Raw genomic sequence first — 227,636 nt, 5'->3', positions numbered from 1 at the left:
GGCTGGTGGAGGAGCTGGCCGACCGCATGGACGTACCGGCGCCATCGGCCATAGCCCTCACCCCCGACTGCGACAGCTGGCTGGAGGACCGCACCCACCGTGCGCACGGCCCGCGCCGCAGCCCCCGCACCAGCACGCGGGACGGCGCACCCGTCCTGGTCATCGGCTCGCCGTTCCTGTGGTGGATGCGGGTCGCCGAGCTGCGTGCCGTGCTCGCGCCGGTCGTCGCCGGTACGGGCCCCTCGGCGCATCCCGACATAGCCGCGGCCCGCCGTTTCGTGCGCGGACTGGACGCCGCCGCCGGCCTGGCGGCCCGTCCCGGGCCCGGCCCGCTGAGAGGGCTGGCGTACGGGGCCGTGGGCGGCGTCGCCCGGGTTCTGCTGCGCAGCTGCCGCGGCCATGCCGCGGAGATGGAGCGAGGGGTCGCCGCGGCCGCCTCCGAACGTGCGCAGACCGTGGACTACGGGCTGCGGATCGTGGCGCAGGAGCAGGTCGGCCTCGCCTACGCGGGCTGGGACCGCCTGCTGACCCGGGTGGCGCTGCCCGCCTGGCGGATGGGGCGGTGGCCCAGCCGGCTCGACGCGGGGGTGGTCTCGGCTCTCACCGAGCTGTCCCGCCGCGACCGGCTGGCGGAGGGCTTCGCCTCCCGGCTCGGGGAGCGTCCGGCCTGCGATCTGCTGGAGGAGCCGGGGGCCGTGGACGAGGCGGCGTCGCTGCTGGCGGCCCGGCTGTTCCACGGCGGACCGGCCGCGGTCGGGCCGGACTGGTCGCCGGTGGACTGGCAGCACTACCCGGAGGAGGTCGTCGACCGGAAGTGGCGCACGGAGGCCGCTCGGCTGCACCGGGTCCTGGACGCGATGGGCGTGCGGCCGTCCGCGGGCGTTCCGGCCGGTCCGACCCTGGCCCGTGTGATGGAGCATCTCGCCGATGGCCCGGGGGCCGCGCCGGGGCTGCCGGCCGACGACGACGACGCGAAGGTCCCGCCCGTTCCCGGGGCACCCGGGACCGACGGGCCCGGCGCCGCTCTCGCCGCCGGGATCAGCGCCGACGTGGCCCGTGAGGAGGCCGCCCGGGAGCGCTCGGCCGCGCCGCACAGGGCCGCGGACCGCGCGGGCGACGACACGGACCTCTGGGGCACCGACCCGCTGCCCCTCGTCCCTCTCCAGCCACCGCGTACCGCACGGGAGCTGCTGGCCGACCATGTGACCGCCATGGTGTGCTGTGCGGCCGTGGACACCGCGGGTGCGGCGCCCGGTATGGACTGGCTCGACGGCCCCGCCCTGCTCATCAACGGTGAGCGCCGGGCGGACCTGGGCGCCAGGGTGCTCAGCCTGGTCGAGGACGGAGACCCGGAGCCGCTGCGGACCTGGCTCGCGACGGCCGGCGTCCGGCCCGAGAAGCCCGTCCGGCTGGTGTGAGACGACAGGGCCGGTCGCTTCCCGCCGTCCAGGCCGGAACATTGCGTTCCACTCACATCGATTCACGACGAACGGTGACGGCCCGCGTGCGTTATGTGATGTGCTGGGACCGGCGCTGAACGGTCAGCGTGCCAGGACCGGTACTCGGGGGACGAGGGAGGGGCGCACGATGGAGGCGGAGGACGTCCGTCGCAAGGAGCCGATCCGTCGCAGGGAGCCGATCCGGCGCTGGGAGTCGGGTGCCCTCGCCCACGCCGTCACGGACCCGTTCGGCCAGGGCCCGCTGCCCTGGCTGCGCGGCAGCGAGCACTACTTCGACGACACCGGCCAGGTCGTGCCCTGGTACGCGGACCCGGACGCGGCGGCGGGCCGGGGCGGGCGCTCCCGGGGCCTCCGTACCGCCGACGACGTGCATCGCCAGATCAAGGGCTTCGCGTCCAACGGCGCGGTCGCGCCCGGCGAGGCCATCGACTTCCACGTCACGGTCGACCCGCCCCAGCGGTTCTCGGTCGACGTGTACCGCATCGGCCACTACGGCGGCGACGGCGCTGCGAAGATCACCACCAGTCCCCGTCTCGCCGGCATCGTCCAGCCGCCGCCCCTCACCGCCGACCGCACGGTCTCCTGCCACCACTGGTGGCTCTCCTGGCGGCTGCAGGTGCCGTCCTACTGGTCCGTCGGGGCCTACGTGGCGGTCCTCACCACCGAGGACGGCTACCGCTCGCACATCCCCTTCACGGTCCGCGACGGCCGTCCGGCCGATCTGCTGCTGCTCCTGCCCGACATCACCTGGCAGGCGTACAACCTCTACCCGGAGGACGGGCGGACCGGCGCCAGCCTCTACCACGCCTGGGACGAGCACGGCCGGCTGCTCGGCGAGGACGACGCCGCGATCACGGTCTCCTTCGACCGCCCGTACGCCGGGGCGGGCCTCCCGCTGCACGTGGGGCACGCGTACGACTTCATCCGCTGGGCCGAGCGGTACGGCTACGACCTCGGCTACGCCGACACGCGTGACCTGCACGCCGGACGGGTCGACCCGACCCGCTACCGCGGTCTGGTGTTCCCCGGCCACGACGAGTACTGGTCGGCGCCGATGCGCAGGACCGCGGAGCTGGCCCGCGAGCAGGGCACGTCCCTGGTGTTCCTCTCGGCCAACACCATGTACTGGCAGGTGGAACTCGGCCCTTCGCCGTCCGGCGTCGCCGACCGGCTGCTGACCTGCCGCAAGCGACGCGGCCCAGGCCGGTCGTCCCTCTGGCGCGAGATCGACCGCGCCGAGCAGCAGCTCCTCGGCATCCAGTACGCGGGCCGGGTGCCCGAGCCCCATCCGATGGTGGTGCGCAACGCGGACCACTGGCTGTGGGAGGCGACCGGCGCCGGGGACGGCGACGAGATCCCCGGCCTGGTGGCGGGTGAGGCCGACCGCTACTTCCCCCGCACGCCGCTCCCCGGGCACGAGAGCCGGATCCTGCTGGCCCACTCCCCGTACACCGACGGCGATGGCGCGACCCGACACCAGGAGACCTCGCTCTACCGGGCTCCGTCCGGCTCACTCGTCTTCGCGTCCGGCACGTTCGCCTGGTCCCCGGCACTCGACCGTCCGGGCCATGTGGACGAGCGGATCCAGCGCGCGACCGCCAATCTCCTCGACCGGATCTGCAAACGCGACTGAGGGTCCCTCCGGAGGAGACGCCTTCCCGGCCGAAGGCGGACGCGGGCCCGGTCTCCGCATGGAGCCGGCCTGCGCATGGGCCCGGCCTCCGCAGGACCCGCCCTCCGCAGGGACTCGGCCTGCGGACTGGAGCCGGTCTGCGGCCCGGCCCGCCCTCCGTCCCGGACCCACCCTCCGTCCCGGGTCGACCTCCGCCCGGTCCGCCAGGCCGCCCGGCCCACCCTCAGTCCCGGGCCCGCCGTCCGGGCCGGATCGACCCTGCGCCCCGCCGCGGTCGCGGGTGCGAGAGAATCGGAAGCGCTCCTGGATCAACCTACGCGGAGGAACCGTGTCCGGATTCGTAGAAAAGCCCGAGCCGATTCAGGTTCCGGGCCTCACCCACCTCCACACGGGCAAGGTGCGCGATCTCTACGAGAACGAGGCGGGAGACCTCGTGATGGTGGCGAGCGACCGCATCTCCGCGTACGACTGGGTGCTGCCCACCGAGATTCCGGACAAGGGCCGGGTGCTCACCCGGCTCTCCCTCTGGTGGTTCGACCGCCTGGCGGACCTCGTCCCCCACCATGTGGTCTCCACCGACCTCCCGGCCGGTGCGCCTGCCGACTGGGAGGGCCGCACCCTCGTCTGCAGGTCTCTCGACATGGTCCCGGTCGAGTGCGTCGCCCGCGGCTACCTCACCGGCTCCGGCCTCGCGGAGTACGACACGAGCCGTACGGTCTGCGGGCTGGCACTGCCCGAGGGGCTCGTGGACGGCTCCGAGCTGCCCGCCCCGATCTTCACCCCGGCCACCAAGGCCGCCGTCGGCGACCACGACGAGAACGTGTCCTTCGAGGAGGTCGCCCGCCAGGTGGGCGCGGAGACGGCCGCGCTGCTGCGCCGGACGACGCTGGACGTCTACGCCCGCGCCCGGGACATCGCACGTGAGCGCGGCATCATCCTCGCCGACACCAAGTTCGAGTTCGGCTTCGACGGCGAACGGCTGGTCATCGCGGACGAGGTGCTGACCCCGGACTCCTCGCGCTTCTGGCCCGCCGACCAGTGGCAGCCGGGGCGCCCCCAGCCGTCGTACGACAAGCAGTACGTGCGGGACTGGCTGACCTCGCCGGCGTCCGGCTGGGACCGCCGGAGCGAGCAGCCCCCGCCGGCCCTTCCGCAGGACGTCGTGGACGCGACCCGCGCCCGGTACCTGGAGGCGTACGAGCTGCTGACCGGCGCCGCCTGGTCATGACGCGGAGAAGCCCCGGCCTTCGGGCCGGGGCTTCTCGACTGGAGCGGACGACGAGGCTCGAACTCGCGACCTCAACCTTGGCAAGGTTGCGCTCTACCAACTGAGCTACGTCCGCATGCGCCGTGGCGCGGAGCCCACTATACCCAACCTCGCTCCCGTGCGAGGCGCACCGCGGTGTGCCGGTTCTCCGCGCCCAGTTTCGCCGCCGCCGCCGACAGGTAGTTGCGGACCGTGCCCGGCGACAGTGACGCCCGCTCGGCGATCTCCGCGATCGGCGCCCCGTCCCCGGCGAGCTCCAGCACCTCGGTCTCGCGTGCGGTGAGCGGGGAGTCCCCTGCGGAGATCGCGTCGGCGGCCAATTCGGGGTCGACGTAACGGTTTCCGCCGTGCACGGTTCGGATGATCTCGGCGAGCCGCCGGGCGCTGACCGTCTTCGGCACGAAGCCGCGCACCCCGGCGGCGAGCGCGCGTTTGAGATGGCCGGGACGGCCGTGACCGGTCACGATCATCGTCCGGCAGGCGGGCAACTCGGCCCTCAGCGATGTGGCGACCTTCACACCGTCCCCGCCCGGCATCTGGAGATCCAGGACGGCCACGTCCGGCCGGTGCGAGCGGGCCATCGCCAGCGCCTCCGCACCGGAGGCGGCCTCGGCGACGACGAGCAGGTCGTCCTCGAGCGCGAGCAGTGCCGCGAGCGCGCCGCGGATCAGATGCTCGTCGTCGGCCAGCAGCACCCGTACACGATCCGGCGTCACGCCGGTCCTCCCTCTCACCCGTGGTCGTTCTGGTCGTCGGTGGGATCGGCGGGCCCCGGGACGCCGGTTGCGGCCGTCACGTCGACGCCGTCCGGATGGCCGGAGCGGCCCGGCTCCCGGCCCGGGACGTCCGGCGCACCCCCCGCCGGCAGCGGCACCCGTGCCGTGAGGCGGAAGCGGGCGTCCGGGGCGGGGCCCGCCTCCAGCGTGCCGCCCAGGGCGGCCAGCCGCTCCCGCAGTCCGGTGAGGCCGCTGCCGGGAGCGCCGACGGCGGTTCGGCCTGGTACGCCGTCGTTCTCCACGGTCAGGGCCGCCGTGCCGGTCCCCGTGGTGAGTGCGATGGCGCAGTGCGCGGCGTCCCCGTGACGCAGCACGTTCGTCGTGGCCTCGCGGACGACCCAGGCGAGCGCGGACTGGATCTCCACCGGCAGGGCGCCGACCGGCGGCCCGTCCCCCGGGGACTCGATCGTGCAGTCGATTCCCGCCGCGCCCAGCACCCCCCGGGCGCCGTCCAGTTCGGTCCGGAGGTCCGCGCCCCGGTAGCCGCGTACCACGTCCCGGACCTCGCGCTGGGACTCCCGGGCGATCCGCTGCACCTCGGCCATCTGCTCCAGCGCCCGGCGTTCGGCACCGCGCCGCGCGAGCTGCACGGCCAGTTCGCTCTTCAGCGCGATCACCGCGAGATTGCGGCCCAGCACATCGTGCAGATCGCGGCCGAACCGCAGCCGCTCCTCCGCGACGGCGAGCCGCGCCTGCACGTCGCGGGCCTCGCGCAGCTCCCACATCACCGCCAGGACCCACATGGAGACCCGGGCGGTGAAGGCGAGCCAGCCGATCGAGAAGGCGACGGTCCCGAGAGTGAACAGGGTCTCCTCGGTGCTCCGGCCGGTCAGCGGCACCAGCACGCCCAGCAGGGCCAGCAGGCCCGCGTGGATCAGTACGGTCGTCCGCCGCCGCACGATCAGGCAGTGTGCCGTCAGGAAGGGGACCAGCGCCGTCGACAGCGCCATGGGCAGCGTCCCCTCCATGCCCACCGTCGCCCCCAGCCACAGCGCCGTGCCGGCCGTCAGGGCGGTGATGACCGCCGCCCCGCCGGCCAGCCGCGGCGGGACCCGGCCCTGCCCCAGGTAGGCGTCCATGGCGCGCCGGGCCAGCAGGGTGGACGCCACGCCGTTCGCCACCGCCAGCAGCGGGGCGCCGACCGCCACGAAGGGGTGCGCACCGAGGCGGACGGGCCGGGTCAGCATGAGCAGCGTCAGCGCGAGCAGGGCCGTCCAGACGAGGAGGTACACGGTGCCGCGTGTGTAGAGGTCCACCTTGGCGAGCCCGCTGCGCCCGCTCCAGCCCCGTACCCGCATCCCGGACACCCCCCGGTCCTCCCGCCGTCAGCGCCGCGGCTCCCAGCGGAACCACCGTCGCACAGCAAACACCGAGATCACGGTCCAGGCCAGCGCCCCGAGCGCCGCACCGGTGAGCCGTCCGGCGTCCGCGCCACCGCCCACACCTGCCTCCACGAGGCGCATCACGCCGGTCATCGGCAGCAGTTCGCACACCGACGCGACCCGGTCCGGCAGCAGGTCGAGTGGGATGAACAGCCCGGAGCCGCCCGCCGAGACCATGAACAGCGGCAGGGTGGTGATCTGCGCGCTCTCCACGGTCCGGGTGATCGCGGATGTCGCGGCGGCCAGGGCCGCCATCACGACGGTTCCCAGCAGCGTTCCGGCGACGAGGAGTTCGGGTCGCCGGGGGGCGTCGGCGCCGAGCAGCGCGACCCCGGCCGCCACCACCAGGGCGCTCTGCGCGAGCGCCAGCGCGGCGGCCGGCAGCGCCGTCCCGGCGAGGATCTCCGTGTCGGACACCTCGCCCGTGCGCAGCCGCTTGAGTACGAGTTCCTCGCGCCGGGCGACCAGGGCCGAGGTGAGGTTGAGGTAGACGACGAGGATCAGCACCGTGCCGACGCCCCCGGTCATGAGGGCTTCCCCGAGGCTCAGACCGGCTTCCGAGAGGTCCATCCCGCCGAGCGTCCCGCGCAGGGCGCCCACCATCGCGACGGGCATCAGCAGCGCGACGAACAGCGCGGTCCGGTTCCGTACGAGGAGGGTCAGCTCGGCCCGGCCCAGCGCACCCAGCCGTCCGGCGGCCGTGGTCCGGGCTCTCGCTCCGGACACCGCCGCAACCGCGCTCGCCGTGCTCACCGTGCCTGCCGTGCTCGCCGTGCTCGCCGTGCTCGCCGTGCCTGCCGGGTTCGCCGTGATCGCCGGGTTCGCCGTGCTCGCCGGGTTCATCGGGTTCGCCGGGTTCGCCGGGGTCGTGTTCGCCGTATCGGTTTTCACAGGGCACCTGCCGCTTCCGTGTCCGTGCCCGGGCGGGCGATCTCCAGGAACGCCTCTTCGAGCGAGGCGGAGCGGGCGTCGAGGCGGTCGAGCCGTACGCCGGACTCGGCGGCCCAGCGGAGCAGTTCGCCGAGCGAGCGCTGCAGCTCGTGGGTGCGGATCTCGACGTGCTGTCCGTCCGCGGCGGCCCGCAGTGTGAGCGGCAGCCGCGCGGCGGGCGCCTCCCGCGGGAGGACGAAGCGGATGCGGGACGGCCGCGAGGCGGTCACCTCGTCCGGGGTGCCGGTGGCGACGATCCTCCCGCTGTGCATGATCGCCAGCCGGTCGGCGAGGCTCTCCGCCTCCTCCAGGTAGTGCGTGGTCAGCAGCACGGTGGTGCCGGCGTCCCGCAGTTCGCGGACCAACTCCCAGGTGTCGCGGCGTCCCTCGGCGTCGAGGCCGGTCGTCGGCTCGTCGAGGAAGAGGACCTCGGGCCGGCCGAGCAGGGCCAGCGCGAGGTCGAGCCTGCGCCGCTCGCCGCCGGACAGCTGCTTGACGCGTACGCCGGACCTGCGGGCGAGGCCCACGAGTTCCAGCGCCTCATCGGCGGGGCGGGCGCCGCTGGTGCACCCGGCCCACAGCCGGACGGTCTCGGCGGCCGTCAGGTCGGAGGGGAAGCCGCCTTCCTGGAGCATGACGCCGATCCGGGGCCGTACCGCCGCCCGTTCGCGGTACGGGTCGTGGCCGAGGACCCGCACGGTGCCCGCGGTCGGGGCGGCCAGGCCCTCCAGCAGTTCGACGGTGGAGGTCTTGCCGGCGCCGTTCGTCCCGAGCAGCGCGAACAACTCGCCGCGCCCCACGGTGAAGGTGATTCCGCTCACAGCCTCGAACCCGCCGCGGTAACCGCGGCGCAGACCGGCTGCCTCGATCACATGCCCATCGCTGTCCATGGCCCCAGCGTCCCGCCGGACCCGGGCCGTGGGCAGTGCGCGCTGTCATCACCACGCATGACAAATGTCAGCTCCGGCGGCCGGCATGCGGACGTGGGGCCGGTACGCGGACAACGTGCGGTCGGTATGCGGACGTGCGGGCGGGGTACGGACGTGGGGCCGGTACGCGGACGGGCGGGCGGGATACGGAAGAAGAGCACGAAACACGACGAAGGCCCCGGTCGATATGACCGGAGCCTTCGTACCCGAGCGGACGACGAGATTCGAACTCGCGACCCTCACCTTGGCAAGGTGATGCTCTACCAACTGAGCCACGTCCGCACTGCTGCCGCTCGGCTTTCACTGGCGGCGCGTTCACCACTCTACCCGATCCACCGTGGTGGTCGGTACGCGGTGCGGAGCGGGTGACAGGAATTGCACACTGCGCCTTCCCTCTGGAAGAGGGCTGTTCTACTACTGAACTACACCCGCACGCTCCGTGGGATCCGGCCTTCCGGCCTCGCCCCTCGGCGTGATCCAAACTGTAGCCCACCAGCGGGGGTGTAGCGCAACTCGGTTCTCGCCGAGGCCTCTGAGCGGGGTCTTCTCCCGCTGTGCGAGGGGGTGTTCAGCGCGAGTCCCGGAAGGCCTCGTAGACGCGCTTGGGGATCCGGCCGCGCGCCGGCACGTCCATCTTGTTGGACTGCGCCCAGGCGCGGACGGCGGCCGGGTCGGGTGCGAGGTCGGTGCGCCGGTACTCCCTGCGCGACCGGCCCCCGTGCTTGGCGGCCTTGCGTCCCGCCGCCACGTAGGGCGCGAGGGCCGTGCGCAGTTTCTTGGCATTGGCGGGATTCAGGTCGATCTCGTACGACTTCCCGTCCAGCCCGAACGAAACCGTTTCCGCCGCCTCTCCGCCGTCGATGTCGTCGGAGAGCGTCACCACTACGCGCTGCGCCACGGATATCGTCCTTTCCTGCGGTTTGCCGGCCGGGTCAGTACAGGTCAGTGCTGACCCGGGGCGAAACCGGTATTCCGGCTGTCGCGGGGCGATGCTGCATTCCGCTGTATTCCTTTGTACAGCGGGCGGCATCGTATTGGGAAGCCCAGTCAATTGCATCCGCGTGTCCTCCACAATGAGGCTGCGCGGCTTTTCCCTGGATTTTCCCCAGACGCTCTCCGGATATCTATGCGCGTAGATTTTTCGGGCGGGTACGCTGAGGGAACCGCCTTCAGCACCACACCACCGGGAGTGCCAGTGGCACGCGTCGTAGTCGACGTCATGCTCAAGCCGGAGATCCTCGACCCGCAGGGCCAGGCGGTGCAGCGCGCACTGCCCCGCCTGGGCTTCGAGGGGATCGCGGACGTACGTCAGGGAAAGCGCTTCGAACTCGAGGTCGACGGGCCGGTCGACGAGGCCGCTCTCGCCCGTATCCATGAGATGGCCGAGACGTTCCTCGCGAACACCGTCATCGAGGACTTCGTCGTAAAGGTGAAGTCGTGACGGCTCGTATCGGTGTCGTCACATTTCCTGGGACGCTCGACGACCAGGACGCACTGCGCGCCGTACGCCTCGCGGGCGCCGAGCCCGTTTCGCTGTGGCACCGCGACAAGGACCTCAAGCAGGTCGACGCGGTCGTCCTCGCGGGCGGCTTCTCCTACGGCGACTATCTCAGGGCGGGTGCCATCTCCCGCTTCTCGCCGGTGATGGAAACGGTCATCGACCAGGCGAGGTCCGGGATGCCGGTCCTCGGTATCTGCAACGGCTTCCAGATCCTCACCGAGGCCCATCTGCTGCCGGGAGCGATGCTCCGGAACAACCATCTGCACTTCATCTGCCGCGACCAGAAGCTGCGGGTGGAGAACGCGGAGACCGCCTGGACCGCCGACTACGAGCAGGGCCAGGAGATCTCCGTTCCGCTGAAGAACATGGACGGCCGCTATGTCGCCGACGAGCGCGTGCTCGACGAGCTCGAGGCCGAGGGCCGGGTCGCCTTCCGCTACCTGGACCTGAACCCCAACGGCTCGCTGCGCGACATCGCGGGCATCACCAACGCCGCGGGCAACGTCGTCGGCCTGATGCCCCACCCCGAGCACGCCGTGGAGCCCCTCATCGGCACCGGCGGCACGGACGGCCTGGGATTCTTCACCTCGATCCTCAAGAAGCTGGTCGCGGCATGAGCCTGGACACCGGAGCGGCCGAGGGAGCGAGTGTGCGTCCCGTCCGCGTCTGCAGCACCGATCACGCGCGAAGGAGCGACCGAGCGTGACCCTCGATACCGGAGCGGCCGAGGGAGCGAGTGTGCGTCCCGTCCGCGTCTGCAGCACCGATCACGCGCGAAGGAGCGACCGAGCGTGACCCTGGACACCGGAGCGGCCGAGGGAGCGAGTGTGCGTCCCGTCCGCGTCTGCAGCACCGATCACGCGCGAAGGAGCGACCGAGCGTGACCCTCGACACCGGAGCGGCCGAGGGAGCGAGTGTGCGTCCCGTCCGCGTCTGCAGCACCGATCACGCGCGAAGGAGCGACCGAGCGTGACCCTCGATACCGGAGCGGCCGAGGGAGCGAGTGTGCGTCCCGTCCGCGTCTGCAGCACCGATCACGCGCGAAGGAGCGACCGAGCGTGACCCTGGACACCGTGAAGCACGCAGCCGGGACTCCCGAGACCGAGCTGCCCTGGAAGGAGCTCGGACTCAAGGAGGACGAGTACGCGCGCATCCGTGAGATCCTCGGCCGCCGCCCGACCGGCGCCGAGCTCGCGATGTACTCCGTCATGTGGTCCGAGCACTGCTCGTACAAGAGCAGCAAGGTCCATCTGAAGCAGTTCGGCGAGAAGGCCCCGGAGAACGACGCGCTGCTCGTCGGCATCGGCGAGAACGCGGGCGTCGTGGACGTCGGCCAGGGGTACGCGGTCACCTTCAAGGTCGAGTCGCACAACCACCCCAGCTACATCGAGCCCTACCAGGGCGCGGCCACCGGCGTCGGCGGCATCGTCCGCGACATCCTCGCCATGGGTGCCCGGCCGGTCGCGGTCATGGACCCGCTGCGGTTCGGCGCCGCGGACCACCCCGACACCAAGCGCGTGCTGCCCGGTGTCGTGGCCGGCATCGGCGGTTACGGCAACTGCCTGGGTCTGCCCAACATCGGCGGCGAGGTCGTCTTCGACTCCTGCTACCAGGGCAACCCGCTGGTCAACGCGCTGTGCGTGGGCGTCATGAAGCACGAGGACATCCATCTGGCCAAGGCGTCCGGCGCGGGCAACAAGGTCATCCTGTACGGGGCCCGTACCGGCGGCGACGGCATCGGCGGCGTGTCCGTGCTCGCCTCCGAGACCTTCGACGACACCAAGCCCACCAAGCGCCCCGCCGTGCAGGTCGGCGACCCGTTCCAGGAGAAGCTCCTCATCGAGTGCACCCTGGAGGTCTTCCGGGAAAAGCTGGTCGCCGGCATCCAGGACCTCGGCGGCGCCGGACTCTCCTGCGCCACCTCCGAGCTGGCCTCCGCGGGCTCCGGCGGTATGCGCGTGGAGCTCGACACCGTGCCGCTGCGCGACGCGACCCTCTCGCCCGAGGAGATCCTCATGAGCGAGTCGCAGGAGCGCATGTGCGCGATCGTCGAGCCGCGGCACGTCGACCGCTTCATGGAGATCTGCGAGAAGTGGGACGTCATCGCCACCGTGATCGGCGAGGTGACGGAGGGTGAGCGGCTGGAGATCTTCTGGCACGGCGAGCAGATCGTGGACGTGCCGCCGGGCACGGTCGCGCACGAGGGCCCGACGTACCACCGCCCGTACGCCCGCCCCGAGTGGCAGGACGCACTGCAGGCGGACGACGCGGGCGGGCTGCCCCGTCCGGCCACGTCCGGGGAGCTGCGCGAGCAGGTCCTGAAGCTGGTCGGGTCCCCGAACCAGGCCGCCAAGTCCTGGATCACGGACCAGTACGACCGTTTCGTGCAGGGCAACACCGTGCTCGCCCAGCCCGAGGACGCCGGCATGGTCCGCATCGACCCGGACACCAACCTCGGTGTGGCGGTCGCGACGGACGGCAACGGCCGGTACGCGAAGCTCGACCCGTACGCGGGCGCGCAGCTCGCGCTGGCCGAGGCGTACCGCAACGTCGCCGCCTCGGGCGCCAGGCCGCTCGCCGTCTCCGACTGCCTGAACTTCGGCTCGCCCGAGGACCCGGCCGTCATGTGGCAGTTCGCCGAGGCCACCCGTGGTCTGGCGGACGGCTGCCAGCGGCTCGGCACCCCGGTGACCGGCGGCAACGTCTCGCTCTACAACCAGACGGGCGACACGGCGATCCACCCGACGCCGGTGGTGGCCGTGCTCGGCGTGATCGACGACGTGACCCGCCGTACGCCGATCGCGTTCGCGGAGGAGGGCCAGCTGCTGTACCTGCTGGGCGACACGCGCGAGGAGTTCGGCGGGTCGGCCTGGTCGCAGGTGGTCCACGACCACCTGGGCGGTCTGCCGCCGAAGGTTGACCTGGACCGGGAGAAGCTGCTCGCCGAGATCCTGATCTCGGGCTCCCGCGACGGGATGATCGACGCCGCGCACGACCTCAGTGACGGCGGTCTGGTCCAGGCGGTCACCGAGTCCTGCCTGCGCGGCGGGAAGGGCGCCCGGCTGGTCGTCCCGGACGGCCTCGACGCCTTCACGTTCCTCTTCTCCGAGTCCGCGGGCCGCGCCGTCGTCGCGGTGCCGCGCAGCGAGGAGCTCCGCTTCACCGACATGTGCGGGGCGCGGGGCCTGCCGGCCACCCGGATCGGTGTGGTCGACGGGGACGCGGTGGAGGTCCAGGGCGAGTTCACCCTCCCGCTGGGTGAGCTGCGTACCGCGCACGAGGAGACCGTGCCGGCGTTGTTCGCCTGAGACGCCCACCCGCACCGGCACGACGGAGCCCGCCACCGGACCATGTCCGATGGCGGGCTCCGTCGTGCCGCTCCGTCGTTCGGCGCCCCGCTGTACGCGGTCGCGGACGCCACCGTGGTCCGTGCCATCGACCGTCGGCGCGACCACATGAGCCGCAACTCGGTGCCCGGGCTGCTCTGGCTCCTCGTGGAGGGCGTAGTGCGGATGCTCGGAGGCACGGGCCCGATCCTCGGCAACCACCTCGTGCTCGACCTCGGTGACGGCGTCCACGCGCTCTACGCCCATCTGCGGCGGGGCTCGATCGCCGTGCGCGAGGGCGAGCGCCGACCAGCTCCTCGCCCGCTGCGGGAACTCGGGCAACTCCACCGAGCCTCATCTGCACTTCCAGCTGCTGGACGGCCCGACCCCGAGGCGGCGCACGGCGTCCTCTTCACCTGGCGCGGCATCGGCGTTCCGCGCATTAGGGAGACGTTCACCGCTCAGCCGGCGGCGCCCCAGAACGCGTCCGCCTCGTCGATGTCCTGAACGCACTCGTCGATGTCGGAGATCTTGCCGCCGACGATGGTGAACCAGAATCCGCCGGGCATCTCGATCCCGCGGTCGCCGCGGTCGGCGTAGTACGTGTGGACGGCCATCACGTGCCCGCGGCCGTCGGGGTAGGCGCCCCTGAGCTCAATCCGCAGGGTGCCGCCCGTGAGCTCACCGAGCTCCCGGTACAGGTCCAGGATGTTGTCCTGGCCCTTGTAGTGCCCCGACACCCGGCTGCCGCCGGGCACGTGGTGCACGCAGTCCGCCGTCAGCAGCGACCGGAGGGTCTCCCGGTCGCCCTTGCCGAACGCCTCGTAGCCCCGGCGTACCAGGGCGCTGTGCGGGTGCTCGGACATGTCCGCCACACTCCTTCCTCGCCGTGCGGGGCCTTCGCCGTGCCTTCGCCGGTACGGCCCGCTCCCCCTCCCCGCCGGTACGGCCCGCTCCGCCTGCCGGTGCGGCCCGCTCCCCCCCCCGCCGCTACGGCCCCCTCCATCGTCCGCCGGGCAGCGGACGGCCGCCAGCAGCGGAGGCGTCCCCGGGCAGTGTCCGAGGGGCGGGTTAGTCTCGGCCGCATGCCACCGGCCAGGAAGCGCACCCGCAGCTACGACCCCGTCAGGGTCCGCACCGCCGTCCTCGCCCAGTTCGGGCACATCCGGGACACGGTCGGGACGCTGACCGCGGAACAACTGGCACTGCCGACCCGGCTTGGTGACTGGACCGTCCGCGAGCTCGCGGAGCACATCGCGCTGGCCTTCGGCTCCGTCGCCGGGGCCCTCGACCACCCGGAGCCGGCGAAGGCGGACGTCACGCTGCTGGACTGGCCCTTCGCCACAGCCGGCTGCGCGGCGGACCCGGAGGAGAGGGCGCGCCTCGCGGCCGGCGTCTCCCCGGACCTCCCGGCCCTGTACGGGCGGACCGCCGAGACGGTCGGAGCCGCGCTGGCGGGCAGCTCGGGGGAGCGGCCGGTCCGGACCCGGTCCGGTGGCATGCGGCTGGCGGACCATCTCGTCACCCTCGCCGTCGAACTGGTCGTCCACACCGACGACCTGGCGGAGGCGACCGGGCTCGACCTCCCGTACGAACGGCAGGCGCTCGCCGCGTCCGTGCGCCTGCTCGCGGACGCGCTCGCCGTGAAGGCCCCCGGCGGCTCGGTGGAGCTGAGGATTCCGCCGTACGCCGTGGTGCAGTGCGTCGAGGGGCCCCGGCACACCCGCGGCACCCCTCCGAACGTCGTCGAGACCGACCCGCTGACCTGGCTGCGGCTGGCCACGGGACGCGAGGGCTGGGCGGCGGCGCGGGAGGCGGCGAGGGTGAGTGCGAGCGGCGAGCGTTCCGACCTGTCGGCGCTGCTCCCCGTGATGGCCTGACGGCTCCCGCGGAACCGGAGCCACGCCTGTCCCGTCGGATCGGTATGCGTACTCAACTGATCGTTCCCGCGGCTGCCGCCCTGGCGGCCGCCATCACGCTCACGGCCTGCGGCTCCGAGAAGGGCCCGGGCCAGGGTGCGGGGGACGACGCGGGCGGCTCCGTGCAGCCCGTGGCCCCTGTCACCGGTGTGCACTGGACCGTCCGGGATGTCACGGTCGACGGCAGGACGACCGCGGCACCGGCTGGAGCGCACGTCGAGTTCACCGCCGGCACGGCGGGCAAGGACGGCGCGAAGGGCCGCGCCGAGGGCAACTACGGCTGCAATCGCTTCGGTGCCGATGTGACGATCAAGGGCGACACCATCACGGTCGGGCCCGGGGAGGCGACCGAGATGGGCTGCCCGCCGGGCGTCGCCGGCTTCGAGGAGGCCCTGCGCGCGGCCTTCTCCGGCGAGCTGAAGGCGAAGGTCTCGGAGAAGAACCTGACCCTGGCAGGCGCCGGGGGCGACTCGATCGCGCTGACCGCTCAGCCCGCCGCCCCGCTGGTGGGCACCAAGTGGACCGTCACCTCCCTGCTCCAGGGGGAGACGGCCGCCTCCCTGCCGGCCGGTACCGAGGGCAGGGCGCACTTCGTGATCGGTGAGGACGGCTCCCTGAGCGGCAACCTCGGCTGCAACGACTTCCGGGCCGAGGTGAAGACGTCCGGCTCGACGCTCACCGTCGGCCGGCTGTCCAGCACCCGCAAGATGTGTGCCGGCACCGCGGGAATGGTGGAGCAGGCAGTGACCGAAGCCCTCACGGGCACGGTGTCGTACGAGCTGGACCACCGCAGTCTGACCCTCACCTCCGAGGACAGCGGTAAGGGACTGGTGGCGGCCGCCGGCTGAGGACGCCGGTCCGCGGGGTGACGTGGGCGCTCAGGGTCCGCAGGGTCGGCAAGGTCATGCGGGCCCGCGAGGAGCCGTCAGCCGTCAGCCGTCAGCCGGCGGCCGCCCGGCGCCCTCGCCCTCCGCTCCGTACGCCTCCCGCCCGGCGCGCCTCCACTCGGTACGCCGCTCCGTACGCCACTCCGTACGCCGCCCCCCGCCCGGCGGTCCCCGTCCCGCCCTCGCGCCGTCACCGCCGGTAGCCGTCCGGTACCCGCTCAGGAGCCCCCCGGTACTCGCCCGGCACCCGCCCGGCACTCGCTCAGGACCCGCTCCGGCAGTGCGGAGAGTGATGTGCGGCACGCCCCTCCCCGCCCCCTACCGGCCCGTAGGACCCCCCAAAGGCTTCATTACGCGGCTTTTGTGGGAACCTCCGATCGCGTCGGGGCGGTTCTGCGCCGTATCCCCAATTCGGACCAGTGGTCGATCTCGCCTACACTCGGTGCCGTGCCACGTGGTGACGGACGACTCAGCCACGACCTGCTCCCCGGCGAGAAGGGCCCCCAGGACGCTTGCGGCGTCTTCGGTGTCTGGGCTCCGGGTGAAGAGGTCGCCAAGCTCACGTACTTCGGGCTCTACGCCCTTCAACACCGGGGCCAGGAATCCGCGGGCATCGCGGTCAGCAACGGCTCCCAGATCCTCGTCTTCAAGGACATGGGCCTGGTGTCCCAGGTCTTCGACGAGACCTCCCTCGGCTCCCTCCAGGGCCACATCGCGGTCGGTCACGCCCGCTACTCGACCACGGGCGCCTCCGTGTGGGAGAACGCCCAGCCGACCTTCCGGGCGACCGCCCACGGCTCCATCGCGCTCGGCCACAACGGCAACCTGGTCAACACGGCCCAGCTCGCCGAGATGGTCGCCGGCCTGCCCCGCCAGGACGGCCGCGCCACCCAGGTCGCCGCCACCAACGACACCGACCTCGTCACCGCGCTGCTCGCCGGGCAGACCGACGACGACGGCAAGCCCCTCACCGTCGAGGAGGCTGCAGCCAAGGTCCTCCCCGACGTCCGGGGCGCCTTCTCCCTCGTCTTCATGGACGAGGACACCCTCTACGCCGCCCGCGACCCGCAGGGCATCCGCCCGCTGGTCCTCGGCCGGCTGGAACGCGGTTGGGTGATCGCCTCCGAGTCGGCCGCCCTGGACATCTGCGGGGCGAGCCTGGTGCGCGAGATCGAGCCGGGTGAGCTCATCGCGATCGACGAGAACGGCATCCGCACCTCCCGCTTCGCAGAAGCGAAGCCCAAGGGCTGTGTCTTCGAGTACGTCTACCTCGCCCGCCCCGACACCGACATCGCCGGCCGGAACGTGTACCTCTCCCGCGTGGAGATGGGCCGCCGCCTGGCGAAGGAGGCGCCGGTCGAGGCCGATCTCGTCATAGCGACGCCGGAGTCCGGCACCCCCGCGGCCATCGGCTACGCGGAGGCCTCGGGCATCCCCTACGGCTCGGGCCTGGTCAAGAACGCCTATGTGGGCCGGACGTTCATCCAGCCGTCCCAGACGATCCGCCAGCTGGGCATCCGCCTCAAGCTGAACCCCCTCAAGGAAGTCATCAAGGGCAAGCGGCTCGTGGTGGTCGACGACTCGATCGTCCGCGGCAACACCCAGCGCGCCCTGGTGAGGATGCTCCGCGAGGCCGGAGCCGCCGAGGTCCACATCAGGATCTCGTCGCCGCCCGTCAAGTGGCCGTGCTTCTTCGGCATCGACTTCGCGACCCGCGCCGAGCTGATCGCCAACGGCATGACGATCGACGAGATCGGCACCTCGCTGGGCGCCGACTCGCTGGCGTACATCTCCATCGACGGCATGATCGAGGCCACCACCATCGACAAGCCGAACCTGTGCCGCGCCTGCTTCGACGGCGAGTACCCGATGGAACTGCCCGACCCCGAGCTGCTCGGCAAGCAGCTGCTGGAGACCGAGCTTGCGGGCGGCGCCGACGCCGCCGACGCGCTCCGTCGTCCGTGATCAGGTCCCCTCATCCCAACCGAAAGATCCCAGGCAATGTCTGAGACAGGTGCTTCCTACGCCGCGGCGGGCGTCGACATCGAGGCGGGCGACCGCGCCGTCGAGCTGATGAAGGAGTGGGTGAAGAAGACCCGCCGCCCCGAGGTCCTCGGCGGCATCGGCGGCTTCGCCGGGCTCTTCGACGCCTCAGCCCTCAAGCGCTACCAGCGCCCGCTGCTCGCGTCCGCCACCGACGGCGTGGGCACCAAGGTCGACCTCGCCCGCCGGATGGGCGTGTACGACACCATCGGCCACGACCTGGTCGGAATGGTCATGGACGACATCGTCGTCTGCGGCGCGGAGCCGCTCTTCATGACCGACTACATCTGCGTCGGCAAGGTCCACCCCGAGCGGGTGGCCGCCGTCGTCAAGGGCATCGCCGAGGGCTGCGTGCTCGCCGGCTGCGCCCTGGTCGGCGGCGAGACCGCCGAACACCCCGGTCTGCTGGGCCCGGACGACTTCGACGTCGCCGGGGCCGGTACGGGCGTCGTGGAGGCCGACCGGCTGCTGGGCGCCGAGCGCATCCGCACGGGCGACGTGGTGATCGCGATGGCCTCCTCGGGCCTTCACTCGAACGGGTACTCCCTCGTGCGGCACGTGGTCTTCGACCGGGCGGGCTGGACGCTCGACCGGGAGGTCCCGGAGTTCGGCCGCACCCTCGGCGAGGAACTGCTCGAGCCGACCAGGATCTACTCGCTGGACTGCCTGGCGCTGACCCGTACCACCGAGGTGCACGCCTTCAGCCACATCACCGGCGGCGGACTCGCGGCCAACCTGGCGCGCGTGGTCCCCGACGGGCTGCACGCGGTCGTCGACCGGTCCACGTGGACGCCGGGGGCGGTCTTCGGCCTCGTCGGCGCCGCCGGCCGGGTCGAGCGCGCGGAGCTGGAGAAGACCCTCAACATGGGCGTCGGCATGATGGCCGTCGTTCCGCAGGAGTCGGTCGACGTCGCCCTGACGACGCTCGCCGACCGCGGCCTGGACGCCTGGGTCGCCGGTGAGATCACCGAGCGCGGCGAGCGCCCCACCGGCGCCGGGATGGTCGGCGACTACGCGAGCTGAACAGCACAGAACCCGGTCCGGGGCGGGGCCCCGGACCGGGTCTGAAGGATGCGGGCGTCAAGCGCCGCGACGCTGCGACGAGGGACCGGACTCCTCGTCCTCGTCCTCCTCGTCGTTGTACATCTCCGCGTAGCGGGCGTACGGGTCGTCGTCCTCGTCGTCCTCGAACGGCTCCGCGTTCGGCGGTTGACTCGAAGTCGATGCGCCCAGCTCGCTGGCCAGACGTGAGAGATCCGTCCCACCGCTGTTGTACTTCAGCTGGCGGGCGACCTTCGTCTGCTTGGCCTTGGCCCGGCCGCGCCCCATGGCTCGACCCCCTCGGTGACGGGGCTCGACGGCCCCAGAGTCTTGACACGCGTTCATGGTTCGGAGCGGGCTCTCCGTGGAGAGACCGGTCCGTAGGGCTTCAACGGTACCTGCTTCCGCGGCCATACGGTACGCCGCCCGCATCACGCGCCACCTCGCAGGACCCGCGAGGCGCCCCGTCCTCGCTGGTCAACCGCGATTTTAACCTCTTCTCGGCGGGCGGCTCGCCGACCGGCAGTGAGTCTTGTCTCCCCCGGTCGGCGAGGAGCACCCGCGGGATGCTATCGGCGGCGCGCCTCCGCGATCCGCTGCTCCGCGATACGGTCCGCGGCCGCGGCCGGCGGAATACCGTCTTCCTTCGCACGTGCGAATATCGCCAGCGTGGTGTCGAAGATCCTCGACGCCTTCGCCTTGCAGCGGTCGAAGTCGAACCCGTGCAGCTCGTCGGCGACCTGGATCACCCCACCCGCGTTCACCACGTAGTCGGGGGCGTAGAGGATGCGGCGGTCGGCGAGGTCCTTCTCGACGCCCGGGTGGGCGAGCTGGTTGTTGGCCGCGCCGCACACGATCCGGGCGGTCAGCACGGGCACGGTCTCGTCGTCCAGCGCGCCGCCGAGGGCACAGGGGGCGTAGATGTCCAGCCCCTCGGTGCGGATGAGCTCGTCGGTGTCCCGGGCCACCCGCACCTGCGGGAACCTGTCGGTGATCCGCCGCACCGACTCCTCGCGCACATCGGTGACCACGACCTCGGCGCCGTCCTCCAGCAGGTGCTCGACCAGGTAGTGGCCGACCTTGCCGACACCCGCGACACCGACCGTGCGGCCGTGCAGTGTGGGGTCGCCCCACTCGGCTTGCGCGGAGGCACGCATGCCCTGGAACACGCCGTAGGCGGTGAGGACGGAGGAGTCGCCGGCGCCGCCGTTCTCGGGGGAGCGGCCGGTGGTCCAGCGGCACTCGCGGGCCACCACGTCCATGTCGGCCACGTACGTGCCGACGTCGCAGGCCGTGACGTAACGGCCGCCGAGGGACGCCACGAACCGGCCGTAGGCCAGCAGCAGCTCCTCGGACTTGATCCGCTCGGGATCCCCGATGATCACGGCCTTGCCGCCGCCGTGGTCGAGGCCGGCCATGGCGTTCTTGTACGACATCCCCCGGGAGAGGTTCAGCGCGTCGGCGACGGCCGCTTCCTCGGAGGCGTACGGGTAGAAGCGGGTGCCGCCGAGGGCGGGGCCCAGAGCGGTCGAGTGGATGGCGATGACGGCCTTCAAACCACTGGCGCGGTCCTGGCAGAGCACGACTTGCTCATGTCCGCCCTGGTCCGAGTGGAACAGGGTGTGCAGGACGCCGTCGGTCACATCGGTCACGGTGGTGACTCCCAAGTACGAAGCGGCGATTGTCGGCCCTCCTGCGGGTGGGGAGGGACCTGATGGGCAAGAGAGTAAGTCCTACGCGGGGGTAGATCGGTGCCAGTGCTCAGGATCACCCTCTCCCGGAGTATCTGCGTGGAAGGATCGGTGACATGCCGGCCGTCACTTCAGTGCTCGTCCCGTACGCGTCCTACCTGCGGGTGTACGAGCCGCTGGCGGCGTTCCCGGAGCCCGAGCGGAGTCACTGGTCCCGTTATGCCCGGTCCGGCCGGGCCCCCACCGCCCAGGACGAGCTCCGGCGGTCCCTGGTGGACCTGCTGCCCACGCCCCCCGTGCCGGTGCCGGTCCACGAGAGCGCCGACGCCTTCGTCACCGAGGACGACGGGGTCGTCCGGGTCTGCCCCTGGCGGACCCGGCTGCGCGGCTGGCTGGCCCTGGAGGAGCTGACCGGGCTGTTCCCGCCCCCGGTGCTCGACGCGGTGCTGCCGCCGGTGGTGCGGGGCCAGGCCACCGCCGACTACGAGGCGTGGCGGGACCGCAACCCCGACGCCCGCCCGTGGATCAGGACCGCGGTGTGGCAGGTCCCGGTGCGCTGGTTCGTGCTGTTCGCGGACGACGAGCGCGAGTACGAGCCGGGCGAGGTGCCCGGGGTGCCGCCGGTGCTGCGCTACCGCACACCGATGGTGCAGGCCAGGCGCAGGCTGGCGCGGGCCCTGAGGACCCTGCGGGACACGATCGAGGAGGGTCCGCTCACGGAGGGGCTGGTGGACGTGGGGCGCTGGCTGGAGGACTTCCATCCGCGCTCCCTGGTCGAACTCGACTACGGCGGGCTGGTCCACGCCCTGCCCCCGGACCTGCTGGCCGGGGACCGGTCGGCCGCCGATGTGGCGGCGGGTATCGCGGCGCTTCGGGACGGTGACGGCGAGGGCGCGGGTGCGGCCTACGGCCGGCTCACGGACCGCTGGCGGGCGGTCCGGGACCGTCAGTTCGCGAACTGACGGTCGGGCGTCGCGTACGCTTCCCGCAACCGAACCGGGCATGAACCGGGCATGTAGGGGACGTACATCCCGATCCGGGCCTTTGGTTCAAGCGTGATGGACGGCACTAAGTCGCCGCTTGCAACCCTCGCCCACCCTCATGCCAAAATAGGACAAGGAGTCCGGGGAGGGTTCCTTCCGCCTACCTAAGGGCGGAAATCTCAGCATTGCACTCTATGGGGGGTCTGATGGCTCCTGATCGCTCTGTGACTGATCGTCACTGTGACGTGACTGTCCGTTATGGCATGAACCACCGGCTTCCGCCGCTGATGAACACCTGAGAGGGCAATTCCATCGGTTTGGCCGACGTGGCTGGACAGATGGTGTAGTTGTAGTGCCGAGGACAAGCCGTTCGTCCTATAACCGACTCGGCCTGCGTCCGCCATTTCGGGCAACGCGGGTCAAGGTGCAGAATTTAGAGGAAAGAACCGAGAAGGTTCGGTTCTCCCGAGGAGGCCGCTCATGACCGCTCGCACCCCTGATGCCGAGCCGCTGCTGACCCCGGCTGAGGTTGCCACCATGTTCCGCGTGGACCCGAAGACGGTCACGCGCTGGGCCAAGGCAGGCAAGCTCACGTCCATCCGTACCCTCGGTGGACACCGCCGGTACCGCGAGGCTGAGGTCCGTGCACTGCTGGCGGGTATCCCGCAGCAGCGCAGCGAGGCCTGACACCCCGATCAAGGGCGTTCCGGACCCCCAATCCGGGTAGCCCTGCACTGAGCTCGACACGGCGGGCGCCTGCCCCAACAGGTTTCGTCGTCGATCGCGCTGGACTCCGCCGGGTCCAGCGCGATCTTTTTGTGTGCCGGGGTTCCCGCAGGTGGCGTGGCCGGCCGGGGAGACATGGGCGGTTCGGGGGAAGGGGCCGGTGTCCCGTAGGGGGTCTCCGGGACCCCTGCGGTGTGGTGCCGGGCTGCTCAGACCGGTGTGCAATTGTACGTATTTGATTTTTCTCCTGCGAGGAGTGCGGGAAGCCGCCCGCTCCTCGAACTGATCCGGTGACTCACGTCACATACCGAAGGTCTTGCCGAGGATGGGCCATCCCTCCTCCGTGGCAGGCGTGCCACTCGACCGCCGGGGGCGGCGCGGCGCCATCGGTCATGGACGGACGGGGTCTTCGGCCCCGGAGCCGGCACGGTGCCCGGCTTCCGCCGCGCCCGGTTCCGCCGTGCCCGCCGCCGTCGCCGCGGTGCCGGGTTCCGCCGCCGTCGCCGTGGCGCCCGGTTCCGTCCTGCCCGCCGCCGTCGCGGTGCCCGCCGCGACCGACGTTCCCGTCGTGTCCGCCCGGCTCTGCCGGCTCTCCCGGTCTTCCTGGCTCTCCCGGCTCCCCAGGGCCTGCGTGACGAAAGGCGTCTGACGGCCCCCCAGGGCCGCGGCGGACGGCGGAGCGGGCTCTTCCGGCACGGCCTCCGCCGGGTCCATGGCGAGGCGCAGCAGCCGATGGCAGACCGGGCACTGCCGGGTGAGGTGCCGGTAGCCGGAGAAGGCCGCCAGATGGGCGCGCAGCAGCGCCCTGGTCTCGTGTCTCGCTGTGGATGCCGCCATCGCGCCACCTCCGCGGATCCGGGGGCCCCGCAACCCCTGTTCTGACTGGGTACCGGCGGCGGAAGCCCCAGTCAATACGCCAAAAGGCCCGCACCACTTGGCGCGGGCCTTCCGTTGAGCTGCGGTCCTGACGGGATTTGAACCCGCGGCCTCCACCTTGACAGGGTGGCGAGCACTCCAAACTGCTCCACAGGACCAGGTTTCGCAGCCGGTCTTCCGTTGGCTGCGAGAGAGACTGTACAGCAGGTCAGAGGGTCCGGTCGAACTCACTCAAGGCTACGGCCGCGTCACGGCGCAGCGGCGTCGATCGCCTTGACGATGCGCTTGTCGGAGACCGGGTACGCGGTGCCCAGCGCATGGGCGAAGTAGCTCACCCGCAGTTCCTCGATCATCCAGCGGATGTCCCGGACCTCCTGCGGCACCGGCCGGCCCGCGGGCAGCTGCTCCAGCAGCCAGGCGTACTCGTTTTGCATCTCCCGGACCTTCTCCATGCGCGTCGTGTCGCGCTGGACGGAGGTCGGCATCTGCTGCAGCCGGCGGTCCACCGCGACCAGGTAGCGCATCAGGTCGGGCAGCCGCCGAAGGCCGGTCCGGGTCACGAATCCGGGCGGCACCAGCCAGGCGAGCTGCTCGCGGACATCCTCGACGTTGCCGGCGAGCGCCGGGCTGGTGGTGCTCTTGAGGCGGCGCTCACAGGCCTGCCACGCGGCCAGGATCTGCCCCACCCGGTCGACGGTCCGCACGGTCGCGTCCACCAGGTCCGCACGGACCCGGTCGTAGAGCTTGCGGAACGACTCCTCGTCCCAGGCGGGTCCGCCGTGGTCCGCGATCAGCTTGTCGGCGGCGGCCGTCGCGCAGTCCTCGAAGAGCGCCTGGACCGAGCCGTGCGGGTTGGCGGACAGCGCCAGCTTCTGCTGGTTGGACATCCGGTCGGAGGCGAACTTCGCCGGATTCACCGGGATGTTCAGCATGATCAGCCGGCGGGTGCCCCGCCACATCGCCTCCGCCTGCTCGGCCTCGGTGTCGAAGAGGCGCACCGAGACCGAGCCGCCGTCGTCCACCAGCGCGGGGTAGGCCTTGACCGGCTGGCCCGCCCGGCGGGTCTCGAAGACCCGCGACAGCGCCCCGATCGTCCAGTCCTTCAGCCCCGTCCGCTCGACGGCCTCGCCACCGGTCCGCCCGGCGGTGGCCGCGGCGGCCTCCGACAGCGCCTTGCGCGCCTTCGGCTTCAGCCGCAGGCGCAGCGCCTCCAGGTCCTTGTCCTCGGCCAGCTTGCGGCGCCGCTCGTCGACGATCCGGAAAGTGACCTTCAGATGGTCCGGGACCCTGGTCAGGTCGAAGTCGTCCGCCGTGACCGGCACCCCGACCATGCGCTGGAGTTCCCGTGCCAGCGTGACCGGCAGCGGCTCCTGCAGCGGGACGGCCCGTTCCAGGAAGGCCCTGGCGAAGTCCGGAGCGGGCACGTAGTTCCGGCGGATCGGCTTCGGCAGGGAGCGGATCAGCTCGGTGACGACCTCGGCGCGCAGCCCGGGGATCTGCCAGTCGAAGCCCTCCTCGGTGACCTGGTTGAGCACCTGGAGCGGGATGTGGACGGTCACACCGTCGGCGTCCGCGCCTGGCTCGAACTGGTACGTGACGCGGAACTTCAGCCGTCCCTGCCGCCACGAGTCCGGGTAGTCGTCCTTGGTGACCGCCCCGGCCTTCTCGTTGATGAGCATCTCGCGCTCGAAGTCGAGCAGCTCCGGCTGCTCGCGGCGCTTGTGCTTCCACCACGAGTCGAAGTGGGCGCCGGACACCACGTGCTCGGGCACCCGCTGGTCGTAGAAGTCGAACAGGGTCTCGTCGTCGACGAGGATGTCGCGGCGACGGGCCCGGTGCTCCAGCTCCTCCACCTCGGTGAGAAGCCTGCGGTTGTCCGCGAAGAACTTGTGGTGGGTCCGCCAGTCGCCTTCGACCAGGGCGTTGCGGATGAAAAGCTCACGGCTCGTTTCGGGGTCGATCCGGCCGTAGTTCACCTTGCGCTGGGCGACGATCGGCACCCCGTACAGGGTGACCTTCTCGTATGCCATCACCGCCGCCTGGTCCTTCTCCCAGTGCGGCTCGCTGTAGGTGCGCTTGACCAGGTGCCCGGCGAGCGGCTCGATCCACTCGGGCTCGATCCTCGCGTTGACCCGCGCCCACAGCCGGGACGTCTCGACCAGTTCGGCCGACATGATGAAGCGCGGCGGCTTCCGGAACAGCGCCGAGCCGGGGAAGACGGCGAACCGGGCGTTGCGGGCGCCCAGGTACTCGCCCTTCGCCGGGCCCTTCGCGCCCTCCCGCGTGGTGTCCTTCGCGTCCTTCATCCCGATGTGCGAGAGCAGGCCGGCGAGGAGGGAGACGTGGACGGACTGCTCGGGCGCGCCGGTGTCCGCCGTGGGCTCCTCGACGCGCAGCCCCATCTGCTTGGCGACCGTGCGCAGCTGCGAATAGATGTCCTGCCATTCGCGGATGCGCAGGAAGTTCAGGTACTCCTGCTTGCACATCCGGCGGAAGCTGGACGAGCCGCGCTCCTTCTGCTGCTCGCGGACGTAGCGCCAGAGGTTGAGGAAGGCGAGGAAGTCGCTCGTCTCGTCCTTGAAGCGGGCGTGCATCTGGTCGGCCTGGGCCTGCTTGTCGGCGGGGCGCTCCCGCGGGTCCTGGATGGACAGCGCGGCGGCGATGACCATGACCTCGCGGACGCAGCCGTTCCGGTCCGCCTCCAGGACCATCCGGGCCAGCCGGGGGTCGACGGGCAGCTGGGCGAGTCTGCGGCCCGTCTGCGTCAGCCGCTTCCTCGGGTCCTTCTGGGCGGGGTCGAGCGCCCCCAGCTCCTGCAGCAGCTGCACGCCGTCCCGGATGTTCCGGTGGTCCGGCGGGTCGATGAACGGGAACTTCTCGATGTCGCCGAGCCCGGCCGCGGTCATCTGGAGGATGACCGAGGCGAGGTTCGTACGGAGGATCTCGGCGTCCGTGAACTCCGGCCGGGACAGGAAGTCGTCCTCGCTGTAGAGCCGGATGCAGACGCCGTCGGAGGTGCGGCCGCAGCGGCCCTTGCGCTGGTTGGCGCTGGCCTGGCTGATCGCCTCGATGGGCAGGCGCTGCACCTTGGTGCGGTGGCTGTAGCGGGAGATGCGCGCGGTGCCGGGGTCGATGACGTACTTGATGCCCGGCACCGTCAGGGACGTCTCGGCCACGTTCGTCGCCAGGACGATCCGGCGGCCCGTGTGCGGCTGGAAGACGCGGTGCTGCTCGGCGTGCGACAGGCGGGCGTAGAGGGGGAGGACCTCGGTGTGGCGGAGGTTCTTCTTGTTCAGCGCGTCGGCGGTGTCCCGGATCTCCCGCTCGCCGGAGAGGAAGACCAGGATGTCGCCCGGCCCTTCCCGCTGGAGCTCGTCGACCGCGTCGCAGATCGCGGTGATCTGGTCGCGGTCGGAGTCGTCGCCCCCGCCACCCCCGCCACCCCCGCCACCCCCGTCTGCGTACGGCGCCGCCTCGTCGAGCAGTGGCCGGTAGCGCACCTCGACCGGATACGTACGCCCGCTCACCTCCACGATCGGCGCGTCGCCGAAGTGCCGGGAGAAGCGCTCGGGATCGATCGTCGCGGAAGTGATCACGACCTTGAGGTCCGGTCGCTTCGGCAGCAGCTGGGAGAGGTACCCGAGCAGGAAGTCGATGTTGAGGGACCGCTCGTGGGCCTCGTCGATGATGAGGGTGTCGTAGGCGTGCAGCTCGCGGTCCGTCTGGATCTCGGCGAGCAGGATGCCGTCCGTCATGAGCTTGACGAAGGTCGCGTCCTGGTTCACCTGGTCGGTGAACCGGACCTTCCAGCCGACCGCCTCGCCGAGTGGGGTGCGCAGCTCCTCGGCCACGCGCTCGGCGACCGTCCGGGCGGCGATCCGGCGCGGCTGGGTGTGCCCGATCATGCCGCGTACGCCGCGGCCGAGTTCCAGGCAGATCTTGGGGATCTGCGTCGTCTTGCCCGAGCCGGTCTCCCCCGCGACGATCACGACCTGGTGGTCCCGTATCGCCTCGAGGATCTCGTCCTTCTTCTGGCTCACCGGGAGCTGTTCCGGGTACGTGACCCGGGGCACCCGTGCCGCGCGCCCGGCGGTCCGCTCGGCGGCCTTGCCGGCCTCGGCCGCGATCTCGTCGAGCACGGCCTGCCGGGCCTCGGGCTTGCGGATGCGGCGGGTGCCCTCGAGGCGCCGCCCGAGCCGGTGCGCGTCGCGCAGCGAGATCTCGGCCAGCTGCTTCTGGAGATCGGCGAAGGAAGTAGACATACGGGATCCAGGATCGCACCCGCTCGAGCGGACTGGCGAACCCATTTCCGGTGTTCCGTGACACGGTTCGTCCGCCGGCCGCGGTGCCCGACTGCGGCCGGGGGCGGGCGGGGTGACCCCCCAAAGGTGCGGGCGAGGGCCCCGGACGGCCGGTGCGGGGCAGGGCGTACCGGCCCGTCGAGCGGCGGGCCCGTACGATTGCGGGCACATCGACTCCAGGAGCCCTCGTTCATGCCCAGCCCCCGCAGCCGCCGGCACCGCGCCCTCGCGGCGGTGGCGGCGCTCCTGGCGGTGCTGACGGGGGCGCTTCTGTGCGCGGGTACGAGTGCGGCCGCGGCCACCGCGGGCGCGCCCGAGGACGGGCGTGGTCCCCCGCGAGGACCGCCCCGGCGACACCCGGCTGGTCGGCTACTGCGCGGTGCACGACAGCCCCACTCCCGACGCGCATCACGAACTCGGCACCGCCATCAAGCAGTTCGCCGCGGAGAACCTTCCCGGCTACATGGTCCCCTCGGCCGTCGTCGTCCTGCCCGCCCTGCCCCTCAACGCCAACGGCAAGGTCGACCGGCAGGCGCTGCCCGCCCCCGAGACCGGTTCCGGGCCCGCCGGCCGCGCCCCGCGCGACGAGCGGGAGCGCGCCGCGTCAACGGCGCACGGGCCAGGCCGCCCGACCCGGCCGTGCCCGGACCGCCGGCCGCGCCCGGCCCGCCGAGCGGCCCGCCCCGGCCTGCTACGCGCCCTCGACCCGGGTCTCCGGCTGGAGCTCGTCCGCGTGCTCACCGGTGACCAGGTAGACGACGCGCTTGGCGACGGCGACCGCGTGGTCGGCGTACCGCTCGTAGTAGCGCCCGAGCAGGGTGACGTCGACCGCGGTCTCGATGCCGTGCTTCCACCGGTCGTCGATCAGGTGGGTGAAGAGCGTGCGGTGCAGCAGGTCCATCTCGTCGTCGTCGTTCTCCAGCTGGAGTGCCAGGTCGACGTCCTTGGTGATGATGACCTCCGCGGCCTTCGCCATCAGGCGCTGCGCGAGCTGCCCCATCTCCAGGATGGTCGCGTGCAGGTCCCGCGGGACCGCCGAGTCCGGAAAGCGCAGCCGGGCCAGCTTGGCCACGTGCTGGGCCAGGTCGCCGGAGCGCTCGAGGTCGGCGCTCATCCGCAGCGAGGTCACCACGATGCGCAGGTCCGTCGCGACCGGCTGCTGGCGGGCCAGCAGGGCTATCGCCCGGGCCTCCAGATCGTGCTGCAGATCGTCGACCTTCTGGTCCGCGGCGATCACACTCTCCGCGAGCTTGAGATCGGCGTCGAGCATGGCCGTGGTGGCGCGCCCGATCGCCGAGCCGACCAGCCTGGCCATCTCGACGAGACCCTCGCCGATCGAGTCCAGTTCCTCGTGGTACGCGTCCCGCATGGGGTTCCCTCTCTTGAATGCGTCAGGGGGTCCGGGTGGGGCTGAACCCCCACGCTCCCACGTTCCGTCCGCTACGCGTCCGGATCCACCTTCCCAAGTGAACCGATCCCTTCCCCTTGGTGAACTCTGAGCGACGACTGTTCGAGGTGCCACTCGGATGGCTGGGAGACCCACGGCGAGCGTGCATAACCTGGATGCATGGACGTGAACGCGGCGGTCGCCGCATTGGCCGCGATCGCCGGGGTGTGCACCGGCGTGATCGCCATGCTGGCGTTCCGCTGGAGCGAGCGCGACCAGGCGAGACCCACCCGCAGCTCCCTGCACACGGACGCCGTGCTGCCGCCCGGCGTCGACACCGTGCTCTCCGTGCTGCGCTCATCCGCGGTCGTCCTCGACGAGAGCGACTCCGTCGTCAAGGCCAGCTCGGCAGCGTATGCGCTCGGCCTGGTCAGAGGCGGGAAGCTGGCGGTGGAACCCATGCTGCACATGGCCCGCGACACCCGCCGTGACGGCGAGATACGGCAGGTCGAGCTCGACCTGCCGCGGCGCGGTACCGGACGCGGCGAGGCCCTCGCCGTCTCCGCCCGGGTCGCGCCGCTCGGCTCGCGCCTGGTGCTGCTCCTCGTCGAGGACCTCACCGAGGCCCGGCGCATAGAAGCGGTGCGGCGGGACTTCGTCGCCAATGTGAGTCATGAGCTCAAGACCCCGGTCGGCGCGCTCTCGCTGCTCTCCGAGGCCGTCATGGACGCCTCCGACGACCCCGACGCGGTTACCCGCTTCGCCGGCCGGATGCAGATCGAGGCGACCCGGCTCACCAACCTCGTACAGGAGCTGATCGACCTCTCCCGGGTGCAGAACGACGACCCGCTGGAGGACGCCGAGCCGGTACGTGTGGACGAGCTGGTGGCCGAGGCCATCGACCGGTCCCGCCACGCGGCGTCCACCAAGCAGATCATCATGGCCGTCGGGACCACGGCCACGGCCGACGGCACCGGCGGAGGCGCCGCCGGGCTGCATGTGTGGGGCCATCGCGGCCAGCTGGCGGCGGCCCTCGGCAATCTCGTCGAGAACGCCGTCAACTACTCCCCGGCCCGCACCCGCGTCGGCATCGCCGCGCGCCGCGTCACCGCACCCGGCGGGGACCAGATCGAGATCGCCGTGACCGACCAGGGCATCGGCATCTCGGAGAAGGACCGCGAGCGGATCTTCGAGCGCTTCTACCGCGTCGACCCCGCCCGCTCCCGCGCGACCGGCGGCACCGGCCTGGGCCTGGCCATCGTCAAACACGTGGCCGCCTCGCACGGCGGGGAGGTCACGGTGTGGAGCACCGAAGGCCAGGGCTCCACCTTTACCCTGCGGTTGCCGGAGGCCGGCTCCGTCAGGGACCGTACCCGGGTCCGGGCCGGCGACCAGGCCGGCCACGGGCCGTACGACTCCGACCCGGCATCCGACTCCGACCCGGCATCCGACTCCGACCCGGGATCCGACTCCGACCCGGAACCGGATCCCGGCTCAGGTTCCGGGGCCGGTTCCCGCCAGCGCGCAGACCCCGGTGCGGAGGCGGACCACCGCCCAGAGCCGGACTCCGACTTCTCCCACGGTCCTGATCCTCGGACCACACCACGCGAACCACTGCCTGCCCCGGAGGTCCTTCCGTGACCCGAGTGCTTGTCGTCGAGGACGAGGAATCCTTCAGCGACGCTCTTTCCTACATGCTCCGCAAGGAGGGCTTCGAGGTCGCCGTCGCGACCACCGGGCCCGAGGGGCTCGACGAGTTCGAGCGCAACGGAGCCGACCTCGTCCTGCTGGACCTGATGCTGCCCGGACTGCCCGGTACGGAGGTCTGCCGCCAGCTGCGCGGCCGGTCCAACGTCCCGGTGATCATGGTCACGGCCAAGGACAGCGAGATCGACAAGGTCGTCGGCCTGGAGATAGGAGCCGACGACTACGTGACGAAGCCCTTCTCCTCGCGGGAGCTGGTCGCCCGCATCCGTGCGGTACTGCGCCGCCGCGGTGAGCCGGAGGAGGTCGCCCCGGCGGCCCTCGAGGCCGGACCGGTGCGGATGGACGTCGACCGCCATGTCGTCACGGTGTCGGGCGGGAAGGTCGACCTCCCGCTGAAGGAGTTCGACCTCCTGGAGATGCTGCTGCGCAACGCGGGCCGCGTCCTGACCCGGATGCAGCTGATCGACCGGGTCTGGGGCGCGGACTACGTGGGCGACACCAAGACCCTCGACGTGCACGTCAAGCGTCTCCGGGCCAAGATCGAGCCGGATCCGGGCGCCCCGCGGTATCTGGTGACGGTGCGCGGTCTGGGCTACAAGTTCGAGCCGTAGGCCGGTTGACGGCCGCGGACCGGTTTGCGCCGTGGACCGGTCACCGCCGTGGACCGGCCTCGGCCGTAAAGCGGCCTCGGCCGTGGAGCGGCTCCGCACCCGCTTGCGCCGAGCCCCCGCGCGGGCGGCCCCGGCAAGAGCGCCGAGCACGCGTGAAAGCGGCCCCGCCAGGTGATCCTGAGGGGCCGCTTTCGCCTGCTCGCTGTGGGCCCGTGCGGGGCCGGCGGGCCGCATGGCGGCCGGGGCCCGGACGCCAGGGCGCCGTGCCGCGCCGACCCATCCGGCGCGCGCTCACCCCGCCGTGCGAGGCTCACCCGCCGTGCGACGGGCCCACCCGCCGCGCCTGAGGCGCGTCAGTGGCGCGTCAGTGGCGCGTCAGTGGCCCGCGTCCTGGGACGCGGACGCCGAGTCCGACGGGGTCGGCTCGCCGCCGTGCTCGCCGTCCTCCGGTGCGCCGTGGTCCCCGCCCTCGGCCTCGTCGCCGTGCCCGGCCTCGTCGCCGTGGGCGCCGTCCTGGGCCGGGGCGGAGCCCGTCGGGCTGGCGGCCGGGGGCTGGGGCAGGTTGGACGGCCCGTAGTCGCGGTAGTAGTCGGCGGCGGGGACGACGAACGCGTCGATCGGGACGTCGCCCGTCTCACTGAAGCGGAAGACGATCCGCTGGACGTCGCCGAGGCGGCCCGCCTCGGCGCTGTTCTCGATGATGCCGGAGGGGTTGCCCTTGCCGCCCAGGACGACCGAGCCGCCGGGGGCGACCGTGATCGGGCCGGAGCCGGTGGCGGGGGTCAGCTTGACCGCGCTCTGGGTGCCCGGGAGCGTGACGGAGTCGAGCGTCTGCTCCTGGGTGCCGTCGTTGAACAGCGTCGCCGACACGGTGGCCTGGCCCTGGACGCCGGGCTGCGGCTGGGTGATCACCGTCGCGTTCTGGATCTTGATGTCGCCCACCGAGGTCTCGGGGTTGTCCGGCCTGACGCCGAGCGTCTGCGCGTCGTTGCCCGCGGCGCATGCGGAGAGGGTGGCGATCGGGATCAGGAGGGCGGTGGCGGCGAGGGCGCCGCGTCGAAGGCTGCTGCTCACGGCGGCGGCATCTCCTAGGACGTACGGACGGGGTGAAGATCGGTCAGCGGGCTTAGGTTACCGACCCCTCGTCGGCGCCCCGCACCCGACCCGCCCCGCACCCGACCCGCCCGGCGCCCGACCCGCCCGGCACACGACCTGCACCCGACCCGCCCGGCGCCCGACCCGCCCGGCACACGACCTGCACCCGACCCGCCCCGATGCGGCCCCGGTGCCCCGGCGCCGTTCCACGGCCGCGTCCCGGCCCGATGCCCGGCCGGATTTCATCCGCCGTTCACATAAGCCGTCGTGATCAATTCCGCGGTCCCGCGCATTCCTCCGGAAAACCCCTGCGGCCCGCGGCGGCCTTCCGCGGCCCCCGGTGATCAATTCGGGATTCCTTCTCCGGCGTCCCGCCGGACGGGTGACCGAGCCTCGAACGGCGTAGGCGAAGTAGACTGCTGAGAACCCGGCAAATCGGGACTTTCGCCCACTTCGGCTGGGGTTGTGAGGTGCGCAACGCCCGGGTTTCCAGGCGCCCGTGCAGCCGCTCCGACCTGCGAATACCCCCTTCCGGAAGCCGTCCGCAGCACGTTCGTGTTGCTGTTGTCAAGCCCCGAGATATGCCCTGACCTGCGAAAACGCCATTCAGAAGAAGCGGTTCTCGTGTTACCCTGGATAGCCACGGAAGGGGTACCTGTCACATGACGTTCAAGGTTGGCGACACCGTGGTCTATCCCCATCACGGGGCCGCGCTGATCGAGGCCATCGAAACTCGCCAGATCAAAGGCGTGGACAAGACCTACTTGGTGCTCAAGGTCGCCCAGGGCGACTTGACGGTTCGTGTGCCGGCGGACAATGCGGATCTCGTTGGCGTGCGCGATGTGGTCGGTCAGGACGGACTGGACCGGGTCTTCGACGTGCTGCGCGCGCCGTACGCCGAGGAGCCGACGAACTGGTCCCGTCGCTACAAGGCAAATCTCGAGAAGCTCGCCTCCGGCGACGTCATCAAGGTCGCCGAAGTGGTGCGTGACCTGTGGCGCCGCGAGCGCGAGCGCGGTCTCTCCGCTGGGGAGAAGCGCATGCTGGCCAAGGCCCGCCAGATCCTGGTGAGCGAGCTGGCTCTCGCGGAGAACACCAACGAGGACAAGGCCGAGGCCCTGCTCGACGAGGTCCTGGCGTCCTGACGCGTGTCCTGCCGTGAAGCAGGGTCCGAAGCCGGGAGTGCGGCGTCGGGCCCGTTCCACGGTGCACACCAGTGCAGAACTGAATGCCGCGGTGCCCGCTGATGCAGCTGGAAGGTTGTGTCGCCGGGCACTGCGGTGCGTTCACCGCACCGCCGGGCGCCTCACACCGTGCCGTTCCCCGCTATGCGTCCCCCGTCCCCCTGCCCTCCTGGTACGCCGGGCCGGGCGGACCGCCGACTCGACCGGTCGTCACGGAAGGGTCCGGTCGAGGGCGTCGCGCCCGGCACTCCCCGACCCTCGGTCGGGGGTACGCCCAGGCCATACCCATATCGGCCGAGGGAACAAACCTGGCCATGTCAATTCTCCCCGGGCATGCCGAAAAGGGGGGCCCTCCTCCTCCGGCTTCCGGTGGCTTCCCGCGATCGATCTCCGGAGTGGAACCGATGTCAGAACAGACGCGCGCGGGCCGCACCGCCGCGGTGATTCCCGCGGCCGGCCGGGGCGTACGGCTCGGCCCCGGTGCGCCCAAGGCGCTCCGCACGCTGGGCGGCACGCCCATGCTGATCCACGCGGTACGGGCCATGGCCGCCTCACGCGCCGTCTCGCTCGTCGTCGTGGTGGCCCCGCCGGACGGCGCCTCCGAGGTCAAGAACCTCCTCGACGCGCACTCCCTGCCCGAACGGACCGACTACCTGGTCGTACCCGGCGGTGACACCCGCCAGGAGTCCGTCCGCCTCGGCCTCCGGGCGCTGCCCGAGGCCATCGGCACCGTCCTCGTCCATGACGCCGCCCGTCCGCTCGTGCCCGTCGACACCGTCGACGCCGTGATCGCGGCGGTCCTCGACGGAGCACCCGCAGTCGTCCCCGGCCTGCCGCTCGCCGACACCGTCAAGGAGGTCGAGCCCGGCGAGAAGGGCGAGCCGGAGCCCGTCGTCGCCACACCCGAGCGTGCCAGGCTGCGGGCCGTGCAGACGCCGCAGGGCTTCGACCGCGAGATGCTCGTGCGTGCCCACGAGACCGTCGCCGTCGGCGGCGAGGGCGCCACCGACGACGCGGGGATGGTCGAGCGCCTCGGCGCCCCGGTGGTGGTGGTGCCCGGTCACGAGGAGGCGTTCAAGGTGACCCGCCCGCTCGACCTGGTCCTCGCCGAGGCCGTACTCGCCCGCAGGAGGGCCAACGATGGCTTCTGACCCGCCCGTCCCGCCGCAGCGGCCGGTGGCACCCCCGCCCGTCCTGCCGCGGGTCGGCATCGGCACCGATGTCCACGCCTTCGAGCGGGGCCGTGAGCTGTGGTGCGCGGGACTTCTCTGGGAGGACTCCGGCGGCTGGGGCCTCGCCGGGCACTCCGACGGGGACGTGGCCGCCCACGCCGCCTGCGACGCCCTGTTCTCCGCCGCGGGCGTCGGCGACCTCGGCGCCCACTTCGGCACCGGCAGGCCCGAGTGGTCCGGGGCGTCCGGCGTCACGCTGCTCGCCGAGGCGGCCAGGATCGTGCGCGCGGAGGGCTTCGAGATCGGCAATATCGCGGTGCAGGTCGTCGGCGTACGCCCGAAGATCGGCAAGCGCCGCGACGAGGCGCAGAAGGTGCTGAGCGCGGCGGCCGGGGCGCCGGTCTCCGTCTCGGGCACGACGACCGACGGCCTCGGGCTGACCGGCAGGGCCGAAGGACTGGCCGCGATCGCCACGGCACTCGTCTTCCGCGCGTCCTGAGCGGTACGGGACGCCCGTTGGGGTAAGGGCTTGCCGGGAGGCAACACCTCGATTCCCGGCAAGCCCGTGGACGCGGATGTGACGCGTCGACGAAGCCCCGCGCACGCGTCCCCGCGTGCCGAAACCCCGCGCACGCGTCCCCGCGTGCCGAAGCCCTGGAGGACCGCACTGTGACCGCCGCACTCAGCGAGAAGCTCAAGGAGATCCTCGACGGCCCCGTGTTCGTCGATCTCGCCACCATCCAGCCCGACGGCAGCCCCCAGGTCTCCCCCGTGTGGGTCAAGCGCGACGGCGACGAACTGCTGATCTCCACGACCCTCGGCCGGCGCAAGGAGAAGAACCTTCGGCGCGACCCGCGTGCGAGTGTGGTCGTCCAGCCCTTCGACGCGCCGTACACCTACGCCGAGGTCCGCGGCACCGTCACCCTCACCGAGGAGGGCGGGCAGGAGCTGATCGACGAGCTGTCGATGAAGTACACCGGCAAGAGCTACGCGGAGTTCAACCCGGAGGCGGGCAAGGACGCACCGCGCGTGGTGGTCCGGCTCACCCCGCGGAAGATCGTCGGCCGGCTCTAGCACCGCCCGTGAGGCCCGCGGCCGTATCGCTCGTGAGGCCCGCGCGGCCGTACCGCCCCGTGGAGCCCGCGGCCGCGAGCCGTGGCGTGCCTTCCCGGTCACACCGGTCACAATCGCGCCCCCGCGTCCCGCGGGGGCGCGGGGCACCGCCACCGGCCCACTACTCTTGACGCGTGACTATTCGGCTGTACGACACCAGCGCCCGGCAGATCCGTGACTTCGTCCCGCTCGTGCCGGGCTGTGTCTCGATCTACCTGTGTGGCGCGACCGTGCAGTCCGCCCCGCACATCGGGCACATCAGGTCCGGACTCAACTTCGACATCATGCGCCGCTGGTTCGCGTACCGCGGCTACGATGTCACGTTCGTCCGCAATGTGACGGACATCGACGACAAGATCATCGCCAAGGCCGCCGACCAGGGGCGCCCCTGGTGGGCGATCGGGTACGAGAACGAGCGGGCCTTCACCGCGGGCTACCAGGCCCTCGGCTGCCTGCCGCCGACGTACGAGCCGCGTGCAACCGGCCACATCACCGAGATGGTCGAGATGATGCGCGGTCTGATCGAACGCGGGCACGCCTACGCGGCGGACGGCAACGTCTACTTCGACGTGCGCTCCTTCCCGGGCTACCTCGAACTCTCCAACCAGGACATCGACGATCTGCGTCAGCCCTCCGGAGACAACGAGACCGGCAAGCGCGACCCGCGCGACTTCGCCATGTGGAAGGCGGAGCGCCCCGGCGAGCCGTCCTGGGAGACCCCGTGGGGCCCCGGCCGGCCCGGCTGGCACCTGGAGTGCTCGGCCATGGCCCACAAGTACCTGGGCTCCGCCTTCGACATCCACGGCGGCGGCCTCGACCTGGTCTTCCCCCACCACGAGAACGAGATCGCGCAGGCCAGGGCCTTCGGCGACGACTTCGCGTCGTACTGGGTGCACAACGCCTGGGTGACCATGAGCGGCGAGAAGATGTCGAAGTCGCTCGGCAACTCGGTCCTGGTGAGCGAGATGGTCCGGAACTGGCGGCCCATCGTGCTGCGCTACTACCTGGGCACCCCGCACTACCGCTCGATGATCGAGTACAGCGAGGAGGCCCTGCGCGAGGCCGAGTCGGCGTTCGCGCGGATCGAGGGCTTCGTCCAGCGGGTCACCGAGAAGGCGGGGAAGGCGGTGGCGCCCGCCGCCGAGGTGCCGCCCGCGTTCGCCGAGGCCATGGACGACGACCTGGGTGTCCCGCAGGCGCTCGCGATCATCCACACCACCGTCCGGCAGGGCAACTCGGCGCTGGCCGCGGACGACAAGGAGGAGGCCGTCGCCCGGCTCGCCGAGGTGCGCGCCATGCTCGGCGTCCTCGGCCTCGACCCGCTCGATCCGCACTGGGCCGGTGAGGCCGACCGCGGCGAGGACCTGCACGGCGTGGTCGACACCCTCGTCGGGCTCGTGCTCCAGCAGCGCGAGTCCGCGCGGGCCCGCAAGGACTGGGCCACCGCGGACGCGATCCGCGACCAGCTCAACCAGTCCGGGCTGGCCGTCGAGGACGGCCCCGACGGCCCCCGCTGGACACTCGCGCCTCGCTGACCAGCGACAGTGTGCCGCCCGGCCGCCCGGGCGGCACACTTTCCTACGTACGTACACACGCACACGGGATCCGGACGGCATCGCCCGGGGCCCACGAGCATTCAGGGAAACAGGTAGTCATGGCCGGGAACAGCCAGCGGAGGAACCGCCGCACGTCCAACAAGAAGGGCGCGACGGTCGGCAGCGGTGGCAAGCGGCGCCGTTCCCTCGAAGGCAAGGGGCCGACCCCGCCCGCGTCCGCGCGCAAGGGCCATGTGAAGAACCGCGTCGCCAACGCCAAGGCCAAGCAGGCCCAGCGGCGTCCCGTCGCCCGCCGCGGCGGCAAGGGGTCGTCCGAGATGGTCGTCGGCCGCAATCCCGTCTTCGAGGCGCTGCGCGACGGCGTGCCCGCGACGACCCTCTACGTCCAGCAGTTCATCGACAACGACGAGCGGGTGCGCGAGGCGCTGCACCTCGCCGGGCAGCGCGGCACCATCAACCTGATGGAGGCGCCGCGCGCCGAGCTGGACCGGATGACGAACGGGCTCAACCACCAGGGCCTGGTCCTGCAGGTCCCGCCGTACGAGTACGCCCATCCCGAGGACCTCGCGGCCGCGGCCTTCGACGACGGCGAGGATCCGCTGATCGTCGCTCTCGACGGGGTCACCGACCCGCGCAACCTGGGCGCGGTCGTCCGTTCCGTCGCCGCGTTCGGCGGCCATGGCGTGGTGGTACCGGAGCGCCGCGCCGCGGGGATGACCGCCGGCGCCTGGAAGACCTCGGCGGGCACCGCCGCGCGTACCCCGGTCGCCCGGGCCACCAATCTGACCCGGGCCCTGGAGGCCTACCAGAAGGCGGGCATCACCGTGGTCGGCCTGGCGGCGGACGGCGAGGTCGAGGTCGGCGAGCTGGAGGCCCTCGACGGCCCGGTCGTCATCGTCGTCGGCAGCGAGGGCAAGGGCCTGTCCCGACTCGTCGGCGAGACCTGCGACTTCCGCGTCCGGATCCCCATGCCGGGCGGCGCGGAGTCCCTCAACGCCGGTGTCGCGGCGGGCGTGGTCCTCTACGAGGCGGCGCGCCGCCGGGGCTGACGGAGATCGGCGAGGCCTCCGGATCCCGGGTTTCCGGAGGCATCGCCGCACGTCGGGGGCGTACGGCGGACGCGGCCCGCACACCGTGCCGCCGGGGCGGTTCCCGCCGGGAACGATCTTGACGGGTCTCGGACATTCCGGGGCCGTCAAGGCAGTGTCCTAAGGACAGGTCACTCGGTTAGATGAGTGTGGACACCAGAACGCCCCGGCCCGGGTTCGACGAGCAGCTCCCCCTGAACATCCCCAAGGTGGACTGCGACCCGGCGCAGGTCATCGTGAACCACGCCAGCTTCCGGGTGAAGCTCGGCCCGAGTCAGACCAGGCGCCCCGTCCGGGGGATGGCCGACACCACCAGGATCCCCGCCCTCAGCAGTGCCGGTGCGCGTACCGTGGCGCGGCGCCGGGCACCCGTCGTATGGAGCGGGAAGTCGGCTCCGGGCGACCCCGGGGCCTCGGGGCTGCTGCAGGCCGTGCGCAGCGCGGGATCGGTCGCCCGCCCCGGACGCGGACACGACGGCCGCCCCGCGTTCGACGGCCCTCCCGGCTTCGACGACACCCGGGCGTTCGACCGCACCGGGGGCCTCGACGGCGGGCGCGGCCTCGACGCCGGCGGCGCCACGCAGGTCATCCCCCGCGTCGACGCGCACTCCACCCCGGACACCCTGCCCACTCCCGTCATCGGCGCCCAGCGCCGGGAGACGCTGCTGCCCCCGATGCGGCGGGCGGAGGGTGCGTACGACGCCTACGAACCGTACGGCGAGGAGGCGGAGGAGGCGACCGACTTCGCACGGCACGACGGCCCCGGCGGCCGCGGGGCCGCGACCGTCCCGCCCGGCGGCGTCCGGCACGCCTACTACCCCGGCCGCCGGATGAACCTCGGCGTCGTCCTGCTCCCGCTCCGGGTCTTCCTCGGCTTCATCTCGATCTACGCGGGCATGGGCAAGCTCTGCGACCCCGTGTACTTCGACGGCGGCGAGCGCGGCTCCATGATCAAGTGGCTGTCGTCGCTGGAGCCCTGGGCCCTCGCCGAGCCGCTGCGCGACTTCGCCCTCGCCTACCCCGTCGGTGCGGGGCTCACGGTCGCGTTCCTGCAGGTCGTCGTCGGCGTGCTGACCGTCCTCGGCCTCTGGCAGCGGGTCGCCGCCGTCGTCGGCGCGTCGCTCTCCGCCGCCCTGATCATGACCGTCAGCTGGCGGACCGTGCCGGTGTACGACGCGCCGGACATCATGAACCTCGCCGCCTGGTCCCCGCTGATCATCGCCGGCGCACCGGTCTACTCCGTCGACGGCCGCCTCGCGGGCGAGGCCTGGCGTACCCTCGGCCCGCGCTCCGAACTGTGGGAGCTGCGCCGCCGGGTACTGCGGCGCGGCGGGATGGTCGCCGCCGTCGTGGTCGGTCTGACGCTGCTGATCGGCTCGGTCCTGGGCGGCGCGGTGCGCTCCACGGAACTCGTGACCGTCCCCGGCCCGGACGTCGACCCGACCAACCACCTCCCGGGCACCGCGCTCCCCAGCGAGGCCGGCCGGCGCAGCCCGACCCGTGAGGCCGAGCGGAGCGCCCAGCCCGCCAGGAGCGAGTCGAGCACCCCCGCCGCCGAGCGGGCCGAGCCGTCCGAGCCGTCCGAGACGGCCGGTGACACCGGGGCGGCGGACGAGGCGGGCCGGCCCAGCGAGTCCCGGGGCACCGACGGGCAGCAGGCGCCCGTCCAGTCCGAGCCCGTGGACCCGCCGTCCGGCAGCTCGGGTCCGTCCTCGTCCGGGACCGGCGACTCGGGCGCCACGGGCGGCGGTACGGGCGGTTCGGCCGGGAGCTCCAACGGCGGAAGCGGCAGCGGCGGTACGGGAGGCGGCAACGGCGGCGGCAGCGGCGGCAGCAGCGGCGGCAACCGGAACCCGATCGGCGGCCTCCTCGGCTAGGGGCGTGTCCGGCGGATCATGTGACTTTCCGATCAGTCGCTCGTTGGTTGGGTCATGGGTCGGGGGGATCTGACGAATCACGAGTGGTCGTTGCTGGTGCCGCACCTGCCTTCGCCGGGTGGTCGGGGCGGCCGGTGGAACGATCACCGGACCGTGCTCAACGGGATTCTGTTGCGGGTCCGCACCGGTGTTCCGTGGCGTGACCTGCCGGAACGCTACGGCTCGTGGAAGACCGTCTATGAGCGGCTTCGCGGCTGGCGGCGGACGGCACCTGGGACCGGCTCTTGCAGGCGGTCCGGCCGAGGCCGACCTTGCCGGGCGGATCGACTGGGGCATGGTCGGCGTCGACTCGACGTCCTGCCGGGCCCACCAACACGCGGCCGGCGCCCGCAAGGCCAGGCCGCGGGTCCCGAAAAGGGGACGACGCCCCGGCACCACCGCCCCGATGAGGGACTCGGACGGTCCCGGGGCGGTCTGACCTCCAAGATCCACCTCGCCGGTGAAGGCGGCTGCCGCCCCATGGCTCTACTGATCACGCCGGGTCAGTGGGGTGACGTCCCGCAGATGATCGAGATCCTGGACCGGATTCGGGTTCCCCGCCCGCTGGTCGGGCGGCCCCGGACCAGACCCGATCATGTCAGTGGCGACAAGGCTTACAGCTCTCGCCGGAATCGCCGCTACCTGCGAAGACGGCGCATCAAGCACACGATCCCCGAGCCGAAGGACCAGCGGGTCAACCGCCGGCGCAGAGGCAGCGCGGGCGGCAGACCCGTCGGCTTCGACCGCGAGCGCTACCGGCGGCGCAACGAGGTCGAGCGAACCATCAACCGACTCAAAAACTCCCGCGCGGTCGCCACCCGTTACGACAAGAGGGCCTACGTTTTCCACGGCACGGTCACCGCAGCGGCAGTCCGCCTATAGCTCCGTCCATGATCCGCCGGACACGCCCTAGGCGGTGTCGCCGGCCGACTGCCGGTTCGCCGCGACGGTCCCAACGAGTCCTCCATCGGCCACACTTGGCTTCATGGAGAATCCCAACGGGATCACTGAACCGCCGGTCCGCCTGCCGGTGACCGCGTCGACCCTGTTCGCCCGGCTGACATTCGACGGCCACACCCTGAGCATCACGCGCCGGCTCTGGCCACTGCCCTGGCACCGCACCAGGCGCATTCCGCTGCGCGACGTGATGGCCGTCGAGGGGTGGACGCGCGACAAGAACCCTGGTGTTGACGGGAAGACGTTCCACTACCGCCGCGTCCGCCGCTACCAGGGCGGCGAGCAGTTCTCACGGAATATCCGGATCAGGCGGCCCCGCAGCGCCTTGGCCGACCGCTTCCTCCGGTTCCAGGAGGTGGTGAACGAGGCGGTGGTCGACACGCGCGCTCCATCATCGACGCCCGCGGGCCCGGGGCGCCGACCGGGCCGGCGCACTGGGACGCCGAGTTCCAGGCCAGGATCGCCCACGGGCTGCGTACGCCCTATCCGTATGCGGACGACGAGGCCCGCTTCAAAAACCACACCCTGCTTCCCGGCTCGGCCTTGGTGAAATCCGGGTCCTACGTCCTCCACCAGCTACGCCTCCGCGACAACGCGCTCCTGGAGTGGCACCGCTTCCTGCACGGACCTCCCGCGGCCCCGCCCCCGCCGACCCGGCCCTGATCCGCCGGACACGCCCTAGGGCGCGGCCGGTTGCGGTGCATCGCTGGGATTGGTGGGCCGCTGGGACCGGGGGCTCGGGTGGGGTCGGTGGGGCCGGCGAGTCTGGTGAGTCCGGTCTTCCTGTGCCGGCGCCGGGTGCGGTGCCCGGCCGGCGGCTGACGGGACGCGGCGGTCACCGAGCGCGCGTGGTGCTCGGTGACCGCCTCCTCGTGTGCGGCACGTCCTCCGAGCCGCGCCCCCACGGGCCGGTCCGCGCAGGTCCGGGCCGCCACGGCCTGGCTCCCGCCGGTCCGTGGCGGCCAGGAGCCGAATGGCCGGCGGGGGCGCGTGGGGGACGGCAGCCGGTCCGCGAGCCGGGGGTGCGGCGCCGGGGAAGTGGTGCGCGGGTGGCGGGCGCGGCTCTCAGCGGCTGTGGGCGGTGAGTTCCCTCGCGGCCTCGGTGAGGTCCTTGGCCGTGTCGATCGCCCGCCAGTACGCCCCCTGCGGCAGGGGGAACCCGGCCAGTGAGCGCTCCCGTGCCAGCCGGGGGAACGTGGTCCGCTCGTGGTCGCCCCGGTCGGGCAGCAGATGTGTGAAGGCCGGCGAGAACACGTACACACCCGCGTTGATCAGATACGGCGACGGCGGCGACTCGATGAAGTCGAGGACGTGGCCGAACTCGTCCGTCTCCACCGCACCCCACGGAATGCGGGGGCGGGCGAGGGCGAGCGTGGCCGTGGCGTCGCGCTCGGCGTGGAACTCGGCCATCTCCCGCAGCGAGAAGCGGGTCCAGATGTCGCCGTTCGTGGCGTACCACGGCTCGTCCGGGAGCGGGAGGCTCTTCGCGGCGTACTTCAGGCCGCCGCCGCGGCCCAGCGGCTCCGTCTCGACCACGGTCGTGACGCGCAGCGGGAGCTCGGCGGAGTCGAGCCACTCCTGGAGGACTTCGGCGAGATGCCCGCACGAGACCACCACGTCCGTCACGCCCTCGGCGGCCAGCCAGGAAAGCTGATGGCCGATGATCGGGATCCCGGTTCCGGGGATCTCGACCATCGGCTTGGGGCGGTCGTCGGTGTACGGGCGCAGCCGGGAGCCCTGGCCGCCCGCCAGGACCACGGCCTGGGTCGGGAGGGTCTGCATAGGGGCACGATATGCGGTGCCCCGATCACGGGCCCGCCGGCCCCGGCCGTGCGGCCGCTCCCGGCCCGGCGGGGCGGGGCGTCGGCGGCGTCAGCTGCCCTGCGCCTGCTGGGAGACGCCGGAGGCGAAGGACGTGTCGCAGACCGGGCGGGAGAACGACTGGGCGCGCGTGGGCCCGTAGCGGGCGACGGCGGCGCGGCCGAGGTCGCGGGCGATCGTCATGCAGTGCCGCGCCAGTGAGGGACGGCCCTCGACCGCGCGCTGGAGGTTGGTGAGAGCGACCCCCGGGTCCTTCTGCTGCAGGTCCGTGAGGAGCTTCTCGCGGAGGACCTCGTGCGGGGCGCGGGAGGGGGCGGGGACCGACACGTTCTCCGAGGACGCGGTGAGCATCTGGGACTCGGTGCTGCGGTTCGCCCACGGGACGCTGGTGACCGCCAGAGTTCCGGAGAGCACCAGGACGACGGGCAGGACGAGAGCGAGGGTACGGCCGATACGGCGGGCTGCTGTCTGGGTCACGCAGGCGAGCGTAGCGGCCGGTAGTGATTTGGAGACATTTAGTCACCCCCGTGAGGGATGGTTCGAGGGAATTATTCGAATCGCATGTTGACGCCGGTGTGTGAATTGCCCGATTTGGCGGGGTATTTGGCCCTCGTGTGGCGGTGGCCCCCTCACCGCCGGGGCGATCGAGGGGGCCGCTGTCGTACGGGGCCGTGCGTCAGTCGCTCAGGCGCTCGCCCGTCGAGGTCGAGAAGACGTGCGTCTCGCCCGGCCGCGGCACCACGTGCAGCTCCGAGCCCTTCTCCGGCACGGACCGGCCGTTGACCCGGACCACCAGGTCCTTGTGCCGGCCGCCGACCTCGGCTGTGCCGTACACATAGCCGTCCGCCCCGAGCTCCTCGACGACGTTCACCGTCACGGCGAGGCCCGCCGGGCCGTCCTCGGCGTCCTTGGACAGCGCCCCGGCCGCGCCGCCGTTCAGCTCCACCACGTCGAAGTGCTCGGGACGCACGCCGACGGTGACGGTGCTGTCGCCGCGGTCCGCGGCCGCCGACAGCGCCTCCCGGCTCACCGGCACGACGCTGTTGCCGAACTTCACACCGCCGTCGGTGATCGGTACCTCGACCAGGTTCATGGCCGGGGAGCCGATGAAGCCGGCGACGAAGAGGTTCGCCGGGCGGTCGTACATGTTGCGCGGCGAGTCGACCTGCTGCAGCAGACCGTCCTTCAGGACGGCGACCCGGTCGCCCATCGTCATGGCCTCGACCTGGTCGTGCGTCACGTACACCGTGGTGATCCCCAGGCGGCGCTGGAGGCTCGCGATCTGGGTGCGGGTCGAGACGCGGAGCTTGGCGTCGAGGTTCGACAGCGGCTCGTCCATGAGGAACACCTGCGGCTCGCGCACGATGGCCCGGCCCATCGCCACCCGCTGCCGCTGGCCGCCGGACAGCGCCTTCGGCTTGCGGTCCAGGTACTCGGTCAGGTCGAGGATCTTCGCGGCCTCCTCGACCTTCTGCCGGATGGTGGCCTTGCCGACGCCCGCGATCTTGAGCGCGAAGCCCATGTTGTCGGCGACGGTCATGTGCGGGTAGAGCGCGTAGTTCTGGAACACCATGGCGATGTCCCGGTCCTTCGGCGGCAGGTGGGTGACATCGCGGTCACCGATGCGGATCGCTCCGCCGTTGACGTCCTCGAGCCCGGCGAGCATCCGCAGCGAGGTCGACTTGCCGCAGCCGGAGGGGCCGACGAGGACGAGGAACTCGCCGTCCGCGATCTCGATGTCGAGACCGTCGACCGCGGGCTTGGTGGAGCCCGGGTAGAGCCTGGTCGCCTTGTCGAACGTGACAGTGGCCATGGTGATGCGTCCCTTCACCGGCAGGAACGTGCCGGACGATCCGAGTAAAGGAAGGATGGGGTCTAGTCCACCGAAGTGAACTTCGGGTGACGGTACCCTGCGGGGGCGGTTCTGTCAGCAGTCGGCGGAGGCGGAATTCGCGGCGGGGAGGTGCGCCGATCCGGTTACACTCGTGCGCAGTGCCTCCTTAGCTCAGCCGGCCAGAGCAACGCACTTGTAATGCGTAGGTCGTCGGTTCGAATCCGACAGGGGGCTCAACGGAATCCCAGCTCAGACTAGGTCTCAGCTGGGATTTTTCGTTCAGCGGATGCGACGGCGGCGCAGGGAACGTGCCGCGCGGGTGTCAGCGGTCTCAGTTCTGGTCTCAATGGGGCCCGGAATCGGGGCCGGCGGGGGCGACTGCGACGGTACGAAGAACTCGCCCATGCGCCGCATGGCGTCCTTGGACAGGTGGGATCGCCCCTTGACGTACCGGCGGGTCTGGCTGATCTGGGTGTGCCGCAGGATTTCCATGATCGTGGGCATGTCGACGCCCAGCTCGTTCAGGATCGTGCCGGCCGTGTGGCGGCTCCCGTCGTACAGGCGGCGGTCGTCGATGCCGGCCTCCTTGAGCAGTTCCTTGAACTCCGCGTAGTCGGCGCGCGGGTCGAGCGGGCGCCCGTCCGGCCGTGCGAACACGACGTCGTGCTCTTCCCACAGCTCCCCGGCGGCGGCCCGCGCCGCTTGCTGCTGGGCCCTGTGGTCGTGCAGGAAGGGCACGAAGACGGGTGGGATCGGGACGGCGTTCCGGCTCTTCCTGGTCTTCGGGCGGGTGAAGACGAGTCCGCCCTCCTTGCGCTCTGGGCAGGCACTGGCGTGCTTGATGCACGTCTTGGTGCACGGTTTCGGGCAGCCGCGCTGGTAGCCCTTGTGCATGGTGCAGTCCGGCGGGCACGGCTCGAAGCGGTGCAGGCGCGCGCCGCAGGCGTGCGGGTCGTGGCAGCCGTGCCGCCAGGTGAGGCGCTGTAGCTGCCACTCGGGGCGGAACAGCTCGGCTTCGAGGTCGACGTACGGCCACCGCAGGCCGAGCGTTTCGCCCTGCCGGAAGCCCATGCCGACACCGACGATCCACCGCATGAAGGTGGGGCGCTTCGACGCGGCCTCGAGGAACGCCTTGGCCTCCTCCTTGGTGAAGGGGTTGGCCTCGGTCTCGTCGATGCTGGGCGGGTCCACGAGGGTGGCGACGTTCTCGCCGACGATGCGGCGGCGGTGGGCGATCTTCAGGGCGCGGGACAGGATGCGGTGCACCTTCACGACGTGCGAGGGGGCGTGGCCGGCATCGAGCAGGGCCCTGTACATCCGTTCCAGGTGCTCGGGCTGCAACTTGTCGATGCGGTGCCTGCCCACGCCCGGGATGATGTCGTTGCGGGTCTTGGACCAGTAGTCGTCGAGTGAGCGCGGCTTGAGCTTCAGGCTCGCGATGTCGGTGAGGTAGGTCTCCATCCACGCGGCGACGGTCGGCTTCCGCCCGGCGGCGGGCGCGCGCCCCTGGTCGCGCAGGCGCTCCAGTTCCTTCACCTTGCGCTTGATCTCGCTCTCGGTCCGGGCCCGGCGGTGGCGCCGGTCGGGGCTGCCGTCGTTCTTCACGCCCATGGTGACGCGGCCGTGCCACCAGCCGTCGGCGCCGAAGTAGATGGATGACTCCATGTTGGGCTTGCGGGGGCTCATGTGCTCCTCCATGCGGGAGGCGCCCCGAGCGGAGTGCTCGGGGCGCCTCAGTGGCGTGTTCGGGTCAGTTGGGCAGCGGGGCGAGGTTCGCCACGTAGGCTTCGAGGTCGGCCCGCCGGATTCGGCGCGTGCGGCCCAACTTGATGTACTTCAGGGCGCCTTCGGCCATCAGCTCGTAGACGGTGGAGCGGCCGATGGCGAGGGCTTCGGCGGCTTCCTCGGGCTTGTACAGGAGTCGGTCGACGGGGGCGGCAATCGCGGTGCTCATCCGGGGTGCCTCCTGGGCAGTTCGTCTTTGCCTGCGGGGAGTTGGGCTCGGTCCCTAGCCTGTGTGTGTCCGAGGTTCGGATTTCTGCGTCACCGCGTCACGTGCGTCATTCACGCTTCTGACCTGCGGTTATCAGTGACGGAGGGCGGATGGTGTGCGTCACTGGCGCGTCACCTGCGTCACGGCGGCGTGACGCAGGTGACGCAGGATGACGCAGCGGGCTGGTTCTGCGTCACACCTGTTCCGGCAGGTCAGAGGCCGGTTTCCGTCGCGTGTGACGCAGGTGACGCAGCGTTCCCCTACTTAGGAAAAGAGAGGGTGGTGTCTGTTGTTGTGCGCGGCTCAGGACGTGAAGAAGGAGCCGCTACGCGGCACGTCCTTCGGGCGGTGCTACGCACCGAACAGCAAGAGGAGCACGCCCGCCGCGTCGGGCCGGGTGCTCTTCTTGCTGTTGTGCGGTGACCTCGGGGTCAGAACGCGGCTTCCTGCTGAGGCTCGGGCGCTCCTACAGGGTCGGAGAGTTCGATGTAGCGGGCTTCGCGTGTGCGTCCCCAGTCGACGATCAGGCCGCGGGCGGCGAGGGTGGGCTGAAGGCGCTTGAGTCGGTCGGAGAGCACTTTGCCGGTGGTCGGCCACCCCTTGGGCAGGGGCCGGCAGTCCTCGCCGCTGTACAGGCCCGTGAGGCGGTGCAGCCATTCCGCGGATGTCATCCGCTCCTGCGCCCCGGCCTGCATGCCGGCCGCGTACTGCAACACGGTCTGCGCGAGCAGATCCCCCTCGATCACGTCGTCGTTCAGGTCGTCCAGCCCAGCCCGGTAGGCCGGCAGCGCGCCAAGACCGGTTGCTGCGTCGAGCTGCGCGCACAGGTGGGCGAAGTCCGCCATCCGCAGGTCTGTGGGCGTCTCGGCGGTGGCGGCACGGACTTTGACGGTGAGGTCCAGCAAGGAGCCGAGCACGATGGGCAGGGCTTCCGCGTACTCGGCCCACAGTTCCGCCTCGGTGCGCCGCACCTTCGGCCGTTCCAGGCGGAGAGGCAGGAGTCGTTCGGCGAGGTCGGGGCGGATGACGCCTACGTCGATGCCGGTCAGGAGCAGGGGGCGGCGGTAGCGGGCGCGGAAGACGTCTCCGTCGGTGAACAGGGCGCGCTTGACGCTTTCGGCCCCGGTGACGATGCAGCACATGGCGTCGGACAGGTCCGGGGTCATGTGGGAGAGGTTGTCCAGCGCGGTGACCCACCCGGCGGCGACGGCCGCGATCAGGTTGTCCTCGTCTTTCGGGGCGCGGCGCAGGTCGCTGCTCATGCCTTCGATGATGCGGATGAGCATCCGCCCGCCGGTCGACTTCCCGGCCCCTTGCGGGCCGGTGAGGAAGGGGGCGGGGACGGGCACGGAGGGCTCCAGGCAGCCGATCAGCCAGGCCATGGCCAGGCATTCGGTCTCCGCGGTGGCGAAGTTGCAGAGCCGAAACAGCAGGTCGATGCCCTTGCCGTTGGTGTCCTTGGCGGGCATGGGCAGTTCGCCGGTGAGCTGGGTGCGGCGCCAGCACACCTCGCGCGGGTCGGGGATGGCGATGTCCCAGCCGGTGGGGTGGATGCGGACGGACTGTCCGTCGGTGCGGCCCAGGTCGAGCCACGTCGCTCCGTCGAAGCCGGGGGCGACGCGGATGTGGATGGGCTGCACCTGCTCGGTGAGTGCGAGTGCTTCGATCAAGTCGAGTGCCTCCTTCATCGCGGTGCCGTTGAACACGCCGATTCCGTCCTTGAACAGGCCGACCATGAGTTCCTGCCGGTGGCTGCCGGTCGTGCCCTGGGAGCGGATCGGGCGGGCCACGGGGTGGCCCTTGCGCTGGGCGTAGACGGTGCCCTCTGCGGTGCGGAAGTAGCGGAAGCGCTCTTGCGCGTAGTCGGCGATGACCTTCCGCGCGGGGTTCTTCTCGTCGTCGTCCATGGTCACAGTCCCAACCTGGTGCGGGCGTTGGTCCACGCGTCGGTGCAGTGCCGGGCGCTCTCGCCCTTGGCCTGCGCGGCGGTGAACAACCGGGCGATGTGCTTCTCGGTGAGGCAGCCGCACCGGCCGTGGGTGGAGAGCACGGCCAGGAACGTGCGATAGACGGTCGTGTGCACGCTGCTCGTGGCCTCGGTGATGCGCTGCTCCGCCATCGCGATGCCACGGTCGAGGTAGGTGGGCGTGCGGTGCGGGCACTCCCCGCCCCCGGCCCGCGCAGACACCGTGGCAGTCGAAAGCACGGGACGGGCCAGGGCGGGCTTGCTCAACCCCAGGCCGCGTACGGTGTCCGGCAGGGCGGTCATGGTGCCGGTGCCGGGCCCGAGCCAGCGGGCGTAGGCCATCGTGGACTTGACGTCCACGCCGGGCCGGACACGGTTGGCGGACTGCATAGCCCCGAGATAGAGCCAGTGCTCGCCACGGGTAGTGGGCACGGTCTGCGTGGCAGGCAGAGTCTTGCGAGCCCACTCGATCGCGTCGGCGTTGTCGAGGTCCACGACCGTCAGCCCGGCGCCGCCCGGGTGGTAGGCGACCGCGCTCGCGGTGAGCCAGGCGCGGCGCCACGGGCCGGAACTGATGACGTCCGGATCGGTGGTCGCGGCGGCCCAGGCATGGCAGGGCCCGGGGCAGGCGCACGGCCCCGGAGTCTTCATGTTCGGCCGCCCGCCACAGGCGTTGTCAGCGCAGTGGCGGCAGTTGCCGAACGGCACCTTCCCGGCTCGTAACGGCAGCACGGGCACGCCGGAGGCTGCCAGGGAGAGAGCGGTACGCAGGTGCTCTCCCCGAATGTCGGTCGGTTGGGTCATGCTGGAGGTCTCCAGTTCGCTATGGACGTGCTGGATTGGCGGCGGCCCCGGTTCTTGGCGGAAGGGGGCCGCCGTTGTTGTTGGGTTGGGTCGGTCAGGCGGGAGTGCTCAGGCCGCTTCGCGGCCGGGGAGGAGCATGCCGTCGTCGTTCTTGTGCAGGGCTCCCGTGGCGGTGAGGGCCTTGATCTCGCGGGAGACGGTGCCCTTGTTGATTCCGGTGCGGTCGGTGATGTCGCGCGGGGTCCGAGCCCCGTCGTGGACGGCCCGCAGCACCCGGTCCCTGTTCGTCGCCGACGCGGCCGGGGCAGGCATGGTGTCTGCCGGGGTGTTCGGCTGCTTGACCAGGTGGAGCGTGCTCCCGGACGTTCGGGAGGATGCGCGGTGCCAGATGGGCCGCTCGGGAAGGGCGATCACGTCCGCCGGGGAGAACGCGCGGGTGCTGATCGGGTGGGGCTTGGCCTTCGGCCCGGAGCGCAGCATCGCGACGCCGGGCATGGGCAGTTCGTGCGCGTGCCAGCCCTTCTCGGTGGCGTCCTCGCCGAAGACCACGCGGGACTCGCCCGAGGTGGACAGCGTGAGGGCTGCCCGGTAGGTGATCTGTGCGCTGATCTGCGGGTCGATACCGCCGTTGCGGTCCATGGTCGGCTTCTGCGTCGCCCAGATCAGGATGATCTCGGCAGCGCGCGCCATGCGGGCCAGGGTGCGGAAGTTCTCCATGATCCGCCCGTAGTCGCCGGCGTCGGTGTCCTCATCGCGGCTGCTCTTGCCGGTCTTGGTGCGGGACATGGAGATGACTTCAGCGCCCTCGTCCACGAAGACCGTGATGCGCGGCCGTTCCGGGCTGATCTCGATCACGTCCCGGCCGCGGGGGATGAGCCGGAGACGGTCGTGCATCTCCGCAAGCAGCTCGTCACTGACGTCCAGGACCTCATCCGGCGTGATGGCGGTGCGGGCCCGGTGCTGCCAGTTCATCGCCTCGACCCGCTTGGGGTCGATGACGACCAGGCGGTGATCGGCATGCTCCGAGCCTTCCGCGAGTAGGGACCGGGTGGACCAGGACTTGCCCGAACCCGAGGTGCCCGCGACCAGCATCCGACGGCCGAGCGGGACCATGACGGGCTCGCCCGTGACGGTGTCGATGCCCCACGGCGCCCCGGGCTCCCAACCCGTGAGGTCGATGCCGTCGGCCGCGCTGCGGGTCCGCAGCGTGATCGTGGCCCGGTCCCCGTGGCTGCCGGAGGTGATCTCCATGCGCAGATCGGTCCGCGCCCCGAGCAGCGCCCGGATCTCGTCTCCCTTGGCACGGAACGTCTTCGGCGTCCACCTGCCGTCCAGGCGCACGTGCGAGACCAGCCCGGCCGGGGTGAGCTTCGCCGGTGTCGGCACGGTGCCCGCCAGGCCGCGGGCGTCGGCATGCTGGACCCAGAACGACGGGTCCAACCGTGAGGCGAGGCGCCGCTCCTCCCCGCTCATCCCGTCATCGAGCCGCACCAACGGATTACGGCGCCCCAGCCACAACCCCGCGACGTTCACCCCGATGAGCCCGGCGGACACGGACGCCGGCCACACAGTGAGCGCGTTCGCGGCCTCAGACATCAGCCACGACGCCAGCCCGCTCGGCACCGCGTGCGCCGCGTGTGCTTGTACCGCGAGGGCTGTGAGGGTGGCGGGGTAGTTCTTCCGCGCAGCCTTCAGCCCGGACCGCGCCTGACTGTGGTGCTGCCGCGCAGCCTTGTGCGCGGTACGCGCGGCCCGACGGGACGCGGACAGCGGATTGTTCGACGCCTTACGGGCAGCGCTGCGCTGATTGCGCGCCATCACCGCGGTCGAGCGGGTCGAGTTGTGCTCCCGCTGCGCCGCCATGAGCGCCTTCAGGTTCTCCGGCGTCCGAAGCTGCCCCCGCCGCTCCGCCTCCCTGTCCCAGCGAGCGGCGAACGGCGCGCACATCGGCGTCAGCGCGTCGAGCGCCGTGTTGGTCGTCGTGGTCGTGGTCGACCATGCTTGCTTCCAGTCCACGAAAGGGTCCTCCAAGACCGTGGATGAGGGCCGGTGCGCCGTTGCGTGGCGTCACCGGCCCGCCCGATATGGGGTAGTTGGCGCTGCCGGTTGCGTCGACAACGCCAGTTGAACCCCCGCAACCACCTGTGACCTGCGAAGTTGCGGAGTTGCGCCGTTCCTTGGGGAGGGGCCCCACGCGCACGCGCGCGAGGGAGACGGGAAACGCGGTCACGCAGCGTCTCTGCGGGGCCGTGGGCGGCCGTTCACGGCCCGGGAGGTCTGGACCCACACCGGAGGGGTCTCAGGCGCCCTGCGGGCCGCCTACGGCTTCCGCCCGCTCCGGGCCGCGCGAAGAGGGTCAACGACCCTTGCGCCGCAGCCTCTTGGCGGCATCCTTGCCGTCGGCGCCGCCCACGGAGCGAACGACGGTGACGACGGCCCAGCCGAGCACGAGCGCGATGAACGCGAGCATCGCGAGGTTCGCGGCGATGGCGGTCAGGGCGCCGACGAGGAGCGGGCCGAAGTAAACGCCGGCCGCGACCGTGCCGGCGCCGACCCCGGAGCCGAGCGCGATGCGCTGCACTGTGCGGTCCGGCGGTGCCTGGTGGATGTGCACGACCTGCGGCTCGGCCGCCTGTTGGGCGGGCAGGGTGGTGGGGTCGGCGTAGACGTGGGTGCCGTCGGGGAGCTGGACGACCGTCAACGGGCGGTGTGTGGGAAGCTGTTCCATGACGCACCCTCCGGGCAGTTGTCGGGGAAAGCGCAGGTCGAGCACATGCCGAGCGAGGACGGGATGACGTATCCGGCGTCGCGGCGGCATTCGGGGCAGGTGCGGCGCGCTTGGTTGGCCTTGGCGAGAGCCGCCCACCGGCCGGGGGTCATCGCCCGCACGGGCTTCGCGCGGTCGATGCGGTAGAGGTAGGCGACCAGCGGCCCCCGACGACGCCGGGGCCGTTCCACCTGCGCTGCCACCCCCTGACCACCCGGACGGAGCCCGAGGGTGCGGAGCTGGCGGTAGGTGGCGTAGCCGTCCGGAGCGAGCCGCCACCGGTAGACAGGCAGCGCACCCATCAGGCGACCACGAGCCCGCGCTCGGCGCGCAGCGTGTCACGCAGGGAGCGGGCATTCGCCGGCGAGGTGCGGACCACACGGCGGATGCCCTCGGCCGTCAGCCTGGCGTCCGGCCAATCGGCCGTCGCCTCCCTGGCCTCAGCCAGCAACTCCCCCGGGGTGCGCTTCGGCCGCGGGCTCCGGGCCACGTCGGGCACACGGCCCGTGGCCCGGCGCGGCCGGGTCGACTCAGCCGCCACCGCGCGCACCTCGATCGGCGTCACGGTCGGCTGCACCGGGATCGACTCGACGGCAGGGAGCGGCTTGGCCGGGATTGTCGACTTCAGGAACCCGACGGCCACCGCCCGGGGCAGCGGCTTCACGTTCGCCGTGATCGTCCCCGGGGTCGATCCCACGAGGTCAGACCTAGACCGATTCCTCACGGTCTCGGTCGATTCCTCCGCATTTATGGTCGGTGTCGTGATCGGGGTGGGGCGGTGGTGCAGCACCTTCGCCACGAGGTCCGAGCCGAAGTAGATCGACCCGACCGGCAACGAGGTGGCGAGCAGCACCAGCACCCAGTTCGCCGGGTCCCAGTCGGCCAGTCGACCCCAGTCGACCGATTGGCCGTGCAGCTCCGGGACCAGGCCGTGCACGTAGTTCAGCACCAGCGAGGCGATCGTGTAGGCGGCCAGCACCCGCAGCGCGAACGTCCGATCCCGACCGGCGAGCACCAGCGTCGCGATCAACGCAAGCGCCATCAGGCCGTCGACCACGAACGGGTACAGCGTCGCGGCGGTGGTGTCCGCGCCGATGGCGCGGGCCACGTCGCGCAGTGCGTTCCAGGACACCCGGAAGGCCATCGCGACCACGACGACCAGCGCGAGCACGAGGGCCGTGCGGCCCTTGCGGTGCAGGTTCATCGCATCCACCCCCGCAGGCGACGGTTCTCCGCGTGGCTGCGCTGACTGGGCTGCGTACGCGGCGCACCCTCGCACCAGGGGAACGGCGCGATGGTGTCGGCCGCCTTGAACACCCGAATAGCCGCCCCCGCCGGGGCGTCGGGCAGGGAGTAGACCCTCCCGGACGCGAGCGAGGCCAGCAGCCGGGCCGCGTGGTGCTCGCAGCCGTCCGCCCCCGCGTTGGAGGCGTCCAGCACGGTCACGACCGGCGGACCGTCGCAGGGGGTGGGGTCCTCGGGGTGCGCCGCAGGACAGCGAGGAACGGAACTCATGCCGCACCCCCCGCCTGCCCGGCGGTGCTGCGGTTGGCCAGCGCGCGACGCGCGGCCAGCACCCTGCGACGGGCCCGGCGGATACGCCGCTGGTCCAGCTCGCTCGGGATGCGGTCCAAGGTGATGATGTGAGCGTCGAGCAGGTCGACGCCGGCCAGGATCACCGGCAGCTCCCGCTCGATCGCGTCCAGCTCCGCGACGGTCGGCTCGCGGTCGATCCTGTCGACAGCGGTAACGGCCGTCTGACGTGCAACGATGTCCTTCATGGGTCGTTGTCTCCCTAGCAGGTGGAACGGCCCGAACAGCACCCCCGGAGCGGCTACTCCGGGGGTGCGCGCCGTTGAAGTCGGAACACCCGGCTCCCCTCAGCGCCGCTCGTACGAGACGAGCAGCGGAGGCAACCGGCCGCAGCCGTTGAGCTGCGGAAAGGTCGAATCGCGCTGTACCGCGCACAGGACAGAACCCGTGCGCGCCCGCCCTCTTGCTTGCGAAGGGGGGACGGGCTTCCCTCGGCACGCTGTTTAGTTGTCAAGGCACAGCCGCTTCCGGCGAGTGCGGTAACCCCTGGTCAGAGGGGCTCCCGTCCTTGCGAGACGGGACCCGTCGGGCGTGTTCGGAGCAGCCCAAAGTAGGCCCTCACGATCCGCTGTCCTGGGACTGCGAACCGATTGAGAAGACAATGACGCACAGTCCCAGGACTGTCAACAGTCCTGGGACTGTGCTTCACTGGTCGATGTTGAGAGGAGGTTCTGCATGGCGCCCAAATGGCGGGAGCTTGCGGACCGGATCGCGGAGAAGATCCGGAACGGCGAATACGCGCCCGGCGAACAATTGCCGCAGATCAGAGACCTTGTGGATGCTGGCGAGGGGTCCAAGTCCACGGTCCACGCGGCCTACAAGGCGCTGGAAGCCGAGGGGCTGGTGACCTCCTCGCGAGGCCACGGCACCGTCGTCCGGCAGCGGGCACCGCTCAAGAGGCTCGGCATCGCACGCTACGACAAGGCCAAGTGGCGGGACGGAGACGAGGTCGCGTTCATCGCGGACCGCGTGGCGTCCGGTCGTGCGTACCGCAGGAACGAGCAGACCCAGAGCGTCAGCCGCGTGAAAGCGTCGGCTCTCGTGGCTGAGGCTCACGGACTGCCAGAAGGCGCTGAGGTGTACGCACGTGCACGCCTGGTCAAGGAAGGCGCCCAGCCAACCCACACGCTGACCAGCTACTACCGTCCCGAGCATGTGGAGGGGACGCGTATCGTCGACCCGACCCCGGGTCCCGCCGGCCGTGGCGGTGGCTTCCGCGTCCTGCACGACGCCGGATACGAGATCGACCACATGAAGGAGGAGCTGTTCGCGCGAGTGCCCACGACCGACGAAGCCCAGCTCCTTCAGCTATCTCCGGGTGAATGGGTAGTGGAACTTCACCGCACCACGTGCACAGCCGACGGGACTGTGGTGGAGTTCGCCATCGGGGTCCACGCGGCTACGCGCTTCGCGTGGGCGTATGACTTCAAGGTGCCCGACTCGGCGAACACGGGGGACGGGAGCAAGTGATCTCCACTCAGGCGTGGGCGGACGCACAGCGGCTCTGGGACTTCCAGCAGATGGGACACGAGCCGCGGCCCTGCTCCGTCGCGATAGGACTCGGCAGTCACGACCTGGGAGTGGCTGACACCACCGCAGAGCTGTACCACCGAGGCATGGCGCCGCTCATCGTCTTCACGGGAGCGACTAGCCGTACGACGCGCGAGCGGATGCCTCGCGGGGAGGCTGAGCACTACCGGGACCGCGCCGTGGAGCTGGGTGTGCCCGCAGACGCCATCCTTGTCGAGCCGAAGGCCCGGAACACGGGCGAGAACATCCGCTTCTCGCGCACTCTGCTTGAGGAGCGGCGCGTTCCCGTCTCATCCGTTCTGCTGGTCAGCAAGCCGTACGAGGAACGGCGCGCGTACGCAACAGCGCGCAAGCTTTGGCCGGACGTGGAGTGGGTCAGCGCATCCACGCCCATGACGCTCCCTGAGTACGTCGACTCGATCCAGGACGCACGCCTCGTGATCGACATGCTGGTCGGTGCCCAGCAGCGGCTCATGATTTACCCCCGCCAAGGGTTCATGATCGAGCAGGAGATCCCCGGCGACGTGGCAGCGGCGTACGAGCGCTTGCGCAGCGAAGGGTTCACGAGCCGGCTCGTGCCAGAGGAGGCGAGCCGCGGCTAACACCGCTTGGAGGCCCGACGGGCGTCACGGGGTCGGCGTTGGCTGCTCCGGCACTGTGGCGGGTGGCTCAGTTTCGGCAATACCCAATGGCTTGAGCTTCCCGCCACCAGCAGCGACCGCCACCTCCAGGGTCTCCCGGATCGCCCGTGCGTTGAACGCCACTCCCAAGTTGAGCTCCGTCGCGATCCTGACGTGAGGCGCGCTGGCTACCTCAAGCGGTAGCTGCGACTCTCTGATCATCGTCTTGGCGATGATGCCGACCAGGGCGATTCGGGTCCCAAGTGCCAAGCCTGTCGCCATTCTGTAGGAGCCCTCGGACCACAGGAAGACGGGGCTACCGCTGCTCCCCCCGAAGACGGAGCCGTCGATCAGGAAGGCAGGGTCTCCCCCCATGTCGAGGTCGACTGGTGTTGCAGTGATCCCGCGCCGCACGATCGGGGTGAAGTGCTTTGGGTCGCGGTGACCGTTGGGGTATCCCACGAAGGTGACCTCCTCGATCGCGTCGACGTAAAGCCCATCAATGTCTGTGGCGAGGAGGGACATAGGGAGCGCCCTGGTAAAGCAGCGTTGGGTGAGCAACTCCCACACTGGCCCCAGAGGGATGACGGCTACGTCCACACGTCCATCGGGGTGTCCGATCACTAGGTCCGGCGACACATCCACCTCGGATTCCTTCCCGAGGTCCGGTTCATCAGCATTGGGCTTCTTGTTGATGAAGCGCACGGTCAGTTGGCGCGCGCCAGCCACGACGTGCTTGTTCGTGACCAAGGCGGGGTACTGGCGGTCGTCATCAGTGACCGCCAGGAGTAGAAAGCCTGTCCCTGCCGATCTCCCTCCTGAGGCGAGGGCGCTCTCGATGAGGACAGTGCTGAAGAGGACCTGTCTGCCAGGCGTATCGACCTTCACTGCCGCAGCATCCCACTCAGAGGTGAACCTCGGGGAGCCCTTGAAGGCCTAGGTGGACCGCAGCTTCCTCTCCGTGCGGAGCCCTGTGGCCATCCTCTGGCCAACGCAGGGCGGGCGATGCGACTCGGTGCATCGAAGTCGCAGGTCAGAGTCCATCGTGCCGGGTGAAACCGGCTGGTCTTGAAAGCCGCTCCCCTGCTTCGGTGCCTGCCCCTGGACTGTGGGGCAGGCACCGAAGCAGGGGTGTCACTTGAGCTTCGCCTCATGGAGACGGCGCGCAGTAACGGCGAGGAGGCGTCGAAGCTTCTCCCTATTCTCGCCGTAGGTCTTGAGGGCATGGCAATTCGGACATAGAGCGATCATGTTCCAGGGGACGTCGGGTCCGCCTTTGGCCAGGTCCTTGACGTGGTCGACCTGGAGGAGGGGCAGGCCGGCTGTGGTTCGCTCCGTGGGGTGGCCGGCGCACTTAGGGCTTTCGCACCTGTTCTGACAGCGCTTGAGGACTGCCGCTCTCGCGCTGGGGTCGCGGACGTACTTGTCAGCCAGCGTGGGCTTCTTCAGCTGGCCCCGACGCTCGGCGTTCGCTTCTGCCGTCTGCGCCAAGCGCCTATACGCGTCCTCGTCGCTCTCTCCGGTGCCGGGCGCTTCGGGATCGACGTCGCTGGGGCGGTAGTCGCCCGTTTCGTCGTGCAGCTCGCCCGTATCAATCTCCAGTGCCTCAAGAACCTCAAGAGGCCAGGTTCCACGCTCCGGGGAGGGGACGGGCGCAAGAACCCAGAGGAACTCGCGGCGAGGCTGCTTGTCAGCTCCGGAGCCCCAGCGCAGCCGGCGTTGCACGATCACAGCCCAGGTTTCGAAGCTGAACTGTCCCTGGAACGGCTTGTGCCAGTAACGCAGGGGGCGGCCAGCGCTCTGATGCTCGGCCATGAGCTCGTTGCCATCAGTGAGCTTCTGGTCACCCGAAAGGCCATCGCCGACGTAGGCGATCCAGTTTGTGTCCGGGATGTGTCCGTCGGCGTAGGGGCCCTTGTCGTCCGAGAAGACGCTCAGGATGCCGTCGGCGAGACAGCCGATCCCTGCCATCTTCTGTCCGCCGTAGGTGCGCCAGATTGCCTCGCGGTCTTTGAACGTTTCCCCGAGCAGAGGCCGCAGAGCATCCGGCCACCTGCCGGCGAGCAGCTCGTGGAGGCCGAAGTCTTCCAACAAGTCTGCGGGAAGGGGATGGAAGTAGCGGAGGATCAGTCCTGCCGCCGCTGCTGCCGCGGCATCAGGGTGCGAGCGAAGCAGGTTGTAATCGTCCTCGCGCAGGCCACCAGAGGGGTTGACCTCGTTCAGAGATTCCAGAGTGGGGCGCCGCCCCTGGCTGGTCAGGGTGAGGTCCTGCCCCTGCTCAACGGTCCAGAGCTCATCGCGGGTGAGAGCCCAGAACGGGTAACGGGTTCCGTCCGCACCATCTTCGACCTGGCCGTACTTCACCATGAGCGGAGCGACGGCATCACGGGTAGCGGACCATGGCTGCATGCGGGGTGCCCCAGACACGGCCTGCCCGATTGCCCAGAGGAGAAGAACGGGGCGGTGCAGGGCAGGGCCCGTCGCACGACGGGCCGGCCGGACATCTCCCACCCGCCGGTGAAAGGTCTTGGGGGGCTCCACGACAGTGAAGCCCTCCCTCCTCAACCAAGCCACTGCGTGCTTGAGACCACCACTGAACCCGGGGGAAGAGGGCTTGAGCGCTACACCGAAGTCGTACTTGTGGGCGACTCCAGCTATCGCTTTCGAGTCGTACAGGTTCCCCTCGTGTTCAAGGAGATAGGTAACCGCGGCGTGGTAGCCGTAGGTGTCCCGGAACGCCTCGGGGCCGAGCCGGTCATGCTCAGCAATCGCCTGCAGGATGCCCTCACGGGTGATCTCAGAAGGTGCCATGGGCGACACCGTAAATCACCACACTGACAACGGACTTAGGTCCGTCCCGCTGCGGGCAGAGCATCCTGGGGGTGACGGCCATCGAGCGAGTGGTACGGGGGTGCTGGCGTACGCCAGCGCTTACGCCAACACCCACTTAGCTCCGCAAGCGGCAGTAGTCAGCAACGCCGTGCCTAGCAGGCTTTCCCTTGCGCAGCTGCGGCCCAACAGCACGGACAATGATGCTCCCGTACTGTTGCTCCTGGATAGGGCATGTGCCTTTCGCCGGTGGGTCGGCTCTGGTCCAAGCCATCAGCCCACGGGCGTGATCAGGATGTCGTCGTGATGCGCTTGAGCAGTTCCTCGGCAGCGGCTTCCCAGGCGGGGCGTCCGGAGCCGACCTTGCCTGTTTCGGGGTCGACGAGGTTGCCGGCGAAAGGCGTGTCCTGCGTGGTGAGCGGCCTCTCAGGCTCCGGAGTCGGGGGACGCATGTAGTTCACGTCCCCGAGACGCTTCATCGCGTCCTTGACCGTGACCTTGTGCTCAGTGATCGCCTTGTGTACGGCGTAGGCGATCGCATACAGCACGCCGGCGCTGGCCAGGTACGTCTTATCCCGCAAGGCGGCAGCGGTCTTCTCGCCGGAGAGGACGGCCGCGACGTCCGGCCACATGGCGAATCGGGACCAAAGCGCAGTGAGCTGCTCCCTAGCTTCTTCTTCGTGCGTCTCGACGTAGTCGTTCACGGCCTTGTCCCAGCCCTTGGTTGTCCGCTGAGACACGCCGATCAGCGCCGTTCCGCTGAGGTAGCGGATCGTCTTGAAGGAGAACAGCTTCGCGCTCAGCTTGCCGGGCGAGTCCTTGAAGAACTCGACACGGTCGGCACCGTTTCCGAAGATCGTGAGTTCCGGCTCCTGTACCAGCCTGATCATTAGTCGGTTGATCGGCTGGCGGCGGTCCATGCTCAGTCCGATGCTGGCGGATGGCGGCTTGGCGTTCCGCTGGAGGTCAGTGAAGTCCTGCGCTCGATGGAGCGGGTTGTCGTCGATGACCACGACCAACGGTTGTCCCGAGGCACGGAGCCGCTTCATCACCGGGTCCTCGTCCTCACCGTGCGCCTGGATCACGTCGGAGTACGCGCCGATGCGATGCTGCCCGTCGCCGACGTCGAACTGCGCGCCGTAGTTCAGGTAGAGGGTCCCAGGCATGATAGCCCGGCCTTCTTTGCCCGGATCCGGCTCGAATCGAGCCTCGATGTGCTTTGCGTAAAGCACAACTGCGCCGAGCACGAACTGATCTTCGTTCTCCAGGTACTCCGCGATGCCCTTCCGGTGGGCCTTGTCCTGAGGGCGGTTGCCGTGAGGCTGAGACCCCACCGGATTCCAGGGGTCCGGTTGGGCAACCGTCTTGACCAGTGCGACCGGGTCCATGGCGGTTGTGACCATGAGCCGATCGCCCTGCTTGTAGCCGATGCCTGGTAGTTGTAGCTCCACGAGGGCCTCCTACGTCATAGTCGCTGTCGCCTACGTCAGATTCTACCACTGAAACCCTCCGAATTTGGTCTCGATGGCCTCGAAGCGCTACCGTCGCCGCCCAAGGAGTGACGTAGCAGGTGAGGTGCGATTCATGACTCTTCACACCCTCGGCGGTAGCTCGAGCGGTTCCGAGGCCGGTGGCAATGGCGGCACTGACGGGAATGGCGACCTGTTCAGGTTCAGGCGCCCGTCGGGCGGCCTCGTGGGTGGCACGGCCCTTGGCCTCGCCGTCGCGGTCCACATGACCGGGGTGATCCCCGAGGGCCTTCCGAGCTATGCCGCGGGCGGTTTGGTCGGCGTCAGCGTCATGGGCGTGTTCCTCACCAAGTGCCTGCGCCCTGGGAAGGCCTGCTGAGACGGAGTCCCGGGGAAGGAGGATGAATGGCCCGCTGTGGCAGGTGGGGTCGCCGGCCCTCCCCAGGCTCGGGCGGCGGAGTCTCGTGCTGGTCGAGACCCACGGCGCGCAGCCACTCGGTAGCCCGCGCGGTGAGCCCGCCTATGGCCCATGAAGTGCTCCGTCCCGGCCAGGGCAGAGGTGAGCGTTGGTCTCACTTGTGGTCTCGGTTGCGGCTCGCTCCGAGTGAGTCTGTGGTTGTGCGGCTCAGTCCAGCATCACTTCTGACCTGCACCGGAGCATCCATGATGGACGCGGACGGACGCACCTGGAGCAAGATCGGACAACTTGTAATGCGTAGGTCGTCGGTTCGAATCCGACAGGGGGCTCTGTGGTAAACCCCAGGTCACATAGCCCGTGACCTGGGGTTTTCTGCTGCTCGGGGCATGGTGCGTCACGCGGCCGGGGTGCCGCGAGGTGGCTTGCGTGAGCGATGCGTGAGCGGAGCGGTCCGGTGCCCTACTTCTTGGGCCTCTTCCGCTTGGCCTTCTTCTCGGCCCTGGCCTCGGCCTTCGCCTTGTCCTTGGCCTTCTTGGCGGCCTTCGCAGCCTTGCGGGCGGCCTCCTCCGCCTCGGTCTTCCGCTGAAGCGGGACCAGCTTGGCGGTGGCCTCGGCCGCGTTCCTGCCGACCTGGGGCAGGACGCTTTGGTAGATGTCCCGCGTGATCCGGGTGTCGCTGTGCCCGAGCGTGTCCGACACGATCTTCACGTCGATGCCGGCGGCGAGCATGAGCGTGGCCGCGCCGTGGCGGAGGTCGTGCAGCCGGATCGGCGGCAGCCCGGAGGCGGTGACGAGGCGCTCGAAGAGGTCGGTGACCTTGCCGGGGTGTAGCCAGGAGCCGTCTTCCTGGGTGAAGACGAGGCCGGTCTCGACCCAGGCCGATGCCCACTCCTCGCGGTCCGCCGCTTGCTGCTTGCGATGCCGCTCCAGCACGTCGACGGTGTCGTCGTCCAGGGCCACGACGCGGAACCCGCTGTCGGTCTTCGGCTCGGACGCCTCGACTTCCCATCCGTCCTGGATGAGTTGGCCGGTGACGCTGAGGGAGTGCCGATCGAGGTTGGTCTCCGACCAAGGCTGGCCGCATGCCTCACCGCGACGCAGGCCGCGGAAGGCGATCAGATGCCACATGGCGTACAGGCGGTCCGTGGCCACGAAGTCCAGGAACGCACCGGTCTGTTCCGGCGTCCAGACCATGACGGGGGAGGGCTTTTCGCCGGTCTGTTGCCACCGGGCGACCCGCTCGTCCGTCCACACCCTGGCAGCAGGCCACCGCCGCCGCCGAACGCATTCCGCACCACCTCGACCAGACGGACGACGAAGCCTCCCAGGCCCACCTCGCCGCCTTCGGTGAAGCCCTCGACGCCCTCCCCCCTTCCTCGCACCCCAGCCCCTGCGGCCCCAACTCCGAGAGCCGGCGACCGCGTTCGAGCGCGCCACCCGCTCCCGCATACGGGCCGAACACCACCACGCCCGCGCCCTGCGCGGCGCAGTACGGACGATGGTCCGCGAGCCCGCTCCCAAGGACGGCGCCGTCCTTGCGATGTTCCTGGACGCGGCAATCCTCGTGGTCGTTGCCGCTGCCCGCTGGCACCAGCTCCGCCACCACGACCAGCAGGTCGCCGCCGCCCAGCAGACACTGCTCCACCTCCAGGCTGCCTACGACCAAGCCGCAGCCGCACCCCTGGCCGCCCTCGCGCAGCGCCAGCCACCTCAGCAGGCCGTGGAACGGCAGATCCGCCGCCTACGCCAAGTCGTGCCCGAGCATGCGGAGCAGATCATCGGAGACCCCGCTTTCGCGGCTCTCACCACCGCCCTCGCCGAGGCAGAAGCAGCCGGACACGACCCGGAACGGCTCCTCCAGCAGGTCGCCGACCAGCGCGCCCTGAACGACGCGCGCCGCCCCGCACGAGTCCTGGCCTGGCGCATCCAATGCCTCAGCGAAAGGCCGGCACCCAGGGCACAAGCCCGCGCAGCACAAGCCCACAGCCCAGCCTGGGCCGACAGCGCAGCACGGCGCCCCCACGCTCCAGAGCACACGGCAGCAGCCGCCCCGGCCCCGCAGCCGTCACAGGCACGGCGGCGCTGATCACGATCGCACGGACGGCCTGGGGCGGTGCCTCGTCCCGTTTCACGTTGGGTGCAGATCTTGTGGGGGAGTGCCTCGTTGAGGTGATTTCGTAGGGATCTGTGGTGTGCCTGCCAGGACCGGCTTCTACGGTCGTCGACGTTGAGCCCGCCGTGGGCGCGGACACCGTTGCGGGGTGGGTGGTGTGGTGCCGTCGTTGATCGAGGCGCTTGAGGCCAGGGAAGTGGCGGCTCGTGGCCGGGCCGATCGGCTGCGCGAGTAGATCGCCAGACTTTCCGAGGAGCTGTCGCAGGTGGAGGCGGAGCTGTCGCAGCTTCGGATCACCCGGGAGACCGTGGACGAGGTGCTGTCCGACGGTCCGGCGCGACTGCGGACTCGGTGAGGGATGTGGAGGCGGCGATGGCGCTGTTGACGGATCTGGCGGCGGTGATGCTCACTGCAGAGGCGTCCCGGGACGCCACGGTGACCCCGTCGGCCTACCGGCGGATCCTGGTGGCGTTCGCCGAGTACTACAACCTCAAGATCTGAGGCTGTAGTACTTGGGGCGGATCAGCTCGACGAGTCTGCGGCGGCCGGCTTTCCGTAGGGCGGCAGGGGACCCGTAGCGCCGAGATCCCCTCCCGAGGTGGGCGGGCGCCGTTCCAGACCCGCTGCCTGGACCAACACAGCGGATCTACTCAAGACCTCTCGCACTCGCTGAGCGAGAGGAAGCTGAGAGAGCAGGAGTGCACGATGACCGAAAGTGGCATTATATGAGTGATCTACGCGAGTAGCGAGAGTCATCCAAAACGCCCGCTATCTACCCTCTTTGTGGTCGATCAATTCTCGCCAATGCTGCATGCAGTCCTGAGTCAGCGCGCTCGGGTGCCAGCTCCGGACTGGTCTGTCAAAATGCAATTTTTAGCCAGTCGTAAGCGGGGTTGTTCTCGGTGCGCCATCGGCAGAATTCCCTGGTCAGGCCAGCTATGGGGAGTCGGCATACTGTGGAAAATTTCAGCCACGCAAAACTTCTGGCGCCTGAACCGGAGTGAAATCCTCCAAAGCGCCCCCCCCGTGTCATGTGATGTACATCACTCGCGTTCTCCTTGATCCCGGTGAGTAAAGGGTTCCTATAGTGAGTGGCGCAACGGGGAACGACCACTGATCACCATGCTGAAGCAGTGACGTAATGACACGGGGGCTACGTGCAGCAACTCTCTATTTTCCGCGAGAGTCTGCCCGGCTGTCCGCATTGCATTTTCAGCTGGCGTGCGCGTAACTACTCATCCGAGTCGCTTGCGTGGCACTCACCCTCCGAGTATTTCGGCAACCGCATCACGGGGGATCTGTTTTTCGTTGCGGAAGGTCCGACCATTGATGGAACTGGAACGGAGAGTGTCATGGCTGAGATAGCAGCGTTCATGAACAGACAGGAGATGTCCCCTCTCGAGGAGGGCATGGCCAAGACCGACGGTACGCCGATCATGGCAACCCCTGCGGCCGTCGCCATTCCGGCCGGCGCCAAGATCGCGGCGGCGGCGGTGGCCTTCACCATCCCCGTTGGCGCGTACGTCACGGGGCGCGTCTTCGGCTGAGGTGGGGAGATCTCGATGAACCGGATTACAGAGAGCGCGCGCAAGGCTGCATCGCCGACCCTCTCCGAGGTGCAAAGCGACAAGGTCGTGCGAATGATGCCGGTGGCCTTCACCCCCAGCGTCGTGGCGCTGTGCCCCTACGCGGCCGGCGGGCTGGCTGCGGGTGCTGCGGTGGTCGGCGCCTATGAGGCTGGGCGCGCGGCTGGCTGAGCCCCACCCCGATGCCTGCGCCCTGTGCGCGGGCTCGTAACGGCACCTGTGGAGTGACATCCCGTGGGTGCGACGAAGCTGTCGGGCCGCGCTCCAATCGCGGCCCGACAGCTTTCCTATGTTAGCCGATCCGCTGACGAGTCAGGAGGAATCTTGAGGTACCTGAAAAAGATCAGCTCGGCAGTTTTCGGCCCTGTGCCGATTTCCCGAGGCAGGGCGTTAGGGGTATCGGAGAGGCTGGCGGCACTCACAACCTTGTCCTCTTCTCTGGAGTATCTGCATCAGCACAGACACATGGATCCCGGCGGCCTGAACGACTGGGAGATCATGAAGAGGACCCCAGAGGCCAAGAGCGTATCCCTACGCAAGGTCGCAGATGTGGTGAGCGGAAAGAAAGTGACGCTGGCGCTGCATGCGACTCGGGCGGCAGTCAGCGTCGGCATGCTATTGCCAGGAAAGTCACGGTGGCGCGGCGCTGGGAGTCTTTTCCTCAGCGGCACCAACTGCCTACTGCAAGCTCGTCACCGTTACGGGACTGACGGGTCGGACCAGGTGGCAAACCTGGTTCAAAGTGTGACCGGGGTGGCCCGACTGGCAAAGAAGCCGGAAACTCAGGACGCCCTTCTGTGGTACATCGGAATACAGGCGACCATGTCCTATGCCATCTCCGGGTGGGTCAAGTTGGTGGGTGACAAATGGCGAGACGGAACGGCCCTTCCGGGAGTGATGCGGACGCGGACCTACGGCTCTGAACCGGTCTACCGACTGACACAGCGCTATCCGAAGACCTCCAAGGCCGTTCAGCACACCACCTTGGCAATGGAGTGTCTCTTTCCTCTCGTCTATGCCGCCGGCGGCCGATTCACCCGTCCGTTCCTGGCTGCTGCCGGCAGTTTTCACGTGGCCAACGGCTTCATCATGGGGCTCGGGCGGTTCATGACGGCATTCCCCGCGATGCATCCGATGGTCGCGTACACCACGGGACCCAAAGACCACCCTGCCGTCACAGGACGCGACGACCGGGCAGCGAAGGCGGCAGCGCTGCTGTTGGCTGGGGGAATCGCTGCCAGTGCTGTGGTCGCGGCCCAGCGCCGGGCTGTCGTTCTCGAAGGCTGGCCGACCTCCCGGAAGGTCGTGACCCGGCACGGCAATGAGCTGATGTATGAGACAGGGGGTCCGGAGTCGGATGCTCCGGTCCTGGTGTTCTGCGCGGGACTGGCCTCGACGTCGGAGCACTTCGCGTGGATCACCGAATGGTTCGCGCACGGCTCGGATCACGCCGTCGTGTCTTACGCACGGGCGGGCTACGCGGGGAGCCGACGCGGCAGCAAGGCACCCTATGAGCTGGCAGAGTCGGTCGATGACTTGGAGGACTTGGTACGCGCGGTCGTACCCGAGAACCGCAAGGTCGTGCTGGTCGGGCACTCCCTGGGCGGCGAGCTGATCCGGCGAGTCGCCGAGCGCATGCCGGAGCGACTGGCCGGTCTCGTCTATCTCGACCCGTCGCACCCCGCGGAACTCCAACGTTCGGACCGACAGCGTGCTGGAGCGAAGGACCTTCGAGTCACGCTGACCCACGTGGCCCGCTACGTTCAGCTGGGCACAGGGGTTCTAATGAGCCGGCCCGGCTGGGTCGATAGATTGCCCCCGGCGTACCGCGAGAAGGTGTTCGCGCAGTACACAGACGCCCGGCTGTGGACAGCGGGCAAGCGGGAATGGCTGGCTGTTGAGAAAGAATTCACTGAGTTCACAGGGGCCATCGGCCCGCTCACCACGCCCGCGTTGATCATCGCTGCGCAACAGACCGTGGACCAGGATCCGGAGCAGTTCCTGCTGTACAACGAGCTGGCTCGGGTCCATCAGAGCCAGGGCGAGAGGGGTGCCGTCGAAGTCATCGAGGGAGCCGACCACGACTCCATGCTGACCGAGGCGCGCTACGCCCACCACGCGGCCCGGCTCATGGCCGAGTTCCTGGCCGCAGAGTGCCAGCACGACGGGGCCGATACGGTCGCCGCTCACGAGGGAGGTGCTGAACGATGAAGCCTGCCGCACACTTCAAGGACGCGTTCACCGGGCCGGGCTCCCTCGCGAGATGGGTGGGAGCGGGCATGCTGGTGACGACGCTGGCCGCGCAGCATCCTCATCTCGTATTTGACCGTGCTCGCGCCAAGGATCTCTTCTCCATGGTGCCGAACTGGAAGTTCTTCGCCCCGAACCCGGCGGTCCACGACTTCCACTACACCTACCGGACCCTTGACCTGGACGGGGAGACCAGCGAGTGGCGCGAGATCGAGATGATCGCGTCCCGAAAACTACATCAGGCGTTCTGGTTCGCCTCCCGCCGCCCGGAGAAGGCGGTCTTCGACATCTGTACCGCCATCCTGCAAGAGGCGCAGAAGGGCGGAGTCCGGCAGGCTCAGACGCTGTCCTCCTACCAGCTGCTGGTCGAGTTCATCCGCCGCACAGTCCGCGAGGAGCAGGGCGAGGAGGCAGTGAGGGGATTCCAGTTCGCTGTCGTACGTGGCGCGGGGCACGACCGCGACGAAGAGCCGGAGACCCTCTTCGTCTCGCCCTACACGCTGATGAAGACGCCGACACCGCAGGCCCTGGCTCCTGCCTAGGCGCCAGGGCCTGCACAACCACAACGGTATGCCGCGGCGCCCTGCTTTCGCGCGGGGCGCCGCATTCCAGGGCCACCCTGACTCGGTGTGACCGCCGCCGCGGAGCCCGGTAAGGAACAGACACGTAGATGAATGATCAAATAGACGACAGCGGCTACGGCAAGCAGTTCGCCGGCTGGTACGACCGCCTATTCCCCAAGGACACCAACGCCGTCACCACTGCGGAGACGCTCGCCCGCCTCCATCCCGACCCTGAGAAGGGCACCCTGGAGTTCGGCGTGGGCACCGGCCGCATCGCCATCCCGCTCTCTCAGAAGGTCGGCCACATCATCGGTATCGACTCCTCCCCGGAGATGCTGGCGCTGCTGGCCGACGATCCCGGAAGCGCGGACGTCACAGGTGTCCATGCAGACATCCGCTCCTACAACGACGACCGCGCCTACGCACTCGTGTACGCGGTCTGCGGCGTCCTGTCCATGCTCCTGACCCCAGAGGACCAGCAAAAGGCTGTACAGCGGGCGGCCGGGCTCCTGGCGCCCGGGGGTCGCCTGGTGATCGAGAGCGGCAACCGGCCAGCCGTCGAGGCAATGCACGAGGGCCTCGCGCGAACAACCCTGTTCACCCCGTATCCAGAGCCTGGCACGGGACTCCAGACGCACTCGACCCTCCCTCCTGGAACTGATCTCTGGCAGTGCTCCCACGTCTGGTACGAAGCCGATGGAACCACCCGCGTGGGAAGTGAACTCGCCCGTCTGACCACCCCGGATGAGGTCGACGCCTACGCCGTCGTGGCCGGGCTCACTCCCGAAGCCCGGTATGCCGACTGGCAGTTGTCCCCGTACACGTCCCAGTACCCGATGTTCCTCACTACCTATCGGAAGGACATTTGAGGCGGAGCTGAACCGCCTGTCTCCGTGCCACGACCAGGAAGGGAATCATGGTGACAACCAATCGAGTAGTGTCGTTCGTCGTCGCCTTCATCGTCGCCGTGCCGGTCATGCTGACCGTCTTTCGCGAGAGCGGTGAAATCACCAGGGCCAGTTGGGCCAAGAGCCTTATTTTCGGCGGCAGCATTGCCGCGATTGCCGCGATTGCCTTCGGCAGGAGCAGGCAGTGAATGTATCTGCCGTCGTCCGCCGCCATCGGCTGTTGCTCGGCTCGGGCATCCTGCTGGGCCTGCTGGGAACGGCTGCGACGCTTCTGCAGCCATTACTCATCGGCGACTTGATCGAAGCGGTAGCCGTGGATGAGCCAACCATGCGGCCGATCCTGCTCCTTGCGGGGCTCTTCGCCGCAGACGCGCTGCTTGCCGCCACTCACTTCTATCTCATCGGGCGAGCCGGCGAGAACATCGTCTTCGACATGCGGGGCACCCTCACCGGGCGTCTGCTGCACTCCCGTATCCGCGCCTTCAACCGGCTCGAACATGGCGACGTCTTCACTCGCACGGTCGCCGACACGTCCTTGGCACGCGTCGCGCTCTCCTCTTCCGTATCTCAGATGATCACCTCCGGATCCACGGTCGTCGGCTGCGTTGGCGTCATGGCATGGCTCGACTGGCGGATGCTGCTGGCCACCGTCGGCTGCCTCGGAGCTGCCTCGGTGATCGGGCTCGGTTTGGCGCGAGCCGTGCGCAAGGCTGCTGTGACGAACCGCGAGGACACCAGCAACTACGGATCGGCGCTCTTACGAGTGCTGGGCGCCCTCACCACGGTGAAAGCCTCCCGCGCCGAAGAGCGCGAAGCAGAACGCATCGGAGAACTGGCTAATGCCGCGCGGGCCAGTGGTATCCACGTCACCCGCCTGTCGGCGATGCTGATGCCCGCCATGAACGTCGGTACTCAAGTGTCCCTTGCCGTGGTCATCGCCTGGGGCATGTCCCGTACAGCCACGGGCGCTCTGCCCATCGAGGATCTCACCGCGTTCATCATGTACCTCTTTTACCTGGTGTCCCCACTGGTGATGCTGTTCATGTCGCTTGGGGAGATCCAGCAGGGCCGGGCGGCCATCGACCGGGTCAAGGACCTGGCCCGCATCGAGACTGAGTCCACCGAAGGCGCTCCGGCCTCCACACCTGTTGCGGAGACGCCCGCCGTCGAGTTCAAAGACGTCACGTTCTCCTATAGCGACACCACCGAGCCCGCCCTGACCGGTGTGTCGTTCTCGCTGCCGCGCACCGGCGTAACCGCGATCGTGGGTCCTTCCGGGGCAGGCAAGACCACCCTGTTCCAGCTCATCGAGCGCTTCCAGGTGCCCGACGCAGGCACGGTCCGCCTGGCCGGCACGGACATAGGTGCTCTGCGCCTGGACGAGCTACGGTCCCGAATCGGCCTTGTCGAGCAGGACGCTCCCCTGATGCGCGGGACCATCAGGGAGAACCTCACCTACGCTCGCCCTGAGGCCACTGCCGCGGACATCGACGAAGTAATCGCTGCGGCCCACCTCGCTGACGTCGTCAGCGCTCTGCCGGACGGCCTGGACACCCACCTAGGTGAGGCCGGTATCGGTCTGTCCGGCGGGCAGCGGCAGCGCCTCGCTATCGCCCGCGCCCTGCTCACCCGCCCGGACGTACTGCTGCTGGACGAAGCCACCTCCCACCTCGACTCCGACTCCGAGACAGCGCTGCGCGAGGCCATCTCCGCCATCGGTGCGCGGTGCCTCGTCCTCACTATCGCCCACCGTCTCTCCACCACCATCGGCGCGGACCGCATCCTCGTGATCGAGGACGGAAAGTTGCGTGCTACCGGCACTCACACCGAGCTGATGGAGGGCGACACGACGTACCAACGCCTCGCCAGCAGACAGATGACACCTGTCGGGGGAGGGGCCCGGTGACCGACGCCGCGATCGTGGGCACGGGTCCCAACGGGCTCGCCGCCGCTGTGACCCTCGCCAGAGCCGGGCTCAAAGTTGCCCTGCACGAACAGGCCGACACGCCTGGCGGTGGTCTGCGCTCGACGTCGCTGTTCGATAGCGCCGTCGTCCACGACATCTGCTCGGCAGTCCACCCGATGGCTGCTGCCTCCGCGTTCTTCCGGGCATTCGACCTGCCTTCTCGCGGCGTCCACCTGCTCCAGCCCGACATCCCCTACGCCCACCCCCTACCTGGCGGCCACGTGGCGGCAGCCCGGCGGAGCATCGCCCGCACCGCCGAGCACCTCGGTGCAGATGGGCGTCGCTGGACACGTTTGCTGGGCCCGCTTGTGGAACGGTCCACCACTGTGGTCGACCTGTTTCTCTCCGATCAGCGCTCCCTGCCCCACGACCTTCTCACGCCCGCGCTCCTGGTCCCTCGGGTTCTGGCACACGCCACGAAGCGCACACCGTTCACGACCTTGGAGGCCAGAGCCCTGCTGACAGGCGTGGCCGCCCATGCCGTCGGAAGACTGCCTTCGCTGGCGTCGGCAGCTGTAGCCCTGCTATTGGCCCACACCGCCCACGCCAGTGGCTGGCCACTGCCGGAAGGCGGAAGCATCCGCATCGCCGACGCACTCGTCGCCGACATCACCGCGCACGGCGGCACGATTCACACCGGCCACCACGTCAAGGACTTGGCGGAGCTGGGCAATGTACCCCTTGTCCTTTTGGACGTGAGCCCAAAGGAATTCCTCGCCATCGCCGGCGACCAACTCCCCACGGCGTATCGCCAGGCTCTGCGCCGCTACCGCTATGGCCCGGGCGCGGCCAAGGCCGACTTCCTTGTCAGCGAGCCCATCCCGTGGACCAACCCCGTCGTGCGACAGGCCGGCACAGTGCACCTTGGCGGCACACACGCCGACATCGTCAGACAGGAGAACGCCACCGCCGCAGGTCAACGGATCCCCGATCCGTTCATGCTGGTCGTCGACCCGGCCGTCACCGACCCGACACGAGCCTCCGGCCGTAAACGTCCGGTGTGGGCATACGCCCACGTGCCCAACGGAGACACCCGCGATCCGGTCAAGACGATCCGTGCACGCATCGAGGAGTACGCCCCCGGGTTCACGGACACGATCATCGCCTCTCGCGGCCTGTCGGCAGCCCAGTACGCGACGTACAACCCGAATTACGTCGGCGGGGACATCGCCTGCGGCGCTCTGACCCTGCGCCAGACCCTGGCACGCCCGGCCTTGCGCCGGGATCCGTACACCACCCCCCTGCCAGGCGTGTACCTGTGCTCGGCCTCAACTCCGCCAGGCCCGTCTGTCCACGGCATGTGCGGCTACTTTGCCGCGCTCTCTGCGCTCCGACGCCACCACGGCGTACGGACATCGCCCGACCTGTCCCCGAAGCAGAATCAGGAGTCCTTCTAATGCGCACACGTGTCTGGGTAGCCTCCGCGGTCGCCGCCACCGGCTTGGCGTTAGCCCTCGCAGCCCCGGCCTCGGCGAGCGAAGACACATCAGTCGGCACCGTCGAGTGGTCGACCGAGTTCGAAACGGCCGCTGCGACAGGACAGCGGTGGACCGAGTCAGGGAGCTCCGCCATCACGCGCGACCTGGTACTCAGCGGAACGCTCTCCAACACCGGCGACAACTGCTACTCGCTGTGGACAAGGTTCGTGTTCGACCTTGCTCCGGGACCCACCCGCAAGCAAGCCCAGATATGCGGTCCCGGAACCGTCGACGTCGACGCACGCCAGGCTTATCGGCCCACCACCACCGGATACCTCACGGTCTGCAAGGGCACGGAGAACACCAATGAATGCGCTCCGTGGGAGAGCATCACCTGGTGGCCCATCAACCAGAACTGACCCCTTCCCTCCGCCGTGCAGTGCTCTGCGAAGTCGGCATCGCTGCAGAGCCCTCGCCAACCAGCAGTGAATCGTCGCAACATCCAATGAACGAGGTGCACTCTTGCTGACGTCCCTGTGGAAACGCCACGGCCTGTTCATCGCGGTCGGGGCGCTCTGCATCCTGGTGAACAGTCAGGGCTTGGGGCCGCTGTGGTACACCGGGGTCATCCTTCTGGTATTCGGCGGGTTGATGCGCTGGGGTTTGTGGCGCAATCAGCGTCCGCCGCAAGGACAGACGCCGATCCCGGTCGATGTGCCCGTCACTGGACGCTGGCGGGCCATCAACGGCCCTGGCACGAAGGTCCCCAGTCACACGCACAGCCATGCGCAGACCTACGCCATAGACCTGACATACCACCCGGCCGCAGAGCCCACGCCAGCATTCCGCTGGCTCTGGCCGCTCGGCAGCCGTCCGCAGCAATACCCCGCCTTCGGTAGCCCTGTTCTGGCCCCCGGCGACGGCGTTGTCGTAGCGAGCGCCGACCGTCAGCGCGATCATTTGTCCCGTACTTCGCTGCCTGGCTTTGTCTATCTCTACCTGGAGGGCTTCGTACGCAGCCTGGGCTGGCCCCGCCACCTGTGGGGCAACTACATCATTCTCGATCTCGGTGAGGGCGTGTACGCGGGTTTCGCGCATCTCAAGCGTGGCTCCCTCCGTGTGGCCGTGGGCGACCGGGTCACCACAGGTCAGCAGCTCGCCGAATGCGGCAACTCCGGCAACTCCTCCGAACCCCACCTGCATTTCCAACTCATGAGCGGCCCGGACTCCGAAACCGCCTACGGTCTGCCCTTCGAGTGGCGCTACCGGGACGACGACGGCGCCGAACACAACGGAGTGCCCAAGGACGCCGTCTACTTCACCTCACTTGAGCCCCAGTCCCAATAGTGGTGATGCCTGCTGTCCGCGCCGGACTGCGCGTGTCGATACACGGCGAGCGCATGGCCACTGCCGACAGCCAGCCCGCACGGTGCTGGACTTCCTGCACGCAGGCATGTCCTCCGAGGGCCGGGCCATCGACGACCCGGAGCTGATCGAATGGCGCGGTGGAGGGCCGTACGACTGGAACAACATCGCATAGCAGCAACCCGCGTCCGCTCCTCATTCGGTAGGCGCTCGGCGACTTGCCAGACGTGTCCATGGCTGCCCGGACCAGCACAGCTCCCGAGCCGCAGGCTGGGCGAGTCGCCGAGGTCTACCAGACAAGGTCGGCGCGCCGCCGCGCTTCGAGCCTGCGCACGGCGGCGATGCTTGACCGGGGCCGCCGCCGGTGCCGTCAGACCCACGGACCTGCGTGAGCGATGCGTGAGCGGATGGTGCAGCACAGGCCCTCACAGGATGGATCGACCGTCAGGTCAAACGTCGCTGACCAGGCAAAATCAGACGGCCGAACACCACCCAGAACCCCCCGTCGTGATCGCGCAAGCCCTTGTAATGCGTAGGTCGTCGGTTCGAATCCGACAGGGGGCTCCGCGAAACCCCAGGTCACATGTTCCATGACCTGGGGTTTCTGCTGTCCGGGGTGCGACGGGGCGCGGCGGGGCGCGACGGGGCCCACGGTGGGGACGGTGCGGAACGGCCTGCGAGAGCGACGTGGGTGACGTGAGCGACGGGTGAGCGGAAGGATGCGGCCGGACGGCGGGAATGCCACCGGCTCGAAGGCGGGCACCGCCTTCGGCGACGTCGTCGAAGGGGTGGACTGCCCTGCTGCCGGACCGCCCGTCGGGCTGGGCCGATCCGTCGTGGGGCGACGCCGACATGGCGGCCGCCGGTACCAACCAGGCGTTGGGGCGGCGACGCGCTGTCTGCTGCGATTCATGCGCACAGTCGGTGCGGGGCCGCGCTGTGTGCAACGCGGCGGGAACGTAACGGCGGTTGGCGCGCCCCGTTGCCCGCAGAGGAAGTAGTGGAGGGTGTCATGGACTACTTGAGGGCGGTGTTCGCCATGCTGGGCGAGTCGACCGCTCCCGCGGAGAGCAGTGCGCGGCAGTGGCGGGCCCTTGAGGCCCGCCTCGGGACCGGCCTTCCCGACGACTACAAGGCAGTCGTCGACGCCCATGCTCCGGTGCAGATGAACGGTCATCTCTACCTGGTGTCCCCGGATGAAGGGCTGGCTGAATACATCGAAAGGGTCGTCGAAGAGTTCCGGGACACGTCGTGGCGCGACGACGTCGCCTGCCGGGGATTCGAGAGGACCGGGCCTCGGTTCGGAGGCGCGGCGGGAATGATTCCCCTGGCCGACACCGACCGGGGGGACTATGTCTTCAGCGTGAGGGAGCCGGACACCGGCGCGTGGCGAATCCTCACCTGTGATGGCGACGAACAGGATTTCCACGAGTAGCGGATGGGCTTCGCCGAATGGCTTCACGGCTATCTCGTGGGCGGCGACATGATCGGCCCCGGCAGCTCGGTCTTCTATCCGGGGCCCGTTCGCATGGAACGGTGGTCGCGCGTCCGGGGGGAGCGCCCGCTCGTCTGGCACGGGCCAGACAGGGGAAGGTGACCAGGGGGAGACAGGGGAGGCAACTGCGGCGACCGGCTTTGTGGTTCTTCCCGCAGAGCTGCCGGCCGGGCCGGACCGAACCGTCGTCCGGCGGCATCGGCACGGCCGGCCGCTGGTACCGGCGGGGCACCGGAGCCCTCGCCCGATGGGCGCCCGCTCCCTCACCGGCGATCCGGCGAGTGCCCCGGCCGGTCCCCCTGCCGGACGTCGCGGCCCGGTGACGGGACCGGTGCGCCGAGGTGTTCGGGCCCGGTACGGCACCGCGCCCCGCACCCGAGGACGGGGCGGGGCGCGGTGGAGCGGCGGGTCAGCGGTTCGCGCAGATCACGTACACCGAGACTCCCACGTCGCCGAACCGGTTCTGGCGGCCGAGGCCGATCCAGCCACGCCCGTCGTCGGTCGGGAACGAGCCGACCAGGATCGCGTCGCTGCCCTGTGCCTCCGCGCCGCCGCTGATGGCCACCTTCCCGGGCGGGCAGTAGGCCACCCGCCGCTGGAAGTTCGGCACGTTCTGGTTCGGCAGCCGGACGAGCTGGTACCCGTCGATCGCCGCCGGGGCGGCCGGGGCCGCCTGCGGCTCGGCCGGCGCCTTGCTGTCCGCCGCCTGCGCCCAGCCGACACCCGACATCAGGGCCAGCACCAGCGCACCCGCGCCGAGAGCCTTCTTGCCTCGCATCCTGCTCCTCAAGCCTTGTGGGGTCCCGCCTGCCGGGACCCGCGGCGCCCGCCACTCTGCCAGCCCGAACCACCCCAAAATCCTCCTCATCGGGGCAAACGCCCGGAACGAATGACGAGGAAGCACGAGGGGCGCGCAGGCGGGCAGCCCGACCGCCCCCGGAAGCTCCGCGGCGCGGTCGCGGCCGCGGGGCGGACGCCGGCCGTTGCCCCGGTTGCGGCGAATCGTTCAGGCCGGGGACGGGCCGGCCGTCGCTCAACCGGAAGGACCGGCGAAGTGGGCGTGCCGGACCGGGCGCGCATGCCGGCCGGCGAGGGCCTGGGATGCGGACGGCAACCCGATCCGGATGCGGAGCCGAGGGCGCGCTGGCGGGCCCGGTGGAACCCAAGCCGAGCGGCGTCGCGCCGAACCGGGCCCGCCCGTAGTCCGCCGCCCGGCTGCTCCTCCCCCAGGGCGCCGCGCGGCTGCTCCTCCGCCCGGGTGCCGCCGGGCTGCGCTCAGTGGCGGCCCGAGACCCGGTTCGCCAGTGCGGCGATGCGTGCCGTGTCCGCCGTGTGGTGGGTGAGTTCGCGGCGGTCGGCCCGGCGGTAGGCGGCGTAGAGCGTGTGGACGCCGAGCCAGCGGAGGGGTTCGGGTTCCCACTTGCGGACCTTGTGGCCGACCCAGGGGAGAGCCGTGAGTTCGGTGGGGCCGGCCTGGCCGGAGTCCTGCCGGACGAGGTCGCGGAGGGTGCGGGCGGCGAGGTTGGCGGCGGCCACGCCGGAGCCGACGTAGCCGCCCGCCCAGCCGAGTCCGGTGGAGCGGTCCAGGGTGACCGTGGCGCACCAGTCGCGGGGGACGCCGAGGACGCCGGACCAGGCGTGGGTGATCTCCGTGCCGGTGAGCTGCGGGAAGAAGCGGAACAGCACGCCCCGCAGGGCCTCGACGGTGGCGGCCTGGGTGCTGCCGTCGTTGTCGGTGCGGGAGCCGTAGCGGTAGGGGACGCCCCGGCCGCCGAGCGCGATGCGGTCGTCGGCGGTGCGCTGGGCGTAGACGTAGGCGTGCGCCATGTCGCCCAGGGTCTCGCGGCCGGTCCACCCGATCCGCTCCCAGACCTCCTCCGGCAGCGGCGCCGTGACGATCATGGAGGAGTTCATGGGCAGCCAGGTACGGCGCTGGCCGGCCAGGGAGGCGGTGAAGCCCTCGGTGCAGCGCAGCACGTAGGGGGCCCGGACGGTGCCGTAGGGGGTGACCGCGTGCTTCGGCCTGATCTCCGTGACGGGGGTGGACTCGTGGATGGTGACGCCGAGTGCCTCTACGGCGCCGGCGAGTCCCTTGAGGAGTCTGACCGGGTGCAGGCGGGCGCCGTGCGGGGTCCAGCCGGAGCCGACGGCCCCGGCGACGCGGACGCGCTCGGCGGTCTCGCGGGCGCCGTACAGTTCGCGGTCCTTCTCGCCGAAGGCGATCTCGGTGGCGTGGAAGGCCTTGAGGCGGGCGAGCTGGGCGGGGGTGCAGGCGACTTCGAGGACGCCGCCCCGGTGGATGCCGGCGTCGATGCCCTCCTCCGCGGCGGTGCGGATCACCTCGTCGACGGTGTCGTTCATGGCCTGCTGCAGACGCACGGCGGCGTCGTGGCCGTGGAGCCGGGCGTAGCGGTCGCGGCCCGCGATGCCGTTGTAGAGCCAGCCGCCGTTGCGTCCCGAGGCCCCGTAGCCGCAGAACCTGGACTCGAGCACGGTGATGTCGAGGAAGGGGACGGCCTTCTTGAGGTAGTACGCCGTCCACAGCCCGGTGTATCCGCCGCCGACGATGCACACGTCGGCGGTCGTGTCACCCGGCAGGGGTTCGCGCGGCGCGGGAATGCCGTCGTCCGCGTACCAGAAGGAGATGCCGCCGTTGATCGTGCTCGTCATGGGCTGTTCGTACACCCGTGCCCATGGGGCTGTCCAGGTGGGAGCGGTGGACGTCGGTACGCCCCCGAGCGCATACGGCGGGGTCCCGGCGGCGTGTGCGGGGAGGGCCGCAGGGAGGACCGGGGGAGGACCGCGGGGAGGACCGGGGGAAGGCCGCGGGGAGGCGGACCGATGAGTTCTGCACCGCCCCGCGGTCTTATCGCCGGCAGAACGAGTCGGCGACGGAACGGAGACGAAGAGGATGCCTGCAACCGGTGCGAACGCGGCGGCCGTGAAGTCGACGCTCGTTTCGAGTGACGGGACCAGGATCGCCTTTGAGCGGTCCGGCAGTGGTCCGGCGGTGCTCCTGGTCTCGTCGGCGCTGGCCGACCGGTCCGACGCCGCCAAGCTCGCCGGCCTGCTGTCCCAGCACCTCACGGTGATCAACTATGACCGCCGGGGCCGGGGCGCCAGCGGCGACAGCGCGGACTACGCGGTCGAGCGCGAGGTGGAGGACATCGCGGCGCTCATAGGCGTGGCCGAGGGCCCGGTCTCGCTGTTCGGCAGTTCCTCCGGGGCCGTCCTGGCGCTGCGTGCGGCCACGGCGGGGCTGGGCATCCGGCGGCTCGCACTGTACGAACCGCCGTTCGTGGTCGACGACGACGGTTTTGGGCCGCCGCCGGGCTTCGCGCGCCACGTCGACGGGTTGATCGCCCAGGGCCGGCGCGGCGACGCGGTGAAGTACTTCATGACCGAGGCCCAGGGGATGCCGGGGTTCGTCGTGGCGCTGATGCGGTTCATGCCGGGCGTCTGGTCCAACCTCAGGGCGCTGGCCCACACCCTGCCGTACGACATCGCGGTGATGGGCGACACCCAGCAGGGCAAGCCGCTGGAGGCGGGCGTGTGGTCCGCCGCGAAGGTACGGACGCTCGTCCTCAGCGGTGGCAAGAGCGCCACGGGGTTCCAGCGCGCCGCGCGGGCACTGGCGGGGGTGCTGCCCGACGCGGAGCACCGTACGCTCGACGGCCTCAACCACGGTGCCGTGGTGATGGCTCCCAGGAAGCTCGCACCGAGCCTGGTGGAGTTCCTGCGGGACTGACCCGGTCCGCCGCCCGGCCGGTCCGCTCGGCCGGTCCGCCGGGCCGGGGCGCGCGGTGCGCCCGGCCCGCCGTCCGCCGCGTCGGCGGGTCGACGGCGGCCTGCCCTCCTCGTCCGCGGTGTCGGGCCCTGTCCGCGGTGTCAGGCTCTGTCAGTGGTGTCAGGCTCTGTCAGTGGTGTGCGCGAGCATGGCCCCATGGTGCGGAGGACCGGGAAGAAGACGCGGGTGGCGGCGGCACGGCGGCCGGAGGTGCGGCTGCCTCCCCTCCGCCCCCACGAGGGCGGCGGGCTGGAGCCGGACGGCGACTACGACGGTGTGGAGCTGGCCGGTCTGGACCTGTCGGGCGGGGACGGCGCGGGCGCGCTCTTCCTGGACTGCGCGCTGAGGGACTGTGTGCTGGAGCGGACCTCGCTGGTACGGGCGCGGTTCGTCGACTCGGTCCTGAGCGGCGTGCGCGGGGTGGGGACGGATCTCGCGGGCGCCGCGCTGAGGGACTCGGAGATCGTGGACGCGCGGCTGGGCGGGGTGCAGCTGCACGGCGCCGCACTGGAGCGGGTGCTGGTGCGGGGCGGCAAGATCGACTGTCTGAACCTGCGCGACGCCCGGCTCACCGACGTGGTGTTCGAGGGAGTGGTGCTGTCCGAGCCCGATTTCGGGGCGGCGCGGCTGGAGCGGGTCGAGTTCCGCGAGTGCGTACTGCGCCGGGCGGACTTCGCCGGTGCCCGGATGCGGGACGTGGATCTGCGCCGGGTGAGCGAACTCGATGTCGCGGGGGGCGTGGAAGGACTGTCGGGTGCGGTGATCAGCACGGCCCAGCTGATGGACCTGGCGCCGGTGTTCGCGGCGCAGTTGGGGGTGCGTGTGGAGGACTGAACGGGGGCGAGGGCGGGGCGGGGCCGCGCGGTGGCTCCGGGTGCGGTGGGCTCCGGCGCGGGTGGAGGGCCGAGGCGTGGACGGAGGTTCGGGCGGGGGTTTCCGGGCGGGGGTCCGGGCGGAGGCGGCCCCGGCGGCTCAGGGCAGGCGCGGGAAGCGTGCCTGGAGGTCCCAGAGCACGGGGTTTCCGCCGAGTTCCTCGTGCATGTCGGTGAGGTCGGCGATCAGGTCGTGCAGGAAGTTCCGTGCCTCCCGCCGGAGTTCGCCGTGGTTGAAGGTGAGCGGGGCCTCGTCGCCGGGCATCCAGTCGGCCTCCACGTCCACCCAGCCGAAGCGGCGCTCGAAGAGCATGCGGTCGGTCGATTCGGTGAAGTCGATCTCCGCGTACTGCGGCTGTGCGGCCCGGCTGCCCTTCGGGTCCCGGTCCAGCCGCTCCACGATGTCGCACAGCGCCCAGGCGAAGTCGAGCACCGGTACCCATCCCCACGCCGTGGACACCTCACGGTCGGCCTTGGTGTCCGCGAGATAGACGTCGCCGCAGAAGAGGTCGTGACGCAGGGCGTGGACGTCCGCGGTCCGGTAGTCGGTCTGCGGAGGGTCCGGGAAGCGCCGGGAGAGGGAGTAGCCGATGTCGAGCACGGTCCGATGGTGTCACGGCGAAGAGGCTCGCTCGCACGTTCGGGTGAACGTCGGCGGATTCCTGGTGAGCCCGCACTCCGGGCTGGGAGTGTCGCTCCGCGCGAAGGAGGTCCGCCGTGGCACGGCCCGTTCCCGCGCATGAGCCGTACGGGTCCCAGGACGATACGCCCGCCTACGCGTCCCTCGTCGCGGGCCGCCATCCCGGTGTACCTGCTCATCGACCGGGATCCGGGCCCGGCACCGTGCCGCACGTGCGGAAGATCGCCGCACCGCCCGACGGAGTCGGACATTCCGCACATAGGATCGCCATGTGGACCAGCGATCCCTCCTCCGTGCCCTGGCGCCCGTCGCCGCCCTGCTCGTACTCACCGTCCCGGGATGCACGAGGAGCGGTGACGGCACCGGCACCGGCGGCACACCCGGAGCGGAGGGGCTGCGCGATCCGTACTTCCCCGGGCTGGGCAACGGCGGATACGACGTACAGCACTACGGCCTCGACCTCGACTACGAGCCGAAGCCCAACCGGCTCAGCGGCACCGCGACCCTCACCGCCCGCGCCACCCAGGACCTCAGCGCCTTCAACCTCGATCTGCACGGTCTGGCCGTCGACGGTGTGACCGTGGACGGGGTCCCGGCCGGGACCGACCGCGCGGGCGACGAACTCACCGTCCGCCCGCGCGAGGTCATCCGCGACGGCAGCACCTTCCGGACCGTGGTCCGGTACTCCGGCAGCCCGAAGAGCGTCACCGACCCGGACGGCTCCGAGGAGGGCTGGCTGAGGACCGAGGACGGGGCCATCGCGCTGGGTGAGCCGCAGGGCTCGATGGCGTGGTTCCCCGGCAACCACCATCCGAGCGACAAGGCCGCCTACGACATCACCGTGACCGTGCCGAAGGGGCTGACCGCGGTCTCCAACGGGGAGCTCAGGTCCCAGCGGCCCGCGGCCGGCGGCAGCAGGACCGCCTTCGCATGGCACGCGCCCGAGCCGATGTCGAGCTATCTCGCGACCGTGGGCATCGGCGAGTACGACGTGAAGACCTCACGCCCCGCCGGAGGGGTCCCCGAGTTCACCGCCGTGGACCGGACCGTCGCGGCGCGGAGCGAGAAGATGCGCGCCCGTATCCCCGAGGTACTGGAGTGGGCGCAGAAGACCTTCGGCCCCTACCCCTTCTCGTCCACCGGGGCGATCGTCGAACGCGCGGACGACGTGGACTACGCGCTGGAGACGCAGACGCGGCCCGTCTACCCGGCCGGTGCCTTCAACGAGGAGTTCCTCGTCCACGAGCTGGCCCACCAGTGGTACGGCAACTCGGTATCGCCGAAGACGTGGCAGGACGTGTGGCTGAACGAAGCCTTCGCGACCTACGCGGAGTGGCTGTACGACGAGGAGTTCAGGGGCGTCCCGGCGCAGGAGCGTTTCGAGAAGGAGTTCGAGGACGACGGCAACTGGGCCTTCCCGCCGTCCGAACCGCCGAAGGACGACCTGCTGGGCGCGCCGGTGTACGGGCGCGGCGCGATGGTCCTCCACAAGATCCGGCAGGCCGTCGGCGACGCGGCCTTCTTCGGACTGCTGAAGAGCTGGGCGCAGGAGCATCGCCACGGCAACGCGTCCACCGAGGACTTCACCGCCCATGTGGAGGAGAAGACCGGCGAGGACCTGACGGAGGTGTGGGACGTCTGGCTCCATGGCGACGGCAGACCCGCGAAGCCGTAGCACCGGCCGTAACCCGCCATGCCCTGCCGTGCCCCGCCGTGCTCCGGTGGGCCGCGTCGTGCCCCGCCGTGCTCCGGTGGGCCGCGTCGTGCCCCGCCGTACTCCGTTGGGCCGCGTCGTGCCCTGTCGCTGTCCGTCGTTCCCTGGTCGTGGTCGTGTGTGTGTGTTCGTGGCGGGGGCGGGCGCGGGGGCGGTTGTCGCAGGAGCCTTCCCCGATGCCGGCGGATATGCCGAAGGTCCCGGCCGGGACGGCGGCCGGGACCTTCGGGGCGCGTAGGTCAGACGTTGACGCCGAAGTCCTGGGCGATGCCGACCAGGCCCGATGCGTAACCCTGGCCGACCGCGCGGAACTTCCATTCCGAGCCGTTGCGGTACAGCTCGCCGAAGACCATCGCGGTCTCGGTGGCGGCGTCCTCGCTCAGGTCGTAGCGGGCGATCTCGGTGCCGCCGGCCTGGTTCACGATACGGATGTAGGCGTTGCGCACCTGACCGAAGTTCTGGCTGCGGTTCTCGGCGTCGTAGATGGACACCGGGAAGACGATCTTCTCGACGTCGGCGGCGAGCCCGGACAGGTTGACGTTGATCTGCTCGTCGTCACCGCCGCCCTCGCCGGTGCGGTTGTCGCCGGTGTGGACGATGGACTGGTCCGGCGTCGACTTGTTGTTGAAGAAGACGAAGTGGCCGTCGGAGACGACCCTCCCGCCGCCGTTGACCGCGATCGCGGATGCGTCGAGGTCGAAGTCGGTGCCGGTGGTGGTACGGACGTCCCAGCCGAGGCCCACCGTGACGGCGGTCAGGCCCGGTGCCTCCTTGGTGAGCGAGACGTTGCCGCCCTTGGACAGGCTTACGGCCATGAGGAGGTCCCTTTCCTGGTCGAGTGCAGTGCGGTCGTGCTTCGTGGGTTCCGAAGCTACCGTCACCGTCCCTAACGCGGACGGAGTGCCACCAGGTTCCCGCCGTCGGTGAAAAGAAGGTGACGCGACTCGCCCGCGGACGCGACGATGGGACGTATGTCCGGGCCCTATGTCGTTCGCGGCTCGGTCTCCCTGCCGGAGGCCGAGCTCATGTGGCGTTTCTCGCGGTCGTCGGGTCCCGGCGGCCAGCACGTCAACACGAGCGACTCCCGGGTGGAGCTGCGCTTCGACCTGGCGGCGACGGAGGCACTGCCGGCCGTGTGGAAGGCGAGGGCGCTGGAGCGCCTCGCGTCCCGGCTGAACGACGGTGTGATCAGCGTCCGGGCGTCGGAGCACCGCTCCCAGTGGCGCAACCGGGAGGCGGCGGCGGTACGTCTGGCGGCGCTCCTCGCGGAGGCCACAGCCCCGCCGGCGCGGCCCCGCCGGCCCACGAAGGTCCCCCGCGGCATCAACGAGCGCCGTCTGCGCGAGAAGAAGCGCCGGGGGGAGACCAAGCGCGGCCGCAACGCCCGCGACTGGTGATCCGAGGGTGATCCCAGGGCGGCGGCCGGGTCCGTCGCCGCGCGGAGTGTCGCCGCGCGGATTCCGGACGGCCGTTCCGCCCGCAGGCCGGCCCGACCGCAGTCACCGCCCTCGGCCCGTCGGACCGGACCTTCCGCTTCCCGGCCCGGTGCCCTGACGCCCTTTCCGCAATGTCGCCCGGTGCTCGGCGCCCGGCCCCGGCCACGTTCCCCGGCGCCCGGACCGGCGTTCCGCTCCCCGGTTCGGCTCCGGCGTTCCGCTCCCCGGTTCGGCTCCGGCGCTCTGCGCCCTGGTTCGGCTCCGGCGCTCTGCGCCCTGGTTCGGCTCCGGCGCTCTGCGCCCCGGTTCCTCTCCGGTTCCGCTGCGGTTCCGCTCCGGCGGACCGCGGCTCGCGGTCGCCGGGTGTCAGCCGAGGTGCCGGTAGCGCCCGCGGAAGTAGGTCAGTGGGCCGCCGTCCGCGCTGGGGAGTCCCGCCTTCAGGACGCGGCCGATCACGAGGGTGTGGTCGCCCGCCTCGACGCGCTGCTCGGTTCGGCATTCGAGGACCGCCAGCGCGCCGCCCATCAGCGGCGCGCCGCACAGCTCCCCGCGGGTGTACGCGGTGTCCTCGAAGAGGAGCCGGTCGCTGATGCGTCCCTTCATGGAGAACCGGCCCGCGATGTGCCGCTGGCTCTCGGAGAGCACCGACGCGCCCCACATGGGCTGTTCGGCCAGCAGGTCGTCCATGCGCGAGCCGTTGCGCAGGCTCACCAGCACCAGCGGAGGGTCGAGCGAGACGGACATGAACGCCGTCGCCGTCATGCCGACGTCGTCCCCGCGCGGGCCGTCCTCCGCCAGGGGCGGTTCATGGGCCGTGATCAGCACCACTCCGGCGGCCAGCCGGGACATCGCGGCACGGAACTCGTCGTCGCTCACCCCCTCAGCATGGGGGATGGTCGCGGCACTGGGGGTGGGACTCGTCTGCGGCACGGCCGCACGCTAGCCCCGGCCCGTGTTCCGCCGCATCGGGCCAGAGGACCAGCCGGGTCCTAGGACTCCGGGCGGGGGCCCGCCACCGCGACCGCCGGCCGGGTTCCGCCCGTTTGGCTGGGCGATCCCGCCGGAGCTGGGCGATCCCGCCGGATTCCCGCTGGATTCACGTCGATTCCCGCCCGGCCCCGCCGGATTCCGGTCCGGTCGCGCCGGATTCCAGCCCGGTCCCGTGCGGCCCCGCCCGGATTTGCGTTCAGGAAGGGCGGAACACCCTTCACGGCCTGGGCGTCCCCATCATCATCTGTTGTGACTTGAGTCACAGAGCCGGGTATTTGTTGACCCTGTGTACCGAGTGGGCAGCTCGCTGTGATTCAGTGGCGGGGACACTGCACCAAACGGGTGCACCAGTGAAGTCGACGAGGAACCTGGAGTCAGCTGTTCGAGGTCTCGGGGAGAGCGAGCGATGGAGACCGAGTCGGAGCCGTACGTCCGTCTTGCGACCCTGAGGCAGCTGCATCAGGTCGTGGCCAACCTCAACACGGCCCGCAGTCTGGCGGACACGCTGCAGACCGTCGCCGACGGCATCGTGGCCGGACTCGGGTACGAGCTGGCGTGCGTCAACCTCGTCCGCCCCGACGGGGATCTCGTCGTGGCCGCCTTCGCCGGCAACACCGCGGCGGAAGCCCTGATCACCGGACGGGTCGGCTCCCGGACCTCCTGGGAGCGCCGGCTCGGCATGGGCGAGGCCTGGGGCGAACTGCGCTTCATACCGCACACCGAGGGCTGGGTGCTGCTGGAGGACGACGTTCCGCAGTGGTACACGGAAGGCCCCGAGCCGCGCTTCGAGGGCGAGTGGCACCCCCAGGACCGGCTCTATGCGCCGATGTACGCCTCGGGCGGCGGCCGCGAACTGCTCGGCGTCATCTCGGTCGACAAACCCCGCAACGGACGCCGTCCGGGTGCCTGGGGCCAGGAAGCGCTCCAGATGTACGCGTCACAGTCGGCGATTGCGATCAGCAACGCCCGGCTCCGAGCAAACATGCAGCGCGCCCTGGTCCGCCTGGAGCGTGAGCAGCAGGCCCTGCGCGCCAGCGAGGAGTCGTTCCGGCAGGCGTTCGAGTACGCGCCGAGCGGCATGGCCATCGCGGAGATGGGCGGTGACCAGCACGGCCGGCTGCTCCGCGCCAACGACGCACTCTGCCGGCTGCTCGGCCGCCCCGCGTCGGCGATGCGCCGATACTCCTTCGCCGATCTCGTCCACCCGGAGGACATCGGCACACTGCTGCGGACCTCCGCCGAGGGCGGCCGTGCCGAGCTGCGCCTCGGCCGCCGCGACGGCACCTACGTCTGGGTCTCGCTGCGCAACTCCGTCGTCGCCGACACCACCGACGGCCCCCGCTTTCTCCTCACGCACGTCGAGGACATCGAGGAGCGCAAGCGGCACGAGCTGCACCTCGCGCACCGGGCCAGCCACGACGCGCTGACCGGGCTGCCCAACAACGCCGAACTGCGCGCCCGGCTCAGCGCCCGGCTGTGCGGGCGTCCCCAGGGCGCGCGGCAGGAGGCGGGCCGGACCCTGGACGTGCGGGACCACCCGTCCGGCGGCTACGGGGGATACGGCGACTACGCCGACGCGGTCTTCGGTGAGAACGGCTACGCGGGTCACGGCGAGAACGGCTACGCGGGTGGATTCGAGGACGGCGACATCGAGGGGGGCTTCCACGCCGACGGGTTCGACTTCGACCGGCCGGCCATCCCGTACGACCACCACGTCCATGCCGTCGCGCCCGCCGTGGACGGTGAGGCCGACGACGGTACGAAGGGCCTGGCGGTGCTCTTCTGCGACCTGGACGGCTTCAAGTCGATCAACGACCGCTTCGGGCACAACACCGGCGACGCCGTCCTCATCGAGGTCGCGCGCCGGCTCACCACCGGTGTGCGGGACGGGGACACCGTCGCCCGGCTCGGAGGTGACGAATTCGTCGTCCTCGCCGACGGCCTCGGTGCCGCCGACGCCGCCGACCTGGCCGTTCGCCTGCGGAACGCGATCATTCCGCCGATCCGGGTGGACGGACGGGCGGTCCGCGTCGGGGCGAGCTTCGGGATCGGCTGGGCGGTCTGCGGCATGTCCGTCGAAGAGGTGCTGCAGTCCGCCGACCAGCGGATGTACATCGAGAAGCGCTCCCGGGCCAAGGTGCACAGACGCGCCGGATAGCGGAAACGGCGGAACCGTCCGGGCCCCGAGCACCGTCCTTGGAGTAGCCCGGAGGGGGTAGGCTCGGCCGGTCGGCGACGGCTGGCGAGCAAGGATAGGAGTGACCCAGGGATGACGGCCGGGAACAACGGCGCGAGCACGCCCGAGGACGACGATCCGTTCGGCTACCTGTACGCGGACGGACAGCGGGCGGGCACCTCGACTCCCCGCCAGGGCGGCTACGGCTACCCCGGTCCGGCCGCCCAGCCGGGTGTGCCCAGGACGTCGTACAACCAGGTCAGAACGGTCGGCCAGCGCCAGTACGGGCAGCAGCAGACCGCCCAGCAGTACGGCCAGGTCCCGCACCAGCAGCAGTACGGGCAGCAGCCCAGCCCCCAGTACGCGGCACCCGAGACCTACCCCGGCGGCGCCCCGACCCGCCAGGTCCCGGCGCCCTCCGGCGGCGGTGGCGGCAGGGGCCGCGGGCCGAACACCAAGGGCCTGCTCATCGGCGCCGTCGCGGTGGTCGCCGTGGTGGTGGTCGGCATCACCGCGGCGCTGATGACGGGTGGCGACGACAAGACCGAGACCCCTCAGGCCGACGGGAACAACACCGCTCCCGCCGACGAGGCCGGCCCGAGCGACGAGCCCTCGAAGGACGACGAGGACAAGCCCGCCGAGCTGCCGAAGCAGGACGCCGCGACGCTGCGCCTCGGCGCGCCCGCCGCACTGGCGAAGGACGTCAAGGGCGCCAAGGGCGCGGACGGCGCGTATGTGGCCTTCAACGGGACCGGGGGCTCGGCCAGCTGGACCGTGGACATCCCGGCCGACGGTGCGTACACGCTGTTCGTCACGTACAGCGTGCCGGGCAAGGACGCCAAGACCTCCCTGACGATCAACGACGCCCAGCCGCGGTCGATCAACATGTCCAACTTCGCCCAGGCCAAGAAGGGTGACTGGGAGAAGGGCTGGACGCGCACCTACGCGTACGTGAACCTCCAAGAGGGGTCGAACACGCTGAAGATCTCGTGCGAGCAGGGTGACCAGTGCGACGCCCTGCTCGACCAGGTGTGGCTGGAGGCCGGTCAGTCCAAGGGCTGACCGGGGGAGCCGGCCTGCCGGAGCCGGGAGCCGGCCTGCCCGAGCCCGGAGCCGGGAGCCCGTGTCGCGGAGCCCGGAGCCGGCCTGGCGGAGCCCGGACCGATGGCGTCGGAGCCCGGATCGATGGCGTCGGAGCCCGGGGCGGTGTCGCGGCACCTGGAGCGGTGTCGTGGAGCCCAGCTCAGCCCGGCCCGGAGCCGTTCGGCGAACCCGGAGCCGCCCCGAGCCGGGAGGCCCCGGGGGACGTCACGCCGCCGGGGCGTGCTCCGTCACCGTGATCCTGGGGAGCAGGTCCTCGTAGGAGGCGCGGTCGAAGTCGCCGGCCGTCGGAGCGAGGACGGTGGCCGTGGCGAGTGCCGCGGCGCGGACGAGGCGGTCCGGCCAGGGGAGGGCGTCGACGAGGCCCGAGAGCAGCCCGGCCACGGCCGAGTCGCCCGCACCGGTGGGGTTGCCGAGGACCTTCCCGGGCGGGGTGGCCTGCCAGATGCCCTCCGGTGTGGCGGCGAGGATGCCCTCGGGGCCGAGGGAGGAGACCACCGTGCGGGCGCCGCGGCGGCGGGCGGCGTGCGTGGCGCGCAGTGGCTCACGGGAGCCGGTGAGCTGGGCCAGCTCGTCGGCGTTCGGTTTGACCAGGTCGGGGCGGGCGGCGATGCCCCTGCGCAGCGGCTCGCCGCTGGTGTCCAGCAGCGCCGGCACCCCGGCGGCGCGCGCCCTGCGCACCAGCTCGGCATAGGCTCCGACGTGGATGCCCGGCGGGAGGCTGCCGCACAGCGCGACCGCTTCGGCCTCGCGCAGCAGCGACTCGTACGTGGTGAGGAACGCGGCCCATTCCTCGGGCGTGACGGTCGGGCCCGGCTCGTTGAACTGGGTGGTGTCGCCGGTCGCGGCGTCGACCACCGCGAGGGTGCGCCGGGTGTTCCCCGCGACCGGCACGAGCGCGTCGCGCACGGGGAGCCCGGCCAGCCGGTCGCGCAGGGTCTCGCCGTTGGGGCCGCCCGCGAGACCGGTGACGACCGCCTCGTGGCCGAGCGCCCCCAGCACCCGTGCGACGTTCAGTCCCTTGCCGCCGGGGCGTTCGTCGACCTCGGTGACCCGGTGGGAGCCGTGCGGGACGAGGGCGGGGACGCGGTAGGTCAGGTCGAGGGCGGTGTTCAGCGTGACCGTGAGGATCACCGTGACACCCCCTGAGCTCGCGTTCGCCTAGCCGGACGGGTCCTGATCATGCCAAAGAACCGGGCGGTTGGCCCAGCCCCCCGTAGGCCAACCGACCCGGCTCGCCGCGCTACCGCCGCGCTACGGCTCGACGACCCACGCGCCCTTGCGCATCACACCCCTCAGCGTGAAGTCGGCGTCGAGCACGACGAGATCGGCGTCCTTGCCGGCCTCGATCGAGCCCACCCTGTCGTGGAGGCCCAGCAACCGGGCCGGGTTCGTGGAGATCGCCCGGACGATGTCCTCGACGGGCAGCGCGTCGACGGTCGCGGCCCGGCGGAACGCGGTGTCCAGGGTGAGCGTGGAGCCGGCGATCGAGCCGCCCTCCACGAGCCGGGCGACGCCCTCCCTGACCTCGACCGCCAGTGGCCCCAGGTGGTAGACGCCGTCGCCGAAGCCCGCCGCGTCCATCGCGTCCGTGATGAACGCGACCCGGGCCGCGCCCGCGCGGTGGAAGGCCAGCTCCAGGGCGGCCGGGTGCAGATGCGTACCGTCGTTGATCAGTTCGACGGTGACCCGCTCGTCCTCCAGCAGCGCGGCGATCGGCCCGGGGGCCCGGTGGCCGAGGGCGGGCATGGCGTTGAAGAGGTGCGTGGCGACCGTGGCGCCCGCGTCGATCGCCTCGACGGTCTGCTCGTAGGTGGCGTTCGTGTGGCCGATCGCGGCGATCACGCCGTGCTCGGCGAGCAGCCGTACGGACTCGATGCCGCCGGGCAGTTCGGTGGCGAGGGTGACCATCCGCGCGGTGCCGCGGGAGGCGTCGAGCAGCTTGCGCACCTCCGCCGGGTCGGGGTCGCGCAGCAGTTCCCCGCTGTGCGCGCCCTTGCGGCAGGGCGAGATGAAGGGGCCCTCGAAGTGGATGCCGGCCAGATCGCCCTGCTCCACCAGTTCGGAGAGGAACCCGGCGCGGTGGGTGAGGAAGTCCATGTCGCCGGTCACGGTGGAGGCGACCATCGTGGTCGTGCCGTGCTCGTGGTGGGTGCGCACGCCGGTGAGCACGTCCTCGGCCGACCCGGAGGTGAACGAGGCCCCTCCGCCGCCGTGGTTGTGCATGTCCACGAAGCCGGGGACCAGCCAGTGGCCGGACAGGTCGACGGAGGGTGCGTCGGAGGGGGCGTGCCCGCCGATCCGGGTCCCCTCGACGGTCACCCGCCCGTTCTCGACGACCCCGGTGGGCAGCACCACCCGGGCGCCTGTGAGAACCATCCGGTCGGCCATCAGCCGGTTACCTCCGTGGTGAGTGTGTCGGATGTGGCGAGCAGGTCCCAGGCGAGGAGCCCGGCGCCGAGGCAGCCGGCGGCGTCCCCGAGGGCCGCCGGGACGATCGAGGGCGGCGTCTGGAAGGTGACGCGTGCCCGCACCGCGGCCCGCAGCGGTGCGAACAGGGTTTCCCCCGCCTCCGCGAGGCCGCCGCCGATGATCAGCCTGCGGGGGTCCAGCAGGGTGAGCGCGGTCACCAGCCCGTCGGCGAGGGCGTCGACGGCTTCCCGCCAGACGCGTGCGGCGGTCTCGTCCCCGGAGGCGACGGCCTTGGCGCAGTCGGCGGCGTCCGCCTCCGGGTCGCCGCTGGCGGCCGCCCAGGCGCGGGAGACGGCGGACGCGGACGCGAGGGTCTCCAGGCAGCCACGCCGGCCGCAGCCGCACTCCGGGCCGCCGGGCCGGACGACGACATGGCCGATCTCGCCGGCGCAGCCGTGTGCGCCCTCCTCGATCGTGCCGCCGATGCCGATGGCCCCGGCGATGCCCGTGCCGAGCGGGACGAACAGGAACCGGTCCGTGCCGCGGCCCGCCCCGATGCGGCCCTCCGCGAGCCCGCCCGTGCGGACGTCGTGGCCGAGGGCGACCGGCACCCCGCCGAGCCGTTCGCCGAGCAGCGCGCGCAGCGGGACGTCGCGCCAGCCGAGGTTGGCCGCGTAGACGGCGACGCCGTTCGCGGTGTCGACGATGCCGGGCACCGCGACGCCGGCCGCCGCGGCGCTCTGCCCGTAGCGCTCCTCGCCGTGGGCGCGCAGTTCGGCGGCGAAGCCGAGGATGGCCTCGACGACGGCCTCCGGCCCGTGCTCCCTGCCGGTCGCCCGGCGGGATTCGTGCAGCAGAGTGCCGTCCGCCCCGACGAGGGCGGCCTTCATCCCGGTGCCGCCCACATCGAGGGCGATGACGTGTCTCACGCGTACAGTCTCGCCGCCGGACCCGAAAAGGTCTAGTCCACTACTCGGGCGGTCGGGGGTCGGCCGGCGGGCAGTCGCGGGCGGTCGCGGGTGATCGCGGGTCGCCGCACGGCGGTGACCGGTTCGTTTCGCAATTGCCTGCCAAGTGGTGTAGACCTCTAGCCGTAAGGATCAAGAGCGACGAGGTGGGGGACAGGGCGTGCAGCGGCGCTACATCTCTCTGGTGGCGGCGGTGGCCGCACTCGGTACGACGATCGCCCTGGCGGGGTGCGGCGGCGCCGGGGAGGCGGACGAGGTGACCCTTCGGCTGGTCGCCGCCGACTACGGGAACGGCGCGGAGAACTCCTCGCAGAAGTACTGGGACGAGCTCGCGGACCGGTTCGAGGCGGGCAACGCCGGAATCACGGTCGACGTCCGGGTCCACTCCTGGAAGGACGTCGACCGGGAGGTCGCCGAGATGGTGGCCGACGGCAACGCCCCGGACATCGCCCAGATCGGCGCGTACGCCGACTACGCGGACCAGGGCAGGCTGTACCGCGTCGACGAACTCGTCACCATCCCCACCCAGGCCAACTTCCTGCCCGAACTCAGTGAGGCCGGCCAGACCGAACAGGTGCAGTACGGTCTGCCGTTCGCCGCCAGCACCAGGCTGCTGTTCTTCAACGAGGACCTGTTCGCCGACGCCGGCGTCGGGGCGCCGGAGAACTGGTCGCAGCTCCGCGCCGCGGCGGAGCGGCTGAAGGCCCGCGGGGTGACGTACCCCTTCGCCCTGCCGCTCGGCTCGGAGGAGTCCCAGGCCGAGGCGATGATCTGGATGCTGAGCGGGGGCGGCGGCTACCGCGACCGCAACGGCGGCTTCTACGCGATCGATTCCGAGTCGAACGTCAGCACGTTCACCTGGCTGAGGGACAACCTCGTCACCCCCGGGCTCACCGGACCCGTCGAGCCCGGGAAGCTGGACCGCGCCCAGGCCTTCGAGGCGTTCACACGCGGCGAGGTCGGCATGCTCAGCGGCCACCCCACGCTGATGCGGCAGGCCGAGCAGAGGGGCATCAAGGTCGGGATGGTCCCGATGCCCGGCGTGGACGGCAGGGCCCGGGCCTCGATGGGCGTGGCCGACTGGATGATGGCGTTCCGGCAGAACGGCCACCGCAAGGAGATCGGCCGCTTCCTCGACTTCGCCTACCGCGACGAGAACGTCCTGGAGTTCTCCGGCCGCTACGACATCCTCCCCGTGACGGTGAGCGCGAGCGAGGCGATGGCGGCCGACGGCAAGCACAGGCGGCTGTGGAAGTTCCTCGAGGCGCTGCCGACGTCCGAGCTCTACCCGTCCGGTGAGATGTCCTGGGCGAAGGTCAGCGCGAGCGTGAAGCGGAACATCGGCGAGGCGGTCGCGCCGCAGGGCGACCCGGCGGCGGTGCTGAAACGGATCGCCAGCGACGCGGCGCGGGCGGAGAGCGAAGCGGCCGCTGAGTAGCGCTGAGTAGTGCGGCGTGGCGAGTGCGGCCTCGTGGGGACTGCCCGCGGGCTGGTTCGGTCTGGTTCGGTGTGGTGCGGACCGGTATGGCGGGGCGGGGCGGGTTGCGGTCCGGACGGTCTCCGGTGGGCGTCCGCCGGGCATCCGCACGGCACCGGTCGGTCGGGCGGGCGCGGGGGCGCGGCCGTCCGGCTCGGCCGGGTGCGCGGGCGTGCGCCCGGCGTGGAGGGACTTGGCCGGATTCATCCGTTCGCCGGACGGCGCCGCGCTGTCCGGGGGGACGGTTATGTTGCTGATATGACCGACGACCGCGACCACCGCGACCACCGCGACGGTGCCGACGACCTCTCCGGGCGGGACCGCGCCGTGCTCGCCTTCGAGCGGGCGTCGTGGTCCGGGCCCGGCGCCAAGGAGCGGGCGATACGCGAGGAACTCGGCATCTCCCCCACCCGCTACTACCAACTCCTCAACGCCCTCCTGGACGACCCGCACGCGCTCGCCCACGACCCGGTGACGGTGAACCGTCTGCGGCGCGTCCGGGAAACGCAGCGGTCGCTCCGGTGACGCGCCGGGGAGATCGCCGCGCGCCGTAGCTGAGCGGGGCCCGCGTCGATAGGGTCGGCACATGGGCAGCTACTCGCACGCACTGCCGGAACCGACCACCGCCGCCGGCCGTGAGGGGCTCGCCGCGGTTCTCGAACGGCCGGCCGGAAGTGTGGTCGCGCTGGACTTCGACGGGACATTGGCGGAGATCGTCCCGGACCCCGAGCAGGCGAGGGCGCATCCCGCGACGGTTCCCGCGCTGGCCCGGCTCGCGCCGCAGGTGCGGTCCGTCGTCGTGGTGACCGGCAGGCCGGCCGGCGTCGCCGTCCGGTACGGCGGGTTCGCCGGGGTCGAGGGGCTGGAGCACCTCGTCGTCCTGGGGCACTACGGCGCCGAGCGGTGGGACGCCGTCAGCGGCAACGTCCAGGCCCAGCCCGAGCACCCGGGCGTCGCCGCGGTACGGGCCGAGCTGCCCGGCCTTCTCGACTCGATGGGCGTATGGCGGGGCACCTGGGTCGAGGAGAAGGGCCGCGCGGTCGCCGTGCACACCCGCCGCGCCGAGGACCCGCAGTCCGCTTTCGAGACGCTGCGTGAACCGATCGCCGATCTGGCCGCGCGTCACGGGCTGATCGTCGAGCCGGGCCGTCTCGTTCTCGAGGTACGTCCGCCGGGCGTCGACAAGGGCATCGCGCTCGCCGAGTACGTCCGCGAGGTGAACGCCACCGCGGTCGTCTACGCGGGCGACGACCTCGGTGATCTGGCCGCCTTCGCCGCCGTGGAGAAGCTCCGCTCCGACGGGGTGCCCGGACTGCTCCTCTGCAGCGGCGGCGAGGTTCCCGAACTCGCCGAGCGCGCCGACCTCCCGCTGCCCGGCCCCGCTGCCGTCGTGGCGTTCCTCTCCGCCCTCGCGGACCGCATCGAGGGCCGCGCCTAGGGGCTTTCGCGACTGGTCGCGAACGCGGGAACGCGGAAGGCCGCGGCGGAGGCGGCGATCGGGAATGCTCCCGTTCGCGGCTGGCCGCGTTCACCGCCGGTCGCGGTCATGGCGCCGATCAGATGCCCGCGCGGGCGTGGCGCCCGCCGCGCCGCCGGGGCCCACACGAGTGCGAGGCCCATACGAGGCCAGGGCTCACAGGAGCCCGGGGCCCACCCGGGTCCGGGGCCCACAAGAGCCCGGGGCCCACCCGGGTCCGGGGCGGTCAGCCCGCCTCCGTGACCCCCTCGTCCAGTGCCTCCAGCGCGTGCAGCTGGTCCAGGAACCACTGCTGCGGCGGCAGCGCGGTCGCCGCCGCGGCCAGGCGCTTGCTGCGCTCCGACCGCTCGGCGTCCGGCATGGACAGCGCCTGGTGGAGGGCGTCGGCCGTGCCGGTCACGTCGTACGGGTTCACCACCAGCGCGTCGTCGCCGAGTTCCGCGTACGCCCCCGCCTCGCGCGACAGCACCAGCGCGCAGCCGGCCTCGGAGACGACCGGGATCTCCTTGGCGACGAGGTTCATCCCGTCCCGGATGGGGTTCACGAGGGCCACGTCCGCCATCCGGTACGCCGCCAGGGAGCGGGCGAAGTCGTCCTTGACGTGCAGGAGCACCGGGGTCCAGCCGGGCGTGCCGTACCGGGCGTTGATCTCCTCCGCGACCCGTGAGACCTCGGCCGTGTACTCGCGGTAGACGGCGAGGTCCTGGCGCGAGGGATAGGCGAAGGCGATGTGCACGACCCGCTCGCGCCACTCCGAGTGCTCGTCCAGCAGGGTGCGGTACGCGAGGAGTCCGCGGACGATGTTCTTCGACAGCTCGGTGCGGTCCACCCGCACGATCGTCTTCCGGCGGCCCGGCCCGCGTTCGTCGCCGCCGATCTGCTCGCGCAGCGCGGCCATCCGCTCGTCCACGTCCGTCCGCCGCGAGCGCTCCCGCAGGAAGTCCGCGTCGGCGCCGAGACCGTGCACCCCCAGTTCGGTCCGCCGCCTGCGGTGCCCCCGCAGCCGGTACTCAAGGCTGGGCGGTCCGTCCTTCGGCCAGTGCGGGTCCACATCGTGGTCGGTCAGCACCCGGCGGCAGCAGCTCTGGAAGGCGTCGAGCCAGCGCCGGGTCAGGAAGCCCAGCCGGTTGGCGCCGAGCATCCCGAGCAGCAGCTGCTCGGCGATGTCGTCCGGGAGCATCCGGAAGTACTCGGGCGGGGCCCACGGCGTGTGCGAGAAGTGGCCGATGCGCAGATCGGGCCGCAGGTCCCGGAGCATGCCCGGGACGAGGGCGAGGTGGTAGTCCTGCACCAGCACGGCCGCGGCCGGGGCCGCCGCCTCGGCGAGGGTCTGCGCGAACGCCTGGTTGTACGCCTCGTACGCGACCCACTGGCGGCGGAACTCGGCGTCGAAGACGGGCTCCAGGGGTGTCTGGTACAGCATGTGGTGGACGAACCACAGCACCGAGTTCGCGATGCCGTTGTACGCGTCGGCGTGCACGGCGGCGTCGATGTCCAGCATCCGCACGCCCGGTTCGCCGATCCCGCGCCGCACCGCCTCGCGGTCGCCGTCACCGAGTGCGGAGCACACCCACAGGGCGTCCGCCTCGGGGCCGATGGCCGACAGCCCGGACACCAGCCCGCCGCCGCCGCGCCTGGCGTCAAGGGTGCCGTCCTCCCGGAAGGCGTACGAGACGGGGCCCCGGTTGGAGGCGACGAGAACTCGTGCGGCGTGCTCGTGCTCAGAGACCATGTCGCGAACCTAGCCCTTCCTGGAACCGCTCAAACGTACGGCCGGAGACCGTGGCCGGAGACCGCCGGTCCGCCGGTCCGCGACTGCCTGATTGCCTGATTGCCGGACTGCCGGACTGCCGGACTGCCGGATCTCGGATCTTCGGACATCCGGAGATCCGGACAGCCGTCCCAAGCCCCAAGCCCCAAGCCCCAAGCCCCGAGCCCCGCACGCCGGACCCCGACCCGCCCGAGTCGCGAAGCCCGGAGACCGGCCGCCGGGGACCGGCCCGCGGGGCCGTCGTCCCGGACCGGGCCGGGACCGGCGGATGCCGTCCCCGGACCGCTCCCGGGACCCGGCCGTGCGTGTCCCGGGCCATCCGGTGGGGGCCCGGGACGGTCGGAGTGCCGGCCCCGGAACCCTGCCTGACGTGTGCCCGCCCGGGACCGGCGGGTGCCGTCCCCGGACCGCTCCCGGGACCGGCCGTGCGCTCACCTGGTCATTGGTTCCCCCGGTCGCGCGTCGCCGCGAGTGCGATCGCGCCGGCGGCCGAGAGCGCCAGGGCCACTCCACCCAGCAGCCAGAGGCGCTCGCTGTCGTGGCCCGCCGCGGCGATCTGGCCGACGACCCTCTCCTCGCCGTCGTGGCCCGGGGCACCGGCGTGCCCGGTGCCCGCCGGGCTGCCGGGGCCGCCGGGGGCGGGCGGAACGCCCGGTGCCTCCTCGCCGCCGTCCGTCCCGTCGCCGTCCGTCCCGTCGCCGTCCGTCCCGTCGGCGTCGTCCGCGGCCGGTTCGTCCTGGCCGTCCTCATGCCCCTGTTCGAGGCTGTGGTCGTGGCTCTCCTCGTCGCCGAAGCCGGTCCGGGGGGCTCCGAGCTCCCCGACCTCCTCGGCCACCGGCGCCGCCGTGCACCGGGCGTCCCGGGTGCCGGCCGCGCAGTTGGACCGCGGGGACTGGACCTCCAGGCCGCCGCCGAGCCGGCCGTCACCGCCGTCGCCGCCGTCCTCGCCGCCGACGGTGACCGAGTACGTGACGGTCGCCGACATGCCGGCCGGGATGGCACCCGTGTACGAGAGCACGGGTTCGTCGTACGCGACCCGGCCGCGGGTGGCCCGGGCGTTGCGGTCGTAGACGGCGTCGTCGAGGGTGCCACCGAGATCGTCGGTGAAGCGCACGTCGGGGAGGTCCCGCTCGCCGTTGTTGGTCGCCTTGATGGTGAAGGTGAGGGTGTCCCCGAGGGCGACCCTCGTCGCCGACGCCGACTTGGTGACCTCCAGATCGGGGGCCGGCGCCGTCAGGGCGGGAGCCGCCGGCGCGAAGCCCGTCGTGGCGGCCGCGGTACCCGCGGCGACCGCCAGGGCCCCGAGGAGCCGGGACCGATTGCCTCTGCTGCGTCCGCGGCCCCTCGTCCGGTCCAGTCCGGGCACGGCCCTGACCGGACGGGAGACCCGAGCGCCCTGTGATCTCACATTGCCCATAAGTCCGAAATGTAGGCAATCATCCCGGCTGGGCCGTGTTACGCCGCGCCCGTGTTGCGCCGTCCCGCCCGGGCCGCGTACTCGGCGACGTCCCCCATCGGTGGCCGCTCCTCCGTGTCCACCGCGTGCGTCCGCGGCACGAACCCGCCCTCGCCGCGCTCGAACTGGGTCAGCGCCGGGCGGACCAGGTGACCGCGCGAGAGGCGCAGCTGGGCGGTGCGGTAGATGGCCGCCGCCATCCGGCCCAGTGCCTGGCCGTCCTGGTGGCGGTGCACCCGTACGCCCACGTCCACCTGCGCCAGCGCGTCGAGTCCCACCGTGTGCAGCGCGTCCACCAGCAGGCCGAGCTCCACCCCGTAGCCGACCGGGAACGGCAGCCGCTCCAGGAGCGAGCGCCGCGCCGCGTACTCCCCGCCGAGGGGCTGGACGAATCCGGCGAGCTGCGGCCAGTGCAGATTGAGCAGCGGCCGCGCCACCAGTTCGGTCACCCTGCCGCCCTGGCCGGGCGCGCCGCCGAGCGGCCGGTCGTACATCGCCTTGACGAACTGCACCTCGGGGTCGGTCAGCAGCGGGCCGACGATCCCGGAGACGAAGTCGGCGGAGAACTCCCTCAGGTCGGCGTCCACGAAGCAGACGACGTCACCGGCGGTCGCCAGCAGGGAGCGCCACAGCACCTCGCCCTTGCCGGGCACGGCCGGGACGCGCGGGAGTATCGCGTCCCGGTGCACCACCCGGGCGCCGGCCCGGGCCGCCACCTCGGCGGTGCGGTCCGTCGACCCCGAGTCGACGACGACCAGCTCGTCGACGAGCGGCACCGCGCCGGTCATCAGTTCCCGCCGGATCACGGCGACGATCTCCCCGACCGTCGCCTCCTCGTTCAGCGCGGGGAGCACCACGCTGACCGTGGTGCCCTGCTTGGCGGACAGCAGCCGGCCCAGTGGGCGGTCCGCCACCGACCAGGACCGCCGGGCCAGCCAGCGCTCCACCTCTTCCAGCACGTGATCTCCATCTCGCGGATCGGACGACCGTCTCAAGCGTCCGGGGGTTCGGTTACAGTCTTGAACAACGCGGACCGCCGATGCATGTCGGGGTCACCGCGCGGACACCGTCGCCGCGCGGACACAATCGAATACCGCTCATCCAGAGGGGCAGAGGGACACGGCCCGTTGAAGCCCCGGCAACCCTCCAGCCGATCTCGCCGCGCGTCGCGGCCGAGGCTCACGGCTAGGGAAGGTGCCAATTCCGTCTCGCGGCGAGATGCGCCGCGGGGAAGATGAGGAGAAAGGGCCTCGCCTCCATGGCTGTGCAGACCGTCGCCACCACTTCCGATTCTGCCGACACCGTCGACCTGGGTCCCGCCTCCGGGCTCTCCTGCCGCGAGTGCGGTGAGCGTTTCGCCCTCGGTCCGATCTTCGCCTGTGAGGCGTGTTTCGGGCCGCTCGAGGTCGCGTACGACCTGCCGAGCGGCGATCCAGAGGAGCTGCGCAAGCGGATCGAGAGCGGTCCGGACAACATCTGGCGCTACGCGCCGCTGCTTCCCGTGCCCGCGGACGTGGCGGGCAAGCCGAACCTGAACCCGGGCTTCACCCAGCTCGTCCCGGCCGACAACCTCGCCCGTGAGCTCGGCGTCACCGGCGGACTCTGGGTCAAGGACGACTCCGGCAACCCGACCCACTCCTTCAAGGACCGGGTCGTCGCCCAGGCGATCGAGGCCGCCCGCGCCTTCGGCTTCACGACGCTCTCCTGCTCCTCCACGGGCAACCTGGCCGGCGCGGTCGGCGCCGCGGCCGCCCGTGCCGGTTTCCGCTCCTGCGTGTTCATCCCGCACGACCTGGAGCAGGGCAAGGTCGTGATGGCCGCCGTCTACGGCGGCGAGCTGGTCGGCATCGAGGGCAACTACGACGACGTCAACCGCTTCTGCTCCGAGCTCATCGGCGACCCGGCGGGCGAGGGGTGGGGCTTCGTCAACGTCAATCTCCGTCCGTACTACGCCGAGGGCTCCAAGACGCTGGCGTACGAGATCTGCGAGCAGCTCGGCTGGCGGCTGCCGGACCAGATCGTCATTCCCATCGCCTCCGGCTCCCAGCTCACCAAGATCGACAAGGGGCTCCAGGAGCTGATCAAGCTGGGCCTGGTGGAGGACCGGCCCTACCGGATCTTCGGCGCCCAGGCCGAGGGATGCTCCCCCGTGTCCGCCGCCTTCAAGGCCGGCCACGACGTGGTCAGGCCGCAGAAGCCGGACACCATCGCCAAGTCCCTGGCGATCGGCAACCCGGCGGACGGCCCCTATGTGCTGGACATCTGCCGGCGCACCGGCGGCGCCGTGGAGGACGTCACCGACGCGGAGATCGTGGACGCGATCAAGCTGCTGGCCCGCACCGAGGGCATCTTCACCGAGACCGCGGGCGGCACGACCCTCGGCGTGGCGAAGAAGCTGATCGAGGCCGGGGTGATCGACCCGGCCCTCACCACGGTGGTCGTCAACACGGGTGACGGCCTCAAGACCCTCGACGCGGTGGCCCCGACCACGGGTATGTCCGCAGTCATCCGCCCCAACCTGGACTCCTTCCGAGAGGCTGGCCTCGCATGAGCGTCAACGTCCGCATCCCCACCATCCTCCGCACCTACACCGCAGGGCAGGCCGAGGTCCCGGCCGAGGGAGCCACCCTCGCCGAGGTCATCGCCGACCTGGAGAAGAACCACACGGGCATCGCGGCCCGGGTCCTGGACGACCAGGGCCGGCTCCGCCGCTTCGTGAACGTGTACGTCAACGACGACGACGTGCGCTTCGAGCAGGGCCTGGAGACGGCGACGCCGGACGGCGCCGGTGTGTCGATCATCCCCGCGGTGGCCGGCGGCTGATCGCCACGCAGAGTCAGCAGAAGAGCCCCCTCCGCAAGCTCTGCGGAGGGGGCCTTTCTGCATGGTTGAGCGCGATAGAGTTGGGGAAGCCCCCTCCGCTGCGTGTGCCAGGCGCATATGAGAACGCCTTCGCGCACGACAAGAAACAGCCAAAGTATTCGAGCATTATGCGCAGTAAGTGCGCTTTGCCCGGCCCGACTTGCCCGGGAATGCCGGTACTTCTCCTGATTCGTCCTTTCGGTCCTGCCCGGAATTCTCGTCCGATTGACCTGTTGCAGACGGCAGTTGGACAGATACATTCAGCCGCGGTCGACGCGTTCCGGCGCACGCCCATGGGTCGTCCTGATGCCCCTCCGGGCACTGGGAAACCGCTGGGTGAGGTCTGACCCGGGTCCGCGAAGTGCGGTCCTGTGCAAGGGCCAGTAATAGGGGAGTTAGGCATGGCTCAGGGCACCGTCAAGTGGTTCAACGCGGAGAAGGGGTATGGCTTCATCGCGGTCGACGGTGGTGCGGATGTTTTCGTCCACTACAGCGCGATCCAGATGGACGGGTACCGCACCCTGGAGGAGGGGCAGCGAGTCGAGTTCGAGATCTCGCAGGGCCAGAAGGGGCCGCAGGCGGACATGGTCCGCGTAGCCGGCTGAGCGCCGACTGACTGCAGCAACGTGACGGAGGGTCCGTGCCAGGGGCGCGGACCCTCCGCCGTGCGATGGGGCCGCGCGCCGCCGCGCGGGGCGGAGCCGGGCGGGGCGGAGCCGGGCGGGGACGCGGGCGTACCGGCGTGCCCGTACCGGTGTGCGCGTACCGGCGCGTGCGGGTGGGCGCGGGGGGCGTCGCCCCGGCGAAGAGCACCCGGCGGCGCGCCGGGGGCGGCCGCGGTGCCCGGGCCGGAAGTGGACATAGCGGCGAGCCGGCGGCCTTCCCTGTCCGTGGGGGTGGACCCGCCGCCCGGGGTCGGAAGTGGGCATAGCGGCCCGGCGGCTTCCCGTGTCCGTGGGGGCGGATGCGGCGCCCCGTGCTCGGGGTGGACGCGCCGCGCGCCCCCCGCGGCTCACCTGGTGCGGTCCCCGGGCGGGAGCCCGAGTCGCGGTCGCGTCTTGCACTCGCCGGGTCCGAGTGCTAATCATTGGCGTTAGCACTCTACGAGTGAGAGTGACAACGAAGGACCGGGTCGGTGAGGTCCGCAGGCCGGGTGGGGCAAGGAACCACAAGGCACGCAGGCCGTCCGTCGCGGGCACCAGCGCGGTCCGGAGCATCCACCCCAGTCCGGGAGGACCACTTCACATGGCCAAGATCATCGCGTTCGACGAGGAGGCACGGCGCGGTCTCGAGCGCGGGATGAACCAGCTCGCCGACGCCGTCAAGGTCACCCTTGGCCCCAAGGGCCGGAACGTCGTCCTCGAGAAGAAGTGGGGCGCCCCCACGATCACCAACGATGGTGTCTCCATCGCCAAGGAGATCGAGCTCGAGGACCCGTACGAGAAGATCGGCGCCGAGCTGGTCAAGGAAGTCGCCAAGAAGACGGACGACGTCGCCGGTGACGGTACGACCACCGCGACCGTCCTCGCCCAGGCGCTGGTCCGCGAGGGCCTGCGCAACGTGGCCGCCGGCGCCAACCCGATGGCCCTGAAGCGCGGTATCGAGAAGGCCGTCGAGGCCGTCTCCGGTGCGCTGCTCGACCAGGCCAAGGAGGTCGAGACCAAGGAGCAGATCGCCTCCACCGCCTCCATCTCCGCCGCCGACACCCAGATCGGCGAGCTCATCGCCGAGGCGATGGACAAGGTCGGCAAGGAAGGCGTCATCACCGTCGAGGAGTCCCAGACCTTCGGTCTGGAGCTGGAGCTCACCGAGGGCATGCGCTTCGACAAGGGCTACATCTCGGCGTACTTCGCGACCGACATGGAGCGCATGGAGGCCGCCCTCGAGGACCCGTACATCCTCATCTTCAACGGCAAGGTCTCCTCGGTGAAGGACCTGCTCCCGCTGCTGGAGAAGGTCATGCAGTCGGGCAAGCCGCTGCTGATCATCGCCGAGGACGTCGAGGGCGAGGCCCTGTCGACCCTGGTCGTCAACAAGATCCGCGGCACCTTCAAGTCCGTCGCCGTCAAGGCCCCGGGCTTCGGCGACCGCCGCAAGGCCATGCTCGGCGACATCGCCATCCTCACCGGTGGCACGGTCGTCTCCGAGGAGGTCGGCCTCAAGCTCGAGAACGCGGGCCTGGACCTGCTGGGCCGCGCCCGCAAGGTCGTCATCACCAAGGACGAGACCACGATCGTCGACGGTGCCGGTGAGAGCGACCAGGTCCAGGGCCGGGTCAACCAGATCCGCGCCGAGATCGAGAACTCCGACTCGGACTACGACCGCGAGAAGCTCCAGGAGCGCCTCGCGAAGCTGGCCGGCGGCGTGGCCGTCATCAAGGCCGGTGCCGCGACCGAGGTTGAGCTCAAGGAGCGCAAGCACCGCATCGAGGACGCCGTCCGCAACGCGAAGGCCGCCGTCGAGGAGGGCATCGTCGCCGGTGGTGGCGTGGCCCTGCTCCAGGCCTCCCAGGTCTTCGAGAAGCTCGAGCTCGACGGTGACGAGGCCACCGGTGCCGCCGCTGTGAAGCTGGCCCTGGAAGCCCCGCTGAAGCAGATCGCCGTCAACGCCGGCCTCGAGGGCGGCGTCGTGGTGGAGAAGGTGCGCAACCTGACCCCGGGCCACGGTCTGAACGCCGCGACCGGCGAGTACGTCGACCTCGTCGCTGAGGGCATCATCGACCCGGCCAAGGTCACCCGTTCCGCGCTGCAGAACGCCGCGTCGATCGCCGCGCTCTTCCTCACCACCGAGGCCGTCATCGCCGACAAGCCGGAGAAGGCCGCCGCGGCCGCTCCGGGCGGCATGCCGGGCGGTGACATGGACTTCTGATCGACCCGAACGTCGATCGACCGTCCTGAACCGAGGGCGGCACCCCCACTCCCAGGGGGTGCCGCCCTCGGCCTTTGTGCATCCGGCCGCCTGGGTACGGGTCCGGTCCGGTCGGGTCCCGGTGCCGCCCTCAGGCCGGTCCCAGACGCAGCGTGAACCACGTCGTCTTGCCGTCGTCCGACGGCCGCACGCCCCAGCCGCCCGCCAGTGTCTCGACGAGGAGCAGTCCCCGCCCCGACTCGTCGTCGGCGGAGACCTGGCGGAGCCGGGGCGGATGGTGGCTGTGGTCGCTCACCTCGACGGTGAGCTCGGTGCTGTTGCGCCGCATCTGCAGGCGCACCGGACCCTGCCCGTGCCGGACGGCGTTGGTGACCACTTCGGACACCAGCAGCCCGGCGTCGTCGGCGACCTGGGAGCAGTCCCAGTCGGCCAGGGACTCGGCGAGGAACGCCCGTGCCCTGGACACCGACGACGGTGCGGCCGGCAGCACCGTCGTCGCCGTGGCCAGCGGGGCCGCCGGCAACTGGGCCAGAAGCAGCGTCACATCGTCGTGGTGGTGCTCAGTGGCGGGCAGGACCGACGCCAGCACGTCGTCCACCACCGTCTCCAGGTCGTGCGCCGAGGCGAACGCGAGGTCGAGTGCGTCGATGAGCGCGTCGAGCTGCTCCTCGATGTCTCCCGCCGGCGTCTCTATCAGGCCGTCGGTGAAGAGGATCAGGCTCGACCCGGGAGCGACGGCCACCGTCGCCTCCTGGTGCAGATGGTCCCCCACGCCCAGGGGCACGCTGACCGGTGCCTCCAGGGACCGTACGCGCTCGCCGGGCTCCGCGACGAGAGCCGGCAGATGCCCGGCCGAGCAGACGGTCACCTCGCCCGCGTCCGGCGCCACGACCAGATAGCAGCAGGTCACCAGCTGGTCCGGACCGTCGAGTTCGGCGACGATCGAGTCGAGCGCGTGCATCAACTCCCGTGGCCTCATACCGGTCTTGGCGAGGGCGTGCGCCGCGGACCGCAGCTGCCCCATGATGGCGGCCGCCTCCAGGCCGCGGCCCATGACATCGCCGATGAGGATGCCCACCCGCCCGGCGCCCAGCGGTACGAGGTCGAACCAGTCGCCGCCGACGCCCGCGCCCTGGGTGGCGGGCAGATAGCGGCTGGCGGTCTCCAGCCCGGGCACGGCCGGCGGGGTGCCCATCAGACTGCGCTGCAGGGTCAGCGCGACGTGCCGCTGCTGCTCGTACAGGGCCTGGAACCGCTCCTCGGCGGCCTTCCGTTCGCTGACGTCGCGTACGGCGGCGGAGACGAGGAGCCCGTCGGTGGTTTCGAGAGGGCTGAGGCTGATCTCGACGGGGAACTCGGTGCCGTCCTTGCGGAGGCCGTGGAGTTCGAGCCCGGCGCCCATGGGGCGGACCTGGCGGTTGTGGGTGTAGCCGTCGCGGTGCGCGGCGTGGTGGTGCCGGAAGCGGCCGGGGACGAGGATCTCGACGGGACGGCCGAGGAGTTCTTCGCGCCGGTAGCCGAACAGGGCTTCCGTCTGGGCGTTGACGAGGCGGATCGTTCCGCCGTCGTCGACGATGACCATGGCGTCCGGCGCGGCTTCCAGCAGCCCCCGGAACCGTTCCTCTGCGGAACCGGCGGGGGCCCCCGCGCGCGGGCTCGTGCGGCAGCGACAGGGCCCGGCGGTGCCGGTGTCCGGATCGGACTCCGATGAGACCGCCGTGGTGATGCCTTTCATGCTTGCCTCCCGGACGGATTCTGCCCCTTGCCGTGACCGCGGCAGCGGTATCCGGACATCTCACCGCAATGCCTCACGGCATACCCGGGAGAGTCTGATTCTGACCGGCGATGGCGCTTGCGCGGTGGGAAACGAAACCGCCCGCTCGGAGTCCGGGCGGGGCGGCCCGGACGTCATATGACGAGGGCCCCGTGCGGCCGGTCCGGTATCGGCTTCGCCCGCGGCACGAGGTCCCCGACGAGCACCACCGTCAGGTGCCACTCCGTTCGTTCGACCGGGCAGCGGCGCGGGCCTCGGCGGCGTGGGCGCGTACCGAGGACGGCGGCAGCGCGGCGGGGCGGGCCGGTGGAGCGGGCTCGCCCCGGCAGGCGGCGCAGTCACCGCCCCGCAGGGCCTCGGCGCGCGCGGGTGCGCCGCACTTGCCGCATTCCAGTACCCGGAGGAGCGGGGGCACCGGTCGCCGCTCGGGAGGGAGTTTCGTGGTCAGGCGGGTCCGGGCGAGCGCCGCCGGGTGATGCACCGGAACCGGGAGACCGGAGGTCAGAGCGCGCATCAGCTGCGTCTCGTCGGCGCCGCGGGCGAACCACTCCTCGACCAGCGGGGCGAGTTGCGCGCATTCGGCGGCGGACAGCGACATCACCGGAGCCTCGCGCCCGAGAGCCGCGAGCAGGATCACCGCCCGGGAACGGGTCGGCCGCCGGGGCCCCTCCTCGGGGACGTCACCGCGCCGGTACGCCGCCCATCACGTGTCGTCCCTGGGTGCACGCGACCACCACGTCCGGGTGATCCCACGCGGGCTCCCGGATCCGGCCGAGTGCTCGCGGCCGCGTCGCAGATGGCCCGACTCCTGGATGCGGTTGAGGGCGGTCCGCAGGGCGCACTGCCCGTACGGCAGCACCTTGGCCAGCGTCTTCACCGAGATGTCGGCTCCGTCCGCGAGCCGGTCGATGTACGCGGCGATGGCACCCTCGCGCGGCGGAAGGTGCGCGAAGTCCGCCGCGGTGCGGGGAGGTTGGCCCGATGTCGTGCGTTTGCCGTAGCCGGGGCGGGCCATCGGGTGCGGAGCCGCGTGCGCGGGCATGGGCGGGGCACTAAACTGGCTGTCAGCCATCGTGATCGACCTTACCGATCCTGGTGGTCAGGCCCCCGCTGGTGTTGGCGCACCTGCCGGGGGCTGTTCGTTTTCGCGACACGCTAAGGGGTCGTGACCCTCCGTGCAAATGCGTCGCGCAAGGTCAACTCGCGGGGAGGGTGGGTGGGTTGGGGCCCCTCACCATTCATTGTTGACAGCGCTCGGAGCCCGAGGCTCAAGCCCCGGGCTCCGTGGGTGAGTTGCTCAGCGCGGTGCGTCACCGGTCTGCCGGCGGCCAGTCTGTGATGCGTCAGCGGTCTGGTTGTGGCCCGTCAGCGGTGCGTCAGCGGCCCGTCTGCGGTGCGTCGCTGACGCCGTCCACGAACGCCGACCAGGCGGCGGTCCGGAACACGAGCTTCGGGCCGTCGGGGTTCTTCGAGTCGCGCACGGGGACGGCACCGGGGCGGTCCGCGGCGGCATCGAGGCAGTCGCCGCCGCCGGCCCCGCTGCGGGCGGACTTGCTCGATGTGGCCACCTCGAGGCAGTTCCCGCCCTCGCCGCCGCTGTAGCTGGACTTGCGCCAGACGGCGTCACCCGGGTCGTACTCAGGGCTGCTGATCTTCATGGGTGTACTCCTCCGCCACCGACTCGACCAGGGACAGGGAATCGCCGGGAGACAGCGCGCCCGCCACGACCAGGTCGTAGGCGAGTGTGTACCGGGCGACGGTGGGCGGGTCGTCCTCCAAGTGCCCCATGCTCATCACCTCCAGGTACGCCAGTGGAGGGGCGTCCACGAAGGACATCAGCCTCAGGGCGCCGTTCAGGGAGGCGTGCGCTCCCGCACTGAACGGCATCACCTGGACGAGCACCCGGTTCCGCCGGGCCAGCGCCCGGATGTGCCCCAGGGCCTCCGCCATCACCGCCGCGTTCCCGACACGGCGGCGCAGCACCGCCTCGTCGAGGACGGTCCACACCATGGGTGTCGCCGGATCGTCGAGGAGGCGCGCCCGCTCCAGCCGTGCCTCGACCAGTTCGTCGATGACGGCCTCCGTGGCGGTCGGCCGGTACGCGCGGAACACCGCCCGTGCGTACGCCTCCGTCTGCAGCAGCCCCGGAATCAGCACCGGCGCGTACTCCCGGATCGTGGTCGCGACCGCTTCCGCCTCGGCGGCCTCGGCGAAGTGCTCCGGGTGCTTGGACTTGTTGGCGGCGATGCAGTTCCGCTCGAAGAAGCCGTTGGTGCCGAGTATCTCGTCGATCCTGCGTGCGACATCCGGCTGCATCCGCCGTGTGCCCGACTCCAGTTGGCCGATGAACGACGCGCTCACGAAGAGCGGCTCGCCGAGCTCTCGCCGGCTGAGGCCGGCGTTCTCACGGGCGTGGCGCAGCTCCGCGCCGAGCAGGGCCCTGGGCGACGTCGACGGGTCCAGATCCTTCGGTCCAGGCAAAGTCAACTCCATGTCCAACAAGTGGGGTTGTCGGGCCTTCGACTCTGGTCAGGCTAGCGTTCCATCGCCACGCTGTGTAGAGAACGCACATACTGAGAGTGGGAATTAGGTGGTCACGGCATGTCGCCGGAGCGGCCCTATGCCCCCGAGGAGGACCCGACCCGGCCGCGCGACGAACTCGTCACGCAGCCGGGTGATCCCGCCGTCCGCCGCCGGCCGAGCTTGTCCAGGACGCGGTCGCGGAGCAGCTCGTACTCCTGGCGGAGCCTGTGCGGTTCGGTCACGGGAGGACGCGGAATCACGACCCCTCCGGTGACGATCTCCTCCGGCCCGAACTGCTCGCGGGTGAGATCGACCTCGATGCCCCGGCCCAGACGGTTCCACCAGTGGTAGTCCACCCGCTCTCCACCGACGTGGACCTCTCCGCGGATCAGCTCGCCTCCCAGCAGGTCATTGAGCACCAGGGCGGTCACTCCGCACTGGTCCCGGGCCGGATTGTCCTCGGTCCAGCGCGACCGGGACTCGGGCGTGCACGTCTCGGCACTCCAACTGTCGCGAACGGCCCGCTCGATGTCGGTGAGAAGCAACGGTGTCATGCCGGCGATCCTGTCAGGAGGCACTGACAACGGGCCGGACGCCGGTGGGGCAGGGCAGCCGGCCGCCGCCCTCGGCGCCGACGGCGTCTCCCGGCTGCCGTGGTCCCCGACTGCCTCCCCGCCAACTCCTGTCGACGCCTTCAACCGTTGGCCTGCTCCTGCGCTTGCGCCTGCGCCTTCACCTGTTGACGTGCGCCTGCGCCTTCACCCGTTGGCCTGCTCCTGCGCCTGCTCCTGCTCCTGCTCCTGTGCCTGTTCGCGGGTCCGCGGAAGCTCGCGCTCGCGGCGCATCGGGCTCAAGGCGAGGACCAGCCAGCTGAGTGCGACCGCACTCGTCATGATCCACATTGCCGGCCGGTACCCGACCGTCTCCCCGAGCACCCCGCCGAGCAGGGATCCGACCGGGATGGTGCTGTGGTTGATCATCATGGCCGTCGCCACGACCCGGCCGAGCATGTACGGCGGGCAGTAGGTCTGCCGGAAGCTGCCGATCACGACATTGGCCACGGAGACGCCGATGCCGACGAGAAGCGCTCCCGTCGCGAACAGCAGCAACCCCGGCCCGATGGTGGTCATCGGCAGGAGCAGCGCGAACGGTGCGGTGGCGGCCTGCAGAAGAAGCAGACCGCGCCCCGTGCCGAACCGCCGGCCGACCCTGGTGGCCAGCGAAGCGCCCACCACGGGACGGTGAGTCGGCGACGGCCGGCGAGCCGAACGCGGCTCGGTGAGTGGGCTCGGCAGAGGAGGCTGCCCGCGCAGGGCCGCGATAAAGTTGCCGGCGCCGGAAACACGACGCAGAACCAGGACGCCGGGAGGTGAGACCCATTACCGCTGCCGCAGGACCGGGTGCTCGCCTCCGTGCCGGCGAAGGTGCGTGAGGGAGCCCCGTTTCGGACCTTCCGAAAGGCTTCCCCCTTGTCGTTCTCCTTCGATCGTTCCTCTCCTTCCCCCTTCTCTTCTTCCTCCTCTCCTGCTTCTCCTGCTTCGACTGCTGCTCTTGCCTCTGCTGCCTCTGCTTCCTCTTGTCTTCCAGCCGTCGCCGGCAGGCTGCGGGAAGCGGGCTGTGTCTTCGCCGAGGACGAGGCCGAACTGCTGCTCTCCGCCGCCCGCACGCCTGCCGAGCTCACCGCCATGGTGGAACGGCGGGCCTGCGGCCATCCTCTGGAACACGTCGTCGGCTGGGCGGAGTTCTGCGGTCTGCGGATCGCCGTGGAGCCGGGGGTGTTCGTCCCCCGGCGCCGAACCGAGTTCCTTGTGCGCCGGGCGGCGAGCACCCGGCCGGACGCCGGTGTGGTCGTCGACCTGTGCTGCGGTTCGGGCGCCGTCGGGGCGGCGCTGGCGGCCGCGCTGCCGGGCACGGGGGTCGAGTTGTACGCCTCTGACGTCGAGCCCGTCGCGGTCAGGTGTGCCCGGCGCAATCTGCCACGAGGCGCACGCGTCCTCGAGGGCGATCTGTTCGAGCCGCTGCCGGGCGGGCTGCGTGGGCGGGTCGACATCCTCGCCGCGAACGTGCCGTACGTACCGACCGAGGAGGTCGGGCTGCTGCCGGCCGAGGCCCGGGTGCATGAACCGCTCGTCGCGCTCGACGGCGGCACGGACGGCCTCGATGTGCTGCGGCGGGTGACGGCGAAGGCGGGGGGATGGCTGGCGCCCGGCGGGATCCTGCTGTTCGAGACCAGTGAGCACCAGGCCCCGGACGCGCTGGCCGCGGTCGCGGACGGTGGACTGGTGCCGGGGGCGGACAGGTGCGACGAGCGGTACGCGACCGTCGTCGTGGGGACGAAGCCGGCCGGCTGACGGGACGCGGTGCGGGGCGGTGCGGGGGAGCGCGGGGGAGCCCGCGGTGACGGACGCCTGCCGTGCCCGAGGAAGGAGGGTGGATCCCGCGGTCACTCGTGGACGGGTGCCGTGGTCGAGGGGCGGCCGGGTCCGTGGTGGGGCGGCAGGCCGTCTCCGGAGGTGCCCTTACGCGCGGCCCGTGCACCGGCGTACGCGGAGGCCGCGGCGGCAGCCGTTCGCTTCTCATGACCGTCTCATCGGGGCCTTAACCCGCCCTCACACCGCCTTCGTAGCTTTCGCGCCATGTTCCTCACCTACCTCAGGCGCGAGCTGCGCCGTCGCAGGAAGGCGGCGCTCGTCGTCGCCTCGGGGCTCGCCCTCGGAATCGCCCTGGTCATCGTCGTGAACGCGGTCTCCGCGGGAATGAACCGCGCCCAGGGCCGGGTGCTGGAGTCGCTGTACGGGCTCGGCACCGACATGACCGTCACCAAGGCCGCCACGCCGCCGGAGGAGGGCGGGACCGCGCAGCGGCCGCGGTTCCGGTTCGACGCCGGGGACGGTGACGACGCCCGGCAGAGCCAGGACATCGTCATGGTCCAGGGGTTCGAGACGCTCGCCGCGTCGACGGCCGCGCGGGTCGGCGAGCAGGACGGGGTGGCCGACGCGGTCGGCGGCCTCAACGTACGCGTCATGAAGGTCGACGGGCAGTTCGAGCGGGGGCGGTTCGAGCAGGAGCCGGGCGACGCCCGGCGCGGCGGTCCGGCGGGCGCGGTCCGCGGCGGCGGGGCGGACTTCGACGTCGACTCGTACACCGTCTACGGCACCGACGTGACCCGTCAGGAGCTCGGACCGCTGACCTCCTCGAAGATCACGTCGGGGCGTACGTTCACGGTGGGCGAGACCGCCGCGGACGTCGCCGTCGTCGACAGCGCGTACGCCCAGGAGAAGGAGCTGAAGGTCGGCTCGACGCTGACCATCTCCGGCTCCACGTTCACCGTCGTCGGCATCGCCACGGCCGACAGCGGGGACGCGGCCGCCGACGTCTATCTGCCGCTCGCCCGGGCGCAGACCCTGGCCGACGCCAAGGACAAGATCACCACCGTCTATGTGCAGGCGGCCGACTCGCAGCGGATCGCGAGCGTCAAGGAGACGATCCAGAAGAACATCTCCGGGACGACGGTGACCACGTCCGCCGATCTCGCCCAGACGGTCTCCGGCTCCCTGTCCACCGCCTCCGACCTGGCGGCGGGCGTCGGCAGGTGGCTGTCCATCGTCGTGCTGGTGGCGGCGTTCCTGGTGGCGGGGCTGCTGACGTCGTCCGCGGTGAGCAGGCGGGTACGCGAGTTCGGCACCCTCAAGGCACTGGGCTGGAAGAGTCGCCGGGTCACCGGGCAGGTGGCGGGCGAGGCGCTCGTCAACGGCCTGATCGGCGGGGCGCTGGGCATCGGGATCGGGCTCGCGGGCGCATGGGCGATCACCGCCTTCAGCCCCACGCTCACCGCACAGTTGGGCGGCGGCGGGGGAGGCGCCGGCGGCGGCCGGATGCTCGGCGCGGGCCCCGGCGACGCGGGCGGACCCCTGAGGGGCGGCGCTTCCAGGACCCTCGACATCGCGCTCGGCGCGCCGGTGTCCCTCACCACGATCGGACTCGCGGTCGCGCTGGCGGTCGCGGGCGGCCTGATCGCCGGCGGATTCGGCGGCTGGCGCGCCTCGCGGCTGCGGCCCGCGGACGCGCTGCGGCGCGTCGAGTAGCGCCACTCGTACACCACCGGCGAACGCCACGACGCACAACAGGAGTTGAATCACGATGTACGAACTCACCGGCGTCACCAAGCGCTATCGACGCGGCAAGGACACCGTGCAGGCCCTCGACGGGGTCGATCTGGCCATTCCCGACGGCGGACGGCTGGTCATCCAGGGCCCCACGGGCGGCGGGAAGTCGACGCTGCTGCAGATGCTCGGGGGGCTGGACCGGCCGAGCGAGGGAACGGTGGTGCTGGACGGGGTCGATCTCGCGACGCTGCCCGAGGCCCGGTTGACCCGGGTGCGAGCCGAGAAGATCGGCTTCGTCTTCCAGGGCTTCAACCTGGTGCCGACGCTCACGGCGCAGGAGAACGTGGAGACCGCGCTCGTACCCCTCGGCCTGAAGGCGGCCGAACGCCGCGAGCGGGCCGGTGAGGCGCTGGTGGCGGTCGGGCTCGGGGAGCGGCGGGGCCACCTGCCGGGCGAGCTGTCCGGCGGTCAGCAGCAGCGGGTCGCCATCGCGCGGGCGCTGGTGAAGCGACCGGCGGTGCTGTTGGCGGACGAACCGACCGGCAACCTGGACGAGTCCATGCGCGACGAGATCATGGAGCTCTTGGAGGGGCTGTGGGCGGAGAACGGACTGACGTTCGTGATGGTCACCCATGACTCGGTCCTGGCGCGGCGGGCGCCGAGGGTGGCGACGATCAGCGGGGGGCGGGTGACGATCCGGGAACAGGCGGTGGGCGCGGCCTCGTACTCAAGCCGTAGGGAGTGATCTTCATGGCTGAAGGGCTGTGACAGCGCCCACCCGCCCACGTACAGCCAGTCTCCGTATGGTTGGCCGAATGAGCAGGGACATACGCATGTGTTTCATAGGCGACTCCTTCGTCCAGGGGATCGGCGACCCGGACTACCGGGGATGGGTCGGCCGGGTGCTCGCGGCCACCCGTGACGACATCACAGCCTTCAACCTCGGCATCAGGCGCAATACCTCCGAGGACGTCATGCGCCGCTGCTGGCACGAGGTCGGGCCTCGGACTCTGCCCGAGGCCGACAATCGGCTGGTCATCTCCTTCGGCAGCAACGACACCGTCGAAGAGGGCGGCAGGGTCCGCGTCGCCCCGGATCGCTGCCTGGACAATCTGGCCTTGATCCTCGAGGGATGCCGGCGTCGGACGGTTGCGCCGCTGGTAGTGGGCCCGCCACCGGTCATCGGCGCAGGTGTGGCGCAGGTGCGGCGGACTTCGAGACTCGCCGACGAGATGGCCGCGCTCTGTCGATCCCGTGACGTCCCGTTCATCGGCACGACCCGGGAGCTGGCCGTCGACCCCGTCTGGACTCGGGAGGCCATGGCCGGCGACGGCGCGCACCCCGGAAGCGGCGGCTATGAGAGGCTGGCGAATCTCATACGCGTGGATCAATGGCACGAATGGGTCAGCGACCCGCGCCCCTGAGTGGCCTCAGCCGTTGCCGTCGCCCTGTGTCACATTCGCTGCCGGATGACTCACCGCCAACTGGTCGCGGGTGGGTAGTCAGAACCATCAGAACTGGCCACCCCCAGGGCTGCCTGGCGGCGGTAGCGGCTGTGGCGGGCGCGCGGTGCCCGCTGGCAGGCGACGTTTGTGCCCCCGGCCACCGCGAGAGGGCGCGGGTCGGGACAACGGTTGCACGGGGAAGGGCAACGGCCGCCGGATGTCGGGTCAGAGGCGGAGGGCCTCGCGGAGATGACCGCGGGCGCGCTTGAGGAGGTCCGCTGCCGTACCGGCGTCGACGTCGGCGAGAAGCATCAGGATCGCCGTCTTCACCTCGCCGTCCGCCGCCCTCAGGGCACTCTCGACGGCCTCGTCCGGAGCGTCGGTCGCCAGCGACACGATCCGGCGGGCCCGGGCGCGGAGCTTCTCGTTCGAGGCGCGTACGTCGACCATCAGGTTCCCGTACGTCTTGCCCAGACGGATCATCGTGATGGTCGAGATCATGTTGAGGACCAGCTTCTGGGCCGTGCCCGCCTTCAACCGGGTGGAGCCGGTGAGGAGTTCGGGGCCGACGACCACCTCGATGCCGTGCTCGGCGGCCGCGGCCAGGGCGCTGCCGGCGTTGCAGGAGAGGCCGACGGTGAGGGCGCCGGCCGTACGGGCGTGCTCGACGGCACCGATCGCATAGGGGGTTCGGCCCGAGGCGGAGATGCCGACCACCGTGTCCAGCGCCGTCAGGCCGAGACCGTCCAGGTCGGCGGCGGCCAGCTCTCTGGAGTCCTCCGCGCCCTCGACCGCCTCGACCATCGCCGGCGGACCGCCCGCGATCAGGCCGACGACCTCGTCCGGGCCGGTGTTGAACGTCGGCGGGCACTCGCTCGCGTCCAGGACGCCGAGCCGGCCCGCCGTACCCGCGCCCGCGTAGACCAGCCGCCCCCTGCGGGCCATGCGTTCGGCGATCGCGTCGATCGCGGCGGCGATAGCGGTGAGCTGTGCGGCCACGGCGTCGGGGACGGTCCGGTCCTCGCCGTTCATGAGGCGGGCGATCTCGGCGGTCGGGAGCCGGTCGATGCCGGCCAGCTCGGGGCGGAACGCCTCGGTCGTGAGGTTCTCCAACTGCGCGCGCAGTTCGGCCGGTCCGGGAGTGGAGGTCATGGGGGCGGCTCTCTCGGGTGGTTCAGCGGGTGCGGGTCCGGGGGCTGTGGCGGTGCGCGAGGGCCTCGTACGAAGCGGCGAGGGCCGGCGCGGCCGTCTCGTAGGTGCGCTGCATCACGCCGATGAACAGGCAGTCGACGACCAGGAGCTGGCCGGTCCGCGAGGACATGGCGGCCGGGCGCAGGTCGGTCTCGCGTGCCGTCGAGGTCGTCAGCACATGGTCGGCGTACTGGGACACCGGTCCGTCCGGCCGGCCGGTGATCGCGACGGTCGTCGCGCCGTGGTCGAACGCGGCGCGCAGCGGTTCGACGATGTCGCCGGTCGAGCCCGAGTGGCTGATCGCCACGGCCGCGTCGCCGGAGCGGAGCTGGACGGCGTTGGTGACGGCGAGATGGGGGTCGCTGTGCGCGTGTGCGACCAGCCCGATGCGCAGGAGCTTCTGGGCGAGGTCCTGGGCGACCAGGCCGGACGCCCCCACGCCGTAGATGTCGATGCGGCGCGCGGTGGCGAGGGCCGTGACGGCGGCGCCGAGCTGGACGGTGTCCAGACCCGCGGCGGTGTCCGCGAGGGTCTGCTGCTCGTCGTACGCGAGTTTGGTGACGACGTCGGCTATCGGGTCGTCCACCGTGATGTCCGCGGCGACCGCCGGGGGGCGGCCCGACTGCTGCTGCGCGGCGAGCCCGGCGAGTGCCAGACGCAGATCGCGGTAGCCGGGGTAGCCGAGGAGCCGCGCGGTCCGGACGACGGTGGCCTCGCTGGTGCCGGTGAGCTCGGCGAGGCCGGTGACCGTGAGGGCCGCGCAGCCGGCCGGGTCGCCGGCGACGGCTTCGGCGACCCGCTGCATGGAGCTCGATGACGGGTTAAGGAGCGCACCTTCGAGGCGAAGCGCGGGGTGCGGCCGTGCTCGCCCCGCCGGTGCCGGTGCCCGCTGCGTCGGTGCCGTCGGTCCCGGGCGTGGCCGCCCCCGAGGCGCCGGGCCGGGAGCGCCGGCCGGCCGGAGCCCGGCCCCCGGAGCGCCGGGCCGGGGTGGCCGCCGGATCCCCCAGCGCTGAAAGAATCCTTCAGGTACTTGGTCACATGTGAAAGATATTTTCGTCGCGGGTGGGCGGTCAACCCCCCTTTGTCCCGTGGACGAGGGCGGGGCGCTGCCGCGCTCCCGTGGACGAGGGCTCGCTCCGAAGGGTTCGCGGGGAAGAGTTCGCGGGGAAGGGGGCGCGGGGACGGGGACGCCGCGGGGCGGGACGCCGTACGGAGCTCGTCGCGCTCTGCGGCTGCCCGGGCCGTACGAAGGGCCCGCTCCGGACCCCACGAAGGGCCCGCACCGGCTTGGGTTCTAACGGTCCTCGCAACACCCGCGATCTGTGGGAGTTGCGAGGACCGTGGTCGTTGAGCGGGCTGATCTTGCGGGGGTGAGGGAGCGTTTCCTTGCGCGGCTGGACGTCGTGGGGAGCGTGACCGTGGTGGCGCGTGAGCTGGGGGTGAACCGGAACACCGCCTTCGGCTGGGCACGGCAGACCGGCCGGTGTTCGGTGCGCCTGCCACGGCGGCATCCGCGGCGGGACGAGTACGAGCGGCTGCGGGCCGAGGGCGTCGCGCAGTCCGTGGCGGCGAGGCGCGTCGGTGTGAACGAGCGCACGGCCCGGGACTGGGACCAGGGCGTCAAGAAGACCGCAACGACAAGGACCTATGCCGACGGCCGCCGTGTCGACTACGCGGCGGGGACCGTCACGATGGGCGGCGTGACCGCACCATCGGTGGGCCTGGCGGCCCTGGACAAGCAACTCCACCCCAGGTTCCTGACGCTCGCCGAACGCGAGCAGATCCGTGATCTGCGCGCGGCGGGTCAGTCACTGCGGGCGATCGGGCGTGCTCTGGGACGGCCGGCGAGCACGGTCAAGCGGGAGATCGACACCAACTCCGGCAGCGGGGGCTACCAGCCCTACGCGGCCCACCGGGCGGCGGCAGCGCGCAGGCCCCGGCCCAAGGAGCGCAAGCTGCTGCGCGAGGGACGGCTGCGCCGCTTCGTCCAGGACCACCTGCGCAGGCGGTGGTCACCGCAGCAGATCTGCCACGCTCTACGCAGGGAACATCCCGACGACGAGAGCATGCGGGTGAGCGTGGAAACGATCTACCAGGCGCTGTACTTCCAGGCCCGCGGCGGCCTGAAACGGGAAGTGCAGACAGCCATCCGCTCCGGCCGGACCCGCCGCAAACCACGCCGGGATCCCCAGCGGCGCACGCCGCGGTTCACCGACCCGATGATCATGATCAGCGACCGCCCCGCCGCCGTCGAGGACCGGGCCGTGCCCGGGCACTGGGAAGGCGACCTGATCATCGGCGCAGGCGGGCGCTCCGCTATCGCCACCCTGGTCGAACGCAGCACCCGTTACACCATGCTGGTCCACCTGCCGGGCGGAGCCCACGACGCCGAGACCGTCCGCGACGGCCTCGTCACCACGATCCAGACCCTGCCCGCCCACCTGCGCGGCTCCCTCACCTGGGACCAGGGCAGCGAGATGGCACGCCACAAGCAGTTCACCATGGCCACCGGCATGCCCGTCTACTTCTGCGACCCGGCCTCGCCCTGGCAACGCGGCTCGAACGAGAACACGAACGGGCTGCTGCGGCAGTACTTCCCCAAGGGCACCGACCTGAGCGTCCACAGTCCCGAAGACCTCGAACACGTCGCTCAGGAACTCAACGGCCGCCCACGCAAGACGCTCGGCTGGGATACCCCAGCCGAGCGACTACGTGATCTACTCACCACCTGAAACCAAGCGGTGTTGCGACGACCCCTTGAACCCAAGCGGACCCCACGAAGGGCCCGCTCCGGACCCCACGAAGGGCCCGCACCGGGCCGTACGAATGGGGCCGCACAGGGCCGTCGAAGGGCCCGCACCCGAAGGGGTGACAATGACCGTATGGACGTCGACCCACTCGAGCAGGCGCTGCACGCCGCCCGCGCCCTCGTCCTCGCGGACCTCACCGCCCGTGACGTGGCGGACGCCGAGGTCGTCTCCCTCGTCGAGGAGGCGGTCCGGGAGCGCCGCTGGTGGGTCGAGCAGTGGCCGGAGGGCGTGGAGTACGTGGCCGGGCTGATCGCCCAGGACGTGCAGGACGCCCTGCTGGAACGGTACGGGCGCTGGCCGCTGTGCCCGGTCTGCACCTCGGGGGAACCGCACGCGCTCGACGTGGAGCCCGAGTTGGGCCCGGACCCGCACTGGGTGTGCGGCAAGGCGGGGGTCGTGGTCGCGCCCGTCGGCGGGCTGCGGTGACCCTCTACATCGACCCGCCGACCTGGCCGGGGCACGGGATGCTCTGGTCCCACCTGGTCAGCGACGTGTCGTTCGAGGAGCTGCACACCTTCGCCAGGTCGATCGGCTGCCCCACGCGCGCCTTCGAGCGCGACCACTACGACGTGCCCGCGCACCGTTACGCGGACGCCGTGCGCGGCGGCGCGGTGGAGATCGGATCGAAGGAACTGGTCCGGCGGCTCACCGAGGCGGGACTGCGGCGGCGGAAGCACGGCGGCGGGCCGGTAGGCCGCTAGGCCGGTAATAGGCGGTAGGGGGCGGCGCGGTAGGGCGGTGGGCAGTAGGGCGAGACGGCGAGACGGCGAGAGGGCCCTCCCGCAGGTGAGGGAGGGCCGCCTCGCACCCGCGGAGGCGCCGGGCGGGACGGACGCCGGACTGCCCGTCCCGTTGCGTCAGGTCGTGCCGCAGCGCTCCGCGCCCGCGTCGCGGCTCGCCGCCGACGAGACGACCACGCGGCTGCTCCCGGGCGCCGCGTCCGCCCCGAGGCGCTCGAACCGCAGGGCCAGGGCGACGAGCGCGAGGGCGCCGGTGGTCATCGCCGCGCCCGCCCATGCCGTGGCGGCGAAGCCGAGGCCCGCATCGATGACCGTGCCGCCGAGCCAGGGCCCGCTGGTGTTGCCGAGGTTGAACGCGGCGGTGGTCGTCGCGGCGGCCAGTGTGGGGGCGGCGCCCGCGACGTTGAACATCCGGGCGTTCAGGGCGGGGGCCGTGAAGAACGACGCCACGCCGATGAGGAACGACAGGACCACCGCAGCCGCCGGCGACTCGGCGGTCAGGGCGAGAACGGCCAGCAGCACGGTGGAGGCGGTGATGCCTCCGAGCATCACGCCGAAGAGGTGCGCGTCGGCGATGCGGCCGCCGATCGTCGTGCCGAGCAGGGCGCCGATGCCGAAGAGGCCGAGGACGGTGGGCACCCAGCCGCTGCCGAGCCCGGCGACATCGGTGAGCAGCGGCGCCAGGTAGGAGAACACGCAGAAGACGCCGCCCGCCGACAGTGCGGTGACCGCGACGGCGAGCCAGACCTGACGGTCGCGGTAGATGGTGAGCTCGCGGCGGAGCCGCGGCTTCTCCTCGGGTACCGGGATGGGCGGGATCCTGGTCAGCACCCCGGCCAGGGCCACCGCCGACGCCGCGCCGACCGCCCAGAACGCCGAGCGCCAGCCGAAGTGCTCGCCCAGGAACGCACCGGCCGGCACGCCCAGGACGTTGGCGATCGACAGCCCGCCGATCATCACGGCCATCGCGCGGGCGCGCGAGCCGAAGGGCACCATCGCCATGGCCACCGCCGCGCCGACCGCCCAGAACCCGGCACAGGCGAGGGCGCTGACCACCCGGGACACGAAGAGGACCTCGTACGTCGGCGCCAGCGCCCCGGCGACCTGGCCCAGCCCGAAGACGGTGATCAGGGTGACGAGCGTGGCGCGGCGCGGAAGCCGCAGTGTCGCCACGGCGAGCAGCGGCGCGCCGACGACCATCCCGATGGCGAACGCGGAGATCAGCAGCCCCGCCTGGGGGATCGAGACGCCCATGTCGTCAGCGATGGGCGGCAGTAGCCCGGACAGCATGAACTCGCTGGTGCCGAGAGCGAAGACCGAGAGGCCGAGGATGTAGACGGCCAGCGGCATACGGGAGCGGGAGGGCGCGTCGGCGGGGGCTGCGGGCATGACAGTGCCCAACAGCCGGATGGCGCCTGTCATTCCCGGAGCCGGAACCGTCCGCATGGTCGACGGTGGTGGACGGTGGTGGACGTGACGCGGCGCGGGGACCCTGGTCCCGTCCCGCCGCCTCAGGACTTCCGGAGGCGCTCCAGTTCCCCCGCCATGTTGCGCCGCGCGGGCTCCTCCCACCGCCGCTGCCCGTACGGTGTGCGGAACAGTCCGGGCAGGCCGAGGAGACGGCGCAGGACCTCGGTCCGGCCCGCGCGGTAGGCGTCGTCCGGGACGAAGCCGTACTCCTCCCGCACGGCTGCGGCGTACCTCTCGTACCCGTCCGGCGGCGAAGCGAGGATCGCCAGGTCGGCGTCGCAGAGGACCATGCCGTTGGCGTCGTCGTCCCCGGCCGCGTGGGTCCGGGTCAGGAGCACCAGCCGGGACACCTCGTCGGTGCGTGCCCGGTCGACGCCCAGTTCGGTCAGGGCGCGCTCGGCGAGACGGGCACTGCGCTCCTCGTTGGTGGAGCGCTCCGGCAGGTACACCGCGTCGTGGAACCAGGCCGCCAGGCGTACGAGGTGGACGTCGTCCGCGTACTCGGCGAGCGTGTCGACCCGGTCCAGGACCGCGACCAGGTGGTCCGTGGTGTGGTACCGCCGTTGCGGCTCGGCCCAGCGCCGGAGCAGTTCGTCGGCGTACCGGTCCGAGCCGGGCGACGAGGCGTCCGGTGCGTGACCGGTGGCCGCGGTCACGGTGGCGGCCCAGCGCCGGCGGAGGTCGTCGTGGGCGGGGTGCTGCGGAAGCGCGGGCATGGGCACATTGTCCAGCCGGACGGAGACCGGACGTCTCCCGGGTGGACCTCCCGACGGTGGCGGTGGCGGTGGTTCCGGTGGTAGCGGTGTTTCCGGCGGGGGTGAGCGTCCTGGCGGTGGCGGTGGCGGTGGCGGTAGCCCGGTGGTGACGATGGTCCCGGTGACAGCGATCGTGGGGCGTCGTGGGGCGTCGTCGGGGGGCGTCGGGCAGTGCGGAGTCGTCGACGGCGGGTTTCGGCGGCCCTCCCGCCCCGTGGCCTCCGGGGCCACCCCGCATCGTCCCGCTCCGGCCGGGCGCCGTCGCCGGGCGTGCTGGCAGAACGGTCGTACGGGGCGATAATGGATAGCGCCTGCGTCTCACCCCATGCGCGGAGGCGGACACCATGAACGCAGCGGTCATAGCCTCGAACGTGCCGACGACGGAGCTGGCGGCCCAGATCCTGGCCGCGATCGGCCCGCTCACCTTCGGGGTCATTCTTATCGTCCTGCTGGGCGGCGCGATGTGGTGGGACGGGCGGCGGCGGGCCCGGTTGCGTGTCCCGAGTCCCGAGGAGCAGCCGAAGCCGGCCGACCACCGGGAGCACATCGAGGAGGTCAGGGAGGCGGACGACGACGCCTTCCCCGACGACGGCAGCCGGCTGCTTCCCTACAACCTGAAGACCCACACGTCGCACACCACGGGCAAGGGGCCCGAGGCCCGGCCGAAGCACGGCAGCCGCAGTGGTGGGGCGTTCGGGAGCGGCAGCCTGGGCGGCTGAGTCCCGCGGTCGCACGGACGGCGCCACAGCGCCACGGCGCCGGTGCGTGTGCGGCACGGTGCGCAGCGGGTGGTCTGCGCCCGGCAGCCGATGTGTGTGCGGAGGTGCGGAACCGGTGTCGGTGCCGGCGCTGGTGTGCCGATAGGGGCCGGGTGCGAGAGAGGCAGGGGGTGCGAGAGGGCCGGCGTGTGTGCCGGGAACCGGTGTGCCCCGGGTCCGGTGTGTGCCGGAACCCGTGTGTGCCGGAGCCGCTGTGTGACCCGGGGTGGGTGCTGGCCGGGCGCGAGCGGGCCAGAGTGAGCGCTGGGTGGGTGCGGGATGGGTGCGGGGTGGGTGCGGGGTGGGTGCGGGGTGGGTGGACGCGGACTAGGCTGACCCCGATATTGGACTAGACCTATTTTGGCGTCTACCGGCGGAGGATGAGCCATGAGCAAGCGTGCACTCCTGGAGGTGATCGCCCTCGACGCGCGGGACGCGGCCGCCGCGCAGGCCGGGGGAGCGGACCGCCTGGAGCTGGTCAGCGACATGGCACGGGACGGGCTCAGCCCGTCCCGGGAGACCTTCGGCCGCGTCCGCGCCGCGGTGGACATCCCGCTGCGGGTGATGCTCCGGCTCGCGGACGGCTTCGGGGCGGGCGACGTCGACACGCTCACCGGGGTCGCGGGTGGACTGCGGGCCGAGGGGGCGGACGAGTTCGTGCTCGGCTTCCTCGACGCGCACGGCGACCCCGACCTCGTGACGGTCGAACGGCTGGTCGCCGAGATCGAGGGCTGCCGGTGGACGTTCCACCGGGCCATCGACCGCGCCGCCGACCGCACGTCCCTGCGCAAGCAGCTCGCCGACCTCCCCGGCCTCGACACGTACCTCACCGCGGGGAGCGCGTCGGGGGTCGACGACGGACTGCCCGTGCTGCTGGCGGAGGCGGCGCGACGTGACGAGCCCGGTTACGAGCCGCGGCTGCTGGTCGGCGGCGGCCTCCGCCTCGATCACCTTCCCGCCCTCCGCGCGGCCGGTCTGGACGCGTTCCACATCGGCGGCGCGGCGCGGCCCGGCGGATGGTCGGCACCGGTGGACGCGGCGGCGGTGCGCGAGTGGCGCGAGGCCGTGGACGGTTAGGGCGCCGGCCCCGGTCGGCCGGCGGCCTCCGCCCGGATCACCCCAGCTGCGGCGGCAGGGGCGACGAGTGCAGCACCGTCAGGCCGGAGACCGCGCGGGTCAGCGCCACGTACAGCCGGCGCAGGCCGGTGCGCTCGTCCGGCTCGGCGGCGACCACGGCCGCGGGGTCGTCGAGCACCACGCGGTCGTACTCGAGCCCCTTCGCGAGGGACACCGGTACCAGGGTGAGCCGGGAGTCCGGGGTGGTCTCCTCCCCGGGGGCGAGGAAGGGGACACCGGCGCCGGTCAGCGCGGCGGCCAGGGCCGGCACCCGTTCGTCGGCGGCGATCAGGCCGGTCGAGCCCTCGTGCCGGAGCGCCGACAGGCACGCGGCGACCACGTCCCCGTCGCCCTGCGAGGGGCGGATCTCCAGAGAGCCGGGGGACTCCCGCACCGACCGGACCTCCGCCAGCCCGGGGGACATGTGGGGCAGCAGCCGGGACGCGTACGCGATCACCTCGCGGGGCACGCGGAAGCCCGCCGTCAGCTCCTCCACCACCGCTTCCGGCTTGCCCAGATGGGTCAGCGCCTCGGCCCAGCTCGCCGTCGCCCACGGGGTGGTGCCCTGCGCCAGGTCGCCGAGGACCGTCGCCGAACCCGTCGTGCATCTGCGCCCCACCGCCCGGTACTGCATCGGCGACAGGTCCTGCGCCTCGTCCAGGACCACATGGCCGAGGGACGGCGTACGCTCGACGAGATCGTTCGCCTCGTCGATCAGCACCGCGTCCGCCGCGGACCAGCGAGCCGAGCGGACCGAGCGCGGCGCGCGGGTCCACAGCACCGCCTGCTGCTCCTCCGCACTCAGCACCCCCTCGGCGTGCTCCGCCAGGAACGCCGGGTCCGACAGCAGGCGCAGCACCAGCTTCGCCGGATCCACCTGCGGCCAGATCGCCTTCACCGCCGCCTTCACCGACGCGCTGCGCGCCACCGCGTCCTGCACCCGGTCGTCGGGCGCCTCACCGGCCTGCTCCATGCGGACGAGCACCGCGTGCGCGATGCGCCGCGGCAGCGCGGCCCGGGCCGCGCCGTAGCGGATGTCGCGGTCCAGCAACTCCCCGACGATGTCCTCCAGTTCGTATGCGGGAACCCGCCACCGCCGGGAGCCGCGGACCACCACCACCGGCTCGGCGGGCGTCGTCACATGCGAACGGATCGCGCGCCGCAGCACCTCCGCCATCCGGGCGTCGCCCTTGACCAGCGCCGCCGGGGGCTCGTCCGCGCCGCGTACCTCGACATGCGCGACGAGATCCGCGACCGTCGCCTGCTTGACCTCCAACTCACCCAGGGCGGGCAGCACTTGCTCGATGTAGTGGAGGAAGGACCGGTTCGGCCCGATGACCAGCGTGCCGGTACGGGCGAGCCGCTCCCGGTGCGCGTACAGCAGGTACGCCACCCGGTGCAGCCCCACGGCGGTCTTCCCGGTACCGGGACCGCCCTGCACGCACACCGTGCCCGTCAGGCCGGACCGTACGATCTCGTCCTGCTCGGGCTGGATCGTGGCCACGATGTCCCGCATCGGGCCCACGCGCGGACGCTCGATCTCGGCCTGGAGCAGCCTGCTGGTCCGGTCCGCCTCGGCCGGGTCGGTCAGGTGCTCGTCCTCGTACGCCGTCAGTTCGCCGCCCGTGTAGCCGAAGCGGCGGCGCAGCCGCACGTCCATCGGATCCTTGCGGGAGGCCCGGTAGAACGGCTGGGAGACCGGCGCCCGCCAGTCGATCACCATGGGGTCGCCGCCGCCGTCGTGCACATGGCGCCGGCCGATGTAGAAGCGCTGCCCCTCCTGCGTGTCGTGCCGGTAGTCCAGCCGTCCGAAGAACAGCGGGGTGTGGGCGAGATCCGCGAGCGACCTGATCCGCTCGCTGATCTGCGACTGCAGGACGGCGGCGTTCACCCAGTTCGCGGTGACGTCGCGGATGTCCAGGGCTTCGACGTCCTCGCGCATCTCGCGCAGGGCGGCGCGCGACGCGGCCAGATGGGCCCGTTCGCGGCCCAGGGGATCGTGCGCCGGTGCTACGGGTGCTTCGGGCGCGGGCACGGTGCTGCCTCCGAGGGTACGTTGGTGGTGGAGAAGTAGGACATGACAGCGCACCCGGTTTCCGTCCGGGAGGCAGCACTCCTGCGAGGGAGGCGGGCAAGGCGGGCGATTCTACTCAGCCCGCCCTACCGGGGCGAATGGATTTCCAGGGGCAGGTCCGCCCCGTAGGGGAGCCCTCTGCCGGAAGTCGTACGCGTTCCCCACCGGCGTTCGGCCCGCAGGCCGATGTGGTGCGCACATCCGCAAACCATCCTGGTCACATGAGTGCAGCCACCCTCAACCCAGCGTCCCGGCCCGGTCGCGGAGCCACCGCCACCGGCGCCCCGGCCCACCGCTCCCACCGGCTCGGCGATGCGCTGCGCGCGGTGAAGGTCTTCGTCGCCACGGCGTTCGGAGTCGCGGTCCTCGGTGAGTACAGCGAGGAGGCCGGCGTCCGCAGGCACCGCTGAGCGCCGCCCGCGGGCCCGCGCTGAGCGGCCTTCGCCCGCAGCGGCCCGCCTGCAGCGGTCCACCTGCCGCCCGCGCGGTGCGGGACCACGGCGGTGGGCACGGGGGCGGGGACCGCGGCAGGCACGGTGGCGGGAGCAGGTGCCAGAGCTGCCCGCTGAGCCGGGGCGTCTCCACGGGCCCGCGCCGGCGCCTCAGCCTTCCGGAAGCAGGATGTCCGCGTCGTCGAAGATCCGCAGGACGACCAGCAGCAGCCGTCCCCGCGAGACTATGTACTCCGCCACGACCTGCGAGGTCAGCCGGATCTCGCGGTCCTGTTCGCCGGGACCTATCGGACGGGAGTGCTCGGTGTACGGGTCGCGGGCGAGGATCTCCAGTGCCTTGTCGAACGACGCCCGGCGCACCGGGTCCAAGCGGTCGCGGTCACGGGCCGCCGACTCCGTGAAGAGCACCTCGTGGCTCTCGTGGTGCGGCATCGGGTCCTCCTCGTCCGGTGGTACGGGCGGACGCCCGGCGTGCCGTCCGGTCGCGCCTGCCGGGCGTCGTGCGCACCGGCCTGGTCGGGGCCCGAGCCCAGCGTAGCGACCGCCTGTCCCCGGACACGGCAGTGGCAGTGGCAGCGGCAGGACACCCGCGCCCGGGCCGGTGCCGTCAGCCCTCGGCGGCCAGGTCGTCCGCGTCCACGATCCGGTACGCGTACCCCTGCTCCGCGAGGAAGCGCTGGCGGTGCGCCGCGAAGTCCTGGTCGATCGTGTCGCGGGCCACCACCGAGTAGAAGTGCGCCTTGTGGCCGTCCGCCTTCGGGCGCAGCACGCGGCCGAGGCGCTGGGCCTCCTCCTGGCGGGAGCCGAAGGTGCCCGACACCTGGATGGCGATCGTCGCCTCCGGCAGGTCGATCGAGAAGTTCGCGACCTTGGAGACGACCAGGACCGAGATCTCGCCGTTCCGGAACGCGTCGAAGAGCTTCTCCCGCTGGGAGTTGGGCGTCTCGCCCTTGATGACGGGCGCGTCCAGGTGCTCGCCGAGTTCGTCGAGCTGGTCGATGTACTGGCCGATGACCAGGGTCTGCTGGCCCGCGTGCCTGCGCACGAGCGCCTCCGCGACCTTCCGCTTGGTGTCCGTGGTGGCGCAGAAGCGGTACTTCTCCTCGGTCTCCGCCGTCGCGTACGCGAGCCGCTCGGAGTCCGTCAGATTGACCCGGACCTCGACGCAGTCCGCGGGCGCGATGTACCCCTGCGCCTCGATCTCCTTCCAGGGCGCGTCGAACCGCTTGGGGCCGATGAGCGAGAAGACGTCCGACTCGCGGCCGTCCTCGCGCACGAGCGTCGCCGTCAGGCCGAGCCGCCGGCGGGCCTGCAGGTCCGCGGTGAACTTGAAGACCGGTGCGGGCAGGAGGTGCACCTCGTCGTAGACGATCAGCCCCCAGTCGCGGGAGTCGAACAGCTCCAGGTGCGGGTAGACACCCTTCCGCCTGGTCGTGAGCACCTGGTACGTGGCGATGGTGACCGGTCGGATCTCCTTCTTCGCGCCGCTGTACTCGCCGATCTCCTCCTCGGTCAGCGAGGTGCGCTTCACGAGCTCGTGCTTCCACTGGCGGGCGGAGACCGTGTTGGTGACGAGGATGAGCGTGGTCGCCTTCGCCTGGGCCATCGCCCCGGCGCCGACCAGCGTCTTGCCCGCGCCGCAGGGGAGCACCACGACACCCGAGCCACCGTGCCAGAAGCCCTCGACCGCCTGCTTCTGGTACGGGCGCAGGGCCCAGCCGGACTCGTCCAGGTCGATGCGGTGGGCCTCCCCGTCGACGTAGCCGGCGTGGTCCTCGGCGGGCCAGCCGAGCTTCAGCAGCGTCTGCTTGATCTGGCCGCGCTCGGAGGGGTGCACGGCGACCGTGTCCGGGTCGATCCTTGGGCCGACCAGCGGCTGGATCCTCTTGGAGCGCAGGACCTCCTCCAGCACGGGGCGGTCGGTCGTGGACAGCACCAGGCCGTGGGTGGGGTGCTTGACCAGCGTGAGACGACCGTACCGGGCCATCGTCTCGGCCACGTCGACCAGCAGCGCGTGCGGGACGGGGTAGCGGGAGAACTCGACGAGCGCGTCCACGACCTGCTCGGCGTCGTGCCCGGCCGCCCGTGCGTTCCACAGTCCGAGCGGGGTGACACGGTAGGTGTGAATGTGCTCGGGGGCGCGCTCCAGCTCGGCGAAGGGGGCGATGGCGCGGCGGCACGCGTCGGCCAGGTCGTGGTCGACCTCGAGCAGAAGAGTCTTGTCGCTTTGGACGATAAGCGGCCCGTTCACGTGGGTGCCCTTTCATCGCGGCCTGCGCCCGGGTCCGGCGATCCCGTGCGGCCAAACGTCCAGTTTGCCTCATCGGACGCCGCGACCGGGTGGCCTCGGCCACAGCGGCCATCTCGCGGGCACCGTCCTTCGCGGTACGGGGCCGGGCTCCTGGGAGCCCGGCCCGAAGGCCTCGGTGGCCGGCCTGTGGCTTCGGCCCCCGCGCCCCTGCCCCGCCCCTCGGAGCCGCGCCCGTCGTGCCTCCCTGAGATCCCCCGTCGGTCTCCGCCTCCGCCGCTGTCTCCCCCTCCCCCTCTCCTTCCCCTTCCCCCTCCGTCTCCGTTCTCCGTCTCCACCTCCGCCTCTGCCCCCGTCTCCGTTCTCTGTCTTTGTCCTGGTCTTGATCTCCGTCCTGGTCTCTGTACTCGTTGTCCGGCCCCCCCGGGTCGTGCCTCCTTCCCTAGCTCGGCCCCCTGCTCAGGCCCCCCTATCCCGGCCCCCCTATCCCGGCCCCCCTATCCCGGGCCCCCTGGCCCGGGCCCCCGTTGCCGGGCCGTCTGGTCGTGCCCCGGGAGGTGCCCTGGCTCGTGCCATGGACCGGACTGCCGGGCTCAGATCAGCGGGCTGTTGATCAGCGGCCCCTCGATCTGGACGCCGAGCGGTACGGGGACGAGGAGACCGAGGGCGAGGAGCGCGGCCGACGCGAGGACGGCGGCGATACGGCGCATGACCTGGCACCTTTCTGTGCAGGGCGCTCCCCCCGGGGTGAGCGCTGCGGTGGCCGTCGTGGGCGGCCTGGAAGCGGTGGCCCGGAAGCAGTGGCCCGGAAGCGGCGGCCCACGGCGGGCGGCCCACGGCGGGCTGCCCGGCCGTCGGCGGGTCCGCGCCATCGGCACGGACCCGCGGGTTCGGTTACAGCGTGAGTCCGCCGCCGAGATCGATGCCGACCGCCGAGGCGTGTGTGGCCATTGCGCCCAGGAACGCGGCTGCGGCGACGAGGACGGTGGTGACACGACGCATATGGGATGACCTTCCTTCCGGCTGTCCGGGGCCGGACCGGCCCGGGATCGTCACTGGGACGCCGGGTGGCTGCCCACGGCCGCCCGTCGGAATGCCGAAGGTCGCCCCCCGGTGGGTAAGGGATCACCCTGGGGCGGGAATCGCGCCGGTTGTCCGCATGATTCGCGAAATCGCCGGGGCGCCTGGCGCGTCCGCCCCGGGTGAGCCGTGTGCGGGACGGGCGTTCAGGCCGGGTCGTCCGCGAGCTCGGCGGCCCCGGTGATCCGGTGCAGGGGGTAGGTGCGCACCTCGTCGGCGGTGTGGTCGTACGCGGTGACGAATCCGCCCTCGACGCGGACGGGTGCGATGACCCGCTGGCTCGCGGTCCCGGCGGCGTTGACGTACCCGATCCAGATGGCGCTGCCGGTGAGCGCGGCCGCCTGCACGGTCGCGAGGGTCTCGGCCGTGCTGGTGCGGGGCAGTTCACCGGCGCCGGTGTGCGCCGCGGGCTTGCGTACGGCCGTCGCGGCCTGGTCGCCCGCCCGGATCGCCTTCACCGCCGCGGCGAGCAGGGTGTCGTCCGGTACCGGCGGCCCGTCCGCTACGGGGACCGGCGGGGTGCGGTGCGGGGTGCGACGGGAGTCGGCGCGGGTGATCAGTACATCCCCTTCGGCGGACTCCGCGGCCGGTGCGTACCCCATGGCCCGCAGTCCTTCGAGCAGTGTGGCGGGGTCCGCCTGGGCCGCCACCACGGAGGGGGCGAGCCGGCGCATCCCCAGGCCCTGCGAGCGCCGGTCGGCCAGGATCTCGTCGAGCAGCGCGTCGTCGTCGCAGCGGACGTAGGCGGAGGCGGCGCCGATGCGCAGATGGCCGTGCTTGCGGGCCACGTCGTCGATGAGGTAGCTCAGCGGCTGGGGTACCGGGGTACGGCTGTGCTTGGCGAGGAAGGCGTGCAGGTCCGCCGCGGCCTGCCCGCCGTCCAGGGCCCGGCGTACGGACGCCGGAGTAAACCGGTAGACCGTCGCGCCACCCTTCGATTCCACGTCCGCGAGGACGCCGAGCGCCTCCGCGAGCGGGCGCTCCAGCGGGCCCGGTGCGACGGCGGTGAGATCGGCCTGGAGGAGGACGTGGTCGAGTGGTTCGGGCAGCAGCGGCGCGATCACCCCGGCGGCGAGCGCGGCCCGGGCGGCGAGACCGGCCTGGCCGCTCGGGACGGGCTGCGGCGCGGGTCCGCCTCCGGCCCTCTCGGGGACGGCTGTCTCGGGGACGACCGGGTCGGGGACGACCGGGTCGGGGACGGCCGGGTCGGACAGAAGGGTGCGGGCCGCGGAGGAGAGGGCTCCGCGGCCCGTCAGGCCCAGGAGCTCCGCCTCGGTCAGGGTCCATGTGGCGATGCGGGAGCGCAGATCCGTGGGCTCGGGGGTGCCGGGGGCGGACGCCGGGGCGCGGCCCGGGCGCTCCCAGCGGAGCCGGGCGAGGACCGAGACCGGGTCCGCGGCGGCGCCCCGGGGCAGCTCGGCCAGCAGCGCCAGCACCCGGTGACGTACCTCGGGGGCGGCACCGCGGTCCAGGTCGGGGCCGAGCGCCGCGACCGTACGGCCCTTGGCGTCCTGGTCGCCGACCAGCCCCGGAGTCCGGGTCGCGGTGAGCCAGGCGGTCGTGAGGACCGTCCATCGCGAGGCGGCGGGCAGGTCCAGCCACTCGTCGTAGGCGGGCGTCGGCGCGAACCGCTCGTCGGCCTCCCCGTCGGAGGCCAGCAGCCCGGCCGCGTAGGCCAGTTCCAGCCAGAAGGCGGCGATCCGCTCGGAGACGTCGAGCGCGGCGGCGGTCCTCCTGAGGTCCCGGACGCTCAGGCCGCCCGCTCTGAGCACCGCCGGTCCGCCCGTCTGCCAGCCCTTCAGCAACTCCTCCACGGTGGCCAGCGCGGTGTGTGCCTGACCCGCGGCCGTGCTGTCCACGATCTGCGGACGGTGTTCGGCCGCGGCCCGGATCTCCGGCGCCACCGGCTCCGGTTCGCGGTGCACCCGCCCCCCGCGCAGATGCAGCGCCACCTCGCGCGGCAGCACCACCGTCCGCGGCGAGGAGGGCAGCAGCAGCCCCCGGTCCCGCAGCCACTGCACCGGTGTCGGGTCCGCCGCGCCCGAGGAGCCGCCCGCGGAACCCCCCGGTGGAGCCACCGTCCCGTACGGCGGCCCCCACACCAGCCGGTCCAGCACCGCGAGGGCCTCCGCCGGTGCCGTGTCCAGCAGCGCCGCCATCCGCTCCCGGTCGGTGAACAGCGCGGTCAGCGACTCCACGGCCGACACCGGGTCATGCGTCGTCGGCAGCCCCGCCGCGGCGAGGATCTCCTGCAGCCTGCCCGGTGACATCCCCGAGGTGGCCTCGGCGACCGTCGGACCGAGGCCGGTGGGGGACGGGTGCTGCGGGGACGGGGCGAGCAGTTCGCGCGCGGTCCGCACCAGCCGCAGCCGGTCGTCGTCGCCCCAGACCAGCGCCTGCTCGCGCAGCAGGCCGAGCGCGCGCGGGAGCGCGGCCTCGACCGCCGACTCGACCGCCGACTCGACCGCTGGATTGGCCGCTGGATTGGCCGTGGGGCCGCCGCCGCCCTCGCGGCCCTCGCTGTCGCTGTCGCCGTCGTGGCCGTCGCCGCCGTCGTAGCCGCTGAGCAGCGCGAGCAGTGTCCCGTACGAGGTGGGCTCCACGGCCACGGCCAGAGCCTGGGCGGTCTGCTGGGCGAACCGGTCGAGCCGCTCCAGCGCCCTGACGACGGAGGCCCTGGTGCCGGCGCGGGTGGCGAGCTGCGTCAGGTCGTTCGGTACGGGGTTCAGCAGGTCCGGGCGGGCGCGGAGCAGCGCGGCCAGACCCCGGTCACCACGGCCGCGCAGCGCCTCGGCGAGGGTACGGGGCGGTGCGGCGGGGCGGCCGCCGGTACGGTCCGCGGTGCCGGGCGATGCGTCCGTGGCGTCCTGCGTGTGCCTGCGCGCGTCCGCGGGTGTGTTCGTGTCCGCGGGTGTGTTCGTGCCGGCCGGTGTGTTCGTGTCGGCCGGTGTCCGCGGGTCCGTGGCGGCGTGGGCGTCCGTGCCGTGGCGGGTGTCCGTCGGCGTGCGCGCGTCCGTGCTGTCGTGCGTGTCGGCGGGTGTGAGTCCGTCCGCGGCGGTGTGGGCGTGCTCCGGCGCGTGCGCCTCCGTGCCGCCGTGCGGGCGCCCCGGCGCACCGGCCGCGGCGCCTCCCGTCTCACGCGCGGGCTGTCCTGCCGGTGTTCCGGCCGACGTTCCTGCGGATGACGTTCCTGCGGACGTTCCTGCGGGCACGTGCGCCTCCCGATCGAGCTCACCGGTCCCCATCCGCCCCACGTTAGCCCCTGTCCAGGCGCTAACGTCAGGACCGGGCGCCGGGACGGGCGCGCTGTGGAGGGGCACCGTGGGGATCGAGAGCGATCAGCTTGTCTTCGACTACCTGAGCCGGGTCGGCGATCTGGCGCAGCAGCGCCAGCTGCCCTCCGCCACCAGGATGCAGCTCGTGTCGTCGCTGCGTAACGAGATCGACCGGCAGCGCGCCAAGTACGGCACCGACAGCCCGGCGGCCGTCCAGCGCATCCTCGGACGGCTGGGCACACCGGACGAGGTGGTGGACGGCGCGAACCCCGGGGTGGACCCCCGGAGTCGGCGCCGACTCCCGGAGGGCGGGACGGACGCGGCGGCGTCCGCTGCCGACACGGCCCCCGCGTCGGTGCCGGAACAGCGGACGGCGGTGCCGGAGGGCCCCGGCACCCCGGAAACGTCCCCCGGCCCCGCGGTGCCCGGAGCGGGTCCGGGCGTCCGGGAACCCGACTGGTGGCGGATCGAACGCGGGCGGCCGGAGGACGCGAACTTCGGTGCGTTCGTCGGCGGCGTGGAGATCCCGGAGCTGCTGCGTCCTCCCCGCAGGGACGGGGAGGGCGAGGAAGGGCGGGGGAGCGTCGCCCGGGGGCCGGAGAAGGAGGGTGCGCCGCGGCGCGGAATGCGGCGGTGGCTGCGGCGCACCGGGGCGGCGGGCGCCGAGGGAGGGGCCGGGGCTCCCGCTGCCGCGCCCCCGGCCGCGCCGCCGCGCGGGCCGGTCCGTCTCGCGCTCGGCAACCCCATGCTGCTGTTCGCCGCGACGCTCCTCGCCGTGGGCGCGGTACTGGGGTCGCTGGTGGCACTGGCCGGTGGCTGGCTCCTCGCGTACGCCACCCGCACCCTGTCCCGCACCGAGGCGAAGTGGGCGGTCCTCGGCATCCCGGGCCTCGTGGCCACGGGCGCGGCGGTCTGGATCTGGGGCCGCGTCGAGGGCCGGTGGGGCGACCCGATCGCCCCGGGCGGCGAGGCGCTGGGAGAGACGCTGACCGGGGCGTGGCCGTGGGTCGTCCGCGGCGCGGCGGTGGCGTCCGCCCTCTTCCTCCTCTGGCGCGCCCGCCGCCGCTGACTCCCGGCCCTCGCGCTCCCCGGCCCCGGTCCTGGCCCCGGCCCCGGCCCTCGCGCTCCCTGGCCCCGGTCCCGGTCCTGGCCCCTGCCTCGGTCCCGGCCGACCGCCGGCCCCCGGCACAATGACCTGCATGGCCTCGGAACCGCTGACGCGACCCCTCACGGTCGGATTCGACCTCGACATGACCCTGATCGACTCGCGTCCCGGCATCCGGGCCGCCTACCGGGCGCTCTCCGCGGAGACCGGGGTGTGGATAGACGCCGACCTCGCGGTCACCCGGCTGGGGCCGCCGCTGGAGCAGGAACTCGCGCACTGGTTCCCGGACGACCGCATCCCGGAGATGGGCGACCGCTACCGCGAGCTCTACCCCGCGTACGCGATCTCCCCGACCCCGGCGATGCCCGGCGCCCGGGAGGCCGTGGCCGCCGTCCAGGCGATGGGCGGCCGTGCGATCGTCGTCACCGCCAAGCACGAGCCGAACGCCGCGATGCACCTCGCCCATCTCGGCATCGAGCCCGACGAAGTCATCGGCTGGCTGTGGGCCGAAGCCAAGGCGGAGGCGCTGCGCGAGCACGGCGCCCGGGTGTACGTGGGCGACCACGTCGGGGATGTCCGCGGGGCGCGTACCGCCGGGGCGCTGTCGGTCGCCGTGCCGACCGGGCCGTGCGACGAGCACCAGCTGCGCGCGGCGGGCGCGCATGTCGTCCTGCCGGACCTCGACGCCTTCCCCGCCTGGCTCGCCGGGTACACGGCCGAGGCGGCGGCGGGCTGACGCAGGGCCGGGCCCGGGCGCCGGACGGTTCACCAGGCCGGATCACCGGGCCCGGGCGCCGGACGGTTCACCGGGCCGAAGTGCCGACCGGATGACCGGGCGCGATCACCGAGCCGCAGTGCCGGACGACGGGTCACCGGGCCGCGGCGTCGCCCGGATCGCCGGGCGCAACCGCTAGACGGAGGGGGCGGACGGCGCTGACGGCGCTGACGGCGCTGACGGGCGGGCCTGACGGCGCTGCGCCGCGATCGACCGGAGAACACCGATGCCGGCGATCAGGAAACCGACGCCCATCAGCATGCTCACGATGTACGCGGCCGTCGGGAACGGCTCGGTCCCGAGGAACAGAGGGGCCACGGTGACGAGAGTGGCCACGGTGCCGACGATGAAGACGATCGCGCCGGCCCGGACGAGCCCGTCGCCGGGACCGGCCGAATTCGGTTGGGTTTCATGAGTCACTCGACCAGGGTAGTTCCCAGCGCGTAGGAACCACCGGGGACGTCTTGTCAGTGGCCCTCGGACCATTAGCCTTGTGTGGTGGCGGGTCGGGCGGCCCGCTGCAGTGCTATCCAGACCGTTTTTCGCAATTCCCGACGAGTACGAGGACGAGGACAGACGTGCCTACCGGCAAGGTCAAGTGGTTCAACAGCGAGAAGGGCTTCGGCTTTCTCTCCCGCGACGACGGCGGTGACGTCTTCGTCCACTCGTCGGTGCTTCCTGACGGAGTCGACTCCCTGAAGCCCGGCCAGCGGGTCGAGTTCGGCGTCGTCGCGGGCCAGCGCGGTGACCAGGCACTCTCGGTCACGGTCCTCGACCCGACCCCGTCCGTGGCCGCGGCGCAGCGCCGCAAGCCGGACGAGCTGGCGTCGATCGTGCAGGACCTGACGACGCTGCTGGAGAACATCACCCCGCAGCTGGAGCGCGGCCGCTACCCGGACAAGGCCCACGGCAAGAAGATCGCGGGTCTGCTGCGCGCGGTCGCCGACCAGCTCGACGTCTGACCGCCGGGGCCCGCGCGGCAGACCGGGGCCGGGGCGCGGCCGCCGGGCCGGAGCGCGCGCGGCGTACGCGACCCCGGACGTCAGCGGCGGCGGACGCGGCCCCGCACGTCAGACGAAGGACAGCGCCTCGCGGCCGAGGGGAGGTACGAGCCCCTCGGCCGCGGCACGTGTGAGCAGGCCGCGGACGGCCGAGTAGCCCGCCTCGCCGAGGTCGGCGGTGAACTCGTTGACGTAGAGCCCGATGTGCTGGTCGGCGACCGCCGGGTCCATCTCCTGGGCGTGCTCCATCACATACGGACGCGACGCCTCCGGGTCGTCCCAGGCCATCCGCACGGACCTGCGGGCGGATTCGGCCAGCAGGCCCAGCAGCTCCGGGCCCAGTGAGCGCCTGGCGATGATCGCGCCGAGCGGGATCGGCAGTCCGGTGGTGGTCTCCCAGTGCTCACCCATGTCCGCGAGGCAGTGCAGGCCGTACTCCGGATAGGTGAATCGCGCCTCGTGGATCACGAGTCCGGCGTCCACCTTGCCGTCCCGCACGGCCGGCATGATCTCGTGGAACGGCAGCACGACGACCCTGCCGACACCGTCCGGCAGCACGTCCGCCGCCCACAGCCGGAACAGCAGGTACGCCGTCGACCTCTCGCCGGGCACGGCGACCGTCGCGCGGCTCAGGTCCGTGCCCGGCGCACGGGTGAGTACGAGCGGGCCGCAACCCCGGCCCAGCGCGCCGCCGCAGGGCAGCAGCGCGTACTCGTCGAGCACGTACGGGAGCACCGCGTACGAGACCTTCAGCACGTCGAACTCGCCCCGCTCCGCCATGCCGTTGGTGACGTCGATGTCCGCGAACGTCACGTCGAGGCGCGGGGCGCCCGGGACCCGCCCGTGCGCCCAGGCGTCGAAGACGAAGGTGTCGTTCGGGCAGGGCGAATAGGCGATCTTGATCTTGCTCATCGGGCCTCCTCCTCGAGGACGGGGCTCAGCAGCCGGAACGCGTTCCGCAGGGCCTCCAGGGCCTCGCCGATGCGCCAGGAGGCCCGGTCGCGGGGGCCGACGGCGTTGGACACGGCGCGGATCTCGGCGACGGGGACTCCGTGCCGTACGGCGGCCTCGGCGACCCCGAAGCCCTCCATCGCCTCGGCGGCGGCCCGGGGGTGGCGCGCGGTCAACTCGGCGGCCCGGGCAGCGGTGCCGGTGACGGTCGAGACGGTGAGGACCGGCGCGTGCACCGCGTCCAGGGCCTCGGCGATCCGCTCGGACAGTACGGCGGGCCGGTGCACGGAGCGGCCGAAGCCGAGCTCCTCCACCGCCAGATGACCGTCGGGGGTCTCTGCGCCCAGGTCGGCGGCGACGATCGCGTCGGCGACGACGATCGAGCCGAGCGGGGCGACCCCCGCGAAACCACCGCCGATCCCGGCGGAGACGACCAGGTCGTACCCGGGAGCGGCGGGAGCGCCGTGAGTGCCGGGGGCGGTGACCGCGGCCGTCAGCGCGGTGGCCGTCGCCGCGGCCGCCGCGGCGGGACCGGCGCCTGCCGCCAGGACGTCCACCGTCGTCTCCGTTTCCGCGCCGCGGCCCGTCCCCGCGTCCGGGCAGCGGCGCAGGGTGTGACCGCCCGGAATGCGGTGGGCGGTCACGGGGACGCCGGGGGAGAGGCCGGCGGTGACGGAGTCGGCCTCCGCCCCCACCGCGGTGACGACGAGTACGCGCATGGCTGAGCCTTCGGGCGGGTGCCGTCCGGCCCGGTCCCTTCGGTGTAGGTCGCTGGGTCGCTACGGTCCCGGACGGCCGGGTGTCCGTTCCCCGGCTGCCGGGTCCTCGGTCCCGGAACGCCGGGTCCGGTCCCGGGATTCCGTCGTGGGGATTCGGTCCGGGGGATTCCGTCGCGGGGATTCCGTCGCGGGGATTCGGTCGCGGGGATTCGGTCGCGGGGTTTCCGTCCGGGGATTCCGTCCCCGGACTCAGTCCTGGGCGAGCTTGAAGTGCCAGATGCCGGTCAGCTTCTTGCCCGATGTCTCGACGATGGACACCTGGGCCGAGCGGGAGGGCTCACCGGTCGTCGGGCTGGTGAAGAACGCGCTGGCCGGGATGGTCCGGTACGTCTTGTGGTACGGCTCCTGCTCGGCGCGCTCGCCGCCGATGAAGATCGTCCAGCCGTTCTCGGCGATCTCGGGGTCGACACCGAAGCGGATCTTGTCGTCCGGCGCGACCGTGATGGACTTCTCGGCCTTCTCGTTGAGGCAGTCCTGGATCAGCGACTCCTTGATCGCCTTGCCGTCGTTGTAGCAGGCGGCCTCGGTGTGTACCGAGGTCGTCCCGACCGTCACGGTCGCGAGCGGCGTCGGCTTGTCGCAGGCGGAGAGTACGAGGAGGCCGGCGGACACGGCACCGAGGGCGGCGGCGGCCCGGCGGCGCTTGCCGGAGAGGAACGCAACGGTCATGGTCCGAAGGCTATCGGGCGCCCGGTGTCCCGCAGCGCGGGGGTGCGGCGTGGCGCCGTGGATGGCCCCGCCGGCACCGCGCGGGGCATACGCGGGACGCCGCCGGCGCACCGGCCGCCCGGTCCGTGTGGCCGGCTGTGGGCGGCTGTGGTCGGTTCCCCCGCCCCGGTGCGGGCGCGCCCGCCCTCACCGTACGCGCGACGCCAGGGTGACCGGGTCCGGCGCGGCCGTGCTGCGGCGGGACGCCACCAGAAGCCCGCGCAGCGCCAGCGCGGCGCCCACGGCCAGGATCCCGGCCGCCACGGTCAGGCCCACCACTCCGTTCAGCGGCAGCGAGATCCCGATGGCCCCGCCGACCACCCACGACATCTGGAGCAGCGTCTCCGAGCGGGCGAAGGCCGACGTCCGCACCGACTCCGGCACGTCCCGCTGGATCATCGCGTCCAGCGACAGTTTCGACAGCGCCTGGGTCAGCCCGGCCACCGCGCCCAGCACCGCCACCATCAGCGGACTGAAGAACACCGCCGTGAGCGCCGCCGCCGTCAGCACCAGCGTCAGCCCGGTGGCGACGATCAGCTCCGGAGGGCGGTTGCGCACCCACGCCCCGATCGCCGTGCCGCAGGCGTTGCCGATCCCGGCGGCGACACCGACCATGACCAGCGACGCGGCCGCGCTCTGCCCGGCCATCGGATGGACCCGCAGCAGGAACGCCAGGAAGAAGATCAGGAACCCCGACAGCATCCGGTGCGCCACGTTCGCCTGCAGTCCGTGCAGCACCGACGGGCCGACGGTCCGCAGGCTGGGCTTCCGCTCGCCGTGCGTCAGCATGTGCGCCTTGCGCTCGCCCTTCGCCGAGTCGACCTTGTGCGGCATGCTCAGCGAGAGGAACGTGCCCAGGGTGAAGATCGCGCACGCGCCGTACAGCGGCCAGGCCGGGCCGATCTGCTGGAGTCCGACGCCGATCGGTGCCGCGATGCCCGTGGCCAGCAGCCCGGCCAGCGTCACCCGTGAGTTCGCCTTCACCAGCGCGAACCCCGGCGGCAGCAGACGCGGCACGACGGCACTCCGGATCACCCCGTACGCCTTCGAGCACACCAGTACGCCGAGCGCCGCCGGATACAACTCGATGCCGCCCGTGGCGACCGCTCCCGATATGGCCAGCGCCAGCACCGCGCGGGCCGTCATGGTGCCCGCCATCGCCGCGCGGCGGCCGTGCGGGATGTGGTCCAGCAGCGGGCCGATCACCGGGGCGAGCAGGGCGAACGGCGCCATGGTGATGGCCAGGTAGAGCGCGACCCGCCCGCGGGCCTCATCGGTGGGCACGGAGAAGAACACCGTCGAGGCCAGCGCAACCGTGATCATGACATCGCCGGCGCCGTTGACGGCGTGCAGTTCGATCAGCCTGCCCAGCCCGGACTCGCCCGCGCCGTGCGCGTGCGTGGCCCGGCGGATGCCCCTGGCCGTTCGGGTGAACGGCAGGTGCAGGGCGCGGCCGACGGCTCGGCACGCCCTGCTCAGCGGCCCGGGAGCGCCGGACGACCTCGCGGCTGTCACGTCGTCATAGTGCCCTACCGACCCCCGACCCGAACCGGGATTCGGACGGGCAGGTGGGCGGCGCGCCACGGAGGGGGTAGCGTGCGTAGCGCGCCACCGGCGGTAGTTCCCGGCCGCACGCCTTTTCGCCATCCCGCAGAATGGGTGACGGTAGGTGTGCCCGAGACGGAGTGCCGGGCGCGGACGTCGATGCGGCCCCCTGGTCCGCTCCGCCCGCCGCTCGTACATCGCGAATCGGCCAGGCGCACTTGTGAGACGGCGTAGGAGAGAAGCGAGACCTGTGAGTGCTGCGACGACGCGAAGCCGTACCCCCGACCGCCTGTGCGCCGAGGCGGTAGACCTGGCCAGGGCGGCCGCAGACGAGGCGGCCTCGCCGGGGGTGGTGGGAGAGCACGTCTCGCTGGTATCCGAGGGCGACCGGGTCGTCACCCACTTCTTCGAGTGCCGCGAGGTGGGCTACCGGGGCTGGCGCTGGGCCGTCACCGTCGCCCGCGCCTCCCGCGCGAAGAACGTCACGGTCGACGAGGCCGTGCTCCTGCCCGGACCGGACGCGCTGCTCGCGCCCGAGTGGGTGCCGTGGAGCGACCGGCTGCGGCCCGGTGACCTCGGCCCCGGCGATCTGCTGCCCACGGACGCCGAGGATCTGCGGCTCGAGCCCGGCTACTCGGGCGAGGACGCGCCGCCGCCGAACTCGGCGGTCTCCGACGAGATGGCCGACCGGGTCGACGCCGAGGACGCGGAGATCGTGACCCGCGCGCCGGCGCGCGGTGGCATCGCCTCCGTGGCGGAGGAACTGGGCATGCGCCGCGCCCGGGTCCTCTCCCGCTACGGGCTGCACGTCGCCGCGGACCGGTGGGAGGACTCCTTCGGGGCGAAGACGCCGATGGCGCAGTCCGCGCCGGCGTCGTGCCAGTCCTGCGGGTTCCTGATGCCGCTGTCGGGATCGCTCAAGCAGGCGTTCGGGGTGTGCGCGAACGAGTTCTCCCCCGCGGACGGTCGGGTCGTGTCGCTGTCGTACGGGTGCGGCGGGCACTCCGAGGCGGCGGTCATGCCGAAGCCGCCGCGGCCGGCTCCGCCGGTGCACGACTCGATGCGCGCGGACGAGTTCCCGCTCCGCCCGGCCCCGGACAGCGGCTCGGTCCCGGACCACGTGGAGACGACCGCGCAGGACGAGGACCTGGGGCACTCGTAGCGCCTTCGGCGGGGAGCCCCGGCGGGGTTCCGGCTCGGTCGCCGGCCCGTTCCCGCCCGGCCCTGGCGTGGTGGTCGCCGCCCTGTTTCCCGCCCGACCGTCGCCCGGTCGCTGCCCGGTCGCCGCTCGGCTTTCGTCCTGCTCTCGCCCGGTACGAGCCCGGTCGCCGCTTGTCCTCCAGCGGGTTCCCGCCCGGTCGCCGGCTCGCGACAGCCGGCACCGCCGGGCTCCGGCCCGTGGATCGGCCGGTCGGAACGCCACGATCAGCCGGCCATGGGACTCCTCGTCCCGCCGCAGGCCGCGAACTCGACGGGGCGGAGCCGGGGACTGCCAGGACTCCTTCGCCCGCCGCCCGCCGCCCGCCGCCCGCCGCCCTGCTTGTCGGCCGCCCGATGACGTGGCGGCCGACAAGCAGGACGGCGGCGACCAGCAGCGCACGCCAAGTCCGAGGCGCGGACCAGCCGTTGCGCTCCGCGCCGGTGACGCCGAGAACGAAGGCGAGTAGCCCCCGGTCATGGTGACGGCGCCCGGCACATCCGGTGTGGAGCGGGTCTCCGACACCGGCTCGCGGACGACGGCGAGACCGCCGGGGAGGAGCAGCACTCCGGACCGGGACGTTGCCGAGGAAGCCCCGGCGCCAGGAGAGCGGATGCGGTGCCACGGTCAGAGTCGAGAGCCCGTACCGGCTCGACCGGCCCCGCGTCACCGCCCCGACCGGCCCCGCGTCAGGGCCTCCGGCTCCCTCGGGGCGGGCCCGCCGGGCCGCCTCCGGCCGGCCGCATAGGGAGTGTGCGGCGGCGTGACTCGTTCCGCCGCCACCACGCCACCCGGGTGTGCGCTGCGAGCCCCGGTGGAGCGATCGCGCGGGGGCGCGTGCGACGCGGTACCTTCGGGCTCCGGGGTGGGGCCGCGTCCGCGCGGCCGGTACCGCACCGGTACCGACGTCACACCGCACCGGTACCGGCGGAATGCCGAAACGGTCGAAGAGCACAGCCAGAGAGCGGAGACAGGCGTGAGCGTCAGGACGACCGAGGGGGCCGACCCGTTCGGGACGGTGCGGCTGCGGCGCGGGGTGCTCGACGCCTGGGGCGCGAGCCCCGCGCGCTTCCGCGAGGACGCCAACGCCGAGGAGGACCTCGCGCTCGGCGGCTACCGCGATCGCGTGATCGTCGAGCTGGCCCAGAACGCCGCCGACGCCGCCGCCCGTGCCGGTGTCCCCGGGCGCTTCCGGCTCACCCTCGACCGGGGCACACTCGTCGCCGCAAACACCGGCGCCCCGCTGGACGCCGCCGGTGTGGAGTCGCTGTCGACGCTGCGCGCGTCGGCCAAGCGGGAGGGCGACCGGACCGCGGTGGGCCGCTTCGGTGTCGGTTTCGCCGCCGTACTGGCCGTGAGCGACGAGCCCGCCGTCGTCGGCCGGCACGGCGGTGTCCGCTGGTCGCTGGCCGAGGCCCGGGAACTCGCGGCGCAGGCGGCTCAGGCCAGCCCGGGACTCGGGGACGAACTGCGCCGCCGCGACGGCCATGTACCGCTGCTTCGGCTGCCGCTGCCCGCCGAGGGCACCGCGCCCGACGGCTACGACACGGTCGTGATCCTGCCGCTGCGCGACGGGACCGCCGAGGACCTGGTCGGCCGGCTGCTCGCCGGGATCGACGACGCGCTGCTGCTCACCCTGCCGGGGCTCACCGAGGTCGTGGTGGAGACCCCGGAGGGCGTCCGGACGCTGCGCCGCTCGCAGCACGGCGACCACGTCCACATCGAGGACAGCGCCCGCGGACTGAACCGCTGGCGGGTCGTCAGCCGGCACGGCGCCATCGAGCCCGCGCTGCTCGCGGACCGGCCGGTCGAGGAGCGGCTGCGGCCGCACTGGACCGTGACCTGGGCGGTTCCCGTGGACACCGAGGGCATGCCCGTGTACCCGGCGACCGCGCCGGTCGTCCACGCGCCGACCCCGACCGACGAGCCCCTCGGCGTGCCCGCGCTGCTGATCGCCTCGCTGCCGCTGGACACCGCGCGCCGCCACCCCGCTCCCGGCCCGCTCACCGACTTCCTGGTGCGGCGCGCGGCCGACGCGTACGCCGAACTGCTCGGCGACTGGCAGCCGGTCGGCACCGGGCTGATCGACCTCGTCCCCGGGCCGCTGGGCAAGGGCGAGCTGGACGGTGCGCTGCGCGCGGCGATCCTGGAACTGCTGCCGCGCGTCGCGTTCCTCGCCCCCGCCGTCCCCTCGGAGGACGTGGTGGCGCTGCGGCCGCTGGAGGCCGAGATCGTGGAGGGCGCCGGCGCCGAAACCGTGGAGGTCCTGGCGGACGTGCTCCCGACCCTGCTGCCGGCCGGCCTCGAGCGCCGGGCGGAGCTGCGGACCCTCGGTGTCGCACGGGTCCCGCTGACGGAGGCGGTCGACCGGCTCGCCGGGATCGAGCGCGACCCGTCGTGGTGGTGGCGGCTGTACGACAGCCTCGCCGGTGTGGACCCGGAGCGGCTGTCCGGCCTGCCGGTGCCGCTCGCCGGTACGGGCATCGCCGCCGGGGACGGGATGTCCGGCGACGAAATGCCCGGGGACGGGATGTCCGGGGACGGCGAGGGGGAGCCGCGTCCGCGCCGCGCGCCCCGCACCACCATCGGCCCGCGTCAGGTGCTGCTGCCGACGGCCGAGACCCCGGAAGGACTGGCCCGGTTCGGGCTGAAGGTGGCCCATCAGGACGCCGCCCATCCGCTGCTGGAGAAGCTGGGCGCGCTGCCGGCGACACCGCGCGCGGTGCTCACGACCCCGCAGGTGCGGGCGGCCGTCGCCGCGTCGCTGGAGGACGGCGACGGGCTGTGGGACGAGGACGCCCCGGACAGCGAGGAGCTGGCGGAGATCGTCCTCGCCCTCGTCCGGGACGCGGGGCTGGAGCCGGGCGACGAGCCGTGGCTGGGCGCGCTGGCACTGCCGGACGAGGACGGCGAACTCGCCCCGGCCGGTGAGCTGGTACTGCCGGGAAGCGCCTTCGCGTCCGTGATGCGCGAGGGCGAACTGGCCCTCGTCGACGCCGAGCTGGCCGGACGCTGGGGCGAGCAGCCGCTCGCCGCCTGCGGGGTGCTGGCGGGCTTCGCACTCGTCCGCGCCACGGACGTGGTGCTGGACCCGGACGAACTGGAGCCCCGCGAGGGCGACTACGCCGAGCCGGACGACGCCGGGCTGCTGGACGCGGTCGACGTGTGGTGCGAGGACGTACTGGACCGGCTGCCCGACACCCCCGTACCGCCGGTCGCGACGGAGATCGCCGCCGTGCGCGACCTGGACCTCGTGGACGACGACCAGTGGCCGCGGGCCCTCGCACTGCTGGCCAGGCCGCCGCTCCGGGACGCGCTGACCCAGCCCGTCCGGGTGCTGCTGCCGGACGGCACGACCGAGACGGTCCGGCCGTACACGGCCTGGTGGCTGCGCGGCCATCCGGTGCTGGGCGGCCGCCGCCCCGCGGGTCTGCGCTCGTCGGGCGGCGATCCGCTGCTGGTGGGCCTGTACGACGCGGCCGACGCCACCGGCTTTGAGGACGAGCAGGTGCTGCACGCCCTCGGCGTACGGACGTCCGTCGCCGCGCTGCTGGACGAGCCGGGCGGCGCGGCCGAGCTGCTGGGGCGGCTCGCCGACCCGGACCGCCCGGTCAGCGCGTCCCAGCTGCACGGCCTCTACACGGCCCTGGCGGATCTGGACCCGGAGCAGGTGACGCTCCCGGACGAGCTGCGCGCGGTCGTGGACGGCGAGGTGCGGGTGGTGGACGCTTCGGACGCGCTCGTCGCGGACGCCCCCGACCTGCTGCCGCTGACCGCGGGGCGCCCGCTGCTGCCCGTGTCCCCGGACCGGGCGGCGGATCTGGCCGAACTGTTCCAGGTGGGGCGGCTCAGCGAGGCGGTCGAGGCGGACGTGACGACGGACGGCGAGGAGCACGCGGTACCGGAGCCGGTGCACGCGCTGCTGGGCCCGGCGACACCCGCGTCGTACGTCGAGCACGATGAGCTGCTCGCCGGCGGGGTCGAACTCGACTGGCGCCGCGGCTCCGACGGGGTCGTCCACGCCGCCACGCTGGAGGGCGTCGCCGCCGGTCTCGCCTGGGCGGCGGGCCAGTGGCCCCGCCGCTTCGAGGTGGCGGCGCTGCTGGAGGACCCGTCGCGCACGGAGGAGCTGGCGCGGGACCGCTGGTTCGACTGAGGGCCGGCTCTTGGAGACCGCTGCCGCCTTCCGTGGGGCCCCTGGAAGCCGCCGCCGTCTTCGGCTGGGGCCTTTCCGGACCGGGCCGTTCCTGGACCGGGCGGTTCCTGGACGGGGCCGCCATCGGCCCGGGCGGTTCCCGGACCGGGCCGGTCCCGGCCCGGACAGCGGGGAGTGTGCCGGGCGGCGGGAGGTGTGCCGGGCGGCGCGGCGGGGCGGCCCCGGGTGTCCGCTCCGCCGCGCCGGCCCTACGCCGGGAAGCGGCGGTCCACCCAGCGCCAGGCGAGCTCCAGCACCGCCCCGGCCGTCGCGGCGATGCCGACCGCCGCCCACGGCATCGTCGTACCCACCAGCCGCAGGGCGAAGAAGTCCTGCAGCCAGGGCACCACGAGGACGATCAGGAAGCCCAGCCCCATGGCGGCGACCAGGCACACGCGCCACCAGGTGTAGGGGCGGGCGACGATCGCCAGGACCCACACGGCGACCAGGAACAGCGTCAGCGTCGCCGCGCTGGTCTCGGCGGCCAGGGCCCCGGGCCCGCTGTAGTGGTGCCGGGCGAGGAGGTACGTGGCGAAGGTCGCGGCGGCCGCGACGATCCCGCCGGGGATCGCGTACCGCATGACACGGCGCACGAAGTGGGGCTTGGCCCGCTCCTTGTTGGGCGCCAGGGCCAGGAAGAACGCCGGGACACCGATGGTCAGCGTGGACAGCAGGGTCAGGTGGCGGGGCAGGAAGGGGTACTCGACCTGCGAGCAGACCACCAGGACCGCCAGCAGCACCGAGTACACCGTCTTGGTCAGGAAGAGCGTGGCGACCCGGGTGATGTTGCCGATGACGCGGCGGCCCTCGGCGACCACCGACGGCAGCGTGGCGAAGCTGTTGTTGAGGAGCACGATCTGCGCGACGGCCTTCGTCGCCTCGGAACCCGACCCCATGGAGACGCCGATGTCGGCGTCCTTGAGCGCGAGGACGTCGTTGACGCCGTCGCCCGTCATCGCGACCGTGTGGCCGCGTGACTGGAGCGCGGCGACCATGTCCCGCTTCTGCTGCGGGGTGACCCGGCCGAAGACCGCGTTGGCGGCGAGCTCGGCGGCCATCGCCTCCCGCTCGGCCGGCAGCTTGCGCGCGTCCACGGCTCCGGCCGCGCCCGGCAGGCCGAGCTTGCCGGCCACGGCGCTCACCGACACGGCGTTGTCGCCCGAGATGACCTTCGCCGCGACGTCCTGCTCCTCGAAGTAGCGCAGGGTGTCGGCCGCGTCGGGCCGCAACCGCTGCTCCAGGACGACCAGCGCGGTGGGCCGGGCGCCCGCGGTGACGTCGGGGTCGTCGAGCTCGCCCGCGGCGCGGGCGAGCAGCAGTACCCGCAGGCCCTGCTCGTTGAGGCCGTCGACCTCGCGCAGGACCGGTGCGCCGAGGGGCAGCAGGACGTCGGGGGCCCCGAGCAGCCAGGTCGAGCTCTGCCCGTCGCCCTCGCTGAACGCGGCGCCGCTGTACTTCCGGGCGGACGAGAACGGCAGGGACTCGGTGCAGCGCCACTCCTCCCGGTCCGGACAGGCGTCGATGATCGCCTGGAGGGAGGCGTTGGGCCGCGGGTCGGACTCGCCGAGCGCGCCGAGGACGGTGCGTACGTAGTCCTCGTCGCAGCCGTCCAGCATGCGCAGCTCGGCGACGTCCATGCCGCCCTCGGTGAGCGTGCCGGTCTTGTCCAGGCACACCACGTCGACCCGGGCGAGTCCCTCGATGGCGGGAAGCTCCTGGACGAGGCACTGCTTGCGGCCGAGCCGGATGACGCCGATCGCGAAGGCGACGGAGGTGAGCAGGACCAGGCCCTCGGGGATCATCGGGACGATGCCGCCGACCGTGCGGGCGATCGAGTCCTTGACGTTGTCGCCCTTGGCGACGAGCTGGCTGATGATGAGCCCGAGGGCGGTCGGGACCATCATCCAGGTGACGTACTTGAGGATCGTGGAGATGCCGGAGCGCAGCTCGGAGTGGACGAGGGTGAAGCGGGAGGCCTCCTCGGCGAGCTGGGCGGCGTAGGCCTCCCGGCCGACCTTGGTGGCGGTGAAGGCGCCGCCGCCCGCGACGACGAAGCTGCCGGACATCATCCGGTCCCCGCGCCGCTTGAGGACCGGGTCGGCCTCACCGGTCAGCAGGGACTCGTCCACCTCGAGACCGTCGGCCTCGGCGACCTCGCCGTCGACCACGACCTTGTCGCCGGGCCCGAGTTCGATGAGGTCGCCGAGCACGATCTCGGAGGTGGACACCTCGCCGGCGACGCCGTCGCGGCGGACGGTCGGTTTCGCCTCGCCGATGACGGCGAGGCCGTCCAGCGTCTTCTTGGCGCGCAGCTCCTGGATGATGCCGATGCCGGTGTTGGCGAGGATGACGAAGCCGAACAGGGTGTCCTGGAACGGTGCGACGAGGAACATGATCACCCAGAGCACGCCGATGATCGCGTTGAAGCGGGTGAAGACGTTGCCCCGGACGATGTCGACGGCGGAGCGACTGCTGCGTACGGGGACGTCGTTGACCTCACCGCGTGCGATGCGTTCGGCGACCTCGTCGGCGCTCAGCCCGCCCGGCCGGTGCCGTACGGGCGGCGGTACGGGGTGGACGGGGTCGAGCTCCGCCCCCGCGTCGATCACCGGGCCGCCGCGTGGCTCGGCTCCGTCGCTGCTGATCTCCGACCGCTGAGTCATGCCTCGACGGTACGGCGACGTGGGCCGCTCCACCCCCCGAGCCCCCGATTCGCCGGTCCGGAGCACGGTTCGGACCCGGGCCGGGCGGGTGGTGCGCGGGCGCCCGGGTCCGCCGGGCCGCGGCCGGGACTACGTCAGCCCGGGCCGGGGCTTCGTCAGCCCGGGCCGGGGCTTCGTCAGCCCGAGCCGCGCGCGGCCTTCGTGCGCCTGATGGCCGCGTCGCGCTTGCGTACGTACCAGATGCCGATGAGGCCCAGCCCGCCGCCGGCCAGGCAGGTCCACACCCACCAGTCGAGCTCGCGCTCGGCGAACCAGCCGTAGAAGGGGATCTGGACCAGGAAGAGGACGAACCAGAGGATCGTGCCGCCGGTGATGGTGGCGACGACCGGCCCCTCCAGGGGCTCGGGTGCCTCGTGCTCGGGGGTCCACTTCGCCATGCGGTCAGTGTAGGCGGCGCCGCGGCGGGCCCCGGCGGGGACCGGTGGCGTCCCCGCAGGGCCCGGTCGCGCGTCCCCGGCGGGCTCCGGCGGCCGCCCCCGGCAGTGGTCCGCGGCGGGCTCCAGCGGGCTCCGGTGGCGTCCCCGGTCCGCCTCCGCGGCCTCCCCGGCGGCCCGGGCCGCCCTTCGCCCAGGGGCCTCTACGCGCGGAGATACCAATCTTGGCCTTATCTGTTCATACTGAAACGGTTTGTGTCCGGCCGGTTTTCCTCGTAGGAACCTTCAGGAAGCCGCCGCCGTCAGCCTCCCCCCGCACCACCTCCACGAGGACTCGTATGCCCCCCACGGCCACCGCGCCCGAAGACGTCCGGCAGCCGCAGCGGCCCGACTCGGGTTCCCGTGCCCCCGGCCGGCTCGACCGCTACTTCAGGATCTCCGAGCGCGGCTCCACGGTCGCCCGTGAGGTTCGCGGCGGCTTCGCCACCTTCTTCGCCATGGCGTACATCGTCGTGCTGAACCCGATCATCCTCGGCAGCGCCGAGGACATGTACGGGAACCAGCTCGACGGCGGCCAGCTGGTCACCGCGACCGTGCTCACCGCCGCCTTCTCCACGCTCCTGATGGGCGTCATCGGCAACGTCCCGATCGCCCTGGCGGCCGGGCTCGGTGTGAACACGGTGGTCGCGCTCCAGCTGGCCCCGCGCATGAGCTGGCCCGACGCCATGGGCATGGTGGTCCTGGCCGGCTTCGTCGTCATGCTGCTCGTGGCGACGGGCCTGCGTGAACGGGTCATGAGCGCGGTGCCGCTCGGCCTCCGCAAGGGCATCGCGATCGGCATCGGCCTGTTCATCATGCTGATCGGCCTGGTCGACTCGGGCTTCGTCTCCCGCATCCCGGACGCCGCCCAGACCACCGTCCCGCTCCAGCTCGGGCTCACCGGCCATCTCTCCGGCTGGCCGGTCCTGGTCTTCGTCCTCGGTGTGCTGCTCACCCTGGCGCTGATCATCCGGAAGGTGCCGGGCGCCATCCTGGTCTCCATCGTCGTGATGACGGTGGTGGCCGTCGTCATCCAGCTGATCGTCCGGCTGCCCGGCCGGGCGTGGGGCCTGACCGTGCCGGAGTGGCCGGGCAACCCCGTCGCCACGCCGGACTTCGGGCTCGTCGGGCAGGTCAGCCTGTTCGGCGGGTTCGAGAAGGTCGGCCTGCTCACCGGCGCGCTGTTCGTCTTCACCGTGCTGCTGTCGTGCTTCTTCGACGCGATGGGCACCATCCTCGGCGTCGGCGACGAGGCGAAGCTGACGGACGAGAAGGGCGACTTCCCCGGCATCAACAGGGTGCTGATCGTCGACGGCGTCGCCGTCGCCGCGGGCGGTGCCACCTCCGCCTCCGCCAACACCTGCTTCGTGGAGTCCACGGCGGGCGTCGGGGAGGGCGCTCGTACCGGCCTCGCGTCCGTCGTCACGGGCGGGCTCTTCGCGGCGGCGCTGTTCCTGACGCCGCTGGCGACCATGGTCCCCTCCCAGGCGGCGACGCCCGCGCTGCTCGCGGTCGGCTTCCTGATCCTCGCGGGGTCGGTCAGGGACATCGACTGGAGCGACTTCACCATCGCCGTTCCGGCGTTCCTGGCGATGGTGATGATGCCGTTCACCTACTCGATCACCAACGGCATCGGCATCGGCTTCATCGCCTTCAGCGTGCTGCGGCTGGCCGCGGGCCGCGGCCGTGAGGTGCCGGTCCCGATGTACGTGGTCTCCGCGGTCTTCGTCTTCTTCTACGCGATGCCGGCACTGGGCCTCACCTAGGGTCCGGCACCCGGCCGCGACGCCGGTCCCGCCCTGAGCCGCGACGCCGGTCCCGCCCTCAGCGGGCCGTGCCGTGTCCGGTGCCGGGCGGGCCGGGGTCACCGCTCGGCACCGGGCGGTCCGGCGCCCGGCCGCGACGCCGGTCCCGCCCTCGGCCGTGACGCCGCTCCGCCCTCAGCGGGCCGTGCCGTGGCCGGTGCCGGGCGGACCGGGGTCCCCGCTCGGCACCGGCCGGTCCGGCGCCCGGCCGTAGAACCTCTCCGTCTCGTCGACGGCCGTCTTGAAGCGTTCGTCGAAGTCGTCCCGTATGAGCGTCCGGACCACGTAGTCCTGGACGCTCATACCGCGTCTGGCGGCATGCTCCCGGAGCCGGTCGAGCAGCTCGCCGTCCATCCGCAGGCTGAGCACTGCCGACGCGTTCGATGCTGTCGTTGCCATGTCAGCCAGCATCGTTGGCCGGAACCGATCGATGCGTCACTTTCCGAAGCCCTCTCACTCGTTCGGGTGAGACATTCGGCCAGGCTGTAACACGGTGGTTATTAGGATGGGTAATGAGTTATGCTAAAGAACATGCCTGACCTGTCCCACGGCGACGACGTCGCCGCCGTGAACTCACTGCGCTCGGCCGTCATGAGGCTGGGCCGGCGCCTGAAGCACCAGCGCGTCGACGAATCGCTGAGTCCCACCGAGATGTCGGTGCTCGGCACTCTCGCCCGCTGCGGCTCGGCCACCCCCGGTGAGCTGGCCCGCAAGGAGCACGTCCAGCCGCCGTCGATGACCCGCATCGTGGCACTGCTGGAGTCCAAGGGACTGGTCCGGCTCGAGCCGCATCCCGAGGACCGCCGGCAGAAGGTGGTCAGCCAGACCGAGCGGGCCGAGGCCATGCTCGAGGAGTCCCGCCGCAAGCGGAACGCCTGGCTGTCCACGCTCGCCGAGGGCCTGGACGAGGAGGAGTGGGCCAAGCTGCGCGCGGCCGCCCCCGTACTGGAGAAGCTCGCGCACCTGTAACGACCAGCCCGAGGAGGCGACCTCTTTTGAGTTCGGGACCCGGAGCAGACTCCGCACCCGCACCGAAGCCCCACGACGACGACCACACGAGCGGCACGGCCCCGCAGGACGGACCCGCGGGCCAGGGGACGTTCTCCTCGCTCAGGATCCGCAACTACCGGCTGTTCTTCACCGGAGCGATCGTCTCCAACACGGGCACCTGGATGGCGCGGATCACCCAGGACTGGCTCGTCCTCAGCCTCACCGGCTCGGCCGCCGCCGTCGGCATCACCACGGCCCTGCAGTTCCTGCCGATGCTGCTCTTCGGCCTGTACGGCGGAGTGATCGCCGACCGCTGCCCCAAGCGCCTGCTGCTGCTCTTCAGCCAGGGCGCGCTCGGCCTGTGCGGGCTCACGCTCGCCGTGCTCACGCTCTCCGGCGAGGTCCGGGTGTGGCACGTCTACCTGGTCGCCTTCCTGCTCGGCATGGTCACGGTCGTCGACAACCCGACCCGCCAGTCCTTCGTCTCCGAGATGGTCGGACCGGGGCAACTGCGCAACGCCGTCAGCCTCAACTCCGCGAACTTCCAGTCCGCACGGCTGGTCGGGCCCGCGGTCGCGGGTGTGCTGATCACCGCCGTGGGCAGCGGCTGGGCCTTCCTGCTGAACGGCCTGTCGTTCCTCGCGCCGATCACCGGCCTGCTGCTGATGCGCCCGGCCGAACTGCACCGGACCGAACGGGTGCCGCGCGGCAAGGGGCAGTTGAGGGAGGGCCTGAAGTACGTCGCGGGCCGGCCCGAGCTGCTCTGGCCGATCGTGCTCGTCGGCTTCATCGGCACGTTCGCCTTCAACTTCCCGATCTGGCTGACGGCCTTCGCGGACAAGGTCTTCCACGCCGGTGCCGGTACGTACGGCCTGCTCAACACGCTGATGGCGGCCGGCTCCCTGGCCGGGGCCCTGCTCGCGGCCCGCCGCGGCTCCTCGCGGCTGCGGATGCTCCTCGGCGCGGCCGCGCTGCTCGGGGTGCTGGAGATCGCCGCCGCGGTCTCGCCGTCCTTCTGGCTCTTCGCGGCGCTGCTCGTCGCCATCGGCATGGTCGGCCTGACGGTGAACGTCACGGCGAACTCGTCGGTCCAGATGGCGACGGACCCGGCGATGCGAGGCCGGGTCATGAGCCTCTACATGATGGTCTTCGTCGGCGGTACGCCGCTGGGTGCCCCGATCGTCGGCTGGCTCACCGACCACTACGGCGTACGGGTGGGCATGGCCACGGCCGGCGCGGTCGCGGTGATCGCGGCGGTCGCGATCGGCCTGATCCTGGTCAGGGTCGGCGGCATGCGCCTGAAGCTGGACCTCCGCCGCGGTCATCGGCATGTACGGATGGTTCCGCGGGAGCGACTGACGGCGGCGGCCTAGCGGCGCCCGCGGGCGCCGCGCCCGGTGTGCCCGGGAGCCACGGGTCCGGGAGCCACGGGCCCGGTGCGGGCGCGCCGGTGGAGGGGCCGTCCATGTGCGGGGGCGCTGTGGTGCGGTCGTCCGTGTGCGGGGGCACCGGTCGTCCGGTCGTCCGGTCGTCCGGTCGTCCGGTCGTCCGGTCGTCCGTGTGTGGCGCACCGGTGGAGGGGCCGTCCGTGTGCGGGGGCACCGTGGTGCGGTCGCCCATGTGCGCAGGTGCCCCGGTGGGGCGCGTCGGTGGACCCGGCGCTGCGAGACTCGGCGCATGAGACTCTTCGCCGCAGTGGTACCGCCCGAAGAGGCGCTGCGGGAGCTCGGGCGGGCCGTGGACCGGCTGCACGGGCTGCCGGGGGCCGACGGACTGCGCTGGACCGGGAGGCCGGGATGGCACTTCACCCTCGCGTTCATGGGGGAGGTCGACGAGGCGCTGCTGCCCGAGCTCGATGAACGGCTCGGGCGGGCCGCTCGGCGCAGTGAGGAGTTCCGGCTGCGGCTGCACGGCGGCGGGCACTTCGGCCGGCGGACGCTGTGGGTGGGCGCGGCAGGCGGACTCGACGCGATGCGCATGCTCGCCGAACGCGCGGATGCGGCGGCGCGGCGGGCCGGCGTCGCCATGGAGGAGCACCGTCGCTACCACGCCCACCTGACCCTGGCACGCAGCCGAACCGACACGGACCTGCGCCCGTACGTCGACGCTCTAGCCCCCTTCGAGGGCCGGCCGTGGACCGTGTCCCGGCTGCTGCTGATCCGCAGCAATCTGCCCGGCGGGGGACGGCCGGGCGAGCGGCCGCGCTACGAGGAGGCCGGAGCCTGGCGGCTGGGCGCGGTGGGCTGAGTCCGTCGCGGTACGGGCGGGCCGGGCCGGAACTACGGCCGGGCGGGGACCACCGCACGCGCGGGACCACCGGCCGTGCGGAACCGCCTGGCGGGCTGAAGGGCGGGATGAGCCTGAGGGCGGGGCGGTCCGCCATCTCGCGGGGCGGGCTCGTGGGTGATCGCCGGCGCCCCCACGGGATGCCCCCGGCACCATGGGCCGGGAGCTGCCCGTTACGCTCGAAGGGTGGACCCGAAGACCCGTAACCGGATCATGGCCGGTGTGCTTGTGCTGATGTTCGCCGTCGTCGCGGTGGCGGCCGCGCTCGGGCGCTGAACTCCGCGGACCGCCGCCCCCGCGAGAAGGCGGCGGCCCTGCCCCGCCGAATCGCTATCCGATCACCAGGCGAAGGCCTCCGGCGACGGGCCCGGCCCCGGGAAGATCTCGTCCAGTGACGCGAGCAGCTCGTCCGGGAGATCCAGTTCCACCGCGCGCAGCGCCGAGTCCAACTGCTCTCGCGTGCGCGGGCCGACGATCGGGCCGGTGATGCCGGGCCGGGTCAGCAGCCACGCCAGGGCCACCTCTCCGGGCTCCAGGCCGTGCTTGTCCAGCAGGTCCTCGTACGCCTGGACCTGCTCGCGCACCTTCGTGTTCTCCAGGGCGCTCGCGCTGCGGCCGTCCCTGCGGCGTTTGCCCTCCGCCTCCTTCTTGAGCACCCCGCCGAGCAGTCCGCCGTGCAGCGGGGACCACGGGATGACGCCGAGGCCGTACTCCCGTGCGGCCGGAACCACCTCCATCTCGGCGCGGCGCTCGGCCAGGTTGTACAGGCACTGCTCGCTGACCAGGCCGACCATGTCCCTCCGTGCGGCCGTCTCGTTCGCCTGCGCGATCTTGTAGCCGGGGAAGTTGGAGGACCCGGCGTAAAGGATCTTGCCTTCCTTGATCAGTACGTCGATCGCCTGCCAGATCTCCTCGAACGGGGTCCGGCGGTCGATGTGGTGGAACTGGTAGAGGTCGATGTAGTCCGTCTGCAGACGCCTCAGCGAGGCCTCCACGGCGCGCTTGATGTTGAGCGCGGAGAGCCGGTCGTGGTTGGGCCAGGGCTTGCCGTCGCCGGCCATCCCGCCGTAGACCTTGGTGGCGAGGACGGTCTTGTCGCGGCGCTCACCGCTCTTGGCGAACCAGCTCCCGATGATCTCCTCGGTGCGGCCCTTGTTCTCGCCCCACCCGTAGACGTTGGCCGTGTCGACGAAGTTCAGACCCGCGTCGAGCGCCGCGTCCATGATGCCGTGGCTCGTGCTCTCGTCCGTCTGCGGACCGAAGTTCATCGTGCCGAGCACGATACGGCTGACCTTGAGTCCGGTACGTCCCAGCTGCGTGTACTCCATGGAAGTCAAGCGAACCCCTTCGAGCGCACTCCACGCAAGGCGCCCGGGACACGGCGGCCTGCGACAGGCCACCCGCCACGCTCCGGTCCCGCCTGGCCGCGTCGTTCCGGAGGGCCGCACGGCCGCAAGGGGGAGTGTCGGATCGGCGGGCTACGGTGAGCGCATGACGTACGCGGACAGCACGACCGAGCGCATCAGGCCACAGCGGTTCCACGAGACCGTGGGACTGGAGGACTGGCGCGTCGTGGGCGAGGGGGCGTGCGCGTACTTCCGTACCGGGTCGTTCGCGGCCGGCGCCCGGCTCGTGCAGGCGATCAGCGATATTCCGGGCGCCGGGGACGACCACCCGGACGTCGACGTGAGGCCGGAGGGCGTGATCGTACGGCTCATCACGGTCACGGACGACTACTACGGGCTGACCGAACGACACATCGAGCTGGCGCGGCGGATATCGGCGACGGCCCGCGCGCTGGACATATCGGCTGACCCGTCCGCCGTGCAGACCGTCCAGGTCACCGTCGACGCACTCAACGGCTCCGGCGTGGTGGGTTCTGGCGTGCCCTGCTCGGCTACCGGGACCGCGCGAACAGCGACGAGGACCTGATCGACCCGCACCGTCGCGGGGCACCGTTCTACTTCCAGCGGATGGACGCACCGCGCCCGCAGCGCAACCGGGTCCACGTCGACGTGTGGGTGCCGTACGACCAGGCCGAGGCCCGGATAGCCGCGGCACTCGAGGCCGGCGGACGCCTGGTGAACGACGCCGACGCGCCGTCGAACTGGGTGCTGGCCGACCCCGAGGGCAACGAGGCGTGTGTCGGCGTGGCCGGCCCGCCCGGGCCGGCCGCCCATCGCCCGTAACGTCCGGTCGCAGAGGACGGGAGGTCGGGAGCACGGGAGGTCGGGAGGTCGGGAAGACGTCTGTCGTCGTCGGCGGGACCGCGATCGTGCGGCCCTGCCCGGAAGGCGCCCCCGTCACCGCCGGCCGCCCGCACGCACCACCACGCACCGGACGGCGGACCGGACCGGCCTCACGGAGTCCTTCCGGCACTCCTGGTCCGCCGGGTCGGCCTGGTCCGCCTTGTCGGCCTGGTACTCCTAGGCGTTCGCGTACACCTTGGACACGAACTCCGCGATCTGGTCGTCCGAGAGGTTCTTGGCGAGGTCGGCCTCCGCGATCATGCCGACGAGCCGGTGCCCGTGCTCGACGTCGATCACCGGGAGCCGTTTGATCCGGTGCTCCTCCATCAGATGCAGCGCCTCCTCGGCGGGGGCGTTCGCATCGGTCCAGCGGAGCTCACCGGCCAGGGATCCGGCCTGGACCGTCGCCGGGTCTATGCCTTCCGCACAGCACCGGACGACGATGTCTCGGTCGGTGACCAGGCCCGTGAGCCTGTTGTTGTCGCCGCATATGGGGAGGGCCCCGACGTTCAGGTCGCGCATCATGCGCGCCGCTTCCCGTAGTGACTGGTGCGCACCAATGCAGTGCACTCCGCCGCTCATGATGTCCCGGGCGGTGAGCCTGCTGTCCCCGGTCATGATTGCCTTCCGTTCCTCAGGCTTCTTGCCGGCCCTTGGTCAGGGCTGCGGCGGCTTGTCCTGCCCCTGGCCGGGCTGGTCGCCGCCGAGCTGCTCCTTGAGCCGTTCCTGGCCGGTGTCGACGTGGCCGCTGTACTTGCCCTGGGTCCTGTCGTCGATCGCGTCCCCGCCTTTGTCGATGCCCTTCGAGGCCTGGTGCTCGTGGCCCTTCAGCATCTGCTTGAGCTTGTCCATCATGGACATGGGCAGTCCTCCTTGCCATATGCCCCCGTTCTCCAGGGTCGCCTTCTCCAGCGTGGTTCGCATCCGCGCGGCGGCAGCGGGAGATCCGGGGGCGGGGGCGGGACACCCGGCGCGGGGAACCCGCCGCCGTGCGGTCCGATCCGGGGGCGGACCGATCCGCCGTACGGTCCGATCCGGCATGCGGGATGCGCCGCCCCCGACGACCGTCATTGGGCGTCGGGGCGACGCCCGGTGACGGCGGGCCGACCGGGGCGGCCGGGGGGCGGCCGGGTGGCGTTTCGGTCGTCAGCGGCCGCCGGTTGTCAGTCCGCCGCCCGCTCGTACGGCTCGCCCATCCCCCAGGCCTGGTGCATCGCGTCGGCGAAGGCGGCCGCGAGTTTGTGCTCCCCGGAGGGGCCCGGGTGGGTGCCGTCGTAGGTGTCGGTGTGGATGTCGTACGCGTACGGCGCCGAGGCCAGCAGCAGCGGTGACGCGGCCGTGTCCAGGTCCGCGACCGTCTTGGCGAGCAGTTCGTTGAAGCGGTCGCACTCGGCGGCGAACGGGGCGTCCGCCAGGGCGCGGACGTTGGGGACGACCGGCAGCAGCACGGCCCGGACGTGCGGATTGGCCTCGCGGGCCGCGGTGATGAACCGCCTGGCGTTCGCGGCGGTCTGCGTGCTGTCCGTGTAGAAGCCGAGGTCTATCAGCCCCAGCGACACGAGGAGCACGTCGGCCCTCGTCGCGGTCACGGTCTCGCCGATCAGCGGCGCCATGTGCAGCCAGCCCTCGCCCCAGCCCGCCAGGTGGCGGCGGGCGTTCGCCGGGAAGTCCGGGCGGGCGTAGTCGGTGGAGACGGGCGCGTCGGCGGTGGTGTCGTACAGCTCGGCGCGGGGGCCGACGATCTTGTACGGGCCGCCGAAGGAGCGGTTCAGGTGCTGCCACATCCGGTAGCGCCAGGTGTAGTCGCCGGCGCGTCCGATGGTCATGGAGTCACCGACGAACATGAAACGCATGGGGGTAATGATGTCCGACCCCCGCCGGGCGTGGCCCCGGCCGGTCACGTGACGATGGACACTTGGGGGCATGCGTTCGTTGCGTACGACTCGGGCGGCCGCCGTCGCCGCCGTGGTGGTCCTGGGGGCCGCCGTGCCCGCCGCCGCCGACGACAGCGGCGGTTTCACCATCAGGGATCCGCGGATCACGGAGTCGAGCGGGCTCGCGGCCAGCCGTGCCCACCCCGGTGTGTACTGGACGCACAACGACCAGGACGAGCCGCGGGTCTTCGCGGTCGACTCCAGGACCGGCGAGACCGTCGCCACCGTCACGCTGAAGGGCGTCGGAAGGCCGCGGGACATGGAGGCGATCTCGGTCGGACCCGACGGCGACGTCTACGTCGGCGACATCGGCGACAACCTGAACGGGAGCTGGGAGCACGTCTGGATCTACCGCTTCCCCGAGCCGCGGACGCTGCGGGACGTCACCGTCCACGCCACCCAGTACACGGTCCGGTACGCGGACGGCCCCCGTAACGCCGAGGCGATGATGGTGCATCCGAAGACCGGCCGCGTCTACATCGCCAGCAAGAACGAGGACGGCGGAGGGCTCTACGAAGGCCCGGTCCGGCTGGTGACCGGCGGGACGAACGTCTTCCGGCGGATCGGCGAGGTGCCGTGGGTGACGGACGGCGCCTTCTCCCCCGACGGCACGGAACTGGTGCTGCGCTCCTACTTCAGCGCCCGCGCCTATGCCTGGCGCGACGGGCGGCTGGGTGACGACCGCCATGTCGGCGCGCCGCTGCAGGGCCAGGCCGAGTCGGTGACCTTCACTCCGGACGGCAGGTCGCTGATGTTCGGCACGGAGGGGGAGCGGAGTGAGGTGGTGCGCCGGGACGCCGGACGCGACGACGGCACGGGCCCGGACGCGGCGTCGCCCTCGAGCTCCGGGGGTGCGGACCCGTCCGCGCGGGGCGCGGGCGACGACGACCAGGGACTCGCCGTGCCGGCGGGCGCCGTCGTCGCCGCCGTACTGGCGTTCCTGGTGCTCAGGTCCCGGCGGCGCCGCGGCTGAGTGGCCCGCCCGGGTCGGGTGGCACGTCCGTACCGGGCCGAGACTCCCGTATCGGGCCGGGCGGCACTCCCGGCCGCCGCGGACGTGCGCCCCGCGAGGGACGTGCGCCCCGCGAGGGACGTGCGCCCCGCGAGGGACGTGCGCGCTCGGCGGCGGAGGCGCATCCGATGTCCGGACGCACATCGGCCCGGCCCGCCGGCCGCCGGCGGGGTGCGTCTGCGGAGGGTGGGCCCGCGAGGGGGCGCGGGCCCACCCGGTCGCCGTGGCGCAGCTGCGCCCAGGAGGCCCGGCGGCGCGACAGGCCGCAGGCCGGCCGGCCTGCGCCGGGCGGTACCCGTGACGCCGGCCGCCCGGCGCCGGCCACGCGGCGCCCGACGCTCGCGCCGCGGTGGTGCGCCGACGTCCGACGTTCACGTAACGCCGGACTCTGCGGCTACGCCGGGCGCACCGTCTACGCCGGGCACTCCTTCCAGGCGAGCCGGTAGATGGTGTTGATCTCACCGTCGGTGGAGTCCATCGTCATGAAGCTGGTCTTCGACGGGTCGGACGTCCCCGCGCTCACCCGGAGTTCGGTGTTGATGTTGAAGTTCCGCTTCACGCCGCAGGGGGCCCAGACCAGTTGCCCCCACTCGGTCGTGTCGGTGGCCTGCCAGTTGTCGTCGTACGGGCCGTTGTAGGGGTGCTCCCTGGCGGCCGTGTCGGGAGAGCCCTGGAAGTAGTAGGAGGCCTTCTGCATGGCCGTGGCGCCGCGCTGCAGACTGGCGTAGCCGCGGTAGTCCGCGCTGGCGACGGCGTAGGTGAAGCCCTGCGGGACGTGCACGATCAGGTTCAGCTGGCAGTTCTTGCGGAAGTCGATGGGCGAGGCCCCTCCGCCGACCCGGGCGAGGTACTCGCTGTAGGTGACGGTGAACGCGGTGTTGTCCGGGGAGACCGCCACCGCCGCGGTCCCGGGCTTGCAGCCCGAGCCGTTCACCGTGGCGATCTCGATGACGATCTTGTCGGGTGGTGCGACGATGGCCGCGTTGGCGCTGCCGGCGTTCCCGGCGACGAGCGTGGAGGCGAGGACCGCGGTGAGGGCGGCGCTTGCGCGTAAGGCACGGGGCATGATGCGCACTCCTGTGGTCGGAGGAGAGTCGGTCGGTGGCCTTGCGGGACGTGAACCGTGGGGGGTCCAGCCGATCCCGTGTCCACACCCGACAGCACGCGACTGTTGAGGCGTGAACATGTCAATCTCATCGACGCTTGGATCCTAGGGGCCAACCCACCCGCCGAGTAGGGCGGTTATCGGCCGTACCTCCATGCCTGCTGCACGCATCCTCCACACATCGAGCACCTTGTGCGCATCCGGTGTGCGGCGGTGTCGGCTGAACACGGCGGCGTACCGCGCCCGCGTAACGGCCGGGCCCGGCGGACGCACACGGCCGCCGGGCGCCGGTCAGGGCCGGCGTCGGCAAGCGGGGATCCTGCGGGCGGCGGACGATGTCTGAGCAGCCACTGGCCGCTGAGTGGTCTCCGCGAGTCTTCCGCTTCCAGGTCGCTCATGAGTTGCGCCTCAGAATTTGCATCCTTGCGGCATTCTCACCGGGGCGGGCTCCGCGTGGCCGCCGTTCCGCAGTCCCTGGACTCTGATTCCTTCAACCCCTGATGGGGGGATGTGCGGAGCGTGAACCGCTCCATGGAGATTCTCAAGATCTGGTCGTCGGCTGTGCAATAGAGAACGAAGGAGCGGCCGCTCTTTCCTAGGAACGTAAGTCCTCGTGTCGGGATCGTGACGGGACTCTCTGCAACAGACGAGATTTCTGTGACCGGCTGCGCTCGAACGTCGAAGAACACGAGCCCTAGTCGCAGGCCTGAGACGGGTTGGCCTGCCGCGCCACGCCTGCCGGCCGCCTCCATGAAGTGCTCGCCGACAAGTCCGGCACAGATGAAGATTGCGAAGATCGCAGCCAGTGCGGTGAGGTAGGCAGGGGCCGGCAGTTGACCGATCTTGCAGTCCCTCCCGTGTTTTCGCTTAATGATCTGCTGCCATGCCCAAAGGATCAGGGAGACGCCGATGGTCAGCGCGACGGCAACCGTGATAACGAAGCCCCATGAATGCGCCAAAGTGTCCGAATAGGAAAGTGCGACATCCGCCGAAGTAATGCCGAATTCCCTGTAGAACTCGTCATACATTACTGCGAGGAGGCCGAAGAAGCACAGGCCCGCGATTGCGCCGATGGCAGACCAATGGCGCACGGCTGCCCATGCGCCCAGGGAGCTGTCCGACGAATGGCGTCCGTGTTTGGGGCCACCTCCCTGCGCGGAATCATGGCTGTCTGTCATGCCTGCGGCGCTACCCGCAGGCGGCCTCGTCTTCCCGCTTCGGTCTGCCTGGTCACCCGCGTGGCTGAGCAGCCATGCCCCGGCTTGGTCCGCCCAAACGAATCTCTGAGGCGGACCATCCACCACGCGGCCGCGGCACGGGCACGTCGCCGGTGCGTGGCGCACCTCCGCGGTCGGGGCGCGGCGCGCCTTCGCCGTCGAGCCCCCTGGTCACCTCCGCGCCGGCGCGACGCGCCGCACGTCCGCCACCGCGGCACCCCGTACGCCCGCCACGTGGCACCGCGTACGCCCGCCACGTGGCACCGCGTACCGCCGCCGCGCGGCCGGCCGCGCGGCGGTGCTCACGACGCTCGGTTCACAGCTTCTCGATCACGTAGTCCACACAGGCCGTCAGCGCCTGCACGTCGGCCGGGTCGACCGCCGGGAACATCGCGATCCGCAGCTGGTTGCGGCCCAGCTTGCGGTACGGCTCGGTGTCCACGATCCCGTTGGCCCGCAGCACCTTCGCGACCGCCGCGGCGTCGATGTCGTCCGAGAAGTCGATCGTGCCGATGACCTGAGAGCGCTGCGCCGGGTCCGCGACGAACGGCGTGGCGTACTTCGACTCCTCCGCCCAGCCGTACAGGTTGCCCGCGGACGCCGCGGTACGCCGGACCGCCCAGTCCAGCCCGCCCTGGCCGTTGAACCACTTCAGCTGCTGGTCGAGCAGGAACAGGGTCGCCAGCGCCGGGGTGTTGTACGTCTGGTTCTTCAGCGAGTTGTCGATCGCCGTCGGCAGGCTGAAGAACTCCGGCACATGCCGGCCGGAGCCGTGGACACGGGCGGCGCGCTCCAGCGCGGCGGGCGAGAACACCCCGATCCACAGGCCGCCGTCCGAGGCGAACGACTTCTGCGGCGCGAAGTAGTAGACGTCGGTCTCGGCGATGTCGACCGGAAGGCCGCCGGCGCCGGAGGTGGCGTCCACGAGGACGAGCGCGCCCTCGTCGGCACCTTCGACGCGCTTGATCGGGGCGGCGACACCGGTGGAGGTCTCGTTGTGGGTGAACGCGTACACGTCGACACCCGCCTCGGCCCGCGGCTGCGGGTGCGTGCCGGGGTCGGAGGAGATCACGGTCGGCTCGGCCAGCCACGGCGCCAGCTTCGCCGCCTTGGCGAACTTGGACGAGAACTCGCCGAAGGACAGGTGCTGCGACTTGTCGTCGATGAGCCCGTGGGTCGCGATGTCCCAGAACGCGGTCGAGCCGCCGTTGCCCAGGATCACCTCGTAGCCCTCGGGGAGGGAGAACAGCTCGCGGATGCCCTGGCGCACCGAACCGACCAGGTTCTTGACCGGGGCCTGGCGGTGGGAGGTGCCGAGCAGGGACGCACCGGTGGCGGCCAGGGCGTCAAGCGCCTCCGTGCGCACCTTGGAGGGTCCGGCGCCGAAACGACCGTCGCCGGGCTTGATGTCAGCGGGAATCTGGATATCGGCCACGAGCCGGAGCCTAGTCGTTTCCACCAGGTCACCGGGCCCGATGTCCGGCGGATGAGACAAGCGGTCACTGAACGGGACGGATTTCGGTGTCACCTCGGCGTCACCCGATCGAGCGTGGGGCACGCTGGGCCCATGGCTGATCGCACGGTGGCGGATCGCAGGGAGCTGGAACGGGCGCTGCGGGCGGAGGTCCGCGGCGAGGTGGACTTCTCGCCGGGGGCGCGTGCCCTGACGACGATGGACGCCTCCAACTACCGCCGGGTGCCGGACGGCGTGGTCGCGCCGCACGACGCCGCGGACGTGGCGGCGGCGCTCGCCGTCTGCCGCGCCCACGGGGTCCCGGTGGTGCCCCGGGGAGCCGGCACGTCGATCGCCGGGCAGGCGACGGGAACCGGCGTCGTGCTGGACTTCACCCGCCGTATGCGGTCCGTGGTCTCCGTCGACCCGGCGGCCCGTACGGCGGTGGTCCAGCCCGGCGCGGTACTGGACCGGCTGCGGGACGAGGCGGGCCGGTACGGGCTGACCTTCGGGCCCGACCCGTCCACGCACAGCCGCTGCACGCTCGGCGGCATGATCGGCAACAACTCGTGCGGCTCCCACTCGGTGGCGTGGGGGACGACCGCGGACAACGTCCACGAGCTGTCCGTGGTGACGTACGGGGGAGAGGCGCTGCGGCTGGGGAAGGGCTGGGGGCCGCCCGGCACCGGCGCGGCCCCGGGTGGAGCACCCGGTGCCGCCCCCGGCGAAGGCCCCGGGCTCACCGCCGCTCCGATCGGCACCGGCGCGGCCCCCGGTGGAGCCAGCGGGCCCACCGCCGTTCCGAACGGCCTGCGCGAGCTCGTGGCGGACCATCTGGCGCTGCTGCGCACCGGGTTCCCCGGCGGGCTGCCGCGCCGGATCTCCGGCTACGCGCTGGACGCGCTGCTGCCCGAGAACGGCACCGACGTCGCCCGCGCCTTCTGCGGCAGCGAGGGCACCCTGGCGGTGCTGACCGAGGCGACCGTACGGCTGGTGGAGTCGCCGCCCGCGCGGGCGCTGGCCCTGCTCGGGTACGCGGACGAGAGCGCGGCCGCCGAGGCCGCCGCCGGACTGCTGCCGTACCGGCCGCTCACGGTCGAGGGCATGGCGGACGATCTCGTCCCGGACGCCGCGGGCCGGGGGCTGCCGAGGGGCGGCGCGTGGCTGTTCGTCGAGACGGGCGGGGCGACGGCCGCCGAGGCGCGGGCCCGCGCGGAGGAGATCGTGCGGGGAGCCGACGCCCTCGACGGGACCGTCGTCACCGACCCGGCGGGCCGGCGCGCGCTGTGGCGGGTCCGGGAGGACGCCGCCGGCACCGCGACCCGGATCCCGGACGGTGGGGGCACTCCCCCCGGCCACGCCGGGCGCGCGCCCACCCGGGCCGCAGGCTCGGGGGGAGAGGCCTGGCCCGGCTGGGAGGACTGCGCGGTGCCCCCGGCCCGGCTGGGCGCCTACCTGCGGGACTTCCGCGCGCTGCTCGCCCAGCACGGGCTGCGCGGGACTCCGTACGGGCACTTCGGCGACGGCTGCATCCACGTCCGTATCGACTTCGACCTGCTGAGCGGGGAGGGAGTGCGGCGCTTCCGCGCGTTCTCCGAGGACGTGGCCGGACTGGTCGTGGCGCACGGCGGTTCGCTGTCGGGCGAGCACGGCGACGGACTGGCGCGCGCGGAGCTGCTGCCGAGGATGTACGGGGACGAACTGGTGGCGCTGTTCGCCCGGTTCAAGGACCTGTGGGACCCCGCCGGCGGGCTCAACCCCGGCGTACTGGCCCGGCCCGCGCGCCTCGACGAGAACCTGCGCTTCGCGGTCCTGCCGAAGCGGCCGGTGGACGTGGCCTTCGGGTACCCGCACGACGGCGGGGACTTCTCGGCCGCCGTGCGGCGGTGCGTCGGCGTCGCCAAGTGCCGGGTGGACGGGCCCGCGCCGGGGCCGGAGGTGATGTGCCCGTCGTACCGCGCGACCGGCGAGGAGCGCCACTCCACCCGCGGCCGCGCCCGGCTGCTGCACGAGATGCTCGCGGGCGAGGTGGTCACCGGCGGCTGGCGCTCCCGGGAGGTGCACGAGGCCCTCGACCTGTGCCTGTCCTGCAAGGGCTGCCGCAGCGACTGCCCGGTCGGCGTCGACATGGCCACCTACAAGGCGGAGTTCCTGCACCACCACTACGCGGGACGGCCGCGGCCCGCGGCGCACTACACCATGGGGTGGCTGCCGCGCTGGCTGCGCGTGGCCGCGCCGTTCGCCGGGGCGCTGAACGCGGCCGCGCGGGTGGGGCCCCTCGCGTCGCTCGCGAAACGGCTCGCCGGCATCGCCCCCGAGCGCCGGATCCCCCGGCTGGCCACGCGGACCTTCACCGCCTGGTGGCGGCGCAACGGCAGCCCCGGCGCACCGCTCGTGCTGTGGCCCGACACCTTCACGGAGCACCTCTCCCCGTCGGTCGGCCGCGCCGCCGTCCGGGTCCTGGAGTCGGCGGGCCTGGGCGTCTCGCTGCCCCCGGGCCGGGTCTGCTGCGGTCTGACGTACGTCTCCACCGGCCAGCTGGACCGCGCCCGCGCCGTGATGCGCCGCACCCTGGACGTGATGGAACCCGTCCTGGAGCGCGGTTCTCCCGTCGTCGTACTCGAACCGAGCTGCGCGGCGGCGCTGCGCACCGACCTCCCGGAACTCCTGTCCGGCGACCCGCGGGCACGCCGGCTGGCGGATTCCGTGACCACCTTCGCCGCCGCCCTGGAGGAGCACGCCCCCGGGTGGCGCCCGCCCCGGCTGGACCGCCCGGTCGCCGGGCAGACCCACTGCCACCAGCACGCGGTCCTGGGCGACGCCGCGGAGCGCCGGCTGCGCCAACGGGCCGGGCTCACCGGTGAGCTGAGCGGCGGCTGCTGCGGCCTCGCGGGCAACTTCGGCTTCGAGCGCGGCCACTACGAGGTGTCGGTGGCCTGCGCCGAGGACCGGCTGCTGCCCTCGGTACGCGCCGCGGCCCCCGGCACCGTCCTCCTGGCCGACGGCTTCTCCTGCCGCACCCAACTGGACCAGCTCGCGGGCCGGCGGGGACGGCACCTGGCGGAGGTGCTGGCGGAGGCACTGGCGCAGGGGCCGGCGGAGGGACCGGCGGAGGGACCGGCGGGGGAGGCCCAGGAGGGGAGGGACGGCGGCGGCGCGGGGCCCGCCGACGGAGCGTGAAGGCGTCCGCGCGGACGCCGGGCGTGTCCTGGCCGCCGTACGTATCGTTGTACCGCGCGGCTGCCCGCCACCCGCGGCGGCCGGGGAGGAGCGCCATGATGACCGTCGTGGAGACCGACAGGATCGAGATGGCTGAGAGCGACAACGAGCGCACGCTGGACGAGATGTTCGAGGCGCTCGAGCGGATGCCCGTCCCCGAGGGGTACAAGGTCGAGATCGTCGAGGGGACCGTATTCATGTCGCCGCAGCGGGACGCGCATTGGGACATCATCGCGGACATCTACGACCAGTTGCGCGCGCAGCACCCCAGGAAAAGGATCAAGTCGGACGTTCGCATCGACTACCCCGGCCACTTGAACGGGTTCGCCACCGACCTGACCCTTCTCAGGGGGGACGCCGAGAAGAACGCCAAAGGGCTGTGGTGCCATGAGGACGTGGTCTTCGTGGTCGAAGTCGTCTCGAGGAGCACCGGCGCCAACGACTACGGCCCCAAGAAGCGGGCCTACGCGACCGCCGAGGTGCCGGTCTACCTGATCGCCGACCCCTACGTCGGCCGTTGCCACGTGTACACCCAGCCCAAGGGAGGCGACTACCTCGTCGAGACGACCGTCGCCTTCGGCGCGGACGTCGACCTCACCGGTACGCCCGTCGCTCTCACCCTCGCGACCGGCGAGTTCCCCCGCGGCTGAGGCGGAGAGCCTGTAGCCGGCGCACGGACGCCGTGCCCGGTCCCAGGCTGCCGTGTACGACTCGTCCCGCCGTCGAGCTCGCCGGGGCCGGGGCGGGGACGTCAGCCGTGGCTCACCGGGGTCGGGCTTCGTCGAAGAGGCGCTCCAGAACCCGGGCCACACCGTCCTCCTCGTTGGACGCGGTTCGCCCCGGGATCGCGGCGAGTACCGAGGGGTGCGCGTTGCCCATCGCGTAGCCGCTGCCCGCCCAGCGCAGGATCGCCAGGTCGTTCGGCATGTCGCCGAACGCCACCACCTCCCGCGCGGTGATGCCCCGTTCCGCGCAGAGCGCGGACAGCGCGGCGGCCTTGGTGACGCCCCGCGCGCTGATCTCCAGCAGGCCGCGCCCGCCCGAGTGGGTGAACTGCGCCTCCCCGCCCACCGCCTCCTCCGCCAGTGCGACGAGTACGTCCGCGTCGAACCGGTGGGAGTGGGCGAGCAGTTTGACGATGGGGACGTCCAGCAGCCAGAGGTCGCCCAGCGATGCCACGGGGGACTCCGCGGCGAGGCCGCCGCTGAAGCGCAGCAGGTACGTCGGTTCGTACAGCACCTTCAGGCCCGTCTCCACGGCGAACCCCAGCCCCGGCGCGGCTTCGGCGAGGACGGTCGCCACCCTGCGGGCGGTGGCCGGCACCAGGGCCCGGGACCGGACGACCGTACGCGCCCCCACGTCGTACACCTGGGCGCCGTTGCTGCACACCGCCGTGCCGGCGAGTCCGGTCGCCGCGGCCAGGGCGTCCACGTAGCGCGGCGGCCGGGCGGTGACGAAGACGATGTCGGCCCCGCCCTCGACGGCCGTCCGCAGGGCGCGCAGGGTGCGTTCCGACACGGTGCCGTCGCGGCGCAGCAGCGTGCCGTCCAGATCGGTCGCGATCAGCCGGGGGCAGGGGCGGGGGCGAGGACGGGGGTGCCGCATCGGCCCATGCTAGAGCCGAGTCAGGCCATATCGGACCGGGTCGGGAAAGGGTGGGCCGCGTCGGTCGATGCCAGGCCGCATCGGGCCATGTTGGATCATATAAGGCCATGTCGAGCTGCGTCGGGGCGCGTTCGGCTCGGCGGTTCCGGTTCTCGGCAACGGGGGCGCGCCCGGGGGGAGTCCGTCCGGAGGCCGGGGGCGGTGAGTTCCCCGGCCCGGGGGCCGTCGGCGGTCCTGCTCGCCTCGCCGTGCCGCTTGTCTCAGCCCTCGGCGCCCAGTTCGCGCGCCAGCGCCACCAGTGCTCCGACTTCCGGGTGCGGTGCGCCGGCGCGCCAGGCGAGGAACACCGGGACCGGGGGCGCGTCGGTGAGCGGGCGGTAGGTGACTCCCGGGTGGGGGTGCATCTGAGCCGTCGACGCCGCGGAGGCTCCGGCGCCGCGGCCCGCGGCGATCGCCGTCAGCCAGTCGTCGGTGTTGCCGACGGTCAGCGTGGTCACCGGCCTCGACCCGGCGGGCCAGAGGTCGAGCGTCGTCAGCCCGGAGACGGTGTTGAGGACGACCGGGACGGCGGCGAGATCGGCGAGCGTCAGCGACGCGCGGCCGGCGAGCGGCCCGTCGGAGGTGACCGCGGCGACCCGGGGTTCGGTGAACAGCAGCGCCGTCACCAGGCCGGGGGTGTCGACCGTGCCGCGCAGTACGGCCGCGTCCACCTCGCCGCGCGCCAGGCCCGCCGTGCGGTCGTCGATGCGGAGGAGTTCCAGCGGGGTGTCCGGGTGTTCCTGCTGCCAGCGCCGCAGCAGGGGCGTGGTGAACGCGCCGAGGGCGGACCAGGCGTGCCCGAGGCGCAGGGGCCGGTGGTGCAGCCGTGCGGGGTCGAGGGCGTCGTCGAACGCGGCCACCGCCGCGGCGGCCTTCTCGCGGAACGCCCGGCCTTCGGCGGTGAGGTGCAGGTGGTGGGTGGAACGGTCGACGAGCCGCACGCCGAGGTGGCGTTCCAGCGCGGCGAGCGTGCGGGAGACGGCCGGCTGGGTGAGGTGCAGCGCGGTGGCGGCGCGGGTCAGGCTCCGCTCCTCCGCGATGGCGAGGAAGCAGCGGAGGTGACGCAGCTCGATGCTCATGCGTGCGGAGCATAACCGCAGCCCAATAAGCATTTCACGGGCGGCGCGGGGTTCCGTAGCGTGAAGGGGAACGCGGTGGACCGGGTGCACCCAGTACACTATTTTGAATCGTGGGTTCATTCGAGTGGACGAAGGTGGATCGGTGAGCAGGCTCCGTGACGCAGATGCGACCCCAGGCGACGGCGGCTGCGAGGGCGCGGAGCGGGTGGCCGCCGCCACGGTCGCCCTCCCGGAGGCCGCCGGTGAACTGAGGCCCGGCGCGCGGCGCGGACGCGGCTCGCTCGGACCGGTCGCGCTCGTCGTCGCCGGCGGGCTCTCCGTGCAGTTCGGCGCCGCCGTGGCCGTGCTGCTGATGCCCCGCGCGGGAGCGCTCGGCGTCGTCACGCTCCGGCTGGTGCTCGCCGCCGTCGTACTCCTGCTGGTCTGCCGGCCCCGGCTCCGCGGCCACTCCCGCGACAGCTGGGGGACGGTCGTCGCCTTCGGCGCGGCGATGGCCGGGATGAACATGCTCTTCTACCAGGCCGTCGACCGTATTCCGCTGGGCGCGGCGGTGACCCTCGAGGTGCTCGGCCCGCTGGCGCTCTCCGTGATCGTCTCCCGGCGGCTGGTCAACCTCGTCTGGGCGGGCCTCGCGCTCGGCGGCGTCGTTCTCCTCAGCGGCGGGGGCTTCGACCGGCTCGATCCGGTCGGCGCCGCGTTCGCCCTCGGGGCCGGCGCGATGTGGGCGGCGTACATCGTCTTCAGCGCCCGCACCGGCCGGCGCTTTCCGCAGGCCGACGGGCTGGCCCTGGCGATGGCGGTCGGCGCCGTCCTCAGTCTGCCGTTCGGTATAGCCGAGGCGGGCGGCAAGCTGCTCGTCCCGTCCACCATCGGGCTGGGCCTCCTGGTCGCGCTGATGTCGTCCGTGCTGCCGTACACGCTGGAGCTCCTCGCCCTGCGGCGGCTGCCCGCGCCCACCTTCGCGGTGCTGATGAGCCTGGAACCGGCCATCGCCGCGACCGCCGGGTTCCTGGTGCTGCACCAGGCGCTGGCGGCGGCCGACGCGCTGGCGATCGCCCTGGTCGTCGCGGCGAGCATGGGCGCGGTGCGCACCCAGGCGGGGGCGGGCGGCCGTACGGCGTGAGGACGGGCCGAGACCGCCCCGGGACCGCCCGGGACCGCCCGGGACCGCCCGGGACCGCCCGGGACCGCCCGGGACCGCCCGGGACCGCCCGGGAAAGTAAAGCAAGCACGCTTGCTTGTTTCATCGTCCGCTGCCATGCTCCGGGGCACCACGCCGTGTCCCGGAGGGAGCGCCCCGTGTCCGACCCCGCGGCCGTCATCGACGACCTGCGCGCAGAGAGCGACGAACTCGACCGGCTCGTGGCCGGGTTGAGCGACGAGCAGTGGGCAACGGCGACCCCCGCTGCCGGCTGGACCGTCGCCCATCAGATCGCCCACCTCGCCTGGACCGACGAGGTCGCGCTGCTCGCCGCCACCAGCCCGGGCGCCTTCGCCCGCGAGGTCGAGAAGGCGATCGCCGAGCCGGACACCTTCGTCGACCGGGCCGCCGAGGCCGGTCTCCGGCAGCCGCCCGCCGCACTGCTCGCCCACTGGCGCACCGGCCGCGAACGGCTCCGCCGGACCCTGCAAGACGCGCCCCCCGGCGCCCGCTTCCCCTGGTACGGGCCGCCGATGAGCGCCAGGTCGATGGCCACCGCCCGGCTGATGGAGACCTGGGCGCACGGCCAGGACGTCGCCGACGCGCTCGGTGTCGTACGGGAGCCGACCGCCCGGCTGCGGCACGTCGCGCACATCGGCGTACGGGCCCGTGACTACGCCTACCTCGTGCGCGGGCTCGAGGCGCCGAAGGAGGAGTTCCGGGTGGAGCTGACCGGGCCCGGCGGGGAGCTGTGGACCTGGGGGCCCGAGAGCCCCGCCGGTGAGCCCCGTACCGAGGGTGGCGGGAGCGTGACCGGCCCCGCGCTGGACTTCTGCCTGCTGGTGACCCAGCGCGCGCACCGGGACGATCTCGCGGTCCGCGCGGAGGGCGCCGACGCCGACCGCTGGCTGGACATCGCCCAGGCCTTCGCCGGCCCCGCGGGCACCGGCCGCGCCCCCAAGGGGGCCTGACCGATGCCCGCCGCGGAACCCGCGCCGCTGCGGATCGGGAACGCCTCCGGCTTCTACGGCGACCGCTTCGACGCCGTGCGCGAGATGCTCACCGGCGGCGAACTGGACGTCCTCACCGGGGACTACCTGGCCGAACTGACCATGCTCATCCTCGGCCGGGACCGGATGAAGGACCCGCGCCTGGGCTACGCCAGGACCTTTCTGCGCCAACTGGAGGAGGGCCTGGGCCTGGCGCACGAGCGCGGGGTGCGGATCGTCGCCAACGCCGGCGGGCTCAACCCGTCCGGCCTCGCCGACGCCGTGCGCGAACTCGCCGCCCGGGTCGGGGTCCCCGTGCGCGTCGCCCATGTCGAGGGCGACGACCTCACCGACCGCTTCCCCGGCGCGCTGGCCGCCAACGCCTACCTCGGCGGCGGCGGGATCGCCGCCTGCCTCGCGGACGGCGCCGACGTCGTCGTCACCGGCCGGGTCACCGACGCCGCGCTCGTCACCGGGCCCGCCCAGTGGCACTTCGGCTGGGGGCCCGAGGACCACGACGCCCTCGCCGGAGCCGTCGTCGCCGGCCATGTCCTGGAGTGCGGCACCCAGGCGACGGGCGGCAACTACAGCTTCTTCGCCGACGGGCGCTACGCGGGCCGGGACCTGCGCCGCCCCGGGTTCCCTCTCGCCGAACTCCGCGCCGACGGCAGCAGTGTCATCACCAAGCACCCCGGCACCGGCGGCTTCGTGGACACCGGGACGGTCACCGCCCAGCTGCTGTACGAGACGGGCGGGGCGCGCTACGCGGGACCCGACGTCACCGCCCGCCTCGACTCCGTACGGCTCACCCAGGACGGCCCGGACCGGGTCCGGATCACGGGCGTGCGCGGCGAGGCGCCGCCCCCGGACCTCAAGACCGGCCTCAACCGCCTCGGCGGCTGGCGCAACGAGGTCGTGTTCGTGCTGACCGGGCTCGACATCGAGGCCAAGGCGAGGCTCGCGCGCGAGCAGATCGAGGACGCGTTCGCCCGCGCCGGGTCCCGCCCCGCGGAGGTCCGCTGGGAACTGGCCCGCACCGACCGGCCGGACGCCGCCACCGAGGAGACCGCGAGCGCGCTGCTGCGGCTGGTCGTGCGCGACCACGACGCGGAGGCCGTCGGCCGGGTCGTCAGCGGCGCGGCCGTCGAGACCGCCCTCGGCGGCTACCCCGGCTTCCATGTGACCGCCCCGCCGGGGAAGGGCGCGCCGTACGGGGTGTTCGAGGCCGCGTACGTGGACGCGAGGTCCGTCGCGCACACCGCCGTGCTCGACGACGGCCGCCGGCTGCCGGTCCCGGCCGCCCCGCGCTCCCGCGCCCTGGAGCCCGTGCCGGAACCGCCGCTGCCCGAGCCGCTGCCGGCCGGCGGAAGGACCCGCCGCGCGCCCCTCGGCCTGGTCGCCGGCGCCCGGAGCGGTGACAAGGGCGGCGACGCGAACATCGGGGTGTGGGTCCGCGGTGACCGGGAGTGGCGCTGGCTGGCGCACGAGCTGACCGTGGAGCGCCTGCGTGAACTCCTGCCGGAGACGGCGGAGCTGACCGTCGTACGCCATGTACTGCCGAACCTGCGGGCGCTGAACTTCACCGTCGTGGGCCTGCTCGGCGAGGGCGTCGCCGCCCGGACCCGCTTCGATCCGCAGGCGAAGGGCCTGGGGGAGTGGCTGCGGGCCCGGCACACGGACATCCCGGAGAGCCTGCTGTGACGTGGCCCCGACTGCATACGGCACTCCGTAACCCCCTGCACCGCACTCCGCACCCCGCACTGCGCAACCCCCTGCACCGCACTCCGCACCCCGCACCGGAGGTGACCCCGTGACCGTCCTCGCCAGCGCGCTCGACAGTGCGTCCGCCGACCACGCCGCCCACCGGGAGGCCATGCTCGCCCGGCTCGACGCGCTCGAGGCCGAGCACGCCAAGGCGCTCGCCGGCGGCGGCGAGAAGTACACCGCACGCCACCGCGGACGGGGCAAACTCCTGGCCCGGGAGCGGATCGAGCTGCTCCTCGATCCCGACACCCCGTTCCTGGAACTGTCACCGCTCGCCGCCTGGGGCAGCGACCACCCCGTCGGCGCCTCCGTGGTCACCGGGATCGGCACGGTCGAGGGCGTCGAGTGCCTGGTCACCGCCAACGACCCCACCGTGCGCGGCGGAGCGAGCAACCCCTGGACGCTGAAGAAGATCCTCCGCGCCAACGAGATCGCGTTCGCCAACCGGCTGCCGCTGATCAGCCTCGTCGAGTCCGGCGGCGCGGACCTCCCCTCCCAGAAGGAGATCTTCATTCCGGGCGGGGCGCTCTTCCGCGACCTCACCCGGCTGTCCGCCGCCGGGATCCCCACGATCGCGGTCGTCTTCGGCAACTCCACCGCCGGCGGGGCGTACGTCCCCGGCATGTCCGACCACACCGTCATGATCAAGGAGCGGTCGAAGGTCTTCCTCGGCGGGCCGCCGCTGGTGAAGATGGCCACCGGCGAGGAGAGCGACGACGAGTCCCTCGGCGGCGCCGAGATGCACGCCCGTACGTCCGGACTGGCCGACCACTACGCCCTGGACGAGTACGACGCCCTCCGGCACGCCCGCCGGATCGTGGCGCGTCTCAACCACCGCAAGGCGCACCCCGCCCATGCCGCCGCGGCCGAACCTCCCCGGTACGACGAGGAGGAGCTGCTCGGCATCGTCCCCGAGGACCTGAAGACCCCGTTCGACCCCCGCGAGGTCATCGCCCGGATCGTCGACGGCTCCGACTTCGACGAGTTCAAGCCGCTGTACGGGCCGAGCCTGGTCACCGGCTGGGCGCGGCTCCACGGGCACCCGCTGGGCATCCTCGCCAACGCGCAGGGCGTGCTGTTCAGCGCCGAGTCGCAGAAGGCCGCCCAGTTCATCCAGCTTGCCAACCAGCGCGACATCCCGCTGCTCTTCCTGCACAACACCACCGGCTACATGGTCGGCCGGGAGTACGAGCAGGGCGGCATCATCAAGCACGGCGCCATGATGATCAACGCGGTCGCCAACTCGAAGGTCCCGCATCTGTCGGTGCTGATGGGCGCCTCGTACGGTGCCGGGCACTACGGCATGTGCGGCCGGGCGTACGACCCGCGCTTCCTGTTCGCCTGGCCCAGTGCCAAGTCCGCGGTGATGGGCCCGCAGCAGCTCGCCGGGGTGCTGTCGATCGTCGCCCGCGCCTCGGCCGCCGCGAAGGGGCGGCCGTACGACGAGGAGGCCGACGCGGGACTGCGCGCGATGGTCGAGCAGCAGATCGAGACCGAGTCGCTGCCGATGTTCCTGTCCGGGCGGCTGTACGACGACGGCGTCATCGACCCGCGCGACACCCGCACGGTCCTCGGCCTGTGCCTGTCCGCCATCCACACGGCCCCGGTCGAAGGCGCGCGCGGCGGCTTCGGCGTCTTCAGGATGTGAGGCCCCGATGATCGAAACCCTGCTCGTCGCCAACCGCGGTGAGATCGCCTGCCGGGTGTTCCGCACCTGCCGGGAGCTCGGCATCGCGACGGTCGCCGTCTACGCCGACCCGGACGAGGGCGCCCTGCACACCCGGGAGGCCGACGCCGCGGTGCGGCTGCCGGGGGCCGCGCCCGCCGCCACCTATCTGCGCGGCGACCTGATCGTGAAGGCGGCGCTCGCGGCCGGCGCGGACGCCGTCCACCCCGGCTACGGATTCCTGTCCGAGAACGCCGACTTCGCCCGCGAGGTCGTCGACGCGGGCCTGACCTGGATCGGGCCGCCCCCGGACGCCATCGAGGCGATGGCGTCCAAGACCCGGGCCAAGGAGCTGATGGGGATCGCGCCGCTCGACGCGGGCACGGTCACCGAGGGCGATCTGCCCCTGCTGGTGAAGGCGGCGGCGGGCGGCGGCGGTCGCGGGATGCGCGTCGTCCGCGAACTGGACGCGCTGAAGGACGAGCTGGCCGCCGCCCGGGCCGAGGCCCTGAGCGCCTTCGGGGACGGCGAGGTCTTCGTCGAGCCGTACGTCGAGGGCGGCCGCCATGTGGAGGTGCAGATCCTCGCGGACGCCCACGGCACGGTGTGGGCCCTCGGCACCCGGGACTGCTCGCTGCAGCGCCGCCACCAGAAGGTCGTCGAGGAGGCGCCCGCCCCGGGGCTGGGCGAGGAACTGACCGCCCGCCTGGAGGAGATGGCGGTCCGGGCCGCCCGGGCGACCGGCTATCGGGGCGCGGGCACGGTGGAGTTCCTCGTGGTCGGCGCCCGGGCGCACTTCCTGGAGATGAACACCCGGCTCCAGGTGGAGCACCCCGTCACCGAGGCGGTGTTCGGTGTCGACCTGGTGGCCCTGCAGATCCGGGTCGCCGAGGGTGCCGCCCTGCCGCCCGCTCCGCCCGCGCAGCGCGGTCACGCCGTGGAGGCCCGGCTGTACGCCGAGGACCCGTCGCGCTCCTGGTCCCCGCAGACGGGCACGCTCCACGCACTGTCCTTCCCGGCGGGCGGCGGCCCGGGCCCGACGCGGGGTGACGGGGCCTCCGGTAGCCCGTCCGGTCCGGGCTCGACGCGGGGTGACGGGGCCTCGGGTAGCCCGTGCGGTCCGGGCTGTACGCCGGGCGGCGGAACCGCCGGTAGCCCGTCCGGTCCGGGCCCGGTGCCGGGTGACGGGGCCTCCGGCACCCCGTCCGCGCGGGCGTGGACGCGGGTCGACGCCGGCTACGGCGACGGCGACCGGATCGGGGTGCACTACGACGCGATGATTGCCAAGGTCGTCGTCTGGGCGCCCACCCGGCGGGAGGCCGTGCGGCGGCTCGCCGGCGACCTGGCGCGGGCCCGGATCCACGGTCCGGTGACCAACCGGGAACTGCTCGTACGGTCCCTGCGGCACCCCGAGTTCGCCGAGGTCCGGATGGACACCGGGTTCTACGACCGGCATCTGCCCGCACTGACCGGGGCGGCGGACGGCGAGGAACTCGCCGCGCTCGCCGCGGCCCTGGCGGACGCCGCCGCCCGGCGGGCCGGCGGCGATGCGGCCGGCACCACCGCCCGCCTCGGCGGCTGGCGCAACCTCTCCTCGCAGCCGCAGGTCAAGCGCTACCGGGGCCGGGACACCGAGCACGAGGTCCGCTACCGCTTCACCCGCGACGGCGTGCGGGCCGAGGACTTCCCCGGAGTGCGGGTCCGCCGTGCCGCCCCGGACGCCGTGCGGATCGAAACCGACGGCGTGGAGAAGGAGTTCCGGATCGCCGTGTACGGGGACGACCGGGTCCACGTCGACACCCCCACCTCGGCCCACACCCTCACCCGGCTGCCCCGCTTCCCCGACCCCACCGCCCAGCGCGAGCCCGGTTCCCTGCTCGCCCCCATGCCCGGCACGGTCGTCCGGGTCGCCGAGGGCATCGCCCCCGGCGCCGCGGTCACCGCCGGCCAGCCGCTCGTCTGGCTGGAGGCGATGAAGATGGAGCACCGCATCACCGCTCCGGCCTCCGGCACCCTCACCGCGCTCCACGCCGCCCCCGGCCGCCAGGTCGAGGTCGGTGCCCTTCTCGCCGTCGTTCAAGCCGCTGCACAGGAGGAGCACCCGTCATGAGCACCCGCAAGAGCACGAGCACAGGCACGAGCACGAGCACAGGCACGAGCACGAGCACACGTACGAACACGAGCGTGAGTACGCGCACGGTCGTCGAGAGCGAGGAGTGTGCCGCGCTGCGTGCCGCGGTCGCCGCCCTCGGGAAGCGGCACGGCCGCGACCACGACCGCGAGGCGCTGTGGGCCGAGGCCGCCAAGCTCGGCTACCTCGGGGTCAACCTCCCCGAGGAGTACGGCGGCGGAGGCGGCGGCCTGGCCGAGCTGTCCATCGTGCTGGAGGAACTCGGCGCCGCCGGCTGCCCCCTGCTGATGATGGTGGTCTCGCCCGCGATCTGCGGCACCGTGATCGCCCGCTTCGGCACCGAGGAGCAGCGCCGGGCGTGGCTCCCGGGCCTCGCCGACGGCACCCGCACCATGGCGTTCGGCATCACCGAGCCGGACGCCGGCTCCAACTCGCACCGGATCACCACCACCGCCCGGCGCACGGACGACGGCTGGGTCCTCTCCGGCCGCAAGGTGTTCATCTCCGGCGTCGACATCGCCGACGCGACCCTGATCGTGGGCCGTACCGAGGACGCCCGGACCGGGAAGCTGAAGCCGTGCCTGTTCATCGTCCCGCGGGACGCGCCCGGCTTCGGCCGTTCCCCGATCGACATGGAACTCTTCGCCCAGGAGAAGCAGTTCGAGCTGGTCCTCGACGACGTGGAACTGCCGCGGGACGCGCTGGTGGGCGAGGAGGACGCCGGTCTGCTCCAGCTGTTCGCCGGGCTCAACCCGGAGCGCGTGATGACGGCCGCGTTCGCGATCGGCATGGGCCGCTACGCGGTGGCCCGCGCCGTGGAGTACGCCAAGGAGCGGCAGGTCTGGAACGCGCCCATCGGCGCCCACCAGGCCATCGCCCACCCGCTCGCCCAGGCGCACATCGAGCTGGAGCTCGCCCGGCTGATGATGCAGAAGGCCGCGGCGCTCTACGACGCCGGTGACGACCTGGGCGCGGGCGAGGCCGCCAACATGGCCAAGTACGCGGCCGGTGAGGCCTGCGTCAGGGCCGTCGACCAGGCCGTCCACACACTCGGCGGCAACGGCCTCACCCGGGAGTACGGCCTCGCGTCCCTGGTCACCGCTGCCCGGGTCGCCCGGATCGCCCCGGTCAGCCGCGAGATGGTGCTGAATTTCGTGTCCCATCAGTCCCTGGGTCTCCCCAAGTCGTACTGACGGGGGGATTCTGGCGACCAGGACCTGGCGACCTGGCCACGGCCCGGCGACCTGGCCACGGCCCGGCGACCTGGCCACGGCCCGGCGACCTGGCCACGGCCCGGCGACCCGGCCACGGCCCGGCCGCCACCCGGCCACCGCCCGGCCACCATCCGACCGCGAAGGGGCTGCCATGGTGATGCACAGCGAGTACGCGGACGTCCCGTCCCTCTCCGTCCCCATCCACGAGGCCGTCCTGGGCCGGGCGGCCGGGTACGGCGACACCGTCGCCCTGGTCGACGGGACCGGCGGCACGACGCTCACGTACGCCCAGCTCGACACGTACCACCGCAGGCTCGCCGCGGCGCTCGCCGACGCGGGCGTCCGCAAGGGCGACGTGCTCGCCCTGCACAGCCCCAACACGGTCGCCTACCCGGTGGTCTTCTACGCCGCCACCCGCGCCGGGGCGTCCGTCACCACCGTCCATCCGCTGTCCACGGCGGAGGAGTTCGCCAAGCAGCTGGGCGACTCCTCCGCACGCTGGATCGTCACCGTCTCCCCGCTGCTCGAAGCGGCCCGGCGGGCCGCCGAACTGGTCGGCGGGATAGAGGAGATCTTCGTCTGCGACGAGGCCGAGGGCCACCGGTCGATCCTCGGCATGCTCGGCTGCACCGCCCCCGAACCCGATGTGGCGATCGACCCCGCCGAGGACGTCGCGGCCCTGCCGTACTCCTCCGGCACGACCGGCGTGCCCAAGGGGGTCATGCTCACCCACCGGTCCATCGCGACCAACCTGGCGCAGCTGGACCCCGTCATCCCCATGAAGCCCGGCGACCGCATCCTCGCCGTGCTGCCGTTCTTCCACATCTACGGCCTCACCGCGCTGATGAACGCCCCGCTGCGCAACGGGGCCACCGTCGTCGTGCTGCCCCGGTTCGACCTCGACCAGTTCCTCGCGGCGATCGAGAAGCACCGGATCAACGCCCTGTACGTGGCCCCGCCGATCGTGCTGGCGCTGGCCAAGCACCCGGCGGTGGCACGCTACGACCTGTCGTCGCTGGAGTACGTCGTCAGCGCGGCGGCGCCGCTCGACGCCGGGCTCGCCAGGGCCTGTTCGGAGCGGCTGGGGCTGCCGCCGGTGCTCCAGGCGTACGGCATGACCGAGTTGTCGCCCGGCACCCATGTCGTGCCGCTGGACGCCGAGAACCCGCCGCCCGGCGCCGTGGGCAAGCTGCTGCCCTGCACCGAGATGCGGATTCTGGCGCTCGACGACCCCGGCCGGGACGCCGCGCCCGGCGAGGAGGGCGAGATCGCCATTCGCGGTCCGCAGGTGATGAAGGGCTATCTGAACCGGCCCGACGCCACCGCCGCCATGATCGACGACGAGGGGTGGGTGCACACCGGCGACATCGGCCGCGTCGACGACGACGGCTGGCTGTTCGTCGTCGACCGGGTCAAGGAACTCATCAAGTACAAGGGCTTCCAGGTCGCCCCCGCGGAGCTGGAGGCCCTGCTGCTCACCCACGAGGGCATCGCGGACGCGGCCGTGATCGGCGTGTACGACGACGACGGGAACGAGATACCCAAGGCGTACGTCGTACGGCAGGCCGCCGCGCCCGATCTGACCGCCGACGCCGTCCTGGCCCATGTCGCCGGGCGGGTGGCCCCGTACAAGAAGATCCGGCGGGTCGAGTTCGTCGACGGAGTGCCCCGGGCCGCCTCGGGGAAGATCCTCCGCCGTGAACTGCGCGACCGGGAGACCCGGCGTAACCGGCACAACGGGGAGTACCGGGCGGACCCTGCGAAGGAGACCACGTGACATCCACCGGCAACGAGACCGTCAAGGCGGCGACCGCACGCGGCATCACCACGCTGACGCTGGACTCGCCGGCGAACCGCAACGCCCTGTCGGCGCGGCTCGTCGGGGAGCTGGCCGACGCCGTGGCCGAGTGCGGTAAGGACCCCGCCGTACGGGCCGTCGTGCTGACCCACACCGGCGGCACCTTCAGCGCCGGAGCCGATCTGAAGGAGCCCCCAAACCCGTACACCTTCGTCGCGCTGCTGCGGCGGATCGTCGAACTGCCCAAGCCCGTGGTGGCGCGGGTGACCGGCCGGGTGCGGGCGGGCGGCCTCGGCCTCGTCGGCGCCTGCGACGTCGCCGCGGCGTCCGCCGGGTCCGACTTCGCGTTCACCGAGGTGCGGATCGGGGTGGCGCCCGCCGTGATCTCCCTGCCGCTGCTGCCGCGTCTGGAGCCCCGGGCGGCCGCCCGCTACTACCTGAGCGGCGAGCGTTTCGGTGCCGCGGAGGCGGCCCGGATGGGACTGCTGACGGCGGTCGCCGAGGACGTCGACGAGGCCCTCGCGCCGGTGCTCGACGGCTTCCGCAGAGCCTCACCGCAGGCCCTGGACGCGACGAAGCAGCTGCTCACGGCTAGGGTGCGGGAGACCTTCGACCGTGACGCCGAGGACCTCGTCCAGCGCTCGGCTTCGCTCTTCGCCTCGGCGGAGGCGCGCGAGGGAATGACGGCCTTCCTCGAACGACGGGACCCCGCATGGGTGTTGTGACCTCCCCCGCCGGCTCCGCCAAGGAGCCCAAGCAGGACCGCAGCCGGGCGACCCGGCAGCGGCTCCTGGAGGCCGCGGTGGCCTGCCTCGCCGAACGCGGCTGGGCGGGCTCCACCGTCTCGGTGGTGGCCGAGCGGGCCGGGGTCTCGCGGGGCGCGGCACAGCACCACTTCCCGACCAGGGAGGACCTGTTCACGGCGGCCGTGGAGTACGTGGCCGAGGAGCGCTCCTCGGCCCTGCGGTCCCTCCCCGGCCAGAGCCGGGCGGCCGTCGTGGCGGCCCTGGTCGACCTCTACACCGGCCCGCTGTTCCGGGCCGCACTCCATCTCTGGGTCGCGGCCTCCAACGAGGAGCAGCTGCGCGGCCCGGTCACCGAACTGGAGGCGCGGGTCGGCCGGGAGACCCACCGCATCGCGGTGGAGCTGCTCGGCGCGGACGAGACGGTGCCGGGCGTGCGCGAGACCGTCCAGGGGCTGCTCGACATGGCCCGCGGCCTGGGGCTCGCGAACCTGCTGACCGACGACGCGGCACGGCGGAGGCGGGTCGTGGGGCAGTGGGCGCGGCTGCTGGAGGAGACGCTGGGGGGAAACGTATCTGCATACTGATGGTATGCAGATGTGGGGTATCGTGGGCCCATGGCCGAGACGACTCGCATCACGGTGACCCTCCCCACCGCCGACGTGGAAGCGCTGAAGAAGCTGACGGACAACGTGTCCGCGTACGTGGCCGAGGCGGTGGCGCGCAAGATCAGACATGAGCTCCTCGGTGAGGAGCTCAGGCGGTATCAGGATGAACACGGTGCCTTCACCGAGGAAGAGCTCGCCGAGGCCCGTGCGGAGATCGCCGCAGTGCTCGCTCCTGACCCGAGTGCGAGGGCCGCTTGAGTCTCGTCGCCAACACTCTCGTCCTGGACTCGGAGGGTCTGTCGGCCTGGATCCAGCAGGATCGCACGGTTGAAAGGCGCATCCAGATCTTCTACGAACAGGAAGCCACCCTGGCTCTCTGCGCGAACACCATCATCGAGGCCACCCGCGCCGGAACCAGCATTCCCCGCCTGAACTGGCTTCTCTCCCGCGTCAAGGTGGAGCCCGTCACCGAGGAGTCCGCGAAGGCCGCCGCCCGGCTGCTCAAGGACGCCGGACTGCACGGTCACAAGTACGCCATCGACGCGACCGTCGCCGAGATGGCGCTGCGCCAGCCGGGCCCCGTGGTGATGATGACGTCCGATCTCGACGACATGGCCAGACTCTGCGGAGACCGGATCCGGCTCATGGGCATCTGACCGGCGGACCGACCGGGGCGCCGAAGTCTTCACGCGGCCGGTGCCCGGCCCCGCGCCACCGGGCTGCGGGGCCCACCGCCGCCGGTGCCCGGCCCCGTTCAGACCGGGGTACGGCCCGCCGCGTGCGGCCTGGTCCGGGCGGAGCCGTCGCGCCCGCCCGGCGGCGGTCATCCGGTGCGCCGGTGCCCGGCCGGTGCCGGACCGTGGCCCGCCCGTGGCCCGCCCGTGGCTCGGCCCGGTGACCCGGTCCGTGGCCCGGCCCCGCCCGGCGGGCGAACCTGCCCGCGGGCCCTGTGACCCGGGTCACGACAGCTCGGCGGTCCCGCGTCGTACCCTTGCCCCATGCTTCCGCTCGTTCGCCGCCGCCACGTGGACTTCCTCCGCGTCACGAGCATGGGCTGTCGGGCCCACCTCCGACCCACGCCCTGATTCCACCCCACCCGGCCCACCCGGCCCACCGGCCCCGCCCCACCCCGGCGGACGCCGGCGGCACCCACCCCCGGTCACCACCCCGACCGCCGGCCGGGACACCGAAAGCGGACGCACCCATGTCTCCTTCGCAGCACCTCCCGCAGCATGCCTCGCCTGCCTCGCGCGACCTCTCCCAGCTCCCGGTCATCGACCTCTCGGCGGCCGGCCGCGGCCCCGAGGCCCGCGCCGATCTGCACGCCCGCCTGCACAGCGCCGCCCACGACGTGGGCTTCTTCCAGCTCGTCGGCCACGGCGTCACCGCGGCCGAGACCGACGCCCTGATGCGCGCGATGCGCGCGTTCTTCGCCCTGCCCGAGGCCGAGCGGCACGCCATCGACAACGTCAACTCGCCGCACTTCCGCGGCTACACCCGCGTCGGCGACGAGCGCACCCGCGGCAGCCGCGACTGGCGCGACCAGCTCGACATCGGCGCCGAACGCGCCGCGCACATACCCGCGCCGGGTGAGCCCGCCTACTGGTGGCTGGAAGGCCCCAACCAGTGGCCCGCCGCACTGCCCGAGCTGCGCACCGCCGCGCTCGGCTGGATCGACCGGCTCAGCGCGGTCGCGCACCGGCTGCTCCACGAGCTGCTCGCGGCCATCGGCGCCCCGCCGGACTTCTACGACGACGTCTTCGGCGACCGGGCCCATCTGCACCTGAAGCTGGTCCGCTACCCGGGCAGCGCCGGCGACGGCGCCGGCCAGGGCGTCGGCGCCCACAAGGACTACGGCTTCCTCACCCTGCTCCACCAGGACCGGATCGGTGGCCTCCAGGTGCAGCGGGAGGACGGGCTCTTCCACGACGTACCGCCGCTGCCCGGGGCGTTCGTCGTCAACCTCGGCGAGCTGCTGGAGGTCGCCACCAACGGCTACCTCGTCGCCACCAACCACCGCGTGGTCAGCCCGCCCGGTGCCACCGAGCGCTTCTCCGTGCCGTTCTTCTTCAACCCGCGGCTCGACGCCCGGGTCGCCCCGCTGCCCTTCCCCCACGCGGCGGACGCCCCCGGGGTCACCACCGACCCGGCCAACCCGCTGTTCGCGGAGTACGGGCGCAACGAGCTGAAGGGCAAGCTGCGGGCGCACCCGCTGGTCGCCGCCCGGCACCACCCGGATCTCGTGGAGCGAGCGGCGGCCTGACCGCGGGCACTACCGCCCGGCGGTGTCGGCGGTGTCGGCGGTGTCAGCGGCGGCGGCGATGGCCGCGATGTCTGCGTAGCCCTCGATCGAGCGCGGGTCGCGCGGACCCGGCCCGATGTAGCGGGCGGACGGGCGGACCAGCCGCCCGGTGCGCTTCTGCTCCAGGATGTGCGCCGACCAGCCCGCCGTGCGGGCACAGGTGAACATCGACGTGAACATGTGCGCCGGGACCTCGGCGAAGTCCAGCATGATCGCCGCCCAGAACTCCACGTTCGTCGCCAGGACCCGGTCCGGACGGCGGTTGTGCAGCTCCTCCAGCGCGGCCCTTTCCAGCGCCTCCGCGATCTCGTAGCGGGGCGCGCCCAGCTCCTTGGCCGTCCGCCGAAGGACGCGGGCGCGCGGGTCCTCCGCCCGGTACACGCGGTGACCGAAGCCCATCAGCCGCTCGCCCTTGTCCAGGGCCCTCTTGACGTACGACACCGCGTCGCCGGTGCGCTCGATCTCCTCGATCATGCCGAGCACCCGGGACGGCGCACCGCCGTGCAGCGGGCCGGACATGGCGCCGACGGCGCCGGAGAGCGCGGCCGCCACGTCGGCACCCGTCGAGGCGATGACCCGGGCGGTGAACGTCGAGGCGTTCATGCCGTGCTCCGCCGCCGACGTCCAGTAGGCGTCGACGGCCTTCACATGCCTGGGGTCCGGCTCACCGCGCCAGCGGATCATGAAGCGCTCGACGACCGACTCGGCCTTGTCGATCTCCCGCTGCGGGACCATCGGCAGGCCCTGCCCGCGGGCACTCTGTGCCACGTACGAGAGCGCCATCACGGCGGCCCGGGCCAGGTCGTCCCGTGCCTGCGCCTCGTCGATGTCGAGGAGCGGCTTCATACCCCAGACGGGGGCGAGCATGGCGAGCGCGGACTGGACGTCGACCCTGATGTCGCCGGAGTGGACCGGGATCGGGAACGGCTCGGCGGGCGGCAGGCCGGGGTTGAACGCCCCGTCCACCAGCAGCCCCCACACGTTCCCGAAGGAGACGTGGCCGACGAGGTCCTCGATGTCGACACCGCGGTAGCGGAGCGCGCCGCCTTCCTTGTCGGGTTCGGCGATCTCCGTCTCGAACGCGACGACTCCCTCGAGTCCGGGTACGAAGTCGGACATCAGGCGGCTCCTCAGGATGGGTGGCGGGACAGGCTTCGGCCCGGGTGGGGTGACCACCACGGTGATGCCCCGTGCGGAGCGTGGTCACCCGCTCCGCTTCGTGGGGAGGCCACAGCGGCCCAGCGCACGATTTTGGCCGTTCCCACCGATGCGGGGAAGCGTGACATCCGGCACAGTGCGCCGATCCGCTCCGGAGGATTGGCGGCACCCCGTGCCGGGAAGAATGGGCCAGGCTCCGAACGGGTGACGCGCGACCGGTGAGCCGGGCCCGCGCGACGGGTGACGGGTGGGGCGCGACAGGTGAGCGGCGGCCGCGGCCTCGCCGCCCGGGACCGCCGCGACGCGTGGTCCGGAAGGGCGGGAAGCCCCCGGCGGCCCGTGCGGCAGGATGATCCCGTGACCGACGCCCTCGACCCCGCAGCCATGCGCGAGCACTACCGATCGACCCCGCTCGACGAGGCGGAACTGCCCGCCGAGCCGATGGAGCAGTTCGTCCACTGGTTCAAGGACGCCGCGGCCGGGCGGCTCCACGAGCCCAACGCCATGATCGTCTCCACGGCCACACCCGACGGCCGGCCGTCCTCCCGGACCGTGCTGCTGAAGCACTTCGACGACCGCGGCTTCGTCTTCTACACCAACTACGCCTCGCGCAAGGGCCGGGAACTCGACGCCAACCCCCATGTCTCGCTGCTCTTCCCCTGGCACCCGCTGACCCGCCAGGTCGTCGTCACCGGCACCGCGGCACGGGTCGGCCGGGACGAGACGGCCGCGTACTTCCGCACCCGGCCGCACGGTTCCCAGCTCGGCGCCTGGGCGAGCCCGCAGTCGTCGGTGCTGGCGTCCCGCGGGGAGCTGCTGCGGCGGTACGAGGAGCTCGCCGGCCGCTACCCGGCCGGTGAGCAGGTGCCGGTGCCGCCGGAGTGGGGCGGCTACCGGGTGACGCCCGAGACGGTCGAGTTCTGGCAGGGCCACGAGAACCGGCTGCACGACCGGCTCCGGTATGTGAGGGTCCCCGGGGAGCCCGGCGGCTGGCGAGTGGAGCGGCTGGCGCCGTGAGCCGGGGCGCCTGCGCCGGGTCCGCTGGCACCGGGGCGCCTGCGCCGCGGCCGCTTACGCCGAGTCCGCTTACGCAGGGCGCGGACCTCGGCGCGCGGACCTCAAGGCGCGGACGTCGGCGCGCGGACCCCGGCGCGCGGACCTCGGGGCCCGGACATACGGGCGCCGCCCCCGGGAGCGCGGAAACCCGCGGGCTCGGGTCCCTCCGAGGAGGAAGCCGGCCGGACGTACCGGCGAGCCCGCGGGTCGGTGACTGCTTGGATTTCGGCAGAGGCCCTGCCGAGGTGCACGAAGGTGCGACGACGGGACCTAGCCCGCAGCCACCTCTCGCGTCCGGAATGCCTTCATGTTCCGAATCACCTCCCTTCTCGAGGAAACCCACACTAGGAACCCGGCGAGCGCGGCTCAACCTCTTTTCGCCAGGGCGACGATTTCCGGGAAATCGATGTGTTCTGAGTCACGTTCCAGTTGAATGATCGGGGGTGCCGCTTTGCGGAGGGCGGCACCGGCCGAGGACACGTCCTGCAGGGGGTGCCAGGATGAGTGCTTCCAGAAGCGAGGCCACCAGCGCGCTGGGACCGGACGAGCCGGAACGGGACGGCCCCGGTTCCGATCTGCTCGCGGCGCTGCTGGACGGCATGGACGCCGCGCTCTGCGCGTTCGACGCCGACGGGGTGATCACGCACTGGAACCGCGAGGCCGAACGGATCCTCGGCTGGTCGCCGGAGGAGGCCGTCGGACGGCGCGGTTTCGCCGGATGGGCGGCTCGGGCAGCGGACGCGGACGAGGTACGGGGCCGGCTGATGGCCGCGATGACCGCGCCGGGCCGGCAGGTGCACGAGTTCGCGCTGCTGCGCAAGGACGGCGGGCGGGTGCTGGTACGGACGCAGTCCGCCGGGGTGCGCGGTGCCGACGGCAGGCCCGCCGGGGTGTACTGCGCCTTCAGCGAGGTGCACGCCCAGATCGACCTGGAGCGTTCGATCGCCCTGAGCGAGGCGCTCTTCGAGGACGCGGCCTGGGGGGTCGTGCTGGTGGACGTGGACCTGCGGCCCGCGGTCGTGAACCGGCACGCGGCCCGGATGCTGGGCTCCGGGGGGCGTACGACGCCGCTGGGACGCCCGCTCGGGGAGCTGATCGTGCAGGGCGTCGAGGAGGTGGAGGGCGCGCTGCACCACGTCCTCGCCGACGGCGCGCCGGGCGCGCTCGTGGAACTCTGGCTGACGGTGCGCGGCGAGGAGGGCGAGCGGCGCAGGTGCTGGCGCAGCGGATTCCTCAGACTCGCCTCGCCGCTGGCCGAGGAGCCGGTTCCGCTGGGCGTCGGCTGGCTGTTCCAGGACGTCACGGAGGCCAGGCTCGCGGAGCAGGAGGCGGACCGGCTGCGGTTCCGGTTCAGCCAGCTGCACCGTGCCGCCCGGGCGGCGGCCGAGTGCGAGGACCCGATGGAGGCGGCGACGACCCGGCTGGACTTCGCCCTCGCCGGCTTCGCCGACCACGCCCTCCTCGACGTGCTGTCGGAGGACGGCGAACGGCTGGTGCGGGCGGCGGCGACGCCGTCGGGCGCCCCGGGGCCGGTCGCCCGGATCACGGGAGGGGGCATCCCGCTCCGGTATCCGCACGGGCACCCGGCACTCCAGGCGATGGACCGGGTCGGCTCCGTCCGCACCAGTACCGGCGGGGGACCGGGCCGCACGGAGAGCTGGGCCGTGGAACGCCGATGGCCGCGCGACGCGGTGCACGCCCTGTCCACGGTGCTCCGCAGCCGCGGCCGCACGCTCGGGGTCGTCACCTTCCTCCGGTCCGCGAACCGCCCCCGCTTCGAGCGCCCCGACGTGGAGTACGCGGAGAGCGTCGCGACGCACGTGGCCACGGCGTTGGACCTGGCGCGGGCGCGCGGCGGATAGCGCCCTCGGCGGGGCCGGGGCCGGGGCTCAGGGGTTCCGCGGTCCGGCCCCGCGGGCCGGTTCCGGGCCGGTGGTGGCGTGAGGTGTGCCGGCCCCGGGCGCCGACCGGTGTCAGCGGCGGTAGAAGATCCGGTCCGCGTACTCGGTCATGACCCGGTCGTTCCACTCGTGGCCGCCGTCCACGTTCCCCGACCGCAGCAGCGGCGGCTGGACGCCCCGAGCGGCCAGTTCGCCCGCCGCCGCGGCGACGGTCGCCTGCATCAGGGCGCTGGTGACGATCGTGGAGGCGGGTGCGAACGGGGCCTCGACGCCCTCGGCGGTCAGCTCGGCGTCGCCGACCGCGATCTTGGAGTCGAGGACGATGTCGCAGTGGTCCCTGAGGTACGTGCCCGTGGCGTGTCGGGACTTCGTGCCGGTCGCGTACGCCACGGACGTCACACCGATCACCTTCAGGCCCAGTGCCCGCGCGTTCAGGGCCATCTCGACGGGCAGGGCGTTGCGGCCGGACAGGGAGACGACGATCAGTACGTCGCCGGCGCGGGCGGGGCTGGAGTCGAGTACCGCGGCGGCGAGGCCGTCGACGCGCTCCAGCGCGGAGCCGAGGGTCGCGGGCATCACGTCGACACCGACGGCGCCGGGGACGGCGAGCAGGTTCATCACGGCCAGGCCGCCCGCCCGGTAGACCACGTCCTGGGCGGCGAGCGAGGAGTGGCCCGCGCCGAAGGCGAAGATCCGGCCACCGGCGGCGACCGTGTCCGCGATGGCCGCGCCGGCGGCGGCGATGTTCGCCGCCTCCTCGTCGCGCACGCGCTCCAGCAGGCCGATCGCGGCGTCGAGGAACCGACCCGCCAGTGTGTTCCCGCCCATCGCGGCGCCCCTTCCCGTCGTGTCGCGGATCACGTTGCGGTCTGGACCATTCCCCTGTCAATACGGGTTCCACGCAGTGTCGGCCCGGTTGTCGGCGGCATGCGTCAGAATTGAGGCAGGGCCACGGCACGACTTCTTCGAGGGGCACGTATGTCCGGACTGATCGACACCACGGAGATGTATCTCCGCACCATCCTCGAGCTGGAGGAAGAAGGCGTGGTCCCGATGCGCGCCCGCATCGCGGAGCGGCTCGACCAGAGCGGGCCCACGGTCAGCCAGACCGTCGCGCGGATGGAGCGCGACGGGCTCGTGAGGGTCGCGGGCGACCGTCACCTGGAGCTGACCGAGGAGGGCCGCCGCCTCGCCACCCGGGTGATGCGCAAGCACCGGCTCGCCGAGTGCCTGCTGGTCGACGTGATCGGCCTGGAGTGGGAGCAGGTCCACGCCGAGGCGTGCCGCTGGGAGCACGTGATGAGCGAGGCGGTGGAGCGGCGCGTGCTCGAGCTGCTGCGGCACCCGACCGAGTCGCCCTACGGCAACCCGATCCCGGGCCTGGAGGAGCTGGGCGAGAAGGCGGAGGCCGAGGCGTTCCTCGACGACGGCATGGTCAGCCTGGCCGATCTCGACGCCGGCACCGAGGGCAAGACGGTGGTCGTCCGCCGGATCGGGGAGCCGATCCAGACGGACGCCCAGCTGATGTACACCCTGCGGCGCGCCGGTGTGCAGCCCGGCTCGGTGGTGAGCGTGACCGAGTCGGCCGGCGGAGTGCTGGTGGGCAGCGGCGGTGAGGCCGCGGAGCTGGAGGCGGGCGTCGCCTCCCATGTCTTCGTGGCGAAGCGCTGAGTCGTCGCTCCATCCGTCTGCGGCGTGCGGGGGCGGGTGCGCTTGCCCTGGATGCCGGTCGCGCGACTGGCATCCAGGGGCGGAAGCCGACGCTCAGGCAAGAGGCAGCAGGTCGTGCTGGGGGAAGGGCATCTTCCCCCGTCGTGCCTGAGCCTCTTCCTGAGGGACGACGAGCTCCGATCGTCGCGGAGACCGGCTAGGCGAGGGCACCGACTCGGTCAGCGAACGCCCGTACGCCGGGGAGGGTACGGTCATGGCGCATCAGGTTGGCGGCCATGGTCTGGACCGAGCCGCGGCGGACCTCTTGTGGCGCCGCGTGCTCGGCGGCCAGTAGTGCCCGGTAGCAGCGGTCCGGTTTGCCCCATTGGTCGAAGGCGCGGGCGACGTCGATCCAGTAGCGGGCTTGGCGCTCGGTGGTGGGCAGGGCGGCGGCATCGATGCGGCGTGCGTGCTCGATGGCTTGGCCCGCGTCGCCGAGCAGGTGGCTGATCGAAACCTGGTGGAGGAGAACTTGGCTGGGGCCGAAGACGGTGCCGCGTAGCAGTGCGTCGTGGCCGAGTTGCCCAGCGGTGGCTTCGGCCTCGGCGATGAGGGCGTACGCGGTGTGCCGGTCGCCTTGCTTCGCCGCGGTGTAGGCGGCGGTGGCGTACAGGTTGCCCTGGACGGAGAGCCGTTCGGTGACGTCACTGGTGCGGTCGGCGGTCAGTTGCTGGGCGGCGGTGACGGCGACGTCGGTGGCGCGTGCGTGGTGTCCCTGCCGGCGCCAGGCGGAGGAGACCATGCGGTGGGCTTCGGCGACGGTGAGGGCGTCTGCGCCACCGAGCGCCGCGGTGAGGGCGCGGTCGGCGGTGACGACGGCCAAGCCGTCTTCGCCGAGCTTGATGCAGAGCCGGGTTGCGGTGGTGTAGAGCTCTGCGACAGCGGTCGCCGCCTGCTCCGAGTACCCGTGGGCGCCGAGGGCCTGGGTGAGGGCGATGCGGGCCGGGAGTGCGCGGGCGAGTGTGTCATAGCGGCAGGCGCTGAAGTCGGCTCGTGAGGCATTCACCGCTGCGGTGACGGCTGACGGCGTGGGGGCAGGGGTGAGGACCGGGACGTGCTGCCGGTGGAGTAGAAGGTCTTCCAGGCCGGACAGGCTCGGCCGTGCAGGGGCGTGGGCGGCGGCTGACGGTCCGAGGACCGCGCTCGTCGTGGCTCCGGCCAGCCCTGCCAGGAGCTTTCGGCGTTGCACCGCGTCGTCTCCCTCTTCGCCGAACAGGGTGTGCCCACCCACCCTAGTGGCGCCGGTCCGGTCCGAGGCGGGTCGCTGCCGCTGCGGTGCGAGGCCGAGCAAGTGCGGAGGGATATCGAGGCAGGCGGCCAGGTTCTGGAGCAGCATCACGTCGCGCATGGGCTGCTTGCCGCGTTCCATCCGGGAGAGTGAGGCGGCGGTATAGCCGACCTGCTCCCCCAGTTCGGCGAGCGTGACGTCGGCTGCGCGGCGGGCTAACCGGACGATCGCGCCGGCATCGCGGCGGGCGAGCGCGTCACGCATAGCCGCAGAACGCCAGAGCGGATGGGCGTTGTCCACGACTCACCTCCTGCCGGACTCATTGTCCTGCCAAACCACGTTGCAGCACGAGAAGTTGCAAGCCGTTTACGCCGTGTGCAAACCGTGTGCGTGCCGGGATGCCGCCCCTCCCGCAGCCGGTCAGGGTGCGGTGTCCTCGTGACCACGACGGCGCGCATCAGAGCGAGCCGCAGCGAAACCGTGAGGGGAGAGCGAGATGAAGGAGACCCGGGCTGCCGAGGGTGTGTGGGCACGGGCCACCCACGCGACGCCGCTGAAGCGGGACGCGACCTACGACCGCCGCGCCCGTCAGGCCGCCCTGGACATCGAGATCCACCACACCGACGGTCACACCATCACGTCGGTGCTCGTCCTGACCCCGGACCAGGTGGAGCTGTACGCGATCCAGTTCGAGCAGCTCATCGCCAAGCGTGAGCAGGCCCGGCGGGAGGGCCGGTGACACCGCACCGCTCACCACGACATGGAGGTTCCGTGCACGACACCCAGTTCAAGGAGCTCGCCGGCCGGACCGTGCTGGTCACCGGCGGGGCCGGGCTGATCGGCAGCCGTATCGCAGCCTTCCTGCGCCAGGCGGGAGCCCGGCCGCTCGTGCTGTGCACGCTGGATGCCTACCCCCAGGTCACATATCGCGATCTGTTCGGGATCGATCCCACCGACCCGGATGTCATCGTCGGCGACATCCAGAACCCGGACGTGGTCAGGGAGGCGGTGATCGAGTCCGACCACGTGATCCACGCCGCAGCGCTCGCTGATGTCGCCGCCTGTACCCGAAAGCCCATGGCGCCGATCCACACCAACATCACCGGCACTCAGGTGCTGCTCGACGCGGTGGCCGCCTGCGAGCGGACCCGCCGGCTCGTCTTCGTCTCCTCGGCCAGCGTCTACGGCAACGGCAACCCGAAGGACCGGGCACGCCCGTGCGAGGAGTACCGGACCGTGCGCAAGCTGCTGGAAGCCGTCTACGGGCGGGTCCCGCCGCAGTTCCACGAGCACACACCGCTGCGACCGATGTCGGTCTACGCCAACACCAAGGCGTGGGGCGAGACGCAGACCGCACTCACACTGGGTGCCGTGGGCACCTCGTACACGATCGTGCGGTACTTCTCCGTCTACGGAGAGCCACAGGTCATCAAGGAGAACAGCCACTCATGGGTCGTGGCCTGGTTCGCCACCCGCGCCGCCCTGGGTCTGCCCCTGCATCTCAACGGCGGCGGCCACCAGATCCGGGACCTGGTCCACGTCGACGACATCGCCGCCGCCACCGTCCGGGCCCTTGCCGCCCCGCGGGCCCACAACGAGACGATCAACATCGGCACCGGCACCCCCACCAGCATTCGCACCGTGGCCGAGCTGGTCGCCGCGCAGTACCCGGGCACACGCTTCGTGGAGACGCCGATGCCGCCCGGTGACCCGCTCGGAGGCTACGCGGCCACCCACCGCATGGAAGCGGTGCTCGGATGGCGGCCGACGATCACCGTCAAGGAAGGGGTGGCCCGATACGCGGGCTGGCTGGACAAGTGGCCCGGGGCGATCCCCGCGTGGCTGCGAGCCGAGTCCGGGGCCGCGACTGCCTGATCAGATGACCGGCGGGCGGCCCAGGCGGGTCATCCGCCACACCGTGGACCAGCGCATCGGCCGGCGGGGAGGGCACGGGGTGCGCAGGCCCTCGGCAAAGCCGGCGAACCAAGCCCTCAGCCCCGTCCCAGATCGGGTGCGGGCCATGGTCATCACCATCCAGACGCTCAGGTAGACGGGGATGAGGAGGGCGGGAAGGTGCCGCTTGGCCAGCCAGACCCGGTTGCGGGCGACCATCCGGTAGAAGACCGCGTGCCGGGTCGGCGATGTCCAGGGATGCTGCAGCACCAGCTCAGGCGCGTAGAGCACCTTCCAACCCGCGTCCAGAGCCCGCCAGGCCAGGTCGGTCTCCTCGTGCGCGTAGAAGAACGGCTCGGGCCAGTCGCCGATCTGGTCCAGCATCCGCATCGAGAGTCCGTGCCCGCCGCCGAGGAACGTCGTCACCAGCCCGCCGCGCATCGGTTCCGCCGCCCGCAGACGCGGGACGTGGCGGCGCTGGGTGCGGCCGTATTCGTCGGCGATGCGGAAACCGACCACGCCAAGCTGCTGGTCCGCCGCGTACAGCTCAGCGAGCCGGGTGAACACCTCCGGGCTGATCAGCAGGCCGTCATCGTCCAGGTCCACCACGACATCGACATCCCCGAATTCCCGAAGCCGGGCCAGCGCAGCGTTCCTGCCGCCGGCCACCCCCAGGTTCTCCGGCAGTTCGACACGGGTCACCCACTCCGGCAGAGGCGGCAGCGGCGAGCCGTTACCCACGACCACCACCCGCGTAGCAGGCGTGTTCTGCCCGGCGACCGACTCAAGGAGGGCAGCCAGCTCGGCGGGCCGCGTGCCCATTGTCAAGATCGCGACGCCTACGCGGGGGTGACGCACGGATGAGCACTCCGTTCCTCGGGTCCGGTGCCGGCGATGCTAGCCGCCCGGGGAACTGCCATTGACCACCCGACGGAAGGCCACCGATGCCCACCATCCGCCTCAGCGACTACCTCACCGCCCCTACCAGCGGAATGCTGGACGGCACCCCCTACGAGCACCTGGAGAAGAGTGAGCTGGCCGACTTCCTCGCGCTCTGGGAGGACAGGCACCGCCAGGCCCTCACCCGGCTCTCCCACCGCATTCACCCCACCGCGCAGATTCACCCCACCGCGATCATCGGGGACGACGTGATCATCGGCCCCCGAGTACGCGTGTGGGAGTTCTCCACCGTACGCGCCGGCTCCGTACTCTGCGACGATGTCACCGTCGGCTTCAACTGTGAGGTCACCCGCTCGTTCGTCGGCGAACGCGCCGTACTCGGCCACCGCATCGGCATCAACCGCACCCTCGTCGGTACCGACGCCCACCTGTCAGCCAACCTGACAGTCGCGGCCATCAGCATGTGGAGCCCCCACATGAGCAACCCTGAACGGGACATCGTCCTGCGTACTTCCGACGGCCTCTACCGCTGTGGCACGCCGCAGTTCGGCGCCCTGATCGGCGACCGGGTCCAAACCGGCAACAGCATCAGCCTCGGCCCCGGCGTTGCCCTCGGCCGCGATTGCCGGATCGCCACAGGCGTCACCCTCGCCGCACGCATCATCCCCGACCACAGTGTCATTACCGCCCCGCACACTTCTGAGGTCCATGTGCGAAGGCGACCTGCACATCGCGGGAGGACCACTGCCGGGGCATGACGCCACGGGTTTGCTGCTCCGCCGCAGTACAGGCTCCGGTACAGGCGCCGTCCCAGGCGGTTGTCCCAGATCAGGGGCCATTCACCAGCTGCGTGTCCGATACAGCCCGTCCTCAGCTCGGCGATCTCATGGGGCGCTGGCCGGAATCACACGGCAGCTCGCAGACCTCGCGGGCCATGACCTGGACCTGGTCGGGCGTCATTCTCCCGTACATGACGCCCGGCCTCAGCAGGTCCGTACAGTCGTCGAGCTGGGTGATGAGATGGCCGACTCGCGCTGGGCCATGCCGACGTCGTCCTCGTCGTCCTCGTCGACTTCCCCGGCCTTGCTGACGTGGTGGACTGCCGGGCGGTGCTCGCGGGCACGCCGTCCTGGGTCTGCCCTGGAACCCCTCGTCGCCCGCCGCAGTCTCCGCGCCCGACGAGGGGTTCCGTGCCGCGCTCGCGAGCCGCACCCTGCGCGGTGCGGGCGCGCCGCGTCGTACGCCGCATGACTCCTCCGTCCGCCGTGACGCCCCTTCCGGAGCGCGCCTTCCCGTGGGAACGGCAGCGCCCGGACGCCTCCGCGTGCCACGCTGTGGCTGAGGCATAGGACCGTTCCGGCCCGGGGGCCGGGCGGCCGCAGGGGAGGGAGCGGACCATGCGCCTGCCGAACGCGAAGGGCCCCGGCGCCCTTGGGCGCCGGGGCCTGTCCTCCCCCTTGTCGACCCGGAGCCCCGAGCTCTCAAGGTCGATCCCCTCGGACCGTTTTCCCCGAGCGGCCCGCCTCCCGCTGAAGATCTCCCCTCGGCGACGGTCGTCAATCCTTGAGGGTGGTCACTCGAACGAGGGGTGTTGCTCGCCGGAAGCCGGCTTTCGAATGGAAGTTCGATAGTCTGGCGGAGCTCGATCGCTTCGGAGAGCCCGGAGAACCACGAGGGCCAGAAGGGGGTGCCAGGACCATGGTGCGGCGCATCGACGTGACCGGCACGGCCGGAGTGCGGCTCGCCGCCTGGGAGTTCGCCGACCCGCCCAAGGGACGGGGTGAGACGGACCGCGCTCCGGGCGTGTTACTCCTCCACGGGCTGATGGGCCGGGCCGCGCACTGGGCCTCCACCGCCCGCTGGCTGGCCGAGCGGTACCGGGCGGTCGCCCTCGACCAGCGCGGGCACGGTCGCAGCGAGCGTCCCGCCGACGGCGCGTTCACCCGCGAGGCGTATGTCGCCGACGCGGCGGCCGCGGTGGAGCAGTTGGGGCTGGCGCCGGCCGTCCTCATCGGCCACTCCATGGGCGCTTTGACCGCCTGGCAGCTCGCCGCCGAGCGCCCCGACCTCGTCCGGGCCGTGGTCGTCTGCGACATGCGCGCCTCCGCGCTCGGGGCGGCCTCGCAGCGGGAGTGGGAGGCGTGGTTCCGCTCGTGGCCGGTGCCCTTCGCGACCCTCGCGGACGTGCGCAGGTGGTTCGGCGAGGACGACCCCCGGCTGGAGCGTCCCAGCCCTGCGCGGGGAGAGTTCTTCGCCGAGGTGATGGCCGAACGGGCGGACGGCTGGCGGCCGGTCTTCTCCCGTCGCCAGATGCTGAGGTCCCGGGCGACCTGGGTGCACGACGCGCACTGGGACTCGCTGGCCCGGGTCGGGTGCCCGACGCTCGTGGTCCGCGGACTCGACGGGGAGCTGGGCCGGGCCGAGGCGCAGGAGATGGTCCGCGTCCTGCCCCGCGGGCGGTACGCCGAGGTGGCGGACGCCGGGCATCTCGTCCACTACGACCAGCCCGACGCCTGGCGCGCCGTCCTCGAACCCTTCCTGGAGGGCGTTCTGGCGGAGTGACGGCTCCGGGCGTCCCGGACGTCGGGGCGTTCGGGCGTCCGGAGCCGGCGCCCGGCGGGGCGTGCCGGTGTTCCGCCCGCCGAACCTCACGCGCTCGCCCATGTGCTCGGCCTCAGGCGCTCGGCCCCGGCAGTGGCGTCGGCAGTGGCGCCGGGACCGGACGGCCGGGGAGGTGGCCATCCGGTCCATGGGGCTTCCGGTGCATGGGGCTTCCGGTCCATGGGGCTTTTGGCGCGGCACGGCCGCGGGTGCGGCGGACCGGGACCGCCGTCGTGTCGCCCCGGTCCGCCGCGGCTCGGCGTGCTCAGAAGGCGAAGACCGCGGACCCGTTCATGCTCTCCCGCATCTCGCAGGAGTTGCCGTACGTGGCAGACCAGTCGACGCGCTTGCCCTGCCAGACCCCGGCGGCGGTGATCGTGACCGGGTCCCACTGCCGGGTGCAGGGGCGGCCGGACGTGCCGTTCAGCATGGCGAACTCGCCGTCGACGGTGTTGAGTTCCCGGCAGGCGGCGCGGGGGGACGGGTGGGTGCCGCTGGGTGCCGGGGCGCAGTTCAGGGTCACCGCGCGCTCGACGGTCGCCGTCGCGGCGGCCTCGCCCCTGCCGACCGTCAGCACCAGGGCGGACGGGGCGTAGAGCCCCGTGTCACCGGCGGCATCGGCGTGCGCGGTGCCTGCGGCCAGGCCGCTGAGCACGAGCGCCGCAGCGGAGGCCGTCGCGCCGAGTGTGTGGACGATGTAACGCATGAGTGAACCCCTTTGACGGTGTGTGCGGTTGCGATCGGGAGTCTTGCTGATGCGCACAGTGATCGCACATCCATCACATGTTTCCGGCCGCATACGTTCAACGCATGCCTACCGAATGGCCGTTCGGGCAGCTCGGCGGGGGTGTGCGGGAAGCGCGACCGGCTGTCCGCTATATGGACAAGTGCCGGTGGTCCAACGCGGAACGATCGTCTGGCCTGCGGCGTTGCAAAAACGGTTCTGCGGTGGAATGCCGCTCCGGAGCGCCCTTCGGCCGGATTCCGGTGCCTGCCGAGAGCTCCCCTCCCGGTGCCCGCGCTCTCCCGCCGTACGCCTTCGTATACGGCGAAGAGCCGGCGGCCGGAGCGGTTCGGCCCCGTCACCGGCCCGTTGCCGCGAGGACGTGCTTCCTGCACGGGACCTCCACAAGCGGAGCCCGGGCCGCCGGGCTGCCCGGCCTCCCCGCGCACCTTCGGCGGGCCGGTCGCCGCCCACGGAGATCCGGCGACTCGCTGTTCCGGACCGCGGACCCCCGGCGCCGCGATGTCGCACCGCGGACCCCGCAAGACAGGCCCCCGCGCCGCGGTGCCGCACCACGGACCCCCGCCGCGGCCTCGGCGGGCATCTCGGCGACGGAGCCCTCGGGTGTCCGCACGGGACGTGGTCTGTACGGCAGGTGGGCCGGGCGTTGCGGCGCCTCGCCTGCCGTACGGATCAGGCCATGGTCAGCCCTTGCTGACGGCCGCCAGGATCTCCGGCAGCCGCGCGGCCGTCTGCGGGGCCGCCAGCCGCAGCCCGCCCCAGACCAGCAGGGCGCCGTACCCGGCACCCAGCGGCAGCAGGACCCATATCGCGGATTCGGCGCTCGCGGCGTTCAGCCAGATCGTCAGCGCGATCAGCGGGGAGCACAGCAGTGCCGAGGCGATCATCCCGCCGAAGATCGAGATCCATGCGAGGCCGCCCTGGCCCGGAGCCACGTTCTTGTACGCGCTGTCCTGCGGTATCGAGTACGGGAAGCGGGCCGACGCCACCGCGCCGGTCGCCATCATCGCGCCGAGCAGCCCGAGCGCGATCCCCAGCGCCTCCGGCAGCGCCCGCCAGTCGCCCAGCACGGCGGCCGTGGCGACCGTCACCAGCACCGTGTACGGCAGGGTGATCAGCAGCAGCGCCAGCGCGCGGGCCCGCAGCTCGGCGTACGCGTCGCGGGGCGACGCGATCGTCTGCGCGACCATCCAGAACGCGGACGTGTCCTGGCCGAACTGGTTGTACATCTGGATGCCGAGCATCCCCGACGCGAAGCAGGCGAGGTAGATCGAGCCGGTGCCCTGCAGGGCGTTGAACAGCGGCACGATCAGCCCGACCACGAGCGCCGACACCCACGCCGTCTTGGTCTTCGGATCACGCCAGACGTAGCGGAGGCTGCGCTGCATGACCGTGCCGGTGCGGCCGCCCGGCAGCAGCCGGTGCAGGCCCGCGGACCGGTCGCGGCGGGTCGGCTCCGAGGCCGCCGCGAGTGTCGAGCCGTCCGGGGCGGTCATCAGCCGGGTCAGGCTGCGCTGCCATCCGTACAGCAGTCCGGCCAGGGCGGCCGCGGACAGCGCGAGTTGGGCGGCGGCCGTCCCGTACGCCCCGGTGCTCGCCGAGTCGACGGCGCCGAGTGCCGACGCCGGCGGGATCCAGCGCACCACGGCCGCGGCCGGGTCCAGCGCCGTCAGACCGCCCGCCTGACCGAGGCGCTGCACCCCGAAGGCCACGAACTGCATCCCGACCGCGATCACCAGACCGCTCAGCACGGCCAGATCACGGCCCTTGCGGCTGGTCAGCAACCGGATGTTGGCGGCGGCGACGGCCCGCGCCAGCGCCACGCACACCAGCAGCGCCAGCGGCACCGCCACCACCGCTGCCGCCACTCCGCCGGCCCCCTGCGCCAGGGCCAGCGCGGCACCGGCCACCAGGCAGAGCGTGAACAGCGGGCCGATGCCCAGCAGCGACGCCACCAGCAGCGCCGACACCATCGGGCCCGGCCGCAGCGGCAGCATCACCAGCCGGGTCGGGTCCAGCGTCTCGTCACCGCTCGGGAAGAACAGCGGGAGGAACACCCAGCCCAGCGCCAGCACCGCGACCAGCAGCACCGCCAGGGAGGCGGCGTGGGCCGTGCCGCGCAGCAGGACGAAGCCGACGAGCTGGCCGGCGGCGACCAGCAGCGCCAGGACGGCCGAGGTGACGAACGCGGCCGTGCGGCCCGAGGACTGGCGCAGCCCGTTGGCCAGCAGTGACAGCTTGAGGCGTACGAAGACGGACGTGAGCGAGGGGCCCGGCCCGGGCGCCGCAGCCGTCACCGCGCACCGCCGCCGAGCCAGTCCAGCGCGTCGCCGGTGTCGCGTCCGTGCGCGCCGACGAGTTCCAGGAAGGCGTCCTGCAGTGATCCCGCCGCGCCGCGGACCTCGGAGAGCGGGCCGTGTGCCCTGATCCGGCCCGCGGCCATCACGGCGACCCAGTCGCACAGCGACTCCACCAGCTCCATCACATGGCTGGAGAACACGACGGTCGCCCCGGACGCGGTGTACCGCTCCAGGACCCCGCGGATGGTCTGTGCGGACACCGGGTCGACGCCCTCGAACGGCTCGTCCAGGAAGAGCACCTGCGGATTGTGCAGCAGTGCGGCCGCCAGGCCGATCTTCTTGCGCATGCCGGTGGAGTAGTCGACGACCAGTTTGTGCCGGGCTCCGGCGAGATCGAGCACGTCCAGCAGCTGGGCGGCCCGCTTGTCGACCTCCTGGCCCGGAAGGCCGCGCAACCGGCCGGTGTAGGCGAGGAGTTCGCCGCCGGACAGCCGCTCGAAGAGCCGCAGGCCCTCGGGCAGGACGCCGATCCTGGCCTTCACCTCCACCGGGTCCTTCCACACGTCGTGGCCGGCGACCTCGATGCGGCCCTGGTCGGGGCGGAGCAGCCCGGTGATCATCGACAGCGTCGTGGTCTTGCCGGCGCCGTTGGGCCCGACCAGGCCGATGAACCTGCCCGTGGGCAGGGTGAGATCGACCCCGGCGACCGCGACCTGTTCGCCGAAGCGCTTCCAGAGCCCCTCGACACGCACGGCGGGGGGCGGTCCCGCCTCCGGCCCGCCGTCCACCCCGTCCGCGGTCTGCTCCGAAACCCCGCCCGCCGTACGGTCCGTAGCCCCGTCGACCGTCTGCTCCGAAACCCCGCCCGCCGTACGGTCCGTAGCCCCGTCGACCGTCGGGTCCGCAGCCCCGTCCGCGGTACGGTCCGCAACCCCGTCGACCGTCCGGTCCGATGCCTGGCCCGATGCCTGGTCCGGCATGTCGTGCCGCCTTCCGTTGTCCCCGTGGTACGGGAACAACCCTACGATCGGCGGCCCCGCCCGTCCGCGGCTTCCCGTCCGCATGCGTAGGCCAGCGCGCTGAGCAGTTCCTCGGCGTCCGGCAGCCAGCGGTTCGTGAGCGTCGGCTTGCGCACCCACTGCACGGCCCCCCGGCCGCCCACACGGGTGGGCGGCGCCGCGACGTACTGCCCGTCCCCTCGCGCCGCCAGGTCGAGCGAGCCGGGCATCCAGCCGAGCCTGCGTACCAGGTCCGGCAGTTTCCCGGCCGCGCCCGGCAGGACGAGGAAGAGCATGCGCCGGTCCGGGGTGCACATCACGGGCCCGAGGGCCGTGTGCATCCGCTCCATCCGGGCCAGTGCGAGGAAGCCGGCGGACTCCGGGACCTCGAGGGCGTCGAAGGTCCGCCCGGTGGGCAGCAGGATCGAGGCCTTCGGCTCCTTGCCCCACAGCCGGCGTGCGGCGGCGGAGCTGCCGGTCGCCAGGCTCGACCAGTCCGGCCGGACGGCGTGCGCCCCCGGCGCATCGCACACGGGTGCGGCGCAGGAGCACCGCTCGCCGCCCGCGACAGGCTCCAGCCAGGTGCCGGGGAACACCTCCCAGTGGCGCTCCTCCACGTACCGGACCGCGCTGTCCAGCAGTTGTGTGCCGCGCTGTGCGGGGATCTGCGCCGCTTCGGTGAGGCCGATCGACCCTTCGATGGTGTCTTCCACGATAAACACAACTCCCCCCACCAGGACGGGTTACGGGCGCGCGGCACCGGGCGGCGGAGCATCGAACCCGCACGTGGGGCGCACGGGTGCACGGGCGGGGGCGCGCGTGCGGGCCGGGCCCGGCGGGCGGGTAGCCAGTTGCGGGTGAGCGGCATTCACCCGTAATCGTCCGAGCTCATCCGGGCTCATCGGCATTCTCCGGATGACGCCGGGAAGTGATCGGTGGCAGATCACCGTGGATCACGACCGGCGCGGTCCGGCACAGGGGGTTAGTGATGGCAGCGAGGCCACTCGTCGCCCGCCAGCCGAACGAACGGCTGCAGGCGCTGATCCAGGAAGCCGGATGCTCCAATGCCGGTCTGGCCCGCAGGGTCAACATGGTCGGGGCGGAACGCGGCCTCGATCTGCGCTACGACAAGACGTCGGTGGCGCGCTGGCTGCGCGGGCAGCAGCCGCGCGGCCGGGCGCCCGGCATCATCGCCGAGGCGCTGGGCCGCAAGCTCGGCCGCACGGTCACCATCGACGAGATCGGGATGGCCAACGGCAAGAACCTGGCGTCCGGGGTGGGGCTGCAGTTCGCCCCCACCGTGCTCGGGGCGATCGAGCAGGTCTGCGAGCTGTGGCGGAGCGACGTCGGCCGCCGCGACTTCCTGACCGGTTCGACCGTGGCCGCCTCGGCGCTCGTCGAGCCCAGCAGGGACTGGCTGATCACCGGAGCGGACGCCCAGGTGGCCCGCCAGGCCGGGGCCCGGGTGGGGCTGCCGGACGTCGAGGCGGTGCGGGCGATGACGAAGGCGCTCACCGGCCTCGACCACCGCTTCGGTGCCGGGCACGTACGGCCGGTCGTCGTCCACTACCTCAACAGCGTGGTGTCCGGGCTGCTCTCCGGCTCCTACCGGGAGCCGGTGGGGCGGCAGCTCTTCGCCGCGGTGGCGCGGCTCACCGAACTGGCCGGGTACATGGCCGTCGACACGGGCCAGCCGGGCCTCGCCCAGCGCTACTACATCCAGGCCCTGCGGCTGGCCCAGGCCGCGGGCGACCGGGCGTACGGGGGCTATGTGCTGGCCGCGTCGATGAGCCATCTCGCCGCGGAGCTCGGGAACCCGAGGGAGATCGCACAGCTCGCGCGGGCCGCGCAGGAAGGCGCCCGGGGCCAGGTCACCCCCCGTGCGGAGGCGATGTTCCACGCGGCGGAGGCCCGGGGGCACGCGCTGCTCGGGGACGTCCGCACCTGCCAGGAGTCGGCCGGCCGGGCCGTCGCCGCCCTGGACCGGGCGAACCCGGACTCGGGGGACGACCCGGACTGGATCGCCCACTTCGACCAGGCGTACCTCGCCGACGAACTGGCCCACTGCCACCGCGACCTCGGCCAGGCCGACCAGGCGGCCCGCCGGGCGTCCGAGTCCCTGGACGGCCATCCCGAGTCGCGCGCGCGGCGCCGCGGCATCGGCCTCGTCCTGCTGGCCACGGCCCGGCTCCAGCAGCGTGAGGTCGAGGAGGCCTGCCGTACGGGCACGCGGGCCATCGAACTCCTCGGCACCCTGCGTTCGAGCCGGGGCACGGAGTACCTGGAGGACCTGAACCAGCGGCTGGAGCCGTTCGCGGCGGAGCCGTCGGTACGCGAGTTCGGGGCGAGGCTCCAGCTGCAGGCGGCGTGAGCCCGGGGCCGTCCGGGCGGTCCCGTGATCCGAGACCGTCCGGGCGGTCCCGCCCGGACCGCCCCCCGGGTCGCGCGAACCGCCGGGCACCGGGGCACACCCGGAGGCTCCTGCCCCAACCCGGAGTCCACACGCCGGAGTTCCTGCGCCGGCCCGGAGTCCGCGCCCCGGAGTCCCCGCGCCGGCCCGCTCCGGGATCCGCGACCCGCCCCGGCGTCCCGGAAACGGCGCCGCGCGGGCCGATCGGCTTCCGCGGAGGGCTCTCAGGGCGATAACAGCGTCTCCACAAGCGTTCTTGTTACGGCTGCCACAGGCGTGTGCGGACGCCCTGAGTCACCCGGTAGCGTGAACCGACGATTCCGTAGGTTTACACGTAGGAGCCCCGGTGACGCACAGCGGACAGGGTGACGAGTCGCGGCCTCCGGCCTCGCGACCCGCGCACGAAGGCGTCGTGCTGCCCGCGGACGGCAGCGAGCCCTTCATACCCGGAGTCAGCGCACAGCGGGTCGCCCCGGCCGGCGGCACCCCCTGGGGTGCGCCCTGGGGCCCCGGTCAGGAAGCACAGCCGCTGCCGCAGGAGGAGCCGCCGGGAGCGGGTGCCCCGTACGCGCAGCCCGTGTCCGCCCGGACGCTGCCCCCGCAGGTGCCGCAGCACGCCCAAACGCCGTACGGGTACGGGCAGACGGCCGCGCAGGCCCCCGGGCCCGACGCCGACGCCACGCAGTTCATCGCGCCGGTCCCGCCGGGGTCCGGTGACGCGACGCAGTACAACGCACCGCCCCGTCTCGGCCATGGAGGTGCGGCGGGCCCGGCGGGACCCGACGCCGACGCGACGCAGTTCATCGCGCCGGTCCCGCCCGGGTCCGGTGACGCGACGCAGTACATCGCACCCGCCCGGCCGGGTCCGGGGGCGCTGCCGCCGGAGAGTCCGGCAGGGGCGGCGCCGTTTCCCGGGGCCGGACCGGCGGGCGCCGTTCCGGGCGTTCCGGCGGCGGACGGGGAGGCGACGCAGTACCTGCCTCCCGTGGCGGACCCGAACGCGTCGCGGCAGCAGACCCCGGCGCCGCCGCCCGGTGCCCCGTACGGCATCCGGCCCGGAGCGCCGGGAGACCGGCAGCCTCCGGCGGAGTTCGACAACCTCTTCCGCAGCGACGCGGGCGCGGGCGGCGGCGCGGAGGCGACGCAGCACCTGCCGCCCGTGCGGGAGCCGGGGTACGGGGCCCAGTCACCCCACGCGTCCCACGCGTCCCACGCCTCCCAGGGCCGCCGGGCGGCCCGCCGCTCCGCCGAGTCCCGCCCCAGCCCGCGGAACTCCTCGCGGGACTCCGCACGGAACTCCTCGCGGAACTCCGCACGGCTGCCGCTGATCGCCGCGGTCGTGGTCGGCTGCGCCGTGCTCGGGCTCGGTGCGAGCGCGCTGATGTTCGGCGGCGGCGACGACGATCCGCAGAGCGCCAACACCGGTGTCGCAGCGGCCACTTCCCCCGCGACCGGGGCCCCCGGGGAAGCCGCGGAGGACCCGGTGCGGGCGCAGGCGGTGGAGCTCGACAAGCTGCTCGCGGACAGCAACGACAGCCGTGCCGCGGTGATCCGCTCCGTCGAGTCGATCAAGACCTGCCAGAACCTGGACCAGGCGGCGGCCGACCTGCGTGGCGCGGCCGAGCAGCGCCGCGGGCTCGTGACCCGTCTGCAGGGCCTATCCGTCGACGAACTCCCCGACAACCAGGCGCTCACCGCGTCCCTGCGGAAGGCGTGGGAGGCGTCGGCCTCGGCGGACGACCACTACGCGGCCTGGGCGGGCCAGGTCGGGGAGAAGAAGGGCTGCAAGGGCGGCAAGGCGCGCAGCACGGGTCAGACTGCCCAGGGCAACGCCCAGAGCGGCGTGGCGACGAAGGCGAAGCGCGAGGCGGCGACGATCTGGAACCGGATCGCGGCGAAGCACGGCCTGACGGAGCGCAGCGCGGAGCAGCTCTGAGCCGTTCTCCGTCCCGGGGCGCACCGCATGGAGGTCCCGGTGGCCGGAGGGGCTAGGCGAACACCACGGTGCGGTGGCCGTTGAGGAGGATCCGGTGCTCCGCGTGCCACTTCACGGCGCGGGCCAGCGCCTGGCACTCCACGTCGCGGCCGACCGCGACCAGCTGCTCCGGCGTCACCTCGTGGCCGACGCGCTCCACTTCCTGTTCGATGATCGGGCCCTCGTCCAGTTCCGCCGTCACGTAGTGCGCCGTGGCGCCGATCAGTTTCACCCCGCGCGCGTGCGCCTGGTGGTACGGCTTCGCGCCCTTGAAGCTCGGCAGGAAGGAGTGGTGGATGTTGATGATCCGGCCGCTCAGCCGCTTGCAGAGGTCGTCGGAGAGGACCTGCATGTAGCGGGCCAGTACGACGAGTTCGACGTTCTCCTCGCGCACCAGCTCCAGCAGTTCCGCCTCCGCCTCCGCCTTGTTGTCCTTGGTGACGGGGATGTGCCGGAACGGGATGTCGTAGGAGGCGACGAGTTCCGCGAAGTCGGTGTGGTTGGAGACCACGGCCGCGATGTCGACCGGCAGGGCCCCGATCCGCGACCGGAACAGCAGGTCGTTCAGGCAGTGGCCGAACTTGCTGACCATCAGCACGATGCGCATGCGCTCGTCGGCGCGGTGGATCTGCCAGTCCATGGAGAACGAGTCGCCGACCGCGGTGAAGCTGGCCCGCAGCTTGTCCACGGTCACCGGCTCCTCGGCGGAGAAGTGCACCCGCATGAAGAACAGGCCGGTGTCCCGGTCCCCGAACTGCTGGCTGTCCTCGATGTTGCAGCCGGTGATGAAGAGGTAGCTGGACACGGCGTGCACGATGCCCTGCTTGTCCGGGCAGGAGAGCGTGAGGACGTACTGGTCGGTCATCCTCGTAGGGTGCCACACCCCGGGGCGGGCGGCGGAGACGCGTCCGTCAGGCGGACCGCCGGGCTCCGCCGGGCTCCGCCGGGGAGCCGGCGGCGATCCGCGCACGTCGGGCGGACCGCCGTGCCCGCGCCGTCCGGCGGGCGGGGTGTGGTGGGCGCGGGAGGGACGGGCGGTGACCGCGTCCGTCAGGCCGCACGGGTCATGATCCGCAGCACTTCCAGGGTGCGCGGCGGGGCGTCGGGGTCCTCCCCGTCGTTCGTCGCCAGCCGTACGTGGGCGTCCCGGGCGGCCCGTACGGCCTCCGGCCAGCCGTGGTGCTCCAGGTACGCCGAGACCGGAGCGTCCGCGCCGACCTGGTGCATGATCCGCAGCACCCGCAGCACGGCCACGTCGACCAGCGCGGCCTCTGCGGAGTCCCGGAAGATCGTCCCCACGTACTTCTCGGCGGACCAGTTGTCCAGCCAGGTGTCCTCGACGAGGCGGTACACGGCGTCGGTGACGTCGCCGTACCCCTCGCGGCCGGCCAGCCAGGTCTCCTGGTGGAAGACGGGGTCGGAGAACATGTGCAGCGCCGAGCGCACATGGGCACGCCAGCGCCACCAGGGCATGTCGTTGAGCGGCATGTCGCCCATGGTGGTGGAGCGACGGCCGCGGCGGGAAGAGTCCATCGACGTTCACCTCCTGAGCTCGGTTCCCGGCGAGCTCGCGACACGGTCGGTTTCGAAGCTCGCGCGGTCCCGATCGTACGTTCTCCGCAATCCGCCGATCCCGGCCCCCCGCAATTCACCTTGACGTCACCCTGTGTTGAACCTCCACCACTCCGGCGTTACCCATGGGGCGGAATTGTGCAGGGACATGACCGGTAGGCGACGCTTCTCCTTCCCCCGCCCCTTCAGGACCGCGACCGCCCTCGCCCTGTGCACCGCGGTCGCCGGCGCGTCACTCGCCGGGTGCGGGGTGCTCCCCGGCGGCTCCACGGGGGTCAGGGAGCCGGTGACCGTGATGACCTTCGCCCCCGAGGGGACCCGGGCCACGAACATGCCCGGAATGCCCGCCATGGCCCAGGCATACGCCAAGTACGTCAACGCGAAGGGCGGTGTCGACGGCCACGAGCTGCGCGTGCTGACCTGCAACGAGCACAACACGACGTCGGGCGCGGCGGCATGCGCGCGGCGCGCGGTCGCCGAGGGCGCCGTCGCGGTCGTCGGCTCCTACAGCCAGAACGGCCGGGCCTTCATGGCGCCCCTGGAGGGTGCGGGCATTCCGTACATCGGCGGTTACGGGGTGTCCGAGGAGGAGTTCACGAGCTATCTCTCCTACCCCGTCAACGGAGGCCAGGCGGCGCTCCTCGCCGGGAACGGCCGGCAGCTGGCGGACAGCTGCCGGAGGGTGTCGCTGGTGCGGCCCGACACGATCGCCGGCGACAACCTGCCGGTGCTGCTGAACACCGGGCTGTCGCAAGGGGACGGGCGGCCCTCCACCGACGTCAAGGCGGCGGAGGACGCCACCGAGTACCTCGAGGAGGCCGCGCGGGCCCGGGACGAGGCCGGCGACGAGAAGGGCTGCGTGACGGCCGTGCTGGGCGAGCGCACAGCGAACTTCTTCGACTCCTTCCGCAGGCTTCCGGAGGAGGACGGCGAGGGCGTCCGCATCTCCTCCGTCCTCAGTTCCGTCGGCCAGCCGCTGATCGACCGCACGGGCGGCGCGGGCGGGCCCTTCGAGGGCGCGTACATGACCGGCTGGTATCCGGACGCGGGGGACTCGCGCTGGGGCGTGATGCGGCAGGTGATCAAGGACCATGCGTTCGGCGACGACCGGATCGACCCCGCGGACGCCGGGGTTCAGACGACCTGGATCGCGTACACGGTGCTCAAGAAGGTGATCGAGGCGCTCGACCGCGCCACCATCACCCCGGGTGCGGTCTCCCACGCCCTGGACACCGGCGTCAGCGTGGACACCGGCGGTCTGACGCCCGCACTGCGCTGGCGCTTCGAGGACATGCTGGGTGTCCCGGGCTTCCCCCGGATCGTGAACCCCCATGTGACCTTCCAGGTCGTCCGGAACGGCCGCCTGGTCGCCGCGCGGCCCGGGTTCGTCGACGTGGCCCGGACGATGTCGCAGGTGCCCATCGTCTGACGGGCCTCATGCCGTCTGACGGGCCTCATGGATCTGATCGGCCTGATCTGCCTGATCTGCCTGACGGGCGCCACCGGTCGGATCGGCTTGATCGGATTGGTCGGCCTGACCGGACTGATCGGCCTGACGGGCCCTGCGGGTCCGGCGGGTCCGGTCGGCCGCCCCGGCGACGACGGGCGTCGAGGGGCGGCGTACGAAGCGGGCCCCGGGGGCCGCGGGCGCGAGGGGGGCGCCTTCCGCGGTCTCCGGGGCCCGTGTGGCCGGATGGCTCGTCGGCCGGGCGGCCTGTCGGGTGGTCGGCCTGCCGGCCGGACGGGTCGGGCTGCCGGTCGGACGGCCTGTTCGCTTGTCGGCCTGTCGGCCTGTCCGCCCGTCGGCCGGGGATCAGGAGCCGTCGGGCTCCGAGGTCACGTAGTAGGCGGCGAACGCCTCGAGGATCCGGTCCTCGCCGATCCGGTCGTCCCCGTCCGAGTCCAGCGCGGCCGCCACCGCGGTGCAGCGGTCGGCTTCGACGCCGAGGACCCGGAGCACCCGCTCGGCCCCGGCCCGGGTGACCCCGGCTCCGTCCTCGTCCGCGATGGCGACGACCGCGTGCAGGAAGGGCCGGGCGATCTCCGCGAAGCGGCGGGGGTTGTCACGCAGGCGCTTCACCGCGCCCGTGACGAACTCCTGGCGCGAGACCCGCTGGTCGCCGTCTACGTCGGCGATGCCCGCCATGCCCTGCCAGAACGCCTCCGCGCCCGAGTACAGGGCCTGCCCCTTGTCGGAGCGTGCGGTCGTGCCGAACTCGGCGAGGAGCGCCGCGGCCGCCTTGCTGAAGTCCGCGCGATCGATGTAGCCGTTGCCGTCCTGGTCGAACTCGGCGAACCGGTGGGCGATCTTGCGCTCGTATTCTGCGCTGTCCATGCGGGGAGAGTACGTCGTCGGAGCGGTCCGCGCGTCCCGTTACGCGGACAGCGGTCGCGTCTCGCCGTCGGTGGCGGTCGCCACGTCCTCGTACACCTCGAACAGCCGGCGCACCCCCAGGGCGGCGAGCACCCGGTTCACGTGCGAGCCCTCGACCGCTCCGCGGGCGGGCAGGATCAGTTTCAGCCGCCCGCGGCAGGAGTGCAGCAGGCGGCGTGCGGCGATCAGCACACCCACGCCGCTGGAGTCGCAGAAGACCACTCCGGAGAGGTCCAGCACGAGATCGCGGCGTCCGACGGCCACCGCGTCGTGCACGTGCCGCCGGATCTCGGGGGAGCTCACCAGGTCCAGTTCGCCCCGAATGTGCAGTATGGTCCATGGGGTCTGCTCGGTTTGCTCCACCTCGAGTGTCAGGCGCGTCTCTTTCGTCACACCGGTCCCCATCCGGAAGTAGTCGTTCCCTTCCGGCGCTGCTGCCCTGTCGCACCACGGCGAAACCCCTTACCACGCGCGGTCTTCGCCGGGGCGCACTTGCCATAAAGGGACGTGCGTTTCAGGCGCGTCGCATTACATTCGAGTGGACGACAGGACGAGCAGAGGGCGACGAGGACCGAACAGAGGCTTGGGGGCCGCCGGATGGGCAAGGACGCACCACCCCGCTGGGACCGCAGGATGCAGCAGCGGCTGGCGCGGGGCGAGGCCGCGGCTCTGGGCGAGCTGTACGACCGGTTCGCCTCGCTCGTCCACAGCCAGGCCCACCGGGTGCTCGACGACGACGCCGCAGCCGACCAGGTGACCCGCGAGGTGTTCGGATACGTGTGGGAGAACCCGGACGCGTACGACCCCAAGCAGGGCTCCATGCGCTCCTGGGTGGCGCGTCTCACACACACAGCCAGGCCGTCCACCGGCTGCGGGAGCAGGAGCGCGCGGCCGCCGCCGAGACCGGAGGCGGCGCCGAGGACCTGGAGCAGAGGGTGCGCCGGGCCACGGTGGCCGCCCGCGCGGACTACATCGTGACGTCGATGCCGGCCCCGCTGCGGGCCGCACTGGAGCTGGCGTACTTCCAGCGCAGGGACTACCGGCAGACCGCGGCCGACCTCGGGGTGACCGAGGACGAGGCCCGCCGCAGGCTGCGGCTCGGGCTGCAGCTGCTGGCGACGGCCGGCACCCGCGCCCCGGACGGTTCGTCGCCACCCGGACCGGGACCCCGCCGGTGAGCGGCCCACTGGACGGCGGCCGCGGCCCCGGCGGTCCCGAGGACCTGCCGGGCGCCGCCCCGCGCATACCGGGGCCGCGTGCGGCGGGGGACGACCTCTCGCCGCCGGACGTGCTGCCCGCTCCGCCGCCGGAGCCGCCGCCGCACGGGGTGCTCAAGTCGCTGCTCGGCGCGTGGGCGCTGGCGGCGTGCTCGGCCGAGGAGACCGCGGCCGTGGAGGAGCACCTCACCGGCTGCGCGCCCTGCGCCGACGAGGCGCTCCGGCTGCGGGACGCCGTGGGGCTGCTGCACACCGACCGCGATCTCGACCTGGATCCGCTGCTGCGCTCCCGGGTGCTGGAGAACTGCCTCGGCCGGCGGCCCGCCCGGATCCCGGTGCCGGCCTGGGCCGGTGCGTACGACGCGGAGACCGCTCGTCTCGACGCGCTGCTGCGGGACATCGGCGACGCGGAGTGGCACGCGCCGGTGCGGCTGAAGTGGTTCGACGGCGAGCAGAAGGTCAGCCGCAGGACGACGGTCGCCGGAGTGATCGGCCATCTGATGTCCACGGACGGTCTGGTGGCCTCGGCCCTGGGGCTGGGCGACCCGGCCGGTCCCGACGCGCCCGCCTCCCCGGCCGAGCGCACCGAGCGGCTCTGGGGCTCGGGCGAGCGCCCGGTGACGCGCTCGGTGCGGGTGCCGTGGCGGGACCAGAGCCATGCGCTGGTGCGGACGGTGTCGTTCGCCGGGCACGGGGTGGAGCGGCTGTGCGTGCCGTACGGGGACTTCGCGCTGCCGCTGCAGGACGCCATGCTGGACCGCGCCTTCGAATGCTGGGTGCACGCGGACGACATCGCCGCCGCGGTGGACTATCCGTACGAGCCCCCGGCCGGCGCGCATCTGCACCGCATGATCGATCTGGCGGTCCGGCTGCTGCCCGCGGCGCTCGCCACCCGGCGCCGGGCCGGGCTCGCGTCCCCGGCCCGCGGTCTGGTGGCGGCGGGTTCGCCCGGCCGCTCGCTGCATCTGGAGGTGGAGGGCGCGGGCGGCGGCCACTGGTATGTCTCGCTGGACTCGCCCGCCGCGGTGGGCGACCCGGACCACGCGGTGGCCCAGATCGCCCTCGACGCCGTGGAGTTCTGCCAGCTGGTCGCGGGCCATGTGCCACCGGCGGACGCCGCGGCCGGTCAGGAGGGGGACCGCGAGGCCGTCCGGGACGTCCTGTTCGCGGCGGCCTCGCTGTCCCGGCTCTGACGGGGGAGCGGGCCGGGCACCGAGGGCGGTGACGGCCCGGGGCCGCGGTGCATGGCTGAGGTGCATGGCTGCGGTCCGGGGCTGCGGTGCCGGGCTGTGAACGGGGGCTGCGGTGCCGGGCTGCGGTCCGGGCGCCGCGCCGCCGCGGCGCGTATCGCCGCGGCGCTGCTCAGGCGGTGGAGAGCGAGATCTCCGTCGCCTTGACCAGGGCGACCGCCGGAGAGCCCGCAGCGAGCCCGAGCTCCTCCAGCGCCTCCTTCGTGATCACGGCGGTCAGGTTCTGGCCGCCGTCCAGCCTCAGCCGCACGGTGGCCATCGCCGCGCCCGGCGTCACCGAGGTGACCGTGCCGGGCAGCTGGTTGCGGATGCTCAGGCCCTCCACGCGCGATGCCGCGAGAGCCACCTCGCTGGCCTTCACCAGGGCGCTGACCGCTCCGCCGGGGAAGATGCCGAGCTCGGTGACGGCATCGGCGGTCACGGTCGAGGTGATCTCGTCGCCGCTGTCGAGGCGGATCTTCACCGCCGCCATGGCGGGGCCCGCGGAGACCGCCATCACGGTGCCGGGCAGCTGGTTGCGGATGCTCAGGCTCATGTCGCGCCGTTCGTCTCGGGGATTCTGGGGACTCTGGGGACTCGTGGGGTTCGCGGATTTGGGAGGGGTTCGTGGATTCGGAAGGGTTTCGTGGATTCGGGAGAGGTTCGCGGGTTCGGGAGGGGTTCGGGGATACGGGGTGCCGTCTGTGTCTCGGGGACGCCGTTCACGTCCCTATGCCGTGTCCGCCCCAGTGAACCGCTCGCGCAGCTTGTACTTCAGCACCTTGCGCAGTGTGTCGTTGCGGGGCAGCGAGTCCACGACCTCCAGCTGTTCGGGGATCTTGTGTACGGCGAGGCCCGCGCTCCGCAGGTGTGCCGCGACCTCGTGCAGGGTCAGCGGCCGGGCGCCGTCGGGCTGTTCGACCACGGCGCAGACCCGTTCGCCGCGTTCCGCGTCCGGCAGTCCGATCACCGCGGCCTCGCCGACGCCGGGGAGTTCGTGGAGCAGGTCCTCGATCTCCCTGGCGGAGATGTTCTCGCCCTTGCGGATGATGACGTCCTTGCGGCGTCCGGTGAGGACGAGATGGCCGGAGCCGGTGAGATGCCCCAGGTCGCCGGTGATCAGGAAGCCGTCGGCGTCGAAGGCGGCGGCGGTCTGCCCGGGGTCCAGATAGCCGCGGCAGACCGCCTCGCCGCGCAGGCGCACCTCGCCGTCGACGATCCGTATCTCCATGCCCTCGGGCGGTCGTCCCTCGGTCGTCGCCAGGTCCTCCGGGCGGTCGTCCGGCGAACCCATGGTGATCATGGGGGCCTCGGTCATGCCGTAGCCGTGGGTGAGCTGCACGCCCATCTCGCGGACGACGGCGTGGTAGAGCTCGGGGGGTTTGGGGGCGCCCCCGCCGGCCAGCAGCCGGAGGGTGGGGACGACCGGCTCGCCCGGCTGCCGGCGCTGCTCGGCGAGGAGCATCGAGTAGAAGGCGGTGGACCCGCCGGCGGTGGTGACCTGGTGCCTGCGGTAGGTGCCGAGCGCCTCCGGGAGGGCGAACGTCTCGAAGAGCACGGCCGGGAAGCCGTACAGCAGCAGCATCACCAGGTAGTCCGCGCCGCCGATGTGGGCGAACGGGAAGGCGATGGAGCCGACGTCGTCCGGCGTCAGCCGCAGCGCGTGGGCGAGGCAGGAGCCGCCGGCGATCAGGGAGCGGTCGGTGTGCAGGACGCCCTTGGGGTCGGAGGTGGTGCCGGAGGTCCAGTAGATCCAGCGCACCGCGGTGCCGTCGGCGGGCGGCGGGGGCAGGGTGGAGGGGTCGCCGTCGGGGAGGTCCCGGTACGCGTCGAAGACGCCGCGGGCGCCGATCCGCCCGGCCATCGCCGTGTGGTCGAAGCCGCGCCAGACGCCCGGCACCGCGAAGAACCCGGCCGCGCAGGCGCCGAGGGCGAAGCCGACCTCCCGGTCCCGGTAGAAGGGGATCACCGGGGACTGCACGGCGCCCAGCCTGGCCAGTGCCCCGGTGAGCAGGACGGTCTCGATCCGGGTGGGCAGCTGCCAGGCGACGACCGTGCCGGGCCGCACACCGCGTGCGTACAGCCCTGCGGCGACCCGTTCGCACGCTTCGCGTAGTTCGCCGAAGGTGAGGCGGCGTTCGTCCTGGATCAGGACGGTGCGGCCGGGGGTGAGCCGGGCGCGGCGGTCGATGAGCTCCCAGAGCGTGCGGGAGTCGCCCAGGGAGTGTGCGGTGTCGGTCACGGCCGTCCCCTTCGCGCCGGGCCCCGTCCATGGAACTGACGAAGCGTCAGACAGTGCCCGGAAGCGTAGGGGTCGCCGCCTTGTCGGTCCAGTGGCGCGGAGCTAGCCTGCTGTCTATCTGACGAAGCGTCAGATGCGGACGAGTGGGGAACGGAGGGGCCCGATGGAACGGGACCTGCCTCGGATCATCAGCGTCGACGACCATGTGATCGAGCCCGCGCACCTCTTCGAGACCTGGCTCCCGGCGAAGTACCGGGACCGCGGACCCCGGCCGCTCACCGCCGGCATCGGCGAGCTCGCGTACATCGGCGGGAAGTACCGGATCACCATGGACCCCGACGGGCCGCCCGCGGACTGGTGGATCTACGAGGACCTGCGGTTCCCGTACAAGCGCAACATCGCCGCCGCCGGCTTCGACCGCGACGAGATGACCCTGGAGGGGATCACCCGGGCCGAGATGCGGCGCGGCTGCTGGGATCCCAAGGCCCGGCTGGAGGACATGGACCTCAACCACGTCGAGGCGTCCCTGTGCTTCCCCACCTTCCCCCGCTTCTGCGGCCAGACCTTCGCCGAGGCCCACGACAAGGAGGTCGCGCTCGCCTGCGTCCGTGCCTACAACGACTGGATGGTGGAGGAGTGGTGCGGCGACAGCGGCGGCCGCCTCATCCCCCTGTGCCTCATCCCCCTGTGGGACATCGGCCTCGCGGTGGCCGAGGTGCGGCGCAACGCGGCGCGCGGCGTGCGGGCCGTGACCTTCTCGGAGATCCCCACCCACCTGGGGCTGCCGTCGATCCACTCCGGCTACTGGGACCCGTTCTTCGCCGTCTGCCAGGAGACCGGGACGGTCGTCAACATGCACATCGGCTCCTCCTCGCAGATGCCCGCCGCCTCGCCCGACGCACCCCCCGCCGTCCAGGCGTCGCTGTCGTTCAACAACGCCATGGCGTCGATGACGGACTTCCTCTTCAGCGGGGTGCTGGTGAGGTTCCCCGCGCTCAAGCTGGCCTACAGCGAGGGCCAGATGGGCTGGATCCCGTACGCCCTGGAGCGCGCCGACGACGTGTGGCAGGAGCACCGGGCGTGGGGCGGGGTGCGCGACCTGGTCCCCGAGCCGCCGTCGACCTACTACTACCGGCAGATCTTCTGCTGCTTCTTCCGCGACAAGCACGGCGTCGCCTCGCTGGACGTGGTGGGACGCGACAACGCCACCTTCGAGACGGACTACCCGCACGTCGACTCGACCTTCCCGCACACCCGGGAGGTCGCCCTCGACCATGTGAAGGACCTCGACGACGAGACCGTCCACAAGCTGATGCGCGGCAACGCGATCCGGATGCTCGGTCTGGACCTGGACGCGTAGTGGACCTCACCTACACCGAGGAGGAGGAGGCCTTCCGGGCCGGGCTGCGCCACTGGCTGAAGGCCGCCCTGCCCGCACTCCCGCCCCGGCCCCCGCCCGGGGACTGGCCGGCGCGGCGCGCCCACGACAGCGCCTGGCAGCGGGCGCTGTACGACGCCGGATACGCGGACGTCCACTGGGACGCGTCCCCCACCCGGCGGCTGATCTTCCTGGAGGAGACCGAGAGGGCCGGAGCCCCCTACGTGGGCGCCAACTTCGTGGGGCTGCTCCACGCCGGCCCCACCATCGCCGCCGAGGGCACGCCCGGCCAGCGCGCCCGCTGGCTGCCGCCGATCCTGCGCGGCGACGAGATCTGGTGCCAGGGCTTCAGCGAGCCGGACGCCGGCTCCGACCTCGCCTCCCTGCGGACCAGGGCCGTCCGCGACGGCGACTGCTACGTGGTGACCGGCGCCAAGGTCTGGACCTCGCACGCCGAGATCGCCGACTGGTGCGAACTGCTGGTGCGCACCGACCCGCAGGCGCCCCGCCATCGAGGCATCACCTGGCTGGCGATGCCGATGGACGCGCCCGGCGTCACGGTCCGGCCGCTGCGCACCCTCGCGGGCTCCGCGGAGTTCGCCGAGGTGTTCCTCGACGAGGTGCGGGTGCCGGTGGCGAACCGGGTGGGGGAGGAGAACGACGGCTGGCGGGTCACCATGGTGACGCTGTCCTTCGAGCGCGGTACCGCCTTCGCCGGCGAGGTCGTCGCCTGCCGCCGCACCCTCGCCGAGCTGGCGCGCACCGCACGGGAGAACGGCCGCTGGGACGACACCGCGCTGCGCCGCCGGCTGGGCAGGCTGAACGCGGAGTTCGGCGCGCTGTGGCGGCTCACCCAGTGGAACGTCGCCGAGGCCGAGGCGACCGGCGGCGTCCCCGGCACCGGCGGCTCGGTCTTCAAGCTCCGCTACTCCGAGGCGCGCCAGGAGCTGTACGACACGGCCGCCGCGGTGCTCGGCCCGGACGCGCTGGACCTGTCCCGCGCCTGGACGCGCGACCGGCTGTCGTCGCTGTCGTACACCATCGCCGCCGGCACCTCGCAGATCCAGCGGAACATCGTCGCCGAGCGGATCCTCGGCCTGCCGAAGGAGCGGTGAGGGCCGTGCGTTTCCAACCGACCGGGGAGCGGTGAGGGCCGTGCGCTTCCAACCGACCGAGGACCAGCGGGCCTTGCGCAGGGGGGTCCGGGAACTGCTGGAGGCCCGCTGCGGGCGGGACGTGCTCCGCGCGCGGGGGGCACGGATCGACCGGGCGCTGTGGCGGGAACTGGGCCGGGCCGGGTTCTTCTCGCTGCGGCTGCCGGAGGCGGAGGGCGGCGCGGGGCTCGGACTGCCGGAGGCCGCGCTGGTCTTCGAGGAGGCCGGGCGGGTGCTGCTGCCGGGGCCGCTCGTGGCCACGCACCTCGCGGCGGGGGCCGTCCCGGGCGCCGCGGACGGGACCGCGGTCGTCACCCGGGCCGACGGGGGGCTCGTGCCCTGGCTGGAGGAGGCCGACGTGGTGCTCGGGGACGCCTCGGGCGCCGTGCCCGTAACGTCCGTCGATCCGCTCACGCCCCTGCACCGGGTGCCGTCCGGGCCCCCGGGCGAGCCCGAGCCGGCGGCCGTGCTGCTGACGGCCGCCGAACAGCTGGGCTCCGCCGGGCGCACCCTCGCCACCGCCGTCCGGTACGCGAAGGAGCGCGAGCAGTTCGGCCGGCCCATCGGCGCCTTCCAGGCGGTCAAGCACCTCTGCGCGGGGATGCTGGTACGCACCGAACTGGCCCGCGCCGCCGTGTACGCCGCCGCCGTGACCGCCGACCCGGTGGAGATCGCGGGGGCCAAGCTCCTCGCCGACGAGGCCGCCGTCCAGGGCGCCCGGGACTGCCTCCAGGTGCACGGCGGCATGGGCTTCACCTGGGAGGCCGAGGTGCATCTGCACCTCAAACGGGCCTGGGTCCGCGCCGAACTGGGACTGCCGGCCGCGCGGGCGGAGGAGGCGCTGGCGGCCGCGCTCTGAACGGTCGCGCTCTGAACGGTCGCGCTCTGAACGGTCGGGCTCTGAACGGTCGGGCTTTGAACGGTCGGGCTCTGAACGGCCGGGCTCTGATCGGCCGGATTCTGATCGGTCGCCCTCCCAGCGGTCGCCCGGTGAGCGGTCGGCGAGGGAGCTGGCCGGGAGCCGTCGGTCGGGGCATCGGGCGGGTCAGAAGGGGAACCGGGCGGGAGTCACCCTGCGTCGATATCGGGTTGTGTCCTTCGTGCGGGCCGTGACGGCCCGGAGTCGGGCCCACCCTCGGGTACCCTCCGTGGGGTGCGAGACGCGTACTGCCCGGGGGCAGTGATCCCGACGCTCCGGCCGGAATCGGACAGGTCCGGCCGAGAGGAACGCGCCGCTCGCACAGGGTGTTCGACTGTTCGCAAGGTGCGCCGCACAGTATGCACCACGGGTACTCCTTCGCGCTGGAATATGCCCGAAGCGCTTGTTGCGGTGACTGTACGTCAACCATGCTGTGTCGCAAGGAAATCACGTTCCGTGATGACTGTGAGGCGCGAGGCGATGTGTCCGCCGGTTCGGATGGTGTGAGCGGTGCAGGTGCTTCAGGTTCAGTTGGAGGTCGGGCCGGATCCCGCGGAGGTGGGGCGGGCCAGGAGATGGGCCCGTTCCCGGCTCGCCGGGTCGGGCATAGGGGACGACGAGCCGCTGGCCGAGACGCTGGTGCTGCTGATCTCCGAACTGGTCACCAACGCGGTGGTCCACACGGGCTGTCCGGCCGTGCTGCGGATGCTGTTCGGTCTCGGCGCCGCGGAGGCGGGCACGGTGCGGGTCGAGGTGGCGGACAGCTGTGCGAGGCCGCCGCAACCGCGCCGGGCGGTCGGTGACGACACCAGCGGCCGCGGTCTGGAACTCGTCGACGGGCTGGCCGACCGCTGGGGCTGGAAGCGCGAGGGCGCGGGCAAGAGCATCTGGTGCGAGGTGGACCGCTGTGTGGCGCCCCGTCCGCCGATGCCGTCCCCGGCGGCCTCCGTCGCCCCGGTCATCCCCGCGCCCTCCGGGCTGACGCCGGGGGCGTACACCGCCTGACGGCGGGGACGTGCACCGCCTGACGCCGGGGGCGTACACCGGGGCGTACACCGCCCGACGGCGGGGACGTACACCGCCTGACGCCGGAGTCCTACACCGGGGCGTACACCGGCCGACCGCGCGGGCGTACACCGCGCGACGGCGGAAGCCCGCCGGTGGGGTGCCGGTTCACAGCACCGCCACCGGCGCGACGTCAGAGCACCGCCACCGGCGCGACGGGTGTCCCCGTTCCGCCCACGAACGGCTCCGGGGTGGCCGACAGCAGGAAGGCGTACCGCCGTTCCTCGGCGCAGACCGTGGAGAGCTCCTCCAGGTCCCAGTTCTGGCCCTGCAGCATGCCCATCTCCACCAGGTCCAGTGCGTGCACGGGCAGCCAGAGGCCCTCGATCTCGGGCGGGAAGATCTCGAAGGTGAGGGTGTCGTTCGCGACCGCGGCGGTGTCGCGGGCGTGGAACCACTCGGGGGCACGGACCGAGAGACCGGGGGAGGGGTGGGCGTAGGCGTGCCGGTCGCCGCCGAGGTACGCCCGGACCTGACCGGTCCTGACGAGCACGACATCGCCCGGCCGGACCCGGACCCGGCCGAACTCCTCCGCCTCGGTGAGGTCTTCCGGGGTGACGGCGTGGCTGCCGGGCAGCCGGTCCACGCCCTTGGCGCGCGCCACGTCGAGCAGCACCCCGCGCGAGACGAGGGAGCGGACGGTCTCTATGCCGCTGTAGCGGGCCCCCTCATGGGCGGTGATGCTGTCGGCGGGGCGGCCGTTCCAGATCCGGCCGGAGTGCGAGACATGGGTGAGCGCGTCCCAGTGGGTGGCCGCCTGCAGCCCCATCGTCACGGCGTCGTCGCTGGTCGCGACCGTTCCCGGCCCGAACAGCTCCTGGTTGATCTGCACCATGGTGTGCAGCGGGTTCACCCTGCCGGGGATCATGCCGGTCTGGACGCCGTCCTGCCGCAGCGGCAGGGCGAGCGGCACGCGCCGGCCCGCGCGCACCGTCGCGGCGGCCTCCCGGACCACCTCGCGCGTGATCAGGTTCAGCGTGCCGATCTCGTCGCCGGCGCCCCAGCGCCCCCAGTTGTTCACCCGCCGGGCCATCTCGTGGAACTGCTCGGGCAGCGGCATCGGTGCCTCCCCGGGGCTTGTGCTCATGCGTCCGACGGACCATAGAATCTAACGACCCGTCAGAAAACTGGAAGGGGCCGGACGTGGGGAACTTCCTGGCAGGCAAGGCCGTCGCCGTGACCGGCGCCGGACGCGGTATCGGCCGCGCCGTGGCCCTCGCGTGCGCCGCCGAGGGAGCGAGGGTCGTCGTCAACGACCACGGCGTCTCCGTCGACGGGGCGGAACCGGCCTCGGAGGTCGCCCGGACGGTGGCCGAGGAGATCGAGGCCGCGGGCGGGGAGGCGGTCGCCGTCGCCGACGACATCTCCGCCATGGAGGGCGGGCAGCGGGTCGTCGACACCGCGCTGGCCCGGTTCGGGCGCCTCGACGGAGCCGTGTGCGTCGCCGGGATCCTGCGCGAGCGCATGCTCTTCAACATGACCGAGGACGAGTGGGACCCGGTCGTCGCCACCCACCTCAAGGGCACGTTCACCGTGTTCCGTGCGGCCTCCGCGGTCATGCGCAGGCAGGGCGGCGGCACGCTCATCGGCTTCACCAGCGGCAACCACCAGGGCTCGGTCGCCCAGGCCAACTACGCGGCGGCCAAAGGCGGCGTCATCTCGCTGGTCCGCAGCGCGGCGCTCGGACTGCACAAGTACGGAGTGACCGCCAACGCGGTCGCACCCGTCGCCAGGACCCGTATGTCGGCCGACGTCCCCATGGAGCTCAAGGAGATCGGCGAGCCGGAGGACGTGGCGGCGCTCGTCGTCTACCTGCTGTCCGAGCGGGCGCGCGCGGAGGGCATCACCGGACAGGTCTACACGGTCGCCGGTCCCAAGATCGCGGTCTGGGCCCAGCCCCGCGAACTGCGGGCCGCCTACGCCGACGGGGCGTGGACCCCGGAGCGGATCGCGGACTTCCTGCCGGGGACGGTCGGCACCGACCCGATGCCGATGCTCGCCCGGGTCGAGGCGATGGCGAGGGCGGCCGCCTCGGGCGACCGCCCCAACCGCTGACCGGGGGCCGGCCATGGACTTCGCCTTCGGCCCCGAGGACACCGCTTTCCGGTACGAGGCGCGCGGCTGGCTGGAGGACCGCCTCACCGGCGCGTTCGCCGGAGCCGCCGAGGCCGTCGGTGCCACCGAGGCCGTCGGGGCCGTCGGGGCATCCGGTGCCGTCGGGGCATCCGGTGCCGCGGGGGCCGTGGGGGCCGCCGGGCGGGACGGGCGTGCCGGGCGGGACGGGCAGAGTGGGCAGGGCATGCGGAGTGGGCAGGACGGGCAGAGTGGGTGGCCCGGGCAGAACGGGCAAGGTGGCCAGGTCGGGCGCGGCGGCGGGCAAGGTGGTCAGGTCGGGCACGGCGGCGAGCACGGTGGCGGGCCCGGTGGCGGGCACCCGGCCACCCCCGTCCGGCTCGCCTGGGAGCGGGAGCTCGGCGCCGCCGGCTGGATCGGCCTCGGCTGGGACGCCGACCACGGCAACCGCCGCGCCACCCTCACCCAGCAGGTCGTCTGGGCCGAGGAGTACGCCCGCGCCCACGCCCCGGCCCGGCTCGGCCACATCGGCGAGCACCTGCTCGCCCCGACCCTGATCGCCCACGGCGACAAGGAGCAGCAGGCCCGCCATCTGCCGGGCATCGCCCGCGGCGAGGAGTTCTGGTGCCAGGGCTACAGCGAACCCGGCGCCGGTTCCGACCTGGCGTCCGTACGCACCACGGCCGTCGCGGACGGCCACCGCTACCGGGTCACCGGCCAGAAGATCTGGACGTCGCTGGCCCGCGAGGCCCACTGGTGCTTCGTGCTGGCCCGCACCGAGCCCGGTTCCACCCGCCACCGGGGGCTGTCGTTCCTGCTCGTGCCGATGGACCAGCCGGGCCGGATCGACGTGCGGCCCATCCGGCAGATGTCCGGTACCAGTGAGTTCAACGAGGTCTTCTTCGACGGCGCCGAGGCCGCCGGGACGGTCGGCGGCGAGGGGAACGGCTGGCGGGTCGCGATGGGCCTGCTCGCCCTGGAGCGCGGGGTCTCCACGCTCGCCCAGCAGATCGGCTTCGAGGAGGAGCTGGGCCGGGTCGTCCGCGCCGCGGCCGCCGGCGGCGCCCTCGACCACGACCCCGTGCTCCGGGACCGGCTGATCCGCCAGTGGGCCGAACTGCGCACCCTGCGCTGGAACGCCCTGCGCACCCTGGGCCGCACCGGTGACCCGGGCGCGCCGAGCGTGGCGAAACTGCTGTGGGGCGGCTGGCACCGGCGGCTCGGCGAACTGGCCGTGCAGGTGCGGGGCGCGGCCGCGGCGGCCGGCCCGGGTCCCTGGTCGCCGTCGTACGAACTGGACGCGCTGCAGCGGCTGTTCCTGTTCAGCCGCGCCGACACGATCTACGGCGGCTCGGACGAGATCCAGCGCACCATCATCGCCGAGCGGGTGCTCGGCCTACCCAGGGAGCCGCGGTGAGAGGTGTCGTCTTCGACGGCGAACGGGCCGAGGTCGTCGACGACCTCGGGATACGCGCACCCGGCCCGGGCGAGGTGCTGGTCCGCGTCAGGGCCGCCGGACTGTGCCACAGCGATCTGTCGGTGCTCGACGGCACCATCCCGTTCCCCGTGCCCGTGGTCCTCGGGCACGAGGGCGCGGGCGTCGTCGAGGCCGTCGGCGCGGACGTCGCCCATGTCGCGCCCGGCGACCATGTGTCGATGTCCACCCTCGCCAGCTGCGGGGCGTGCGCGGAGTGCGGACGCGGGCGCCCGACGATGTGCCGGGCGTCGATCGGCAGGCCGGGGCGGCCGTTCACCCGCGCCGGGACGCCGCTGCACCAGTTCGCCGCCACCTCGGCGTTCGCGGAACGCACCCTGGTCAGGGCCGTCCAGGCGGTACGGATCCCCGACCGGGTCCCGTTCCCCTCCGCCGCGCTCATCGGCTGCGGGGTGCTGACCGGGGTCGGGGCGGTGCTCAACCGCGCCCGGGTGGCCCTCGGCGACACGGTCGTGGTCCTCGGCGCCGGCGGCGTCGGGCTGAACGTGCTCCAGGGGGCCCGTCTCGCGGGCGCGGCGGCGATCGTCGCGGTCGACACCAACCCCGCCAAGGAGACCACGGCCCGGCTCTTCGGCGCGACGCACTTCCTCGCCTCCGCGGACGCGGTACGGGACGTGCTGCCGCACGGGGCGCAGCACGTCTTCGAGTGCGTCGGTCGGCCGGGACTGGTGCGCCGCGCGATCGACCTGCTGGACCGCCACGGTCAGGCGGTCCTGCTCGGGGTGCCGGCCCCGACCGCGGAGGCCACCTTCCTGCCCGCGTCGATGTTCCTGGACAAGGCCGTCCTCGGCTGCCGCTACGGCTCCTCCCGTCCGCAGCACGACATCGCGCTGTACGCCCGGCTGTACGAGGAGGGCCGGCTGCTGCTGGACGAACTGGTCACCAGGACGTACCCGGTCGAGGACTTCGCCAAGGCGGCCGAGGACGCGGAGCACGGGCGGGTGGCGCGGGGGGTGCTGACGTTCTGACGCAACGAGGCGGGGTGCCGGGCCCGGCGGGGCCGGAATGCGCGGCGCGAGCGGTCTACCGGCGAACGGTCCGGCGCGAGCCGGTCGGCGCGAGCGGTTCGGCGCAAGCGGGCCGGTGCCCCGGGCGGCGGGCGCGGTCGGCGCGCCGGGGAGGAGGCCCGGGACGCGGTCAGCGCGCGGCCGTCGCCCGGAACGTCCGCCGGTAGACCGTCGGCGCCACGCCCAGCGCCGCCGTCAGGTGCTGGCGCATCGACTGCGCCGTACCGAACCCCGAGTCGCGGGCCACCCGGTCCATGGGCAGCCCGGTGGACTCCAGCAGCTGCCGGGCCCGCTCCACGCGCTGCCGGGCCAGCCACCGGCCGGGGCTCACCCCCGTCTCCTCGCGGAAGCGGCGCGTGAAGGTCCGTACCGACATGGACTCCCGGTCGGCCAGGTCGCGCAGCCGGATCGGCTCGTGGAGGTGTGCCAGCGCCCACGCCCGGGCCGCCGACGTGGTCGCGGTGTGCGGCTCGGGCACGGGGCGGCGGACGTACTGGGCCTGGCCGCCGTCCCGGTGCGGGGGGACGACCGTGCGCCGTGCGACGTCGTTGGCGACGGCGGTGCCGTGGTCCCGGCGCACGATGTGCAGGCAGAGGTCGATGCCCGCGGCCACCCCGGCGGACGTCAGCACGTCCCCGTCGTCGATGAAGAGCACGTCCGCGTCCACCCGGACCTTCGGGAAGGTCTTCTGGAAGTGCCCCGCCGACGCCCAGTGCGTCGTCGCGGGCCGGTCGTCGAGGAACCCCGCCGCGGCGAGGACGTACCCGCCGGTGCAGATCGACACCTTCCGGGTGCCGGGCCGCAACCGGGCCAGGGCGGCGGCCAGTTCGGGGGTGAGCGTGCCCTCGGTGTGGACGGGGCCGAGCTCGTACGACGCCGGCACGATCACGGTGTCGGCGGTGGCCAGGGCCTCCGGGCCGTTCTCCACCAGGACGGAGAAGTCGGCGTCGGTGCGGACCGGCCCGGGCGGTCGCACCGAACAGGTCACCACCTCGTACGGCTTCCGTCCGGCGGCGTCCTCCGCGCGGCCGAAGATCCGCTGCGGAATGCCCAGCTCGAAGGGGAGGCAGCCGTCGAGCGCGAGCACGACGACCCGGTGGCGGGGAGGAGCGGTGCGCGCGGGGGCGGGCGGCTGTTTCCGGGCCATGGCCCGATCCTATCGAATGCTGTCCGTCGGGCCACTCGTTCCGGACGGGCGACCGTACGGATGCTGATGACGTGCCCCAGACAAGCGATCTCCCCGCAGATCACCCCACCTCGGCCCCCACCGCTTCGGCTCACGCCGCTTCGGCCCACCCCACCTCGGCCCACCCCGCTTCGGCCCACCCCGCTTCGGCTCACGCCGCCTCGGCCCACGCCGCCTTGGCTCACCCCGCATCCCCCGCCGCCTCCCCCTCCGGGGAGGCGGCCCGCCGTCGCCGTCGCGTCCATCGCGCCTGGTTCGTCGTAGCCGTCACCTTCGTCACGATCACCGGTGCTGCCGCCTTCCGGTCCCTGCCGGGATTGCTGATCGACCCGCTGCACGAGGAGTTCGGCTGGTCACGTGGCACGGTCGGGCTCGCGGTCTCGGTCAATCTGGCGCTGTACGGGCTCACCGCGCCGTTCGCCGCCGCGTTGATGGACCGGTACGGCATCCGCAGGGTCGTGGCGGCCGCGCTGACGCTGATCGCCCTCGGCTCGGGCCTGACGGTGTGGATGACGGCGGCCTGGCAGCTGCTGCTCTGCTGGGGCCTGCTCGTCGGACTCGGCACCGGCTCGATGGCCCTGGCCTTCGCCGCGACGGTCACGAACCGCTGGTTCGCCGAACGCAGGGGCCTGGTCACCGGCATCCTGACGGCCGCCGCCGCGTCCGGGCAGCTGGTCTTCCTCCCCGCGCTGTCCTGGATCGTCCAGGAGCACCAGTGGCGGCCCGCGGCCGTCACGGTCGCGCTCGCCGCGCTGGCCGTCGTCCCGTTCGTCTGGCTGCTGCTGCGCGACCACCCGGCGGACGTGGGGCTCGCCCCGTACGGGTCGAAGGAGTTCGTGCCCAAGCCGGCGCCGGTGCCCGGCGCGGCCCGGCGCGCCCTGTCCGTGCTGTTCTCCGCCGCGCGGACGGGCCCCTTCTGGCTGCTGGCGGGCACCTTCGCGATCTGCGGCGCCTCGACGAACGGCCTCGTCCAGACGCACTTCGTCCCGGCCGCCCACGACCACGGCATGCCCATCACGGCCGCCGCCTCGCTGCTCGCGGTCATCGGTGTCTTCGACGTCGTCGGAACGATCGCCTCCGGCTGGTTCACCGACCGCTTCGACACCCGCCGGCTGCTCGCCGTCTACTACGCGCTGCGCGGCGTCTCGCTGCTCTTCCTGCCGATGCTGCTGGCGCCGTCCGTGCACCCGCCGATGGTCTTCTTCATCGTGTTCTACGGCCTCGACTGGGTCGCCACCGTCCCGCCGACGATCGCGCTGTGCCGGGAGCACTACGGCGACCGGGGCGCGATCGTGTTCGGCTGGGTCCTCGCCTCCCACCAGGTCGGCGCCGCGGCCGTCGCCTTCGCGGGCGGCGTCGCCCGCGACGTGTTCGGCAGCTATGACGTGGTCTGGTACGCCTCCGGAGCCCTGTGCGCGGCGGCGGCCCTGATGGCGCTGGTGATCCGGCGGGGGGCGCCTTCGCGGTCGGTGGCGGTCTGAGGCCAGGCCGCGCGGTGGCGGTCTGAGCGGGCTGCGGGCAGGCGACGGACGTTGCCGACTGAAGCGGCCCGTTGCCTCACATGCTCTGGTGGTGCACGGGCTGCTCGCGCCGCACCGCGCCTACGCCTCGGAGCGCTCGGAGCGCTCGGAGCGCTCGAAGCGGCCGAACCGCCCTCGGTGGAACAGCAGCGGATCGCCGTCCTCCGCGGCGCCCAGGGCCTCCACCCGCCCCACCACGATCAGATGGTCGCCGCCGGTGTGGACCGCGCTGATCGTGCAGTCGATCCAGGCGGGGACGGAGGCGAGCCGGGGGGAGCCGGTCACGGGGGCGGGGGTGTGGGCGACGCCCGCGAACTTGTCGGCGCCGCTCACCGCGAACGCACGGCACAGCGCATCCTGATGCGCTCCGAGCACGTTGACGCAGAACGCCCCGGCGCGGGCGATGCGCGGCCAGGTCGCCGACGTACGGGCGACCATGAACACCACCAGGGGCGGATCGAGCGACAGCGATGCGAAGGACTGGCAGGCGAGGCCCGCCGGTCCGCCGCCCGCCTCGTCGTGGGCCGTGACGACGGTGACCCCGCTCGCGAAGTGCCCGAGCACCCGGCGGAACTCGGCGGGGGCGACCGGTGGTCTCTCGTCCTCCCCGACGGCCCGCAGCGCGGGACGAGGCGGTGCGCCGTACGGCGGTCCGGCCGCCGCGGCGGCGCCGCCGGTACCGGCGGTACCGGCGGTACCGGTGGAGCGGAGGTAGCGGACGGCGGTCGCGGCCATCCCTGCGTGTCCCATCACAGCACCCATTGAAACTGACGATACGTCAGTTGAGAAGTCTCCTCGGCTACCTCTCCGAAGCCTGCCCGCCACCGGCCCCCGAGCATCGGTGCGGGGCGCGGTCATGACCCGGTGGACCGGCCGGGCGCACTCCGCACCCGGTAGCGTGGCGACCGACCAGCCGACGCCGCGGTTTACGGAGAAGCACCGACATGGGCACACCCCTGTTCGTCAAGGTCTGCGGTCTGCGCACGGAGCGGGACGTCGAAGCCGCCGTCGAGGCCGGTGCCGACGCCATCGGCTTCGTCTTCGCCGAGAGCCCGCGCCGCGTCGACGCCGGCACCGCGCGCCGGCTCGCCGCCCGGGTGCCCGACGGTGTCCTGACGGTCGGCGTCTTCCGCGACCAGCCGCCGGCAGAAGCCCGCGCACTGCTGGACGAGACCGGCATGCGCGCCGTCCAGCTGCACGGCGGGGAGGACCTCGCGTACTACGACGCCCTGCGTCCGGACGGCCGCACCCTGATCCGGGGGGCAGCGGTCAAGGGCGAGGTACCGCGGTACGGCGAGCGCGGCGAGGACATCCTCCTGCTCGACGCGCCCGTGCCCGGCGCGGGCGAGGCCTGGGACCTCACCGGCAAGCAGCTCCCGGCCCCCGGGCAGCGCTGGCTGCTCGCCGGCGGACTCGCCCCGCACAACGTCGCGGCGGCGGTGCACACGGCCCGCCCCTGGGGCGTGGACGTCTCCAGCGGCATCGAGACCAGCCGCGGGGTGAAGAGCCCCGAACTGATCACGGCGTTCATCGCGGCCGCTCGCGGCGCTCGCACGGAGTCCTGACCGTCGGCGACTCGTCGCCGTGGAACGGGCACCTTCTCGGCACGGGGAGCGCCGTTTCCCGTCCGGCCGGACGGGCCGGCGGCGGACTGATCCGTGGACCGATCAGCGGCCCGCTCAGCGGACCGTTCAGCGGACCCCGCGTCGGTACGGCGGGCGGCGACGGCCGGGAAACGGGTCGCGGGGAGGCCGTCCCCCGGGTTCCATGGCCTGATGGTGTTCACCGACCGTCTGACGGCCTTCGCGGCCGTTTCGTTCCTGCTGATCGTGATTCCGGGCCCCAGCGTGCTGTTCGTGATCGGGCGTGCGCTGGCGCAGGGGCGCCGTGCCGCGCTGACCACGGTCGTCGGGAACACGCTCGGGGCCTATGTGCTCGTCGTGGGCGTCGCCCTCGGGGTCGGGACCGTCGTGGAGCGGTCCGTCCTGGTGTTCACGGCGCTGAAGCTCGCGGGTGCGGGGTACCTCGTGTACCTCGGGGCCAAGGCGGTACGGCAGCGGAAGTCCCTGCTGTCGGCGGTCGCGGACGACGGCCCCGGCGGGCAGGGGAGCGCGCGCACGTTGTGGGAGGGCTTCGCGGTCGGGGTGGCGAACCCGAAGACGATCGTGTTCTTCGCCGCCGTACTGCCGCAGTTCGTGGACCGCGGGGCCGGACACGTCGTGCTGCAGATGCTGCTGCTGGGTCTGGTCTTCAACGTCATCGCGCTGGTCTGCGACAGCGTATGGGGCCTGGTCGCGGCGACCGCGCGGAGCTGGTTCGCCCGGTCACCGCAGCGGCTCGGCTCGGTCGGTGGCGTCGGCGGACTGACGATGATCGGTCTCGGAGTCGCCGTCGCGGCGACCGGCCGCAAGGACTGAACGGGCGCGGCGCCCGGAGCGTGCTCGTAACCGTCCGGGGCGTGCTCGTACCGTCCGGAACGCGCCCGTGCCGTCCGGAGCGTGCTCGTACGCCCGGAACGCGCCCGCGCCGTCCGGAGCCCGCCCGCGCCGTCCGGGAGCCGCCCCGAGCGGCGGCACGATCTACCGCCCCCGGTACTCCGGCGTCCGCCGCTCCACGAAGCTCGCCACTCCCTCGTTCGCGTCGCGCGTCGTCATGGCGATCTCCACCGCCGAGGCCTCAGCCGCGAACGCGGAGGCCCGGTCGGTGTCGAGGGACGCGTTCACCAGGTGCTTGGTGAGCGCGAGGGCCCTGGTCGGGCCCTGGGCCAGGCGCTCGGCCCACGCGCGGGCGGTCTTCTCCAGATCGTCCGCCGCCACGACCCGGTTGACGAGCCCCATCCGCTCGGCGTCGACCGCGGACAGCGCGTCCCCGAAGAACATCAGCTCCTTCGCGCGCTGCGGCCCGACCAGCCGCGGCAGCAGATACGCCCCACCCCCGTCGGGGACGAGCCCGCGCCGTACGAACACCTCGATGAAGCGGGCGGATTCGGAGGCCAGGACCAGGTCGCAGGCGAAGGCCAGATGCGCTCCGATGCCCGCCGCCGTGCCGTTCACCGCGGCGATCACCGGCTTCTCGCAGTCCAGGACGGCGGCGATGAACGGCTGGGCCCCGAGCCGGATCATCCGGGCCACGTCACCGGGGACGCGCTCCCGCCCGCCGGCCGGGGACACATCGGACGCGGCGCTCCCGGACGTGTGGCCCCCGTCCGCCGGGCTCCCGGTCGCGGATGCTTCGGGACGCTCGCCGCGCAGATCCGCTCCGGCGCAGAAGCCCCTGCCCGTCGCGGTGATCACGACGGCCCTGACGGCCGGATCCGCCGAGGCGTTGGTGAGGAGGGCGATGATCCGCTCGCGCTGCTCCCGGCTGACGGCGTTCATCACCTCGGGCCGGTCGAGCGTGATCCACGAGACCCCGTTCTCCGTGCGGTGCAGTACGCCCCGCGCCGCCCGCCGCTCCTCGTCCGGCGCGGGACGGGTGTCCGGCGCGGGACGGGTGTCCGGCACCGGACGGGTGTCCGGCCCCGGATCGGCGACCGCCCGCCGCCCCTCGCTCACCGGCACACCGCCAGCGCGTCCAGTGCCACCGCGCCCTGTCCGCGCGGCAGGACCATCAGGGGGTTGATGTCCAGCTCGGAGAGTTCCCCACCGAGTTCGAGCGCCATCCGCTGGACCCGCAGGACGACCTCGACGAGCGCGTCCACGTCCACCGGCGGCCCGCCCCTGACGCCGTCCAGGAGGGCCCGTCCGCGCAGTTCGGCGAGCATCGAGCGGGCCTCCTCCTCTCCGAAGGGCGGTACCCGCACCGCCACGTCACGCAGCACCTCCACGAGCACTCCGCCGAGCCCGACCGTCACCGTCGGCCCGAACAGCTCGTCCTGCGCGACGCCGACGACCATCTCCACCCCGCGCTCGACCATCTGGCAGACGAGGACGCCGTCGAGGTCCACGCCCTCGTACCGGGCGATGTCGGTCAGTTCGCGGTAGGTGTCGCGTACCTGGCTGGCCGAGGTCAGCCCGATCCTCACCAGGCCCAGCTCCGTCTTGTGCGCGAGCCGCGGCGCGGACGCCTTCATGACCACCGGGTAGCCGACCAGCCCCGCGGCCCGCACCGCGGCCGCCGCGCTGGTCACCAGCTGCTCGCGCGGCACCCGGATCCCGTACGCCCGCAGCAGCTGCTTCGCCGCGTGCTCGCTGAGCCGGTGGCCGGGGCGGAGCAGCGCCTGCGCCTTGCGGAAGGAGGGGGAGAGGGTGCGGGGCGCCTCGTCGAACGGGGAGCGGTAGCCGGTGCTGAAGCGGTGGTGGTCGAGGTACGCCCTGATCGCCGTGACGCAGTTGCCGAAGGTGCGGAAGGTGGCCACCCGGGACGAGCCGAGCAGCGTCGTCCGGTACGCCTCCTCCGTCCCGACCGGCGATCCCCACACCACGCACACCAGCTTCTCCGTGGCTTCGGCCGCGTCCACCAGGTCCTGGGCGAGCCGGTCGCTCATGGGCGGGAAGGGGCCGGTGATCGGGCAGACCAGCACGCCGACGCCGGGATCGGCGAGGATCGCGTCGATGATCTTCCTGCCGCGCCAGTCGCCGACGGGGTGCCCGCCGCTGTCGACGGGGTTGGCGACGTTCAGGTACTCCGGTATCCACTGGTGCAGTTCGGCCCGGCGGGCGGCGGGCAGTTCGGGCAGCCGCAGCCCCGCCGCGCTGGCGAGGTCCGCGAAGTGCGCGCCGGTGCCGCCGGAGATCGAGTAGACGGCGACCCCGTCGGCCGTGGGCCTGCGCGCCCGGGCCAGCAGGGCGGCGGTGTCCTGGAGTTCGTCGAGTGCGTCGACGCGGATCACCCCGTACTGGCGCATCGCCGCGTCAACGACCCGGTCGGCGCCGGTGAGTTTGCCGGTGTGGGTGGCGGCAGTCCGGGCACCGGCCTCGGTGCGGCCCACCTTGACCGCGACGACGGGGACGCGGCTGCGGGCGGCCCGGTCCGCGGCCAGCAGGAACGAACGGCCGTCCTTGATGCCCTCCATGTAGCAGGCGATGGCGCCGACCTCGGGCCGTCCCGCGAAGTACGCGATGAAGTCCGCGGTCTCCAGGTCCGCCTCGTTGCCCGTCGGCGCCCAGTGGGAGAGCCGTACGCCGAGTTCCTGCATGGTGAACACCGGGCGCCCCTGGTGGCCGGACTGGGTGATCAGCGCGATGGCGGGGCCGTCGAGGTCGTCGCGGAACCGCTCGAAGGCGTTGAGGTTGGTGTTCGGGCCGAGCAGCCGCAGCCCGGACCGCTCCGCCGCCGCGGCGAGCAGCCGCTGGGCGTCGGCACCGGCCTCGCCGGTCTCGGCGAACCCGGACGCAAAGGCCACGGCGAACCTCGCCTTCGCCTGGCCGAGTTGCCCGATCACGGGCAGCGGATCGCCCACCAGCAGCACGGCGAGATCCACGGGCTCGGGCAGTTCCGCGACGGACGGGACGCAGGGCAGCCCGAACACGGTGGTACGCGCCGGATGAACCGGGTGCAGTCTCGCCCCGACCCGCTCGGCCCAGGCGATCAGCTGCCGGGTGATCCCGGTGTTGGGCCGGCCTTCGCGGTCGGAGGCACCCACGACGGCGACCGCCTCGGGGCGGAAGAAGCGGTCGAGATCGGGTACGGGCGCGTACAGCGGGCGGCCGCTGACGTCGAGGTCGCCCTCGGCGGCGGTGGAGCCGTGGACGGCTGCGCCGGTCTGCTGCCCGCAGGCCACCACCCGGGCGCGGAGGTCGGTGGTCAAGGTGCCGTGGGTTGATCCAAGCATCGTTCCGCCCGCTCCCTGCTCGTCGGCCAAGTTACTGACGCATAGTCAGATTATCGAACTGACGGCATGTCAGGAACTGTCCGGGCGCGGGAAAGGGCGTGGAGGCCCTGCCGGGCGGGGCGCGCGGGGATGCCTGCCCGGCGGGCCCGGGGAGGAACCGGCTCCGGGGAGGGCTGGACGCAGGATGGCCGGATGCGGGGGCGTGGTCGGCCGGAACGCTGGCGGT

The 227,636-nt window shown here is 72.3% G+C and carries 196 protein-coding genes, 5 tRNA genes, 6 pseudogenes and 1 riboswitch (1 of these 208 cut by a window edge); of the genes and pseudogenes, 113 read left to right on the top strand and 94 right to left on the bottom strand.

Annotated elements, in window-relative coordinates:
• The 3 genes from DDW44_RS14255 to DDW44_RS14245 all read left to right on the top strand — a co-directional run.
• Positions 1 to 1,418, top strand: the 3' portion of a protein-coding gene (locus DDW44_RS14255) for a M48 family metalloprotease (protein WP_108908836.1). The gene continues 313 nt to the left of window position 1, outside the view; the window shows 1,418 of its 1,731 coding nt (coding positions 314–1,731); its start codon lies beyond the left edge, outside the window; it ends in the stop codon at positions 1,416 to 1,418.
• A 169-nt stretch (positions 1,419 to 1,587) separates the two neighbouring features.
• Positions 1,588 to 3,093: a N,N-dimethylformamidase beta subunit family domain-containing protein gene (locus DDW44_RS14250; protein ID WP_108906679.1), complete on the top strand. Its 1,506-nt coding sequence runs from the start codon at positions 1,588 to 1,590 to the stop codon at positions 3,091 to 3,093.
• A gap of 328 nt (positions 3,094 to 3,421) precedes the next feature.
• On the top strand, positions 3,422 to 4,321 hold the full coding sequence (locus DDW44_RS14245; RefSeq protein WP_108906678.1) for a phosphoribosylaminoimidazolesuccinocarboxamide synthase: 900 nt from the start codon (positions 3,422 to 3,424) through the stop codon (positions 4,319 to 4,321).
• Positions 4,322 to 4,360: 39 nt separating this feature from the next.
• Here the strand turns inward: DDW44_RS14245 and DDW44_RS14240 are convergent.
• The 8 genes from DDW44_RS14240 to DDW44_RS14205 all read right to left on the bottom strand — a co-directional run bounded on the left by DDW44_RS14240 (position 4,361) and on the right by DDW44_RS14205 (position 9,275).
• Positions 4,361 to 4,436: transfer RNA gene (locus DDW44_RS14240), tRNA-Gly, on the bottom strand.
• A gap of 22 nt (positions 4,437 to 4,458) precedes the next feature.
• Complete coding sequence (locus DDW44_RS14235) at positions 4,459 to 5,076, bottom strand: response regulator transcription factor (RefSeq protein WP_240800635.1); 618 nt, start codon at positions 5,074 to 5,076, stop codon at positions 4,459 to 4,461.
• Between the two features lie 14 nt (positions 5,077 to 5,090).
• Complete coding sequence (locus tag DDW44_RS14230) at positions 5,091 to 6,434, bottom strand: histidine kinase (RefSeq protein WP_167455577.1); 1,344 nt, start codon at positions 6,432 to 6,434, stop codon at positions 5,091 to 5,093.
• Between the two features lie 27 nt (positions 6,435 to 6,461).
• A complete protein-coding gene (locus DDW44_RS14225; RefSeq protein ID WP_244224033.1) occupies positions 6,462 to 7,409 on the bottom strand; it encodes an ABC transporter permease in 948 nt (315 codons plus the stop codon).
• Positions 7,406 to 8,338, bottom strand: coding sequence for an ABC transporter ATP-binding protein (locus tag DDW44_RS14220; RefSeq protein ID WP_108906675.1), 933 nt, complete (start codon positions 8,336 to 8,338; stop codon positions 7,406 to 7,408). The genes DDW44_RS14225 and DDW44_RS14220 overlap by 4 nt, the downstream gene beginning before the upstream one ends.
• 248 nt (positions 8,339 to 8,586) lie before the next feature.
• A tRNA-Gly gene (locus DDW44_RS14215) sits at positions 8,587 to 8,659 on the bottom strand.
• 78 nt (positions 8,660 to 8,737) lie between these two features.
• Positions 8,738 to 8,809: transfer RNA gene (locus DDW44_RS14210), tRNA-Gly, on the bottom strand.
• A gap of 136 nt (positions 8,810 to 8,945) precedes the next feature.
• Positions 8,946 to 9,275, bottom strand: a complete 330-nt coding sequence (locus DDW44_RS14205; RefSeq protein ID WP_026282137.1) for a histone-like nucleoid-structuring protein Lsr2 — start codon at positions 9,273 to 9,275, stop codon at positions 8,946 to 8,948.
• A 297-nt stretch (positions 9,276 to 9,572) separates the two neighbouring features.
• On the opposite strand from DDW44_RS14205, the gene purS reads away from it, so the two are divergent.
• The 4 genes and pseudogenes from purS to DDW44_RS14185 all read left to right on the top strand — a co-directional run.
• Positions 9,573 to 9,818, top strand: coding sequence for a phosphoribosylformylglycinamidine synthase subunit PurS (gene purS / locus DDW44_RS14200; RefSeq protein WP_108906674.1), 246 nt, complete (start codon positions 9,573 to 9,575; stop codon positions 9,816 to 9,818).
• Positions 9,815 to 10,495, top strand: coding sequence for a phosphoribosylformylglycinamidine synthase subunit PurQ (gene purQ / locus DDW44_RS14195; protein ID WP_017946141.1), 681 nt, complete (start codon positions 9,815 to 9,817; stop codon positions 10,493 to 10,495). The genes purS and purQ overlap by 4 nt, the downstream gene beginning before the upstream one ends.
• A gap of 441 nt (positions 10,496 to 10,936) precedes the next feature.
• Entirely contained in the window at positions 10,937 to 13,186 is a 2,250-nt protein-coding gene (gene purL, locus DDW44_RS14190) for a phosphoribosylformylglycinamidine synthase subunit PurL (protein WP_108906673.1), read from the top strand.
• 63 nt (positions 13,187 to 13,249) lie between these two features.
• Positions 13,250 to 13,711 (top strand): annotated as a pseudogene (locus DDW44_RS14185) (M23 family metallopeptidase); the annotation flags it as partial.
• Here the strand turns inward: DDW44_RS14185 and DDW44_RS14180 are convergent.
• The gene (locus DDW44_RS14180; protein WP_108906672.1) at positions 13,666 to 14,070 is read right to left on the bottom strand and encodes a nuclear transport factor 2 family protein; all 405 of its coding nucleotides are present in this window, start codon (positions 14,068 to 14,070) and stop codon (positions 13,666 to 13,668) included. The pseudogene DDW44_RS14185 and the gene DDW44_RS14180 sit on opposite strands and share 46 nt — an antisense overlap.
• A gap of 219 nt (positions 14,071 to 14,289) precedes the next feature.
• Here DDW44_RS14180 and DDW44_RS14175 point away from each other — a divergent pair, with 219 nt between their 5' ends.
• The 4 genes from DDW44_RS14175 to purM all read left to right on the top strand — a co-directional run bounded on the left by DDW44_RS14175 (position 14,290) and on the right by purM (position 19,076).
• Entirely contained in the window at positions 14,290 to 15,084 is a 795-nt protein-coding gene (locus DDW44_RS14175; protein ID WP_018892980.1) for a maleylpyruvate isomerase family mycothiol-dependent enzyme, read from the top strand.
• Between the two features lie 44 nt (positions 15,085 to 15,128).
• Positions 15,129 to 15,971 carry an META domain-containing protein gene (locus DDW44_RS14170; protein WP_108906671.1) on the top strand — a complete coding sequence of 281 codons (843 nt, stop codon included), beginning with the start codon at positions 15,129 to 15,131 and terminating at the stop codon, positions 15,969 to 15,971.
• A 486-nt stretch (positions 15,972 to 16,457) separates the two neighbouring features.
• Positions 16,458 to 17,975 carry an amidophosphoribosyltransferase gene (gene purF / locus DDW44_RS14165; RefSeq protein WP_017950142.1) on the top strand — a complete coding sequence of 506 codons (1,518 nt, stop codon included), beginning with the start codon at positions 16,458 to 16,460 and terminating at the stop codon, positions 17,973 to 17,975.
• 36 nt (positions 17,976 to 18,011) lie between these two features.
• Positions 18,012 to 19,076 (top strand): phosphoribosylformylglycinamidine cyclo-ligase, encoded by a 1,065-nt coding sequence (gene purM / locus DDW44_RS14160; RefSeq protein ID WP_027734601.1) that lies wholly within the window; start codon positions 18,012 to 18,014, stop codon positions 19,074 to 19,076.
• Positions 19,077 to 19,133: 57 nt separating this feature from the next.
• On the opposite strand, the gene DDW44_RS14155 is transcribed toward purM, so the two are convergent.
• Entirely contained in the window at positions 19,134 to 19,382 is a 249-nt protein-coding gene (locus DDW44_RS14155) for a DUF3073 domain-containing protein (RefSeq protein WP_017950140.1), read from the bottom strand.
• Positions 19,383 to 19,663: 281 nt separating this feature from the next.
• On the bottom strand, positions 19,664 to 20,746 hold the full coding sequence (locus tag DDW44_RS14150; RefSeq protein WP_108908834.1) for a Leu/Phe/Val dehydrogenase: 1,083 nt from the start codon (positions 20,744 to 20,746) through the stop codon (positions 19,664 to 19,666).
• 155 nt (positions 20,747 to 20,901) lie between these two features.
• Here DDW44_RS14150 and DDW44_RS14145 point away from each other — a divergent pair, with 155 nt between their 5' ends.
• Positions 20,902 to 21,747, top strand: coding sequence for a DUF8083 family protein (locus DDW44_RS14145; RefSeq protein WP_017950138.1), 846 nt, complete (start codon positions 20,902 to 20,904; stop codon positions 21,745 to 21,747).
• Between the two features lie 501 nt (positions 21,748 to 22,248).
• On the top strand, positions 22,249 to 22,455 hold the full coding sequence (gene bldC, locus DDW44_RS14140) for a developmental transcriptional regulator BldC (RefSeq protein WP_003949541.1): 207 nt from the start codon (positions 22,249 to 22,251) through the stop codon (positions 22,453 to 22,455).
• A 429-nt stretch (positions 22,456 to 22,884) separates the two neighbouring features.
• Here the strand turns inward: bldC and DDW44_RS33540 are convergent, their stop codons facing one another.
• The 3 genes from DDW44_RS33540 to hrpA form a co-directional block, all read right to left on the bottom strand.
• Positions 22,885 to 23,331 carry a DUF6274 family protein gene (locus tag DDW44_RS33540; protein WP_108906670.1) on the bottom strand — a complete coding sequence of 149 codons (447 nt, stop codon included), beginning with the start codon at positions 23,329 to 23,331 and terminating at the stop codon, positions 22,885 to 22,887.
• A 122-nt stretch (positions 23,332 to 23,453) separates the two neighbouring features.
• Positions 23,454 to 23,528 (bottom strand) — tRNA-Asp (locus DDW44_RS14130).
• Positions 23,529 to 23,618: 90 nt separating this feature from the next.
• Positions 23,619 to 27,632, bottom strand: a complete 4,014-nt coding sequence (hrpA, locus tag DDW44_RS14125) for an ATP-dependent RNA helicase HrpA (RefSeq protein WP_108906669.1) — start codon at positions 27,630 to 27,632, stop codon at positions 23,619 to 23,621.
• A 325-nt stretch (positions 27,633 to 27,957) separates the two neighbouring features.
• On the opposite strand from hrpA, the pseudogene DDW44_RS33200 reads away from it, so the two are divergent.
• Positions 27,958 to 28,179, top strand: a pseudogene (locus tag DDW44_RS33200) (hypothetical protein); the annotation flags it as partial.
• A 183-nt stretch (positions 28,180 to 28,362) separates the two neighbouring features.
• On the opposite strand, the gene phoU reads toward DDW44_RS33200, so the two are convergent.
• Positions 28,363 to 29,040: a phosphate signaling complex protein PhoU gene (gene phoU, locus DDW44_RS14115; protein WP_017945952.1), complete on the bottom strand. Its 678-nt coding sequence runs from the start codon at positions 29,038 to 29,040 to the stop codon at positions 28,363 to 28,365.
• Between the two features lie 198 nt (positions 29,041 to 29,238).
• Here phoU and DDW44_RS14110 point away from each other — a divergent pair, with 198 nt between their 5' ends.
• Positions 29,239 to 30,699, top strand: a complete 1,461-nt coding sequence (locus DDW44_RS14110) for a sensor histidine kinase (RefSeq protein WP_108906668.1) — start codon at positions 29,239 to 29,241, stop codon at positions 30,697 to 30,699.
• The gene (phoP, locus tag DDW44_RS14105; protein ID WP_017945954.1) at positions 30,696 to 31,376 is read left to right on the top strand and encodes a two-component system response regulator PhoP; all 681 of its coding nucleotides are present in this window, start codon (positions 30,696 to 30,698) and stop codon (positions 31,374 to 31,376) included. Before DDW44_RS14110 ends, phoP begins: the two co-directional genes overlap by 4 nt.
• A 375-nt stretch (positions 31,377 to 31,751) precedes the next feature.
• Here phoP and DDW44_RS14100 read toward each other — a convergent pair whose 3' ends face one another.
• The gene (locus DDW44_RS14100) at positions 31,752 to 32,450 is read right to left on the bottom strand and encodes a DUF461 domain-containing protein (RefSeq protein WP_108906667.1); all 699 of its coding nucleotides are present in this window, start codon (positions 32,448 to 32,450) and stop codon (positions 31,752 to 31,754) included.
• A gap of 683 nt (positions 32,451 to 33,133) precedes the next feature.
• Between DDW44_RS14100 and DDW44_RS14090 the strand changes: the two genes are divergently transcribed.
• The 9 genes from DDW44_RS14090 (at position 33,134) to DDW44_RS31665 (ending at position 42,007) form a co-directional block, all read left to right on the top strand.
• Positions 33,134 to 33,616 carry a CarD family transcriptional regulator gene (locus DDW44_RS14090; RefSeq protein WP_017945956.1) on the top strand — a complete coding sequence of 161 codons (483 nt, stop codon included), beginning with the start codon at positions 33,134 to 33,136 and terminating at the stop codon, positions 33,614 to 33,616.
• 443 nt (positions 33,617 to 34,059) lie between these two features.
• Positions 34,060 to 34,806 (top strand): 2-C-methyl-D-erythritol 4-phosphate cytidylyltransferase, encoded by a 747-nt coding sequence (ispD, locus tag DDW44_RS14085; RefSeq protein WP_108906666.1) that lies wholly within the window; start codon positions 34,060 to 34,062, stop codon positions 34,804 to 34,806.
• The gene (ispF, locus tag DDW44_RS14080) at positions 34,796 to 35,326 is read left to right on the top strand and encodes a 2-C-methyl-D-erythritol 2,4-cyclodiphosphate synthase (RefSeq protein ID WP_208647961.1); all 531 of its coding nucleotides are present in this window, start codon (positions 34,796 to 34,798) and stop codon (positions 35,324 to 35,326) included. The genes ispD and ispF overlap by 11 nt, the downstream gene beginning before the upstream one ends.
• Before the next feature lie 170 nt (positions 35,327 to 35,496).
• Complete coding sequence (locus DDW44_RS14075) at positions 35,497 to 35,901, top strand: PPOX class F420-dependent oxidoreductase (protein WP_018889496.1); 405 nt, start codon at positions 35,497 to 35,499, stop codon at positions 35,899 to 35,901.
• 173 nt (positions 35,902 to 36,074) lie between these two features.
• On the top strand, positions 36,075 to 37,475 hold the full coding sequence (cysS, locus tag DDW44_RS14070; RefSeq protein ID WP_108906664.1) for a cysteine--tRNA ligase: 1,401 nt from the start codon (positions 36,075 to 36,077) through the stop codon (positions 37,473 to 37,475).
• Between the two features lie 119 nt (positions 37,476 to 37,594).
• Positions 37,595 to 38,545 (top strand): 23S rRNA (guanosine(2251)-2'-O)-methyltransferase RlmB, encoded by a 951-nt coding sequence (rlmB, locus tag DDW44_RS14065; protein WP_017945961.1) that lies wholly within the window; start codon positions 37,595 to 37,597, stop codon positions 38,543 to 38,545.
• Between the two features lie 182 nt (positions 38,546 to 38,727).
• The gene (locus DDW44_RS14060; protein ID WP_208647960.1) at positions 38,728 to 40,461 is read left to right on the top strand and encodes a DoxX family membrane protein; all 1,734 of its coding nucleotides are present in this window, start codon (positions 38,728 to 38,730) and stop codon (positions 40,459 to 40,461) included.
• 54 nt (positions 40,462 to 40,515) lie between these two features.
• Entirely contained in the window at positions 40,516 to 41,382 is an 867-nt protein-coding gene (locus tag DDW44_RS14055) for an IS5 family transposase (protein WP_244224032.1), read from the top strand.
• A 103-nt stretch (positions 41,383 to 41,485) separates the two neighbouring features.
• Complete coding sequence (locus DDW44_RS31665; RefSeq protein ID WP_146207016.1) at positions 41,486 to 42,007, top strand: hypothetical protein; 522 nt, start codon at positions 41,486 to 41,488, stop codon at positions 42,005 to 42,007.
• Positions 42,008 to 42,522: 515 nt separating this feature from the next.
• Here the strand turns inward: DDW44_RS31665 and DDW44_RS14050 are convergent.
• The 3 genes from DDW44_RS14050 to DDW44_RS14040 form a co-directional block, all read right to left on the bottom strand.
• A complete protein-coding gene (locus DDW44_RS14050) occupies positions 42,523 to 43,239 on the bottom strand; it encodes a nucleotidyltransferase family protein (protein WP_017945963.1) in 717 nt (238 codons plus the stop codon).
• A 90-nt stretch (positions 43,240 to 43,329) separates the two neighbouring features.
• Complete coding sequence (locus tag DDW44_RS14045) at positions 43,330 to 43,755, bottom strand: hypothetical protein (RefSeq protein ID WP_017945964.1); 426 nt, start codon at positions 43,753 to 43,755, stop codon at positions 43,330 to 43,332.
• Between the two features lie 199 nt (positions 43,756 to 43,954).
• Positions 43,955 to 45,091, bottom strand: coding sequence for an ABC transporter ATP-binding protein (locus tag DDW44_RS14040; RefSeq protein ID WP_026281611.1), 1,137 nt, complete (start codon positions 45,089 to 45,091; stop codon positions 43,955 to 43,957).
• Positions 45,092 to 45,272: 181 nt separating this feature from the next.
• Here DDW44_RS14040 and DDW44_RS14035 point away from each other — a divergent pair.
• Positions 45,273 to 45,346: transfer RNA gene (locus DDW44_RS14035), tRNA-Thr, on the top strand.
• A gap of 45 nt (positions 45,347 to 45,391) precedes the next feature.
• Here DDW44_RS14035 and DDW44_RS14030 read toward each other — a convergent pair.
• The 10 genes from DDW44_RS14030 to DDW44_RS13985 form a co-directional block, all read right to left on the bottom strand.
• Positions 45,392 to 46,798, bottom strand: coding sequence for a tyrosine-type recombinase/integrase (locus tag DDW44_RS14030; protein WP_108908832.1), 1,407 nt, complete (start codon positions 46,796 to 46,798; stop codon positions 45,392 to 45,394).
• A gap of 64 nt (positions 46,799 to 46,862) precedes the next feature.
• On the bottom strand, positions 46,863 to 47,066 hold the full coding sequence (locus DDW44_RS14025) for a helix-turn-helix domain-containing protein (RefSeq protein WP_107460421.1): 204 nt from the start codon (positions 47,064 to 47,066) through the stop codon (positions 46,863 to 46,865).
• Between the two features lie 470 nt (positions 47,067 to 47,536).
• Positions 47,537 to 49,012: an ATP-binding protein gene (locus DDW44_RS14020; RefSeq protein ID WP_108906663.1), complete on the bottom strand. Its 1,476-nt coding sequence runs from the start codon at positions 49,010 to 49,012 to the stop codon at positions 47,537 to 47,539.
• Between the two features lie 2 nt (positions 49,013 to 49,014).
• Positions 49,015 to 49,875, bottom strand: a complete 861-nt coding sequence (locus DDW44_RS14015) for a bifunctional DNA primase/polymerase (RefSeq protein ID WP_108906662.1) — start codon at positions 49,873 to 49,875, stop codon at positions 49,015 to 49,017.
• A 108-nt stretch (positions 49,876 to 49,983) separates the two neighbouring features.
• On the bottom strand, positions 49,984 to 51,891 hold the full coding sequence (locus DDW44_RS14010) for a MarR family transcriptional regulator (protein WP_108906661.1): 1,908 nt from the start codon (positions 51,889 to 51,891) through the stop codon (positions 49,984 to 49,986).
• Positions 51,892 to 52,231: 340 nt separating this feature from the next.
• On the bottom strand, positions 52,232 to 52,603 hold the full coding sequence (locus tag DDW44_RS14005; RefSeq protein WP_108906660.1) for a DUF6251 family protein: 372 nt from the start codon (positions 52,601 to 52,603) through the stop codon (positions 52,232 to 52,234).
• Complete coding sequence (locus DDW44_RS14000; protein ID WP_108906659.1) at positions 52,573 to 52,944, bottom strand: RRQRL motif-containing zinc-binding protein; 372 nt, start codon at positions 52,942 to 52,944, stop codon at positions 52,573 to 52,575. Before DDW44_RS14000 ends, DDW44_RS14005 begins: the two co-directional genes overlap by 31 nt.
• Positions 52,944 to 53,846: a DUF2637 domain-containing protein gene (locus tag DDW44_RS13995; RefSeq protein ID WP_108906658.1), complete on the bottom strand. Its 903-nt coding sequence runs from the start codon at positions 53,844 to 53,846 to the stop codon at positions 52,944 to 52,946. The genes DDW44_RS14000 and DDW44_RS13995 overlap by 1 nt, the downstream gene beginning before the upstream one ends.
• Entirely contained in the window at positions 53,843 to 54,157 is a 315-nt protein-coding gene (locus tag DDW44_RS13990) for a hypothetical protein (protein ID WP_108906657.1), read from the bottom strand. Before DDW44_RS13990 ends, DDW44_RS13995 begins: the two co-directional genes overlap by 4 nt.
• Positions 54,154 to 54,423, bottom strand: coding sequence for a DUF6284 family protein (locus DDW44_RS13985; protein WP_108906656.1), 270 nt, complete (start codon positions 54,421 to 54,423; stop codon positions 54,154 to 54,156). The genes DDW44_RS13990 and DDW44_RS13985 overlap by 4 nt, the downstream gene beginning before the upstream one ends.
• A 487-nt stretch (positions 54,424 to 54,910) precedes the next feature.
• On the opposite strand from DDW44_RS13985, the gene DDW44_RS13980 reads away from it, so the two are divergent.
• Both DDW44_RS13980 and DDW44_RS13975 read left to right on the top strand, forming a co-directional pair.
• Complete coding sequence (locus DDW44_RS13980) at positions 54,911 to 55,705, top strand: GntR family transcriptional regulator (protein ID WP_108906655.1); 795 nt, start codon at positions 54,911 to 54,913, stop codon at positions 55,703 to 55,705.
• Complete coding sequence (locus DDW44_RS13975) at positions 55,702 to 56,367, top strand: YdcF family protein (protein WP_108906654.1); 666 nt, start codon at positions 55,702 to 55,704, stop codon at positions 56,365 to 56,367. The genes DDW44_RS13980 and DDW44_RS13975 overlap by 4 nt, the downstream gene beginning before the upstream one ends.
• A 24-nt stretch (positions 56,368 to 56,391) precedes the next feature.
• On the opposite strand, the gene DDW44_RS13970 is transcribed toward DDW44_RS13975, so the two are convergent.
• The 3 genes from DDW44_RS13970 to DDW44_RS13960 form a co-directional block, all read right to left on the bottom strand.
• On the bottom strand, positions 56,392 to 57,273 hold the full coding sequence (locus DDW44_RS13970; RefSeq protein ID WP_108906653.1) for a trypsin-like peptidase domain-containing protein: 882 nt from the start codon (positions 57,271 to 57,273) through the stop codon (positions 56,392 to 56,394).
• A gap of 246 nt (positions 57,274 to 57,519) precedes the next feature.
• The gene (locus tag DDW44_RS13965) at positions 57,520 to 59,196 is read right to left on the bottom strand and encodes an HNH endonuclease (protein ID WP_108906652.1); all 1,677 of its coding nucleotides are present in this window, start codon (positions 59,194 to 59,196) and stop codon (positions 57,520 to 57,522) included.
• 308 nt (positions 59,197 to 59,504) lie between these two features.
• Entirely contained in the window at positions 59,505 to 60,665 is a 1,161-nt protein-coding gene (locus DDW44_RS13960) for a DNA sulfur modification protein DndB (RefSeq protein ID WP_108906651.1), read from the bottom strand.
• A 133-nt stretch (positions 60,666 to 60,798) separates the two neighbouring features.
• Here DDW44_RS13960 and DDW44_RS13955 point away from each other — a divergent pair, with 133 nt between their 5' ends.
• Positions 60,799 to 61,062, top strand: coding sequence for a hypothetical protein (locus tag DDW44_RS13955; RefSeq protein ID WP_108906650.1), 264 nt, complete (start codon positions 60,799 to 60,801; stop codon positions 61,060 to 61,062).
• 498 nt (positions 61,063 to 61,560) lie between these two features.
• Here DDW44_RS13955 and DDW44_RS13950 read toward each other — a convergent pair.
• Positions 61,561 to 62,373, bottom strand: a pseudogene (locus DDW44_RS13950) (site-specific integrase); the annotation flags it as partial.
• On the opposite strand from DDW44_RS13950, the pseudogene DDW44_RS13945 reads away from it, so the two are divergent.
• From DDW44_RS13945 to DDW44_RS13890, 13 genes and pseudogenes are all read left to right on the top strand, one after another.
• Positions 62,343 to 63,187 (top strand): annotated as a pseudogene (locus tag DDW44_RS13945) (mobilization protein); the annotation flags it as partial. The pseudogenes DDW44_RS13950 and DDW44_RS13945 overlap by 31 nt on opposite strands.
• Positions 63,188 to 63,586: 399 nt before the next feature.
• Positions 63,587 to 63,715 (top strand): hypothetical protein, encoded by a 129-nt coding sequence (locus DDW44_RS33195; RefSeq protein ID WP_279634806.1) that lies wholly within the window; start codon positions 63,587 to 63,589, stop codon positions 63,713 to 63,715.
• Positions 63,716 to 64,566: 851 nt separating this feature from the next.
• Positions 64,567 to 64,761 (top strand): hypothetical protein, encoded by a 195-nt coding sequence (locus DDW44_RS13940; RefSeq protein WP_108906649.1) that lies wholly within the window; start codon positions 64,567 to 64,569, stop codon positions 64,759 to 64,761.
• Between the two features lie 15 nt (positions 64,762 to 64,776).
• Positions 64,777 to 64,971, top strand: coding sequence for a hypothetical protein (locus DDW44_RS13935; RefSeq protein WP_108906648.1), 195 nt, complete (start codon positions 64,777 to 64,779; stop codon positions 64,969 to 64,971).
• Positions 64,972 to 65,226: 255 nt separating this feature from the next.
• On the top strand, positions 65,227 to 67,011 hold the full coding sequence (locus DDW44_RS13930) for an alpha/beta fold hydrolase (RefSeq protein ID WP_244224031.1): 1,785 nt from the start codon (positions 65,227 to 65,229) through the stop codon (positions 67,009 to 67,011).
• Complete coding sequence (locus DDW44_RS13925) at positions 67,008 to 67,592, top strand: hypothetical protein (RefSeq protein ID WP_108906647.1); 585 nt, start codon at positions 67,008 to 67,010, stop codon at positions 67,590 to 67,592. Before DDW44_RS13930 ends, DDW44_RS13925 begins: the two co-directional genes overlap by 4 nt.
• Before the next feature lie 128 nt (positions 67,593 to 67,720).
• Complete coding sequence (locus DDW44_RS13920) at positions 67,721 to 68,482, top strand: class I SAM-dependent DNA methyltransferase (RefSeq protein WP_108906646.1); 762 nt, start codon at positions 67,721 to 67,723, stop codon at positions 68,480 to 68,482.
• Positions 68,483 to 68,529: 47 nt separating this feature from the next.
• A complete protein-coding gene (locus tag DDW44_RS31660) occupies positions 68,530 to 68,709 on the top strand; it encodes a hypothetical protein (RefSeq protein WP_146207015.1) in 180 nt (59 codons plus the stop codon).
• On the top strand, positions 68,706 to 70,427 hold the full coding sequence (locus DDW44_RS13915) for an ABC transporter ATP-binding protein (RefSeq protein WP_108906645.1): 1,722 nt from the start codon (positions 68,706 to 68,708) through the stop codon (positions 70,425 to 70,427). Before DDW44_RS31660 ends, DDW44_RS13915 begins: the two co-directional genes overlap by 4 nt.
• Positions 70,424 to 71,884, top strand: coding sequence for a phytoene desaturase family protein (locus DDW44_RS13910; protein ID WP_108906644.1), 1,461 nt, complete (start codon positions 70,424 to 70,426; stop codon positions 71,882 to 71,884). The genes DDW44_RS13915 and DDW44_RS13910 overlap by 4 nt, the downstream gene beginning before the upstream one ends.
• Positions 71,884 to 72,324, top strand: a complete 441-nt coding sequence (locus DDW44_RS13905) for a hypothetical protein (protein ID WP_108906643.1) — start codon at positions 71,884 to 71,886, stop codon at positions 72,322 to 72,324. Before DDW44_RS13910 ends, DDW44_RS13905 begins: the two co-directional genes overlap by 1 nt.
• A 103-nt stretch (positions 72,325 to 72,427) precedes the next feature.
• On the top strand, positions 72,428 to 73,252 hold the full coding sequence (locus DDW44_RS13900) for a M23 family metallopeptidase (RefSeq protein ID WP_208647959.1): 825 nt from the start codon (positions 72,428 to 72,430) through the stop codon (positions 73,250 to 73,252).
• Between the two features lie 1,030 nt (positions 73,253 to 74,282).
• Positions 74,283 to 74,705 carry an SMI1/KNR4 family protein gene (locus DDW44_RS13890; RefSeq protein WP_244224030.1) on the top strand — a complete coding sequence of 141 codons (423 nt, stop codon included), beginning with the start codon at positions 74,283 to 74,285 and terminating at the stop codon, positions 74,703 to 74,705.
• Positions 74,706 to 75,174: 469 nt separating this feature from the next.
• On the opposite strand, the gene DDW44_RS13880 is transcribed toward DDW44_RS13890, so the two are convergent.
• Both DDW44_RS13880 and DDW44_RS13875 read right to left on the bottom strand, forming a co-directional pair.
• Positions 75,175 to 75,543: a hypothetical protein gene (locus DDW44_RS13880; RefSeq protein WP_108906640.1), complete on the bottom strand. Its 369-nt coding sequence runs from the start codon at positions 75,541 to 75,543 to the stop codon at positions 75,175 to 75,177.
• Between the two features lie 497 nt (positions 75,544 to 76,040).
• Complete coding sequence (locus DDW44_RS13875) at positions 76,041 to 77,435, bottom strand: NAD(P)/FAD-dependent oxidoreductase (RefSeq protein ID WP_108906639.1); 1,395 nt, start codon at positions 77,433 to 77,435, stop codon at positions 76,041 to 76,043.
• 241 nt (positions 77,436 to 77,676) lie between these two features.
• On the opposite strand from DDW44_RS13875, the gene DDW44_RS13870 reads away from it, so the two are divergent.
• Positions 77,677 to 78,513 (top strand): alpha/beta fold hydrolase, encoded by an 837-nt coding sequence (locus tag DDW44_RS13870; protein ID WP_244224029.1) that lies wholly within the window; start codon positions 77,677 to 77,679, stop codon positions 78,511 to 78,513.
• Between the two features lie 195 nt (positions 78,514 to 78,708).
• Positions 78,709 to 79,386, top strand: a complete 678-nt coding sequence (locus tag DDW44_RS13865; RefSeq protein WP_108906637.1) for a pentapeptide repeat-containing protein — start codon at positions 78,709 to 78,711, stop codon at positions 79,384 to 79,386.
• Positions 79,387 to 79,524: 138 nt separating this feature from the next.
• On the opposite strand, the gene DDW44_RS13860 is transcribed toward DDW44_RS13865, so the two are convergent.
• Positions 79,525 to 80,025, bottom strand: a complete 501-nt coding sequence (locus DDW44_RS13860; protein ID WP_108906636.1) for a hypothetical protein — start codon at positions 80,023 to 80,025, stop codon at positions 79,525 to 79,527.
• A 310-nt stretch (positions 80,026 to 80,335) separates the two neighbouring features.
• Between DDW44_RS13860 and DDW44_RS13855 the strand changes: the two genes are divergently transcribed.
• On the top strand, positions 80,336 to 81,739 hold the full coding sequence (locus DDW44_RS13855) for a M1 family metallopeptidase (protein ID WP_108906635.1): 1,404 nt from the start codon (positions 80,336 to 80,338) through the stop codon (positions 81,737 to 81,739).
• A gap of 278 nt (positions 81,740 to 82,017) precedes the next feature.
• Here the strand turns inward: DDW44_RS13855 and DDW44_RS13850 are convergent, their stop codons facing one another.
• On the bottom strand, positions 82,018 to 82,593 hold the full coding sequence (locus DDW44_RS13850; RefSeq protein WP_017945995.1) for a TerD family protein: 576 nt from the start codon (positions 82,591 to 82,593) through the stop codon (positions 82,018 to 82,020).
• A gap of 147 nt (positions 82,594 to 82,740) precedes the next feature.
• Between DDW44_RS13850 and arfB the strand changes: the two genes are divergently transcribed.
• Positions 82,741 to 83,175 (top strand): alternative ribosome rescue aminoacyl-tRNA hydrolase ArfB, encoded by a 435-nt coding sequence (gene arfB / locus DDW44_RS13845; protein ID WP_026164980.1) that lies wholly within the window; start codon positions 82,741 to 82,743, stop codon positions 83,173 to 83,175.
• Positions 83,176 to 83,580: 405 nt separating this feature from the next.
• Here the strand turns inward: arfB and DDW44_RS13840 are convergent, their stop codons facing one another.
• Positions 83,581 to 84,144, bottom strand: a complete 564-nt coding sequence (locus DDW44_RS13840; protein WP_170812113.1) for a flavin reductase family protein — start codon at positions 84,142 to 84,144, stop codon at positions 83,581 to 83,583.
• Positions 84,145 to 84,610: 466 nt separating this feature from the next.
• On the opposite strand from DDW44_RS13840, the gene cdgB reads away from it, so the two are divergent.
• A complete protein-coding gene (gene cdgB / locus DDW44_RS13835) occupies positions 84,611 to 86,362 on the top strand; it encodes a diguanylate cyclase CdgB (protein ID WP_108906634.1) in 1,752 nt (583 codons plus the stop codon).
• Between the two features lie 111 nt (positions 86,363 to 86,473).
• Positions 86,474 to 87,442 carry a carbohydrate-binding protein gene (locus DDW44_RS13830; RefSeq protein WP_027731991.1) on the top strand — a complete coding sequence of 323 codons (969 nt, stop codon included), beginning with the start codon at positions 86,474 to 86,476 and terminating at the stop codon, positions 87,440 to 87,442.
• Positions 87,443 to 87,688: 246 nt separating this feature from the next.
• Here DDW44_RS13830 and DDW44_RS13825 read toward each other — a convergent pair whose 3' ends face one another.
• The 3 genes from DDW44_RS13825 to DDW44_RS13815 all read right to left on the bottom strand — a co-directional run bounded on the left by DDW44_RS13825 (position 87,689) and on the right by DDW44_RS13815 (position 90,822).
• Positions 87,689 to 88,615, bottom strand: coding sequence for a 1-phosphofructokinase family hexose kinase (locus DDW44_RS13825; RefSeq protein WP_108906633.1), 927 nt, complete (start codon positions 88,613 to 88,615; stop codon positions 87,689 to 87,691).
• A gap of 120 nt (positions 88,616 to 88,735) precedes the next feature.
• Positions 88,736 to 89,872 carry an N-acetylglucosamine-6-phosphate deacetylase gene (gene nagA, locus DDW44_RS13820; protein WP_108906632.1) on the bottom strand — a complete coding sequence of 379 codons (1,137 nt, stop codon included), beginning with the start codon at positions 89,870 to 89,872 and terminating at the stop codon, positions 88,736 to 88,738.
• Positions 89,872 to 90,822 carry an ROK family protein gene (locus DDW44_RS13815; RefSeq protein WP_108906631.1) on the bottom strand — a complete coding sequence of 317 codons (951 nt, stop codon included), beginning with the start codon at positions 90,820 to 90,822 and terminating at the stop codon, positions 89,872 to 89,874. Before DDW44_RS13815 ends, nagA begins: the two co-directional genes overlap by 1 nt.
• 199 nt (positions 90,823 to 91,021) lie before the next feature.
• Here DDW44_RS13815 and DDW44_RS13810 point away from each other — a divergent pair, with 199 nt between their 5' ends.
• From DDW44_RS13810 to otsB, 3 genes are all read left to right on the top strand, one after another.
• A complete protein-coding gene (locus DDW44_RS13810) occupies positions 91,022 to 92,299 on the top strand; it encodes an ABC transporter substrate-binding protein (RefSeq protein WP_108906630.1) in 1,278 nt (425 codons plus the stop codon).
• A 297-nt stretch (positions 92,300 to 92,596) separates the two neighbouring features.
• The gene (locus DDW44_RS13805; protein ID WP_017946004.1) at positions 92,597 to 92,863 is read left to right on the top strand and encodes a DUF3263 domain-containing protein; all 267 of its coding nucleotides are present in this window, start codon (positions 92,597 to 92,599) and stop codon (positions 92,861 to 92,863) included.
• 61 nt (positions 92,864 to 92,924) lie between these two features.
• A complete protein-coding gene (otsB, locus tag DDW44_RS13800; RefSeq protein ID WP_108906629.1) occupies positions 92,925 to 93,776 on the top strand; it encodes a trehalose-phosphatase in 852 nt (283 codons plus the stop codon).
• Positions 93,777 to 94,041: 265 nt separating this feature from the next.
• On the opposite strand, the gene DDW44_RS13795 is transcribed toward otsB, so the two are convergent.
• The 3 genes from DDW44_RS13795 to DDW44_RS13785 form a co-directional block, all read right to left on the bottom strand.
• A complete protein-coding gene (locus DDW44_RS13795; RefSeq protein WP_108906628.1) occupies positions 94,042 to 95,547 on the bottom strand; it encodes an alpha,alpha-trehalose-phosphate synthase (UDP-forming) in 1,506 nt (501 codons plus the stop codon).
• A gap of 478 nt (positions 95,548 to 96,025) precedes the next feature.
• The gene (locus tag DDW44_RS13790; protein WP_166802709.1) at positions 96,026 to 96,952 is read right to left on the bottom strand and encodes a DUF7927 domain-containing protein; all 927 of its coding nucleotides are present in this window, start codon (positions 96,950 to 96,952) and stop codon (positions 96,026 to 96,028) included.
• 89 nt (positions 96,953 to 97,041) lie between these two features.
• Positions 97,042 to 98,001: a glucosyl-3-phosphoglycerate synthase gene (locus tag DDW44_RS13785; protein ID WP_018889531.1), complete on the bottom strand. Its 960-nt coding sequence runs from the start codon at positions 97,999 to 98,001 to the stop codon at positions 97,042 to 97,044.
• Between the two features lie 135 nt (positions 98,002 to 98,136).
• A riboswitch (SAM riboswitch) is annotated at positions 98,137 to 98,283 on the top strand.
• A gap of 17 nt (positions 98,284 to 98,300) precedes the next feature.
• Between DDW44_RS13785 and thrC the strand changes: the two genes are divergently transcribed.
• The 4 genes from thrC to groL all read left to right on the top strand — a co-directional run bounded on the left by thrC (position 98,301) and on the right by groL (position 102,772).
• A complete protein-coding gene (thrC, locus tag DDW44_RS13780; protein ID WP_026281620.1) occupies positions 98,301 to 99,593 on the top strand; it encodes a threonine synthase in 1,293 nt (430 codons plus the stop codon).
• Positions 99,590 to 99,865: a MoaD/ThiS family protein gene (locus tag DDW44_RS13775; protein ID WP_027731998.1), complete on the top strand. Its 276-nt coding sequence runs from the start codon at positions 99,590 to 99,592 to the stop codon at positions 99,863 to 99,865. Before thrC ends, DDW44_RS13775 begins: the two co-directional genes overlap by 4 nt.
• A gap of 440 nt (positions 99,866 to 100,305) precedes the next feature.
• Positions 100,306 to 100,509, top strand: coding sequence for a cold-shock protein (locus DDW44_RS13770; protein ID WP_003986833.1), 204 nt, complete (start codon positions 100,306 to 100,308; stop codon positions 100,507 to 100,509).
• A 640-nt stretch (positions 100,510 to 101,149) separates the two neighbouring features.
• Positions 101,150 to 102,772 (top strand): chaperonin GroEL, encoded by a 1,623-nt coding sequence (groL, locus tag DDW44_RS13765; RefSeq protein WP_017946010.1) that lies wholly within the window; start codon positions 101,150 to 101,152, stop codon positions 102,770 to 102,772.
• Positions 102,773 to 102,902: 130 nt separating this feature from the next.
• Here the strand turns inward: groL and DDW44_RS13760 are convergent, their stop codons facing one another.
• The 6 genes and pseudogenes from DDW44_RS13760 to DDW44_RS13735 all read right to left on the bottom strand — a co-directional run bounded on the left by DDW44_RS13760 (position 102,903) and on the right by DDW44_RS13735 (position 108,301).
• Complete coding sequence (locus tag DDW44_RS13760) at positions 102,903 to 104,507, bottom strand: ATP-binding SpoIIE family protein phosphatase (RefSeq protein ID WP_108906626.1); 1,605 nt, start codon at positions 104,505 to 104,507, stop codon at positions 102,903 to 102,905.
• Positions 104,508 to 104,757: 250 nt separating this feature from the next.
• Positions 104,758 to 105,618 (bottom strand): annotated as a pseudogene (locus tag DDW44_RS13755) (hypothetical protein).
• Between the two features lie 304 nt (positions 105,619 to 105,922).
• The gene (locus tag DDW44_RS13750) at positions 105,923 to 106,204 is read right to left on the bottom strand and encodes a DUF397 domain-containing protein (protein WP_108906625.1); all 282 of its coding nucleotides are present in this window, start codon (positions 106,202 to 106,204) and stop codon (positions 105,923 to 105,925) included.
• Positions 106,185 to 107,027, bottom strand: coding sequence for a helix-turn-helix domain-containing protein (locus DDW44_RS13745; RefSeq protein WP_108906624.1), 843 nt, complete (start codon positions 107,025 to 107,027; stop codon positions 106,185 to 106,187). Before DDW44_RS13745 ends, DDW44_RS13750 begins: the two co-directional genes overlap by 20 nt.
• Before the next feature lie 137 nt (positions 107,028 to 107,164).
• Positions 107,165 to 107,623: a YunG family protein gene (locus DDW44_RS13740; RefSeq protein WP_108906623.1), complete on the bottom strand. Its 459-nt coding sequence runs from the start codon at positions 107,621 to 107,623 to the stop codon at positions 107,165 to 107,167.
• Between the two features lie 204 nt (positions 107,624 to 107,827).
• Positions 107,828 to 108,301, bottom strand: coding sequence for an MFS transporter (locus DDW44_RS13735; RefSeq protein WP_244224028.1), 474 nt, complete (start codon positions 108,299 to 108,301; stop codon positions 107,828 to 107,830).
• A 369-nt stretch (positions 108,302 to 108,670) separates the two neighbouring features.
• Between DDW44_RS13735 and DDW44_RS13730 the strand changes: the two genes are divergently transcribed.
• The 4 genes from DDW44_RS13730 to DDW44_RS13715 all read left to right on the top strand — a co-directional run bounded on the left by DDW44_RS13730 (position 108,671) and on the right by DDW44_RS13715 (position 112,599).
• Complete coding sequence (locus tag DDW44_RS13730; protein ID WP_108908828.1) at positions 108,671 to 109,420, top strand: putative protein N(5)-glutamine methyltransferase; 750 nt, start codon at positions 108,671 to 108,673, stop codon at positions 109,418 to 109,420.
• Between the two features lie 285 nt (positions 109,421 to 109,705).
• Positions 109,706 to 111,154: an ABC transporter permease gene (locus DDW44_RS13725; RefSeq protein ID WP_108906622.1), complete on the top strand. Its 1,449-nt coding sequence runs from the start codon at positions 109,706 to 109,708 to the stop codon at positions 111,152 to 111,154.
• 55 nt (positions 111,155 to 111,209) lie between these two features.
• Positions 111,210 to 111,920, top strand: coding sequence for an ABC transporter ATP-binding protein (locus DDW44_RS13720; RefSeq protein ID WP_108906621.1), 711 nt, complete (start codon positions 111,210 to 111,212; stop codon positions 111,918 to 111,920).
• A 70-nt stretch (positions 111,921 to 111,990) separates the two neighbouring features.
• On the top strand, positions 111,991 to 112,599 hold the full coding sequence (locus DDW44_RS13715; RefSeq protein ID WP_108906620.1) for a GDSL-type esterase/lipase family protein: 609 nt from the start codon (positions 111,991 to 111,993) through the stop codon (positions 112,597 to 112,599).
• A 246-nt stretch (positions 112,600 to 112,845) separates the two neighbouring features.
• On the opposite strand, the gene murQ is transcribed toward DDW44_RS13715, so the two are convergent.
• Together murQ and DDW44_RS13705 are read right to left on the bottom strand one after the other, a co-directional pair.
• Positions 112,846 to 113,772 carry an N-acetylmuramic acid 6-phosphate etherase gene (gene murQ, locus DDW44_RS13710; RefSeq protein WP_108906619.1) on the bottom strand — a complete coding sequence of 309 codons (927 nt, stop codon included), beginning with the start codon at positions 113,770 to 113,772 and terminating at the stop codon, positions 112,846 to 112,848.
• Between the two features lie 22 nt (positions 113,773 to 113,794).
• The gene (locus DDW44_RS13705) at positions 113,795 to 114,616 is read right to left on the bottom strand and encodes a MurR/RpiR family transcriptional regulator (RefSeq protein WP_244224027.1); all 822 of its coding nucleotides are present in this window, start codon (positions 114,614 to 114,616) and stop codon (positions 113,795 to 113,797) included.
• Between the two features lie 730 nt (positions 114,617 to 115,346).
• Between DDW44_RS13705 and DDW44_RS13700 the strand changes: the two genes are divergently transcribed.
• The 3 genes from DDW44_RS13700 to DDW44_RS13690 all read left to right on the top strand — a co-directional run bounded on the left by DDW44_RS13700 (position 115,347) and on the right by DDW44_RS13690 (position 117,322).
• On the top strand, positions 115,347 to 116,543 hold the full coding sequence (locus DDW44_RS13700) for an IS30 family transposase (protein ID WP_425275691.1): 1,197 nt from the start codon (positions 115,347 to 115,349) through the stop codon (positions 116,541 to 116,543).
• 150 nt (positions 116,544 to 116,693) lie between these two features.
• On the top strand, positions 116,694 to 117,047 hold the full coding sequence (locus tag DDW44_RS13695) for a hypothetical protein (protein ID WP_108906618.1): 354 nt from the start codon (positions 116,694 to 116,696) through the stop codon (positions 117,045 to 117,047).
• Entirely contained in the window at positions 117,044 to 117,322 is a 279-nt protein-coding gene (locus DDW44_RS13690; protein ID WP_018889545.1) for a DUF4031 domain-containing protein, read from the top strand. The genes DDW44_RS13695 and DDW44_RS13690 overlap by 4 nt, the downstream gene beginning before the upstream one ends.
• A gap of 156 nt (positions 117,323 to 117,478) precedes the next feature.
• On the opposite strand, the gene DDW44_RS13685 is transcribed toward DDW44_RS13690, so the two are convergent.
• Positions 117,479 to 118,711 carry a Cmx/CmrA family chloramphenicol efflux MFS transporter gene (locus DDW44_RS13685; RefSeq protein WP_167455576.1) on the bottom strand — a complete coding sequence of 411 codons (1,233 nt, stop codon included), beginning with the start codon at positions 118,709 to 118,711 and terminating at the stop codon, positions 117,479 to 117,481.
• Positions 118,712 to 118,872: 161 nt separating this feature from the next.
• Entirely contained in the window at positions 118,873 to 119,547 is a 675-nt protein-coding gene (locus DDW44_RS13680) for an HD domain-containing protein (protein WP_108906616.1), read from the bottom strand.
• A gap of 383 nt (positions 119,548 to 119,930) precedes the next feature.
• Here DDW44_RS13680 and DDW44_RS13670 point away from each other — a divergent pair, with 383 nt between their 5' ends.
• Both DDW44_RS13670 and DDW44_RS13665 read left to right on the top strand, forming a co-directional pair.
• A complete protein-coding gene (locus DDW44_RS13670) occupies positions 119,931 to 120,305 on the top strand; it encodes a DUF6479 family protein (protein ID WP_108906614.1) in 375 nt (124 codons plus the stop codon).
• 426 nt (positions 120,306 to 120,731) lie between these two features.
• The gene (locus tag DDW44_RS13665; RefSeq protein WP_017946028.1) at positions 120,732 to 121,421 is read left to right on the top strand and encodes a copper homeostasis protein CutC; all 690 of its coding nucleotides are present in this window, start codon (positions 120,732 to 120,734) and stop codon (positions 121,419 to 121,421) included.
• Positions 121,422 to 121,458: 37 nt separating this feature from the next.
• Here DDW44_RS13665 and DDW44_RS13660 read toward each other — a convergent pair whose 3' ends face one another.
• On the bottom strand, positions 121,459 to 123,402 hold the full coding sequence (locus DDW44_RS13660) for a HelD family protein (RefSeq protein ID WP_244224208.1): 1,944 nt from the start codon (positions 123,400 to 123,402) through the stop codon (positions 121,459 to 121,461).
• Between the two features lie 353 nt (positions 123,403 to 123,755).
• Here DDW44_RS13660 and DDW44_RS13655 point away from each other — a divergent pair, with 353 nt between their 5' ends.
• The gene (locus DDW44_RS13655; protein WP_017946030.1) at positions 123,756 to 123,944 is read left to right on the top strand and encodes a hypothetical protein; all 189 of its coding nucleotides are present in this window, start codon (positions 123,756 to 123,758) and stop codon (positions 123,942 to 123,944) included.
• Positions 123,945 to 124,136: 192 nt separating this feature from the next.
• Here DDW44_RS13655 and DDW44_RS13650 read toward each other — a convergent pair whose 3' ends face one another.
• From DDW44_RS13650 to DDW44_RS13640, 3 genes are all read right to left on the bottom strand, one after another.
• Positions 124,137 to 124,418 carry a type II toxin-antitoxin system RelE family toxin gene (locus DDW44_RS13650; protein ID WP_108906612.1) on the bottom strand — a complete coding sequence of 94 codons (282 nt, stop codon included), beginning with the start codon at positions 124,416 to 124,418 and terminating at the stop codon, positions 124,137 to 124,139.
• Between the two features lie 175 nt (positions 124,419 to 124,593).
• Positions 124,594 to 126,237, bottom strand: a complete 1,644-nt coding sequence (locus DDW44_RS13645; protein ID WP_108906611.1) for a DNA repair helicase XPB — start codon at positions 126,235 to 126,237, stop codon at positions 124,594 to 124,596.
• A 1,223-nt stretch (positions 126,238 to 127,460) separates the two neighbouring features.
• Positions 127,461 to 130,559, bottom strand: a complete 3,099-nt coding sequence (locus tag DDW44_RS13640) for a helicase C-terminal domain-containing protein (protein WP_244224026.1) — start codon at positions 130,557 to 130,559, stop codon at positions 127,461 to 127,463.
• Positions 130,560 to 130,635: 76 nt separating this feature from the next.
• Here DDW44_RS13640 and DDW44_RS13635 point away from each other — a divergent pair, with 76 nt between their 5' ends.
• Together DDW44_RS13635 and DDW44_RS13630 are read left to right on the top strand one after the other, a co-directional pair.
• Positions 130,636 to 131,658, top strand: a complete 1,023-nt coding sequence (locus tag DDW44_RS13635; protein ID WP_108906610.1) for a hypothetical protein — start codon at positions 130,636 to 130,638, stop codon at positions 131,656 to 131,658.
• 130 nt (positions 131,659 to 131,788) lie between these two features.
• Positions 131,789 to 132,430, top strand: coding sequence for an HAD family hydrolase (locus DDW44_RS13630; RefSeq protein WP_018889558.1), 642 nt, complete (start codon positions 131,789 to 131,791; stop codon positions 132,428 to 132,430).
• Between the two features lie 174 nt (positions 132,431 to 132,604).
• Here DDW44_RS13630 and DDW44_RS13625 read toward each other — a convergent pair whose 3' ends face one another.
• On the bottom strand, positions 132,605 to 132,889 hold the full coding sequence (locus DDW44_RS13625; protein ID WP_108906609.1) for a hypothetical protein: 285 nt from the start codon (positions 132,887 to 132,889) through the stop codon (positions 132,605 to 132,607).
• A gap of 158 nt (positions 132,890 to 133,047) precedes the next feature.
• Between DDW44_RS13625 and DDW44_RS33190 the strand changes: the two genes are divergently transcribed.
• Complete coding sequence (locus DDW44_RS33190; protein ID WP_017946048.1) at positions 133,048 to 133,431, top strand: cold-shock protein; 384 nt, start codon at positions 133,048 to 133,050, stop codon at positions 133,429 to 133,431.
• A 108-nt stretch (positions 133,432 to 133,539) separates the two neighbouring features.
• Here DDW44_RS33190 and DDW44_RS13615 read toward each other — a convergent pair whose 3' ends face one another.
• The 4 genes from DDW44_RS13615 to DDW44_RS13600 form a co-directional block, all read right to left on the bottom strand.
• Positions 133,540 to 134,382, bottom strand: a complete 843-nt coding sequence (locus tag DDW44_RS13615) for a 1,4-dihydroxy-6-naphtoate synthase (RefSeq protein WP_017946049.1) — start codon at positions 134,380 to 134,382, stop codon at positions 133,540 to 133,542.
• Complete coding sequence (locus tag DDW44_RS13610; RefSeq protein ID WP_108906608.1) at positions 134,379 to 135,140, bottom strand: futalosine hydrolase; 762 nt, start codon at positions 135,138 to 135,140, stop codon at positions 134,379 to 134,381. The genes DDW44_RS13615 and DDW44_RS13610 overlap by 4 nt, the downstream gene beginning before the upstream one ends.
• Before the next feature lie 249 nt (positions 135,141 to 135,389).
• Positions 135,390 to 135,869, bottom strand: coding sequence for a hypothetical protein (locus tag DDW44_RS13605; protein WP_017946051.1), 480 nt, complete (start codon positions 135,867 to 135,869; stop codon positions 135,390 to 135,392).
• 186 nt (positions 135,870 to 136,055) lie between these two features.
• A complete protein-coding gene (locus tag DDW44_RS13600; RefSeq protein ID WP_018889561.1) occupies positions 136,056 to 137,423 on the bottom strand; it encodes an MFS transporter in 1,368 nt (455 codons plus the stop codon).
• A 280-nt stretch (positions 137,424 to 137,703) separates the two neighbouring features.
• Between DDW44_RS13600 and DDW44_RS13590 the strand changes: the two genes are divergently transcribed.
• Together DDW44_RS13590 and DDW44_RS13585 are read left to right on the top strand one after the other, a co-directional pair.
• The gene (locus DDW44_RS13590) at positions 137,704 to 138,615 is read left to right on the top strand and encodes a DUF3027 domain-containing protein (protein ID WP_026164986.1); all 912 of its coding nucleotides are present in this window, start codon (positions 137,704 to 137,706) and stop codon (positions 138,613 to 138,615) included.
• A 1,012-nt stretch (positions 138,616 to 139,627) separates the two neighbouring features.
• The gene (locus DDW44_RS13585) at positions 139,628 to 142,807 is read left to right on the top strand and encodes a sacsin N-terminal ATP-binding-like domain-containing protein (protein ID WP_108906607.1); all 3,180 of its coding nucleotides are present in this window, start codon (positions 139,628 to 139,630) and stop codon (positions 142,805 to 142,807) included.
• 248 nt (positions 142,808 to 143,055) lie between these two features.
• Here the strand turns inward: DDW44_RS13585 and DDW44_RS13580 are convergent, their stop codons facing one another.
• Together DDW44_RS13580 and DDW44_RS13575 are read right to left on the bottom strand one after the other, a co-directional pair.
• Complete coding sequence (locus tag DDW44_RS13580) at positions 143,056 to 145,509, bottom strand: cation-translocating P-type ATPase (protein WP_108906606.1); 2,454 nt, start codon at positions 145,507 to 145,509, stop codon at positions 143,056 to 143,058.
• Between the two features lie 176 nt (positions 145,510 to 145,685).
• The gene (locus DDW44_RS13575; RefSeq protein ID WP_018889563.1) at positions 145,686 to 145,946 is read right to left on the bottom strand and encodes a DUF2530 domain-containing protein; all 261 of its coding nucleotides are present in this window, start codon (positions 145,944 to 145,946) and stop codon (positions 145,686 to 145,688) included.
• Positions 145,947 to 146,281: 335 nt separating this feature from the next.
• On the opposite strand from DDW44_RS13575, the gene DDW44_RS13570 reads away from it, so the two are divergent.
• Positions 146,282 to 147,748: an NCS2 family permease gene (locus DDW44_RS13570; RefSeq protein WP_027732027.1), complete on the top strand. Its 1,467-nt coding sequence runs from the start codon at positions 146,282 to 146,284 to the stop codon at positions 147,746 to 147,748.
• Positions 147,749 to 147,922: 174 nt separating this feature from the next.
• Here the strand turns inward: DDW44_RS13570 and DDW44_RS13565 are convergent, their stop codons facing one another.
• The gene (locus DDW44_RS13565) at positions 147,923 to 148,186 is read right to left on the bottom strand and encodes a hypothetical protein (protein ID WP_212765220.1); all 264 of its coding nucleotides are present in this window, start codon (positions 148,184 to 148,186) and stop codon (positions 147,923 to 147,925) included.
• Positions 148,187 to 148,318: 132 nt separating this feature from the next.
• Between DDW44_RS13565 and DDW44_RS13560 the strand changes: the two genes are divergently transcribed.
• The 3 genes from DDW44_RS13560 (at position 148,319) to thpR (ending at position 151,024) form a co-directional block, all read left to right on the top strand.
• Complete coding sequence (locus tag DDW44_RS13560; protein WP_017946059.1) at positions 148,319 to 148,756, top strand: MarR family winged helix-turn-helix transcriptional regulator; 438 nt, start codon at positions 148,319 to 148,321, stop codon at positions 148,754 to 148,756.
• Positions 148,757 to 148,782: 26 nt separating this feature from the next.
• Complete coding sequence (locus DDW44_RS13555) at positions 148,783 to 150,150, top strand: MFS transporter (RefSeq protein ID WP_108906605.1); 1,368 nt, start codon at positions 148,783 to 148,785, stop codon at positions 150,148 to 150,150.
• Positions 150,151 to 150,454: 304 nt separating this feature from the next.
• Positions 150,455 to 151,024, top strand: a complete 570-nt coding sequence (thpR, locus tag DDW44_RS13550) for an RNA 2',3'-cyclic phosphodiesterase (protein WP_108906604.1) — start codon at positions 150,455 to 150,457, stop codon at positions 151,022 to 151,024.
• A 377-nt stretch (positions 151,025 to 151,401) separates the two neighbouring features.
• Here the strand turns inward: thpR and DDW44_RS13545 are convergent, their stop codons facing one another.
• Positions 151,402 to 152,391: an aldo/keto reductase gene (locus DDW44_RS13545; protein ID WP_108906603.1), complete on the bottom strand. Its 990-nt coding sequence runs from the start codon at positions 152,389 to 152,391 to the stop codon at positions 151,402 to 151,404.
• A gap of 163 nt (positions 152,392 to 152,554) precedes the next feature.
• Here DDW44_RS13545 and DDW44_RS32725 point away from each other — a divergent pair, with 163 nt between their 5' ends.
• A complete protein-coding gene (locus tag DDW44_RS32725) occupies positions 152,555 to 152,995 on the top strand; it encodes a 4a-hydroxytetrahydrobiopterin dehydratase (protein ID WP_244224025.1) in 441 nt (146 codons plus the stop codon).
• Positions 152,953 to 153,252, top strand: coding sequence for a VOC family protein (locus DDW44_RS32720; protein ID WP_341867089.1), 300 nt, complete (start codon positions 152,953 to 152,955; stop codon positions 153,250 to 153,252). The genes DDW44_RS32725 and DDW44_RS32720 overlap by 43 nt, the downstream gene beginning before the upstream one ends.
• A gap of 237 nt (positions 153,253 to 153,489) precedes the next feature.
• On the opposite strand, the gene DDW44_RS13535 is transcribed toward DDW44_RS32720, so the two are convergent.
• From DDW44_RS13535 to DDW44_RS13525, 3 genes are all read right to left on the bottom strand, one after another.
• Complete coding sequence (locus DDW44_RS13535) at positions 153,490 to 153,930, bottom strand: CBS domain-containing protein (RefSeq protein ID WP_108906602.1); 441 nt, start codon at positions 153,928 to 153,930, stop codon at positions 153,490 to 153,492.
• 39 nt (positions 153,931 to 153,969) lie between these two features.
• Positions 153,970 to 154,173, bottom strand: a complete 204-nt coding sequence (locus DDW44_RS13530; RefSeq protein ID WP_017946066.1) for an antitoxin — start codon at positions 154,171 to 154,173, stop codon at positions 153,970 to 153,972.
• A 302-nt stretch (positions 154,174 to 154,475) separates the two neighbouring features.
• Positions 154,476 to 155,165, bottom strand: a complete 690-nt coding sequence (locus tag DDW44_RS13525; RefSeq protein WP_108906601.1) for a GDSL-type esterase/lipase family protein — start codon at positions 155,163 to 155,165, stop codon at positions 154,476 to 154,478.
• A gap of 70 nt (positions 155,166 to 155,235) precedes the next feature.
• Here DDW44_RS13525 and DDW44_RS13520 point away from each other — a divergent pair, with 70 nt between their 5' ends.
• Positions 155,236 to 156,219 (top strand): SdiA-regulated/phytase-like domain-containing protein, encoded by a 984-nt coding sequence (locus tag DDW44_RS13520; protein WP_108906600.1) that lies wholly within the window; start codon positions 155,236 to 155,238, stop codon positions 156,217 to 156,219.
• A 451-nt stretch (positions 156,220 to 156,670) separates the two neighbouring features.
• Here the strand turns inward: DDW44_RS13520 and DDW44_RS13515 are convergent, their stop codons facing one another.
• From DDW44_RS13515 to serC, 3 genes are all read right to left on the bottom strand, one after another.
• Positions 156,671 to 157,324 carry a DUF4360 domain-containing protein gene (locus tag DDW44_RS13515; RefSeq protein WP_018889570.1) on the bottom strand — a complete coding sequence of 218 codons (654 nt, stop codon included), beginning with the start codon at positions 157,322 to 157,324 and terminating at the stop codon, positions 156,671 to 156,673.
• A gap of 473 nt (positions 157,325 to 157,797) precedes the next feature.
• Entirely contained in the window at positions 157,798 to 158,541 is a 744-nt protein-coding gene (locus DDW44_RS13510; protein WP_240800600.1) for a hypothetical protein, read from the bottom strand.
• A 355-nt stretch (positions 158,542 to 158,896) separates the two neighbouring features.
• Complete coding sequence (serC, locus tag DDW44_RS13505) at positions 158,897 to 160,015, bottom strand: phosphoserine transaminase (RefSeq protein WP_017946074.1); 1,119 nt, start codon at positions 160,013 to 160,015, stop codon at positions 158,897 to 158,899.
• A gap of 132 nt (positions 160,016 to 160,147) precedes the next feature.
• Here serC and DDW44_RS13500 point away from each other — a divergent pair, with 132 nt between their 5' ends.
• Both DDW44_RS13500 and DDW44_RS13495 read left to right on the top strand, forming a co-directional pair.
• Positions 160,148 to 163,213 (top strand): FAD-binding and (Fe-S)-binding domain-containing protein, encoded by a 3,066-nt coding sequence (locus DDW44_RS13500; protein WP_108906599.1) that lies wholly within the window; start codon positions 160,148 to 160,150, stop codon positions 163,211 to 163,213.
• Positions 163,214 to 163,308: 95 nt separating this feature from the next.
• On the top strand, positions 163,309 to 163,902 hold the full coding sequence (locus DDW44_RS13495) for a Uma2 family endonuclease (protein ID WP_108906598.1): 594 nt from the start codon (positions 163,309 to 163,311) through the stop codon (positions 163,900 to 163,902).
• Between the two features lie 112 nt (positions 163,903 to 164,014).
• On the opposite strand, the gene DDW44_RS13490 is transcribed toward DDW44_RS13495, so the two are convergent.
• A complete protein-coding gene (locus DDW44_RS13490) occupies positions 164,015 to 164,857 on the bottom strand; it encodes an HAD hydrolase family protein (protein ID WP_108906597.1) in 843 nt (280 codons plus the stop codon).
• A 260-nt stretch (positions 164,858 to 165,117) separates the two neighbouring features.
• Positions 165,118 to 165,975 carry a LysR family transcriptional regulator gene (locus DDW44_RS13485; RefSeq protein ID WP_108906596.1) on the bottom strand — a complete coding sequence of 286 codons (858 nt, stop codon included), beginning with the start codon at positions 165,973 to 165,975 and terminating at the stop codon, positions 165,118 to 165,120.
• Positions 165,976 to 166,180: 205 nt separating this feature from the next.
• Here DDW44_RS13485 and DDW44_RS13480 point away from each other — a divergent pair, with 205 nt between their 5' ends.
• The 12 genes from DDW44_RS13480 to DDW44_RS13425 all read left to right on the top strand — a co-directional run bounded on the left by DDW44_RS13480 (position 166,181) and on the right by DDW44_RS13425 (position 180,292).
• A complete protein-coding gene (locus DDW44_RS13480) occupies positions 166,181 to 167,098 on the top strand; it encodes an EamA family transporter (protein ID WP_018889582.1) in 918 nt (305 codons plus the stop codon).
• Positions 167,099 to 167,274: 176 nt separating this feature from the next.
• Entirely contained in the window at positions 167,275 to 168,087 is an 813-nt protein-coding gene (locus DDW44_RS13475) for a TIGR03084 family metal-binding protein (RefSeq protein WP_108906595.1), read from the top strand.
• Between the two features lie 3 nt (positions 168,088 to 168,090).
• Positions 168,091 to 169,806 (top strand): acyclic terpene utilization AtuA family protein, encoded by a 1,716-nt coding sequence (locus tag DDW44_RS13470; protein ID WP_108906594.1) that lies wholly within the window; start codon positions 168,091 to 168,093, stop codon positions 169,804 to 169,806.
• Positions 169,807 to 169,915: 109 nt separating this feature from the next.
• Positions 169,916 to 171,517: an acyl-CoA carboxylase subunit beta gene (locus DDW44_RS13465; RefSeq protein ID WP_108906593.1), complete on the top strand. Its 1,602-nt coding sequence runs from the start codon at positions 169,916 to 169,918 to the stop codon at positions 171,515 to 171,517.
• 7 nt (positions 171,518 to 171,524) lie between these two features.
• Complete coding sequence (locus DDW44_RS13460; protein WP_108906592.1) at positions 171,525 to 173,645, top strand: ATP-binding protein; 2,121 nt, start codon at positions 171,525 to 171,527, stop codon at positions 173,643 to 173,645.
• Positions 173,646 to 173,719: 74 nt separating this feature from the next.
• A complete protein-coding gene (locus DDW44_RS13455) occupies positions 173,720 to 174,859 on the top strand; it encodes an acyl-CoA dehydrogenase family protein (RefSeq protein ID WP_026281629.1) in 1,140 nt (379 codons plus the stop codon).
• A 172-nt stretch (positions 174,860 to 175,031) separates the two neighbouring features.
• Positions 175,032 to 176,657, top strand: a complete 1,626-nt coding sequence (locus DDW44_RS13450; protein ID WP_108906591.1) for a 4-coumarate--CoA ligase family protein — start codon at positions 175,032 to 175,034, stop codon at positions 176,655 to 176,657.
• Positions 176,654 to 177,403 carry an enoyl-CoA hydratase family protein gene (locus DDW44_RS13445; protein ID WP_108906590.1) on the top strand — a complete coding sequence of 250 codons (750 nt, stop codon included), beginning with the start codon at positions 176,654 to 176,656 and terminating at the stop codon, positions 177,401 to 177,403. The genes DDW44_RS13450 and DDW44_RS13445 overlap by 4 nt, the downstream gene beginning before the upstream one ends.
• On the top strand, positions 177,391 to 178,008 hold the full coding sequence (locus DDW44_RS13440) for a TetR/AcrR family transcriptional regulator (RefSeq protein ID WP_026164991.1): 618 nt from the start codon (positions 177,391 to 177,393) through the stop codon (positions 178,006 to 178,008). The genes DDW44_RS13445 and DDW44_RS13440 overlap by 13 nt, the downstream gene beginning before the upstream one ends.
• Positions 178,009 to 178,038: 30 nt before the next feature.
• Positions 178,039 to 178,287: a hypothetical protein gene (locus DDW44_RS13435; protein WP_017946088.1), complete on the top strand. Its 249-nt coding sequence runs from the start codon at positions 178,039 to 178,041 to the stop codon at positions 178,285 to 178,287.
• Positions 178,284 to 178,685, top strand: a complete 402-nt coding sequence (locus DDW44_RS13430) for a PIN domain-containing protein (protein WP_108906589.1) — start codon at positions 178,284 to 178,286, stop codon at positions 178,683 to 178,685. Before DDW44_RS13435 ends, DDW44_RS13430 begins: the two co-directional genes overlap by 4 nt.
• A 548-nt stretch (positions 178,686 to 179,233) precedes the next feature.
• Positions 179,234 to 180,292 (top strand): isopenicillin N synthase family dioxygenase, encoded by a 1,059-nt coding sequence (locus DDW44_RS13425; protein WP_108906588.1) that lies wholly within the window; start codon positions 179,234 to 179,236, stop codon positions 180,290 to 180,292.
• 9 nt (positions 180,293 to 180,301) lie between these two features.
• Here DDW44_RS13425 and DDW44_RS13420 read toward each other — a convergent pair whose 3' ends face one another.
• Entirely contained in the window at positions 180,302 to 181,450 is a 1,149-nt protein-coding gene (locus tag DDW44_RS13420) for a citrate synthase 2 (RefSeq protein ID WP_108906587.1), read from the bottom strand.
• Between the two features lie 396 nt (positions 181,451 to 181,846).
• Between DDW44_RS13420 and pdxH the strand changes: the two genes are divergently transcribed.
• Positions 181,847 to 182,506 (top strand): pyridoxamine 5'-phosphate oxidase, encoded by a 660-nt coding sequence (pdxH, locus tag DDW44_RS13415; protein WP_037756159.1) that lies wholly within the window; start codon positions 181,847 to 181,849, stop codon positions 182,504 to 182,506.
• 539 nt (positions 182,507 to 183,045) lie between these two features.
• Positions 183,046 to 184,407 carry a PAS domain-containing protein gene (locus DDW44_RS13410; protein ID WP_108906586.1) on the top strand — a complete coding sequence of 454 codons (1,362 nt, stop codon included), beginning with the start codon at positions 183,046 to 183,048 and terminating at the stop codon, positions 184,405 to 184,407.
• Between the two features lie 111 nt (positions 184,408 to 184,518).
• Here the strand turns inward: DDW44_RS13410 and DDW44_RS13405 are convergent, their stop codons facing one another.
• Complete coding sequence (locus DDW44_RS13405; protein ID WP_108906585.1) at positions 184,519 to 185,274, bottom strand: SIS domain-containing protein; 756 nt, start codon at positions 185,272 to 185,274, stop codon at positions 184,519 to 184,521.
• Between the two features lie 150 nt (positions 185,275 to 185,424).
• Here DDW44_RS13405 and DDW44_RS13400 point away from each other — a divergent pair, with 150 nt between their 5' ends.
• On the top strand, positions 185,425 to 186,117 hold the full coding sequence (locus DDW44_RS13400) for an iron-dependent transcriptional repressor DtxR (RefSeq protein ID WP_017946095.1): 693 nt from the start codon (positions 185,425 to 185,427) through the stop codon (positions 186,115 to 186,117).
• 196 nt (positions 186,118 to 186,313) lie between these two features.
• Here the strand turns inward: DDW44_RS13400 and DDW44_RS13395 are convergent, their stop codons facing one another.
• Positions 186,314 to 187,684, bottom strand: a complete 1,371-nt coding sequence (locus tag DDW44_RS13395) for a helix-turn-helix domain-containing protein (protein ID WP_108906584.1) — start codon at positions 187,682 to 187,684, stop codon at positions 186,314 to 186,316.
• A 196-nt stretch (positions 187,685 to 187,880) separates the two neighbouring features.
• Between DDW44_RS13395 and DDW44_RS13390 the strand changes: the two genes are divergently transcribed.
• Positions 187,881 to 188,123, top strand: coding sequence for a hypothetical protein (locus DDW44_RS13390; protein ID WP_108906583.1), 243 nt, complete (start codon positions 187,881 to 187,883; stop codon positions 188,121 to 188,123).
• 32 nt (positions 188,124 to 188,155) lie between these two features.
• The gene (locus DDW44_RS13385; protein WP_108906582.1) at positions 188,156 to 189,259 is read left to right on the top strand and encodes an NAD-dependent epimerase/dehydratase family protein; all 1,104 of its coding nucleotides are present in this window, start codon (positions 188,156 to 188,158) and stop codon (positions 189,257 to 189,259) included.
• Here DDW44_RS13385 and DDW44_RS13380 read toward each other — a convergent pair whose 3' ends face one another.
• Entirely contained in the window at positions 189,260 to 190,135 is an 876-nt protein-coding gene (locus DDW44_RS13380; RefSeq protein WP_108906581.1) for a glycosyltransferase family 2 protein, read from the bottom strand.
• An 86-nt stretch (positions 190,136 to 190,221) separates the two neighbouring features.
• On the opposite strand from DDW44_RS13380, the gene DDW44_RS13375 reads away from it, so the two are divergent.
• Positions 190,222 to 190,935: an LbetaH domain-containing protein gene (locus DDW44_RS13375; RefSeq protein WP_108906580.1), complete on the top strand. Its 714-nt coding sequence runs from the start codon at positions 190,222 to 190,224 to the stop codon at positions 190,933 to 190,935.
• Positions 190,936 to 191,875: 940 nt separating this feature from the next.
• Positions 191,876 to 192,739, top strand: coding sequence for an alpha/beta fold hydrolase (locus DDW44_RS13370; protein WP_108906579.1), 864 nt, complete (start codon positions 191,876 to 191,878; stop codon positions 192,737 to 192,739).
• Between the two features lie 304 nt (positions 192,740 to 193,043).
• Here the strand turns inward: DDW44_RS13370 and DDW44_RS13365 are convergent, their stop codons facing one another.
• From DDW44_RS13365 to DDW44_RS13350, 4 genes are all read right to left on the bottom strand, one after another.
• Positions 193,044 to 193,484 carry a subtilase-type protease inhibitor gene (locus tag DDW44_RS13365; RefSeq protein WP_027732055.1) on the bottom strand — a complete coding sequence of 147 codons (441 nt, stop codon included), beginning with the start codon at positions 193,482 to 193,484 and terminating at the stop codon, positions 193,044 to 193,046.
• Positions 193,485 to 194,206: 722 nt separating this feature from the next.
• A complete protein-coding gene (locus DDW44_RS13360) occupies positions 194,207 to 195,820 on the bottom strand; it encodes a transporter (protein WP_108906578.1) in 1,614 nt (537 codons plus the stop codon).
• Positions 195,817 to 196,803: an ABC transporter ATP-binding protein gene (locus tag DDW44_RS13355; protein WP_244224024.1), complete on the bottom strand. Its 987-nt coding sequence runs from the start codon at positions 196,801 to 196,803 to the stop codon at positions 195,817 to 195,819. The genes DDW44_RS13360 and DDW44_RS13355 overlap by 4 nt, the downstream gene beginning before the upstream one ends.
• A gap of 41 nt (positions 196,804 to 196,844) precedes the next feature.
• A complete protein-coding gene (locus DDW44_RS13350) occupies positions 196,845 to 197,534 on the bottom strand; it encodes a bifunctional DNA primase/polymerase (protein WP_108906576.1) in 690 nt (229 codons plus the stop codon).
• Between the two features lie 275 nt (positions 197,535 to 197,809).
• Between DDW44_RS13350 and DDW44_RS13345 the strand changes: the two genes are divergently transcribed.
• Together DDW44_RS13345 and DDW44_RS13340 are read left to right on the top strand one after the other, a co-directional pair.
• Positions 197,810 to 199,192, top strand: coding sequence for an NsdA family TPR-like regulatory protein (locus DDW44_RS13345; RefSeq protein WP_108906575.1), 1,383 nt, complete (start codon positions 197,810 to 197,812; stop codon positions 199,190 to 199,192).
• A gap of 385 nt (positions 199,193 to 199,577) precedes the next feature.
• Entirely contained in the window at positions 199,578 to 201,167 is a 1,590-nt protein-coding gene (locus DDW44_RS13340) for a hypothetical protein (RefSeq protein WP_240800601.1), read from the top strand.
• A 52-nt stretch (positions 201,168 to 201,219) separates the two neighbouring features.
• On the opposite strand, the gene purU is transcribed toward DDW44_RS13340, so the two are convergent.
• Together purU and DDW44_RS13330 are read right to left on the bottom strand one after the other, a co-directional pair.
• On the bottom strand, positions 201,220 to 202,071 hold the full coding sequence (gene purU / locus DDW44_RS13335) for a formyltetrahydrofolate deformylase (protein ID WP_018889606.1): 852 nt from the start codon (positions 202,069 to 202,071) through the stop codon (positions 201,220 to 201,222).
• 185 nt (positions 202,072 to 202,256) lie between these two features.
• Positions 202,257 to 202,703: an SCO4402 family protein gene (locus tag DDW44_RS13330; protein WP_026281633.1), complete on the bottom strand. Its 447-nt coding sequence runs from the start codon at positions 202,701 to 202,703 to the stop codon at positions 202,257 to 202,259.
• Between the two features lie 223 nt (positions 202,704 to 202,926).
• Here DDW44_RS13330 and DDW44_RS13325 point away from each other — a divergent pair, with 223 nt between their 5' ends.
• Positions 202,927 to 204,207 (top strand): ABC transporter substrate-binding protein, encoded by a 1,281-nt coding sequence (locus DDW44_RS13325; RefSeq protein WP_108906573.1) that lies wholly within the window; start codon positions 202,927 to 202,929, stop codon positions 204,205 to 204,207.
• A gap of 384 nt (positions 204,208 to 204,591) precedes the next feature.
• Here the strand turns inward: DDW44_RS13325 and DDW44_RS13320 are convergent, their stop codons facing one another.
• Both DDW44_RS13320 and DDW44_RS13315 read right to left on the bottom strand, forming a co-directional pair.
• On the bottom strand, positions 204,592 to 205,113 hold the full coding sequence (locus tag DDW44_RS13320) for an EF-hand domain-containing protein (RefSeq protein WP_108906572.1): 522 nt from the start codon (positions 205,111 to 205,113) through the stop codon (positions 204,592 to 204,594).
• Between the two features lie 39 nt (positions 205,114 to 205,152).
• Positions 205,153 to 205,527: an STAS domain-containing protein gene (locus tag DDW44_RS13315; protein WP_026164996.1), complete on the bottom strand. Its 375-nt coding sequence runs from the start codon at positions 205,525 to 205,527 to the stop codon at positions 205,153 to 205,155.
• Between the two features lie 222 nt (positions 205,528 to 205,749).
• Between DDW44_RS13315 and DDW44_RS13310 the strand changes: the two are divergent.
• Together DDW44_RS13310 and DDW44_RS13305 are read left to right on the top strand one after the other, a co-directional pair.
• Positions 205,750 to 206,330 (top strand): annotated as a pseudogene (locus tag DDW44_RS13310) (sigma-70 family RNA polymerase sigma factor).
• Entirely contained in the window at positions 206,327 to 207,562 is a 1,236-nt protein-coding gene (locus DDW44_RS13305) for a maleylpyruvate isomerase N-terminal domain-containing protein (RefSeq protein ID WP_017946109.1), read from the top strand. Before DDW44_RS13310 ends, DDW44_RS13305 begins: the two are co-directional and overlap by 4 nt.
• 169 nt (positions 207,563 to 207,731) lie before the next feature.
• On the opposite strand, the gene DDW44_RS13300 is transcribed toward DDW44_RS13305, so the two are convergent.
• On the bottom strand, positions 207,732 to 208,154 hold the full coding sequence (locus DDW44_RS13300) for a TOBE domain-containing protein (RefSeq protein ID WP_108906571.1): 423 nt from the start codon (positions 208,152 to 208,154) through the stop codon (positions 207,732 to 207,734).
• Between the two features lie 174 nt (positions 208,155 to 208,328).
• A complete protein-coding gene (locus DDW44_RS13295) occupies positions 208,329 to 209,840 on the bottom strand; it encodes a class I adenylate-forming enzyme family protein (RefSeq protein WP_108906570.1) in 1,512 nt (503 codons plus the stop codon).
• Positions 209,841 to 210,003: 163 nt separating this feature from the next.
• Here DDW44_RS13295 and DDW44_RS13290 point away from each other — a divergent pair, with 163 nt between their 5' ends.
• From DDW44_RS13290 to DDW44_RS13275, 4 genes are all read left to right on the top strand, one after another.
• Positions 210,004 to 211,200 carry an amidohydrolase family protein gene (locus DDW44_RS13290; protein WP_108906569.1) on the top strand — a complete coding sequence of 399 codons (1,197 nt, stop codon included), beginning with the start codon at positions 210,004 to 210,006 and terminating at the stop codon, positions 211,198 to 211,200.
• Positions 211,200 to 212,333 (top strand): acyl-CoA dehydrogenase family protein, encoded by a 1,134-nt coding sequence (locus DDW44_RS13285; RefSeq protein WP_018889612.1) that lies wholly within the window; start codon positions 211,200 to 211,202, stop codon positions 212,331 to 212,333. The genes DDW44_RS13290 and DDW44_RS13285 overlap by 1 nt, the downstream gene beginning before the upstream one ends.
• Positions 212,334 to 212,373: 40 nt before the next feature.
• Positions 212,374 to 213,231, top strand: a complete 858-nt coding sequence (locus tag DDW44_RS13280; protein ID WP_108906568.1) for an acyl-CoA dehydrogenase family protein — start codon at positions 212,374 to 212,376, stop codon at positions 213,229 to 213,231.
• 570 nt (positions 213,232 to 213,801) lie between these two features.
• Positions 213,802 to 214,296 (top strand): ATP-binding protein, encoded by a 495-nt coding sequence (locus DDW44_RS13275; protein ID WP_026281634.1) that lies wholly within the window; start codon positions 213,802 to 213,804, stop codon positions 214,294 to 214,296.
• Positions 214,297 to 214,489: 193 nt separating this feature from the next.
• Here DDW44_RS13275 and DDW44_RS13270 read toward each other — a convergent pair whose 3' ends face one another.
• Positions 214,490 to 215,416: a cyclase family protein gene (locus DDW44_RS13270; RefSeq protein ID WP_108906567.1), complete on the bottom strand. Its 927-nt coding sequence runs from the start codon at positions 215,414 to 215,416 to the stop codon at positions 214,490 to 214,492.
• An 83-nt stretch (positions 215,417 to 215,499) separates the two neighbouring features.
• Here DDW44_RS13270 and DDW44_RS13265 point away from each other — a divergent pair, with 83 nt between their 5' ends.
• Genes DDW44_RS13265 through DDW44_RS13255 form a run of 3 tightly spaced genes read left to right on the top strand, consistent with a single transcriptional unit; the run spans position 215,500 to position 218,892 of the window.
• Positions 215,500 to 216,411 carry an SDR family oxidoreductase gene (locus tag DDW44_RS13265; protein WP_108906566.1) on the top strand — a complete coding sequence of 304 codons (912 nt, stop codon included), beginning with the start codon at positions 215,500 to 215,502 and terminating at the stop codon, positions 216,409 to 216,411.
• A 13-nt stretch (positions 216,412 to 216,424) separates the two neighbouring features.
• A complete protein-coding gene (locus tag DDW44_RS13260) occupies positions 216,425 to 217,846 on the top strand; it encodes an acyl-CoA dehydrogenase family protein (protein WP_108906565.1) in 1,422 nt (473 codons plus the stop codon).
• Positions 217,843 to 218,892, top strand: coding sequence for an alcohol dehydrogenase catalytic domain-containing protein (locus DDW44_RS13255; RefSeq protein ID WP_108906564.1), 1,050 nt, complete (start codon positions 217,843 to 217,845; stop codon positions 218,890 to 218,892). The genes DDW44_RS13260 and DDW44_RS13255 overlap by 4 nt, the downstream gene beginning before the upstream one ends.
• 169 nt (positions 218,893 to 219,061) lie before the next feature.
• Here the strand turns inward: DDW44_RS13255 and DDW44_RS13250 are convergent, their stop codons facing one another.
• The gene (locus DDW44_RS13250) at positions 219,062 to 220,078 is read right to left on the bottom strand and encodes a GlxA family transcriptional regulator (RefSeq protein WP_108906563.1); all 1,017 of its coding nucleotides are present in this window, start codon (positions 220,076 to 220,078) and stop codon (positions 219,062 to 219,064) included.
• A gap of 215 nt (positions 220,079 to 220,293) precedes the next feature.
• Here DDW44_RS13250 and DDW44_RS13245 point away from each other — a divergent pair, with 215 nt between their 5' ends.
• Positions 220,294 to 221,598 (top strand): MFS transporter, encoded by a 1,305-nt coding sequence (locus DDW44_RS13245; protein ID WP_108906562.1) that lies wholly within the window; start codon positions 220,294 to 220,296, stop codon positions 221,596 to 221,598.
• A gap of 120 nt (positions 221,599 to 221,718) precedes the next feature.
• Here DDW44_RS13245 and DDW44_RS13240 read toward each other — a convergent pair whose 3' ends face one another.
• Positions 221,719 to 222,372 carry a flavin reductase family protein gene (locus tag DDW44_RS13240; RefSeq protein WP_108906561.1) on the bottom strand — a complete coding sequence of 218 codons (654 nt, stop codon included), beginning with the start codon at positions 222,370 to 222,372 and terminating at the stop codon, positions 221,719 to 221,721.
• Between the two features lie 209 nt (positions 222,373 to 222,581).
• On the opposite strand from DDW44_RS13240, the gene DDW44_RS13235 reads away from it, so the two are divergent.
• Entirely contained in the window at positions 222,582 to 223,202 is a 621-nt protein-coding gene (locus tag DDW44_RS13235) for a phosphoribosylanthranilate isomerase (RefSeq protein WP_108906560.1), read from the top strand.
• A gap of 210 nt (positions 223,203 to 223,412) precedes the next feature.
• The gene (locus tag DDW44_RS13230) at positions 223,413 to 224,054 is read left to right on the top strand and encodes a LysE family translocator (protein WP_108906559.1); all 642 of its coding nucleotides are present in this window, start codon (positions 223,413 to 223,415) and stop codon (positions 224,052 to 224,054) included.
• A 162-nt stretch (positions 224,055 to 224,216) separates the two neighbouring features.
• On the opposite strand, the gene DDW44_RS13225 is transcribed toward DDW44_RS13230, so the two are convergent.
• Positions 224,217 to 225,197, bottom strand: a complete 981-nt coding sequence (locus tag DDW44_RS13225; RefSeq protein ID WP_108906558.1) for an enoyl-CoA hydratase/isomerase family protein — start codon at positions 225,195 to 225,197, stop codon at positions 224,217 to 224,219.
• Positions 225,188 to 227,410, bottom strand: coding sequence for an acetate--CoA ligase family protein (locus DDW44_RS13220; protein WP_108906557.1), 2,223 nt, complete (start codon positions 227,408 to 227,410; stop codon positions 225,188 to 225,190). The genes DDW44_RS13225 and DDW44_RS13220 overlap by 10 nt, the downstream gene beginning before the upstream one ends.
• Between the last annotated feature and the right edge of the window lie 226 nt (positions 227,411 to 227,636).

Origin of the sequence: Streptomyces tirandamycinicus (assembly GCF_003097515.1) — a bacterium.
Taxonomy (GTDB): domain Bacteria; phylum Actinomycetota; class Actinomycetes; order Streptomycetales; family Streptomycetaceae; genus Streptomyces; species Streptomyces tirandamycinicus.
This window is presented reverse-complemented; position numbering and strand designations above follow the sequence as displayed.

Bases quoted from the DNA above. Each gene is read 5' to 3' on its own strand.
- DDW44_RS14250 (WP_108906679.1), top strand. From the start codon at position 1,588: ATGGAGGCGGAGGACGTCCGTCGCAAGGAGCCGATCCGTCGCAGGGAG.
- DDW44_RS14230 (WP_167455577.1), bottom strand. From the start codon at position 6,434: ATGCGGGTACGGGGCTGGAGCGGGCGCAGCGGGCTCGCCAAGGTGGAC.
- DDW44_RS14220 (WP_108906675.1), bottom strand. From the start codon at position 8,338: ATGGACAGCGATGGGCATGTGATCGAGGCAGCCGGTCTGCGCCGCGGT.
- DDW44_RS14180 (WP_108906672.1), bottom strand. From the start codon at position 14,070: ATGTCCGAGCACCCGCACAGCGCCCTGGTACGCCGGGGCTACGAGGCG.
- DDW44_RS14175 (WP_018892980.1), top strand. From the start codon at position 14,290: ATGCCACCGGCCAGGAAGCGCACCCGCAGCTACGACCCCGTCAGGGTC.
- DDW44_RS14170 (WP_108906671.1), top strand. From the start codon at position 15,129: ATGCGTACTCAACTGATCGTTCCCGCGGCTGCCGCCCTGGCGGCCGCC.
- purM (WP_027734601.1), top strand. From the start codon at position 18,012: ATGTCTGAGACAGGTGCTTCCTACGCCGCGGCGGGCGTCGACATCGAG.
- DDW44_RS14155 (WP_017950140.1), bottom strand. From the start codon at position 19,382: ATGGGGCGCGGCCGGGCCAAGGCCAAGCAGACGAAGGTCGCCCGCCAG.
- DDW44_RS14145 (WP_017950138.1), top strand. From the start codon at position 20,902: ATGCCGGCCGTCACTTCAGTGCTCGTCCCGTACGCGTCCTACCTGCGG.
- bldC (WP_003949541.1), top strand. From the start codon at position 22,249: ATGACCGCTCGCACCCCTGATGCCGAGCCGCTGCTGACCCCGGCTGAG.
- DDW44_RS33540 (WP_108906670.1), bottom strand. From the start codon at position 23,331: ATGGCGGCATCCACAGCGAGACACGAGACCAGGGCGCTGCTGCGCGCC.
- hrpA (WP_108906669.1), bottom strand. From the start codon at position 27,632: ATGTCTACTTCCTTCGCCGATCTCCAGAAGCAGCTGGCCGAGATCTCG.
- phoU (WP_017945952.1), bottom strand. From the start codon at position 29,040: ATGCGGGACGCGTACCACGAGGAACTGGACTCGATCGGCGAGGGTCTC.
- DDW44_RS14110 (WP_108906668.1), top strand. From the start codon at position 29,239: ATGGACGTGAACGCGGCGGTCGCCGCATTGGCCGCGATCGCCGGGGTG.
- DDW44_RS14090 (WP_017945956.1), top strand. From the start codon at position 33,134: ATGACGTTCAAGGTTGGCGACACCGTGGTCTATCCCCATCACGGGGCC.
- ispD (WP_108906666.1), top strand. From the start codon at position 34,060: ATGTCAGAACAGACGCGCGCGGGCCGCACCGCCGCGGTGATTCCCGCG.
- ispF (WP_208647961.1), top strand. From the start codon at position 34,796: ATGGCTTCTGACCCGCCCGTCCCGCCGCAGCGGCCGGTGGCACCCCCG.
- rlmB (WP_017945961.1), top strand. From the start codon at position 37,595: ATGGCCGGGAACAGCCAGCGGAGGAACCGCCGCACGTCCAACAAGAAG.
- DDW44_RS14060 (WP_208647960.1), top strand. From the start codon at position 38,728: ATGAGTGTGGACACCAGAACGCCCCGGCCCGGGTTCGACGAGCAGCTC.
- DDW44_RS14055 (WP_244224032.1), top strand. From the start codon at position 40,516: ATGGGTCGGGGGGATCTGACGAATCACGAGTGGTCGTTGCTGGTGCCG.
- DDW44_RS31665 (WP_146207016.1), top strand. From the start codon at position 41,486: ATGGAGAATCCCAACGGGATCACTGAACCGCCGGTCCGCCTGCCGGTG.
- DDW44_RS14050 (WP_017945963.1), bottom strand. From the start codon at position 43,239: ATGCAGACCCTCCCGACCCAGGCCGTGGTCCTGGCGGGCGGCCAGGGC.
- DDW44_RS14040 (WP_026281611.1), bottom strand. From the start codon at position 45,091: ATGGCCACTGTCACGTTCGACAAGGCGACCAGGCTCTACCCGGGCTCC.
- DDW44_RS14030 (WP_108908832.1), bottom strand. From the start codon at position 46,798: ATGAGCCCCCGCAAGCCCAACATGGAGTCATCCATCTACTTCGGCGCC.
- DDW44_RS14025 (WP_107460421.1), bottom strand. From the start codon at position 47,066: ATGAGCACCGCGATTGCCGCCCCCGTCGACCGACTCCTGTACAAGCCC.
- DDW44_RS14020 (WP_108906663.1), bottom strand. From the start codon at position 49,012: ATGGACGACGACGAGAAGAACCCCGCGCGGAAGGTCATCGCCGACTAC.
- DDW44_RS14015 (WP_108906662.1), bottom strand. From the start codon at position 49,875: ATGACCCAACCGACCGACATTCGGGGAGAGCACCTGCGTACCGCTCTC.
- DDW44_RS14005 (WP_108906660.1), bottom strand. From the start codon at position 52,603: ATGGAACAGCTTCCCACACACCGCCCGTTGACGGTCGTCCAGCTCCCC.
- DDW44_RS14000 (WP_108906659.1), bottom strand. From the start codon at position 52,944: ATGGGTGCGCTGCCTGTCTACCGGTGGCGGCTCGCTCCGGACGGCTAC.
- DDW44_RS13995 (WP_108906658.1), bottom strand. From the start codon at position 53,846: ATGAACCTGCACCGCAAGGGCCGCACGGCCCTCGTGCTCGCGCTGGTC.
- DDW44_RS13990 (WP_108906657.1), bottom strand. From the start codon at position 54,157: ATGAGTTCCGTTCCTCGCTGTCCTGCGGCGCACCCCGAGGACCCCACC.
- DDW44_RS13985 (WP_108906656.1), bottom strand. From the start codon at position 54,423: ATGAAGGACATCGTTGCACGTCAGACGGCCGTTACCGCTGTCGACAGG.
- DDW44_RS13980 (WP_108906655.1), top strand. From the start codon at position 54,911: ATGGCGCCCAAATGGCGGGAGCTTGCGGACCGGATCGCGGAGAAGATC.
- DDW44_RS13965 (WP_108906652.1), bottom strand. From the start codon at position 59,196: ATGGCACCTTCTGAGATCACCCGTGAGGGCATCCTGCAGGCGATTGCT.
- DDW44_RS13955 (WP_108906650.1), top strand. From the start codon at position 60,799: ATGACTCTTCACACCCTCGGCGGTAGCTCGAGCGGTTCCGAGGCCGGT.
- DDW44_RS33195 (WP_279634806.1), top strand. From the start codon at position 63,587: ATGGCGCTGTTGACGGATCTGGCGGCGGTGATGCTCACTGCAGAGGCG.
- DDW44_RS13940 (WP_108906649.1), top strand. From the start codon at position 64,567: ATGGCTGAGATAGCAGCGTTCATGAACAGACAGGAGATGTCCCCTCTC.
- DDW44_RS13935 (WP_108906648.1), top strand. From the start codon at position 64,777: ATGAACCGGATTACAGAGAGCGCGCGCAAGGCTGCATCGCCGACCCTC.
- DDW44_RS13925 (WP_108906647.1), top strand. From the start codon at position 67,008: ATGAAGCCTGCCGCACACTTCAAGGACGCGTTCACCGGGCCGGGCTCC.
- DDW44_RS13920 (WP_108906646.1), top strand. From the start codon at position 67,721: ATGAATGATCAAATAGACGACAGCGGCTACGGCAAGCAGTTCGCCGGC.
- DDW44_RS31660 (WP_146207015.1), top strand. From the start codon at position 68,530: ATGGTGACAACCAATCGAGTAGTGTCGTTCGTCGTCGCCTTCATCGTC.
- DDW44_RS13905 (WP_108906643.1), top strand. From the start codon at position 71,884: ATGCGCACACGTGTCTGGGTAGCCTCCGCGGTCGCCGCCACCGGCTTG.
- DDW44_RS13890 (WP_244224030.1), top strand. From the start codon at position 74,283: ATGGACTACTTGAGGGCGGTGTTCGCCATGCTGGGCGAGTCGACCGCT.
- DDW44_RS13880 (WP_108906640.1), bottom strand. From the start codon at position 75,543: ATGCGAGGCAAGAAGGCTCTCGGCGCGGGTGCGCTGGTGCTGGCCCTG.
- DDW44_RS13875 (WP_108906639.1), bottom strand. From the start codon at position 77,435: ATGACGAGCACGATCAACGGCGGCATCTCCTTCTGGTACGCGGACGAC.
- DDW44_RS13870 (WP_244224029.1), top strand. From the start codon at position 77,677: ATGCCTGCAACCGGTGCGAACGCGGCGGCCGTGAAGTCGACGCTCGTT.
- DDW44_RS13865 (WP_108906637.1), top strand. From the start codon at position 78,709: ATGGTGCGGAGGACCGGGAAGAAGACGCGGGTGGCGGCGGCACGGCGG.
- DDW44_RS13850 (WP_017945995.1), bottom strand. From the start codon at position 82,593: ATGGCCGTAAGCCTGTCCAAGGGCGGCAACGTCTCGCTCACCAAGGAG.
- arfB (WP_026164980.1), top strand. From the start codon at position 82,741: ATGGGACGTATGTCCGGGCCCTATGTCGTTCGCGGCTCGGTCTCCCTG.
- cdgB (WP_108906634.1), top strand. From the start codon at position 84,611: ATGGAGACCGAGTCGGAGCCGTACGTCCGTCTTGCGACCCTGAGGCAG.
- DDW44_RS13830 (WP_027731991.1), top strand. From the start codon at position 86,474: ATGACGGCCGGGAACAACGGCGCGAGCACGCCCGAGGACGACGATCCG.
- nagA (WP_108906632.1), bottom strand. From the start codon at position 89,872: ATGGCCGACCGGATGGTTCTCACAGGCGCCCGGGTGGTGCTGCCCACC.
- DDW44_RS13805 (WP_017946004.1), top strand. From the start codon at position 92,597: ATGACCGACGACCGCGACCACCGCGACCACCGCGACGGTGCCGACGAC.
- otsB (WP_108906629.1), top strand. From the start codon at position 92,925: ATGGGCAGCTACTCGCACGCACTGCCGGAACCGACCACCGCCGCCGGC.
- DDW44_RS13795 (WP_108906628.1), bottom strand. From the start codon at position 95,547: ATGGTCTCTGAGCACGAGCACGCCGCACGAGTTCTCGTCGCCTCCAAC.
- thrC (WP_026281620.1), top strand. From the start codon at position 98,301: ATGGCTGTGCAGACCGTCGCCACCACTTCCGATTCTGCCGACACCGTC.
- DDW44_RS13775 (WP_027731998.1), top strand. From the start codon at position 99,590: ATGAGCGTCAACGTCCGCATCCCCACCATCCTCCGCACCTACACCGCA.
- DDW44_RS13770 (WP_003986833.1), top strand. From the start codon at position 100,306: ATGGCTCAGGGCACCGTCAAGTGGTTCAACGCGGAGAAGGGGTATGGC.
- groL (WP_017946010.1), top strand. From the start codon at position 101,150: ATGGCCAAGATCATCGCGTTCGACGAGGAGGCACGGCGCGGTCTCGAG.
- DDW44_RS13760 (WP_108906626.1), bottom strand. From the start codon at position 104,507: ATGAAAGGCATCACCACGGCGGTCTCATCGGAGTCCGATCCGGACACC.
- DDW44_RS13750 (WP_108906625.1), bottom strand. From the start codon at position 106,204: ATGAAGATCAGCAGCCCTGAGTACGACCCGGGTGACGCCGTCTGGCGC.
- DDW44_RS13740 (WP_108906623.1), bottom strand. From the start codon at position 107,623: ATGACACCGTTGCTTCTCACCGACATCGAGCGGGCCGTTCGCGACAGT.
- DDW44_RS13725 (WP_108906622.1), top strand. From the start codon at position 109,706: ATGTTCCTCACCTACCTCAGGCGCGAGCTGCGCCGTCGCAGGAAGGCG.
- DDW44_RS13720 (WP_108906621.1), top strand. From the start codon at position 111,210: ATGTACGAACTCACCGGCGTCACCAAGCGCTATCGACGCGGCAAGGAC.
- DDW44_RS13715 (WP_108906620.1), top strand. From the start codon at position 111,991: ATGAGCAGGGACATACGCATGTGTTTCATAGGCGACTCCTTCGTCCAG.
- murQ (WP_108906619.1), bottom strand. From the start codon at position 113,772: ATGACCTCCACTCCCGGACCGGCCGAACTGCGCGCGCAGTTGGAGAAC.
- DDW44_RS13705 (WP_244224027.1), bottom strand. From the start codon at position 114,616: ATGCAGCGGGTCGCCGAAGCCGTCGCCGGCGACCCGGCCGGCTGCGCG.
- DDW44_RS13695 (WP_108906618.1), top strand. From the start codon at position 116,694: ATGGACGTCGACCCACTCGAGCAGGCGCTGCACGCCGCCCGCGCCCTC.
- DDW44_RS13685 (WP_167455576.1), bottom strand. From the start codon at position 118,711: ATGCCGCTGGCCGTCTACATCCTCGGCCTCTCGGTCTTCGCTCTCGGC.
- DDW44_RS13680 (WP_108906616.1), bottom strand. From the start codon at position 119,547: ATGCCCGCGCTTCCGCAGCACCCCGCCCACGACGACCTCCGCCGGCGC.
- DDW44_RS13670 (WP_108906614.1), top strand. From the start codon at position 119,931: ATGAACGCAGCGGTCATAGCCTCGAACGTGCCGACGACGGAGCTGGCG.
- DDW44_RS13665 (WP_017946028.1), top strand. From the start codon at position 120,732: ATGAGCAAGCGTGCACTCCTGGAGGTGATCGCCCTCGACGCGCGGGAC.
- DDW44_RS13660 (WP_244224208.1), bottom strand. From the start codon at position 123,402: ATGCGCGAGGACGTCGAAGCCCTGGACATCCGCGACGTCACCGCGAAC.
- DDW44_RS13655 (WP_017946030.1), top strand. From the start codon at position 123,756: ATGAGTGCAGCCACCCTCAACCCAGCGTCCCGGCCCGGTCGCGGAGCC.
- DDW44_RS13650 (WP_108906612.1), bottom strand. From the start codon at position 124,418: ATGCCGCACCACGAGAGCCACGAGGTGCTCTTCACGGAGTCGGCGGCC.
- DDW44_RS13640 (WP_244224026.1), bottom strand. From the start codon at position 130,559: ATGGGGACCGGTGAGCTCGATCGGGAGGCGCACGTGCCCGCAGGAACG.
- DDW44_RS13630 (WP_018889558.1), top strand. From the start codon at position 131,789: ATGGCCTCGGAACCGCTGACGCGACCCCTCACGGTCGGATTCGACCTC.
- DDW44_RS13615 (WP_017946049.1), bottom strand. From the start codon at position 134,382: ATGAGCAAGATCAAGATCGCCTATTCGCCCTGCCCGAACGACACCTTC.
- DDW44_RS13610 (WP_108906608.1), bottom strand. From the start codon at position 135,140: ATGCGCGTACTCGTCGTCACCGCGGTGGGGGCGGAGGCCGACTCCGTC.
- DDW44_RS13605 (WP_017946051.1), bottom strand. From the start codon at position 135,869: ATGACCGTTGCGTTCCTCTCCGGCAAGCGCCGCCGGGCCGCCGCCGCC.
- DDW44_RS13580 (WP_108906606.1), bottom strand. From the start codon at position 145,509: ATGACTCAGCGGTCGGAGATCAGCAGCGACGGAGCCGAGCCACGCGGC.
- DDW44_RS13575 (WP_018889563.1), bottom strand. From the start codon at position 145,946: ATGGCGAAGTGGACCCCCGAGCACGAGGCACCCGAGCCCCTGGAGGGG.
- DDW44_RS13570 (WP_027732027.1), top strand. From the start codon at position 146,282: ATGCCCCCCACGGCCACCGCGCCCGAAGACGTCCGGCAGCCGCAGCGG.
- DDW44_RS13565 (WP_212765220.1), bottom strand. From the start codon at position 148,186: ATGGCAACGACAGCATCGAACGCGTCGGCAGTGCTCAGCCTGCGGATG.
- DDW44_RS13560 (WP_017946059.1), top strand. From the start codon at position 148,319: ATGCCTGACCTGTCCCACGGCGACGACGTCGCCGCCGTGAACTCACTG.
- thpR (WP_108906604.1), top strand. From the start codon at position 150,455: ATGAGACTCTTCGCCGCAGTGGTACCGCCCGAAGAGGCGCTGCGGGAG.
- DDW44_RS13545 (WP_108906603.1), bottom strand. From the start codon at position 152,391: ATGGAGTACACGCAGCTGGGACGTACCGGACTCAAGGTCAGCCGTATC.
- DDW44_RS32725 (WP_244224025.1), top strand. From the start codon at position 152,555: ATGACGTACGCGGACAGCACGACCGAGCGCATCAGGCCACAGCGGTTC.
- DDW44_RS13535 (WP_108906602.1), bottom strand. From the start codon at position 153,930: ATGACCGGGGACAGCAGGCTCACCGCCCGGGACATCATGAGCGGCGGA.
- DDW44_RS13530 (WP_017946066.1), bottom strand. From the start codon at position 154,173: ATGTCCATGATGGACAAGCTCAAGCAGATGCTGAAGGGCCACGAGCAC.
- DDW44_RS13525 (WP_108906601.1), bottom strand. From the start codon at position 155,165: ATGCGTTTCATGTTCGTCGGTGACTCCATGACCATCGGACGCGCCGGC.
- DDW44_RS13520 (WP_108906600.1), top strand. From the start codon at position 155,236: ATGCGTTCGTTGCGTACGACTCGGGCGGCCGCCGTCGCCGCCGTGGTG.
- DDW44_RS13515 (WP_018889570.1), bottom strand. From the start codon at position 157,324: ATGCCCCGTGCCTTACGCGCAAGCGCCGCCCTCACCGCGGTCCTCGCC.
- DDW44_RS13510 (WP_240800600.1), bottom strand. From the start codon at position 158,541: ATGACAGACAGCCATGATTCCGCGCAGGGAGGTGGCCCCAAACACGGA.
- DDW44_RS13500 (WP_108906599.1), top strand. From the start codon at position 160,148: ATGGCTGATCGCACGGTGGCGGATCGCAGGGAGCTGGAACGGGCGCTG.
- DDW44_RS13495 (WP_108906598.1), top strand. From the start codon at position 163,309: ATGATGACCGTCGTGGAGACCGACAGGATCGAGATGGCTGAGAGCGAC.
- DDW44_RS13490 (WP_108906597.1), bottom strand. From the start codon at position 164,857: ATGCGGCACCCCCGTCCTCGCCCCCGCCCCTGCCCCCGGCTGATCGCG.
- DDW44_RS13485 (WP_108906596.1), bottom strand. From the start codon at position 165,975: ATGAGCATCGAGCTGCGTCACCTCCGCTGCTTCCTCGCCATCGCGGAG.
- DDW44_RS13470 (WP_108906594.1), top strand. From the start codon at position 168,091: ATGCCCGCCGCGGAACCCGCGCCGCTGCGGATCGGGAACGCCTCCGGC.
- DDW44_RS13460 (WP_108906592.1), top strand. From the start codon at position 171,525: ATGATCGAAACCCTGCTCGTCGCCAACCGCGGTGAGATCGCCTGCCGG.
- DDW44_RS13450 (WP_108906591.1), top strand. From the start codon at position 175,032: ATGGTGATGCACAGCGAGTACGCGGACGTCCCGTCCCTCTCCGTCCCC.
- DDW44_RS13440 (WP_026164991.1), top strand. From the start codon at position 177,391: ATGGGTGTTGTGACCTCCCCCGCCGGCTCCGCCAAGGAGCCCAAGCAG.
- DDW44_RS13435 (WP_017946088.1), top strand. From the start codon at position 178,039: ATGGCCGAGACGACTCGCATCACGGTGACCCTCCCCACCGCCGACGTG.
- DDW44_RS13425 (WP_108906588.1), top strand. From the start codon at position 179,234: ATGTCTCCTTCGCAGCACCTCCCGCAGCATGCCTCGCCTGCCTCGCGC.
- DDW44_RS13420 (WP_108906587.1), bottom strand. From the start codon at position 181,450: ATGTCCGACTTCGTACCCGGACTCGAGGGAGTCGTCGCGTTCGAGACG.
- DDW44_RS13410 (WP_108906586.1), top strand. From the start codon at position 183,046: ATGAGTGCTTCCAGAAGCGAGGCCACCAGCGCGCTGGGACCGGACGAG.
- DDW44_RS13405 (WP_108906585.1), bottom strand. From the start codon at position 185,274: ATGGGCGGGAACACACTGGCGGGTCGGTTCCTCGACGCCGCGATCGGC.
- DDW44_RS13400 (WP_017946095.1), top strand. From the start codon at position 185,425: ATGTCCGGACTGATCGACACCACGGAGATGTATCTCCGCACCATCCTC.
- DDW44_RS13390 (WP_108906583.1), top strand. From the start codon at position 187,881: ATGAAGGAGACCCGGGCTGCCGAGGGTGTGTGGGCACGGGCCACCCAC.
- DDW44_RS13375 (WP_108906580.1), top strand. From the start codon at position 190,222: ATGCCCACCATCCGCCTCAGCGACTACCTCACCGCCCCTACCAGCGGA.
- DDW44_RS13370 (WP_108906579.1), top strand. From the start codon at position 191,876: ATGGTGCGGCGCATCGACGTGACCGGCACGGCCGGAGTGCGGCTCGCC.
- DDW44_RS13365 (WP_027732055.1), bottom strand. From the start codon at position 193,484: ATGCGTTACATCGTCCACACACTCGGCGCGACGGCCTCCGCTGCGGCG.
- DDW44_RS13355 (WP_244224024.1), bottom strand. From the start codon at position 196,803: ATGCCGGACCAGGCATCGGGCCAGGCATCGGACCGGACGGTCGACGGG.
- DDW44_RS13345 (WP_108906575.1), top strand. From the start codon at position 197,810: ATGGCAGCGAGGCCACTCGTCGCCCGCCAGCCGAACGAACGGCTGCAG.
- purU (WP_018889606.1), bottom strand. From the start codon at position 202,071: ATGACCGACCAGTACGTCCTCACGCTCTCCTGCCCGGACAAGCAGGGC.
- DDW44_RS13330 (WP_026281633.1), bottom strand. From the start codon at position 202,703: ATGGGCGACATGCCGCTCAACGACATGCCCTGGTGGCGCTGGCGTGCC.
- DDW44_RS13325 (WP_108906573.1), top strand. From the start codon at position 202,927: ATGACCGGTAGGCGACGCTTCTCCTTCCCCCGCCCCTTCAGGACCGCG.
- DDW44_RS13320 (WP_108906572.1), bottom strand. From the start codon at position 205,113: ATGGACAGCGCAGAATACGAGCGCAAGATCGCCCACCGGTTCGCCGAG.
- DDW44_RS13300 (WP_108906571.1), bottom strand. From the start codon at position 208,154: ATGAGCCTGAGCATCCGCAACCAGCTGCCCGGCACCGTGATGGCGGTC.
- DDW44_RS13290 (WP_108906569.1), top strand. From the start codon at position 210,004: ATGGAACGGGACCTGCCTCGGATCATCAGCGTCGACGACCATGTGATC.
- DDW44_RS13270 (WP_108906567.1), bottom strand. From the start codon at position 215,416: ATGCCGCTGCCCGAGCAGTTCCACGAGATGGCCCGGCGGGTGAACAAC.
- DDW44_RS13260 (WP_108906565.1), top strand. From the start codon at position 216,425: ATGGACTTCGCCTTCGGCCCCGAGGACACCGCTTTCCGGTACGAGGCG.
- DDW44_RS13250 (WP_108906563.1), bottom strand. From the start codon at position 220,078: ATGGCCCGGAAACAGCCGCCCGCCCCCGCGCGCACCGCTCCTCCCCGC.
- DDW44_RS13240 (WP_108906561.1), bottom strand. From the start codon at position 222,372: ATGGCCGCGACCGCCGTCCGCTACCTCCGCTCCACCGGTACCGCCGGT.
- DDW44_RS13235 (WP_108906560.1), top strand. From the start codon at position 222,582: ATGGGCACACCCCTGTTCGTCAAGGTCTGCGGTCTGCGCACGGAGCGG.
- DDW44_RS13230 (WP_108906559.1), top strand. From the start codon at position 223,413: ATGGTGTTCACCGACCGTCTGACGGCCTTCGCGGCCGTTTCGTTCCTG.
- DDW44_RS13220 (WP_108906557.1), bottom strand. From the start codon at position 227,410: ATGCTTGGATCAACCCACGGCACCTTGACCACCGACCTCCGCGCCCGG.